This window comes from Sorangium sp. So ce204, assembly GCF_051526795.1.
GTDB classification, from domain to species: domain Bacteria; phylum Myxococcota_A; class Polyangia; order Polyangiales; family Polyangiaceae; genus Sorangium; species Sorangium cellulosum_B.
Genome location: NZ_CP150317.1, coordinates 692,057 through 922,742, shown reverse-complemented (window position 1 = coordinate 922,742; position 230,686 = coordinate 692,057). Strand labels below are relative to the sequence as shown.

Here is a 230,686-nt window from a genome sequence, read left to right as displayed (position 1 = left end):
TGTCGCCGCCGTCGAGCAGGCGGATCGCGGCCTCGGTGACGAGCACCGCGGCCCGCGGCCCCTCGTCGAGCGTGAGCGCGTGCTCCGCGAGGATGCGGGCCGCGCCGACGCCGCTCTCCTGCGCGGCGCGGGCGCGGGCGGCGCCCTCGTGCTGCGGGTCCGCGGCGCGGGCGCGATCGAGATCGCTCATCGCCGCGCGCTGATCGCCCGCGATCTCCGCGAGGACGGCGGCGGCGAGCGCGCTGTCGCGCTCGGACGCGACCTCGCGCAGCGACGCCACGGCCCGGGCGACGCGGGCGCCGCGATCGCCGTCGAGATCGAGCTCGAGCGCGAGCGCCTGGAAGAGCGGGCTCTCCGGCGCGGTGTCGCCGTACGTGACCACCGCGCGGGAGAAGGCGTCGCTCGCGTCGACGCCGCCCTCGGCGGGGACGGCCTCGCGCGAGAGCGCGCGGCCGAGGGCCGCGGCGGCGCGGGCCCTCGGGCCGCCGAGGGGGCGCACGCCCCTCGACGCGGGCGCGCCATCCACGGAGGCCACGGAGGCCACCGCGGCGTCGCCGCCGGCGTCGCTGAGGGCGGCGCTCGCCGCGGCGCAGAGCGGCGCGAACTCGGGATCGTCGGCGAGGGCGTCGAGCCACGGGTCGATCTCGCCCGCGGCGCCGCCTGCGAGCGCCGAGAGGACGATGCGATCGGCCGGCGAGAAGGCGCCGCCGTCGTCGCCGTCGTCGAGCGTCGCGTCGCGCACGGCGGCGGCGTCGCCGAGCTCGATCGCCTGCGCCGCGAGGGCGCGGCGCGCCTGGCCGCCGTGCGAGCCGGCGGCGACGCTGCGGAGCGCGCCGAGCGACGCCGGGCGGGTCTCCTTGCGCGCGGCGCTCAGCGCGGCGGTGAGCCACGCGACGGCGGGCGCGAGCGAGGTGCCGCGCAGGGGATCGAGGGTCGCGAGGCCCTCGGCGAGGTCGCCGGCGCCGAGCAGGGCGCGGGCGCGGAGCAGCGCCTCGTACGGCGTGGCGGGGGCGGCGGCGGCGCGGCCGCGCGCCGGCCTCGGGGCGCCCCGGTGCGCTGCGACCTGAGCGCTCGCCGCGGCGAGCGGCGCGAGCTCGGGCGCCTCGGGGAGGCGGAACTTCGCGAGCACGGCGGAGGCCGCCGCGTCCGAGTCCGGCGCGGCGAGCGCCTCGCAGAAGCGCTGGACGTGCGCGCGCGGGTCGGCCGGGTGCGTCCGCGCCGCGAGCTCGAAGCGCTTGTGGGCGCCCTCGGGATCCGCGAGCGGGATGCGGCAGAGCTCCGCGCCGAGCACGAGGTTGTGGCAGCGCGCGGCCGGCGTGCCAAGGACGCGGGTCTCGCTCTCCAGCGCCTCGAGCGCGGCGGGCAGATCTGCCTCGCGCATCAGGAGGCCGCGGAGCTGGCGGTGCGCGAAGACAAGGCTCGGGGCGAGATCGCGCGCCTCGGCGGCGATGGCGCGGGCGGTGGCGTCCTCCCCGGCCATCACGTAGAGCTCGGCGACGGGGAGCAGCGCGCGCGCCCGGGCCGCGGGGTCCTCGATGAGCTCGGCCTCGGAGCGGAGCCACGCGGCGCGCGCCGCCCACACGTCGCGCTGCTGCGACTGGACGAGGATCGCGCTCGCGTCCTGCTCGCCGTCGAACACCGACGCGGGCGGCGGGATAGACGGCAGCGGCGGGAGGCTCTCGGGCGCGCGGGAAGAAGGCGACGACGACGGGCCCGCGGGCGGCGCCGACGGGACGCGCGCCGACGAAGACGGGCGCGGCGGTGACGACGACGCGCGCGGCGAGGAAGACGGCACACGCGACGGCGACGGCACGAACGACGACGACGACGGCACGAACGACGACGACGGCCGGACGTGGGACGGCGCGAACGGGCGCGGCGACGACGACGACGGCGCGCGCGACGACGACGGGCGCGGCGGTGACGACGACGCGCGCGGCGAGGAAGGCGGGCGCGGCGGCGCGAAGGCGACGCCGCTGTCGGGCCTCCGGGTCGCGACGCGCGTCTGCGCGAGATCGTCCTCGAGCTCTTCATCGGTCGGCTCGGCCGACCCGCTGATCAGGCTGGACTCGTCCACGAGCTCGCCGGGATCGCTGTCGGCGGCGGGCTGATCCCAGCGGCTGGTGGAGGCGGACGACTGGCCGGTGTACGGCCGGGTCCTGGGCCCGGGCTCGTCGAGGGCGTTGGTCTCCTCGTCGTCGATGCCGTGCGTCTCCTCGTCGTCGAACGCGTGCGCCTCCGCGAACCGGCCGCTGCTGGCGCCGCTGGGCGGCGCGAACTCGAACGGGGAGTCGCCGCCGTCGGGGATGGGCGTCGCGCGGTCGCCCGCCTCGGCGGTGTCCTCCTCGAACACAGGCTCCCGGCGCGACGACGGCGGCGGCAGCGGGGGCGGCGGGACGGCGGGCTGCGCGCGCGGCGCCGTGAACCTCGCGGACGGGGCCGGCGGCGGGATCTTCGGCGTCCGATCGCCGGGCGTGAGCTCGGCGCCGAGCGACGCCTTCACGTCGCCCGGCCTGCTGCCCGAGCGGGGCGGGGCGCCGGGGCGGGGCAGCGACGGGGGGCGCGGCGGCGGGATGGGCGCCGGGGGCCGGCGCGTCCCGTGCAACGCCGGCGCCGAGGTCACGACCCCGTCGTCGGCGTCCTCGGCGCGCTGATCCTCGAACAGCATGTCGAGCAGCGCGTCGCTCTCTCCGGCGCTCTGCGCGGGCCTCGCGGGCACGGGCACGGGCTCGCGGGAGAACAGCTGCTTCAGGCCGCCTTCGCCGGCGCGCTCGCCCTCCTCGGCGCCGCGGATCGACTGGATGAGCTCTTCGGGGATCTTCGCGAGGAGCGTGGCCTCCTCGACGTCGCCCTCCGAGACCGCCGCGCCGTACATCGCCGGCGGGGGGACCGTGATCTTCTCCTGCGACGGCGCGCCCTCGTCGCCGCCGCCGCCAGAGGAGCTCTTGGATTGCGGATTCTTGCTCACCGGACCCCCATGCCGAGCTTCTTCCGGAGCTCGAGGTAGCTCTGCGAGAGGACGAACGCGACCAGCTGGCGCGCACGATCGCTCTCGGCGACGACACCGCCGAGCTGCTCGCGCGGGGTATTGAGGATGTCCGAGAGGACCAGCGAGACGTCGCCTGCTGCGATGACGGCCATGCGGTCGATGCTCCTGCGCGCGGCCTGCGCCCAGCGGAGCGGGTCCTGCTGGCTCGACACGATGCGCTGGCAGACGTCGGCGATGGCCTTGCGGGTCGCGCGCGACATCTCCTTGTGGATGGCGCGCGAGACCTCGCCGAAGACGGCGTAGGGCGGCTGCGGGACCGTGAGGCCCGCCTCGATGCACGCGGCCGCGACGAGCGAGGCGACGGTGCTGTCGTCCCGCGTCCTGAGCGACGAGATGCCCCGGCGCAGCGCGAACGCCTCGCGCGCGATCGCCGAGCGCGAGGCGGCGTCGAGGGGCGTCGTGATCTCGGGGCCGAGCACGAGCGCCGGCAGCTGGCCGTAGACGCCGGTCGCGCCGCGAGGGCTGGGGCCGCCGACGTAGAGCTCGAAGTCCGTCTCGAAGCTGAGCGCGCCCATCCACTCGGCGACCGCCACGCGCAGCGGGTGGCCGCCGCGCGAGTCGATGCGGTCCTTCTTGCCGACGCCGAGCGACACGAGCGAGGGGCCGAGCGCCATGCAGATGGTCTCGGCCATCTTCGCGAACAGCTCGCCGACGGGCCCGGTGTCGAGCGGATCGGCGATGTCGGCCATGGCCTTGGCGTCGAGGGCGATCTGCGGCCGCGCCGGGACGCGGGCGTCGATCTTCCTGAGCTCCGCGGAGATGCCGTCGTCGATGCGGGTGAGCGAGACGAGCGCGCCGAGCGTGGCCTGCCGGAGCGCCGCGTCCTGCCCCGCGCCGGCGATCTTCGCGAGGAGCGCGACCCGGTCCGCGTCGATCGGCTCGACCGCGAGCGCCTGGATCAGCGTCGCCTTGGCGCGGCCGAGCACGCGGGTGCGGAAGGCGGGCTCGTAGTCCGTCGTGAGGACGAGATCGATCGCCTCGCCGTCGTCCGGCGCCTCTTCGAGGAGCTTCGCGACGGCCCGCTCGGCGCGGCGCGGCGCGCCGAGCTGATCCCGGTAGATGGCCATCGCGAGGCGCGCCGCCTCGATCCGCCCCGCGGGGGTGTCGCGCTCGACCATGAGCTCCTCGAGCAGGCGCGTCGCCTCGTCCCAGGAGCCGACCCGGGCGGCGACCCGGACGAGGCGCTCGCGGACGACGAGCGTCGAGAGCCCGGCCCGGTGCAGGCCGATCAGCACCTCGAGCGCCCTGTCGTGCTCGCCGAGCTTCTCGTAGGCGTCGACGGCCGTGATCCCCGACATGAGGCGCTGCTCCCCCGGCGCCTTCGCGACGCGCGAGAGCTCGGCGTAGAAGGCGGCCGCCTGGCCGAGGTCGCCCTGCGCCTTCGAGATGTCGGCCGAGAGCGCCAGCGCGCCGATGTGGTCCGGCTCGAGCAGCGTCACGTTCTCGAGCGCGGCGAGCGCGTCGTCGAGCCTGCCCTTCTTGCGGAGCACGCGCGCGCGCTCCCAGAACAGCTTGCAGAGCTCGAGGTCGTTGTCCGCCACGCCGAGCCGCCGCTCGATGATGTCGAGCAGCCGATCGTCCTCGTTGCGCGCGCGGACCCGGCGGAACAGCCGATCGAAGGCGACGCCGCGCCGCGGGTCGCGCGCGAACGCGCGATCGAAGGCGATCTCCGCGTCCTCGTGGGCCTCGGTGTGCTGGAGGAGCAGGAGCCCGGCGCTCTCCCAGAACCCCGCGCCGCGCGCGTCGTCCCTGCAGAGCGCCCCGAGCTGCGCCGAGGCGAGCGCCGTCGACACGGGGTCGCGGAGCGCCTCGGACGTCGCGCGGACGCCCTCCCAGGCGGCGACGTCGTCGGGCCGCCGCTCGACGACCGCGCGGAACGCGGCGAGCGCGCGCTCGTGATCCCCGGCCGCGAAGTCCGACCAGCCCGCGAGGCCGAGCGCCGTGAGCTGCGCCTCCTCGCCGAGCGCGTCGCCGAGCCCGTGCAGCGCCGCGGCGCGGCGCCGCGGATCGCAGCCGGGGAGCGCGAGCTCGAGGTTGGCGAGCTGCGCGGGCGCCTGCTCGCCCGTGAGGAACGGCCGCGGCAGGTTCGGCTGATCGAGCGCGCCGACGATCGCGGCCGAGGCCTCCATCGCGGCGCGGGCCTCGCCCTCCATGTGCCGCGCGAGCGCGCTCCGCGCGGCGACCTCCGCCTCGCGGTCCTCGGCGCCGAGCGCGGCGCCGAGCCACTCGAGCTCGGCGTGCGGGCTCGGGTCGGCCGCGGCCCACGCCGCCGCGCGCGCCGCGGTGCGCGCGCGATCCTGGTCCAGGGTCCGCGCGAGGCGGAAGCGCTCGGCGTGCGCGATCGTCGCGGCGCCGTCGCCGCGCTCCTCGATGTAGTCGAGCGCGCGCTCGACGGCGCTGCGCTGCTCGAGGGCCGGCTGCCAGAGGAGGCGCCCGAGCGCGGCGGCCAGGGCGAGGTCGTCGCTCGCCTGCGACTCCAGCGCCTCGAGCGTCGCGAGCGCCTCGTCGGCGTCGCCGCCCTCGGCCGCGCCGACCTCGAGGCCGAACCGCGACAGCGCGAGCGCCGCCGGGTCCTCGCCCGCCTCGCCGGCGACCTCGAGGGCGCGGCGCCGGCTCTCCAGATCGCCCGCCTCGTGGCCGCGGAGGGCCCAGGTGAGCGCCGTCGCGCCGGCGCGCGGCGCCTTGCCGCGCGCCGCCTCGAGCTCCTCGACGGCGCGCCCGCGCTCGCCGGCGCGCCAGAGCAGGATCGCCGCCTCGATGTGCAGCGCCGCCGAGAGATCGGCGTCGTCGATCGCCGCGGCGCAGGCCGAGAGCGTCGCGGCCGCGGCGGTGGGGCTCTCGGCGCGCCGGTGGAGCTCGGCCAGGAACACCGCGATGACCTCGTCGTCCGCGGATCGCTCGAAGAGCGCCCGGAGCCGGCTCCGGGCGCGATCCAGATCGCCGCCGCGCGCGCTGCGCAGGGCGGCGACGAGCCACAGCCCGCGCGCGGTCTCCTCGCCCTCGACCTCGGCGAGCGCCTCGATGACCGTCGGCGAGCGCCGCGGGCCGGGGGCGCCGGGCTCGTCGCCGCGCTCGCGCCGGGTGCGGACGAGATCGACCGCGAAGGCGCCGAGCGCCCGCCCGAGCCACGCGTTCGGCGTGGCGCCGTCGTCGGCGCCGGCGTTCGCGAGCTCGGCGAAGGCGCCCTCGGCGCCGTTCGCGTCCCCCCGGAGGAGGCGGCTCCGGCCGATCTCGAACCACAGGCTCGCCTTCTCGGCCGGGTCGACGCCCGTCGAGAGCAGCCGCTTCGTCGACTCCTCGTACCAGGCCGCGTCGCCTCGGAGGGCCGCGAACGAGCGGCCGAAGCGCGCGAGCACGCCCGGGTGGACGCCGGCCATGCCGGCCTGCGACAGGGCCGCCTTCGCCGCGCCCACGTCGTCCGTCCGCACCGCCCAGACGTAGGCCGCGAGGAGCAGCGCGCGCCCCCGCGCGTCGTCGCTGGCGTACGAGGCCGCCGTCGCCTCGAGCGAGGCAGCGAACGCGGACGGGTCCTGGCCGTCTCCGAGGAGATCGATCTCCAGCGCGCGGGCCGGGATGCACTGCGGGTCGGCCGCGAGCGCGCTCCGGAGCGCCGCGAGCGCGGCCTCGCGATCGCTCGCGAGCGCCGCCGCCTCGGCGACGCGGAGCCACAGGGCCGCGGCGCCGGGCCCGCTCGCGCCGCGCGCGATCTCCTGCTTGGCCAGGCTGGCGGCGGCCTCGGCCTCGCCGGCGGACTCGAGCGCGGCGATGCGCGCCCGGCCGAGCAGCGTCGACTGGGGCAGCCGCTCCGCGGCCCGCTCGAGGAGCGACGCGAAGCCGCCCGTCCCTGCCCGCTGCGTCAGCTCGGCGGCGCGGAGCCACGCGTCGGCCGCGTGCTCCGGCTTGCGCAGGGTCCGCGGGACGCCGTTGGCGTCGCCGCTCGCCTCGTCGTCGAGCGCGTCGGCGATGAGCTCTGCCTGCCCCTCGAGGGCGCGCGCGAGCGCGCCGAGGTCCTCCTCGCGCCGGGCGATGACCTCGAGCGCGAGCTGCGACCTGAAGCGCGCCCGCCCCTCGAGCGCGGCCGCCGCGTCGAGCAGCTCGTAGGCGCGCTCCACGTTCTCGGTCGCCGCCGCGAGGTCGGCGAGCTCGATGAAGAGCAGCCCCTTCCACGTCGCGTCCGTCGCGAGCTCCGCGCGGGCCTCCAGCGCGCGCATCCGGCCGGCGATGTCCCCTTCCTTGGCCGCGATGAGCTCGAGCTCGAGCCAGGGGGTCGCGTCCTCCGGGTTGCTGAGCGCCGCCTCCTCGAGCGCCTCCTTGGCCGCCGCGAGGTTCTGCTCGTGGTCCTGGAGGTACGCCGCGCGCTCCCAGAACGAGCGCGCCCGCTCCTCGGGCGTGGCCGCGGCGCGCGTGAGCGCGTCGAGCAGCTTGCCGAGGTTCTTGATCGACTTGCGCCGCGTGAGGATGCGGACCAGCGCCTCGAGCGGCTCGCGGAACTGGGGGTCCGCGTTGAACGCGGCGAGGTAGTCGCGCGCCGCCGTGGGCTCCTCGCCGAGCGCCTCCTCGAGCGCGCCGAGCTCGTGCAGCAAGAGCGCCTGGAGCTGCCGCTCCGGTTGCTCGCCTTGCTCGGCGCGGAGCCGCGCGATCAGGGCCGTCATGCTCTCCACCTGCCCCTCGGGTGCCTGAACCGTCATCTCGCTCGCGACGCCTCCGAACGGGGTCTCATCTGTGCGCACCGCATGACGATGGCGGAGAGTAGCGAACCGAACGTGACGGAGTAAAGCGCGCCGGGCAGGGAGCGGGCTCGAACAGCGTCGCGCCGCGCGCGAGCGGAGGTCGCTCGCTCGCGAGGAGGAGGCCGGGTCGCGGGGCCGAGGAGGAGGGCGCGCGTGTCGGCCGGGGGCGCCGCGCGCTGCGGGGCGGCTCGGTCGATCGAGCCGCCGGGGGGCGCCTGGCCCGGCTGCCGGGCTAGGCCCTGCCCAGCACGGCGTCGAGCTTGTCGTTGACCTTCGACTCGACCATGCCCTTCATCGCCTTCAGCAGGAACGGGAGATCGATCTCCACATGGACCGCGGACGCCTCGACGCGAACGAGGCCCTTCGTCCCCTTCGCGGCGCCGCCCGGCGCCTCGAACCGGATGACGTCGCCATCCCATCGCCACTGGATGCCGAGCTTGTCTTCCATGCCCCGCGCAAGCTCTTCCGCGCGCTTCCTGGCCTCGTCCTTGGTGAGCGCGTGCTGCCGACGGATGTCGATCGTCGCCATACGGTATCTCCACTCGTTCGCGTCCACGGCGACGCGCCGCGCGCGGTACGCTCTACTTACTCGATCCGACGCGCGATCCAAAAGCCGCGCGGCGTGTCGACCGGGCCGCTCACGCCCCCCTTGGAGAGGCTGAACAGCTCGTACTCCGGCGCGGGCTCGAGCACGCCGCGCGGGATGTAGCCGAGGTCGTCGGTCGACCCCTTGTCGCCCTTCTCGATGGCGGCCTTGAAGTCCGTCTTGGCCACCTCGGCGAGCTCCCTGGCGAGCGCCAGCGCGGCGTCCTTGGAGCGCGCGGTCGGCGCCGCGCCCTGCGCGCCGCGGTACTGGACGAGCACGACGCCGAAGCGCACCTTCTTCGGCGCCTCGGCCGGCAGCGAGGGCGGCGCCTCTCCCGAGAGGAGCGTGACGCCCGCGTCGGAGCGCCCCGCTGGCTCGGGGCCGCGCTCCTGGACGATGCCCTCGGCGCCGGCGTCGCTCCCCGCGTCGGCGTCGGCCGTCGCAGGCGAGGCGGCGGCGTCGACGGCGTCGGCGGCGTCGGGGCCTGCGTCGGCGGGCGCGCTGGCCGCGCCGCGCCCCTTCGAGCCGCCGTGCGTGATCACGAACGCCAGCGCGCCCGCGAAGAAGAGCGTGTAGATGACCGCCGTCGAGCGCTGCATGAGCGGCAGCGCGTTAGCACAGGTGGAGGACGCTTGGCGAGGCCGCGATGGCGACACGCGCCGCCTGCCAGACGGCGTCGCCGCTCCGTTGCTGTCCCCGCTGCTGTCCCCGCCCGTCCCGCCCGCCCCCGCGTCCCTCCGTCCCCGGCCGCCCCGCGTCTGCGCGATGTCCGCTTCCTGCTTCCGGACCACGCACGCGACATGCCCGAGGAAGTCGCCGATTTGAGGGCGCCCGGCAGAAGAGGCGATCCTAAGGACCGCAACCCCTGCTAGTAAGGAGAGCGGATGTCGGGGCATCCCGGCCTTTCGCAGGCCGAACGAGCGTGGGGCGCCTGCGAAGGCGCTCGCAGCGCCGGCATCGGGTCGGGAAGCATGATCAAGGTCGAGTGCGACGGGTGCAAATCGCCGTACCAGGTCGACGAGAAGCGTGTCCCCCCTGCGGGGCTCAGGATGCGCTGTCCGAAGTGCGGTACGAGCCTGCTGGTGACCAAGGGGGGCGCAAGCGCAGCGCCCGCGCCGACGCCTGTGCCCACCCCCCCGCCGCGGGCCGGGGCGGGGGGCCTTCAGCTCTCGGAGCGGAGCGCCCCTGCGGCGACCGAGGACGCCGATCTGCCCATGGCGGCTCCGGAGGACATCGCATTCCCCGCGGTCGCGCCTCCCCGACGCCCCGGGCCGGCGCCGGCGCCGGTACCGACACCGCCGCGCCGCGCAGCGCCCGCGGTGCCTGCGCCGCCCGCGCCGCCTCCTGAGCCGCCGGGTCCGGAGGTCTTCGGCGAGATCGGCTTGCCGGACGTCCCCGATCGCCCCGCCCCGTCCGATCGGCGAAACGCCAAGACCGTGCCGCAGCGGCGCGGCTTCGGAGAGATCGATCTCATGGTCGAGCTCCCGAGCCCGACGGACGCCGAGGTGCAGGGGCTCAACCCGGACGATCTGCCGGTCGTCTACGGCAATGCGCCCGGGGCGCCGGTGGCGCTCCCGGCGCGATCGCGCGCGGAGTCCCGCACCGCCCCGGCGACGCCGACCGCGTTCGCCGGTACCGACCTGCCGGCGCGGGTCGAGCCGCTGCCTCCGAGCAGCCGGCGCACCCTCGGGTTCGGCGAGCGAGAGTCGGCGCCGGGCGCCCCCTCGGGGCCTGGTGCGCGGGACGCGGGGCTCGGCGCGCGAAACGCCGGGGCCACCACGCAGCCGCTCGGTCGCGGGCGCACCCGCGGTGCGGGGGACGCGCCCCCGCGCGTGGCCCCGGAGTACGATTTCGGAGACCTGGACGACGACGTGCCCCCGGCTCCTCCGGCGCGCTCCAGCAGCGGATCCATGTCGTTCGGCTTCGGTGAGCTCGAGCTGCCTCTCGAGGGCGACGGCGACGCCGAGCTGCCCGCGACATCCGCGGGCGACCTGCCCATCGTCGCCGGCGATCTGCCGAGCTCGGCCCCGGCCGTCATCGGCATGCCCGCCCCGTTCTCGAACACGGGCCTGCCCACGCCGGCTTCCGCGCCGCTCCCCTCGCCTGCGCGCGCCGGGCTCCCGGCCGCGGCCCAGGCGGGCTTCCCTGCTCCGACCGCCGCGGGCTTCCCCACGAAGGCCACCGGCCCCGCCCTCCCCTCGAAGGCCACCGGCTCCGCCCTCCCCTCGAAGGCCACCGGTGCCGGCTCACCTGCAGGACCGGGGACCATCGTCGGCGCCGAGCTCTTCGACGAGGCCCCGCCGGACTACGACGACTCGCGCGTGGGCGCCGCGTTCCAGGCGCCCGGGCCGCGCCCCCTCCCGCCGCAGGCGGCGCCGGAGCCGCCCAGCAGCGGCGCCATGCCGCCCGTCGACTTCGGCGCCATGCCGCCCGTCGACTTCGGCGCCCTACCCCCCGCCGACTTCCTCGCCGCGCCGCCCGCCGACGCCCGCGCCTCGTCCACCACCGGCTTCGGCGCCGCGCCGCCCGCCGACGCCCGCGCCTCGTCCACCACCGGCTTCGGCGCCGCGCCGCCCGCCGACGCCCGCGCCTCGTCCACCACCGGCTTCGGCGCCGCCGATTTCGGCGACGAGATCGCGCTCGGCGAGAGCGTCACGCAGCTCGCCCCCGGCGGCGTGCCCACCCCTTACGATCCGTCCGACCGCTCCGCGAACTTCACGCAATCGCCCGCGGACGCCGACGATCGGGGCATCGAGCTCAGCGAGCCGCACCCCAGCGTCGGGGACGAGGTCGACCTGACCGGCGCGGGCACCGAGATCGGCGACCTGAGCGCCGGTCCCGGCGCGCAGGCCGAGAAGCCTGCGGCGACCACGGAAGCGCCGCCGCAGAAGTCGAAGATCAAGCGCTACGTCGTGGCGGCGCTCGCGGTCGCCGCCGTCAGCGGCGGCGCGCTCGCGCTCGTTCCGGACGTCGGCGCCTTCGGCGTGAACCTCATCAGCGACCGGCTCAACGCCTTCGCGCACGAGGGGGCGCTCGCCGAGCTCCGCCATCGGACCCAGGCGGCCTTCGGCAAGGACACCGCGTCGGCCGTCAACGGAGCGCTGAACGACGCGAACGCCACGCGGGCCGATGCGCCGCGCCACCGGGCGACCATGGCCTACGCCGCGTACATCGCCTTCGCGCGGAGCATCCGCTTCGGGCACCGGACCGTCGACGACGCCTTCGGCAAGGAGATGCTCACGCTCGCGAGCTCCCATCCGGGCGACCTGCTCTCCCTGGCCGTCGCGGCGCAGGCCGCGGCCAGCGGCGACCTCCCGCGCGCGCGACAGGCCGCGCAGGCGCTCGCCGCGCAGCTCAAGGACGACATCGACCTCGCCGTCCTCGCGGCCGAGATCGAGCTCGCCGCCAGGGACGCCCCCAAGGCGATCGCGGCGTGGCAGCACGCGAGCGGCCTCCAGAAGAGCGCGCGTACGCTCTACGGCCTGGCCCGGGCGCAGCTCCTCGCCAGGGACACCGCGGGCGCCGAGGCGAGCGCCCGCGGCGCGATCGAGGCCTCGCCCGACCACGTCGGGGCCCGCACCCTGATCGCGTCGGTGCTCTGGCAGACCCCGGGCCGCGAGCAGGAGGCGCTCGATCTGCTCGGCAAGGTCACCGGCGACGGTTCGACCCGGGCCGCCGCGAGCGACCCCGAGATCGTCGACGCGTACACGCTGCTCGGCACCATCCACCTCGCGAGGTCGCGCATGAGCGCGGCGGAGCAGGCCTTCGCCGCCGCGGTGAAGCTCGACCCGCAGGCGGTGCGCGCCCTCATCGGCAACGGCGAGGTCCTCTACCGGTCGGGCCGCTACTCCGAGGCGCAGGCGCGCTTCGAGGCCGCGGCCCGCGCCGACGCCCGGAGCCTCGCCGCGCAGCTCGGCAAGGCGAAGACGTGGCTGGCGCAGGAGCGTATGAAGGAGGCGAAGGACCTCCTGAAGGAGCTGCAGAAGACCCACGCGGCGGCCCCGCAGGTCGCTTACTGGCTCGGGCGCACCGAGCTCGCGCTCGGCAACAAGAAGGACGCGGAGCAGGCGTACCTCGACGCCGTGAAGTCGGCCGAGAACCTCCCGGAGGTCGTCGACGCGTACGTGGCGCTGGCGTCGCTCCTGTCCAGCATGGGCCGCAACGAGGCGGCGGCGGAGAAGCTGTCGGAGGCGACGGCGAAGTTCCCGGACCTGCCCGCGCTGCACAAGGCCAAGGCGGAGGTCGCGCTCCAGACCGGGCGGTACGACGACGCCCGGCAGGAGCTCGAGCTCGCGCTCGCGAAGGAGGACGACCTCGGCAGCCAGTTCAAGCTGGGCGTGGCGTACCGTCGCCTGCGCCGGTTCGAGGACGCCGCGAAGGTCTTCGACAAGGTCACGGCGGCCGACAAGGACTACCCGGGCCTCGCGCTCGAGCGCGGGCTCCTGTTCGAGGAGACCGGCCAGAGCGAGCGCGCGCTGGAGATGTACGCCGACGCGCTCCGCAAGGCGCCGAACGACATCGACCTGAAGCTGCGCGTCGGCTCGACCCAGGTCATGGCGGGGCACGCGAGCCAGGCGGAGCCCATCCTGCGCGACGTGCTCAAGGACCGCGCGAACTCCGCCGAGGCGAACCACTTCCTCGGCCGCGCGCTCCTCGTGCGCGGCACGAACATGGCCGAGGCGCTGCGCTTCCTGGAGCGCGCCGCGGAGCTCGATCCGAACCGCGCCGAGTACCACCTCTACGTCGGCTGGGGCGCCAACGAGACGGCCCAGACCGCGCGCGCGGAGATGGCGCTGAGGCGCGCGCTGGAGCTCGACGCGGAGCTCGGCGACGCGTACTGGCAGCGCGGCGTGCTGCTGCAGAAGCAGGGGGCGAGCCGGGACGCGCTGGCGGATCTGAAGATCGCGCTGGAGAAGCGGCCGTCCCGCTACGAGGCCTACGCCACGATGGCGCTCTGCTACCAGGATCAAGGCAGCTGGGCGGCCGCGGAGGATGCGTGGCGCAAGGCGATCGCGGCCAACGACAAGGTCCCCGAGTGGCACTACCGCCTCGGCAAGATCTACGCGTCGCGCGGCAACCGGGCCGGGACCGCGAGCGAGATGGAGCAGGCGGTCGCCCTGGGCGAGGCGCCGGATCGCTCGACCCCGCCGTGGCTGTTCGACGCGCACTTCCTCCTCGCCGAGGCGCTCCGCGCGGCGAACAACCGCGAGAAGGCCGTCCACCATTACCAGCGCTTCCTGGAGACGGCGCCGACCGACAACGCCTACCGGCGCGACGCGGAGCAGGCGCTGGAGGGCCTGGGGGCGGGAAAGGGGCGCTGAGGCGGAGCGAGCGGCCGCGCCGGATACGGCGGACCGGATCAAGAAACGCCGAGGCGCCAATTAGACCCAGGAGGTTCTCCTCTTGGCGTCTCGAAGGTTCGTATCCCAATCATCTAAGATCCGTTCGAGGGAGCTAGAAGATGCTCCTCTGTTTGCGCACAGCCGACGCTGATGGCGCGGGCGTAGGCGCAGGTTTTGGCCGTGAAGTGTTGCCCTGCGCTGCGGCAGGCGCAGAGGCCGCTCTGGATGGTGCTGCCATCGACACGCCGGTGGGTTTCGCGCCGTTCGAGGGAGCCGGCGGAGGACCCGCGGCCGCGGCTGCTGTGTGGAGAGGCTCCAGAGGACGCGAAGACGGTGCCGGAGGAGCCGAGGGCGACGACGTGCTTGCAGATTCTGCAACCGCCTGTGCGCTCGCGGCGCCGTCCGTCTCATCAGACTCGTGGGACGCGGCATCGCCCGCGCGGCTCTCGTCATGCCCAGGGGGTATGCGCCATATCATGAAACCGAGTAGACCGAGGAGGAGCAGCCCGAGAGGAGCGACCGCCAAGGGTAGCAGTCCGCGACGCCGCCGCCTCCAGATGCGTGTGGTGTGTGTGGTGGGAGCGCCCGTCGCATTGCCAGCCGGCGGCTGTGGACCACTCCCCTGGCTTTTCATAGGATCCTGCGCCTGGACTGCCTGAGCTCCGGCGCCCTCGATCGGGATCGCCGTCTCTGGAAGCAACCGATGATGCGACGGCAGACTGGCGCGTGGGCTCGACAGCCCCAGCGCTTCGACGAGAGCGCCGACCGCGGCACGAGCCCCCTCGAACCGGTGCTCCGGGCGCAGAGCCGTGGCGCGGAGGAACCAGGCGTCAAAGGCCGGGGGCAGGACCACGCCGCGCCACGCCGAGCGCACGCTCGGCGGCTCGAGCGGCCCAGCAAGAATTCTTGACAGCACGGGGAAGATGGACGGCGCCGCTTTCATCTCCGCCGTCCAGTAGGCTTCCCCGGAGAGGACCGCGTGTGCGATGTGACCGAGCGCATACAGGTCGGCACGCGGTCCGATGTCACCATCTCCGCGGATCTGCTCAGGAGACATATAGAGCGGTGTCCCGATAGGCACGGTTCCCTTGGCCTGACTGCTCTGTGCCGCCACCTTGGCGATGCCGAAATCAAGGATCTTGATGCAGGGCGTTCCGTCGTCGCGCGACGTAACGAACAAATTCTCCGGCTTGAGGTCGCGGTGCACGATGCCCGCTGCGTGGGTCTTCTCGAGGGCGAGCGCAACCTGGAAGAGGTAGGTAACCACCTCCGCCGGCGGAAGCGGTCCGCGTCGCCTCAGCATGCTGCCCAGCTCCTCGCCGCGAAGCAGGTCCATCACGAGAAAGGGCATCCTGGACGATGCATCGATGCCGGCGTCGGAGACCCGGACGATGTGGTCGCTCTCCACGCCGCCGGTGATCTTGGCTTCCTGAGCGAAGCGGACGCGCAGGTCGGGATCGTCGACGATGCCGGGGAGCATCACCTTGAGGGCCCTGCGGCTGTGCGTGACGGTGTCCAGCACCTCGTAGACCGCGCCCATCGCGCCGGCCTTGATGCAACGGACAACCTCGTATCTTCCGCAGAAGAGGGCGCCGGGGTGCAGGACGGAGAAGTGCGAGGGCTCCATAGGTGCTCCAGGAGACACGATGTTCAGCCGGTACAAGCAGCGCCCTGTCCTGAGTCATTGACCCGTCGCATGCAGGGCACATGCGATGGAGATAAAGACAGCCGAGATCCAAGCGCGGCCGGGTCGATATGCGACTGCAGCGGCGTAGCGGTTCTTAATGAGAGACAGCAGCCGACGTGGAGCATCGGTCACCACCTCAGCTGCGCCGAGACGCCCTGCGGGTTGAGCAAGATGTTGGCGCTCGAACCGCTGGGACCGGTCGCGAGCACCAGAACGCCACCAGTTGCCAACAGTACCCCGCTGGTCGCCAAGGTGATAAGCGATGCGGTGCCTAGCGCGTTTCCCTTGTCTTCGACCCTGAGCGAGATCGTGCCGAGTACCGTCCCCACGAAAGCGCCTGCGCCCCCGAATCCCAGGGCCATGGTACCCAATGCACGCTGGCGCGATCGAATTCCGTCTTCATTGTTACGATCCGTAGCGCCGACCCGCTTGGTCGACGGAGTGGCCGGCTGTGCCGCGCTCTGAGTAGCCATATCCTGGCTCTTACCTTGCTGAGCCACGCCTTGACGCGCGGTGCCCTGCGGCGATATACCCGGCTGCGCGGCGCTCGCAGAAGCGGTCCCTTCCTGAGCCGTCCCTGCTTGCGAGTTCGGCGGCAGCACTCCTGAAGCACCAGCGCCGGTGCTCGCTGGCGATCCACCGGCATTGCTCCCGGAGCTTGCGGACGAACCAGCCGTCGGAGCGTCCACCTCGATCGGCTGTGGGTCACCACCTGGCTGCAGCGTGATGCTTTTACGCCACGGCAGCCTTCCTCGTGCTGTCGCCACCACGACGTGCTCCCCTCGCGCGACGGCCATCGGTGCTCCCCAGCGCGAAAGCTCCACGCGAGCGGCATCGAGCGTGATCTCCAGATCGGGCAAGGAACGGACGTCCTCGGCCACGTTGAATACGATCTTCGCGACCTTTGGATCGAGGTCGACCATACAACCAGCCGCGTCCTGTGCCCGCTTGCCGTTCTTTGCCTTTAGTGCCGCGAGCTTGGTGTCAAAACACGTCTGCCACGCACGTGCGAAGTCACCCATGCCCTCGTAGCACTCCGCGAGCGCCAAGCGGGCGCCGAGTCCGTCCGGTTGATGCTCGACTACTTGTTCCAGCTTCGGACAGGCGGACTGGAATTGGCCGGCCTCCATTTCTACGATGGCTTGATTAAAGAGGCGCTGTATTTGCTGACTGACCTTCGTCCCGGAGGCCTGGGCGTGTGCACGGAACGGGACGAGCAGCACGGGAACGAGGGAGGCGACCACGAGGAGGAAGGCTGCAGCGGGAAATCGCACGGGCCACTCTGCTTTCCAGGCAAATCTCAGGTCAGCGACGGATCCCGGAGGCCGCCGCGTGCGAGGCTACCACATTCGTCCCGGCCGGGGGGGCCGGAGTGTCGGTTCGGTCGACCTGGGCCCTTCTCTCGCGCAAGCAGAAGGGGCCAGCGCCGGCACGCTGCCTCGCGCGCCCTGCCGGCCTCCATTGCACTTGCTGTTGGCGTTCAGGCGCGTTGCTCCGAGCGCCACCAGACGATGACGTACTCCGCCATCGCCTTCGACGCAGGACCCTGGGCATCGAGGATGTCATCCTCGAGCGGTCGTCTCCTATCGTCGATACCGCAGCAGAGCGCGCCTTCCGATGGCGCAAGTCATGTCCGGATTTCGTACCTATCGAATGAATGAGCGGTCGCTCCTCGAGCTCACAAACGCAATCTCTGCTTCTGCTGTGGCATAGATCAGTCGACCGTCTCGCACGTCCGCCACGTCGATATCCCGCCAGGAGCGCGCTATCCTGGCTGAATGACCCCTTCCATCACCGCCCGTCCGGCCAAGCGCGAGGACATGCCCGAGGTGGCGTGCTTCGCGGCGGAGCTCGTCCGCCTACACCACGCCCTTGATCCACACCGCTTCCTGTGCCTGGAGCCGCTCGAGCCGGGCTACGAACGGTGGCTCACCAGCGAGCTCGACAACCCCAGCGCCACGATCGTCGTCGCCGAGCAGGGCGGCGCCGAGCCGACGCTGGTCGGCTACGCCTATGGCCGCCGGGAGCCGCGCGACTGGAACAGCCTCCTCGACGCCTGCGGCGCCCTCCACGACATCTATGTCGCCGAGCCCGCGCGCCGGCTCGGCGCTGGCGCCATCCTGCTCGAGGCCGTCATCGCGCGCCTCCACGCCCTGGGTGCGCCGCGCGTCGTGCTCCATACCGCGACGCAGAACGCCGCCGCGCAACGCCTGTTCGAGCGATTCGGCTTTCGCCGTACGATGATCGAGATGACGCTCGAGCTCTGAGCGCCGCCATCACCCCCATGCACCACTCCATGTCCGATGTCGCTCCCGGCGCGCCGGCCGAGGGCGATGGACTCATGAGCTTCGGCCTCCCCGGCGCGATCCCGCGGGCTCCGCGGCCGTCTGCGCCCACACCATCGTGTCGCGCGGCTCGCCCGCGGGCGTCAGGGCGTTCGCCTCGAGCGTCGTCACATGCCGGTACCCGAGCCGCCGGGGCACGGCGGCGCTCGCGGTGTTCCGCGGATCGCAGCGGATCTCGACGCGGCTCACGCCGAGCTCCTCGAGCGCGACCCGGGTCAAGCCTGCCACCGCCTCGGTCGCGTAACCGCAGCGCGTCGCCGTCGCCCGGAGCCAGTAGCCGATCTCGATCGCGCCCGGGCCGATCCGCGGGTGTAGCCCCGTACCCCCGAGCACGGCGCGCTCGTCGCGCGTGAAGATGCCATAATGAAAGTCGCGTCCTTCCGTGAAGTCGTCCCGGAACTTCTCGAGGAGCGCGGTGGTCGCCTCCATGGAGGAAGGCTCGTGCGCGGCCCACGGCATCCAGGGCCGCAGGTGCGCAAGGCTCGTGTCGATCGCCTCCCTGATCAGAGGCGCATCCTCGGGCCGCCACGCTCGCAGCGTCAGACGAGCGGTCAGGATGCGGTCCGGCGGGCGCTCACCTGCCATCGCGTCGATCCATGCCTGTCGCCGTCATGCGCCTGGCGACGACAACGCTGTAGTGCCCAGGCCATCGGACCACGCGACGGTCGCGTCCCGTACCATGCGAGCCATGGAGTGCTCCGGCGTCGAGGCGAGCAGGCGTCATGGCACGCAGCTTACAACGAAGACAGCCCTCGCACATCCGGTCAATCCCGGCCACCGCAGCGATCATCGCCGTCGCACGCCGGTCCACACACCTCTTGTCGAGGACATCGACGCTACCGCGGAGCGTCTTGACCAATCCGTCATAGCAGACTATTGTCCGTCATAGAAGAGCAAGGCGGAAAACATCAGCGCGCCCTCCCGGCACACCGGGAGGAGGTCCACGTCCACGCCCGCGCGTGGCAGACGGATGACCGCTCGAGCAGAGGTGCCATTGGCTGAGGTGGCGCGGGCTGCGAACCATGACACGAGGAGGAAGGATGAAGATCTGAGCACGCCTCATCCCGACGGACGCGACGTCTCCCGGGTACTCGACCAGGGGTCGACCATCCATCGGCAGAGGCCTTCCCACGCCCCACGCCGGATTCACTGCTGCCTCAGCAGCACATCACCAGCAATCCCTGCTCCCGTCGCAGCAAGCGCGCGGCCAGCGCGAACGATTGTGATCCGTTCCTGCAATAGAGTGCAGTAACGCCCTGGCACGCTCCCTGCTCTCTGCCACGACGACGGCCCGTGAGCGGAGCGCCCCTTCTGCCTGAGGGCAGGAGAGCTCTTCGCGTGGCGCACGCCATCAAGGAGAACAGGATGACGAAGCTGCGACTCTACAGCGCGAAGGCGTGCCCCTTCGCCCACCGCACCCGGCTCGTTTTGCAGGAGAAGGCGATCGACTTCGAGCTGACCGAGGTCGATCTGCAGAACAAGCCGCGGGCGTTCGTCGACGCCTCGCTCTATGGAAAGGTCCCGGCGATCGAGCACGAGGGCCACCGCATCTGGGAGTCGGCGATCATCAACGAGTACCTCGAGGAGGTCTTCCCCGAGCCCCGGCTCCTGCCCAGGGAGCCGGGCAGGCGCGCCCTGGCGAGGATCTGGATCGATTACGCGAACACGCGCCTCGTGCCGGCGTTCACCCAGCTGCTCAGGGCCGAGACGCGAGACCAGGAGGCGGAGGGGCGCAAGGCGCTCGGCGACGTGCTCGCGTTCATCGAGCGGGAAGCGCTGGCGAGATCGTCGGGCCAGGGGCCCTACTGGCTCGGCGCCGAGGTCAGCCTCGTCGATGTCTCCTTCTATCCATGGTTCGAGCGGCTGTCGGCCGTCGGCCGCCTCCGCGACTTCTCCATCCCCGCGGAGCTCACGCGGCTCCGGGCGTGGATCGAGGCCGTGCAGGCGCGCCCCGCGGTCCGCGCCATCCAGAATCCGGTCGAGTTCTACGTGGAGCGCTTCGCGAAGTTCGTGAAGCCGGCAGCGACGACGGCCGCCTGAGCGGCGCCGAGGGACAAGGGACATCATGTTGAAACTCTGGGGTCACAAGAATTCTTCGAACGTGCAGAAGGTCCTCTGGGCGCTCGACGAGCTCAAGCTCGATTTCGAGCGCATCGACGCCGGCGGGTCGTTCGGTCGCGTCAAGGACGCCGACTACCTCACCCTCAACCCGAACGGGCTCGTTCCGACGCTCGAGGACGGTCCGCTGGTGCTCTGGGAGTCGCACGCGATCGTGCGTTATCTGTTCTCGCGCTACGGGTCGCCGCCGCTCCAGCCGAGCGATCTCGGTCGCCCGCTCTGCCCTTTCATATCGGCGTCTCGTCTCGCGGATGGCCCCTCAGAACATCGGCAGCTCGGTGTCCAGCCCGAGGAGCACACGGCCCTGGACCTCGCGCGTGTGCGGGGCGACGAGGGCGTGCTGCGTGACGGCGTGAACGTCGCGGAAGCTGCGTTGAAGAGGGCTCTCCGCGTAGAGCGCGGTGGCGCCGCCCGCCGTGAAGGCCAGATCGACGGCGCGCGCCGCGCCGAGGGCGGCGTTCGTCGCGGCGAGCCGGACGCGCGCCCGCTCCCGCAGCGAGATCGACCTGCCAGAGACCGCGGCGTCCCAGACGGCGCCGACGGCCTCGAAGAGGTAGGCCCTGGCCGCGCCCAGCGTGGCCTCGGCCTCGGCCACGGCGAGCGCGGTCGAGGGCCGCGTCGCGAGCGACGTCGTCATGCCGCTCGGCCGCTTGGTCGCCGCGAGCCGGACCAGCTCATCGATGGCCGCGCGCGCCATCCCGAGCGCGGTCGTCGCGACCGCGCTCGCGAGGAAGCCGAAGAGCGGGAACACGAAGAGAGGCCCTGGATGGGTCGGAGACGTCATCGGGAGTCGGATGCACCGGCTGCTCGGCACGAAGACGTCCACGACCGCGAAATCGTGGCTCCCGGTGCCGGCGAGGCCGGAGACGCTCCACGTATCCAGGATCTCGCACTCCGAGGCGCGGAACATCGGCACGACGGCCTCGGGCGCGCCCCCGGGCAGCAGGCGCGGGGCCATCCCGTCGAAGACCACCGCGGTGCCGCCCAGCCAGTCGCAATGATGACAGGCGCTCGCCATCGCCCACCTCCCGGCGACCCGAACTCCTCCCTCGACCTCGACGGCGCGCCCGCTCGGCGCGAAGACGCCGGCGGTCACGACATCCGGGCTCGCGTGCATCTCTCTGCCCCCCTCCGCCGGGAGGTACGCCTCGAACGCGCCGGTCGTGCCGCAGATCATGGCGCACCACCCTGCGGCACCGTCGGCGCGCGAGAGCTCCTCGATGACCTGCAGCGCCGTGAGGGGGTCGGCCTCGAGCCCGCCCAGCGCGCGCGGACGACACATGCGGAAGATGCCCGACTCCCGGAGCGCCCTCGCGACCGGATCGGGCAAACGGCGCTCGCGCTCGCCCCGCTGGGCGTGCTCCTGGACGAGCGGGACGAGGCTCCGCGCCGCGTCGAGGAGCGACGCGGGGGCGGCAGAGGACATCGTTGTCATGGTGCTCGACTCACCCCTTCCTCGGCGGCTGCGCATAGCGCGCTTCTTCAGCGTAGTACTCGGGGAACCCGACGATCTCCTGGAGCGCCGCGAAGTCCGTCCGCGGGTCGGGGTGCCGGCCGGCGCGCAGGGCCGCGAGCGCCTCGCGCATGGCGGCGGCGGCGACCGAGAGCAGGGTGAGCGGATAGGCCGCGATCTTGTAGCCGATCGCCTCGAGCTCGGCCGGCGGCAGCACCGGTGTCCTGCCGTGATCCACCATGTTGGCCATCGTCGGCACGCGCACCTCGCGGCAGAACGTTCGCATTTCCTCCACGCTCTCGGGCGCCTCCAGAAACACGATGTCTGCCCCGAGGTCGGCGAACGCCCGCGAGCGGGCCAGCGCCTCGTCGAAGCCGTGCGTCTGGCGAGCGTCGGTGCGGGCCATGATGAGCACGCCGGCGCCCTCGTCGCGCGCGTCCACGGCGGCCTGGACGCGGGTGAACGCCTCGTCGCGGGGCACGACCTGCTTGCCGCGCGTGTGGCCGCAGCGCTTGGGGGCGACCTGGTCCTCGATCATGACGCAGGCCAGCCCGGCCTGCGCATAACCGCGCACCGTGCGCTTCACGTTCATCGCGTTGCCGTAGCCCGTGTCGCCGTCGCCGAGCACAGGAATCGAGACGGCGCCGCAGATCGCCCGCGCCTGATCGACCATCTCACCATACGAGATGAGCCCCGTGTCGGGCGCGCCGAGGCGCGCGGCGGAGACCGCGAAGCCGCTCATGAACGAGAGCGAGAAGCCGGCCTGCTCGATCAGCCGCGCCGACAGCGCGTCGAAGCAGCAAGGCATGACGAGGAGGCCGGGCGAGGCGAGCAGATCACGGAGCTTCTGAGCGGGGGACACGGCGGGGACGATACCGCGATCGGCTGCCCGTGAGGCAAGCGCGAAGGGCCGAGAGGCGCCGCGCGCCGCCGCGCGCCCGGCCAGCGCCCGCACACGCGAGAGGGAGGGACGGGGGCGCGCGCCGGCGTGCGTTCCTGTTGCGGGCCCCCGGCGCCCGGGGGCAGGATGGGCCCGCGATGATTCCGCACGGGAGAGGAGCATGAGCACGGTTTCGGTGAAGGAGCTCGCGATCGACGGCCGCCCTGCCAGCGTCCACGTGGGCGGGCAGGGCGAGCCGCTGCTGCTTGTGCACGGCGCCTGGGGCGGGGCGGCGATGCACTGGGCGCCTGTCTGGGAGCGATTGGCGGAGCGCTTCCAGGTGATCGCGCCCGATCTGCCCGGCATCGGGCGCACGGACGCCCCGGGGCTCGGCGCCCTGGACGCCTATGCGCGCTGGCTGGAGCGGCTCCTGGACGAGCTGGGTGTCTCCAGCGCGTGGTGCGTCGGCAACTCCTTCGGCGTCTCGGTCGTATCGAGCTTCGCTGGCCTGTTCGCGGCCCGCTGCCGAGGGCTCGTGTTCGTCAACGGCGTTCCCATTCCCCCGCTGCCGCGCCTCGTCGGCTGGCTCGGAGCGCGGCCGCTGCCCCGCCGGATGCTGCGCGCGCTGATGCGGAAGCAGACCTATAACCCGCGGGTCCTGAGCCGCGCCTACGCCGATCCCCGCCGCGCCCCGGCTGCCCTGCGGGACGTCCTGGAGAGCGCCAATCCACCTCAGCTGGAGGCGGTGCTCGACGCCGCCATCCAGGGAGGTCCCAGGGCCCCGCTCAGCCTGAATCCCCTCCTCGTCTGGGGCGAGGCGGACCAGCTCGTCGGCAACAGCGCGGACGACGCGAAGAAGCTTCACGCTTCGCTGCCGGGGTCGCAGCTCACCTTCATCCCGGCGACAGGGCACATGCCGCAGGTGGAGAACCCCGAGGCGTTCGTCGACGCGGTGTCGCGGTTCATCGAGGCGCGCGCGACCGCCGCCCGTCCGCGCGGCTTCGGCGGCCAGGCCAGCCCGGGCGCGTGAGCGCCTGGGGTGCACGGGCGCGTCGCCCTCAGGGCATCGTGGTGACCCGGGCGCGCTTTCCGAGCTGGACCGCGGCGTAGAGCAGATAGAGCCCAGCGAGCGCGACGAGCACGTAGATGATGCGGCTGAGCGCGCTGAGCCTGCCGAAGAGCGCGGCGACAACGTCGAACTCGAACAGCCCAACGAACCCCCAGTTGACGGCGCCGATCACGACGAGGGTGATCGCCGCCCACGTTAGCCCTGAGATCCCACGGTTGACCTGCTCCATGACCCCGGCAGAAGCACGCGCCGCGCCGCGCGATGCGTGCACCGCGCGCCCGCTGCGGCGCGACAGCGTGTGGCGCTGACGCCGCCGGCTCGCCTCGCCGTGCTGACACCGCCGGCTCGCCTCGCCATGCTGACGCCGCTGGCTCGCCGCGCCCGTCAGGCCGCGCCGCTCACGCCGGCGTGACGTCGAGCAGGGAGGGCAGGATCGCGCCGGAGCCGCCGGTGAACACGGCGTCGCAGAGGCCGGAGATCGCGCTCGGCTCGACGTTGACCTCGGCGATGAGGGCGCCGTGGCGCTTGGCCATGGGGACGAAGCCGGCGGCGGGATACACGACGGCCGACGTACCGACGACGAGCAGGAGATCGCAGCCCTCGACGCCGGCGGCCGCCGCGGCGAGATCGCTCTCCTGGAGGGCCTCGCCGAACCAGACGACGTGCGGGCGAAGGACGCAGCCGCAGCCGCAGCGCGGCAGCTCCGCCGCCGTGAAGCGGCGGGCGGGGGCCTCCGGATCGGGGGAGCCGCTGCCCGCGAAGGCGGGCGTGATGGGCACGTCGCGGTTCTCGGTCACGCTCTCGCACGAGAGACAGCGCACCTGCCACAGCGAGCCGTGGAGGCGCACCGGGCTCCGGGAGCCCGCCTGCTCGTGCAGGCCGTCGATGTTCTGGGTGATCAGGGTGAAGACCTTGCCGGCCTCCCGCCACCGCGCCTCCAGCTGCGCCAGCGCGTGATGACCCGGGTTCGGGGCGCAGCCGAGGGCGCGCTCCCGGCGGTGATTGTAGAACTCCCAGACGAGGCCCGGATCGCGCCGCCACGCCTCGGGCGAGGCGAGGCTCGTCGCCTCGTGACGCCGCCACAGCCCCCCGGCGCCGCGGAACGTGGGGATACCCGACTCCGCCGAGACGCCCGCGCCGGTCAGGACGGCGATCTTCCTGGCGCGGCACAGGGTGGACTGGAAGCGCTCGCGGCTCGTTTCGCTCATCACGGATCCCCTGAGGATAGATCGAGAGGGAGGCGGGCGGAGGACCCGACCCGAGCTCCCGTCGATTTCGGGTGTAAGCCGGCCGAGACGACCGCGTTTCCCTGGCACTCGGACGCGCCGAGCCCCGCCACGGCGGGCCCCGGCCGCGAGAGCCCCTCCGTCGGCTCGCCGGACGACCGGCGACACGCGGCGTTCACGCAGCGAAAGCGGCGAAGGGCCCGTCTCGCCCGTGCAGAACGCACGATGGGGCAGCCGCGCGTGCGGCCCCCGCAAGGACCTGTGTGTGGCGATCGGCGATGGCCGAGCCACGAGAACGTACAGCAGGGATCCGCCCTCGCGATTCCCTTCAAGGAGGACACCTCAATGCGCACCCGGCCCCTCGATCTCGTCGCCCCCGCCCTCGTCACCGCGCTGCTCATCGGCTGCGGTGGCTCCACGCCTGCCCCCACGGCGGCGACCGCATCGGCCGCGCCGACCGAGGCCCCCGCCGGGCAGGCCATGCAGCCGGAGTTCGACGCGCCGCAAGACGAGGGCAGCGCGTCCACCGCCAGGCGCGAGGAGGCCGCGGCGATCGACGCGGTCGACCGTGGCGCCGCGCCCGCGGAGGCCGCGCCGCCGCCGGCCCCGCCCGTGGCGGCCGCCCCTGGGACGCCCACGCCCGGGCCCGCGCAGTCGCGGGCGACCAAGGCGGGCGCCGCGCGCGGGGCGGACGCGCGCATCCAGGTGACGGGCGGCGCGCCCGCGCCCAAGAAGGCGACCGCCCCGGCGGCGACCGCCGTGGCGCGCCCCGCGCCCCCGCCCCCGGCCGTCGCCGTCACCGCGCCCGAGCCCCAGGGCAGCGAGACGTACCGGGACTACGGCGTCAACCCGGTCGAGGACCCCGCGAAGGACCGGCTCTCGACGTTCGCGATCGACGTGGACACGGCCTCTTACGCCATCGCGCGCCGCAAGATCATGGATGGCGCGCTGCCCCCGTATCAGGCCGTGCGCGCCGAGGAGTTCCTCAACTACTTCGATTACGGCTACGCGTCGCCCGCGACAGGCCCGTTCGCCGTGCACCTCGCGGCCGCGCCCTCGCCGTTCACGTCGGGCCACCACCTCGTGCGCGTGGCGGTCCAGGGCAAGCGCGTGCCGGTCAAGGAGCGGACCCCGGTGCACCTCGTGTACCTCGTCGACACCAGCGGTTCGATGCAGTCGCCGGACAAGATCGAGCTCGCGAAGAAGAGCCTGAAGATGCTCACCGACACCCTCAAGCCGGGGGACACCGTCGCGCTGTGCACCTATGCGGGCAGCGTGCGAGAGGTGCTCGCGCCGACCGGCATCGAGAGCAAGGGGAAGATCCTCGCGGCCCTCGCCGACCTCACCGCGGGCGGCTCCACCGCCATGTCGAGCGGCATCGACCTCGCGTACAGCCTGGCCGAGCGGACGCTCGTGAAGGGGCACGTCAACCGCGTCATCGTGCTCTCCGACGGAGACGCGAACGTCGGCCCGACCTCCCACGACGAGATCCTGAAGACCATCAAGCGCGCGAGGGACAAGGGGATCACGCTGTCCACCGTCGGCTTCGGCCAGGGCAACTACAAGGATCTCATGATGGAGCAGCTCGCCAACCAGGGCGACGGGAACTACGCCTATATCGACAGCGAGGCGCAGGCGCGGCGGGTCTTCTCCGAGCAGGTCGGCGGGATGCTCCAGGTCATCGCCCGCGACGTGAAGATCCAGGTCGAGTTCGACCCGAGCTTCGTCAAGAGCTACCGGCTCATCGGCTACGAGAACCGCGACGTGGCCGACCGGGACTTCCGGAACGACAAGGTGGACGCCGGCGAGATCGGCGCAGGGCACAGCGTGACGGCCATCTACGACGTCGAGCTCAAGGCCCCCGCGCCGAAGGGCGAGGGCGCGGCGCCGGTCGTCGTGCGCCTCCGCCACAAGGCGCCGCTCGGCTCGAACACGGCCGAGGAGACGCTGGTCAAGATGGCCCCGGGCGCCATCGCCCCCACCTTCGACGCGGCGCCGGCCGACTTCCGGTTCGCGTCCGCGGTGGCAGGGTTCGCGGAGGTCCTGCGCCACAGCCCGCACGCGCGCTCCTGGAGGCTCGCCGACATCGAGAAGATCGCGAGGGCCGCCGCGTCCAGCAAGGGCGATCAGCAGGAGCTCATCGGCATCATCCGCCGCGCCGGCGCGCTCGCCAAGGGCAAGACGGACGCCGTGGCCGTGAACGCCGACTGACGCGCGCGCCGCCTCGTTCGTGGTATGCGGCGGTGATGGGATTGCTCGCGATCTGCGGCTCGATCACCGCCGATCTCATCGGCTACGGCCCGCGGCTGCCGCGCCCCGGCGAGTCGGTGCTGGGCCGCCGCTTCCTCGTCGCGCCGGGCGGCAAGGGCGCGAACCAGGCGGTCGCGGCGGCGCGCTCCGGCGCGCGCGTGCGGCTCGCGGGCGCGCGCGGCGACGACGCGCACGGCGAGCTCTGCGCGGCCGCGCTCGCCGCCGACGGGGTGGAGCTCTCCGCCGTGGCGGTCCACCGCGGCGCGACGACGGGCGTGGCCCTGATCTGCGTCGACGAGGCCGGAGAGAACCAGATCCTCGCGATCCCCGGCGCCAACGCGCTCGTCACGCCGCCCTCGCCGTGCGGGGCCTCGGTCTGGCTCTGCCAGGGCGAGATCCCGGCCGCGGCGATCGACGGCGTGCTCGCGGCAGCGCGGGCCGACGGCGCGCTGTCGATCTGCAATCCGTCGCCCGTCAACGCCATCGATCCCGAGCTCGTCGGCCGGTTCGACCTTGTTATCGTCAACGAGATCGAGCACGAGGCGCTGCGCGGTCACCTGCCGGAGCGCGTGGTGCTCACGCGGGGCGCGCGCGGCGCGGTGCTGCTGCCGTCGGGCGAGGAGCTCCCCGCCCTGCCGGCCCGCGCTGTCGACACGACGGGCGCCGGGGACGCCCTCACGGGCGTGCTCGCCGGCGGGCTCGCCTCCGGGATGGCGATCGAGGCCACACTCCGGTTCGCGATCGCGGCGGCGGGCATCTCGGTCGAGCGCGAGGGGTGTCAGACATCGTATCCGACGCGCGCCGAGGTGGAGCGCCGCCTCCAGCGCTCCACGGCTCCGTGACGGCCTCTCCTCCCGGTGTCACAGGGCACCTCGCCCCTCACGCCCCTCGCGGTGAGCGCCGCGCCTCCGGGACATGACGCTGCACCTCGCCTGCAAGGGCGGCTATCCTGGCGGCATGACGAACCTTCGCGGGCCTGCGATAGCAGCGCTCGTCAGCCTCTCGGCCTGCAGCGTCCAGGAGCGCAACTTCGCGGGCGCGGGCGGGTCGGGCGGCGGTGATGGCGCCGGGACGACCGAACATTCCAGCGCGAGCGCCGGCACGAGCGCGAGCGCCGGCACGAGCGCGGCGACCGGCTGCACGCAGGTCGAGGACTGCTTCAACGGCGGCGACGACGACTGCGACGACGCCGTCGACTGCGCGGACTCCGACTGCGCGGAGGGCGCGATCTGCCTGGCGGCCCCCACGAACTTCGAGCTCGGCGTCGTCGTGGACGCGACTGAGCCGTGCCCTGACGGGTTCACCGCGAAGGAGACGCTCCTCTTCCGCGGCCTCTCCGGCAGCGGCTGCGAGGGCTGCGGGTGCACGCCGAACCCCACCGACTGCGCGGCGGATCTCTACCTCTACGCCGACGAGTCGCAGTGCGAGGCCGACGAGGCCGGGACGCGCGGCACGCTCGCGAAGCGGGTCGGGTTCACGTGCGACGAGAAGCCGATCAACAACGGGTTCGTCGACTGGGGCGGCGTGCGCGCGGGCCTCTTCGACGTGATCCAGAGCTGCACCGCGACCGGCACGGCGATCCCCGCGCCGGCGACGTGGAAGGAGTCCAGGAAGTTCTGCCACGCGAGCGCCGGCGCGGGCTGCAGCGCCGGCGAGGCCTGCGTCCCGAGGCAGGCCTCGCCGACGACGCAATGCGCGCTCGTGTCCGGCAGCGCCACCTGCAGCGGCTATGCGCGGCGCGAGAGCGACTGGTTCCGGGGGTACAACGACACCCGGACGTGCTCGTCGTGCGCGTGCACCGCGAGCGGCGGCGACTGCAACTACGTGCGCGTCGAGCTCGGCAACGACTACAGCTGCTTCGATCACGCCCAGATCTCGCAGGGCGGGCGGTACTGCGGGTACGCCTACTCGCCCCCGGCCCACCTCGTCGGCAGGCCGACGAGCTCCACCTGCACCGCGCGCACGAACCTCAGCGGCTCGCTGGATCCCACGGGGCAGTCGACGCTCTGCTGCGTCGAGTAGCGGATGCTCGTGCCGCGCGCTCGCAGGCAGCTCCTCGCCGCGCTCTCGGCCGCCGCCGCGGCCGGCGCGCTCTCGGCCGCCGCCGCGGCCGGCGCGCTCGCGGTGGCCGGCTGCGCCGAGCCCGCCGCGGTCCGCGCCGCGCCGGCCTCGCCGCGCAGCGCGGCGTCGACAGGCGCTGGCGCTGGCGGCGCGCCCTCGCCCCCGGGCCCCCCTGCGGCGGGCGCGGGTCCGGCGGCGCCGGCGGCGGGCCCCGCGCGCCGGGCCAGCCTCCAGTACCACCTCGACGATCGCGCGTTCCCCTCGCCGCTCATCGACGCCGTCGTGGCGGGCCATCCGGCCGTGCTGATCGTCGATACCGGCGCCTCCCACCACGTCCTCGCCCGCTGGCTCGCCGACGAGCTCGCGCTGCCCCTCTCGACCGCGGGCGACGTCGCCGTCGACCACGCGGGCAGGCCCCTCGCGGTGTCCCGCCTCGAGGACGCGAGCCTCGCGCTCTCCGGGTGGGGCCGGGTCGAGGTCTCCGCGCTGCTCGTCGTCCGCATGCCCGACGTCCTGCAGCGCATCGGCATCGGCGGCGTCGTCGCGCCTCAGGAGCTGGCGGGGCCGGGCCGCGCCGTCGTGCTCGACCTGCGCGAGGGCCGGATGACCGAAGCGCCGCGCGACGAGGCCGCGCGCGCGCTCCGGGCGCGGTTCGGCGAGGGCTCCATCGTGGAGCTCGCCCGCTGCGGCGGCCCGAACCAGGGCAGCGAGCTCACCGCCAGGGCGAGCGTCGAGGGGATCGACGTCACGCTGAAGATCGATTCGGGGGCGTCGCAGAGCTCGCTCTTCGCCGTCTCCCCCGCCGGCAAGCGGCTGTCGCGCCGGGCGACCGGCGGCAGGAGCGCCTACGCCGCCTCAGGCAGGCACACCGTTCCCGTCCTTTCGGGCGCTCGCCTCCGGATGGCGGGGTTCGACGCCGCCGCGGAGTTCGATCTTCTGCCCGGAGAGCGGCGGGCGACCTGTCCGTCGGACGGATTTGCCGGCATGGATGTGCTCCGCAGCTGTGTGCTGGTGCTCGCCGAGGACGGCGGCCTCGCGGCCTGCGCCCCGCGGTGACCCGGTGAAGGACCGCGCGACGCGCGGACCGCCATGCCTCAGCGGAGGCGTGATGCGTCGTGGTAGAAGGGGCGCACGCGTGGACGCCTCTGTCGCCGCGGCGAGAGGAGAGATCCGTTCCTCCGCGAGCCCGGGGCGCCCGCGGCGCTCGGGAGGCATCATGACGACAGGTTTCGAGTTCTTGACCCAGGACGACGAGCGGCTGCTGCTGGAGAAGTCGAGCTGCGTCACCTACCGACCGGGCGAACAGATCCTCGAGGAGGGCTCGCGAAGGCAGGGCATCTTCATCGTGCGCAGCGGCCTTGTCGGGGTCGAGGTCGCCCACCTCGGGCGCGGCGTGGCCCTCCGCCAGCTCGGCCCCGGCGCCATCTTCGGCGAGATGTCGTTCCTCGAGAGCGCCGCCGCGAGCGCCTCCGTCGTCGCCCGCGAGGAGTGCACCCTCGACGTCATCGAGGGCCCGTATGTGCACTCGCTCCTCGCCTCCGTCCCCGGGCTCGCGGCGCGCTTCTACCAGTCGCTCGCGATCATGCTCGCCCAGCGCCTCCGCGAGAACACCGCGATGCTCCCGCCGCTCCTCGTCGAGGACGTGCCGCAGGTCAACCGCTTTCACGCCGCGAGGACGGGCCAGGCCGGCACCAACAACATCCCTCCGAAGCTCATCGACACGGTCGAACAGTTCAAGTTCGAGATGATGATCGCCGACAGGATGGTGAAGGAGGCCAAGCAGCCCGAGGCGGAGATCCAGGAGAAGGTGAGCGCCGCGTGCCAGACGATCGTGTCCGCGCTGCGCGAGCACATCGAGCGCGAGCGCCACCTCGAGAAGGGCATCGGCGCCTATGTCTTCCGCGAGACGTTCTCGCTCTTCATGCTGAGCCGCACCGTCGACCGGTGCTACACGAAGCCGCGCGGCTACGCGGGCGACTTCTACACCATCGAGATGATGTACAACGACGAGCCCGCGGGCGACGGCCGCCTCGGCCGCTTCATCGACCAGTGGGGGCTCGCCATCGACGCCTGCCGCGCCGTCAAGAACCGGAGAGGCGTGCTGAGCCGCGCGATCCGGGACGCCTGCAGCGGGCACGCGTCCGGCCCGGTCCACATCACCAGCCTCGCGAGCGGCCCCGCCCGGGAGCTGTTCGACCTCTTCGCGGAGGGGGGCGAGCTGCCCGACATCAAGGCGACGTGCATCGATATCGACAACCAGGCCCTCGCCTACGCGGCCGGCATCGCCGACCAGCTCGGCGTCATGGACCGGTTCAGCTTCGCGCAGGACAACGTGGTTCGGCTGGCCCACGGCCGCGGCAGGACGGTCCTCAAGCCCCAGCACATGATCTACAGCATCGGGCTCACGGACTATCTCCGCGACGATCTGGTCGTGGCCCTCCTCAATTGCATGCACGACAAGCTCCTGCCCGGGGGCGTCGCGGTCGTGGGCAATTTCGGGGTGAACAACCCGAGCAAGGCGTTCATGGACCACGTCCTCGAGTGGGAGCTGATCCACCGCAGCACCGACGATATCAGGACCCTGTTCGCCCGGTCGAAGTTCGGGAGCACCCCCGTCGAGGTGGTCGCCGAAGAGGCGCAGGTGAACCTGTTCGCCTTCTGCACCAAGTGGTGACCGCCGCTCAGCGGAGCCAGCGCACTTCGTACTCGCACGTGGGGTGTCCCTCGAAACGGCACTTCGTGTGGAGGCTCTGGCCCCCTCGCGCGCCCGAGAGCCGGAGCGCGTTCTCCTGCCACGCCGGCACCGCGTCTCTGCAGATCTGGCGCCCCGGGTCGGACTGCGGGTCGACCCCCAGGTAAAGTATCAGCCGGAAGAACCGCTCTCCCTCGGCGAGGGGCGCGAGCCGACCGCCGTTGAAGTACATGCCCCACATCACGCCGGCCTGCCGCATGACGAGCGCGGGCGTGCCCAGCTTGAGCAGCACCTTGTGCGCGAGCGTCAGGTCCTGCTCGGCCACGTAGGCCGCGAGATCGCGGATGACGCCGGACCGGTTGGGCCACCGCGAGATCTCGTCCGCGATCGCGTTCCAGACCGAGATGGGATACCAGCTGTGCGCCGCGAGATCGGGCGCCGTGAAGACCGCCCGCGCGGCGGCGGGCAGCTTGGCGTCGAGGGCGGACATGGCCTGGCTCCCCCACCGCGTCTGCAGGTAGGTCCTCGTGTGCATGAGCGCCGACCCCCGGATCTTCATCGCCAAAGCCGCCCGTCCAGGATAGATGCACCCGGCCGGTGGGGGCCAGCGCGGCGCGCAGCGGGCCGCCGCGCACGCGCGCGCACACGCCGGCGATCGCGCGCGAAGGCGCCGGGAGCCCGCCCCCCGCGGCGCACGAGCGCGCTCACTGAAGGCGCTCGGCGGTCGGAGCCGGCGGCGGGGCGCCGCCGGAGCCCTTCGCCCGTCGCGCCTGCGCTGACGCGTCGAGCACGGCGCGCACCGCCTTCGCGAGCTGCGTCGGCGTGTACGGCTTGGCGAGGAAGTGGGCGACCCCGTCGAGCAGATCGGTCTGGAGGAGGGCGTCCTCCGTGTAACCCGACGCGTAGAGCACGGGCAGCGGGGCGCGCGCGCGGGCGAGCATCGCCGAGAGCGCGGGGCCGCGCGCGTCCGGCAGGACCACATCGCTCACGAGCAGGTGGATCGGGCCTGGGTAGGCGGCCGCGAGCGCGATCGCCTCCTTGCCGCTCCGCGCCGCGAGGACCGAGTAGCCGAAGGAGCGCAGCGCGGTGACGCAGAGCTCGCGCACCTGCGCCTCGTCCTCCACGACGAGCACGGTCTCCACGCCCCCGACGGCGGCCGCGGTCGCCCTCGCGGGCTGCTCGCTGGGCACGCCGCGCACGCGCGGGAAGCAGATCGTGAAGCGCGTGCCCTGGCCGGGGGCGCTGGCGAACCCGATGTGGCCGCCGTGCTGCTTCACGATGCCGTGGCACGTCGCGAGCCCGAGGCCCGACCCCTTGCCCGGCTCCTTGGTCGTGAAGAACGGCTCGAACACGTACTTCTGGACGGCGTCATCGATGCCCTGCCCGGTGTCCGTGACCGTGAGCTCCACGTAGTCGCCGGGCTCGATCTCCGGCCCCCACCCCCCGTCGCCCGCGCCGAGCGCCCTGTTCGCCGTCTCGATCACGAGGCGGCCCCCGCCGGGCATCGCGTCGCGCGCGTTCACGGCCAGGTTCATGAGCAGCTGCTCGAACTGCCCTCGATCGATGTGGATGGGCCAGATCTGGCTCCCCGGCAGCACGACGAGCTCCACGTCCTCGCCCACGAGCGGGCGGAGGAGCGGCTCGACCCCGAAGATCAGCGCGTTCGGGTCGACCACGGTCGGCTGGATCAGCTGCTTGCGCGCGAAGGCGAGCAGCTGCCGCGTGAGCGCCGCGGCCCGCTCCGCGGCGGTGCCGATCTGCGTGAGGTGCTCGACGACGGGCGACGCCGCCGGCACCTTGCGCACCGCGAGCTCCCTGTGCCCGAAGATCGCGGTGAGCATGTTGTTGAAGTCGTGCGCGACCCCGCCGGCGAGGCGCCCGATCGCCTCGAGCTTCTGGCTGTGCAGGAGCTGCTCCTCGAGGCGCCGGCGCTCGGTGATGTCGAGGCTCGTGCCGACCAGCCCGGTGATCGTCCCGGCGTCGTCCGTGACCAGCTGCGCCGCCATCTGCACGTGGCGCAGCTCCCCGCTGGACGGGCGCACGACGCGGCACTCGACGGGGCTCGCGATGCCGAGCGGCGACGCGGTCTCCGCGCCGCCGAAGACCCGGTGGCGATCCTCGGGGTGGATGAGGCCCGCGAAGAGCTCGAACGTCGGGCGCACCGAGGGATCGACGCCGAGGATGTGGTAGAGCTCCTCGGACCAGCGGATCGTCCGCGACGCGATGTCGTAGGACCAGCTGCCCACGTGGGCGATGCGCTGCGCCTCCTTCAGCATGCGCTCGCTGCGGCGGAGCTCCTTCTCGGCGTGGCGGCGCTCGGTGAGGTCGACGACCGCGCCGAAGAAGCGCGACGGCGGCCCCGTCCCCTCGACGAGGGGCAGGCTGCTCAGCAGGCACTCCCGCACGGTTCCATCCCGGTGGCGCACGCGGAACGCGATCGCGCCCGACCCCTCGCCCGTCTCGTTCGCCAGCAGCAGGAGGGCTTGCAGCCGCTCCCGGTCGTCGGGGTGGACGGCCTCGAGGAAGGTCTCCGTCGAGGGCGTATCCGTCTCGGGATCGCGGCCCAGGATCCGGAAGAGCTGCCGCGACCAGATGATGCTGCTCTGGCCGAGCTCCCAGAGCCAGTTGCCCATCTGCGCCGCCTCCTCGCCCTCGTCGAGCCGCCGCCGCGCCTCCTCGACGAGGGCGGAGCCCCTCGCGCTGCTCGGGTCTCTGGCCGGCGCGTCCGCGCCTCGCGCGGCGGCGCTCCGACCTGGCGCGCGGGCGTGGGCCAGCTCCCGCTCCAGCTCGGCGACGCGCGCGCGGAGCGCGTCCAGCTCACGGCTCCCAGCGGTGCTCATGGCCGTCCCGTTCCTCGCTGGGGCAGAGCGGTGCTCATGGCCGCCCATTGTATGCCGCAGGCGGCCCGCCGGGGACCGTTTGTCACGCTAGCTCCGCCGGCGCAGGAGCAGCGTTCGCGTGATCTCCACGACCTTTTCCTTCACCCTGCCCTCGGCCTTGCCGAGCTCGGGCGTGAACAGGTCGGCGCCCTGCGCGATCAGGGCGCGCGTCGGCGTGTTCTTCACGCCGACGATCCGGAAGGTGACGCTCCCGGCGCCGCTCTTGGCCTCTTCCCTGGCGATCACCTTCGACGCGGCGAACAGCGTGTCGCCCGCGAGCACGCCGCTCGGGTGCGCCCCCTCGTCGAGGCCGAGGTCCCAGACGCCGCACCCGGCCGTGTCGCGGCTCGAGAGCGCGAGCACCCAGGACAGCACGAGCCCCCCGTGGACGACCCGCGTCTTCGCGAAGGAGCTCGACCTGGAGTACTGCTCGTCCACGTGCAGCGGGTGGGAGTTGCGCAGGAGGGTCGCGAGCTGCATGTGCTCGCTGTCCCCGATGGTCCTGCCGACCTCGTGGGTGATCACGTCGCCGACCTCGAAGTCGTCCCACGCGCAGGCGAAGCCGCCCTGGCGCGCCGGCGGCGGCAGCGGGCGGTCGAGCTCCTCCGGCAGGCGCGCCGGCTGCGCGTCCGGCTGCGCGACAGCGTGCGGCGCGTCCGCGGGGCGCTCCGCGACGCGGCCAGGGGGCACGAGCGCCTTGCGCTCGAACGAGCAGACGAGCAGCCCGTCCTGGTTCACCACCTGGGTCCTGACGTGCACGACGCCCTTGTCCCCCGTCGAGACCGGCTTCTTGCCGATGACCAGCGAGCTCGCGCGCAGCGTGTCCCCCGGATAACAGGCCGCCGGGAACCGGACGTCGGTGTACGCGAGGTGCGCGATCGCCTGCTCGCTCACGTCGTGCACGCTGAAGGAGATCCCGAGGTTGAGCAGCAAGAGCGGGCTGACCGGCCTGTCCCTGAGCCCCACCGACCGGGCCGCGACGCGGCTGGCGTAGGTCGGGATCGCGTCCTGGAACGAGGCCGCGAAGAGCGCGAGCATCCCCTCGTCCACGGTGACGTCCCAGGGGTGGGCATACACCGCGCCGACCGTGAAATCGTCGAGCTTGCGGCCGTAGCGAGGAGAGCGGACGCGGACCATCGGTCCGCGCGATCATGGCACAGGCGCGCTCGGTTGACGACGACGGCGCGCGCGCCTCAGGGCAGCGGCCCCTCGAGCAGGGCGCGCGCGATGCCCTGCGCGAGCACCTCGTGCGGGCCCAGCTGGAAGAAGAGGCTGCGGGCGTCCAGCAGGAGCCTCGCCGCGGTCGAGCTCTCCGCGTAGCCGCTCGCCCCGTGGATCTGCATGCAGGCGTCGGCCGCGTCCCAGGCCACGCGGCTGGAGAAGAGCTTCGCCATCGCCGACGTGAGCTCGCACGGCTGCCCCGTGTCCGCCACGTGCGCCGCGGCGCGCGTGAGCTGCCGCGCGGCGGCGACGCGCGCGATGAGCCCTCCGAGCCGGTGCGCCACGCGCGGGAAGGAGATGAGCTGCGACCCGAACTGCACGCGCGTCTTCGCCCGCTCGAGCGCGAGCTCCAGCGCGGCCTGCGCCACGCCCACGCCGCACGCGGCCGCGTAGGTGCGGCCGGTCACGAGCGCCCGCTGGATCTGGGCGATCCCCTCGCCCTCGCGCTCGCCGAGCAGGGCCTCGCGGCCGATCTGGAGCCCCTCGATCCGGAGCTCGTAGTGCCCCATGCCGCGCTGCCCGAGCGCCCGCAGCTCGGTCCCGGCGATCCCGGCGTCCGGGAAGTCGGCGCCCGGCGCGCCGCGCCGCTTCGCGATGACGAAGAGGCTCGGCCCGAGCGGCAGCTGCCCCTGTCCTCCCGGCGTCGTCGTCCTCGCGAGGGTGAGCACCAGGTCGGCGCGGGACGCGCCGGTGACCCACGCCTTCTTTCCGATGAGGAGGTAGCTGCCGTCGGCTTGGCGCTCGGCGCGCGTGACGACGCGCGCGAGGTCCGACCCGTACGCCGGCTCCGCGAACGCGAGGGCGCAGCGCGCCTCGCCGTTCGCGATGCGCGAGAGCCAGGTCCGGCGCTGCAGGTCCGTGCCGGATCGGGCGAGCAGCTCCGACGCGATGGAGGCCGTCATGGTGAGCACGCCGAAGCCGAGCGAGCCGCGCGCGAGCTCCTCGATGGCGGTCGCCATGGCGGCCACGCCGAGCCCGTCGCCCCCGTGCTCGGGCGCGGTGGCGAGCCGGAACACCCCGAACTGCCCCATGCGGCGGACGATCGACTCGGGGATGAGCCCGTTGCGGCGGTGGATCTCGGGGGCGAGCGGCTCGACGAGGCGCTCGACGAAGTCGCGCATGTTGTGCCGGATCCAGCCGATGCGCTCGTCCTCCGCGCCGGCGCTGGCGGGGAGGCCCTGCTCGGCGGCCGCGCGCGCGATCGAGGCGACGGCGACGCCGGAGCCCGCGTCGCGCGCCCACGCCGCGACCGCCGGGTGGCCGATCGCCTTGGCGACCTCGTCGTCGCGGAGCTCGAGATCGCCGAGCGGCGCGACCTCCCCGCCGCCCAGATCGACGCCGCCGCGCAGCGACAGGAGCAGCGCCCCCGCGTGCGCCTCGGCGACGGCCCTGGCCTCCCCGCCCGCCTCGCAGGCCCAGCTCGCGAGCGAGCGGCAGGCCTCGATCTCCGCGTAGAGGTGGGCGAGCGCGTGGGCGGCGACCTGGTGTCGATCGAGCAGCATCCGCGACACGTGCAGCGGCACGGCGGCGCCCGCCCGGACGAAGCTCGCGCTCCTCGGCGCGCCCCGGAGGGCGGTGCCCACCGCGCTCCCGACGTCCACCACCCGGTCGCGGAGGCGCCCGCGCGCGACGCGCGCCAGCTGCTCGGCGGAGGTGATCGCCTCGCGCATCCCCCCGGGACTGTCGGCCTCGAGCTTTCGAGAAACGATCGTGGCGTGTTGCTCCCGAATCGCCCTCATCCCCCGATCCCCCCGCTCGCGGCCCATGCCCCACGTCACGCTTCACCGGACGCAGGACACAGCGCCTAACCACCGCGCCACAGCCACGCTCCCCGCGGCAGACGCGGAAAGGCCCGCCGAGGATGCCACCCCAAACCGCGTTCGTCGAGCCTGGGCGCAGCCCCACTATCGCGAGGCGACAGCGCATTAAGGTCCTCCCTGATCTGCTCAACGTCGGGTCACGTCGGTTCGCGTCGGCTTCACGCGGCTTCACGCGGCTTCACGCCGGGTTCACGTCAGTCCACGTCAGTCCACGTCAGCTTCACGTCAGTCCACGTCGGCTTCACGTCAGTCCACGTCAGCTTCACGCGTTCCGTCCCGCGACGCGCAAACAACCCAGCTCCACGCCAGATCATCAGTCTCAGACGTCCCGAGTGCCCCCGGCGGCCGCCCCTCTCGGACGTACGTCAGGCCGCCCGAGCCGTTACATGGAGCTCACGGTCGGAAGCGCCGCCGATGGCCCCCTGCAGACCCGGAGGAGCCTGTCCCCCAGCTCGACGGCCCACGACCGCACGTCGTCCGCCCGCGGGCACTGCGGCACCGCCTCGACCGCGTCCTGGATGAGCCGCTGCAGCAGCCGGGTCGTGCCGGAGAGCCCGAGCTCCAGCGCCGTGTTCGGGCGCCCGAGCGCCCCGTCGCGCCCCGCCGGCTTGCCCATGTCCTCCGGCTTCCCGACCAGATCGAGCACGTCGTCCGCGACCTGGTACGCCTCGCCGATGCGCTGCCCGAGATCGCCCCAGGCGGCCCCGTCCTGGCCAGCGGAGAGCGCGCCGAGGGTCGCCGCCGCCTCGAAGAGCGCGCCTGTCTTCGCGCGCCGGTAGGCCGAGAGCGGGACCTTCGCCTCCGACTCCCACGCCTGCCCGGCGATGATCCCCTGCGGCATCCCGACGCCGCCCCCGAGCACCTCGAAGAACCGGACCGCCCTGCGCGCGTCGGTCACGCCGCTCGCCATCGCGTGGAAGGCGCCGCGCGCGAGCGCCTCGAAGGCGAGCACGATGAGCTGATCGCCGGCGAGCACCGCGATCGGCTCGCCGAAGGCCCGGTGGACAGACGGCCGGCCGCGCCGGATCGGCGCGTCGTCGAAGCAGGGGAGGTCGTCGTGGACCAGCGACGCGCAGTGGATGAGCTCCACCGCCGCCGCCGCCGCGTCGGCGGCCTCCGGCGCGGGATCGCCGTACGCCGAGGCGACGGCCAGGCAGAGCCGCGGCCGGACGCGGGCGCCTCCAGGGAAGACGGCGTGCTGCGTCGCGGCCAGGAGCCCGGGCGGCGACGCGGGCGAGGAGAGCGGCTCGATGGCGGCGAGGAGGACGCGCTCGATCCGGCGATCGAAATCCATGGGCAGCGAGTCTTGGCGAGCCTCAGGGGCTTGTCAATAGTTTGAACGTTAGTTAAACAAAGTATAGACAAACCACCCCCGACGCGTACACTCCGACCATGGCGGACAGGAGAGATCGCGTCGTGGTGATCGGCGGGGGTGTCGGCGGTCTGACCTCGGCCGCGCTCCTGGCTTCGAGCGGGCTCGACGTGGTGCTACTCGAGCGGGCGCCGCGCGTCGGCGGAAAGATGCGCGAGGTGGTCCTCGGGGACCGCCGCGTCGACGTCGGCCCGACGGCGCTCACGATGCGGTGGGTCTTCGACGAGATCTTCGCGTCGCTCGGGCTCCGCTTCGGGGACCACGTGCCGCTCCGCCGGGCCGAGACGCTCGCGCGCCACGCCTGGCCGGACGGCTCGACGCTCGACCTCTTCGCCGACGCCGAGCGCGCCGCGGACGCGATCGGCGCGCTCGCGGGGGCGCGGGAGGCGGACGGGTACCGCCGGTTCTGCCGGTACGCGCGCGAGATCTTCGACGTGGTGGAGGCGCCGTTCCTGCGCGCGGAGCGGCCCACGCTCAAGACGATCCTGAGCACGGCGAGCAACCTGGGCCTCGGCGGGATGAGGAAGATCGACGGGCACCGCACCCTCCACCGCGCGCTCGGCGACTTCTTCACGGACGCGCGCCTCCTGCAGCTGTTCGGGCGCTACGCGACCTACTGCGGCTCGTCGCCGTACCTCGCGCCAGCGACGCTGAGCGTCATCGCGCACGTGGAGCGCGAGGGCCTCTGGCTCCCCGAGGGCGGCATGGGCCGCGTCGCCGAGGCGCTCGCCGCGGCGGCGGCCCGCGCCGGGGCGACGCTGCGCTGCGGCGCGCACGTCGCCGCCATCGAGGAGGGCCGCGGCCGCGCGACGGGCGTCGTGCTCGAGGGCGGCGAGCGCATCGAGGCCGACGCCATCGTGCTGAACGCCGACCCGGCGGCGCTGCGGGCCGGCCTGTTCGGCGAGCGCGCCGCCCGCAAGGCGCCGGGGAGCGAGCCGCGGTCGCTCTCGGCCGTCACCTGGGCGCTCGTGGCCGAGGCGAGCGGCTTCCCCCTCCTCCGGCACAACGTCTTCTTCTCCGGCGACTACGAGGCCGAGTTCCGCGCGCTGTTCGACCGCGCCGAGCTCCCGCGCGACGCCACGGTCTACGTCTGCGCCGAGGACCGCGGCGACGCGCCGGCGCGCGAGCCCGGCGGGGTCGGGGCGAGCGCAGGCGCCAACGGAGGCGGAGAGCGGCTGTTCTTCATCCTCAATGCCCCTGCGACCGGTGATAAACACACCCCCTCATCCACGGAGATCCACGAATGGGAGCAGCGCGTGTTCCAGCAACTGCAGCGGTTCGGCCTCTCGCTGAAGAGCACGGGCGCCTCCCCGGTGGCGACGACGCCGGCGGACTTCGAGCGGATGTTCCCGGCGACGGGAGGCGCGCTGTACGGGCCGGTGTCCCACGGGTGGAGCTCGACCTTCGCGCGCCCGGCCTCGCGCTCGAAGCTCCCGGGCCTGTACTTCGCCGGCGGGAGCGCGCACCCGGGGGCGGGCGTGCCGATGGCGGCGCTGAGCGGCCAGCTCGCGGCGCGGAGCGTGATGGAGGACCTCGCTTCGACCTCGAGATCCCGAGCGGCGGCTATGCCTGGTGGTACCTGGACGCGGTGAGCGACGACGGGCGGAGCGCGATCACGATCATCGCGATGCTCGGGAGCGTCTTCTCGCCGTACTACGCCAGGGCGCGATCGCGCGGCGCCGCGGACCCGCTCATGCACTGCGCGATGAACGTCGCGCTGTACGGCGCGCGCGCCGATCGCTGGGCGCTGACCGAGCGGCCGCGGGGCGCGGTCTCCAGGTCGCCGCGGTCGCTCGCCATCGGACCGAGCCTGATGGAGTGGTCCGGCGGTGAGCTCCGCGTCTCCTTCGACGAGATCACGGCGCCTCTGCCCTCCCGGCTCTCGGGGACGGTGCGCCTCCGCCCGTCCGCGCCCGGGCCCGCGGCGGACGGCGCGCGCGATGGCGTCGCCCTGGACGGGCGGGGGCTCCACCGCTGGACGCCCATCGCGCCGATCGCGCGGGCCGAGGTCGAGCTCGCGCACCCCTCGCTGCGCTTCTCCGGCAGCGCCTACCTCGACACGAACGCAGGCGACGAGCCGCTCGACCACGCCTTCGAGCGCTGGACCTGGTCGCGCGCGCTCGGCTCGGACGGCATCGCCCTCACCTACGACGTCCGGCGCCGCGACGGCACGCGCATGCTCCTCTCGCCCGCGTTCGACGCGGCGGGCGGCGCGCGCGAGCTCCCGCCGCTCGCCCCGCGGCCGCTCGGCGACACGCGCTGGGGCATGGCGCGGGAGATCGCCGCCGATCCGGGGTCCGCGCCGCGGCTCCTCCGCACCCTCGAGGACACGCCGTTCTACGCGCGCTCCCTCGCGGCCGCGACGTTCGGCGGCAAGCCGGCGACGGTCGTCCACGAGGCCCTCTCGCTCGATCGCTTCGCCAGCCCCTGGGTGCAGCTCCTCCTGCCGTTCCGCATGAGGAGGGCGCGATGACGCCCGCGATCTGGATCGGCACGGCGCTCGCCGCCTTCGCGATCATGGAGGTGTGGGCCGCGCTCCTCCACGGCAAGGTCTGGCACCACGCGCTCTGGCGCATCCACCGCTCCCACCACACGAAGCGGCGCGGCGCCTTCGAGCAGAACGACGCGCTCGCGTTCCTCCACGCCCCGATCGCCGCCGGGCTCATCATCTACGGCTGCGAGGGCGCGCCGGGGCCGCTGCGCGAGGCCGCGTTCGGCTTCGGCCTCGGCATGACCGCCTTCGGCCTGGCCTACGTCCTGGTCCACGACGGCCTCGTCCACGGGCGGCTCCCTGTCTCGGGCCTCGCGCGCGTCCCGTACCTCGCGCGCGTCCGCGACGCGCACCGCGTCCACCACGGCACCGGCGGCCCGCCGTACGGCCTGTTCCTCGGGCCCCTCGTCCTCGCGCGGCGCGCCGCCGCGGGCGGCCGCGCCCAGCGCTCCGCGCAGCGGGCGCGGTAGCCTTTCAGCGGGCGCGGTAGAGCTCCCGCGCGAGCCCCGCCCCCCAGCGGCCGATGGCCCGGAGCGGCAGCGCGCTCACGACCTCGCGGTACACCTCGGGCCGCCGCGCCGCCGTCTCCCGCAAGAACCTCACGAAATCGGCCGGCTGCATCTCGTCGCGCAGCAGCGCCGCGTACGCGTCGTTGCCCATCGCGTGGAGCACGGCGAAGGCCGTGTCGAGGAGCGCGTTCATCTCCCCTGCCCTCGCCCCGCCGGCGGGCTTCGCCATGAGGGCCGCGAGCGCGCCGGTGCCCGAGTGCACAGGCGCGTCGCGCGCCGTGGCCGACGTATGGCGCGCGCCCGGCTCCCGGACCGCCCGCGCCAGATCGGCGGCCGTCGCCGCGAGCTCGCGCACGTTCGCGCCGAAGCCGCAGAACGTCAGCGGCGAGTGCCGCGCCGCCGCGTCCCCCACGAGCCGCACCCGGCGCCCCGGCGCGCGCGGCGCGGCCGACAGCCGCGACCAGCCGGGGATGAAGCCGAACGTCGGGCGGACGAGGCGCGCGTCGCCCTCCTTGTAGCGCGAGAGGAGCCGGAAGAACCGCGCGTAGAGCGACAGGAGCGCGCCGGGCCCGACGTCCCCGGAGCGCGCGTAATAGAAGAGGTAGACCGTCGTCTCGCCCGGCCGCCCCGGGAACGCCTCCCAGAGGTGCTGCCTGCCCTCCTCGACGTCCTCCGTTGTGGCGAGGATCTCGCCGACGTCCGGCCGGATCCGCCGCTCCCCGTCGCCCTCCGAGAGCCCCGCGAGCACGCCGCCGACGGTCGGGCAGAGGAGGTCCGCTGTCGCGTAGGGGCTCGCCGCGCCGCGCGCGTCGACGAGGAGCCGCGCGGACAGCGCGCGCGGCGCGGCGCCCGGCTGCGCCTCGGCCACGGCGAGCGCGACAGCGTCCGGCCCCTCCGCGTACCCGAGGAGCGCGTGCCCGTCGAGCAGCGTCACCCCCAGCGCCTCGGCCCGGGCCCGCGCCGCGGCGAGCAGCCCCCCCGCGTCGATGGCGTGGTCGAGCACGCCGCGCACCGGGTACGTCCCGCCGCCGTGCCAGCGGCAGAGCCCCTCGACGTAGCGGGCGATGACGAGCCGCTCGATCTCGTCCCTCGTGAAGATCCCCGACGCCGACAGCGCGGCCACCTCGGCCGTCCCGGCGTTCCACTCCCGGTGCGCGGCGCCGATCCGCGCCCGGTCGAGCACCGCGACGCGCAGCCCGGCCGACGCGAGCAGCGGCGCGAGCAGGAGCGACAGCCCGCCGCCCGCGATGACCACGTCGTAATCGGCGGTCGCGCCCCGATCCGGTGGCCGCGGCGAGGGTCCCGGCCGAGGCGCCGGTGCGGCCCGGACCGCGTCGAGGTGCTCGAGGCGCGCGAGCAGCGCCTCGCCGCCCGCCTCGCGCACGCGCCCCCGCGCCGCGTCGATCTCCCGCGCGGCTGAGCCCGGCGCGCCGCCGCCGCTCATCGCGCCGCCTCCAGAGCGCGTGTCGCGCCGCTCATCGCGCCGCCTCCAGGAGGAAGCGGACCTCGTCGAGCGGCGGCGCCGCGCCGTGCTCCCGGGCCTCCGCGGGCGCGACGGACCTGCGGAGCAGCGCCCGCAGCACGAGCCACGCCTTGCGGCCCGGCGACACCACGGCGCGCGTCGACACCGAGTCGAAGCCGCGGCGCGCGATGACCCGCCCGATGTCGGCGTAGATGAGCCGCGCCGCCTGGATCGCGGGGCGGCAGTCGCGCGGCAGCATCGGGATGCCGGCGCCCGCGCGGAGGTAGAGCACCTCCGCCTCGGCGAGCAGCCGCGCCACGAGCCGCCCCAGCCGGTCGTCGAACACCGGCCGCGCGAGCCACCCGTCCGGCGCGATCCCGGCCTCCCGCATCCAGGCGAGCGGCAGGTAGATCCGCCCGCGCCGCGCGTCCTCACCCACGTCGCGCGCGATGTTCGTGAGCTGCATGGCGACGCCCAGGTCGCACGCCCGCGCGAGCGCGTCGGGCCCCCGCGCCCCCATGAGCGTCGACATCGTCGCGCCCACGGTGCCCGCGACGCGCGCCGCGTAGGCGTTCAGGTCCGAGAGCGTCTCGTAGCGGCGCCCCTCCGCGTCCCACGCGAACCCCTCGAGCAGCGCCTCGATGAACGCGCGCGGCAGCCCGTGCTCCGCCATCACGTGGGCGAGCGCGCGATCGACAGGGCTGTCGTCCGGCCTGCCCGCCGCGGCGCGCGCGAGCCGCTCCCGCAGCGCCGCGACGGCGGCCGCGGCCGCGGACGGCGGCGCGTGCTCCCCGAGCTCGTCGACCGCGTCGTCGGCGACCCTGCAAAACGCGTAGAACGCCGCCGCCGGCTCCCTCACGCGCGCGGGCAGGAGCAGCGCCGCCGCGGCGAAGCTCTTCGACCCCTTGCGCAAGAGGTCCCTGCACGCGGCGAAGTCCGCCGCCGACGCCTCAGGCGAGCTTCGATGCATCCGGGACCACCCGATCCAGCACGCGGGCCGACGAGAGCACCCCGGGCAGACCGGCGCCCGGGTGCGTGCCGGCCCCGACGAGGTAGAGGCGCTCGACGTCCTCGCTCGCGTTGTGGGGCCGGAAGAAGGCGCTCTGCGCGAGCACGGGCTCCGGCCCGAACGCCGCGCCCCGGAACGACAGCAGCCGGTCCTGGAAGTCCTGCGGCGTGAGGAGCCGCGAGCTCGCGAGCGCGCCCTCGAGCCCCGGCAGGAGCGTCGCCTCGAGCAGCGCCGCGATGGAGCGCCGGTACCGCTCCTGGACCCTCGGCCAGTCGGTGCCGCTGAGCAGGTTCGGCACCGGGGACAGCACGTAGAACGCGTCGCATCCGGGCGGGGCGAGGGCCGGATCGGTCGCGGTCGGGCGGTGCAGGTACAGGCTGAAGTCGTCGGCGAGCACGTGCTTCTCGAAGATGTCCTCGAGCAGCGGCCTGTACCGCGGGCCGAGGAGGATCGTGTGGTGAGCGACGTCCGGGTACTGCCGGCGCGTGCCGAAGTACCACACGAAGAGGCTCATCGAGTAGCGCTGCCGCTCGATGCGCCGGTCGGTCCAGCGCTTCCGCGCCTCGGGGGGCACGAGGTGCCGGTAGGTCCACGCCGAGTCCGCGTTCGAGACGACGACGTCGGCGGCGAGCCGCTCCCCCGACGCGAGCTCCACGCCCCGGGCGCGGCCGCCCTCCACGGAGATGCGCCGCACCTCGGCGCCGCACCGCACCGAGCCGCCGAGGCCCTCGATGAGCGACACGAGCCCGTTCACCAGCGCGCCCGTGCCACCGATCGGGAAGTGGACGCCCCAGTTGCGCTCGAGGAACGCGATCAGGCTGTAGATCGAGGTCGTCGAGAACGGGTTCCCGCCCACGAGCAGCGGGTGGAAGCTCAGCACCTGGCGCAGGCGGTCGTCCTTCACGTGCTTCGCGACGAGGCCGTACACCGTGCGGTAGCTCTCGAGCCGCACCATGTCCGGCACGATGCGCGCCATGTCCGTCCACGACCCGAACGGCACGTGCGCGAGCTCCTCGAACCCGACGCGGAAGATCGCCTCGCTCCGCCGGACGAAGCGCTCGTACCCCTCGACGTCCCCGGGCGAGAGGCGCGCGACCTCGGCGCGCATCGCGGCGGCGTCGCCCGTGTAGTCGAACGTCGCGCCGTCGTGGAACCGGATCCGGTAGAACGGCGCCACGGGCCGCATGTCGATGTCGTCGGCCATCTTCCGGCCGCAGAGCTGCCAGAGCTCTTCCAGGAGGAACGGCGCCGTGATGACGGTCGGCCCCGCGTCGAAGGTGAACCCATCCTGGCGGTGGACGTACGCGCGCCCGCCCGGCTGGTCGAGCTTCTCGACCACCGTGACGTCGTAGCCCCGCACCCCGAGCCGCACGGCCGCCGCGAGGCCCCCGAAGCCGCTGCCGATCACGACGGCGCGCGGCGCGCGCGCTCCACGGAGGACGCGGCCCGCGAGCGCCGCGCGCGCCGCTCGCGGGGGAGCGGCCACCTCGTCGCCCGGCGAGGCGTCAGGCCTCGCCGGATGCGCCGGATCCTGCGCCGAAGCGCTGGTGTTTTGCATGACGCGCAGTATAATGTTTGTCCTAGCCTTTGACAAAGGCGAATGGCACAGGCGAATGACAGAGGCGAAAGACGTCGGCAGGAGGGGGTCTTTCTGGGCCTCGCTGCCCGCCGCTCCGATGCATCCCGGTGCGCCGGGCCGGCGCGGGCGGCCGCGGCTCGGCGGGTCCTGGCAAGGTGTATCCAGTTGAGCCGCTACAGAATCCATGTCGTCTCGGAGATGTGTGGCGTGTCCTCGGCGACGCTGCGCGCGTGGGAGCGCCGTTATGGCGTGCCGTCGCCCGCGCGCACGGCGTCGGCGTATCGCCTGTACAGCGACGACGATGTGGCGGTGATCAAGAAGATGCGCGACCACGTGAACGGCGGGATCGCCGCGGCCGAGGCGGCGCGCATGGTGCTCGAGGCCGCGGGGCCGCGCGCGCCGGTGGGCGCGAGCGGCGGCGACGCGTTCGCCGGGGCGAGCGAGCGCATCGTCGACGCCGCGGTCCGGTTCGATCCCGACGGCCTCGAGGCCGAGGTGAACCGGGCCCTCTCGCTCGGCCCGGCGGTGACGATCTTCGAGCGCGCGCTCGGCCCGGCGCTCGAGCGCATCGGCGATCTCTGGCACGCGGGGAAGATCACGGTCGCGCAGGAGCACCTCGCCTCGCAGGTCCTCGGCGCGACGCTGCTGCACCTCTTGCGGCTCGCGCAGCCTGGCGAGAGCGGGCGTCGCGTGCTGCTCGCGGCCTTCGCCGACGAGGATCACGTGCTCGGGCTGTTCGGCATCGGCCTGCGCTTCTGCTCGTGGGGCTTCCGCTCCGTCGTGCTCGGCGCGAGGACGCCGCCCGCCGCGATCGCGCGGGCGGTCGAGGCGCTCGCGCCGGACCTCGTCGCGCTGACGGTCGCGATCCCGCCGCTCCCGCCGTCGGCGCGCGAGCTCATCGACGCCTACGCGGACGCGTGCCGTGGCGTGCCGTGGATCGTGGGCGGCGCGGGCGCCGGGGCGCTCCGGCCCTTCATCGAGGCGCGCGGCGGCCTCGTGGCGGCCGCGGAGGCGGCGGAGATCCGCGTGCAGGTCGAGTCCGCGCTCCACGCGCGGCGGCGCCGCAAGGACGGGCGCTGAGCGCGCGCGCCCCGCCGGCCGGGGCGTTCGCTGCGGTCAGCCCTCGACTTCCTTGCGCAGCAGATCGAGGACCTTGCTCTGCGACTCCGGCTTGAGGGCGCCTTCGGCCGCGAAGAGCACGTGGCCGTTCTTGCCGACCACGACGACGTTGCTGACGCCGCGGCGGAGCTTGTAGGCCGCGCGGAAGGAGCCGTCCCAGTCGCAATAGATGGTCCCGCCGACCTTCCTCGACTCCTCCCGGATGGCGTCCTTCACGAAGCCTCTCGCCGGCCAGAAGTCGTAGGAGCTGACGTCGGCGATCGCGGCGACGGCGATGCCTCGCCGGTAGCGGTCGCCCTTCGTGAGCTTCGCCAGCGCGTCCTTGAGCGCCTGGTTCTGGGTCTTCGAGTCCTTGTCCTCGTAGACGATGAGGATCGGCTTGCCTTGAAGCGCCTTGAGCTGGAGCGCGCGGCCGTCCGCGTCCTCGACGCGCGCGTTCGGCGCCCGGTCCCCCTCCGAGGGCAGCGCCAGCGCGGCGCCCGAGATCAGCGCCAGGGACAGCGCCGCCGCGGAGGAGACCGAGCGGAGGCGGGCGGCGAGGAGGCCGCGGCGGCGGGAGGCGGGCGGGCAGGGCTGCATGTCCGGGTTTCTAGCGCTTTCCGGGGTGCGCTCCCAGGGGTGTTCGAGGCGGCAGGCTCCACCGGGCGCCGGCGTGGCTTGCTCGCTGCCTGCGCTCGCCCGCCTTTCCCTCCGGTCTGACGAGTCCGGTCGCCATCGCCACTCCCGCCGATCTGCCTCGGGGGGACGACGGCGCGCCGTGCTCTTGACACCCCACGTGCCGTGCAAAGATTGGGCGGTGCGAAGAGACCGGCTCTTAGAGCCAAGGTCCCGTAACGCTACAACAAATCGGCCGTCGCGAGCAGGTCGACGGCGCCGCGGGCGGAGCCCCGGCGCGCGCCGCGCGCGGCGGTCATGGAGGATTGACCATGCTGCACCGTTACACGGATGTTGATCGCGCGTTTGCCATGATGGATGAGCTTCGCCGGCGCCTCGACTGGGTGTTCGAGGAGGCGGACGCGCCCCGCGCGTCGCTCCGCGGCGACTTCGACCAGACGTCCCGGTACGTGGGTGGTCCGCGCGTCTACCTGTTCGACACGGGGAGCGCCCTTGTCGTCAAGGCCGATGTTCCGGGTCTGACGGAGAAGGATGTCCAGATCTCGCTAAATCAGGACGTCCTGACGGTGAGCGGCGAGCGCAAGTCGGATGCGCCGGAGGGCTACCTCGTCCACCGCAAGGAGCGGGGCGCGGTGCGCTTCAGCCGGAGCTTCACGCTGCCGAGCAAGGTCGATCCGGAGAAGACGACCGCGGTCCTGAAGAACGGCGTGCTGACGCTCACGCTGAACAAGGCCGCCGAGGCGCAGCCGCGCCAGATCGCGGTGACGGCCCGCTGAGGGAGCCTGTAGCTGAAGGACGAAGAAGAAGAACGAAGAAGAGGAGAGCGACGATCCTGCGACGAGCGGATCTGGCGTGTACCGAGGAAGTACCGAGGAAGGAGCGATGAACATGAGCACCGATCGCAGCTTGACCCACCGTGCCGAGAGCAACCCCGAGAAGATCCAGCAGCGCCCCGCCGTGGCGCCGGCGGTCGACATCTACGAGAGCGCCGAGGAGCTCCTGGTCCTGGCGGATCTCCCGGGCGTGACGCAGGATCGCCTGGCGGTCCGTCTGGAGAAGGGCGAGCTCACGTTCGAGGGCCGGCGGACCGAGGCGGCCGAGCGGGAGCAGGGCGTCGAAGGCCTGCCGGACTTCCGCCGCAGCTTCGTGGTCCCGCAGGGCATCGATTCCGAGAAGATCTCCGCGGATCTCCGGGCGGGCGTCCTGCGGATCCACCTGCCGAAGAGCGCGTCGCTCAAGCCGCGTCAGATCCCGATCAGCGCGAGCTGAGGCGGTGTGCCAGGTATCGAGGCACCGTGTCGCCGATCACCGGGCGGCCCCCTCCGGGGCGGCGTCGGGGCGGCGCGCGGTGCCTTTCGCGCGCTCCGGGGCGCCCTCGGCCGCGGATGTCCCCCTGAGCTCCGCGTACGAAGCGACATTCGATACAGAACAAATTCGAACCGAGCGGGCTCGCAGCGCCATGGCGCTGGCGAACGACCTGAGCAGAGCGATGCGACGTCTCGTCCTGCATCGCTTCGTGTGCCGGCGCGAGCATCCGGTTACGGCGCCCTACCTTCGACGGTCAGAGTCCACTTCGCGTCGTCGCCGCACGCGATACCATCCACATGACGCACCTCGATGATGAACCAGAGGTGATCGTCCGGGCCAGTGCGATCATTCCATGTCGTCACGAACGACTCAGGTGTTCCTTGCCCCCTTACGCCAGACGCGAAGCAATCCGACGCATTCACCTCGATCTCCCCCTGATAGACGATCAGATCGAAATTCATCCCCGGCGGAGAGGTGAGCGTCGCCTTGAAGCGCTCGGAACCGGGCCAGTTCACCTCATCCATCACACGCACCTTGAACCACTTCGACGTGGTTCCTGTCGCTGTCTCTGCAGCCCAATCGGCGCCGTCATCGCCCGGGAGCGTTCCGAGATCCTCTGCGAGAGCGCACGTGTTCGGCGCCGCATAGTCGCACTCGGCCGCCGCTCCACCACCACCGCCGCCAGCGGCCTCGTCACCTTCATTGATGCCGCCGTCACTGCCCTCGCCCCCATCGCCGCCGGCCCCGGTGGAGCCGACGCTCACGCTCGAGCTAGAGCTCACGGACAGGTCTCCCCCTCCGGCGCCGCCATCACCGCCGAGTCCGCCTCCGCCGGCCTGCTCCTCGTAATAGCCGGGCAGCAGATCGTCGGTGCCGTTGGCGCACGCGGCGAGGGGGAGAAGGACCGCAGGAATGACAAGCAGCCGGCCGGGCGTGTGCATTGCACGCATTCTATCTGCTCTCGCCAGAGCGGTCCAAGGAAGCCACGAGGCAACGTGAGATACCGTAGCGTCGTTCATCACCGTCAGAAACGGCGACAACCGTTCGAGTTGTTTTCATCACTACGGACCTGAATTTCCGCGAATATCGTTGACGGCTCGGCCCGGAGCCACGGACGGTAACGTCCACGATACACATCTGGGACTCGATGCCTCGCGTGCCGCCGTGGAGCGAGAATGAAACCTCGCCTCCGGACCCGCCGCGGAGCCCCCACGCAAGCGCGGCCCGGACCGGCGGGCCAGGGGCACCGCGCCGCACCACGCCGCCGCGCCCCCTCCCCCGCCCGCCGCGGGCCCGCGCCGTCCGGCTGGTGTCGGCGCGCTTCCGCGCCGTCCCGCATTTCGATAGTCTCGGCGCCGCTGAAGCCCGCCCTCGACGCCCTGCTCTCACTGCGCGCGAAGACGCTGCTGGCGATCGCCGCCACGCTGCTCGGGCTCAGCTTTGCCTTGTACGGCGTGTCCTCCAGGGCGCTCCTCGCCAACTCGATGGCCGCCGAGGCGCAGGACACCCGCCGTACCGTGCAGGTGGCGCTCAACCTCTTCCGCCAGGCCAGCAGCGACTTCAACGCGCGCTGGACCGACTGGAGCCAGTGGGATGACGCCTACGCGTTCGTGCAGGACGGCAATCAAGAGTTCGTCCGCTCGAACCTCGTCGCCCAGCTCTTCGACATCGCCCGCATCGATCTCGCGGTCTTCGCCGGCGCCGACGGAACGCCCGTGTACAGCACCGGCTACGACCACGCCACGAAGAGCTGGGCCCCCCTGCCGCGCGGCATCGCCGAGCGGCTCCGCGTCGGCGATCTCCTCTTCGGGCGGGACGCGCCCAGCAGCGCCGTCCGAGGCGGCATCGTCCTCCTCCCGGACGGGCCGATGCTCCTCTGCTCCCAGCCGAGCGTCGGCAGCTCCGGCCGCGGACCGGTCGCCGGCACCGTCACGTTCGGGCGCTTCTTGACCGACGCCGAGATCAAGCGCCTCACCGAGCCCGCCGGCCTCTCGCTCGCCGTGCACCGCCTCGACGATCCCCTGCTGCCCGGCGACTTCCGCGAGGCGCGCGCCGCCCTGTCCGACAGCGACCCGATCCTCGTCCACCCGCTCGGCAGCGACAGGATCGCCGGATACACCGTCCTCAACGACATCGACGGCAAGCCGGCGCTGCTCGTGCGCGTGGACAACGACAGGGCCATCCTCAGGATGGGCCATGACACATTGCGTTATCTCGTGCTCGTGACCGTTGTCGTGGGCCTTGTCTTCGGCGGCGTCACGCTGCTGCTCCTGGAGAAGCTCGTGCTGTACCGGCTCGCCCGCCTCAGCCGGGAGGTCACCGAGATCGGCGGCGTCGGCGACCTCTCGGCGCGGGTCGCCATGCCGGGCACCGACGAGCTGTCGCGCCTCACCGGCTCGATCAACGGCATGCTGTCGGCCCTGGAGGCGAACGCGCGGCGGCAGAGCCAGCAGAAGGCGGCGCTCGAGCAGGCGAAGGCCGCGGCCGAGCGAGCCCATGAGCGCTCGGACCGGCTCCTCCTCAACATCCTGCCGAGGACGATCGCCGATCAGCTGAAGGAGCACGAGCAGCTCATCGCCGAGCACTTCGAGGAGGTGACCGTCCTCTTCGCGGACATCGCGGACTTCACCCCGCTCGCCGCGCGGCTCCCCCCGGCGGAGCTCGTCGGCCTGCTCAACCGGATGTTCTCCTCGTTCGATCAGCTCGCCGAGCAGCACGGCCTGGAGAAGATCAAGACCATAGGAGACGCCTATATGGTCGTCGGCGGGCTGCCGGCGCAGCGCCCCGATCACGCGAGGGCCATCGCGCGGATGGCGATCGCCATGACGCACACCGTGCGCCAGTTCGTCGGCGACGACGGCGAGCCGTTCCAGCTCAGGATCGGCATCAACACCGGGCCTGTCATCGCCGGCGTGATCGGCAAGAAGAAGTTCAGCTACGATCTCTGGGGCGACGCGGTGAACGTGGCGAGCCGCATGGAGTCGAGCGGAGAGCCCGGCCGGATCCAGGTGAGCGAGGCGAGCCATTCCCTGCTCGCGCGAGATTTCCTCCTCGAGGAGCGGGGCCTCGTGGCGATCAAGGGCAAGGGCGCGATGAAGACCTATTGGCTCATCGGCGAGAACACACCGCAGTAGCGCGGCGCGCGGCGCGCGTCGCGACCCACGCTCGTTCGCGCTCGTACCCCGCGATTGACGCGCCCCCGGCCGATTGACAAGGCCAGGCGGGCGTGCAATGGCTGCCCGCCCGATGTCAGACCAGGAGCGACGCGCCCTCATGGACAAGCAGGCCCCGAACGAGACGACGCTTCCCGTCACCGTCCGCGAACCGGCCCCCGGAGAGGACCGCGACGAGCTCGTGCGCCTCCTCTTCGGCGACGCCGCGGCGTCGGCCAGGCGGCCCGAGGAGTACGAGGCGCGCTATCCCCGGCGCGCGCTGCCCAAAGGCGCGATGGTCACCCGCTACGCGCCGAGCCCGACCGGGTTCATGCACATCGGCGGCATCTTCGTGTCGCTCATCAACAAGCGGCTGTCGCTCCAGAGCGAGGGCGTCTTCTACCTCCGCCTCGAGGACACCGACGTGAAGCGCGCCATCCCCGGCGCGCTCGACACCATCGTCGACTCCCTCGCGCGCTTCGATCTCTCCCCTCAGGAGGGCGTGCTCCGCGCGCCGGCGAAGGACGGAGACCCGTCGTCGCGAGGCGAGTTCGTGCAGCAGGGCGGCTACGGCCCCTATATCCAGACCGAGCGGGTCGAGATCTACCGGGATTACGCGATCGATCTCCTCCGCCGCGGCTTCGCCTACCCCTGCTTCTGCACGGTCGAGGAGCTCGACGCCATCCGGCAGGAGCAGATGGCCCTCACGGTGAAGCCCGGGGTCCACGGCCGGTGGGCGAAGTGGCGCGACGCGCCGCTCGCCCGGGTGGAGGAGGCGCTCGCGGGCGGCACCCCGTTCGTGCTCCGGCTGCGCGCCCCGGACGACGTCTCCGGCCGCGTCGAGTGGAAGGACGGCGTGAAGGGCGTCATCTCGATGCCCGTCAACGATCTCGACACCATCCTCCTCAAGTCGGACGGCATCCCGACGTACCACTTCGCCCACGCGATCGACGATCACCTGATGCGCACGACGCACGTGATCCGGGGCGACGAGTGGATCTCCTCGATGCCGCTCCACCTGCAGCTCTTCCGCACGCTCGGCTTCAGGCCGGTCGAGTACGCCCACGTCCCGCCCATCCAGAAGCTCGATCGCGTGGAGGAGGTCGACCCGGAGACGGGCGAGACGAAGGTCTCGGACGCGCGGCGCAAGCTGAGCAAGCGCAAGGACCCCGAGGCGAACATCGCCTATTACCGGGAGATCGGCGTCCCCGAGACAGCCACCATCGAGTACCTCCTCAACATCGCCAACTCCGCGTTCGAGGACTGGCGCAAGGCGAACCCCGACAAGCCCTATTCCGCCTTCCCCCTCAAGCTCAACAAGCTCGCCCCCGGCGGCGCGCTGAGCGACATGGTGAAGCTGAAGAGCGTGAGCCAGGCGGTCGTGAGCCGGATGAGCGCCGAGGACGTCTATGCCCAGGGCCTCGACTGGGCCAGGGAATACGACAAGGAGCTCGCCGCGCTGATGGAGCGAGATCCGGAGTACACGAAGCGCGCGCTCGGCATCGAGCGCGGCGGCAAGAAGTCGAACAAGCGCATCACCACCTGGCCCGACCTGCGGCCCCAGCTCTTCTTCTTCTACGACGAGCTCTACGACCGCGTCGACGCGCTCGATTTCCCCGAGAACGTCCCGGAGGGCGATCGAAGGCCGCTGCTCCGGCAGATGCTCGACACGTTCGACCCGGCCGACTCGAAGGAGGCGTGGTTCGAGAAGATCCGGCAGATCGCGGTGGCCTCGGGCTACGCAGGCGAGGTGAAGCAGTACAAGGCCTCTCCCGAGTCGTGGAAGGGCCATGTCGGCGACGTCTCGATGCTCCTCCGGGTCGCGGTCTGCGGGACGAGGAACAGCCCTGATCTGACCGAGGTCATGGCGGTGCTGGGCGAGCCGCGCGTGCGGGCGCGCATCGCGCGCTTCCTCTGAGGCGCGGCGTGGCGGGCCCGCGGGCCGCGCGGCGAGGGCGCGGCCGGCAGCGGCAGGAGGAAGAGCGATGAGCGAGGTGTGCCGGTTCGCCCCGTCGACCACCGGGCCCGCCCACCTCGGCACGCTCGCCGCGGCGCTGCTCTCCTGGCTGGACGCGCGGTCGCGGGGCGCGCGGCTGGTCCTCCGGCTGGAGGACCTCGATCCCGACCGCTGCCGGTCGGAATTCACGCGCGCCATCGAGGAGGATCTCGCGTGGCTCGGGCTCGATTTCGACGAGCGCGTCGAGCAGCACGCGCGGAGGGCGCACCACGAGGAGGCGATGGACCGGCTCGAGGCGCTCGGCGCGCTGTACCCCTGCTCCGCGACGCGCGAGGAGGTGCGCGCGATCGGCCGGCGCGCCCCGGACGGCGGCTTCGCCTACGACAACCGCGCGCGCGGCCGCGCGCTGCCGCCCGGCGGGTGGCGCGCGAGCGTGGAGCCGATCCGGGCGCGGCTGCCGGACGGCGTGTTCCGGCCCCTGGACGAGGGCGGGCTCGACCTGTCGCAGGAGCCCGCGCTCGCGATGGGTGATCCCGTGGTTCGCCGGCGCGACGGCGCCTTCTCCTACCAGCTGGCGGTGGTGGTCGACGACGGCGCGGCGGGCGTCACGCGCGTCGTAAGGGGGCGCGACATCGCGCCGAGCACCGCGACGCAGGCGGCGCTCCAGGCGCTGCTCGGGCTGCCAGCGCCGGTCTACCGGCACCACCTGCTCCTCCTGGAGGAGCGCGGCGGCAAGCTGGCGAAGACGCACGGCGCGGCGCGCGGGGCGGCGCTCGCCCGGAGCGCGCCCGCGCTCACCGGCGCGCTCGCTTGCTGCGTCGGCCTGCGGGATCGCCCCGATCCGTGCACGCCGGCGGAGCTGCTCCGGGAGTTCGACTGGTCGCGCGTCGCGACGGCAGACCGCGTCGTGAGCCTCCGCGACGGCTCGCTCACGCTGACGGCGAGCGGGCCCTGAGCGGCGCGTGGATCAGGCGGGCAGCGGCGAGGCGGCGCGTCCCAGCATCGGGAACCATGTGAGGATCGCGTTCGGCCGCGGGAAATCGTCGTCGTCGTCGTCGTCGTCGCGCCGGCCATCACGCCCACGGCGGGAGCGGCTCCCGAACAGCGTCCAGGCGCGCCACGCCTGCTCGGCGAGGTCGCGCGCCCGTCCCGACGAAGTGTCATGTCCAAGGAGCATCATGTGTGGCTGCCGCTTACCACGGGTCCAGGTCGGCGCGCCAGTGTTCCACGCCGAGGCCACGCGAACGTGACCGTCCGATGACCGGCGTGGTGCCCGGAGCGTCCCTGCTCTCCCTCACAGTGCCCGGGATGCAACCCCTCCACGGCGCGCGGGACGCAGCGACATGGCGCTCGACCTCCCGGCGCGTCACCGTGGCATCGCAGCCTGGCGACCCTCGCTGGAATGCGCCATGAACGCCGCCCGGACTCGTTCATGGTCACCGCCCCCGTCGCCCTGAAGCCGTCGTCGCCCTTCGCCGCCTTCACGTCGCGCGATTTTCGTGTTTACGCGGCGGCCCGCCTCCTGGCCACGGTGGCGTACCAGATGCAATCGGTCGCCGTGGGGTATCAGATCTACGACCTCACGCGAGATCCGCTCGCGCTCGGTTATGTGGGGCTCGCCCAGTTCCTCCCTGTCGCGGGGCTCTCGCTCGCGTCCGGGCACGCGGCGGATCGCTTCGATCGGCGGCGGATCCTCGTCGTTTGCTACCTCACCTCGGCGCTCGCGGCGCTCGCGCTCTTCTTCCTCGCGCGCTCGCCGAGCCCGAACCTGCCGGCGATTTACGGGGTCCTCGTGCTCCTCGGCACGGTGCGCGCCTTCCAGGGGCCGGCCGGCTCGGCGCTCCTGCCGACGCTCGTGCCGGCGCAGCACTTCCAGAACGCGGTGACGTGGCAATCGACGCTCTGGCAGGTCGGCGCCATCGGCGGGCCGAGCCTGGGCGGGCTGCTCTACGCGCTCTGGAAGGCGCCTGCGCCCGTGTACCTGAGCGCGAGCCTCGCGCTCGCCGCGGCGTGCGCCGGGCCCCTGGCCGTGCGGGCGCCCGCCGGCCGCCTGGAGAGGAAGCCGCCGTCGCTCGCCACGGCGCTCGCCGGGCTGCGCTACGTCTACCGGAAGAAGGTCCTCCTCGGGTCGATCTCGCTCGACTTCGTGGCCGTCTTCCTTGGCGGCGCGGTCGCGCTGCTGCCCATCTACGCGACCGACGTGCTCGGGGTCGGCCCGCAGGGGTTCGGCCTCCTGCGCGCCGCGCCGGCCGTCGGGGCCGGGCTCATGGCCGTGGTCCTCGCCTTCCGGCCCATCACGCGGCGCGCCGGGCCGAGGATGCTCCTCTGCGTCGGGCTCTTCGGCCTCGCCGCGGTGGTGTTCGGCCTGTCGCGGAGCTTCCCCCTCTCGCTCGTCGCGCTCACCGTGATGGGCGCCGCCGACATGGTGAGCGTCGTCGTGCGGATGACCCTGGAGCAGCTCGCCACGCCGCCCGAGATGCGCGGCCGCGTGAGCGCGGTCAACATGGTGTTCGTCGGCGCCTCGAACGAGCTCGGAGAGCTCGAGTCGGGCACCCTCGCGAGGCTCATCGGGACGGTGCCCACCGTGGTGTTCGGCGGCCTCGGGACGATCGCGGTCGTGCTGCTCTGGGCATGGCTGTTCCCCGAGCTGCGCGCGGTCGACCGGCTCGAAGACACGCGCGCGACCTCCGAAGAAGACGCCGTCGAGAAGGCCTGACGCGCGCCTCGCGTCGAGCGCGCGCAGCACATCATCGCTCCCGGCCCGGTGAGGGCCAGTCGCTCTCTCGAGGGCTGGAGAGGGCCACTCCATGCGTGAGCCCCGCGGCGAGAGCGCGAGACGGCTCGGCGCGAATTTGACCGCGAGCACACCCGCAATCTCACGAGGGCGAGCGCAACAAACGCAGCAAACGCGACCAACGTAACAAACGGAACTGAACACAACCGAACACAACCGAACACAAATCCAGTGCGAACCGGTGCGAAAACGATTGCGCACCACGTACGACGCACCGCTTCCCAGATCATTTGCAATTTGACGAGGACGTTATAATGCACACTGAGCGGCACGCGATCATACAACGCACGACGACAATCCCAGCCAGGCTGTCCGAATCGCTTGACACAGAGGTGGCTTATGACCTTACATGTCTTATGGATACGATAATCGCGTGGGCTGTTGGTATCATGATGACATGGGCCCCGCCTGGGAAGAGCTTCATCAAGGACGCCGTCGAGACGCCCGAGGAAGGCCGCGCGCGCTACCACGAGATCGCGCGCGCGGCGGCGAAGGTCGCCTATGATCCCGCATTGAAGCCGGTGTTCGGCGGCCCGCGCGGTCGAGCCGAGACGATGGCGCTGCTCTTGTCGATCGCGTATTTCGAGAGCGGCTACCGTCGCGACGTGGACCTCGGGCTCGGGAAGCTCGCGCGCGGCTCGGGGGTCGACTCCTGTCTGCTCCAGGTCCGCGTCGGCGCCGGCAAGACCCGGGAGGGGTGGACGCACGAGGATCTCGTCGGGGATCGAGAGAAATGCTTTCGCGCCGGACTCGCGCTGATCAAGGGATCCTTCGGGGCGTGCCGCAAGCAGGAGCCGCGCGACCGGCTCAGCGCATACACGCGCGGCAGGTGCATCGATAACGACAAGCATTCGAGGGCGCGTATTGGACGCGCGCTGAACGTGCCGCGCGCGCCGGTGACGGACGCGGCGGTGCTCGCCGCAATGCCCGGGCGCGCCCCCCTCCCCGCCGCGCCGCCGAGCGCGCCGCCCGCGACAGGAGCGGTCAGGACGGTCGCACCAGCCGGGACCGCCGGAAACGACAGCTAACGCGCCGGCCGCGCCTGACGACCCGCTGGAGGCGGCTCAGCCCCGGATCAGGTTCGTGGCCGCCTCGGCGGTGAGATAGCTCTTGCTCTTCATGCCCAGGCGGATCGACGACAGGCTCACGTCCGTCTCGCCCTGGAGCGCGGCGATCGTCAGCGCGTTGTGGCAGTAGATGTTGATGAGCTTCGGGCTACCGCCGCTCCTCGCGTGCAGCAGCTGCTGCGACGCGAGGTCCAGCTGGAGCCCCCGCCTGCTCCCCCCGACCGAGCACATCCTGAAGTCGATGTATTCGCTCATCTCCTGCTGGGTCATGCCGGGCAGGAGGAGCGACTGAGCGCCGGAGTAGAGCTCGCGCGGCACGCCGTTCGAGGCCAGGGTCGCGGGCAGATCGGGGGCGCCCACCAGGATCATCGAGAGCTTGCCCGCCGGGGCGCAGCGCAGGATGTCATGGAGCTCCATCAGGAGATCGTGATCCTCCGGATCGACGCCGTCGACGACCAGCACCGCGATCGCGTCCGACCCGGCGCGGAGGAGCGCTTGCCCGAGGAACGCGTCGACGAGGAACTGCTGGCTCAGCGTCGGTGTGATGGCCGTCGCCCCCACCTGCCTGCACAGCGACACGAGCGGCCGCGTCCCGAAGAGCAGCTGCGGCTCGACCGAGAAGACATGGATCCGCGGGACCTTGTTCTTGATCATCTCACAGACGAAGGTCCGGCCGCTCCCCGGCTCGCCCACGAGGATCGCCGGGCGCTGCCCGGCGACGATCTGCGACGCCAGCGTCCTCAGGATCCACGCATAAGGGCCCGCGTCCCAGAAGTAGCTCGGCTGCCGGATGTCGCTGAACGGATAGCCGGTCAGCCCGAAGTGATCACGGTAGCTGTACTGGCCGGTGAAGTGCCCGACGGCGGTCGAGCTGCTCACCAGGATCGTCCCCGTCGGCGTCGCGAGCGGGCCTCTCGGCGGCACGGGGAGCTGGCTTATCCTCGTATCGCCGAGATCCACGGGCGCGCCGAGCAGCGCGCTCTTCGGCTCCGACATCTCTCGCGGCCTGACGCTGCTGCGCCGGAGCATCAGCATGTCCTCGAGGAACGCGACGATGTGCCCGGCCGACGGCCGCTCCTGCGGCCTCTTCGACATGCAGCGGCGCAGGAGCTCCGCGAGGAGCGGATCGATGTCCGGCATCGCCAGCTTCGGATCCGGGACGGGCGCGTGGCAGTGCGCCTGGAAGCAGCCAGCGAGATCCCGCGCCGAGAAGGGCGTCCTGCCCACGAGCAGGTGGTAGAACGTGCAGCCGAGGCTGTAGATGTCCGACGGAGGCGCGATGTCCTGCCCGGTCCACTGCTCCGGGCTCATGTAGAACGGCGTGCCCTCCAGCGTGCGGGAGGAGCTGCCGCCGAGCGGGCCGCTCTCCGGATGGGACGCCAGGCCGAAGTCGGCGATCTTGAGCGTCCCAGACGCATTGAGGAGGAGGTTGGCGGGCTTGACGTCGCGGTGGGAGATACCGAACGAGGCCGCGAGCTCGAGCGCCGCCGCGGCCTCGCGCATCTTCTCGATCCCGAACTGCTCCGGCAGGCGGCCGCCGTGCTGCTTGGCCGCCTGCGCCATCGTGAGGCCGTGGACGTACTCCATGGCGATGTAGCGGACGTCCTCGTCCTCGCCGACCTGGAAGATCTGCACCACGTTCGGGTGGAGGAGGCGCGCCGCCGCGCGCGCCTCGCGCAGGAAGCGGTCGCGCCGCTCGGGATCGGTGTCCGCGCTCCCCTTCGCGATCAGCTTCACCGCGACGTCGCGCTGGAGCACGCTGTCCCTGGCCAGGTACACGGCGCCCATCGCGCCGATGCCGAGCAGCTGGATCAGCTGGAAGGGTCCCAGCCACTGTCCCGCCAGATGGGTCAGCGTACTCGCAGGCTCCGCGATCATCGGACTCTCATTCCCATCTTGCCATCAAACCCGTGCGCTCGCCGGGCGAATGCGTCGGCTTCCAGTCCACGACCCGCTCACGACCCGCAGGAGGAGCTCACAGCTGCCCCGCGCCGGGCCCCGCGTCGCTCCGCGCCCGACCCCGCCCCAGGATGTGTCCCATCGTGAACGCGGAGAGGACGAGGACCGTGACGATGATCGGCACGGCGTAGGTCGCGAGGGACGCGATGTTGGGCACGGCGCCCGCGCCGGCCGCGGCGCCCGCGCCGGCCGCAGCCTTGTCGGCGCCGCCCACCGTCATCAGGATGGCCGTGGCCATCGAGGCGGCGATCGAGAGCAGGGCGATCGCGAGCCCCGCGGCGAGGCCGCTCGGGCCGGTCGGCTCCAGCACGACGGGCGCCGCGGCCGGCGACGCCATCCCGGGCGAGGCGACCGGGACCGTCACCAGCGGACCGTCCAGCTTGACGTGGACGTTGACGACCATGTCCTGGCCCGCCCACGGGATGACGAGCCCCTGCGGGCTCGCGCTCGCGACGGCAGGGGGCGCTGCAGGCGCCGGGCGCGCCGCCGCCCGGGAGTCTTCGTGGTGGATACCGCTGGTCATCATGGCCTCATGGGCAGGGTTGGTCTGGTAGTGCAGCGTGTCGGCGTCCTCGTCGAGCGGGCCCGGGCGCCGCTTCGCCGGCATCACCTCCGTGACGCTCGACGGCGCCGGCGCGCGCTGCTCCGAGAGGGGCGGCCGCTGCGCGGGCGCCCGCTCCCGCGCGGGCGCGGCGTCGGCCTTGCGACCGCCCCCGCTCGCGACGTGATCTGCGGCCGCCTTCTTCATGACGTCCGCGATCACGCCGTAGACCTCGGTCCATGCCGACTCGACGTCGCGCGTGAAGCCGTCGCCCAGCCCTTCGCGCAGCGTCCAGAGCAGCGCCTCGCCCACCACGTCGTAATGCCGATCGACGACCATGTAGCCGTGGTGCCGCACGCCGAGCGCCTGGAGCACCGGCACGAGCCTGCCCAGGTTGTTCAGCCCGTCGACGGCCACGGCGAGCGTCTGCATGAGCTTCTTCTTCTGCTCGCCCATGTCGTTCTTGAACATCGACCGCACCGACGGATCGAGCTCGAAGAGGCGGTCGTAGAAGAGCGCGGCCGCGGCGTCCGAGATGGGCATCACCTTCGCCCACGATCGCTGCACGAGCTCGATGGTGCGCAGGCTGATCGGCGCGCCCGCGGGCGCCCCGGCGGGCGCGGGCGCGGGCGGCGGCGGGTCGCCCTGCCAGGGCGGCACGACCCCGACGAGCGTCCGCGAGGCCTTGGTCGACGAGGGCGGCGGCACCGACTTCGGCATCTGCACCGCCGGCTCCGCTGGCGCCACGCGCTGCGCCGGTTGGGAGGAGCCGATCCGCGGGGGCTCCCTCCCGGGCGGCGCCGGCGAGGGGTGCGCCTGCGCGCCGCCCACGGCCGCGTGGGCCGCGGCGGCCTTCTTCATGACGTCCGAGACCACGCCGTAGACCTCTTTCCACGCGGACTCGACGTCGGCCGAGAAGGAGTCGCCGAGCCCCTCGCGCAGCGTCCAGAGCAGCGCCTCGCCCACCACGTCGTAATGCCGATCGACGACCATATAGCCCTGGTGCCGGACGCCGAGGCCCTGGAGCACCGGCACGAGCTTGGGCAGGTTGTTCAGCCCATCGACGGCCACGGAGAGCGTCTGCATGAGCTTCTTCTTCTGCTCGGCGATATCGTTCTTGAACAGCGGCCGCACCGACGGCTCGAGCGTGAACAGCCGCTCATAGAACAGCGCCGCCGCGGCGTCCGAGATGGGCATCACCTTCGCCCAGGACCACTGCACGAGCTCGATGGTGCGCTGGCTCAGGAGCTCCGGCGGCTGCGCGCTGCGCGCCTTGTTGAGGAACTCGGGCGCGCCGTAGGCCCCCGGCCCTCGCTGGGTGGCAGGCCCCGCGGAGGGCAACACACGCGCCGCGGGCGCGGGCGCGCTGGCGCTGCGTTGCGGCTTGGCAGCATCCCCCGGCGTCGCGGCGCCGCGCGTGTTGGTCGAGGGTGCGAAGGGATCGTTCGGTTTGGCCATCGTGGTTGTCCGCTGGAGGTTACCGGGAATGCGCCGGTGAGGTGCGCGCCGCGGCGCGCGTGTTCAGAGCACAGGAGCCGCCTCTATCGGCATCCTACATCACGGGGCCGGCGCCTGCCTACGGCGCGGCGAGAGGGCCGCGCCGCCGGCGCGAGGCGCCCGTGGAAGCGCGCGCCATGTCCACGAACGCGCCACCAACGCCAGACCAGCGCCCGACCAAGGCGCAACGAACGCACGACGAACGCGCTCGGATCGCGGCGGCTTCGCCGGGGGGCGCGGCTGCGCGACGAGCGGACCGAGGCCGCGGATGTGGCGCTGGCGAACCGCGCCTGTACCGGCCCCGTAGCGCTGCGCACTTTCCGGGCGACACCGCCGACGGACAGGGCATCGGAGCGGCGGCGCGCCGGAGCCGCAGAGAGCGATGGAGTTCGCGCCATCGACGCTCGATGTTCCAGAAGGGGTGAGCGCCTTATCGCCCTTGCGCTCGAGCCGCTCCGTGCCGCCGCGCTCCGATGGGAAGAAGACCGGGACCCAGGGCGCGCGAGGCCGCCGGGGCGACCAGGACCTCTCCCGAGAGGCACACACGAAGCGAGCAGGCAAAGCGCGCGGCGCGCGGCGAGCGGCGCTCGCCTGAAGGGGCCGGACGGCGGGATCGCTCAGACCGCCTCTCCGGTCTCACGCTCGGCGTCGGCGGACAGACCCTGAAAACGAAAAACGCGAGGTGGCCTTTCCGGCCAATCCTCGCGTCCTCTTGCTACTTTGCTACTTGGGTCGTGGTTGCGCGGGCGGGATTTGAACCCACGACCTTCGGGTTATGAGCCCGACGAGCTACCAGGCTGCTCCACCGCGCGAGAGGGAATCTACTCACGGCCTCGCTCCGGTCAAGGATTCTCTCACGGCCCGGTGTCGATTGTGTCCACTCCCCTTGCCGGTGCGTTGCCGGTGCCTTGCCGATGCCTTCCGAGAGCGGCGGCGCAGCTCGGCTGCGCTCGAGCGGTCCCTTCGTCCCCCTGCCCATCAGCCCAGCCAGTCCGGCACGAGCGGCGACGGCGCCGCCGTCGAGATCACCCAGAGCTGGTGCGCCGCGCGCGTCGCCCCGATGTGGAGCAGGTGCCGCGACTCGTCGTCCGCCGAATAGGTCGACGCGTTCACGTCGACCAGCACCACGTAGTCGTACTCGAGGCCCTTCACCTGGCGGACCTCGGTCACCTCGACGCCGGGGCGGAACGCGAACTCGTAGGCGCGCACGCGCCGGAGGTTCGGGATCTCCGCCATCCTGAGGGCGTCGTAGTAGACGTCCGCCTGCTCGGGGTGGCGCGCCAGGATCGCCAGCGTCGCGCGGGGCTCGCGCGCGAACAGCGGGCGGATCGCGTCGGCCAGGAACGCGACGGCCGCGCCGGCGCTCGGGAAATGATGGTGCTCGACCGGCGCACCGCTGCGCGGGGCGAGGGGCGGCGTCGGATCGGCCAGCGGGCCCAGCACCGCGCGGGCGAACGCGAGCACCTCGCGCGTCGAGCGGTACGCGATGCGCAGCGGCTCGACGTCGACCCGCGACAGGCCGAGGTCGTCGAGCGTCGCCCGCCAGTCGCGGAAGCCGGAGTCCATGAAGAGCCGCTGCGCCGTGTCGCCCGCCAGCGTCACGCTGCGCGGCTCGGCCACGACGCCGAGCAGCACCGCGAGGTCGATCGGCGCGAGATCCTGCGCCTCGTCCACGAAGAGGTGCTCGTAGACGAGCACGTTCTTCCCCTTGCGGAGCTCGCCCCGGAGCAGCTGGTACGCCCGCAGGAGGAGCGCGTCGTCCTCGGGGTCGAGCACCGCGCGGTCGTCGCTCGAGACCTCGCGCCCGTCCCCGCCCCGGTCGTCGTCGTCGTCCGCGGGCTCGTCGGCCATCGCCGCCTTGCGCTCGGCGCGGTCGCCGGGGTCGAGGTCGAGCACGGCGGGGCAGCGGTCCGCGCACCAGCGCCACGCGCGCTTCACCTGCTCCGGGCCGAACTCGGGGTCGCCCGCCGCCTCGAAGGCGGCCATCACCCGGTCGAGATCGGTGAGCACGTCCGCCCAGAACGCGAGGGTGCCGCGCGAGTCGCGCCGCGCCCGCGCGTCGTCCTTGAGCTCCGCCGCGCGCTGCTCGAGGAGGTGGAGCATGGCCGGGTGGGTCTTGTAGCGGGTCACGACCGAGGGCGTGTTCTCCTCGACCGGCGCCTCGAGCCACGGGAACGCGCGCTTCCGGGCCGCGCGCGCCCACTCGGAGAACGTCTCGACCGCGATGCCGCCCAGGCCGAGCGCGGGGAGCGCCTCGCTGATGTACGCGCGGAGCGCGGGGCTGCCGACGATGACGAGCATCTTGTCGGCGGTGAAGCGGCGGCCTCCGTTGTAGGAGAGGAAGGCGAGCCGGTGGACGCCGATCGTCGTCTTGCCGCTGCCGGCGCCGCCCTGGATGACCACGATGCCGCCGTCCGGCTTCGAGATGAGCTCGAACTGCCGCGGATCGAGGAGCGCCGCGATCTCCGGGAGGTGCCGGTCCTCGCGGGCGTGGAACGCCGCCCCCGTCCCGAGCCCGCCGCGCGCGCCGCCCGCCGCCGCGCGCGCGATGTCGCGCATGTCCTCGGGGCGCACCGCGCTGCCCTGCCCGCCGGAGAGCTCGGTCGCCCGCGTCGCGATCTCTCGGAAGCCGCCCGAGGGCCCGCGCACGATCGTCCCCTGCGGCGCCGAGATGCGGTAGAGCTCGCCGTCGTCGATGGTCACGGTGCGCCGCACGAGCACGGTGCCCTCGACGTCGCGCTCGCCGAAGGTCTCCTCGTACTCCGCGCCCTCCTCGTAGCGGTAGTAGATCTGGCTGACCGGGGCGTGGCGCCAGTCGACGATCCGCACGCCCGCGCTCGCGTCGACGAGCGTCGTGCGCCCGATGAGGACGTCGCGCTCGGGGCGGCCCTTCTCCCGGAGGCGCAGGTGGCCGAAGTAGGGCGACTTCGGATCGACGGGCTCGACGACGTTCTCGTTCCGCCGCGCGGCGATCCCTTGCAGGCGCTCCATCTGCTGCACAAGCGCCGGCACGTCCTCCAGCCGCGCCGCCGCGATCTGATCGCGCAGCGAGAGGAGCTGCTCCTCGTAGTTCTCGGCGGGCGGCGGGCGCGACGGCTTGGTCGCGGCGGCGGCGAGGTGCGCTGTGACGCGGGCGAGCAGCGCCTCCTCCTCGCGCACGATCGCCGCGCCGTGCTCGCTCAGCCCGGCGCCGGGCGCGCCGTTCGCAAGCTCGGGTGGCGCGGGCGGCGCGGGCCGGGCGGGCGTCGTGATGGTGGCCGAGGACGGCGCGGTGGACTGCTCTCGGGTGGGCGTGGGGCTCGTAGAACGATTCGCGGTCACGGGGATGCCGATGCGAGGGTGGATGAGGTGACAGGCTGAGCCGGAGCGTCAGCACGCCAGACATCCGTCGCGGCCCGTTGACGCAGGAGGGTCGGACCTATTGACCGATCCGGCACAGCTCCGCAACCGCCGCGTGGGGCCCCCCACGCTATCCGCGTTTCGGCGCGTTTTCACGGGCCGGCGCGCGCCTCGACGGGGCGGCTCGCGCCTCGGCGCGCGCCTCGACGGGCCGGCGCGCGCCGCGCGAGCGCCTCGGTGCGTAACGTGCCCCGCGTCCGAGGGCGGATCCGCCGCGGGCGGTGGCGTTCTGGATTGAGGTCACGTGGGCGGACGCCGTACAAGGCAGCGATGCAAAACTGCGCGACCCGGTCCGACCGGCTCCTCGAGCTGATCCTCTTCTCGCTGCGCGATCGCGGGGCGCTCTGTGCGCTGGTCCTCGCCGCCTACCGGGTCGAGCTGACCAGCCTGCTCGACCGCGTCTCCTCGGGCTCGATCGGGGACGACGACGATCGGGAGGTCGCGCCGCACGCCCGGGGAGATCGCGCGGGTGGGTCCCCGGCGCGCGCCCGCGCCGAGGGGCGCCGTGCGGAGGCCCGGATCAGCGAGGAGGACGCGTTCCTCATCTACGATCTCGCCGGGTGCATCGCCGAGGCGGCGGGCGCGGCCCGCCTGCCGGTCGTCCGCCGCGACGCGCTCGCCCTCCGGGAGAAGGCGGCCGAGGTGCACGCCGGCGGCGAGCGCGCTGAGCGGGACATGTTCGCGGCCGGGCTCAGGGTGATCGACCGGATCCTCGACGCGGCCCGCGCGCAGCCCTCGCCGAGGAGCGAGCCCGCGAGCAAGGACCTGAACTGAGCGGAACTGAGCGGAACTGAGCGGAACTGAGCGGAACTGAGCGGAACCGAGCGGAACCGAGCGGAACCGAGCGTGACCGCGCGGGAGCGTGCACGCCGGGCGCTCCATCGATGGCCTGCTCCCTGCACCGGGTGCCGCCGCGGGGCGCTCCGCCTCGGTCCCTGGGGCGGGCTCGCGTCCCGGCGGGTCGCGCTCGCGCCGAAGGACAGCATGAGCATCCCCTGCGCCGGCTCCCTCTCCGCGCCGCGAACGCTGCGAAGCCCGCTGTGGCGCGTGGCCTCGAGCGCGCCGATGCGCGTCTCCTTCGCCGGGGGTGGCAGCGACCTGCCCGGCGTCGCCCGACAGGACGGCGGGCGCGTCGTGGGCGCCGCGATCGATCTGCGCGCGCGCGTGATCGTCGAGCCGTTCGATCGAGGCTGGGTGCGGCTCGAGCTCGCCGCGCGCGGCGAGGCACCGGCGGAGCTGCGCCCGACCGAGGGCGCCGGCGGCGCCGGCGGGGCGCGCGTCCTCCTGCGGCGCCGCGCGGATCCTCCGCGCGACGATCTCGCGTTCCGCCTGATCGAGGCGACGCTCTCCGCGGCGGGCGTGGGCGACGGGGTCGCCCTGCGGGTGGAGAGCGAGACGTCGCCCGGGGCCGGCCTGGGCGGCAGCGCGTCGGTGGCGGTGGCGGCGCTGTTCGCGCTGCGCGCCTCGCTCGGGGAGGCCGTGGCGCCGGAGGATCTGGCGCGCGAGGCGGTCGCGATCGAGCGCGAGCGCCTGTGCAACGCGTGCGGCGCGCAGGATCAGGTGTTCGCGGCGTTCGGGGGGCTGCTCGATCTCGCCTTCGACGCCGGCGGCTGCTCGGGGGTGCGGCCGCTCGCGATCGGCTGCCCGGACCTCGTGCCCGCGCTCTCGGCGGGGTTGCTGCTCGTGGACACGGAGGTGCGGCGCGTGTCGGGCGAGGTGCTGGATCGGATGGACGCCGGCTCGGCGTGCGACGCGAAGGGCGAGCTCGTGGCGGCGGCCGGCGAGGTCGCGCGCGGCTTCGAGATCGGCTCGCTCTCGCTGGTGCTCTCGGGCATGCGCCGGGGCGCGGCCGCGAAGGTGCGCCTCTCGCGTGCGGCGAGCGCGCTCGCGCTCTCGCTGGAGCGGCGGCTCGACGGCCTCGGGGTCGAGGTCCTCCGGGTGTGCGGCGCAGGCGGCGGCGGGCACATCCTCGTGTGGGCGCCCGCCGAGCGCCACGCGCGCATCCTCGAGGCGCTCGGCCCGCGCCTCGTGCGGCGCCCCGCGCTCGGCGCCCCCGGCGTGCGGCTCGACGCGGGCTGACGCGCGCCGCGCGGCGCTAGAACACCGATCACGTCGATCGAGCGAGAAGCGAACCGCCAAGGCGCCATAAGACGCCAAGATTTTTGTGATTTTTTGGCGTCCTTGGCGCCTTGGCGGTTCGAATTCTGCTCTCTTCTGGCGGTTTCAACCCGTTTGTCGCTCTAGGCGCTCGTCCTGAGGCGGGCCTTGCGCGCGCCGCGCTCGAGCGCGAGCCCGATGAGGCGCTCGATCAACTCGCGCGCGGGGATGCCGCTCGCCTCCCAGAGCTTCGGGTACATCGAGATCGCCGTGAAGCCGGGGATGGTGTTGATCTCGTTCACGTAGAGCGCGCGATCGGGCGAGAGGAACAGGTCGACGCGGGCCATCCCCGACGCCTCCAGCGCGCGGAACGTGCGGACCGCGACCAGCTGCACGGCGTTCGCCTCGGCCGGGGAGAGGTCGGCCGGGATCCGGATCGTGGCGCCGTCGGCGTCGATGTACTTCGCGGCGTAGGAGTAGAAGCCGTCGGCGTGCCCGACCACGATCTCGCCGGGCACGGAGGCGATGGGGTCGTCGTCGCCGAGCACGGAGCACTCGATCTCGCGCACGCCCTCGATGCCCTGCTCGCAGACGATCTTCAGATCGAACTCGAAGGCGTGCTCGACGGCCGCCTCGATCTCGGAGCGCGCCTTGACGCGCCGGACCCCGACGGACGACCCGAGATTCGCGGGCTTGACGAAGATCGGCCCGAAGCCGGCGGCGCCGGCGGCGGAGAGGGCGGCGATCTGGTCGATGCACGCGCCGCGATCGCGGTCCCAGGCGGCCCGGCGGAGAGTGACGTGGGGGACGATCGGGATCTCGGCCTCGCGGAGCAGGCGCTTCATCACGTCCTTGTCCATCCCCACGGCGGAGCCGAGCACGCCGGAGCCGACGTACGGGACGCCGGCGAGCTCGAGGAGGCCCTGGACGCAGCCGTCCTCCCCGGTGGGCCCGTGCAGGACGGGGAAGACGACGTCGATGGGGGAGCGCGCGCCGCCCGGCACGGCCAGCGTGGCCTCGCCGGCGGGCCCGGGGTGGGCGTCGAGGGCGATCTCCGGCATCGCCTCGTTCAGCCGGGCGAGGCGGGGGTCGCGCGCCGCGCCGAGGAGCAGCGCCTCTTCCTGGAGCAGCCAGCGGCCGGACTTGTCGATGCCGATGAGCACCGGCTCGAAGCGGTCGCGGTCGAGCGCCTCGACGACGAAGCGGGCGGACAGGAGGGAGATCTCGTGCTCGGCCGAGCGGCCGCCGAAGAGGACGGCGACGCGCACCTTGGCGGGGTTCCGCATGGCGGCACCCTAGCCGCGATCGCGCGCGGGGGTGAAGAAGCCGGCGGCTCGGGCGACGCGAGCGACTCGAGCGACTCGAGCGACTCGAAGAATGACGGCTACTCGGAGAGGACGCGGAACGACGTGCGTACCGTCGCCATCGCCACGCGCGCGACGTGGCCGTCGGCGAGCTCGACGTCGACGGCGGTGAGCTGGCCCTGGCGCTCGATCAGCCTGGCCACGCTCACCCTGGAGCCCCGGGCGACCTCGGCGCGCGCGACCTTGACGTCCGCGAGCGCCTCCAGCTGGGCGCCGACGGCGATGCCGTTCGCCACCTTTGCCGGCGTCTCCTCGCTCGCGCCCGCCGCTCCGGCGGGGACGACAACGGCCAGCGCCGCGACGACCGCAACGAGGAGGCCGCCCGTCGTGCTCCTTCGACTGCAGGTGAGCATCGGGCCCGATTCTACGCGGAAGGAGAGCGATGTCACCTGCGTTGTCACCCGATCGGGTGGTCCGTCCAGGAAACCCTCCGCGACGACATCGAGCGCGCCTGTCGGCGCGGAACGCAGGGGTGCATCGTCCACCTGGGGCTGCCCACTCGGGTGGGCACCCGGGCGGGGAGCTCCGCGCGCTCTGGACGCGGCCGCCCCGGCGAGCTCCGCGGCGCGACATCGCGCTCGGCAAAAAGGGTCCCAATCTGCGGACCTCGCTCGTGTCCGAACAAGGCGAGGAGGCATGATGAAGTCGCGATCGCTTATTTCACTCACAGCCGCGCTGCTGTTTCTCGGCGTCTCGATCCCCGAGGCCGCTGCGGAGGACAAGACACCGACCAAGCAAGAGAATTACAGTTACACGTTCACCGACGATCTTCTGGATGCCTCGAACAGCTCCGCGACCGGCGCCATGCTCCAGGTCCGTCAGCTCGGGCGTCGCGACAGGCTGCTCCGGCCGAGACTCCACTTCATTCCGGAGATGCTCAAATCGGTCGAAACGATGTGATGGGGAGCGCCGCCTTCTCGACGGACAAGGAGCCGACGAGGAAAGGATCACACATCGGTCGATCCGCCCGGCCCACGGGACGGAACGGGCATCGCGCCGAAGCTGGGCTCCGGTCGATCTCCGGCGCCGCTCGCGCACCTCGCCGAGCTTGAGCACGATCTCGTGCATCCTAGAGCAGCGAACATATTGAAAATTGTCTGATTCCAATAGTTTACGCAGCCTCCTGGACCAGCCGCTGGGCAGCCTCGAGATTCTGGATCGCTGCGGCGCGCCGGAGGTCGAACAGGTTTCTCCTGGCGCCCATGTAGCGCGCGCTGTGTCCTTTCCGCGCCGCGATGTGGGCGAGCGCATGCTCCACAGCGGTGCGCTGCCTGAGCACGGCGCGTCCTGGTGCGGTCTGCTGTAGCTCCCGGAACTTGCTCTGCAGCGCTTCGTCTTCGGCGATGGACACGGTCCGCCCTCGTCCCGAGGCGGCTTGGGTGCATCTGGTTCGGAGGGGGCATGCGCCACACTCCTCAGGATCGAACTCGACCGTGTCGCCGGGCTCGAACGCTTCGACCTGTCCCGCCGGGCACGTGATCGTCTTGGTGCGCAGGTCGATGTTGAAGTCGCGCTTGCTGAACAAGTCGGGACTGCGAGCCCGCTGGCCCCAAGGCTTCGAGAACACCTTACCCTTCGCGTGGATCACGTCGCCAACGACGGGACTATTCACGTAGGCGCGATCAATGTGGAGTTCGGCGATGCGCAGCCGCTGATGCTGGATGTCTTTGGCGATCGGCACGGCTCCCTCTTCTTCGGGCCGATTCGCGGGCGTGACCGCGCAGGCGACAATGACGGGAAGGTCAAGGTCTCGTGCGATATGTTCCTTGTAGCCGTCAAACCGTTTCGAGCGGCTCTTTCTGCCGTGGCGCATCTCGGCATCCTCAATGGAGACGCGGCGGTCAGGCGCGACGCCTTGCCGGATGCGAACGGTCCCGTCTTCGGCTGTTTCCAGGTCCTGGCCCCGAACCTGTGTGATGGCATCGAGGTAGGGACGAAGGGGTTGCTCGACGACGTCGTCGAGGTGACGGTCCACCCACTGCTGTAGCGAGGACACCTGCCGCTCCAGCATCTGGATGGCCAGCACCTTCTGTTTCGGGTCGCTCCAGTCGAGGTCGAGCCCGGCCTTGATGCTGGGCGCCAGGAGCAGGGGGATGCGAGCCTTGCGGCATATCTCCTCGGGCGGTCGATCCATGATCTTCGACACGACGCGTACGATGCTGCGTGCAGCATGGCCGAGCAGGTTGATCGTGTCCTCAACCCGCCCGGCCCCCGCTAAAGGGCGGCTATCAATGGCCACGCGCAGCGCTTTGGACACCGCACGCCTCTCGCCCTCCGTCATAGCGCCGGACCGAACGAGCGCCACGGTCCGCTCCAGCAGCACTCGGTCCATCTCGTGCGCGAGCATCCGCTCTCGGAATGCTTGCAGCGCGCCCTGCGAGAACGGGGGCGTAGCCGCACCCAGGCAGCCGAGCACCATCTGCCAGCGCAGGTCGACCACGGACAGCTCCACCGCCTCGGCATCCGATGCGCCTACGTAGCCTTGGAGCAGCGTGACCATGCACATCAGCGCCGGCGGATGCGGCGGCTCGCCTGCCCCCGTCGTCCGGTACATGCCCTCCAGCTGCTCCTGGAACGTCTCATCGAACAGCTCGTGCCGGTGCAACCTGAGAAAGCCGAACAGTGCTCTCACGCGTGTCAGCCGCTTCATCAGCGACTGCTCCTGCCGCGACAGCTCCACCGGCGGCGACCATCGTTCCATCCGTGCACCTCCGGCCGCGGACGAGATCATGGCCCGGCGAGACGGTCGAGCCTTCCATCGAAGCGCATAGAATTACCGCAAAATCAACCTGATCGGTCCTCTAGAGCGGTTTTCAGCTGGGTCTGGTACAAAAGCTGCTGCTCGGGCTCACTGATTCCCTATGCTGCAGGGCATCCCCGCTGGCGGAGCGCGAGAGCGCTCGCCGGGCGGCGCCATCCTCCGGGTTGCGCCGGCACGCGAGGGAGGTGGGCGACGCGGTGGACGGATGTAGCCGGCGTGCTGAAACCAACCTTTGGCGTCGCGATCAGTTACCAGACCGATGGCTCGGCCCATGGCTCGGTATACCTGCGGAACCGAGCGCGGGGCGGCGGCGCGGGTGAGCTCCTTGACTTTGCTGCCGCAGCCTTCCACCGGCGACAGGTCAGGCGAATAAGGCGGCAAAATCCAGAACTTTGCCCCGCGCTCCTCGACGGCAGCGCGAGCACCGGGAGCATGTTGATGATCGCGGCAATCCGCGGAGATTCGGTGAAGTTCACCGGTGAAATCCGCGCCCGGTGCCGGTGAAACCCGCACCCGACGCCGGTGAAGTTCACCGGTGAAGAGGCCGCTCAGTGCTTTTTGGTGCGGCGCTGCTTGGTGCGGATGGCACTCAGCTCCTTGGCTTCCTTGAGCCGGTAGCTCTCGGCCTCGATCTCGATCACCTCGGCCCGGTGCACGAGCCGGTCGACGAGCGTAACGACGCAGGCGGCGTGCGGAAAGACCTGGCCCCAGTCGGAGAAGGCCTTGTTCGTACTGAGCAGGATCGGCTTCTGCGCGTCGTAGCGACGGGTGACGACCTCGAATAGCAGGTCGGCGTAGCGGCCATCGTAGGAGAGATAGCCGACTTCATCGATGCAAAGAAGGGCTGGAACCGTGTAGCGGTGCAGCCGGCGCGCGAGCGCGGCCGAGGACTCCTGCGCGGCGAGGTCGGCAAGCATGTCGCTCGCGGTCGAGAAGCGGACCGTGTGACCGCGGACGACGGCCTGGTGGGCGACGTTCTTGAGGATCATGGTCTTGCCGACGCCGTTGGGGCCGACGAGCACGGCGTTGTGGCCGGTGGCGAGGAAGCCGGGAGCGAAGAGGTCGTCGACGGCCTCGCGGTCGATTTTCTTGGGCCAGGACCAGTCGAAGTCCGCCATGGGCTTGAAGGCGGCTACGCGGGAGTTTTTGAGGCGGCGATCGAGGCTGCGTTTTTGGCGCTCGCGCTCCTCAATGGCGAGCACCTCGCGAAGCCAGGGCTTTTCGGCGAGCTCCTCCCAGCAGGCCAGCAGACCAAACAGGCCGAGGCTTTTCAGGCGGGCCTTGGTCTCGGTGGGCGTTAGATCGGTCATGGCGTCGGGTCCTTCTTCAGGGCGTCGTAGGTGGCGAGCGAATGCGGCGTGACGACGAGGGCGGCGTGCTGGCCGCGCGTGACGGGGATCGAGACTGGAGGCGGCAGGTGGCGCTCGGAGCGCCGGCGGTCGATCACCTGGCGCACGGCGCCGACGTGAATGGTGTCGCGCTCGAGCACCTCGACGAGCGCCTCTTCGAGCTCGGCGGCGCCGACGGCGTCGAGCAGGTGCAGAAGCCGGGCGATGGCGCTGCCGACGTTGTCTCCGCGCTCGGCGAGGATGCGCAGGAATGCCTGGCTGCTGCGGGCGGCGCGGGCGAGGCGATCGAGGCCGCGATGCTCGCGGGCGCGGCGCTTCTCGTCGACCAGGCGCTGGATGTGCTCGGGTTGCTCGATCTGCTGGCCGCGGTCCCACGAGCGGACATGGGTCGCGACGATCTCGTTGCCGTCAGCGATGCGCACCTGTTCGAGGTCGGCGAGGACGACGAGCGTGCGGCTCGTCCGGTCGTGGGGAACAGAATAGTCGTTGAGATCGAAACGCGCGTAGGGGGTCTTTCCGATCTCGACCTCGACGCGCTCATGGGCTGGAAACGGCGTGTCGGGGTGCCCGAGCAGCACACGGCTCTCGTCGTCGAAGGCCTGCCGCACGGTGCGGGCGCGGTCCTCGACCCAGGAGCGATCGAGCGCTGCGGAGCTGGTCCACTCGGTCGCTTGTCGGTTGAGGTCGTCGAGATCGGTATAGGTCCGGGCCTCGAAGAATGCCTCGCGGACGTAGCGGATGGCGCGCTCGACGCGGCCCTTCTCGTTGCCGCGAGCGACGGCGACGGGGCGCGGCTCGAAGCGGTAGTGCGCCGACAGAGCCAGGAGCATGGGGTGGAACCGGATCGCGTCGCCGTGACGCTCCACGACAGCGCTCTTGAGGTTGTCGTAGAGCAGCACGCGCGGGACGCCGTCGATGTCGGCGAACGCCTCGACGTGCCCGCGAACGAAGAAGGGCATCGCTGCGCTGGGGAAGAAGCGCAGGAAGATCCGCCGCGAGTAGCTGAGCACCATGACGAACGCCCAGAGCGGGCGCAGCGCCCGGCCGACAGCCAGCTTGCCGAAGTGCGCCCAGTCGACCTGCGCTTGCTCGCCGGGCAGCGTGCGCAGCCGCTGGAATGCCTCTGCCGGCTTCTTGGGGCGGAGACGACCGATCACTCGGCGCAGATGATCGGGACCGCCCGGATAGCCGCGCTCCTTGAGCATGCCGAAGAGGCGACTCGAGCGCAGCGAGGGATACTTGCCGAGCTGCTCGACGATGAAGGGCACGAACGGGTCGACCATCGACGGGCGCGGCGCGACGACCTTCGGGTCGACGCCCGCTTGCCCGAGCACGCGCTGAACGGTGGTGTGGTGCAGCCCGAGCTGAGCGGCAATGGTGCCCACGGGCCACTTCTCACCGTGGTAGAGGCGCAGCACCTCGGCCTCCTTCTCTTTCGCGATCACCGCCGCCTCCCGTCACCGCGGAGGGCTTCGTGGGACGCGGGGAGCGCGTCGGTGAACAGCTGACCGAGCGCGCCGCTCGCGCAGGGCCCAGGGCGGAAGCCGCGCTCCGCAGAGCGAGCAGCGGCCGACATCTCGGATCCAATCGTCATTGTTGTCCTTTCGGCCGGGGGTGATCTCCGGCGCGAGCTGGGACATCGACGCGGCCGCGGCTTGTGTCACCCTGTGATGCGTCACTTTCTGCGCGGAGAACTTGTCCCGCTGCCGGTCCCGATACCGGGCCTGGCGAGCGGCATGGAGGCGGCGAGCGCGAAGCTGCGTCTGGTAGGCCGCGCCGGCGCGGCGGAGCGACTCACGACGCTGGAGCGGGCGGCAGTCGGGGCAGAGGCGCTGGCCGCGATCGCAGCGACGGCAGAGGCGAAGCTGGACGCGGCAGCGGGCGCAGTGGGCGAGGCGGTAGGCGGACGAAGGCAACGGGCTCCATGACGCCGCTTTCTGGACCTGGAGCCCGGCTTGTGATGAAGGTGGGGGACTCCGGCAACGCGGAGCTCCAGAAGGCCCGAGGGTGGCAGCCCTCGGGCCTTCGACTTTTCGGCGGGCGTAACGTCTACGCCGCGGAGGCGAGCGTGGCCCAGATCGGCGTGGGGACCGGCGGTGAACGGTGAACGCCGCCGATCATGGGGCCGCGGTCTTCACCGATCGGACGCGGGACGCGATGCTCACCGACAGAGCACGGTGTGCACCCAGCCCGTCGACAACGATCACATCGCCGGGCTGCACTCGAGGAGCGATCCGGTCGCGGATGTACGCCTCGAAGATGGCGCCGTTCATGGACCCCTCGAAGGCCATCGGTTCTACAGCGCCGCCGAGATTCAGCCCGACGATGAGCGTGATCTTCGGGTCGGTGTTACACGGCACCCTGCCGTGCGCCCGACGCCCGCGACGCGCACGACCGTACCGCCGCGCCATCCCGCGATGCAGACCGAACTCGTCGAAGAAGGTGATGTGGCGTGCGCCTACTTTTCGTGCTCGCCGCCGGAACTGAGCGCGGCGCTTGCGGACGGCGGGCCGATACTGCTCGCTCGCTCGAAGCGTTTTTTTTTCTCGTGATGCCCAGCCGCTGCAGCGCCCGATGCATCGTCGGGATGCTGACACGCACCTCCTGCCGCTGCTCGAACTGCTCAGCCAACTCGGCCAGCGTCCGGTCGTTCTTTTCCTCGACCAGCTTGCGCACCTCATCCAGCCCCGCCCGGTCGATCTTCGGCCCCACTCCACCACCGTGCGGCAAGGGCGCAAGGCTGCCTGTCGCGCGCACCTGGGTGAGGTAATTCTGCACAGTGTTCGGCGCGACCGAGAAACGCTCCGCTATTTCCCGAATGCTCCCCTCGCCGTTGACGTAGGCATCGACGATTCGCCGGCGCAGATCGAGACTGTACGGGCTCATGGGGCAGACCTTGGGCAGGTCCTGTGCCACGATCCGGTGCGGTCGAGCTCGGGCTGTAGCAGACTCGGCTGAAAGCCGCTCTAGTACGAGAACTCGACCGTGCAGCACATGCCAGTTGGCAGCGCATCGTCACAGGCCATGCTGCCGAGCTCGGAGAGACTGTACGCTCGCGGCCTCTCCTGGGGCCGGATCAGCGCGCTCCCCTGCCCTGGTCGAGGCTACGCGTCTCCGGAGCTCGGCAGCTCGGCCGGGGTCGGCGTTCGGGTCCGCCTGGCGGCGGCCGCGGCGGCGACGTTCTTCCGCATGAAGTCGACGACCGGGGCGAGCACGTCCATGACCTTCCGGTCGGTCTGCGCGTGCGTCTTGGCGATGCGGTAGGCCGCATAGAGCGACTCGCGGAACTTGATGGCGGTATAGAGCGTCGAGTCGCCGAGCTCGCCGCCCACCGAGGAGAGGCTCGCGGCGACGTCGCTGAAGAGCAGGTGCTTCTCGATCCGCTCGCGGAGCAGCGCCGTCTCGAAGCGGTTCGGGTCCATGCCTTCGTCCTGATCGGCCAGCGACTCGAACAGGGCCGGCTTCATGTCGACCACGTCGAGCACCTTGTGCAGCATCGCGTGCTCGCCGTCACGCAGCCTCGGCGCGGTCTTCCGCTGCTCCTTGGTGAGCGTCACGAGGCCGGGGAAGAGCTCGTCGAGCTTCTCGACGAACTCGGTGGCGAGGGCCTTGGCCTTCCCGGCCCGCACCCGGAACTCGTCGAGCGGCATGTCTTCCCACGTGGTCCACGTCGAATCCTTCTTTCGCGATGCCATGGTTTCCTCCCTCCCATGATGGGGACAAGCAGACGGGATTAGCCGCCAGAGACGTCGTTCGCAACCCGGGGGACCTGGGGAGCACGATCTCGGCAAAGGTGCGGTGTGCTGGCGCGAGACTCTCCCTGGAACGCGAGCGGGGCCTGCGAGGCGCTCGGCTTGGTCACCCCCCCACGCGCCCGGCTCCGACACGCGCGCCGCAGGACCCGCCCGCGATGCGCCCACCCTCGTGGACGCTCGTGGACCAGGATCGACAGATCCTCACCGCCGCCGTCAGGCCCGGCCAACCCGGCAACCCGGCGGCCAGGGCGCCGGAGGGGGCGGCCGGGTCACCGGCACCGGAGGCCGGATGGCGCCAGAACCGGTGGCAAGATCAGGTTGGAACGGGCGGCAGGATCACGCCGGAATACGTGGTCATCACAAGCGAGCCAGCCGTCCATCTTCGAGCAGCACCCAGGAAGCTGAAGTCGAGTACGCCTTCCAACGAGAACACAGTCGGAGTCGACGACAACGTCGGCGGCACCGAGCGGCGCGATGCGATCCGCCACGCGAGACTCGAAAACCACATGTGATGCGCTAGCGATATCCACAGCGAAGACACTCACCGGATTCGTACGGCTCGCCGCGAAGGCAATAGTCAAGACAGTCGCGACAGAACGTATGACCGCTTGTCGTTATGCGCGTGCAAGGTTGTCGACCTGCGTCGCATGCCCCCATCCTCCAGGTCATTCCGGATACACGCGCGGAGAGGCGGGCGCAACGGTGATTCACATCACTGCTCATGTCCTTGCCACTGCCGTTCATCAGGCCCCCGCTCCGCGGCCGAACCCAAGCAGAGCGCAGCGGGTTGCGATTCGTCGCGGACGAACTCAGCGCGGGCGCGGAGATCGATGCGCACGTCGGCAAACTCGGCGCGGTCATGGCCCACGAGCTCGACGAAGGCCTCTCCACGGGATGCATGAAGCGCGAGCTCGTCGAACTCCTGCTCGGGCTGGATATCGGACTGCGCTATTCCGCCGTAGAAGAGTGTCACGAACGTGCGCACGGTCGCGACACGTCGCGCGCGAACCGCTCGATCGCTGCCACGAGCTGGTCGATGGCCGCCAAGAACGGGCCGATGGCTGCCAAGAACGGCTCGATGGCTGCCAAGAACGGCTCGATGGCCGCCACGAACCGCTCGATCGCTGCCACGAGCCGGGGTACGGTCGTTCCATGCGCGGTGAGCAAAAGCCCGGAGAGCCGTGGAATGAGCAGACCTTCTTCCCGGAGGCAGAAGCCCGGTCGGCGGCCGGTGCTGCGGGCCTCCGGAGCTTGTTCGACGAGGCGATGTCGCTGGCAGGCAACCTCGACGTCGTGTGGGGCAAGGGCGACATGGAGCCACGGTTCATCATCCGACACGGTGGGAGCTCTGCTGGCGACCTCGTGAGCGGGTGGGCTAGCGGACAGGTCGGGGTTTACGTCGCAGTTCTCCGCGACATTGACGACGAGAAGCAGCGGCTCCTCGACAGACTCGCCGCTGCGCTCGGTGTCCCTGACTGGGTAGAGGCGAAGGAGCCCACCTTCGACGCCGAGCTCCTTGAACAGCGCGAGGTGGCAACGGCGATGCGTAACTTGCTCTTCAGGATGGCCGGACTCGACGGCTCGATGGAGGGGCACCGCTGGGCGCTGTTTGCAAGTCCGGACACGTACCGCGTCGAGGATGCCGTCCGGGACCGCGCGATAGACACGTGGACCACGGCTGGCCGACCGATGAAAATCGGCGATCGCGTTCTGGTTTGGCGCGGGAGAGGCTGCGGCGGTCGGCGGGGCGTCGTTGCCTTCGGCGAAGTCGTCGAGGGCCCCCGTGGCATGCCGGATCACGAGAACCCGTACAGGATGACGCCGCCCGGCCCCGGCGACGTTGAAGACCGCGTCCGCGTCCGATACGTCACGCCGCCGGGACTTCCACTCTGGTTCGACGAACACGAGGATGTGCTCTCCGGCCTGTCGATCGCCCGCGAACGCGGCGGCACGATCTTCAACGTCACCCCCGAGCAGTGGGAGGCCGTCGTGGCCGCGGCCGGCGGATGGACTCAGCGAGCGCCCGTCCCAGAGGCAATGCAACTCGGCTCGGCGTACCGCCATGCAGACGAAACCAATATCCTCACCTCGCGCGCTCCCTTTGTCGAGGTAGATTTCGAGAAGATCGAGCGCGGCAATTATGGACACGCGAAAACGCAGAATGCCCTCGCCGACTTCCTTCGGAGCCACGGTCTCCAGCCACGCTCGCCGTCCCCGAGCGAACCGGAGTACGACCTCGCCTGGAAAGTGGGCACCACGATCTTCGTGGCTGAGGTCAAAAGCATCACCGATATGAACGAGGAACGGCAGCTCAGGCTCGGGCTCGGTCAAGTGCTTTGGTACGCGCACCTGCTCAAGGGCGGAGGGAGGACAATTGCACCTGTCCTTGTCGCAGAGCGGGAGCCGCGGGATCCGAGGTGGGGCGAGATGTGTGAGGCCCTCGGGGTCCGGCTCGTGTGGCCGGATACGTTCGCAAGCGCACTCGATGAGCGGAATGTGTCCAGCCGCTGACGACCTCTCACAGCTCGACCTGGTAGACGCCTCCGACGCCGGTCGATCCGGGGCGCCGCGCGCCACGAGCTCGACGCCGGCAGCACCGCGATGTCTGATAGATTGCGCCCGTGATCAGCGACTCCATCGAGCTCCACGCCGGGCCGTTCACGCCTTCGGACCTGCGCGTCGTCTCGTTCCGCGGGCGTGAGGCGCTCTCCGAGCTGTTCTCGTTCCAGCTCGTCGTGCAGGCGACCCCCGAGCTCGAGGGCCGCGACGCCGAGCTGCTTGGCCGCCTCGCCTCTTTCATCCTGCGCGACGGCCGCGGCGCCGAACGCCGCATCGAGGCGCTCGTCGACCAGGTGCGCGCAGACGCCACGTTCACCCCGCGGATCGGTCCCACCTGGCACCTCCGCCTCGTCCCCCCGCTCACGCTGTTCAGGCGCCGGACCACGAGCCGCATCTTCCAGGACGCGACCGTGCCGCAGATCCTCCAGCACGTCCTCGCCGCAGCCTCGCTCCCGGTCGAGCTCCGCCTCTCGCGGACGTACGCGGTCCGGAGCTACTGCGTGCAGTACCGCGAGAGCGACCTCGCGTTCGTGCGGCGGCTCGCTGCCGAGGAAGGCATCACCTCGTGCTTCGCGGACGCGCCGGCCGGGGTTCCAGGCAGCGTGGCCCGCGCGCCGGTCATCTTCCTGGATGATCCAGTGCACTACCCCGCAGCGCTCGACAACGGCCGGGGCGTCCTCACCCTGCGTCCTGAGGAGGGTCTGACACCCACAGGACTGGAGATCGTCGCCTTCGGCTTGCAGCGATCGCTCAAGCCCAGCTCCGTGCATCTCCGGGACTACGATTTCCGCCGGCCGAACCTGGTTCTGAAGGAGCGGGCCGGGAACGCGGCGAGCGGGCCGCCTGCGCTGGACGTGTACCAGCACCACGCCGACTACGACACACCGGAGGTCACGCCAGACCGCGCGCGGGTGTTCCTGGAGCAAACCCAGCGCCGATCGGTCGAGGGCAGGGGCGAGAGCTGGGTCCGCGCGCTCGCTCCTGGACGCCGCTTCGAGCTCAGCGCCGAGGCCTCCCCCGGGATCGAGGGCGCCTACGCCGTGACCCGCGTCGTGCACGAGGGACACACCCCCGAGCTGTCCGGCCGCCCCGCGGAGCGCACCTACCACAACCGCTTCGAGTGCATCCCAGCAACGGCGCTGCTCAGGCCGCGTGCGCCGACGCGCAAGCCGAGGCAAGTCCTCGAGACGGCGGTGGTCACCGGGCCGGCAGGGCACGAGGTGCACACCGACGAGCATGCGCGCGTGAAGGTGCAGTTCCACTGGGACCTCGATGGGCAGCGCAACGAGAAGAGCTCGGCCTGGCTGCGTGTCGCTCAGAGCTGGGCGGGAGCGTCGTTCGGCTCGCAGTTCATCCCGCGCGTCGGCATGGAGGTGCTGGTCGGCTTCCTCGGCGGGGACACCGACTGCCCGGTGGTGCTCGGGTGCCTGTACAATGCGACCCATCCGCCGCCGTTCCCGCTGCCGGCGGAGAAGCTGAAGAGCGGCCTGCGAACCCAGAGCTCGCCCGGCGCGGGCGGGGCGAACGAGCTGTCCTTCGACGATCGTGCGGGCGAGGAGCGCATCGGCATCTTCGCAGAGCGCAACCTCGAGGAGGTTGTCCAGCACGACCACACCACGATGGTCGGTCACGATCAGCGGATCACGGTGCAGGGCGATCGCACCGTCACCGTGAGCCGGGACCAGACGACCTCCGTGCAGGGGAGCCGCACCGAGAGCGCCGCCGGGTCGGCGATCGAACGGATCGGCCAGAACCGGCTCCTCGCGGTGCAGGGGTCGCAGCACGTGGCCGTCGATGGCGACTCGAGCTGTGTGGTGGGGAGGGATGTGGACGTCGCCATCAAGGGCCGCCTGGGCGCGACGGTCGGCACCGAAGAGAACGAGGCCGTCGCGACGCTCGACGTGCATGGCGACGGCGCGGTGGCGACCACGGGGAGCATGCGCGTCAAGGCCACCCGGTCGCTGCGGCTCTCGTGCGGGGCGAGCACCATCGAGCTGACCCCGGACGAGATCAAGCTCGACGCCAAGGCCATCACCATCCTGGGCGGTAGTTCGGTCTCGCTCCTCGGCAAGGGGCCGGCGCTCTACCTGACGGACAAAGCGCTCGTCGACGCCAAGACCATCACCATCAAGACGCCGCAGTCGTTCCTGAAGCTGGACGAGGACGCGAGCCTGCAGGGCAAGCTGGTGAAGCTGAACTGCGACGCAGTGGATGACGGGGAGGAGCCCGAGCAGGAGAAGGAGCCGCTGAAGTCGTTCCGCGTCCGCGTGGCGGACGTCTACGAGAAGCCGTACGCCCACAAGAAGTACCGGCTGATGGTCGACGGCGTGAAGTACGAGGGCCACACGACCGACGATGGGATGGTCGAGCAGGACCTGCCGCCGACAGCGGAGACGGGCGAGCTCGTGGTGTGGATCAAGGAACCCGACAAGGAGCCGACGCTGAAGTGGCGGCTCAAGCTCGGCGACCTGCCGCCCATGGACACGCCGCACGGGATACGGCTGCGGCTGAAAAACCTCGGCTACTACCGAATCACCGAGGGACAGACCGAGGGAGCGGAGGTCGCTGCGATTAAGGCGTTCCAGCGCGATCAGGGCCTCGAGCCCACCGGCGCCCTCGACGACGAGACGCGCGGGCGGATCGAGGCGGCGCACGGGCATTGACCGGACCGATGAATTGATGTTGCGGCATGAATCCACGAAGAAGGAACTCAACCCATGCGTTCGCCGAGATCCGAGAACGGTGCTTGTCTAGCCGCTGTGATCGTGGCATGTGCCCTTATTTCCTGCCGGCCAGGCGGCGCTGCGCCAGGTACCCCCGCGCTCGGCGGAGACATCGCGCAGCGTGCACCGAGCGCCGCGGAGCCATCTTCCCCGCGACCAGAGCGCTCGTTTGACAAGGTCGCGGATCTGCCCGGCCGTGCCGCCCGTCTGTGGCCCCTGGAAGGCGGCCAGATCCTGCTGGAGCGCAATGGCACCTCCTTTGCGTTGATCGATGGCGATCATGTAGGGCCGACGGCAGAGATAGTCGAAGGTCTGCCTATGGAGTCCTCCGTACCCGAGGGAGAGGTGAGATCCCTCGTCGGGCGCTGGCCCGATGCGGTGTGGATGGTCTTGCGCACCGCGGACAACTCGAGCCGGACCTATCCCTTCTACCATGAGAGCGTGTTCCGCCTCGGAGGTGCTCGCTGGAAGATGGTCCACCAGGTACCAGCAGGCGACTACTCCGATGACCTCTACCAGGGCCTGTGGGATCAAGGCCGAGGGTGCCTGGTCGGCTTGCTCGTGGACAAGGAGGACGCCGCCGACGCCTGGACGGCACACGGGGAGGTGCTCGATTGTCCTGGGCAACCCGTGCCGCGTCCCTCGTTCAAGGCGACGAACGACAAGAAGTACGGTATATCCGCGGCGCGGGGCTGGCACTCGGGAGACGTGCTGGCGATCGAGGCGCACGCTGCAATGAAGGAAGGCGAACCAGTTCCGGTCCGGCTCGTCCTGTCCCGACCGGGGCCTCCGAACAGGACCGAGATTCTCCTCCCACTGCCGCCCGAGATCCAGCGCGACAAGCGGAAGTTCTACCCATGGGGCATCCGCCTGCTCGGAGAGAGTCCGACCGACGTCTACGTCGTCGGCAATCACGAGCTCGGTATGGAGGCGCCTTATGGGATCTACGGGCATTACCCAGCGGAGGATAAGCCGCCGCCGATGCTCTTCCATTTCGACGGGACCGCCGTCGCGGAGATGCCTGCTCCGCCGACAAGGAGGATCCTGAATGCCGCTCGCGGGCAGGACGGCACGCTCGTGATCCTCGGCCTGGCGCGAGACGCTTCCCGAGGTGGGAAGGCTGTGGAGGTCTGGGCTCTCCCGCGAGGCGGCGCCTGGATGCAGGTACCGATGCCCGTCGATCCAGAGGCGAAGGCCGCGTACGTGCCGGAAAGCGTCGCGGCGCGGTCGCTGTCCGAGATCTGGGTCGTAGGCGTTCACGAGAAGAGCGAAAAGGATCGGCGGCTCGCCCTCTTCCGCTCCCACCGCCTGACCGCGCCGGGCTCGAGCCTGACGCACGGTGCCGGTAGCCAGCTCCGCAGGACATTTGGTCGGCCAAGGCATGATCACGTGCCGGCGCTCGTTGCAAGCCGCCCCCTGGCTCCTGGTACACTGCACCACTGATCAGCACTCTCTTCGATCTGGCACCGGACCGGCGACGGCGGAAGCGAGCAGGGACATGGCAGCACGAAGCGTACTGTGCACTCTGGTGAACTATACGGGCGAGCCGCTCACGTTCGTGGGCCCTCCTCAGCTCGACCACGGGATCCTCACCCCGGGCCAAGAACCACCACCCACGTGCGGAGCGACAGCGGTCTGGTCAGCCGAGTCCGACGGCTTCATGACCGGGACCGAGGGCCGCGTGACCTACCGCGGCTCGAGCGGCTCCGTGACGCTGTACTGGAACAACCCCTTCGTCGGCGGCAACGACTACGGCGCCACCCCCGGCGGTGCTTACATCCTCACCAAGGTGCAAGGCCCGAAGGTGGGCAGCAACGTGAACGCCACCTACGTCGTGGACCGCAGGAAGGAGCCGGAGCCGGCCCCAGCGCCGGAGCCGGAGCCGGAGGCGGATGCCGCCGACGAGGCCGCCCCCGCGCAGGCACGACCGCTGGCCGAGCGGCCAGAGGAGCCGGGAAGAAGCAGCCACGTGCCCAAGGGGACAGGGCAGGTCACCGTGGTCAGTCCCAAGGACTGGCTCGTCGACATCGCCTGGCAAGCCGTCAACAGCATCGAGTGGAGCCCGCTGGTCCTCGAGATCACCGAGAACCGACACGGCAGCCAGAGCGGCGCTGCATGTCCGGGCATGCTGCCCACCTTCCCTGGGGTCAAGGAGAAGGGGAAGTGCCAGCGACCGCACGAGGCGAGGGCAGCGGCACGAGAGGCGAAGTACACCGCAGCGCTCGAGCGGCTCAAGAAAGAGGGAATGGAAGAAACGCTCGCCAGAGTCAAGGCGCGCGATGAATCGAACATGAATCCGAATGACTTTCACTCCTGGTGCGGCGACTTCGTGTCCTGGGTGTTCTGGAAGGCCTGGGTCTTGCGCGGCAGTCCGGAGGACAAGATCTCGCGCGCAGAGCTCGGCAAATTCCTCAACCGTGAAGCCATCAACGGTGAGTGGAAATTCGGACAGAACTTGAACATGGTGGAGGCCTATGCAAAGGGACTCCCGCTGGAAGTATTCCACCAGAATCAGCAAGCGAAAGGCACGCCCACTGGCCTCCTCGTCTGGCATCCTCCGGGCGACGGGTATGCGCCCAGGCCGAGAGATATCTTCATGGCCGACCGCAAAGCCGGAGGTCACATATCCATCGTTGCATCCTGTGAGCCTGAAGCGTTCTACGCCCCGTCTGATAAGCAACGGCAGCGTCCGCATTATCGATTCATGACGCTGGACGGAAAATCCTTCGATTTCCGTGACGACGACGGCGAGGCCGGCTGGAACGAGGCCCTGGCGAATCTCAGCCCCGAAGAGCGCAAGAAGATCCAGCTTCCGCAAGGAAGGTGGCAGGGTGTTGCCCAGAACAAGCGCAGCACCGATGGCAAGAAGGATCCGCTCCGCGGCTTCATCGACACCTCCAAGCTCAGGGAGGCCCTCGGGTACCGTTGATGCGGGAATAGAGCAGAATAATGACAGCGCGCAACGTACTGTCCGTTCTGGTGAATCAAACCGGCGAACCACTCCCATTCGTGGCTTCTCCTCAACTCGACCACGCAGTGCCGTGAGCGGCGCAGGGTAGCTCGGAGAGAACATGCCGTCGCAGCCCCCCAAGCCAGGAAAGCCCGCCGCGAAGCAAGGCGACAAGGTCATCGGCGTCGACACGCACCTGGTGATGGTGCCCTCGCCCGGGGGGCCTGTGCCGACGCCGACGCCGATGCCGTTCAGCGGGGACCTGTCCGGCGAGCTGAGCACGAATGTCCTCGTCGAGGGCAAGCCGGCCGCGGTCCAGGGCAGCACCGCGGCGAATGCGCCCGCGCACGTGCCCACTGGAGGTGCCTTTCAGCGTCCTCCGTCGAACCAGGCTCGGATCCAGGCGGGCAGCAAGACGGTGCTCATCAACAACAAGCCTGCCGCGCACCTCGGCGATCCGGCCCTGACCTGCAACGACCCGGCCGATGCGCCGAACGGGAGCGTGATCGCAACCGGGACCGTGCTGGTCGGCGATTAGGGAGTCGAGAGGTGGCGGACGCGAGGAAGGCGGCAGTGGCGGCATCGCCAGCGAGGGAAGCGGCCTCGCTGGCGCAGTACGCCGCCGTCAAGGCCGCGGTGACCGAGGGGTTCCCGCTTGCGGACGTGCTCGCAGTCGAGGGGCTGACGCCGCGCGCGTTTGCGCGGGCCGATCTCGCCTGGAAGCAGCGGCTGGTCGCCGAGCCGGAGCTGCTCGCGGCGTACGAGCTGGAGCTGGCGCAGGCGGAGGACTGGCTGGAGCGATCGGTCGAGCCGCTCGCGGAGGACGCGGCCGCCTGGACGAGCTTCCTCGCCGCCTTCGAGGCGCATCCGGCGCCGTTCGAGCTGCTGCACGGGAATGATCTGGGCATGAACGACGTCTCCCGGCTCCGCCGCCGCTGGACGCGGCGCGCGGAGGAGGATGCGAAGCTCGGTGAGCTCCTCGTGGAGCTTCGTGCGAAACCGGGGAAGCTTGGACCGCTCCGGGTCGGCTCCCGTGTGCTGAGACCGTCGAGGGTTGCCGCCTTGTCTGCGCCGTCCGCGCCGTCTTCCGGCGGGGCGGCGGCCCCGAAGGCGCTGCAGGGCACGGGACCCCTGCTGGACGTGCCCCGAGCCGCGGTGGTCCCCTTCATGCCCGCGCAAGGCGCAATCTCGATCGAGAGGGCCGAACCGAAGCCTCCGCGCGCTGCGGAGTCGCTCACCGGCACGGCGCCCCTGCCCGACATTCCACGGGGGGCGGCGCTGCCATTCCCGCGGTCCACCGTGCCGGCGGCGGTGAAGCCCCCGCCGCCCGTGGTCGCGGAGACCGGGCCGCTCGTGGACGTCCCCCGCGGCCCAGCTCTGCCGTTCGCGCCCGGGGCATCGGAGGCTCCTCGGCCACCCACGCCGACAGCCCAGCCGCAGCGGCCACGGGCACATCGGGAGGCCGCGGTGACATCACCGGTGCAGGCGCTGCCGCGAGGCCCGGCGATTCCCTTTGCCGAAGCGGCTCCGGCGAGGCCTGCCGGAGCGCCGGCCTCATCGAAGCGGGCTCCGCAGGCTCCGGCTCAGCTCGGAGAGACGTCCCTGAGCCTCGAGATCCCCCGTGAGCTGTTGAGACAAACCGCGAGCGCGCAGGCGGCGGTGACCGGAGCCACCTCCCAGAGCTCCACGCCGCCGCCATCTCCCTCGCCGTCGAGCAAAGCTGGCACGAGCGGGCCAGCGCCCCTCGCCGAGCCGATCGACATCATCCTGCCGCTCGCCCAGTACGCCGCGCTCTGCGCCGAGCTGTCCCTGTTCCCTGACGCGGCCGAGGAGATCTTCCGGCGATACGGGCTGAGCTCCGCCGAGAGGCGGTCAGCTGTCGATGCAACCTGGAAGGAGCGGCTCCGCGAGCGACCGACGGAGTACGCACGATGGCAGGAGATGTTCCGCCAGCGCCATGCGCACTTCGCGAAGCGCGGTAGGCCTGCGGGGTAATCCACCTCGATCTCGCCATCGGGCTCGCCCGCTGCTCCGCGACACGGAGCCGCTCATCGAGCCGGCGCGAGCCCCTCATGGGCCTCCGCCACCGCCTCGTCGCCTGCCTTCGCCGCCGCGTCGTGGTCCGCTGCCGCCGCCCCGCCGTCATCCGCCGCTGCCGCCTCGTCCTCGTCGCCCGCCGCCGCAGCGATCGCCGTCTCCTCGGTCCACGGCGCCGCGCCGGGCGGCGGCGGCGAGAGCGTGGTTCCCTTCTCGGTCGACCGCTCGCGGAACCGGAGCAGGAACGACTGCCCCAGCACGCCCGCCACGCCGGGGAGGTCCTCCACGATCGCGAGCTTCACGCTCGGGGCCGAGGCGCCTTCCACCTCCAGCCGGCCGGCGACGGCGAGCTTCGCCTCCTGAAGGCCGCTCGGCGTCCACACCCGCAGCACACGCGGCCCGGCGGAGAGGCCGATCCGGTCCGCGAACGCCCTCTGTACAAGCACGTGGCTCACCATCGCATCGACGACGAAGACGCCCTTTTCCTTGCCGTCGATCGCTGCTTCGCCTCGAGCCAGGCGGTCCTCCCCGCGCGGCAAGAGCGCCTGTCCGGTGACGGCGAGAGGCTGGCAGTCGGCCGAGGTGGCGAGCTGGCTCGCCATCTCCATCACGGTGAAGCCAGACCACCCCACGAGCCGCGTCCCTTCATCGGCATGGGAATGGAGGAGCTGGGCGAGCGGCGCGATGCCGTCGCACGGGCGGCGGAGATCGTGATAGACGCGCGCCAGGTGGACGGGCGCCCCCCGCTGGTACGGGCGGAGCGCGATGCATTGCTCGTAGTCGGCGGCCGCCTCCTCGAGCTTCCCCTGGCGCTCCCGCGACGCGGCGCGCCCGCAAGAGGCGTCCCCGTCGGCCGGGTTCTGCTCGATCAGCCGCGTCGCTGCGCGCTCCGCCCCGGAGTACTCTCCGCGGCGGTTGTGGGCGGCGCGGATCTTCCAGAGCACCCTGGGCTCGTGGCCGCACGCCGCGAGGAACGCCTCGCCGCGCTCGATCACCTCGCGATCGCGATTGGCGCGACGGAGGAGCTCGGCCAGCGTGAGCATCAGGTCCCCCTCACAGGGGTTCGCCTCCAGCGCGCGCGCGGTCGCGGCGAGGCCCTCCGGCGGTATCCGCACGGCCGCAGCAGCGTGGATGTACGCCGCCGCGACGCCGCTCAGCGCCGCGAGCAAGGCCGCCGTGACGCCCGCGCTCCTGAGCGCGCGACCGCGCCGGATGGCGCGCTCGCAGCCAGCGCAGGCGACCCCGTGGGAAGCGGAGAAGGAGACGCACACGTGGCAGACAGGAGCGCCGCAGCGCGCGCACTCCTCCGTCGAGGGGGCGAGAGCATGAAAGCGGCAGCGCGGGCCTTCCTCGATACGAGTGCGGTATGTCACCCGCATAGGCTAGCATTGCCGGGAGAAGCGCACCGACGCGCTCGCCGCTCGAGATAGACGCCTACGGCACCCAGCTGCCGACGCCGCGGAGCGACACAAGCGCGCCGACCGGCGGCGACCTGTACGCGACCCCGACGCCATCCACCGAGAAATCGTTGCGCCGGAGCGGCACCAGCGCGGCGGCGCCGACCTCGAAGCCGAGCGGACCTGAAAGGCTCGCCAGCGACAGCTCGATCGGCACCGCCAGCCACGTCTTCTCGACGGCGTCGTTCCGCGTGAAGCCGCTCGCCGCCGCCTTCAGCCGTCCAGCATGAACGCCGGAGCACACGTCGAAGCGCAGGCCTCCAACGCCCGCGGCCGCGAAGCAGGCGCGCACGGCGCCGCCGAGCATCGTCTCGCGGAGCTCGCCCGGCCCGAGCTCCAGCGTCTGCGGGACGAGCCAGAGCGCGCCGATCGCCGCTCGAAATCGCGCACCGCCGATGCCGAGCTCCGCGGAGAGCGCGGGCGCGAAAGGGCGCACCACCCCGAACAGGCCGGCAGCGCCCGCCGCCAGCGTGAGCCGCGTGGCGCCACGTCCGGACGCCGGCGCCTCGCGCTCGCCGCCGCCTGCGGCCGCCGGCGCGGGCCGCGCGACCGGCGGCCGCTCCGCCGAGGCGCTGGGCGAAGGCGCCGGCGCTGGAGGCGCGGGCGGCGGCGCGTCGCGCGCCGTGGCCCCGGGCTCCTGCGGGGACGGCGCCTCCCCGTCGCCGTCGGAGTCGAGCAGCAGCGCGAGCGTCACCGCCGCCGCCTGCTCGAGCCCGGCGCAGCTGCGGCTGCGATCGCGCAGCTCGCGCGCGCCGCTCCCGCTGCGGATGGACGCGCGGAAGCCGTCGGCCCCCCGGGTGAACTCGACGACGTAGGAGTCGCTCGCACCCGTCTCCGGCCGGCCGCGCAGCTGCTCGACGCGCTCGATGAGGCGCGCCGCGTCCGGGCAGCTCTCGGCGCCAGCGCCGCGCGTCACGCTCAGGAACGGCTCGGTCTGCGCCGCGGCGGTCCCCGAAGCCGCCAGCATCGCACCAAGAACCACCGGAAAAGCGCGACGCCTCCGCATCGGGACGACGCGAGGGTAGCCGCCGCGCGGAGCACGCGCATTTATTTGTGATCGTCCCGGACCGGCGTCCCCACTAGGGGACCGAGTGGTATCGTCCCTGAACAATTCCGCGCTCGATCTGGCGGCGTCTGCTCGTCTCGTTCGCTGACAGGTCACCGGGACGTCACGGCATGAGCACACCGGACCCCGAGTTTCGAGCCCTCTACGACGCGCACTTCAACTTCGTCTGGTGCTCGCTCAGGCGCCTCGGGGTGCGCGAGGCGGACGTGCTCGACCTGGCGCAGAAGGTGTTCTTGACCGCGCATTTCAAGCTCCCCGAGTTCGAGGGTCGCTCGCTCCTCACGACATGGCTCTTCGGCATCTGCCAGCGTGTCGCGAGCGACTACCGGCGCTCCGCGCGGTTCCGGCGCGAGGTCACGACGGACGCCGCGGAGATGGACCTCTACGGCGGCGCGTCCGAGGAGCTCGCGCTGAGCGCGGAGTCGCGGCAGCGCGCGCAAGCGGCGGAGGCCATCTTGAACAAGCTGCCGGAGCCGCAGCGCCTCGTGTTCGTCCTGTTCGAGCTCGAGGAGAAGTCGGGCCAGGAGATCGCGGACCTGCTGGGCATTTCCGAGGGCACCGTGCGCTCGCGCCTCCGCCTGGCGCGCGAGACGTTCTCACGCGAGGTCAAGCGCCTCGCGCTGGCACAGGACACGAGCCGAAAGGAGGCCGTGTGATGGGGGATCCTGAGCGGCTGCTGAGCGTCAAGAGCGGGGCGGACCCGCTCGAGCGGGAGCTCCTGGGGAGCGTGCGCCACGTGGGTCCGCCCGAGGGCGCGAAGGAGCGCGCATGGCGCGGCATCGCGGGCCAGCTGGCGGCGGGGACGGCCGTCGGCGCCACGGCCGGCGCGAGCGCCGCCGCTGCCACGAAGGCCGGTGTCGGTTCGCTGTTGCCGTCGGCGCTCTCGGTCAAGGCAGCGGCGGTGCTCGTGGGCGGCGGCCTGGTGCTCGGCGGAGGGTACTGGGCCCTCTCCTCCCCGGACGAGCCGCCTGCGCCCCCCAGCGCGACGGCCCCGGAGAGCGCGCCCGCGGAGGTGCCGCAAGCGCCGGTGCCGTCGACGGCGGAGATAAAGGCACTACCCGAGCCGCCTCTCGATGTGCCCACCGCCGGAGAGCCGACCCGAAAGCCGAGCGGACCGAAGCCGACGGAGACCGATCTTCTGCGCGCGGAGAGCGCGCTGCTCACGGAAGCGCGCGCCAAGCTGCGCTCCGGAGACGTGGCCGGAGCCACGGCGCTCCTCGAGCGCCTGCGCGCGCAGTTCCCGAACGGCGTGCTCCGGCAGGAGCGCGAGGTGCTCGCCATCGACGTGCTGGCCGCGCGCGGCAACGCGCAGGAGGCGAAGCGGCGCGCTCAGGCCTTCGTCAAGCAGTATCCCAAGAGCCCCCACAGCGCGAAGCTCAGGCGGTTGCTGGATCAGCCGTGAAGCGCCGGTCGGCCGCTCGCATCATGGCGTTCGGCTGCCTTGCGGCCTCCGGGTGTGATGCGGAGATCACCTCGGTCGGCGCCTGGGCGCCTGTCGTGTCCGGATCTTCGTATATCGAGGCGGAGCTCGGAGAGCTGAGCGACGGCTTCACCGTCGGTGAAGACAGCCGCGCTTCCGAGGGCCGCTTCATCGCGCCCCCTGCCGGAATGCCCTCGGACGAGGCGCCGGGGCTCGAGCGGGCGCGCTACCGCTTCGAGGCGCCGAGCGCGGCAGACTACGTGATCTGGGGGCGGATCCACGCTCCGGGCGCCCTCAACAACCGCTTCTGGTTCCAGGTGGACAGCGGCCCCTGGTACCTCTGGCGCATCAGCGTCGGCGACATCTGGTTCTGGGACGATCTCCACGACAACACGCGTTATGGCGAGCCGCTCCGCTTCCCCCTCTCGGCCGGAGCGCACGAGCTCGTCCTCGCGAACGCCGTCGAGGGCGTCCAGCTGGATCGGCTGTACTTCACGCCGGACGGCGACGAGCCTCCGGGCAACGACACGCCCTGCGATCCGCCACACTCGATCGAGGTCGAAGGGGAATGCCTCCCGAGCTGCGGCGCCTTGAAGGGGACCGCGTGCGGCGACGTCCCGTGCGCCGGGCGCGAGTTGCTCGAAGCCTACGATTGCGCTGTGTGCTGCAGCATCGAAGGATCGTGAGCCGGCGGCGCTCCCGCCATCGGGTCGGAGCTCGGCGACCGTAAACCCACCTCTTCGTACCCATCGAAACGTCTCCACGCTTCGACGACGAAAAAGGTGATCGCGCCCGAGCGGGTCTCCCACCGAGCCCGAGTAGCCAGCAGCCTCGAGCGGAGCCCTGAATGACTACATCATCGATTGAACAATTCAAGTCCCACGGAAGCGTGGGCCTGCTCGCCGCGGCGCTCGCGCTGTCGGCGTGCATCGGCAACCTGGGCAGCGAAGACGGCAAATCGCCGGCGGAGGGCACGAACGGCACGAGCGGCAGCTCGAGCAGCGGAGGCTCGGGCTCGGGGTCGGCGGGCCCCGGCGAGCCATTGAGGTGCGACGCGAGCACCATCGATCCTGGGCCTTCGCCGATGCGGCTGCTCTCGCGGGAGCAGTACCTGAACACCGTGCGCGACCTCGCCGGCGACGTGCCCGGCCTCGATGCGGCGCTCGGCCCCGCGATCGAGGCGTCGGCGTTCGGCCTCTTGCAGCCGGACGTGACGCAGGTCGAGCTCGAGCATTTCCAGGCCGCGGCGGACGTCATCGCCGCGGCGGTCGCCGGCAATCCGGCGGCGCTCGATACGATCGCGCCTTGCGAGGCCGGGGCCGATCCGCGCGAGTGCGCGCGCCAGCTGGTCGTGGGCTTCGGCGCCCGCGCCTACCGCGCCCCGATCACGGACGCCGCGGACATCGAGCGACACCTGCAGCTCTTCGACGCCGGCGCGGAGACGAGCTACGAGCACGGGGTCGAGCTCCTGCTCCGCGGCATGCTGCAGTCGCCGCGCTTCCTGTACCGCGTCGAGATCGGCACCTCGGAGAAGGTGAGCGATCGCGCCGTGAAGCTCTCTCCGCACGAGGTGGCCGCTCGCCTGTCTTACATGCTGTGGGGCACCCTGCCGGACGCCAGGCTGAACGAGGCCATCGAAGACGGTAGCCTGACCACGAAGGAGGGTATCGCGGCGCAGCTCGACTGGATGCTCGAGGACGAGCGCGGAGAGAAGCTGGTCCATCGCTTCCTCGGCAGCTGGACGCACCTGAACGGCCTGAACAGCGTGGTGAAGGACGCGGACGCCTTCCCCGAGTGGCAATCGCGGTCGTTCCGCGAGTCGCTGCGCGGGCAGGCCGACGCCTTCTTCGACCACGTGCTCGACGACGAGGGAGGCAAGCTGAGCGCGCTCCTCACCTCGACGACGGTCTTCTACAACAAGGATCTCGGCGGGTACTACGGCGTCACCGGCGACGACTCCTTCCAGGCGCTCAACCGCACGGACGGCGCCACCTCGGGCATCCTGACGCTCCCGGCGCTGCTCGCCGTCCAGGCGAAGCCCGCAGAGAGCTCGCCGATCTACCGAGGGAAGTTCGTGCGCGAAGCGCTGCTCTGCCAGCAGCTGCCCGCCCCGCCGGCCAACATCCCCAAGCCGCCCGAGGTCGACCCGAGCAGCTCGACCCGAGAGCGGCTGTCGCAGCACGAGGTGGACCCGAGCTGCGTCGGCTGCCACCAGCTGCTCGATCCGATCGGCTTCGGCTTCGAGCACTACGACGCGATCGGCCGCTACCGCGAGCTCGACGGCGGCGAGCCGGTCGACGCGAGCGGCAAGGTCATCGCCACCCGCGACATGGACGGCGAGTTCGAGGGCGTGGCGGAGCTCGGCGAGAGGCTCGCGGGCAGCGCCGAGGTGGAGGAGTGCGTGGCGCGCCAGTGGTTCCGCTTCGCGATCGCCCGCTTCGAGCAGGACATGGATGGTTGCTCGATGGAGAGCTTGCTCGAGACCTTCAAGGCCACAGGCCAGGATCTGAACGCGCTCCCCCGCGCCGTCGTGGAGACGGACGCCTTCCTCTTCCGCCGTCCGATCGACGCACACACGAAGGAGATGCCATGAACCGAAGAGGCCCTATCGACCTCCGCACCCAGATCAGCCGCCGCAAGCTGCTGGGCGGGCTCGGCGCCCTGACCGTCGCGCTCACGAGCCCCGTCTGGCGGAGCGCCACGGTGTTCGGTCAGGACGCGAAGCAGCCGGGCGCCAGGCGCTTCATCGGCATCTTCTCGGCGAACGGCACCGTGCCGTCGGCGTTCTTCCCGGCAGGGGACGCGCACGAGGCGCCGCTCTCGCTCGGCCCGATCCTGGCGCCGCTCGAGGAGCACAAGCAGAGGATGCTCGTGCTCAAGGGCGTGCACATGAACTCGACGGTCGAGGACGAGCTCGGCGTCCCGAGCGAGAACAAGCCCGGCGGCCCGCACATGAAGGGCCCCGGCGCCATGCTCACGGGCGGCTCGCTGCTCGCCGGCAGCTTCACGGGCGCTGGCGGCCCCGCCGGCTGGGCGGATCGCATCTCCGTCGACCAGCACATCGCGAGTCGCATCGGCGGCAATAGCCAGTTTCCGTCGCTCGAGTTCGGCGTGCGCATCGAGGGGCAGGAGCCGCTCCGCGTGATCTCGTACCGCGGTCCGAACCAGCCGAACACGGCCGTCGACGATCCATTCCAGATGTACTCGCGCATCTTCGCCAACGCGGATCTCTCCGAGACGGAGCTGCAGCGGCTGATCGCCGAGCGCCAGAGCGTGCTGGACTTCCTCAAGGACGATATCGGCCGCCTGAAGGCGCGCGTCAGCTCCGAGGACAAGGCGCGGCTCGAGGCGCACCTCGGCGGCATCCGCAACATCGAGCAGCGGCTGCAGAGCTCGGCGGTCTCGTGCACGCCGCTCATGATGCCGGAGAAGTTCGACACGCGAGCGATGGAGAACTATCCGAAGGTCGGCCGGCTGCAGACCGACCTGATGCTGCTCGCGCACATCTGCGGCATGACCCGCGTCTCCACGTTCATGTGGGCCAACGCCGATAGCTGGCAGTACTATCCCTGGATCGGCGTGAACGAGGAGCACCACGAGCTCTCCCACGCGGGCGACGACGACGCGGTCGCGAACGAGAAGCTCGTGAAGATCAACGTCTGGCACAGCGAGCAGGTGAAATACGTGCTGGATCAGCTGGCGCTCGCGAAGGAGGTGGACGGCAGCTCGGTGCTGGACAATACCCTGCTGCTCTGGGGCAACGAGCTCGGCGTCGGCAACACGCACACGTACAAGGATATCCCCTGGGTGCTCGCGGGCGGCGCGGGCGGCTACTTCAAGACGGGCCGTTACATGAAGTACGCCGACCTGCCGCACAACAACCTGCTCGTGTCGGTATGCAACGCCATGGGCCTCGACGACGTGACCACCTTCGGCATTCCCGGCGTGTGCACCGGGCCGCTGCCAGGCCTCGTGGCCTGAGCCCCCTCTTCGCCTCGCATCCCCGGGCGCGCCACGCGCGCCGCGCAGGATACCGGACGGACAGGCGCCCGGCGCCAGGATCCGGGTTGCCCTGGGCGGCTTCGGCCACTACGCTCCGACACATTTGGCTTGTGAGGAACCGTGGTCCCTGCGCCAGCTCAGTCCGCGTTCTCTGATTTCGTCCTGCTCCTTCTCTCCGCAGCGCCCAAGCTCGGGCTTCCGATCGACGCGGTCCTGCGCGACGCCACGCTCCCGCCGGGAGCGCTCCGCCAGCGCGGGTTGCCGATCTCCCTGAGCGCGGCGCGAAAGATCTGGTCCTCCGCCGAGCAATTGAGCGGCAATTCTCTGCTCGGACTGCACGCCGCGGAGCAGCTCGAGGTCGGCTCGCTCGACCTCCTGGACTACCTGACACGGAGCAGCAGCAGCTTTGGAACAGCCCTGGAACGCGTCATCCGCTTCGCTCCGCTGGTCGCCAATGGGGGCGCCCTGAGCCTCGAGGTGACCGGTCGCCGCGCGCATTTCCGCCACCTCTCGCCGGACGGCGTGCCCGCCGTCGCGGATCTCATCGTCAGCTTGATGGTGCTCCGGACGCGGGCGTTCTCGGGCGAGCACATCCGCCCGCTGGCGGTGCGCTTCCGGCACCGCCGCGAGCGCGTCGCAGGCGAGTACGAGCGCATATTCGACGCGCAGGTCGAGTTCGATGCCCCCTATGACGAGCTGGTCTTCGATCGCGATCTCCTGGAGCTGCCCTTCCATTCCGCCGAGCCGCGCCTCTGTGAGATCCTCGAGGACTGCGCGGCGGCGCGCCTCCAGGCGCTCGGCAAGCCCAGCGGGGCGCCGGCGGCCGCCGCCCGCGTCCCGTCGAGCTTCGTCGAGGATGTCCGGCACGCCCTCCAGAGCTGCATCGCCCAGGGCAACCCGAACATCGATCGTGTCGCCGAGCACCTCGGCGTGAGCTCGCGGACGCTCCAGCGGCTGCTGCGAGAGCAGGGCACGTCGCACCGCGCCCTCTTGATGGAAGCGCGAACCGAGCTGGCGAACCGCTACCTGGCCTCGTCCAGCCCCACGAGGCGCACGCTCGCCGCCGGGCTCGGCTACGCGAGCACGCGCTCGGTGTCCCGCGCGCTGCGCCGCCGGTGAGCCGAGCTCACCGGCGGTCCCGACGGACAGGTACGCCACGCGCGCGCGATCCATGCCGACTCAGCCGCACATCGCGCCGAGACCGCCCGGCAGCATCACGGATACCATTGAATCCGAAGCTGCCTGTTGCTCGTCGTGCTCACCTGATAGACAACGTCGTTCGCGGTGCCCGGGAACGGGATCGCGGTCGTCGTGGACCAGCTGTTCGCCGGGGCGCTCTGGGGCGCCCCGCCGTTGACCGACACGCTGACGCCGTTCAGCGGGACGCCGTCCGTCGGGCTCATCTGCAGCGTCAGGGTCGCCGGCGTCCAGCCCGTCGGGAGGCTCGTCCGATCGATCTGGAAGCAGGACGTCCCGTCGACCGACGCGACGATCGACGTGCTCATCGGCCCGAGGCTCTGGCAGGGGGGCGCGGGGTTCTTGTAGAACCCGAACGTGTGCTGCCGCGTGAACATCGGGACGGTGGCGCTGCCGGCGTGGTCCGCGAACACCGTGATGTCGTGGCTCCCCGTCTCGGCGAACTGGCCGATCTTGAGCGAGTAGACGCCGTCGTTGGCCGTCGTGTCGCCGTGCGCGGCGGCGCCGTCGTCATGGAACGACAGGGGCGTGACCGCGCCGCTCGGGCCGGTCATCTCCGCGCTGACCGCGGCGCCCAGCACCGGGCTGCCCAGGTGGCTCACCTCGGCCTCCACGATGAGCGGCGCCGCCCCGACGTTCAGCGTGCTCGGCGTGACCCGGAGCGAGATCGAGTCGGCCAGGGTCGATACCGCGGAGTAGACGTAGATGGGCTGATCCGAGGTGTTGACGGCGCAGAACTGCCAGAACCCCTCCTCGTACGCCTGCGTCAGGTTCAGGGAGAAGCGCTTGAAGTTCTCCGCCGAGAAGAAGGTCAGGTCGGAGCCAGACGCGGCGAAGTTCGCCTCGGTGATCCGGGACGTCTGGTCCCACGGGGGAAGCAAGTAGACCTCCGGCGCGGCCGCCCCGACGAAGATCATCGTGAAATCCACGATCTGCGCCGCCGAGACAAGCGTGTCCGCGCACGCGAACGACTGCGGCGACTGCGGCGACGGAGGCGGGATCTGCGTCAGCCCCTGATCGATCATGCCGCCGTCGCGGCAGTCGTTCGCCATGCGGTTGAACGCGCCGATCAGCTCGAGCTGATCGACCGCGGTGTCGCTGTCGGCGCGCAGGTAGAGCCCAGGCGAGAACCCGTAGTTCGCCGCGATGTCGCTCATCATCGCCTCGTCCGCCCCCGACCCGAGCGCGATCGAGTGGACCTCGTCCACGCGGCTGAAATAGTCCGCATAGAAGTCGCTCGGGGCCGGCGGCGTGTTGTGCTGACCGTCGGACAGCAGGATGACGCACTCGCGCGCGCTCTTGGCCGGGCTCTCGGAGACCAGCATGTCGAGCGCCTCCTGGAGGCCGGCGCCGATCGAGGTCGACCCGTCGGCGACGAGCGCGTCGACCGCCGCGTCCAGGCCGGACGCCGGCAGCGCCGTCATGGGATACGTGACCGACGAGGTGTCGGAGTAGCTCGCCACGCCGAGCAGCTCCGTGAACGACTGCGACGCTGGCACGTTGCTCGATACGAGCGTGTTCCAGTAGATCTTGGCCGCCTTCTTCGCGAGATCGAGGCGGTCGCCGTACATGCTGCCGGACCGGTCGATGATCACCACATGGTTCGTGTCCAGCGGGGCGACCTGGGCCAGCGCCGCGGACACCCCCGCCGCGCTCGCGAGGAGACCGCCGGCGACGCCTGCAAACACTCTGAAAGACCTTCTCATTGCCTTCAATCCTTCTCAAGTATCGTTCAAGACCAAAGTTGCAGAGCGGGGCGCGGTCCTGCGCCCCACTCCATCGCGCCGGCGTTCAGGGCCTCCGGAACACCACCTCGAGCTTGGGGCGCCGCGCGGCGGTCGCGTGATCGCTCGACGTGAACGAGACCTCTCGCCACTTCACCACCTCGTCCTGGAGCCGCATCAGGAAGCCATGGTTGTTCGCGGGCGCGCTCAGCATGTCCCGCACGAGCGCCGTCACGTCGACGCGCTCGTAGTCCTGACCGTCCGACGTGCTCTGCGGCAGGAGCACCTCGTTGAGCGTCGTGGTCGTGGGCTGGTTGGCCCAGGTCACGGTGTTCTCCTGCCACGCCGAGGTGACGCGCTGGAGCAGGAAGGCGTTGGAGCCGCCGAGCGTCGCGTGCCCCGGGGAGAGGCCGTTCGAGGTACCCTGGCCGTAGAGGCGCGCGTCGGGATCGGCGTAGAGGCTGAGGCGCGCCCGCTCGATCGTGGAGCCCGCCGGGATGTCCGACAGATTGAAGCGGAAGAGGCTCCGGTTCGTGTATTTGACGTCGCTGGACGTCCACAGCCCCGCGGTCAGGTTCGGGGAATTCCCGTTGTTGGTCCCGGCGCCCGAGCCCAGGCTGGTGATGGTCGCGTCGTCGCCGGCGCTGTCGGGCTGGATCTCCAGCCGCTCCGGCTCGTTCTCGCAGCGGCCGCCTTCGACGAACACGCCGCTCACCGCGTCGCACTGCGCCTCGTAGGCCGGCGTGTGGCAGGTGCCGTCGGGCTCCGTGCACGAGCCGATCGGCGCGGCCCCGCAGGCGTCGATCTCCGCGCAGCTGTAGCCGCTCACGAAGTAGCCGCCGGCCTCACGGCAGCTCGCGCTGGAGCCGATACCGCCCGTGCCGAGATCGGTGCAGGTCTGGGACCGGCAGCACGCGCCCTTCGCCTCCAGGCGGCAGCTCGACGAGCAGCCGTCTCCGCTCTGCGTGTCGCCGTCGTCGCACTGCTCGGACGCCTGCTTCACGCCGTCGCCGCAGCAGCGCTCGACGGTCACGCCCGCGTTCTTCACGACGGAGCACTGGATGACGTCGTCCTCGGGGCCCTGGCACGTCCCGCTCACGCACGTCTGCCCCGGTCCCGTCGTGCAATCCGCGTCGTCGAGGCACGTGCAAGGCACGGTGTCCTCGGAGTGGTCGTCGAAGCACGCCTCCACCTCGGCCAGCCACGTCTCGGCCAGGGCGCTGCGGCGCACCAGGTTGAACGCCTCGAGCCCGTTGCTCGTGTCGTACAGCAGCTTGGTCAGGTCGAACGTGGGCGTCGGGTTGTTGACGACGGCGTCGCTGAAGTCGCCGAGCCGCAGCTGGTTGGAGACGGGGGAGCGCTGCGTGTCGAGGCAGCCCCAGTGCATCAGCAGGTACAGGTGCGCCTCCTGGCACGGGAAATTGAGGTTGCCACGCAAGCCGCTCACCAGCCCGACGTACGAGCAGGTCCCGGTCACGAACGCCTCGGCGAGCGCGTCCTTGTCCTGCAGCCAGTCCATCATGGGCCGGCCGTCGATGCAGAGGTTCTCCATCGTGGACACCTGCTCTCCCAGCGCGAAGCCGAAGTCGATGACCTCCTGCACACTGGCCTTCACGTCGTCCGTGGTGGGGGGCAGCGGGTCCTCCGCGTGGAGCGGCATCTCGTCCTTGCACCACGAGAGGAAGTCGGCGGTCTCCGACGTGATGGCCGGATAACGGGTCACCTCCTTCTCCTGGTAGTTCGTCACCTCGCCGAGCGACGTGCTGTCCCACTGGTACGTCGCCTCGAGCCCTGGCTGGAACTTGGCCTTGGCGACCGAGCCGACATCCCAGGATCGGCGCCAGTCCCAGAGCGTGAACTTCCTCGGCTTCTTGAAGAGCTTGAACTCGAGGCCGACGTGGATGCCAGCGTTGAGCGCGGCGATCAGCTCGATCTCGCTCATGCCGTAGGTGGCGATCGCGTGGGCGGGCGCCTCGGGGTTCCTGAGGCCCCAGATCACCTGCTCGGCGTACTGGGCGCCGGCCTGCGGCGCGCACGCGCCGTCGGGCGTGCAGACCTGACCGTAGCCGCAGACGGTGTCCGCGGTGGAAGCATCGTAGTTGCAGCGGCGGGTGCACGCGCCCTCGACGCACGTGCGGCCTGGCTCGCTCGCGCAGCTCGGGTTCGGCTCCCCGCTGCACAGGCACGCGACCGGCGCGCCGCCCACGGTGCACAGCTTCTTCACGGCGTCGCATGTCTCGCCGCTCGCGCAATCGGCGTTCGACGTGCAGCCGCACGCGGACTGGAAGCCGGCCTGGAGCGGGTGGCAGCCGGGGCCCCTCCAGTCGACGACATCGCTCCGGGTCTCGGTCACGCAGCGGTACGCGCCGAAGTTGCCGGGGCACTCGGACTCCGTGACGTCATAGACGACGGCCCCCGGGACCGATGCGTCGCAGTTGCTCCCGAGCTTGCGGACCGTGTACGGCAGCGTATCGCTCACGTAGATGTCGCCCGACGGCAGCACGGCGAGGCCGCCGGGCAGCTCGAAGACGGCCGTCGTGACCAGGCCGTCCTGCCATGTGGCGCCAGGCGCGCCGGCGACCGTGGCCGTGGCGCCGAGCGCCGGGTCGAAGCGCCGGATCCGACCAGGCCTGTTGCCTTCGCCGATGAACACGCTGCCAGCGCCGTCGATCGCGAGCGCCTGCGGCGAGGTGAGCTGGGCGGCCGTCCCGACGCCGTCCGCGGAGCCCGCGGCGCCGTTGCCTGCCACGGTGGTGACCATCGAGGTCGCGATCTCGTACCGGCGCAGCGAGTGATTGAACGCGTCGGCGATGTAGAGATTGCCGCGCCCGTCGGCGACGATGCCGGCCGGCTCGGCGAAGCGCGCGGTCGTCCCCACGCCGTCGGCGTTCCCGGACAGGGGCGCCTTGCCGGCGACCGCGATGTTCGCGCCCGTCGCCAGATCGATCCAGATCAGCGTGCGGTTCGCGCTGTCGGTGACGTACAGGTGGTTTCCGACCACGGCCACATCACGCGGCGTGCCGACCACCGTGCGGTCGGCGATCGTCGTGACCTGGTTGCTGCTCAGCGTGAGCTTGCGGATCGTGCGGCTGCCGCGATCCGCGAGGTAGAGGGCGCCGTCGTGGAGCGTGATGCCCGAGAGGGTGTTGAACCGCGCGGCGGTGCCCACGCCGTCTGCGGTGCCCGGAAAGGTCGACCCCGCGATCGTGGTCACGGCGCCGCTCGTCACGTCGATGCGGCGGACGGCGGTCCGATCCGCGACGTAGAGCATGCGCGTGGCCGCGTCATAGGCCAGGTCGCCGGCCTGGAGGAAGCGGGCCTGCGCGTAGCTGCCGTTCGTGAGGGCGCGCGACCCGGCCAGACCGAAGGGCGACGACGCCACGGGGAGGCAGCAGACGCCGTGCTTCTGGCAGCCCGAGATGTCGCGGAGATCGTCGCTCCGCACGTCGGTCACGCAGGTGCCGTCGCTGTCGCACTCGTCACAGGTCTTGTTCGCGTTCCACTTGGCGGTGAAGCCTTGCTGGAAGGCGGTCTTGAGCAGCTTTGCCTTCTTCTCCTTCATGAAGGTGGCGAACAGCTCGTACGAGAGCTTGCCCGAGTCGCACCACTCCTCGGTGATCCCCGTCCAGTCGTCGATGCAGGCGCGGCCGCCGGTGATGAAGGTGAGGCAGCAGGAGTTGTTGGTGTCGAGCGGGGAGCAGCCGAGGTTCAGCTCGGACTCCTCGACGAGCCGGTTCGAGCAGTACGTCTGATCTTTGTGGTTGAAGACGGGCTTGCACTCGAGGTCCTCGTCAGGGTTGCTGTTCACGAGCGCCCGCTCGAGCGAGGTGTTGAGATCGACCACGCCGCCGGAGCCGCTCGGCTTGAGATCCACGGAGAAGCCGATGCTCGCCTCCACGCCGACCTTCAGCCGCTTGCCGAGCGGCACGCCGAGGAAGAGCTTCGCGCCGATCTCCGGCTTGACCGAGACCTCCGTCCCCGCCTCGCCCGTCACGTCCGGCGCCTGGAACGCGTGCATGTCGCGATCGAAATCGACGTTCTCGATCTTGTGGTTCGTGTGTTTGTTGAGCGCCTCCTGCAGGCGCTTGCGCATGAAATAGGCCTCGTCGTACCACTTGACCCCGGCGCCGAGCCGGAAGTACGGGATGAGGAACGCGCCGGGGACCGGGGGGAGCGGGATCTTCGTCAGCTCCTTCTCGATCGGCTTCATCCGGAAATCGAGGTTGAGCGCAGCGGCCATGACGGCGGCGGAGCGCCCCTCCCAGGGCTCGACCGGCTCCGCCGCGCCCCTGGGCCAGGTGGCCGGGCTCGGAGCGCCGCTCGGCGTGTAGTCCGCCGCGTAGGAGAACGGCATGTAGGTCCCGATGAGGAACTCCTGCGGAGCCACCCGGCCGTCGCCGTCGGTGTCGAGCGATTCGACCTGATCCCCGTCCGCGAGGTAGAAGAGCCCTTTTCGCTTCGCCGCGGCGAGGCTGAGGCCGCCGCCGCCCGAGTGGCCGAAGGCCTCGATGCCGAGCGGGGCCTCGCGGTTGAACCACTTGTACCCGTCGAGCTGCATGTTGAACTCCATCCCCGGCTGGATGCTCAGCGTCTTACCGAACGCCGTCACGGCGAAGCCGCCGGTGCGCATCTGGGCGCGCCGCTCCTCGCTCAGGTTGTGCGACGTGTAGCGGCCGCCGATGCCCCAGTTGCCGTCGCCGCTCTCGACCATCGTGGCGTACGCGCCATGGCCGGCCCAGGGGATGCACATGTGCAGATCGGGCCGCTGCTCGGAGTAGCTGCCGAGGTGGTAGCCCTCGGTGTAGAGGTCGATATAACACTGGATCTTCGCGAGCAGCTCCGTCGCGTTCTCGAGCTCGCCGCCGGCCTGCTCCAGGAAATCGGCGAAGCGCCCGTCGGCGATCTCGCCGGCCATCTTGTCGAGCCACTTGACCACGCTGCGGGCCCATTTCGCCTTGCCCTCCTGGGTCTGCTGGACGTCGTTGGAGAGCCAGACGAGCACGCCGATGCTGCAGGTGTTCGTCGGCGTCGTTGCCGGATCGCAGAAGTCGGAGCACTCCTCGTAGGTCGTCTGGCCCTTCTGGATGACGTCCGTGCACCCGGCGTCCACGCGCTGGGTGCAGATGCACCTGCCTTTGCCGGCGTCCTCGACGGTCTCCGTTTCGGGGGCGTTGATGGCCTTGGCCGTCTTGTTGACGATCGACGAGAGGAGCTGCATCGACTGCAGGACATGGAAGTTCGTGGTGATGTTCTGGAGATCGGCGCCCTTCGGGTTCGGGTTCTCCGGCATCTTGCCGAGCAGGTTCGGGTTGCACGCCTTGGGCTTGAACTCGAAGCCTGAGCCTCCGCCGGCCCCGCTCGCGCTGCTGGCGCTGCTCGACGCGCTGCTGGCGCTGCTCGACGCGCTGCTGGCGCTGCTCGACGCGCTCGCGGCGCCCGAGCCGGTCTCGAACTCCTCGAAGACGGCGTCCGGCCGATCGGGCTGCTGAGACCACCTCGGCCAGCTCGGTGCGCCGCTCTGGCAGCCCACGTCGTCCGCGGAGCAGAGCGCTTGCTGCACGCTTCCGATGGGCTCGTTCGGCTCGCTCGGCTCGTCGGCGCCGCCCGCGCAGGCCGATGCGATGATGCCCAGGCAAAGGAGGAGCGGGAGGCGCCCTGCGCGCCTGGGATCCGCGAGGGCGTCTCGTGATTGGATGAGCTGACGTATCAGCATGGACCTGAGAGCTGTCATTGAATCAACCCCGACGGCCTGATCGGCCGAGATGAGCGGACGTGACGCGGTCGGCCGCCGTGCCCGCTCGCGGAGCGGCTCGCGGTCTCCCATCGTTGCGTGGATTAGCTGCCTCCGGGCCTCCGGCGAAGGCGACAAACCGCGCCAGGCGCTGACAAAACCCGCCACGCGCCGCGCGGGCCCGGTTCACCGCTTGAAAATGCGGTGGGGACGACCCCAGGAACCAGGCGTCCTCGGTGCCTGAATCCCCCACGACCGAACCCCCGGACCGCGACACCCATGACCTGCCCCGACGATCGCCTGACGCGTGCCCTATCGACTCGACCCGGCCCGGCGCCCCGAGCGCGCCGCCGGCGCTGGCCGCGCCCCTTCGCGACCGCGGCCCTGGCCGCCCTCGCGCTCGCGACGTCCGCGTGCGACCCGGGAACGCCGTCGCTCCCCGGTGACCAGGGCACGACAGACGATCTCGCGCTCTCTGCTTCGCTCGGCCTCTCCGCCGGCGCCGCGGCGGCAGACGGCACGGCGCTCCCGGTCCCCTCCCCGGCGGCGCCCGGCGGAGCGCCGGTGAGCGGGTTCGCGGACCTGCACTTCCACATGATGTCGGAGGAGGCGTTCGGGGGCGGATGGCTCCACGGCAAGCACGACGGCGCCGGCGCGCTGGACGATTGCGACGGCGGCGGTCCAGGGAGCGATCACGCGCGCGTTCGACAAGATCTCAGCGCGCTCCTGGACCGGTGCCCCCAGTCGACGATGCTCGATTTCGCCAGCAACGGCGCGCTGTCGGCGCTGCTCGGCCTGGGAGGCGGCGTCATCGGCTCGGAGGTGATCGGCCAGACGGAGGGGACGAGCGGCGACACAGGGCTCCACCTCGAGCGAAAGCGCTCCTCCGAGGGGTGGCCGCGCTGGGACACCATCGCTCACCAGCAGGGTCACGTGAGCTGGCTGCGCGCGGCCCACGATCGCGGGCTGAGCCTCATCGTCATGTCGGCGGTGAGCTACGACTGGCTCTGCTCGATCCTGCCGGAGCAGAACCGGCAGCGGGCGTGCGACGAGATGGTGGATGTCGATCTCCAGATCCAGATGACCCACGCGCTGGCCGCTCGCAACGCCGGCTGGATGGAGGTCGCGCTCTCACCGGCGCACGCCCGGCAGATCATCGGCGCGGGCAAGCTGGCGGTGGTGCTGTCCATCGAGGCCAGCCACCTGTTCGGCCGAGACGTCGACGCGGCGAAGATGCGCGCGCAGCTCGCCAAATACCATGCCCTCGGGGTCCGGACGCTCCAGCCGGTGCACCAGGTCGACAACGCCTTTGGCGGGGCGGCGCTGCACAACCCGATCTTCCAGCTCGCGCAGTACACCGAGAGCTGCTCCATCGACACCGACTGCGGCGCCACCCTCGCGGGGATCACGCTGGGCATGGATGTCGACGCGAGCTGCCGCAACGTGCGCGGGCTGACGCCCCTCGGCGAAGCGCTCGTCGGCGAGATGATGGACCGGGGGATGCTGCTCGACGTCGCGCACCTCTCGGAGCGCGGCGTGGATCGGGTGTTCGAGCTGGCGCGGGCGCGCGACTATTATCCGATCTACATCTCCCACGGTCACTTCCGGGAGATCATGGCCCCGGCGGTGGCGGACAAAGAGAAGTCCACGCCGGCGCGGGTGATCCGGATGCTCCGGCAGACCGGCGGCATCTTCGGCCTGCGCACGGCGCACGACGAGACCCGGCAATACAGCCGCAGCTCCGTCGAGAACAGCTGTCAGGGCTCGTCGCGCTCCTTCGCGCAGGCTTACGAGTACGGGCGGCTCGGCCTGAAGGTCCCGATGGCCTTCGGGGCAGATCTCAACGGCTTCATCCAGCAGACCCGGCCGCGCTTCGGCGAGGACGGCGCCTGCTCGGCGGCCTTCCAGGCAGAGGCCGATTGCCAGGCCTGGGAGCAGCGCGCGCAGGGGCCCGGCCCCCTGGGGACGGAGTTCGACGAGAAGGGCCTGGCCCACGAGGGGATGCTGCCCGACCTCCTGGCCGATCTGGATCGGCTGGGCGTGGACACGACCGGCCTGAGATCCTCGACAGAGTCCTTCCTTCGCATGTGGGAGCGCGCCCAGGGGCCGCGGGCGGGGATGGCCGATCCCGCCGCCGATCTCGACGAGAGCGGCATCGCGCCTTTTGCGACGGCCGAGGAGCGGGAGTCTGCCTATCCCACGAAGTGCGGCGCGGCCTACTGCCCCGGATTCCAGGTGCTCGGCGGGAGCTGCCGGTTCGATGAAGAGTGCGAGAGCGGCCAGTGCACCGCCGTCGCCTGCAACGCGATCCCGGGGCGCTGCGTCTGCAACGACGACGCCGACTGCGGCAGCGGCCTCCGCTGCGCGCTCAAGACGCCCGGCGTCGGCGGCGACAACGCCTGCGAGCCGAAGAAGGCCGAGCATCAATTGTGTACGCGCGACAGCGAGTGCGCCTCCGGCCGCTGCGGCGGGCTGCTCGCCGGCGCGGGCTTCTGTTACACGCCTGGCTCGAAGACCATCGGCCAGGGGTGCCGTGTGAACGAGGAGTGCCCCAGCAACCGCTGCGGCGATCTCACCCAGACGTGCCTCTGCCGCTCCGACGCACACTGCGCGGCGGGCCAGTTCTGCGGGTGGGGCACCAACGAGGGCGAGTGCGTGGACAAGCGCGGCCGGGGAGCGGCGTGCACGAAGGACAACCAGTGCGCATCCGGGAACTGCAGGTTCCTCTTCTGTCGCTGACGCGTCATGCGACATCCCCCACGTCACCAATCTCACTTGCCTGGACGCAGGTCGATCGCCGGCGTCCGACTGACCGCGACGGGAGCGATGACGCGTGGACCCGCCCGTCGTCGACGAGCGCCCCACACCTTCTTCAATGCCTCTCCGTCGCTGAGGCGCCGGTTCCGCGGGGCAAAGCCGTATGCGGCCGCGGAAGAGACCCGACATGCGCGCCAAGGCTGGAAGTCACGGACGGATCCCGTCCAGCCGGAGCGAGCGCACGGCGCGCGGCCCGGCCTGGACAGCCATCCTCGCGCACTGCCGTCTTACCATTCATCACAGTTTTTTATTGCCACATTCCGGGTCCGGCCTATATTCCACACCAATCAATCTTGCTACCGTCCGCCGCGCATCGCGCTCGACGTGCTGCAGCGCTTACGCTTTTCAAGCCCAGGACGCTCGTCCCTCGTCGCTTCGCTGCGTCGGCCAGGGAGCGGAGCGCCGCTCCGCCGATCGGGGAAGCCAGATCCCGCCTCGAGGAGCCAGACAACGCAGGCACGCTGGACGAGCAGCGCGCGTCGACACCGTTCCATTCGTTTCGTTCGAGGGGGAGACATGGATGTTCGTGACATTTACGGCGCGGGAGGTCGCGACCAGGGCCGGGTGGGGCTTCCATGGAAGCTCGGGATCGCGCACGTGGTGAGCAGCTTGAAGGCCGGCGACGCCGGGCGGGTGGTCGTCGATCTGACGGCGCTCCAGCGCGCTGCGGGCCATCACGTGACCGTGATCGCCATCGCCGAGGATCCGGACGGTCCGCGGGCAGAGCAGCTGCGGCGGCGCGGCGTCGAGGTGCATCTCCTGCCGAAGCGCCGCGGCCTCCACGTGAGCATGACCGCCCGGCTCGTCGCGCTCTTCAGGGCGAGAGGGATCTCGCTCGTCCATGCGCACGACCTGCAGCCGCTCCTCTATGCCGCGCCCGCAGGCTGGCTGCACCGCGTCCCGGTCGTCCACACGAAGCACGGCGCCTCGGACGACCTGCAAGGCCGGCGATGGCTGCGCAGCGCCGCCGCCGCGTTCGTCGACGCCCACGTCGCGGTGTCGCGGCCGGCCGCCGAGGCCCTGGTCAACCAGGGTCAGGTCAGCGCCGAGACGCTGCACGTCGTCGCCAGCGGCCTCGACCTGTCGCGGTTCGCGCCCGATCCCGTGGCCAGGGCCCGTGTCAGGGCCGAGCTCGGCATCTCGCAGCGGGCCTGGGTGCTCGGGAGCGTCGGGAGCCTCTCTGCCGTGAAGAACCATGCAATGCTCCTGCGCGCGGCCGCGCAGGCGCTGCCGGAGGACGGGCGGCTGCTCCTCGCCGGAGATGGCCCGGAGCGGGCGCGGCTCGTCGCGCTCGCGCGCGAGCTCGGCCTGTCCGAGCGCGCGCTCTTCGTCGGCGGGCGGCACGGCGTGCCCCAGATCCTGGCCGCGCTCGACGCGTTCGCCCTCACCTCCGTCGCCGAGGGCCTGCCGCTCGCCATGCTCGAGGCGATGGCGGCCGGGCTCCCCGTCGTCGCGACCGCGGTGGGCGGCGTGCCAACGGCCCTCACCGACGGATACACGGGCTTCCTCGTGCCTTCCGGGGACGCCGAGGCGCTCGCGGCCAGGCTGACGGAGCTCCGCGACGACCCCGCGCTCGCCGCGCGCATGGGGCGGTACGGCCGGAAGGTCACGCTCCAGCGCTACTCCGCTGCCCGCATGGCCGAGCGTTACATGGACCTCTACACGCTGCTGCTCGTACGGCGGCTGCACCGCGGCATGCCCGCCGTCCGGCCGAGCGACTTGCTCGCTTATGCGCGGAGCTCGTCCTTCGTGCAGCGCGCGTTCGACGTCAGCGAGGTTGCCGAGGCGCCGGGCGGCGGCTGGGGAGCGCCGCGCGGCGGCGCGACGGCCAGCGCGCGGCCGCGCTCGCCGATAGCGCTGCCGATCTGAGCGGGCGCCGCGGCGCAACTCGAGCTCGCCTCGGCCCTGCGCGCCCGGAAGCCGGCGGGCGCGGTCCGCGGGGACACGCCTACGACAGCACAAGGTGTTCGAGGAGGATCTTGAACCCGAGCCCGATGAGCACGACCCCCCCAGCCAGGTCGAGACGCTTGCCAAGCATCGCCCCGAACCGCCGGCCCGCGAAGAGCCCCGCTGCGCTGAGCAGCGCCGTGACGACGCCAATCGTCACGACGGAGATCGCGAACGGGGCGTTCAGCATCGGCAGCGTGATGCCCACGGCGAGGGCGTCGATGCTCGTGGCGATCGCCAGCACGAACATCGAGCTCAACGCGAAGGGATCGGCCGTGGTCTCGCCCTCGCCGCCGTCGTCACCGCGGGCTTCCCAGAGCATCTTTCCGCCGACGAACGCGAGCAGCACGAACGCGATCCAGTGATCCCACGCTTGCACGCGCGGACCGATCCGCGCTCCGAGCAGCCAGCCGATGACGGGCATCAGGGCCTGAGCGCCGCCGAAGAACCCCGCGACGAGCAGGACATGGCGCGCCCGGATCGCCGGGACAGACAGCCCTCGTGCCGCCGCGACGGCGGTCGCGTCCATCGCGAGCCCGAGCGCGAGGAGCAAGATCGCGCTGAAATTCAAGAGCCCCTCCGCGCGTCACCGGCAGAGAGCGGGTGAACCTCGACCGTGACGTGCTGGAGGCTGGCGATCGGGACGAGCGCGTCACGGTAGGCGGAAGGCGCCAGGGGGCTCGGCACCGCGACCGAAACGATGCAGGCGCGCGCGCCGGGACCGATGTCCCACAGGTGGAGATCGACGACGCTCGCTCCTGCGAAGGTGGACTCGATGCGATCGCGGATGCGCCGAGCAAGGGACTCGGAAGGGACGACGTCGAGCAGCTGCCTGGCCGCCTGTCGGCAGAGTCCGTAGCTCCACTTCGCGATGACGAGCCCGCCGACGATGCCCATCGCGGCGTCGAGGAACGTCCAGCCAAGGTAGCGCCCGCCGAGGAGGGCGAGGATCGCGAGGACGCTGGTCAGCGCGTCCGCGAGGACGTGGAAGTACGCCGCGCGCAAGTTGTGGTCGTGTCCGTGGTGGTGGCCATGGGCGTGCTCGTCGTCGTGATCGCCATGGTCATGGTCATGGTCGCGGTGATCGTGGTCGGGATGGCCGTCGTGCGCCTCGTGATGATGATCGTCGGCGTGGAGGAGCTTCACGCTGGCGAGGTTGACCGCGAGGCCAACGACGGCGACGGGAAGCGCCTCGGAGAAGGCGATCGACTCGGGATGGAGGAAGCGGCGCAGCGACTCGACGACCATGAGGAGCGCGATGAGCGCGAGCACGACCGCGCTCGTGTACCCGGCGAGGGCGTGCACCTTGCCCGTGCCGAAGGAGAACGCGCTCGATCCGGACTGCTTGCGCGCGAACCAGTACGCGAAGGCCGCCATGCCGAGCGCGCCCGCATGCGTGGCCATGTGCCAGCCGTCGGCCGTGAGCGCGAGCGAGTTCGTCGCATAGCCGACCACGAGCTCCGCCACCATCATGGCGAAGGTCAGCGCAACGACCCACCGGGTCCTGGCTTCATGCGAAGGCGCGGCGGCGCCGTGGTCGTGGGCGTGTCGAAGCTGGGTGAGCCGATCGGATCCCGTGGAGTCGCTCATCATTGCTTCCTTCACTTCACATAGGCGCGGACGATCTGAACCAGCTCCTCCGCGGCCTCCCGCTGAGGTGCCGTTGCGCGCTCCCCGTCGATGACGTGTGTACGGATGTGACCTTCGATGAGCTCGCCCACGAGCCCGTTCAGCGCGCCACGCGCCGAGGTCACCGTCTGCAGGACCTCCGAGCAACCCGCTTCGCCCTCGAGGGCCCGCTCGACCGCTTCGAGCTGCCCACGGATCCGCCGGACGCGGGCGATGAGCTTCTTCTTGTTCTCGACCGTGTGCACACAGATAGCATAGGGGGGTATACTATACGGGTCAAGCGCCGCGCGCTGGCTCCTCTCGGAGGCCGGCGACGGTCGGTGCAGGTTCGCCGTCTCGCCGAGGTCGCTGAGGCCCTTGTGCCTCACCAGCCATGTGACGCTTCCCCCATTTCTCTTGGAAAGCCCGATTACATATGAAACAATCCCCCGCGTTCCTCGGATCACGCGTTATCCGGTGAGTCTGGGGATCCTCCATGGCCGGATTGCAAATGTGTTCATTCCGAGGCCCCAATGACCATTCACGTCACCACAAATGAGGACATTCGGAAAGCAGTCCGGCGCGGGATTCGCCTTCCTGTGTGTTTCATGCGCGATAACGTGCTGGAGGGACCGTGCGCGTCCGAACCCGAAGACCACTGTGAGCAACGATGCGACTACTGGGACCTTCGAGGGCGGGGAAGGACGCAATTTCGTTCGCGGTTTCATGATGTCATCAATGCGTTGAGGTCGCAGCAGAGAATCGTCGTATGGACGTCCGGGTTGTGGAGCGACAGGCTGATGCTGTGGGCGCTCTGCGCGTGGAGGCTCCACTATCGGCCCGAGCACCCGGATCTCGACCTCGTCGTCCTGGGAGATGCGCCGGAGGATGGGTTTGGCCGTGGATTCGTCCACGTGAAGCCGGCTGACGCGCGCCGCGGTCTGGACGACGCGCGCGCTTCATCTCGGACGCGCGTCCAGCACATGGCGCGCTCCTGGCGAAAGCTATCCGGTCAGTCTCCGGTGCTGGCCACCGAGGGTGGGGGCGCAGATCGAGTGCGGAAGGATCTCGTAGAGCTGGGCACCCACCAAGCTGCGTTCTTTCCTCGGGTCGACGGTCGCGCGCTCACCCTATCCTGGGTTGACGAGCTCTTGTTCGCGTGTCTCGACAAAGACTGGATGACGCCCGTGGACGTATTTGTGCACCGTTCATCGGCTGGCGAAGAGCTGCGTAATGGTTGGGGGGCGCGCATCAGCGATTGATTTATCGCCATGCGGCTGCGCCAGTGGGCCGAGCACCGTGGGGCTGAGGCCGCGCTGGAGAGTGTTCCCTACAGGACGGACAGAGCACCTATGCTGGAGGCTCGCTATAGATTGACGGCTGTCGGCGATGAACTAAAGCGACACGGTCTCGCTGAAATCGCCCAAGGGCCGCCGCTGCCGGTGTGGGGCGTCACGGCGTACGATCCACGGACTCCTTGGGTCGTGGTGGATGACGGCGCAGGTCAAAAGCGCCTCCAGCGCCTCGGAGAGCCCGCCACGCAGGACGCGGGATGACGCGGCGCGGTTCGCCGTATCGATCCCTCACCCGCGCAGATGAACCGCCGCAAGGCGCCCGGGGCTCGGGTCACCGCGGCGATTTGCAGCAGAGGCTCACCAGGTCTCCCGGCGCGAGCTCGCCCTCCTGCTCACCGCCAACGGGCTCGCAAGCGGCGATCCTGTGGACGGTCAGCGTCGCGGAGACGCTTCGCGGAAGAGGGCCGGCTGGCAGGTCGTAGCAATGCGTGTTGGCGGTGGGGGTGGTAAGGGGCTGCGTACACTGCTCGTCGGCGTAGAAGGTGAGCGCCGACTCCGCGTCCCGCCACTTCTCGTCGGTTATCGGGTCCTCGGCCTTGCAGTCGGAGCATCCCTTCACGCCGGTGTAGGCCTGCACGAGCTCAGGATGAGAGTCGGGGCACACCTGGAGCTCTTCATCACCGTAATACTCAAGACAGTCACGGAACCCCGGCGCCAGCTCCGGCTCACAGACCTCGCCATAACGCCGACAGATGTTGTCAAACTCCCAGTGGCGCTCGCACACCCGGACGAGGCTTCCCCAGGTGGCCTCCACGTCCGCCGGCGAGAGCGAGGCCGCGCAGCCGGGACCGCCGTCGCCAAAGGACCTTCCCCATGCGACGTTGGCGTCCTGCACGGCGGGATCCAGGGCCACCACCTCGGATACGCAGCTCCCGTCCCACGCGACCGGAATCATGAACGCGCGGATGATGGCCCCGCTGGCCACCTTCTCATCCGCACACTGGCCACCTTTCCTGAAGTCGACGTTGTAGTAGCGGTCTTCCTTCAGCGGCTCGGCGACACAGCGTGGACAGCGGTCAAGGGACCTCGGATCTTGATAAAGGTCTTTCACATGATAGGCGCTGGCCGACGTGCAGTCCGGTGCATCACGTGGGTTCCCTACCCAGACGAGGTACGGGCGCAAGGAATTAAAGTCGCGGACGGGCTTGCTGCCCCAGACGTCCGGCGCGCAGCGCCAGGGGCACGTGTGGTCCGTGGCCTTCGGGCACTCCTCCCCGCGGCAGGACGGGTCGAGACGGATGCACGAGACCCCGACGAGCGCAGCTGTGGCGCCGAGCGCAAGGAGCGCCGCAGCCATCGAGATCGTCCTTGTCGTCCTCCCTTTCGCGCGCATCATGTTCCCTCCGGCATACAGCAAAGCGTCCTCCTTTCCAGGCTCAGCTCGCCCACGAGCTCCCCGCCGCTCGGCGCGCAGCTGCCGGGCACGTTGACCCGCCATTCCGCGCGCATGCTGCCGAGCGCTGAGCCAGGATCGGCGTCATGACAGACGCGCTGTCGGATCACGGTGGAGTCAAGCAGGTCGGTGCACGCGTCGTCCTCGTACGTCGACACGAGCGCCTCGCACCTGCTCGGCTCGGTCTCCGCGCATGCACACGGCGCGCAGCTGCGGCGGTCGGTGATCACCCTCCAGAACGTGAACCGCTCGGAGAACGCGCGGCCGGCGGCGCCGTCGCCGGACGGGCACATCGCATGGTCTCCCTCCCTCTCCGAGACGACGCAGCGGCGAAACCCCGGCGGGACACCCGACACGTCGAGCATGCACAGCTTGCCGCCCGGGCACGCGTCGTCCGGTACGCCCCCGGTGCACGTGACGGCGACCTGCCCCTCCGGCAGAGCGCCATCGCGCGGCACCGGCGCCGGCACCACCTCGCAAGGGCGCTCGGTGACCGGAGCGACCAGGAACGAGCCGAACGCCTCGGGCGCGACCGCGCCGGGCGCGACGCACGCCCCGTCCCAGCCGGACGGCGCGCGGAACGGGGTCACCGTCTCGCCGGGGCCGTTGTCGCACATCCAGCCCGAGGTCACGGTGAGGCCGGCCGGCAGCACGCACGCGGGCTCGGTGCACGCGCACGGACCGCAGCGGATGTCGCGACCCGGCTCGGCGACGAAGCGCGCAGCCCGGCGCTCTCGCCGTTCGGCAGCACGGCCGCCTCGCACGGCGCCTGCTCCGTGGCGGGCCCGATCCAGACGATCCGCGGCGGCGCGGGAAAACCACCGGACTCGCGCTCGACGCAGATCCCGTAGCAGGCCCCGTTGTTGGTGCCGTCCTCGTTGATGATGTCGCACGTCAGCAACTCGTGGCAGTCGTACCCGTCGACCACCCCGCAGCCGCTCGCCACCGCGCTCGCGGCGCCGACCGCGCCGACCAGCGCCGCCAGGATCCGCCCTGCCGTCCACCGTCTCATCGCCCTCCCTCCCTGGCGCCGAGCCATCGGATCACCACGTCCCCTCGATCCGGACGCCGCCGCCGCGGGCCGTCGCCTGCGGGACCACGCGGACGCCGCCGTGGTCCGGCGAGGGCGCCCACCAGAACGACGAGAGCGCCGCGGCGCCGACCACGCCGCTCGCCACGAAGCTCGCCAGCGCGACAAGGCCCAGGGCATCGCGGGCAGCGACCGCGTCCCGGAGCTGGGGACAGCGCGCATCGACGTCGTGGTTCCTTGCACTGCACGAGCTGTCCGCACGGTCGTCGTGCGCGCTGCGCAGTTCCTCGCGCAGCGACTCGGCCTCGCCGTCCTTCACCGCAGACCCGATCGCGAACCCCGCGCTTACCAGGACGCCCGCCGATACGAGCGCGAGCCCCCCGACCCGGATCGCTGGCCCGATCGCCGTCCCCCCGGTCGCCGGCCACGGCGCCGCCGGTCCCGGCGCCGCCGCCGCGGCGCGGGGCGCGATCGCAGGCTGCGCCGGCCGCGGCGCCGGCGGCTTCTCCTCGAGGGCCAGGCCGAGCGGCAGCTTGTCCCCGCGCTGCGCCTCGAAGCGACCCACGCCGTCCTCATGGCCTTGCAGCGTCGCCCGCGCCTCGTGGCTTCCGGGCTCGACATAGACGACGTACGTGACGAACCCCTGGCCCACACGCCGGCCGTCCATGAACAGCTCGGCCTCGGGCTTGCCGACCACGATCGCGACCTCGACGACCTCCTGCGCCGCCTGCTGGAGCGCTCCCCGGAGCCGCTCCCTCACGCCGGACGAGTGCGCCCCCCCGTCGAGCGCCCGGCGCAGGTGCTCCGCGGCGTCCCGGTACCGGCGCAGCGAGAGCTCCAGGAGCCCCAGCTCTCCGGCCCAGCGCGCGTCGCCGGTCGACTCCCACGCCGTCGCCCAGGCCGCGCCGCGTCGTGGCGGCTCCTGCTCCAACCCGCGCGGCGCGCGCTCCGCCGCGCGGTGTCCGGCGCGAGGACGCCGCGGGCGCGAGCGGTCGCTCATGCCTTCGCGTCGCTCGCGGCAAGCGCCTGGAGCGTTGTCCTGACCGCAGGGCTCCTCATGGCCGGACACGGCATCCGGCGCGGCGAGATCCACCCCGGCGGCGCAGCGACACAGGACGCCTCTTCCATCGCCGGAGCACACGCGTCTTCCACGGTGGAGCCTGCAGCGCAAGCCGGCGAGCTCTCGTATTCACCCGCCGATGACAAGACACCTTCATCAGGAGAGAAAGGGGCATCGAACGGCGGCGACACCGTACCCGCGCGCCCTCGGCACACCTCCCGATCGCCGCGGCGCTGGCCCGGCGCGCAGGGCGACGCGCACGGCGCGCAGCGCGACGAACAGGAGCGCCAGAGGATGGCGGCCGCCGCGCGCGCCATCGGGGACGACGCGCTGGCCCACGCGCTGCTGGCGGGCGCCATCACGACCTCTGCCGCGTCGCTCCCGCGCCTGACCGCGACGTGGCCGCCGCTTCCCCCGCGCCCGTGACACGCGTCCGGTGAATCGGCGAAGCGCCGGATCGACGGATCGATGAACCGTTCAATCGGCGCAAAGAACGCCTCTCCACATCGCCACGCGTCATCACTGGCATCGGTGGCAGACGGCGCCCACACGGGCTGACGCGACCGGCAGCAGCGATGTCGGCCTGCAGCCCATCGGCGCGATGACCGCGCGGGTGCGCGATGGCTTCGATAGCTCCTCGACGTGTCTTGCCGAGATCCTGGTATGCAGACCCGACGCCGCACGAGCTCCGGTGTGCACGAGCGCAGCGCGCCCGGACGCCGCCTCCCCTCGTTCGCGAAGAACCCCGCCGTCCGCCTCCCTGTCGAGCGCATCGTCGCCGAGCGTGGCTGGATCGCCGCCGCCGATTGCAGCGTGATGGCCGACTGGGACTCCGACACCCTCTCTAACGACGGGCTCTTGAAACGGACCTTCCTCGACCCCTTCACGCGCTGGCTTCGCCAGAAGATCCAGGACGCATTCCGATCAGGGGCGCCAGATTTCCAAAAATAATCGTCAATTTTTCCGCCGATCTCGCGCCCATGGCACCTCGACATCCCGGAGCAGGAGGGATACACGCGGCCGAGGCATGCAGGTATCGACGACGCCCCTCACGTCGATCTCCGCGAGCGACGTGAGCTGGCTGCTCGCCACGCAAGCGGGCAGCCGGCTGCTCTCCGGCGCGGATCTCTTCACCATGGCGTTCGCGCTCTCGGGCCGGTCGCACAAGGAGCCGCTGACGCTCGACGAGGCGCATGACCTGCTCCTCGCGCGCGGCCTTCCACAGGCGCTCGCGGGCAGCGCGCTCGTCGAGCGGATGCGCGAATCGACGAGCGCGGATCCGGCGTTCCTCGTCTACAACGCGAGCACGTTCTGCATCGACCGCAACGTCGGTATCCCGCGCCGGCTGGGCCAGATCGTCTTTCGTCACGACGTCCAGCGGCTCCTCCTGGCCCATCGCGCGGAGAGGCCGCCGCCCCCGGAGCGCTCTGTCACGCGCGCTCAGGCCCGCTCACCCGCGCGGGCTCGGCGGACCGAAGCGCCCGCCGCGCCGCCACGAAGTCCCTCCACCACCCCGACCCCGGAGCGCCCGCCGCGCGCCCACGCCGCCGGCTCGCGCGCCCACGCCGCCGGCTCGCGCGCCACACCCGCCGGCTCGCGCGCCACGCCCGCCGCCTCCCGGCCGCCCGCCGCCTCCCGGCCGCCCGCCGCCCCCGGCGTGGCGGAGCCGGCGCCCCCGCCCGAGCCGGCTCCTCTGCCGGCTCCGCCGCCCAGGAAGCCGGCGCCGCTCCTGATGTCCGGCCTCGACCGGTCCGAGCTGCTCCAGCGGCTCGCGGGCCCGCCGTCCTCGCTCGCGGCGGTGAGCCACGCGCTGCGCGCTCACCTGCTCGCCTCGGCCGAGCAGTTCGAGGAGCTGCTCGCGCTCGCCGCGCTCACGGGCGTCGAGCCGCACCGCTACCAGATCGAGACCGCGCGCCGCGTCCTCCGCGTGTTCCGCGGGCGCGCGCTGCTCGCGGACGAGGTCGGTCTCGGCAAGACGGTCGAGGCGCTGACGATCCTGCGCGAGTACCAGCTCCGCGGGATGGTCCGGCGGGCGCTCGTCCTCGTCCCTCCTGCGCTCGTCGGCCAGTGGACGGGCGAGCTCGCGGAGAAGGCCGGGATCGCCGCGCGCACGACCGACGACGCCGCGCGCACGGCGGACCCCGAGGCCTTCTGGCGCGATGAGGGCGTGGTCGTCGCGTCGCTCGCCCTCGCGAGGAGCGCGAAGCACACGCCGCTCGTCCAGGCCGCCTCGTGGGACCTCGTGATCGTCGACGAGGCCCATCACGTCAAGAGCCGCACGACCGCCGGCTTCAAGCTCGTCGACGGCCTGCACAGCCGGTTCCTCCTGATGCTCACGGCGACGCCGATCGAGACCGATCTCGAGGAGCTCTACAACCTCGTGACGCTGCTCAAGCCCGGGCAGTTCGCGACCCCGGCGGCCTTCCGCGCGCAGTTCGTCGACCCGAAGGACCCGCTGTCGCCGAAGAACCGGGAGCGGCTGCGCGCCCTGCTCGCCGAGGTGATGGTGCGCAACACCCGCGCCGACAGCGGCCTCGCGCTGCCGCCCCGGTACGTGAGCACGGCGCTGGTCGATCCGCTCCCGGAGGAGCGCGAGCTCTACGAGCGCGTCCTCGCCCTCGTGCGCGCGCGCGGGGCCGACGCCGGCTCCCGGATGCTGGCCTCGACGCTCCTGCTCGGCGCCGGATCGAGCCCCGCCGCGGTGCGCGGGAGCCTCGAGCGCATGAGCGCGAGCGAGCGGCGCGCCCCCGGTCTGCGCGCCGCGCTCGCCGCGCTGGCGAAGCTCGCGGCCTCGGTCCGCGCGTCCCGGAAGGGCGGCGCCCTCGTCGATCTCGTGCGCGCTCACGACGAGCAGGTCCTCGTCTTCACCCGGTTCCGCGACACGCTCTCGTACATCGAGGCCGTGCTCCGCGAGGCCGGCGTCGAGCCCGCGGCGTTCCACGGCGGCCTCTCCGCCGCGGACAAGCGCGCGGCGCTCTCGGCGTTCCGCGACGGCCGCGCGCGCGTGCTCGTCTCCACCGACGCCGGCGGCGAGGGTCACAACCTCCATCACTGCCATGTCCTCGTGAACTTCGATCTTCCCTACAACCCCATGCTCATCGAGCAGCGGATCGGGCGGCTGCACCGGATGGGCCAGCGAGAGGAGGTGCGCGTCTACAACCTCTGCGCGCGGGGCACCGCCGAGGAGCGTGTCCTCGATCTGCTCGACCGCCGCCTGCACCTGTTCGAGCTGGTCGTGGGCGAGATGGATATGGTCCTTGGCAACATGGCGGACGAGCGCGATCTGGAGGAGCGGATCGTCGCCCTCTACGCGACGTCGCGCTCGGAGGAGGAGATCGCGAGCGGCTTCGACGCCATCGCCGAGGAGCTCGCCGCGGCGCGCGGGCGTTACGAGCAGGTGAAGCGCCTCGACGCCAAGCTCTTTGGAAAGGACTACGAGGCGTGACCGCGGCGCTGAGGATGCTCTCGCCCACGGAGGGCGCGCTGCCCTCTCCGCTCGATTTCGTGGTCGAGGCGCTCGCGGAGGCCGGAGCGCTCGCAGAGCGTGAGGACGCGCGGGCGGTGGCGCTCCTGCCGGCGCGGCTCGCGGCCGAGATCGAGGTCCCGGAGGAGTGCGCCCTCGCGCTCTACCCCGATCGGGACGGGGACGTCGCGTGTGGCCTTGGCTCCACGCTGCTCGAGCGGCTCATCGCGAGGGCGCGCGGGCGGCCGGTGTCCACCTCGGTGCGGCTCGCCGCGGACCCGCCGCGGCCTGCCCACGTGCGGGCCGCCGCGGACCGCTTCGTGCTGCGCAACGGGCTCTGCGAGCCCGGGCAGGTCTCCACGGGCGCGGCGGTCTACGTCGCGGCCATCGTCGCTTATGGCGTCGAGGCCGACGACCGGCGCGAGGGGCTCGTTCGGGTCGTGGTGAACGCACACGACGGCGGCGAGCCGGACGCCGCGGTGGGCGCGCACCTGGATCTCGCCTGGCCGAGCGCCCTCGTGCAGCCGAGCGCCGTGCCCCTCTCGACGGACGATCGCGCGGCGGACTGGCTCGCGCTCCGCGCCGAGCAGGCGGTGCGGGCGGCGGTGCAGCCGTTGCTCGGTGAGGTCGAGCGCAGGCACGCGCGGGATCACGATCGGATCGTGTCGTATTTCGCGGACCTGATCGCCGAGGCCCGGGCGCCGCGGCGGCGCGCGGATCCAAAGGCCGTCGAGGCCAAGGTCGCACACCTCATCGCCGAGCGGAACGCGAAGCTCGAGGCCTTGCCCGCGCGGTTCGCGGCGAAGGTGACGTGTTCGGTCGCCGCGCTGGTGAGCGCCGAGGTCCCGGCGGCGCTCGTCAACATGCGTCTCCGGCGGCGCAAGGAGTCGCGGGACATCGTCTTGCGGCTCCCGGCGGGCGCTTCGAGCCTGGACAGGCTCACGTGCGAGGCCTGCGGCGCCGCGACGGCGCGGCCGGCGGCGTGCGACGATCGGATGCACCTGCTCTGCGAGGCGTGCGCGCCGAACGCGCAGGGCCGCATCGCGTGCCCGGCGTGCGCGAGGCGGCGCTGAGGGCCTGTTCTTATCCAACGGGCGCCAGGCGGTGAGCGCCGGGGGTGGCGGTGTGCGCGGCGGCGCGCGCTGGGGATCAATCTCTCACGGAGAGCACAACATCATCCTGTGCGCATGGTGGGCTCAGCCCATATCCGCCAGCTCATTCGGCCCCACTTCACCGAAGAGCCAGCAGTCCGGCTTCTTTTACCTGTGCGCGACGCGCACCAGGACCTTGAGCTCCCGGATGCGCCGCGAGAGGGATTTCCGCGAGACCTCGAGGCGCTCCACCATGGCGTCGATGTCCCCGCCGCAGTCTCGGTAGGCGTGCGCGATCTCGGCGTGTGTGAGGTCGGCCGCTCGGCGTACGCGGGTGCAGCGGTTGAGGAGCTCATAGAGCGAGCTCCTGGCGACGCGCAGCCGGTAGGCCGCGGCCTTGAGGTCCCAGCGGCATGCGCGCAGCGTGGCCACGAGCTCGTCCTCGGTCACGTCCTTCGGGCTGCGCCGTACCCGATCGGGCTGTGCCGGTATCGTCAGGCGCGGTGTCGCTCCAGCCCGCTGTGCCCCGGCGCCGCGCCCGAGCAGCTCGTCGAGGTGCGGACCAGCGCGCAGCTCGAGCGCCCCGCGGCTGCTCACGACGAGCTGGCGCACGACGTTGCGCAGCTGCCGGACGTTGCCGGGCCAGTCGTATCGGGCGAGCTGCGCGATGAGCGAGGCCGACACGAAGCCGCGACCGTCCGGCCCGGAAGCGCGCCAGGCGTCGGGTTGGCCGACCCGCATGAGCTCGTCGCGGAGGAAGTGCACGAACAGGCAACCGATGTCCTCCCGCCGCGCGCGCAACGGCGGCAGCGAGATCTCGAAGCCCGCCAGTCGATGCAAGAGCGGCGCACGAAACGCGCCCGAGGCGATGCGTGCCTGAAGATTCGCGTCCGTCGCGCTGAGCACGCGCACGTGGGGCCGCTCGATCGTCCGGCTCCCGACCGCCTGGATCTCGCCCGTCTCCAGCGCACGCAGGAGCATCACCTGCACGTCCGGCGGCGTGTCGCCGATCTCGTCGAGGAACAGCGTGCCGTTCCGCGCCTCGCCAAAATACCCGCGCCGGTCTTCCACCGCGCCCGTGAACGCGCCCTTCTTGACCCCAAACAGCTCCGCGCTCGCCAGCGACGGCGACAGGCTGGCCATGTTCACCGCCAAGAACGGCTCCGCCCGCCGCGCGCTCAACCGGTGAATCGCCTCCGCGACCAGCTCCTTGCCCGTCCCAGTCTCCCCGAGGATCAGCACCGGCATGTCGCCCTTGGCGATCGCGCGGATCTCCCGCCGCACGCGGTCCAGCGCCGCGCATTGCCCGACCAGCCCAAGGTCGCCGCCGTCGTCCGCCGGCCCCCGCCCAGAGAGCGGCGGTGCCTGGGTGTCGACCGACAGCCCAAGGTTGTCGCCACCGTCGCCCGCCGGTGGCGCTACCATCGCGATGTGGAGCGTAAGCACCACGCGCTCCGACAGCTCCAGCACCACACCCCGCGCGAGCTCCGCCGGCGAAAGCTCTCGCTCGCCCTCGAGCACCTCGCCGTCCACGACGAGGTGCGTCGTGCTCTCCCCCATGCAAAGGCGGATCCCACCGCCCCCCGCGTCGCGCAGCCGAAGAGGCGTCCGGCTCACGTGCCTGTCCTTGAGCGCGCTGGGCGCCCGGCCCGGCATCGCGAACACTGGCTCCATCCGCGAGAGCTGCGCCTCGTGCGCCGTGGCCATCTCGAGCAGCAACGCCCGCTCGCCGACGCGCTCGAGGTTCGGATGTCCCAGGATCGTCAGCGCTGGGACGAGCACAGGACCGAGCCCCCTCCGGGAGGGATCGGCAGGTTCGAGGGTCGAGTCCGAGAGCATGGGAACCCTGTCATCGCCCCCTATCGCTCCGCGGCGCCGCGCTGTCCATCGAACAATGCACCTCCCTCCGAGCCCGTACCTCGACCCCACGGACATCGCCCGAGGCTCTTCGCCCTGGCATCGCGATTGCTTCAACGTACACCGCCACCGCCACCGCCACCGCCACCGCCACCGCCACCGCCGCGCTGGATCCGCGATGCATCAGCGAGCACGCGGCGCCGAGCAGATCGGTCTGCATATGAGGAGGGAGCGACATCATGAGCGACAATCCGTGGAAAGACCGTGACCCCGTGAACGACGACGAGCCGATGACGATCACCTTGGGCCTCAGTTGCCTCCAACCCGACGAGCGCGTGAAGAAGAGGCGAACGCTCGTCGAGACGATCGCGGCGAACCCGCTCGCGCGCCACGAGGAGCTCGTCGACGAGCTGCACGGCGCCAACGACCAAGTCTTCACGACGGTTCGGCAGTTCGCTGAGCAGCACGACCTGAAGGTCGTGCGGGAGCGGCGTGTACCCGGCGAGGTAGTCCTGACCGGCACCGCACGACAGCTTCGACGGCACATGGGCGTCGACTTCAAGCGGGTCGATGGCAAGGGTCGAGGCATCGTCGTTCCAGTGACGCTGGACAACGCGCGAATGCCGGAGGCGCTCGCGAACTACGTGACCGCGCTCATGTGCGACGAGGAGGGCCCATCCGACGGCTTGATCAGCCCGTTCCTGTTCGATGAAGGTGCGCGCGCGCGCGGCTCGACCCATCACGAGCCCAAGCCCGTCTTGCGCCCCGACGGCAAACCTTTCACCGCGCTGGACCTGGCGGCGCTTTACAATTTCCCACCGAACCTCGACGGCTCCGGCGTGAAGGTGGGGTTCATCTTGCCCGACGGAGGCCTGCCGGAGGACGTGCTCGGTACGTACTTCGACGCCCTGGGCTTGAAGCGGCCGAGCATTCAGCTCACCGAGCTGGGTCTAGCAAAGAATTCACCAGCTCTTCTGGAGGAGATCAGGGAGATCGTTCTCGCCTTCGGGCTCGGCATCGGCGGACCGCCGCTGCACGGAGAGGCGGGCACCGGGCAGACTTCGGCGGCTCCCGTCCGCGCCGGCAGGATATCAGATCCGAACAACCGGCCTTTGTTCACCATGGAGATCCTGCTCGATCTCGCGATCTGCGGTTCCGTGGCGAACGGCGCTGAAATGCGCGTGTACAGAACGCTGTCCAACCGCGTAGGGTTGCGCGATGCCGTCATCCGAGCAGCCGACGATGGCGTCTCCATTCTCGTCATCACGTGGGGCGCCGCGGAGCGTGACGGGTGGGAGAACTGGGGCGTGCCACAAGGGCAAGTTCCGGGGTTGAACCATGCGCTCGACTACGCCATCGCCAAGAAGGGTGTGACCGTACTCTGCGCCTCCGGCGACGGAGGCTCGACGCCCAGCAGGTTCGTGCAGGATCGCCTCGAACCGACCTTCCCCGCGAGCCACGACTTGGTTGTCGCGTGCGGCGGCACCGCGATCGATGGATGGACCGCGAGTGGATTCCAGGACGAAGTGGCCTGGAATGAGCTCGTCCTGGGACGACGGATGGCGAGCTGCGGTGGATTCAGCCGATTCGTCGAGCAGCCGCCGTGGCAGCGCGAGCTCGCCGAGATCGCCGGGGTCGCCGAGGCCACCGGCATCGCCGCGCCGGGGCGAGGTGTGCCCGACATCGCGGCGAACGCGGCGTTCGCCTCCGGCGTATGGCTGTGGTTGGGCTCCGTCAACGCATTCTCGTTCGGCACCAGCGCCGCTGCCCCGCTGCTCGCAGGGCTGATGGCGCGTATCTATCAAGGATTGGCTTCGAAGCACGGGATCTCCGGGATCCCCGGCCTCGGTGCATTGCTCTACGATCCCGCGGTGCGAACGGCCATGCGACCGATCCTCAAAGGCAATAACATCCGTCGTAACGGCGTCAATCGATACGATGCGGGGCCAGGCTGGAACGCATGCACCGGGTTGGGCCGGCCGTCAGGCGTCGAGCTGCAGGCCGCGATCGAGGCGTTTATCGCGCGGCCCTAGCGTGGGCGCGGGCCAGTCCGCGGTGCCCGCTCGGTCCACGCGTGCGGCGAGCGAGGGGAACCGCTCAGGCGCCTCGATCGGCCCGCGGACCGCGCCCTGTCCGCTGCACGTACAAGAGCTCTAGCGCGAGGGCGCGCCGCAGGGCGTTCACGTCGTCGAAGCCGACCCGACGCGCATACGCCGCCAAGTCGTCGGGCACGGGCTGCCCGAGCTGCTCCTCGAAGTACCAGCGCAGCAGCTCCTGCTCCGGCAGGGCCGCCTCGGCGAGACCAGCGCTCGATGCGCCGTGCGCCGCGAGCAGCCTCTGCTTGTCGGACGCGCGGGCTGCGAAGGATTGATATGTACCGGTCCCAGCGAGGCGCAGCTCCTCGACGAGCGCCTCGTCGGGCACGGGAGCGCCGGCGGAGTCGGTCGCGGCCGCGTCCGCCGAGCGGCGCTCGGCGGTACGACGCGCGTGCTCCCAGGCGTTCGTATGCTGAAAGCGGTAGCGCACCGCCTTCGGCTTCACCGCGCCCGCGAACCGGGCGCTCATCTGCTCCAGCATCGCGATCGCATCGAGGCGCTTCTGGTCGACGCGCCCGCGCGGCAGGAACGCGCGCAGCGCTTCGAGCGTCTCTCGCGACAACCCTTCCGCGCGGCCTGCTTCGAGCAGCAGCGGCCACGTTCGCTCGGCGTAGAACAGCCGCTTCGCGATGCGCTCCAGCGCGTCGCGCGTCGCCTCGTCGACGGCTCCAGCTGCCGCGGCCGCGCGGAGCGTGCTTCGAACGTTCACCATCGCCTCGGAGCATGCCTTGTATCCGTCGTCCGAAGGACGGTGCGCCACCGCGACCTCGTCGTCGTCCTCGAGCTCGCCCCGCGCGAAGGCCTCGTAAATCGCGCCGACCCCCTCCATCCCGAACGCGGTCAGCTCCGCGGCCCGCAGGGCGCCCATGCTCGCGCTTCCGAGCACGTGGATCCCCTGCGACATGGCCCAGAGGACCTCCTTGTGCCAGACGGCCGGCACCCGCTCGAAGTACCCGTCGATGATCCCAATCGCGACCGGCCGATCGAGCGTCGCAGAATAGACGTCGCCCTGCGCAGCGGGCGGCAGGTACGTCGCATCGAGGTACGCGCGGGCCTCGCTGGGAGCGAGCGTCGGCCCCGTGAACACGTAGATCTTCATCGTTTGCCCTCCCGTGCGGTCCAGCGTGCGCGCGCGCGCGCTCCGGGGACGTAGCCTGGCAGCCCGCCGATCGTCTCCAGCCCCGGGATGACGACACGCACCACCGGAATTCCGATCTCCGCCTTCGTGAGATCGACCACGGCGACCTGCTCGATGCCGGCGGTGCGCAGCTGCTCGAGCTCCCAGCGGATGTCCTCCTCGAAGGTCGTGCTCTCGCGCGTGGGCACCTCGCGAAAACGCCGGCCCGGCGCTCCATCACGCATATCTTGCAGGACCCGGCGGTGCAGATCGGGGTCTAGCCGCCGCTCGTAGTCGGCGCGACTCATATCGTCGCGCGACCCGCTGATCATCGTCATGCGGCTCTGGACGGCCTCGGTCAGCGCGCGCGACAGCGCCACCTCGCGCGCGGGGTGACAGCCCACCCCCGCCGCTGGGTAGAGCGAGCTCAGGCCGCCCGGCGAGCGCTCCGCGATCATGCAGCGGAACGCCGCGATGTCGATGTCCGAGCGGATGTCCCACGCCGCCACGTCGAGCCCCGCGCGCTCGCAGCGGTCCAGCAGCGTTCTGCAGCCCGCGTCGTCCACCGTGGCGAGGTCGAGCCGCGTGGCGCGGCGCGAGCCCGCGTCCAGCAGGCTCCAGAGCGTCCCCGCGTCGCGCTCCACCGCCTCGCAGATGCCGTGGCTGACGGCCTCGAGCGGATGATTGCCCGAGGCGAGGCCGGTAGAGCTCGTCAGAAACGCGCCGCTGCCCGTGGGGAGCGGCAGCGTGTAGTTCGTGTGCACGAGCTCGAAGGGGACCCAGAGCGACTCGCTGCGCATCCAGTCGAGCGCCTCGATCCAGAGCAGCGGGGCGCTCGGGTGGAACGTGCTGAAGGCGCGCTGCGGTAGGAGCCTGACGTCCGCCAACCGATGCGTGAAGCGCAGCTCCTCGAGGGAGCCGAGCTTCAGCGGGGAGGTGATGCGCTCGGCGTGGTAGAGCTCCGTGGCCTCCATGATCCCGGAGGCCTTGGCTGCGGCGAGATCGACGCCTTTGCCCTGGGAAACCGAGAGCGAGCGCGCGTTTGGTCGGCAGACCATGACGACGGGGATTCCGAGGATGTCCAGCCCCGTCACGTTGGCGACGCGCGTGATCCCGAGCACGGGCAGCAGGGGACGCAGCCGCTCGACCGTCTCGGCGGGCGGCACGAGGCGATGCGTCCCGTCCCGGAACTGCTTGAATGCCAAGGCAGCTTGGCCCGCTGCCGCGGGCTGCTGCGCCACGGGCTCGCTCATGGCTTGCGCCTGGCGCTGCGCTCTACCTGCGCCGGCGGCTCCTTGATCATCGCCAGGTTGAGCAAGTAGCAAGCGAAGAACGGATCGAGCACATCGACCGGCAGGTTCGCCAGCGTGACCCCGTTGCGAAGCATGTTCTGCTCAACCCAATCCTTCGCGTCTCCTGCAAGCGTCTGCGTGGCCGACCACTCCTCCCTGAGGATCTGGTGAATCTGGCCGTCGTCGCCTGCGATCAGGATGGTTTGATCGCTATCCGACGAGATACTGCGCCTGTCAGTCCCCATGATCGCGCGCGCGATTTCGAGCGTGAGCTCGATCGGCGTGGATCGCGTGTTGGCCGTGTTCGGCGCGGCCGCCGCCGGAGGCGCGGGAGGTTCCACGGCGCCGGGCGCGTCGTGACGGAAAGCGACGAACGCGTCGACCTCCTCGCGCTCGATGCAAGCCTCATAGGCTTGGATCAGGGGTTCGTCGGGAGCTGCCCTGTTGAGCTGCTCGAGCGTCTCGCGGCTGGGTACAGCCCACACATTGACGATCTTGTCCGGGCTCGAAGCCGCTTGAAAGCTGGCTGCGAGCCTCACGCCGAACTTCTCGCCAAGCAGCGTCCGTATCTCTCCCGTGAGACGGCGGAACTCCTCCAGACGCCCTGGTTTGATCTGAATGACGGCGTGCAGGTAGCAGGGGGCATTTCGATCGTCGTTCGCCATGGGTTCTCTCCTCGCGCTTCCCTATGCATTCGGCGTACCGTGCCGGCGCTTAGCAATAAGCGAGCCCGCGAGCGACCGAGCACGATCGTTCGAGGTGCGCCCGCGCATCGTCCTCCCGGGCCGCAGCGACCGCCTCCTGGAGGGGAAGCGCGACCGCGTCGGGGAGGCGCTGTTGCTTCGGATCGAGCGCCGCGCGTGCGTGGGCCACGGCATCGTCGATCCTGCCGTCGGCGGTCGCGATCGCGATGAGGGGCAGGAGCGCCATCCACTGGAACGGGTAGTCGTAGGCGAGGGATCGCCACGTCTCGAGCGCCGTCTGCAGGCGCGACTCTGCGCTCGCCCGATCGCCCTCGCAGAACACCACCCAGCCGAAGTTCGCGCGCGCCGCGCCGACATAATCGATCATCTTGCCCTCGGTCGCGACCGACAGGGTCTGCACGGCCAGCGCGCGGGTCCGGGCGATCGCGCGGCGCCTTCGGTGCGTCATCATCAGGTAGGCGAGGCATCGCGATTGCAAGGTCACGTCGCCCAACCGCTCGGCGTCGCGCAGCGCCGCGTCGAGCTCCGCCTCCGCCTCCGAGAGATCGCCGTGGAAGAGCAGCGTGAAGCCGAGCGCGAAGCGCGCCCCGGCGATCTCGTTCGGATCGCCCGTCTCCTGGCTGGCCGCCATGGACGCGCGCGCGTAGCGCGCGGTCTCGTCTGCGGCGACGTAGCGATCGCGCCGCAGATCCATGTGCATGACCGCCTGGAAGAACTGCATGCGCTGCCGCGGCGTGCCGCGCCGCTCCACGTGCGGGCGCACCTGCTCGACCAGCGCGGCGAGCGCGTCGACCTGCGCCAGCCAGTAGTGGACCCACGTCCGATCCATCTGCACGTGCACCCACGCGTGCCACCACGCGTCCGCAGCCTCGCCGCCGCCCTCCGGCGGCGGCGCCCCGAGCACCGCCTCGGCGAGCGCGTAGCACCGCAGCGCCTCCTCGTGGCGGTGGTGCGTCTCCCAGGTCTTGCCGATCTTGCGGTGCAGCCGCGCGCGCGCGAGGCCGTCTCCCTCTGGCATCCGCGCGAGCGCCTGGGTGTACCCCGCCCGCGCCTCCTCCTGGCGGCCCGTGATCGCGAGCACGTCGCCGAGGCCCTCATGCACGCGCTCTTCGGGATCGAGCGGCACCCCCGCGCCTGCGGCCCCCAAGGCGCGCGCCGCCTGCGCCTCCGTGAGGGCGCTCCGGTAGGACGCGATCGCCTCGCCGTTCGCATGCACCTCGCGGGCCCGATCGCCGGCGCACGCGAAGTGGACGCTCGCCCTGTCGTGCACCTCGGCCCTCGCGAAGTGGTGCGCGAGCTGCGCGTGGAGCTCCGGCGCGCCGGGCGACCGCGCCTCGATCGCGGCCGCGGCTCGGCCGTGCAGCGCGCGGCGCTGCTCCTCCAGGATGCGCTCGTACCCGATCTCCCGGATCTTGTCGTGCACGAAGCGCAGCCGCCCGGGCGAGAGCTCCTCGATCACCTGCCGCACCCGCAGCGTCTCCAGCGCATCGAGCAGCGCCGTGTCCTCCAGCCCCGACGCCGCCGCGAGCAGCTCGCCGTCGAACTCCCGCCCCAGCACCGACGCCCACTCCGCCAGCCTCCGCGCCGGCCCCCCGAGCGCCGACAGCCTGCGATCGATGAGGTCCGCGAGCACCGTGGGCAGCGGCAGCGACGCGGGCGGCCCGTGATCCCCCTCGGCACGCTCGTGCACCCGCCACCGCCCTGTCCGGTCGCGCGTCACCAGGCGCTCGCCGATCGCCGCCCGCAGGTACTCGGCCACGAAGAACGGGTTCCCTTCGGCGCTGCCGGCGACGAGCTCCACCAGATCGCGCGGCGGATCGGCCAGCGCGAGCATGCCCGAGACCATCTCTCCTACGCTCGCGTCGCTCAAGCGGCCGAGATCGAGGTGCTGCGCCCAGGGCGCGCGCACGATCGGCGCCAGGTCGGCCGAGATCTCCTCCAGCCGGTACGTCCCCAGGATCAGCAGCTTTCGATCGGCCAAACCCTTGCTGGCGAGGTGCTCCAGGAACGCGAGCGACAGCTCGTCGGCCCATTGGAGGTCGTCGACGACGATGAGCAGGCACCGGCGCTCGGCGAGCGCATAGATCGCGCGCGCCAGCGTGTCGAACACGCGCTGGCGCGCCTGCTCCGGCGGGAGCGGCGGCGGATCCGGTAGCCGCGCCACCCAGGGGATGTCCAGGATGGAAGGCTCGTAGAGCGCGAGCACCTTCGCGCCGTCCCCGAGCAACGACGCGCACTCCACGTCGCCGAGCTCGCGGCAGCGGTCCGCGATGGCGAGCATCGAAGGGCGGAAGGGGTGGAGCGGCGCGCCGCCGAGCGCGCCATCGCCACCGGACTCGGCGACGCACTCGCTCATGATCGCCCCAAACCCCCGCTTGCTCGCGAGCGCGGCGGCCTCCATGGCGAGGCGGGTCTTGCCGATTCCGCTCTCGCCGCCGAGGAATAGGCAGGATCCGTCGCCCTTGAAGGCGCTCGCGAGCACCCCCTCGATGCGCCGCAGGGCCTCGTTGCGCCCGGAGAACGTGGGCCGATAGATGTAGAGCTCGGCCGTGGGCAGGTCCGGTGCGGTCCAGTCCTCGGCCCCGAGCTCACCGAGCATCGCGGCGAGGTCGTCGGCGTGCCCCAACCGATCCTGCGGCTTCTTCTCGAGGAGCCGCAGCAAGAGCTCCTCGAGCTGCGCGGGGATGCCGTCGACGAGGAGCGAGGGCGGCCGGGGCGGTTGATAGAGGTGCTGCTGGAACAAGAGGGCCGGCTGAGCGCCCTGGAAGGGCGGGCCGCCGGTGATGCATTGGTAGAGGATGCACCCGAGCGCATAGAGATCTGCCCGCGCGTCTACGGGCTCGCCGAGGATCTGCTCGGGCGCCATGTACCGGGGGGTGCCGGCGAACTCGGCTTGCTCCAGCGTCTCGCGCCCGCGCGCGCCCCCGAAGTGTGTGGAGATGCCGAAGTCCACCAGCACCGGCGTGCTGTCTGCGCGGACGAACACGTTCGCGGGCTTCAGATCACGGTGCACGAGCCCGCTGCCGTGAAGGAACGACAGCGGCCGGCAGAGCTTCCGCATCAAGGAGAGCATCGTCAGCAGCGGCGGCGTCCCCCTTCGCTTCCACGTCGCCTTCCCTTCGTCCGAGAGCGTCCCCGCGCTTCGCGGAATGGTCCGCTCCGAATCCACCGTCGGCGCGCGCTGGCTCCCCACGCCCTCCCAGAGCTCGACGATGTGGTCCTGAAGCGTTCGACCTTGGAGCAGCTCCATCGCGTACCACGGCAGCCCGCCCGCGACGCCCTGGCCCAGGATCCTCACGATGCCCGGGTGCCGGACGCGGGTCAGCGCGTGGATCTCCCGCCGGATGCTGCCCAGCGACGTCTCGACGGGCACGAAGACCGTCTTGACCGCGGCTGCCGTGCCCGTCTGCTCGTGCTCGCCGTGGTAGACCACCCCCATCCCACCGCGCCCCAGGATCCCGCGGATCCGATACGGTCCAATGGCGGTGGGGAGGGGGGCGTCTCCTAATTCAGCCGTTGCCACGGGGCGCCATGCTACCGCGTCCCACCAACGTGTGTCATGACCAAAACAAATTCGCCCAACTGAAATCCAGGCATACCACTCTTCTCTCGCGCGCGAGGGTTGTGACGAAACCGTCGCCCCTGCCCCGCGTCCAATGCACCTGGGCGCCGCCGTTCGCCGCGACCCACGCGCCCGTCGCCCCCGTCGGAGCGCGCGCGAGCGAGAACATTCCGGCCATCGGGGCTTCACAAGCAGCGAAAACGCCGGTGTCGCGCCAACAGTTCGGCGCTCCTTCTCCGCCCGCGGGTGCCGATCTGTCGGCCGGCATGCCGGGCGATCTGTCGGCCGGCAGATCGCCCGATCTGTCGGCGGCATGCCGGGCGATCTGCCGGCCGGCAGATCCGCGGCGACCACCGCTCTGGCGTCGGCCGACATATCGCAATGGCTCGGCGTGTCGCCCGACGAATCTGATTTGCGCCCATCGATGAGGTCTTCACGGCGCGCGAGCTCGGTCGGAGCGCAGTCCCACGAGCGTGCTTGCTTGATCGGCTCCGCTCGCGTTGGCACACGGGTTGCCATGTTGCCATGGCGATAAGGCGCCTGCCACGACGACTGAAGTCCGGCAGGACGAGACGAAATGCCCTCGACCGTGAGGCTTGCCATGCCCGGACCCAACGATGTCTCTCAATCGGCCCCTAACTCGAACGCTGAATTGTGCTCGACGTGGGAAGACGATCCCGGCGCCCCCGATACGCGCGGCGTGCTCGTGAGCGTCCCCTTCCCCGTGATCGAGGATCAGCCGCTGCCCACGAAGATCGTCATGAACCCTGCGCCTGCACGGGATCGTTTCCCAGAGGGCACGCCCGGATTTCGTTTCTGGGGAGCCGCCGCTGCGCTCCGTCGCTGCTCCGACTTCTGGGGAGCCATCCTCCCCCAGAACGCGACGTGGAATCCGAGCGTCGGTCCCACCCTCGACGTCATCCTCGATGCTGGGATCGATCTGAATGCCTTTTACGATCGGCAGGCGCTCACGTTCTTTCACGGAACGGTGCTCGGCTCGACCGTGTTCTCCGGCGAGAGCCCGGACATCATCAGCCACGAGTACGGTCACGCGGTGCTCGACAGCATTGGGGCCGGGCTCTGGAATGCCATGTCCATCGAGGTTGACGCGTTCCACGAGTCGTTCGGCGACATGAGCGCGATCCTCGTCAACTTGCAGCTCCCCTCGATGCGCGCGGCGGTGCTCGCGGAGACCGAAGGTCACCTCAATCGATCTTCACGCCTCTCGCGCCTGGCTGAGCAGCTCGGCTGGGCCATTCGACAGTTCAGCGCCAACGCCGTCGAGCGCGATTGTCTCCGCAACGCCGCCAACTCGTTCTTTTACCAGTCCGCGGACGAGCTGCCGACGTCCGGTCCTGCCACGATGCTCACGTCGGAGCCGCACTCGTTCTCGCGCGTCTTTACGGCCGCGTTCCTCGACGGGCTCGCGGGGATGTTCGCCAGCCGGCCGGGACAGAAGGAAGAGGACCTCCTGGAGGTGAGCCGGGACATGGCGTCCCTGCTCGTCGAAGCCGTCCGGAGCTCGCCGATCGTTCCCAGCTACATGAGCCAGGTGGGCGCACACCTGCTCCGCGCGGCGATGAAGAAGGACCAAGGGTATGCCGAAGCGATCAAGGTCGGGCTCGTCCGCCACGGCCTGCTCTCCATCCCGGGCGCCGTGACCGTCGCGACGGCTCACGCGCCGGTCGGCGTGGCCGCTGGGCTGAGCGGGCAGCCTGTGCCCCACGATCTCGACGTGTCGGGTTACGGCCTCAAGGTGTCCACAATCCGCGTGCAGGCGCCGTCCGCGCAGCGGCGCTTCAGCGTCGCTGGGGCTTCGAAGTCGGTCGGCGACGTCGGGGTCGCCTCGCCCGAGGACGCGGCGCGGGCGTTCTTCGAGGACCTCCTGCGGCGCGGCCGTCTCGATCCAAAGGGCTTCGCAGATCCTGCCATCACGGTCTTCGATCGTTCGTCGTTCAAGACCCACGAGCTCGTCGATGAGCAGGGCACGGTGACCTTGTATCGGCGCCGCATCGATTGCATCCCGCGCCGCCCGCACCCCGCCCAGCTCTGATAGCGATGCTCGCGATCTGCGGCGAGCCACCTTCTGGAGTCTAGGAGCACGCGCCATGGATATCCAACCCATCCTCCCGCCAAGCGTCCTCCTGCTGGATTTGGGGGGCACCCTCGAGCACGGCGGCGTCGTGCTCCCGGATGCCGCAAGAGCGCTCGATGTGGTCTCTGGTCTTCGAACGAGCGCTGGGCAACGGCTCCCCGTGGCGCTCGTCTCCGATTTCACGATGCCAGCCTCGGGCTCCGGGCCCGACGAGATCGAGCGACTCTTCCACGAATACGTCGACATGCTGAGCCATCTCGGGTTGGCCTCGTACTTTCAGCCTCCCGAGCGGCGGATCACACTGTCGACGCAGGCCGGGGTGCGCAAGCCGCATCGCGCCGTCTTCGAGCTCGCCCTGGAGCGCCTCGGCGCGGCGCCTCGGCTCGACGCGTGCCTCTTCGTTACCGAGAGCGCCGAGCACGTCGGCGCGTGCCGCGCTCTCGGGATGCGCGCGCTCCGATTCGGTCCTGACGGCGATTTCGACGTGTGGTCCGCAGGCCCGCTCATCCTCGCGCGCGTCCTCGGGATCCGCGACGCCGAGGCGCTGCGGCCCGCGCTCGATCTGCGGCTCGAGCGCCGGTTCGGGCGGCGGCTCCTTCGCGTCGAATCCATCGCGGACGCGGGCGACGGCGGCGCGCGCATCTCCGCGATGGTCGGCGACGCCCTGGATACCCCGACGCCCGTCGCCGCCGACATCACGCTCGCCCGGTCCGGCGACGTCGCAGCGCTCGCGGTCGACGGATCCCCGGTGGATGCGCGCGCGGACGCGGACCTGTACAGACGTGTTCTCGAGGATAATGCCAGGATTGCACCGGTGGGCGCCAAGCTGCCCCCGGGCGCCACGCATACGCTGGAGCCCGGCCCCGGCGGTGACATGGCCCTGCGCCGCCGCCGGTACTCCATTCTGTGAGCACCGGCCGTCCGAGCCTGGACAAGCCACTCTGCGATACGAGGGTCTTATGGGACGTGAGATTGTACGCGACGAAGTCATGCGAGCTCGCTCGGCAGCCAAGCGGGCGGGCGGCGAGCCTCCTCCGACGGACACCTTCACGCAGCGGCTCGTCAAGCTGATCCCGAGCGAGGTCATCGGCACGTTCCTCGTGATCGACGGCCTCCTCCAGGCCGGAGCGAATCAGGTGCCGCTCGTGCCAGTTTTCTTTCTCCTCTTCTCGCTTTTCCTGGTGGGAACGCCGCTTTACCTGTGGCGGTTCGAGCAGATCAGAAGCCCATTGCAGCTCACGCTGTCCATGTTCTCGTTCGTCGTGTGGGTGTTCGCGACTGGGGGCGTGATTCGTCAGGTCGTCCCCGCGTTCACGCCCGTCATGGGAGGGCTGCTGCTCGCTGCATACACCTTCGCGGCTACGGTCCTGCTTGGACCGAAGAAGGCGTCGCCGGAGGGGGTGCCTTCGCCGGGCGGTTGAATCAGCACATCCCGGCTCGCAGCGGACGGAACAGCCTCGTGCTCGCTTGAGAGATCGTGCTCCTCGAAGGAGGTTGCCTTGACGATGATCGCTCTACCCAGGTATCGAATCCCACTCGCGGCGTTCGTTGCGCTGACCAGCGCTGGTCATCTTGCCGGTGGCGTCGCGGCGGCGCAGGCGGCCGACGCGACGACCATCGAGTTCAAGAGAGACTCGACGTCGAACACCTGGGCGCTGGCGCCTGCGCCCGGGTTGCCGTTGTCGCAATCCGTCGAGCTCCAGATCAAGGTGCCGGCCGCGTGCAAGAACGTGAAAGCAACGCTGAAGACCGCCTCGTCCGAGGCGGCGATCCAACCCGCGCACATCAGCGTCGACGCGCTCGACGGAGCGGTGGAGTTGACGCTGGCGGCAACCTGTGACGGCCAGAAGGTCAAGCCGACGGTCTACATGTTCGCGCAGCGGACGCCTCCGCCTCCCCCTCCGCCCAAGAACGAGGAGAACTGCGATCCCGTCCGCGTGGGGCTGTCGGGACCGCTCCGGGTATGCCCGCAGCGCACGAAGCTGCTGGAGAGCAAGCGAAACACCGTGACGCTGCGAAGCGCCCTGCCTGGCGGCATCGACGAGCAGGCCGCGCAGATGGCCGCCGAGCTGCTGCAGATCCTGGCGGAGATCGCGGTGGATCGAGCCCGGGCGAAGGGCTTCGAGATCATCCGCAAACGCATCGACGACACGATTTGCCGCATCGACGAGCAGGGCATGCTCATCGATCTCAAGGCCCCGCGGCCCAAGAAGATCCTCTTGCGGAAGTCCTGCGCGCTGCTCGACACCGTCCGGCTCAACGATATCGCGACACAGAGCCAGGCGCTCCAGGCGGCGCTGGTCTCGGATCTGCTCACCTTTGCCGCGGAGGCACCGTTCAAGGTCCTCATCGATGCGGGGAACCGGTCCGACGCGCTCACGACGCTGGCGGTGCTCGTCGAGATGATCACGACGTCGCTCGAGATCCACTTTCATGGCGGCCACATCCAGGCGACGCTCCCCAACCCCAAGCTGGTCATCGACCAAGCGATCGAGATGACCTGGTCGTTCGGCGACCTGGACGAGCTCACATTCAAGATCGCGGTTCAGGCGGCGCGGCGCTGCCTGGCGCAGACCGCCGACGTCTGCGATCTGTCCGTGGATATCGAGACCCTCTTAAGCAAAGAGTATAACGAGCAGATCGAGAGCCTCAAGCCCCGCCCGAGTGAGCTCGCCCGTTTGCGCGCGCGGGCCGCAGCCCTGGCCCAGATTGTCGTGGACGCGGTGAGCCCCGCGAGCGCCGGCGTCAGCCCGCGCGACCGCTGGCGCCTGACGCTGGAGGTCGTCGGCTGGCTCGCCCAAGCCGTCGTGGACAAGGAGTTCCACGACAAGCCCCGCGAGCAGCACGAACGGGCGCGCGCGATCGTCGAGGACGTGCAGCGCCTCTTGCTCGCGATCGCGGACGAGGATCTCCCGACGGCGCTCTCGAAAGGCGCGGCTCTCGTGTCGCACGTGCGCGCCGAGAGCGGCGACGAAGTGGACCAGTTCAAGGTGATGATCCGCGTCGTCGCGACGATCGGCGCGTTCGCCGCCACCTACAGCGGCGGCGGCGCCCCCGACAAGCAGCTGCACGACGTGCGCAAGAAGCTCATCGAGGATCTCGTCGACCAGATGACGGACAGGCGCGGGCGCGACAAGGACACCATCGTATCCGTCGGCGTCAACGCCTCTTTCCTAGCGACCGGCGTCGAGGCGGTGCGCGATGCGAAGGGCCACCTCGGCAGCACCCAATACATGACACCGCAGTTCGCGCTCCCGCTCGGCGTCGCTGTAGACGGGGGCTGGTTCGAGAGCTTCGGGTGGCACCTGATGGCCTATCCTATCGACATTGGCCAGTTCGCCTCGTACTCCACGAGCGAGGGGATCAACACGCCGCGCTGGGACACCATGCTGGTCGCCGGGTTCCAAGCTGGGCTCACGCTCGGTCATCAAACGCCGGCGGTCTTCGCGCTCGACGTCCGCTATGCGCCGACGCTCTTCGCTCAGACCTCGAAGACGCTCCTCGGGGACAGGGCGGGCGGCGCGCTCCGCGTCGGCCTCAACATCGGGTACTACGTGCCCTTCTTCGACTTCAATTGATGGAGGATAGTGTGCACTATCGCGCGACGACATTGCTCCAGGTCATCTGTCTCGCCGGTTGCGGCGCCGCAGGCGGGACGCGCGGAGCCTCGCCCGAGGCGCCCGCGCAGCTGGGCGCTCCCGCGGAGGGTCGCCTGCAGGACACCGAGAGATCGGGACGAACGCTGGCATTCCGCGCGCAGGCGCCAGAGGGCGACGATATCGACCTCGAGCGCGATCCGCTGGGCGCCGATGCGTCAGAGTTCGTCCCGCTCTCCGAGATCAAGGAAAGATCGTTCGCCCTGATCGAGGCCAGGGCGGCGATGGTCCGGCGCTCGCAAGGGACGCAAGGGAGACGAGGCATCGACATCAGCACGAAGATCGTGGGTGGTGAGCGGCAGTGCGAGTGGACCGCTGTCGGAGCCATCCTGCGGAATCGCCAGGTGCACTGCTCCGGTACGTTGATCAGCCGGCATGCGGTGCTCACCGCCGCGCACTGCCTCGACACCGAAGACGCGAAGCAGTTCACGTTCTCGCTCGACTGCAAGATCACGAGCGACACCCGCCCAAAGCTCGTGCGCGACGTGTGGGCGAACAAGCGATTCCCGTCGGACCGGCCGCTCCGTGTGGAGGACGCCACGAACGACGTGGGCATCCTTTGCCTGTCCGAGCATCCGGGCGTGGCCCCGATGGCCATCCCAAGCAGCGTCCTCCCGGAGTCGACGTACAGGCGGAGCAGCCTGGCGTTCGTGGGTTATGGCCTGGTCGATCCGTCGGACCCCGGATCCCACGGAGTCCGCCGCAGAGCGGATATGAAGGTCGGCGAGATAAAGGAGGCTTGGTTCTCCTACGGGGACGTGGAGCACAACACCTGCAACATCGATTCTGGCGGCCCTGCGTTCGCCGGCGCCCTGCTCGTCGGCGTCACCTCGCTCGGCGACCGGAGCTGCAGGACGACGGGCGTGGATGCCCGTGTGGACCAGAATTTCGATTTCATCGCCGACAGGGTGAGCGCGTGCGAGCGCGAGCGTTGAGCGCCGGTCTTGATGTAGACAGCTTAAAAGCATTTTCGTGGCCACAAATGATGAATCTCCCATGGTCTATCGTGCGCGTCGGCGTCCCCATGCGCTCACGCACCGAGGGGGGACAGACGCGCGTGCCGCAAATGGCTCTTCCCCCGCGGTGCGAGGGGAGCCGCACCGCGCGGATGCCGACGTGATCCCGCTCGCGGAGACACGTGAGCGTTTCGCCGTCCTATCTCTCCTCCGAGTCCCTAGCCTAGCTAGCTCGGGTTGTCGCATTCGGGTGCCCTCACGCCCAAGGCGTGGAGATGCCCGTCATTGTCAATATCATGCCCCAGAGGAATTATGCCCACCCGCTACCTGATCCTCCGCGCCAACGCCAACATCGAGAAGTCGGTCGATCTTTCGAACCCTGCCGCCTGGCATCGCAGCCGCGGCGGTGCGACGCAACTCTCCATTGCCATTGAGAGCGGACGGGAGCACGACGCCGGATCACTTCGCGCCGATCCGAAGAACGCCGCTGTGCTCGACGCCGACGCGGTGTTTTCCCTCGTCCGGCCGAAGGCGCAAGCCTCCCTTCAGGCAACCGCGCTCGACGGCGCGCTGAAGACAAGTGGCACGCTGAAGATGCCGCAGGGGCTTATCGCCGTCGGCGCCCACGCGACGAACTTCACGGGGCAAGGCGTCCGCGTCGCGGTGCTCGACACCGGCATCGACAGGACGCACCCCGCGTTCGCGGGCAAGGACATCACCTCGCGCGACTTCACTGGCGAGGGTTCGTCCCCCGAGGACGTGTCCGATCGTGACGGCCACGGCACGCACTGCGCCGGCACGATCTGCGGCGCCTCCGTGGATGGAATCCGTGTGGGCGTGGCGCCCGGCGTGACGAGGATTGCTGTCGGCAAAGTCCTCGGCACGAACGGCGGCTCGCTCGAGATGCTGCTGAAGGGCATGCTGTGGGCGGTCTTCGAACAGAAGGCCGACGTGGTCTCGATGTCGCTCGGCTACGACTTGCCAGGCAACGTCCAGCGCCTCATCGACCGGGGCATGGATGCGCGGCTCGCCAGCTATGCGGCGATGCAGCTGCAGAACGACATCATCAAGGGCGTGTCAAAGCTGCGCGGGTTCCTCGAGTCCCAGGCGAAGAATGTCGTCTTCGTGGCGGCGACCGGAAACGAGAGTGATCGCGCCGCCGGCGTCGTGCTCGGCGCCGGCCTCCCGGCATCAGAGTTGTTCGGCGTCGGCGCGGTCGGCCCGACAGACGCGACCGGAGACAAGTGGAAGATCGCCGATTTCTCGAACGGACGCGCATTCGTTGTCGCGCCCGGTGTCGACGTCGTGTCGGCAGCGGTCGACGGCGGCTGGGCGACGATGAGCGGCACGAGCATGGCAACGCCGCACGTCGCCGGCGTCGCGGCGCTGTGGGTCCATAAGCTTCGGGAGGCGGGCATGTTGAACGTTCCCGGCACCGTGGAGGCGGAGCTGCGCAAGAGCACCACGAGGGCCCCGCTCGTCGACAACGACCTCGACGCGATCGGCGCCGGGCTGATCCAGGCACCCGCGAACTAACCAGGTTTGCAGCAATATTTTGGCAGTGCCGCGCGGAGCCTGTGCCGTATATGGCTCGGGTTCTCGTCGAGCAGCAAGTCGGTGGGGCGCCCGCGGTACCTGCGGTACACCTCGCGGAGGAAGGCGCCGAAGTCCGGCGCCCTCTGCTGCGCTCGATCCAGCAGTAACGCGCTCTACCGAAAGGCCTGGGTGGTCTCTGCCAAGCCGCCCTTCGCTGGGCCCGAGCAGGTCTTTGCGTGCCTCGGTCGCTATACCCACCGTGTCAGGCTGTCCAATCACCGGCTGCGGTGGATGGATGAGCGCGGCGTGTGCTTCCGGCCCCGAGGAGACAAGACCGTGACGCTCTCCGCAGAGGAGTTTCTGCGTCGCTTCCTGCTGCACGTGCTGCCTCATCGATTCGTGAAGCTCCGGCACGTCGGCTTGTGGGCTGCGTGTAAGGTCCCAGCCGGCTCCACGTCCCAGGCGCGCCTTGTGTGGCGCGCGACGAAACGTCTCAGAAGGCAAGGCCCGAAGTGAGACATGCCGGGCGGTGTTTCATGCGCAAGCTCTCCCGCCCCCGTCTTGGCGGATGGCCAGCGCCCCCCGCGCGCTGCCGCGCACACCCCCACCCCGGCGCGTGCCCCCCGGATCCCCCGTCACTCCCTCACTCGTCCCGGGACCAGGGCATCAGCCCGGTCGCCAGGCACTTCACCGCCGCCGCCAGCTCGATCGGCTCGATCGGCTTGGGCACGTGCATCTGGTAGCCGGCCGCGAGCGCCCGCACCCGGTCCTCTGTCCGCGCGTACGGCGTCAGCGCCAGCGCCGGCGTGCGCCCCACCTTGCGCGGCAGCAGATCCCGCACCCGCCGGATCAGCGAGTACCCGTCCTCCCCCGGCATCCCGATGTCGACGACGAGCAGCGCCGGCTCCGACGTCTCCAGCAGCTTCAGCGCCTCGTTGCTCGACGTCGCCGTGCTGACCTCGGCCCCGCAGCGCCGCAGCACCGCCGAGAGCATCGCCAGCGTGTCGGGATCGTCGTCCGCGATGAGCACCCGCACCCCGGTGAGCCGCGGGAACGGGTTGCGCGGGTCCGGCGCGATGCCCGCGTTCGTGAGCGCCGTCGCGGTCGCCCCCGTCGAGAGCGGAAGCTGCACCGTGCACGTCGTCCCGCGCCCCGGGCCGGCGCTCGTCACGCGCACCATGCCGCCGTGCAGCCCGACGATGTGCCGCACGATCGACAGCCCCAGCCCGAGCCCCCCGTGCCGGCGCGCGCCGCTGTTGTCCTCCTGCCGGAAGCGCTCGAAGACGTGCGGCAGCGAGTCCGCCGAGATGCCCTCGCCGTCGTCGATCACCTTGACCTCGGCGAAGCGCTCGTCCTGCGAGAGCTGCACCTGCACGAGCCCGCCGGGGCGCGCGAACTTCACCGCGTTCGAGAGCAGGTGCCACACGACCTGCTGCAGCCGCGCAGGGTCGCCCTCGACGAACACGCCCTCCGGATCGAGCCTCGTCTCGATGGCCACGCCCTTGCCCGCGGCCGACGGGAGGATCGACTCGACCGCCGTCTGCACCGGCAACGTCAGCTCCACCGCGAGCCGCTCGATCTTCAGCGTGCCCGTCACGACCTGCGACGCGTCGAGCAGCTCGTCGATCAGCGTCACCTGGTGCTCGGCGTTGCGCTCGACCGCCGACAGCGCCCGCGTCTCCGCGACCCGATCGAGCGAGCCCGCCTGCATCATCCTCGCCCAGCCGAGGATCGCGTTGAGCGGCGTCCGCAGCTCGTGCGACACCGTCCCGAGGAACTCGTCCTTCAGCCGGTTCGCGTCCTGCACCTCGCGGTACAGGCGCGCGTTGTCGAGCGCGAGCGCGGCCCGGTGCGCCACCTCCTCCGCGAAGGCGACGTCGGAGCGCTCGAAGAACCGGCCCGACTCCGACGACACGAGCGAGATCGCGCCGAGGATGCGCCCGCGCGCCCGGAGCGCCACCACGAGGTACGAGAGCGGCGCGAGCGTCCGGTTGGCCGTGGCCTCCTCGCTCGTCATCGCCTCGTGCAGCAGCACGTCCCCGCGGACGTCCGCGTAGAGCTCCGAGCGGCCCGTGCGCAGCACGCGCGCCACCGGGCCCGGCTCGCCGTCGACCCGGCTCGGGTGGAAGTACCGGAGCAGCGGCTCCTTCAGCGGGCTCACGTGCGCGGCCGCGACGTGGCGCAGGCCGAGGCCGTCGTCGATGTCGACAAGGCAGAAATCGGCGAGCACCGGCAGCACGAGCCGCGCGAGCGACTGGAGCGTGGCCGTGAAGTCCAGCGACGCGGCGAGCGCCGTGCTGAGCTCGGCCAGGAACGCGAACCGCCGCGCCGCCTCCTCGGCCTCGGCCCGCGCCGCCTGCACCCGGATCAGCCGGGCGCGCTCCTCCTCGGCCCGCTTGCGATCGGTGATGTCGCGGTGGATGCCGACGAGGAACAGCGGGCGACCCTCCTGGTCGTGGACCGCGTACGCCGTGATCTCGATCGGCACCTCGGAGCCGTCGCGCCGCACGCACGGGACCTCGCCGACGAAGGTGCGCGCGTCCTCGATCTGCTGGAGGATCCGGGCCGTGCTCTCCTCGCGGACGTCCTCGCGGTGGAGGAGCGCCATGCTCTTGCCGACGATCTCCTCGGACAGGTAGCCGAAGATCGACTCGGCCTCGCCCATCCAGTACCGGATGTTGCCCTCGACGTCCGTGACGAGGATGGCCTCGGGCATCTGCTTCAGCACCTCGTGCGAGAGGTGCATGGCCTCCTCCGTCTGCAGCGCGGAGAGGCGCGCCCGCTCGAGCGCCTGCGCGCTCTGCTGGACCAGCGCGAGCATGAACGCCCGGTCGTCCTCGGTGAACGACTGCGGCGCCGAGAAGCCGAACCCCACGGCGCCGAGCACGCGCCCCTCGAGGAAGAGCGGGATCGCGGCGTACGCTCGCTCGCCCGTCGCGACGCAGCACGACGCGAAGCCCGGCTCGAACTCGCCGAAGCGCTCCTCCGACTCGAGGAAGATCGGCTGGCGCTCCCGGACCGCGCGCGCGAGCGGCAGCTCCGCGCCGAGGTCGAAGCTCTTGAAGCGCGCGATCTGCGCCTCGAGGTAGCCCGTCGAGCGCACCGTCTCGAGCTCGCCGCCGAGCCCGGCGCGCAGCGCCACCACGCCGGTCATCGCCCCGGCGGCCGCGACGACGTCGCTCGCGAGCACGCGGAGCACCGCGGGCGGCGTGATCGCGTCGGACAGCGCGGCCGTCACCGCGAAGAGCCACGCGGCCCGGTCCGCGCTCCGCTCCGCGGCGTGGCGCGCCTCCTCCGCCTTCCGGTAGAGGTAGGCGTTGTCGAGCGCCAGCGCCACGCGGTGCGCGAGCTCGGCCGCGAGCACGAGATCGTCCGCGGAGTAGATGCGGTTCGACTCCGAGACGCCGAACGACAGCACGCCGAGCTTGCGGCCGCGCGCGATGAGCGGCACCGCCATCGCCGACCGCGTGCCGAGCTGCTCCAGCGCGGCGGCGCGCTCGGCGGCCTCGTCGCTCTTGTCGCGATCGAGCTCGTGCAAGAGCTCGGACTCGCCGCTGTGCAGCACCTTGGCGATGCCGAGGCGCTCCTCGGCGTCGGGCGAGATCGCGCGCAGGAGCCCCTCGCGCTCGGGGTTCACGTGCTTCGCGGCGACGCGGCAGAACCGCCGCCGCGTCGCGCCCGCCTGGCCCGCGCGATCGGAGCCCGCCGGGTCGGAGTCCGCGGCGGCGCGATGGCGCCGGGCCGCGTAGATGCCCGCCACGGGCGCCGGGTCGATCCCGTCCGGCCCGGCCACGAACGTGGGACCGCCGTCCGACGACGGCGGCGGAGGCGGCACGGAGCCGACCAGGCCCATGGCGTCCGCGGCGCCACGCTCGATGAGATCGACCGTGCACCAGTCCGCCAGGTAGGGCACCGACAGACGCGCGAGCCGCTCGAGGATCGTATGAGGGTCAAGCGATCCGGTGAGCTGCTCGCTCGCGTCCGCCAGGAACATCAGCTCATTATGGATCGCCCCTCCGCGGGGCGGCTTCAGGACCTGCCATGCCATGGCGGTCTCGCTAGGGTTGCCTTCACGCTCCATGGGGTCGCCGGCGGCCCGCATCGTAGCGAGGGCCGATCGCAGAAGCCAGCGGCGCAGGCGAGAGCGCGGCGCCTAACCGTCGCCTAACCGTCAGAGGCGAGCCGCGCGCGGGCGCGGTGGACGAGCGCCTGGACGGCGCGGTGCGATTCGTCGCGCACATCGCCGACGTCCCGGCCTACCGTGGCGATGGGCGCGCCGACCTCGAGCGCCACCGGGATACGTCGCGCACGGCTCACCCGGACCATGTGCGCCGTGAACGACTCGTCGACGTAGGAGGACTCGGCGCCGCCGTACACGAGCCCCACAGGGACGATCTCCGCGCCGACGCGGCATGCCGCGGTGAAGCCGCCCGCGCGGAACGGCCGCACCTCATCTCCGGAGAACGTGGTCCCCTCGGGGTAGACCATCACACCACGGCCGCCCTTGAGCGCGGAGGACATCGCCTGGACGACCGCAGAGCCGCTGCGCTTGCTGGAACGGTCCACGAAGAGCGTTCCGACGCGGCGCGCCGCCATGCCGATGACCGGCCATCCGGCGAGGTCGGCCCGGCTCACGACCGTGGCCTCGAAGAAGGCGAGCGTGATCATGATGTCGAGCGCGGAGCGGTGGTTCATCACGAACAGCCGGCCGAGCCCAGCGGCGTCGCGCCCAGGGCAGTACCCCGCGCCCACCGGATCGGCCGCGCCTGAGGCGCGCCCCGCCGCGAGCTCATCACGGACGAGGCCGCCCGCGCGCGCGTCGAGCCCGTAGAGCTTCAGGAGCGCGCGCCCATACCGGCGCATCCATGTGTGGAGGACCACTTCGCGATCGGCCGCGGGCGAGATCGCTGTGTCGACCTCGAGCAGGCCGTACATGCCGAAGGTGAGGCCGACGAAGCCGGCCGTGCGGAGAGGGAAGCGGAGGGCGTCGAGGGGACGAGCGCTGACCATGCGTCGGATGTCCTGCCCGCTCGGGGCGATCGTGGAGCCAGGGCTTCAGCGAGGCGGAGGCGCCGGGCGCGCCCCGGCTCGCGCGGCGAGAGCGCCTGCCAGCGGCACCCTATTTCACGCTTGCGCCCGGAGAAAGCCCCGTCACCCGCCCGTGGCGGGAGCGCCGTCGAGCAGCCGCTTCAGCACGTCGTTCACGACGGCCGGGTTCGCGCTGCCCCCTGTCTTCTTCATGATCTGCCCCACGAAGAAGCCGAACAGCGCGGCCTTGCCGGCGCGGTACGCCGCCGCCTGCTTCTCGTTCGCGGCGATGACCGACGCGGCGACCGCCTCGATCGCGGCGGCGTCGCTCATCACGGCCATGCCCTTGTCGCGGACGATGTCGCCGGGCGCCCGGTCCGTGCCGGCCATCTCCGTGTACACCTCCTTGGCCTGCTTGCCGCTGATCGCGCCCTCGTCCACGAGGCGGAGCAGCGCGGCCACCTGGCCGGGGGCGACCGGGAACGTCGCGGAGAGCCCCGTCGTCCGGGTGTCGCGCAGCACCTCGCCCTGGACGAAGTTCGCGACCTTCACGGCGTCGCCGTGGAGGCGCGCGGCCTCCTCGAAGAACGCCGCGATCCGCGGGTGGCCGGTCAGGACCGACGCCGCGTACGGGGTGAGGCCGAGCGACTCGGTGAAGCGGCGCCGCTTGTCGACGGGCGGCTCCGGGAGCGCGCCGCGCACGTCGGCGAGGAACGCCTCGTCCACGACGAGCGGCGGCAGATCCGGCTCGGGGAAGTAGCGGTAGCCGGACTCGTTCTCCTTGTCGCGGAGGAGGTACGTCTCCTTCTTCTCGGCGTTGTACCCGCGGGTCTGCTGCCGGACGCGGCCGCCCTGCTCGATGAGCGCGATCTGCCGCCGGATCTCGAGGTCGATCGCCTCGGCGACGAAGCGGAACGAGTTGATGTTCTTGAGCTCCGTCCGCGTGCCGAGCTTCGTCTCCCCCACCTTGCGGACCGAAACGTTGGCGTCGCAGCGGAAGCTGCCCTGCTCGAGGTTGCCGTCGTTCACGCCGATGAACATCAGGATCTCGCGCAGCCGCTTCAGGTACTCGGCCGCCTCCGCGCCCGAGCGGAGGTCGGGCTCGCCGACGATCTCGATGAGCGGCGTGCCGGCGCGGTTGAGATCGACGACCGACAGGCCGCCGATGCCGTGGACGTTCTTGCCGGCGTCCTCCTCCATGTGGACGCGCGTGATCCCTGCCCGCGTCATGCCCGCCTCGGTCTCGATCTCGAGGTGGCCGCGCAGCGCGAGCGGCCGATCGAACTGGCTGATCTGGAAGCCCTTCGGCAGGTCGGGGTAGAAGTAGTTCTTCCTCGCGAAGACGCTGCTCTCCTGGACGGCGCAGCCGAGCACGAGCGCGGCGCTCACCGCCATCCGGACCGCCTCGCGGTTCAGGACCGGGAGCGCCCCCGGGAGGCCGAGGCAGACCGGGCACGTGTGCGTGTTCGGCGGGTCGCCGAAGCTTGTCGCGCAGCCGCAGAACGCCTTGGTCCGGGTGAGGAGCTGCGCGTGGACCTCGAGCCCGATGACCGCCTCGAAGGAGCCGTACGTCGTCGCCATGACCCGCCCTTCTAGCAGAACCGCGGCCGGACGAGAGGCGAGATGCCCGGGCTCCGTCGCCCGGCAGGCGCCGCGGCCTGCCGGGGGGATGACCGGCTCAGTGATCCGCGTGGTCGCGCGAGAGGCCAGGGTGCGTCGGGTCGCCCGGCTCGTGGCGCTTGTTCGCCGTCAGCCGGGAGCCCGAGCGATCGGAGAGGCTCATGAGGAGATCGCGCCGGTAGATGAACTGCTCGCGCGAGTCGTAGGGCACCGCGTGGAGGCCGGTGTCCATGCGGATGGCGTCGACGGGGCACGCCTCGACGCAGAAGCCGCAGAAGACGCAGCGGAGCTCGTCGATGACGAAGCTGCTCGGGTACCGCTCGTAGCCCTTCCGCCGATCGCCGTCGGGGTACTCGGCCGGCTCGATCGCGATGCACTGCGCCGGGCACGCCGTCGAGCAGCAGAGGCACGCGACGCAGCGGGGCGAGTTGTCCTCGCGCAGCGTGAGCCGGTGGATGCCCCTGAAGCGCTCCGGGTAGGGGCGCTTCTCCTCGGGGTAGCTGATCGTCGTGACGCCCGGCTCGAGCGCGTGCAGCACCGGGTCGGGCTTCTGGCCGAGCACCATCTCCTTCGTGTTCTTGAAGAAGTGCTTCATCGTGATCCCCAGGCCCTTGACCATCTCGGGGATGTAGGCCTGGACGTCGGCGCTCCGGGTCGGGCGCGGGATCGGCTTGCCGGCGACCGGCCTGGCGGCCGGCTTCGTCCACGTGGTGCTGGGGGTAGCTCTCGCCATGAGATCCTCCTCTACGCCTGCTGCGGCGACGCCTTGGTGCCCCCCGCCGCGGCAGCGAACCGGGACGAGGTGGAGTTGACGGTGCGCTGGCGCTCGACCGGCTCGAGCAGGCCGGCGATCAGCGCCACGACCGCCGCGAACCCGCCCAGGGCGACGACCGCGTGGGTGACGTCGGCCGCGACCTGGAGACCGCCGACGAGCCCCGCGGGCGCCGACTCGACGGCCAGCACGACGATGCCCGTGACCATCATGTTGACGATCGTGAGCGGCAGGAGCTTCGTCCACCCGAGCCGCATCACCTGGTCGTAACGGAAGCGCGGCAGCGTCCAGCGGAAGAAGACCTGCACCCACGCCATGAGGATCGTCTTGCCGAAGAACGCCAGCACGTAGGTCAGGCTCACGGCGAAGTGGGTCATCTTGTACTGGAAGAGCGTCGCGTCGCCGAAGGCGATGTTGATGCCGTCGCGGTCCAGGAACGGCAGGTGGTAGCCGCCGAAGAAGAGCGTGACGAGGAGCGCGCTCGACGTGATGAGCTCCACGTACTCGCCCGTCATGAACATGCCGAACTTCATCCCGGAGTACTCGACGAAGTAACCGGCGACGATCTCGCTCTCGCCCTCGGGCTGGTCGAACGGGATGCGCTTCGTCTCGGCCGCGAGGGCCGCGAGGAACAGGACGAACGCGAGCGGCTGGACGAAGATCCCCCACGTGTGCTCGGCCTGCCACTGCACCATGTCGCCGAGCCGGACGCTGCCGTAGATGATGAAGAGCCCGACGATGCTGAGGCCCATCGCGACCTCGTAGCTGACCATCTGGCTCGCGGCGCGCAGGCCGCCGAGCAGCGAGAACTTGTTGTCGCTCGCCCAGCCGGCGAGCGCGGCGCCGATGATGCCGGTGCCCGCCATCGCGAAGATGTAGAGGATGCCGACGTTGAGGTCCGCGACCTGGAGGTTCACGACGTGGCCGCCGCACGTGAACGCCTGGTCGACCGTCCGCTTGAGCAGCGGGAGGTCTCCGAAGCCGAAGACCCCGTCGCCGTTGTCCTCGAAGCAGAGCTTGTCGCCGAACGGGATGACCGCGAACGTCACGAGCGCCGGGAACATCGCGAGCAGCGGCGCGAGCGAGTGGAGGAGCCGGTCGGCGTTCTTCGGGATGAAGTCCTCCTTCCAGATCATCTTGATCGCGTCGGCCGCGGCGTGGAGCGTGCCGAGGAGCCGCAGCGGGATCTTGCCCTCGGGCACGCGCAGCGCCGCGTAGGCGCCCGTCACGAGCAGCAGCGCGCCGAGCAGCACACACGCGACCCGCGCGACGACGGGCGCCGCCGAGAGCGGGACCGCCTGCGTCAGGAAGAAGACCGCGACGTGGGCCATGACGCCCCCGTAGAAGATGCTCCGGGGCTCGACGCGGGCGAGCGCCTCTTCCGCGGGGTTGATCGGGCCGCCGCTGCGGGCCGACGCGCAGAACACGATCAGCCCGAGCCAGGCCACCGCCACCGCGAACTGCGCGGCGGCCACCATCGTCTCGGCCGCGGCCGGCGCGGACGCCGGGCGCGTCGCCGTGAACACGGAGAGCGCCGCGAGCAGCGCCGGCGGGAAGAACACGATGCCCCGCACGACCAGGGACGGCAGGTAGACGACCGCCCGGTTCGGGCCGACGCGGTCCTGCACCATCGCGCCCTGGCGCCGGTCGGCCCAGGTGGCGATCGCCGCCATGTTCAGCAGGAACAGGACGACGATGAGGATCTTGACGATCGCGAGAACGAGCTCGACGCTGGTCATGCCGTGGCCTCCGTCTTCTTCGGCTCGACCCGCGCGCCGTCGGCGGCGGCGGGCGCCGGCGCGGCGTGCGCAGAGGGCGCCGCGGTGGGAGCGGCTGCCCCACCAAGCGCCGCGCCGGGCGGCATCGCGCGGCGGAGCTCGGCCAGGGTCTTCCACCCGGTCTCGTACCCGAGCGCGCGCCCGAGCCGGCCGATGAGCTCCCAGGCCGGGCGCGCGTCGCCGTGCGGGAGCAGCGCCCGCTCGCTCCGCTGCGCCAGGCCCTTGCCGTTCACGTACGTCCCCTCGGCCTCGGCCCAGGAGCACGCCGGCAGCGCGACGCGCGCGGCCTTCGCGAGCGGCCCCTCGTGCGCGGCGACCGTCACCACCCCCTTCAGCCGCGAGAACGCCCGCTGCGCCTCGCCCGCGTCGACCTCGAGGTCCGACCCGAGGGCGACCACGTACGCGTACTGCCCGGACGCGATCCCCTGGATCAGCTCCGCGACCGGGCGCGGCGGGGTCGCCGCCGCGATCTGCACGGCGCCGCGGGTGTTCGGGTTCTTGTCCTCGCTGATGAGGATGTCGTCGCCCTGGCCGAGCGGCTTGCCCGACACGAAGAAGTCGGTCGCGCCGAGGTACGTCGTGGCGAGGTGGTAGAGCGCGAAGTTGTCCTCGTTCGAGTGCTGCGCCGACAGGACGATCGCGACCTTCGCCGGGTCGTCGCCGTGGCCGGCGAGCTGCTCCTTGGCCGCGGCGAGCGCGTCATCGACGCTCGCGTCGTCGTTGCCGACGAGCGCCGTGAGCAGCCGCCCCTCGACCGCGTGCCGGTACGAGAGCATGCCCTCGTCGCACATCCAGTACGTGTTGACCGCCATGTTCTCGCGGGGGCGGTGCCGGTACGGCGTGTTGTTGCGCGGATCGTAGTCGAGGTAGGCGTTGCAGCCCGTCGCGCAGCCCTGGCAGACGGTCCGGGCGCTGCGGAGGAACCAGACGCGCGCCTTGAACCGGAAGTCGCGCGACGTGAGCGCGCCGACCGGGCAGACGTGCTCGGTCATGAGCGTGTAGTTGTGGTCGAGCTCGCGCCCCGGCGAGACCGTGATCTCCCCGAGGTTGCCGCGCTCGCGGACGGAGAGCACCGGATCCCGGGCGAGCTCGTTGCAGACGCGGATGCACCGCGTGCAGACGATGCAGCGCTCGGCGTCGTACACGATGGTCGGGCCGAACGTGACCGCCTTCGGCTTGTGCACGGGCTCCTGCCGCATCCGCTTGCCCTTGCGCTGGTGCTCCAGCCAGTAGTCCTGGAGGCGGCACTCGCCGGCCTGGTCGCAGATCGGGCAGTCGACCGGGTGGTTCAGCAGCAGGAGCTCCTGCACCGCCGAGCGCGCCTCGGACACGTGGTCGCTGCTCTCGGACAGCACCTCCATGCCGTTCGCGCAGGCCATCTGGCAGGCCGGCTGGAGCTTCGGCTTCGCCGCCGGCACGTAGTCCTGCTTCGCCGCGTCCCAGCGGAGGATGTCGAGGCTCATCGCCGGCCGCCCCGGCGGCGGCAGCACCTCGACCAGGCACATCCGGCAGTTGGCGGCGACGCTGAGGCCCGGGTGCCAGCAGTAATGGGGGATGTCGATCCCGGCGCGGTGCGCCGCGCGGATGATCGTGTCACCGCTCTCGAAGGGGATCTCCCTTCCGTCGATCTTGATCGTAGGCATCGTGCTCTCGATTCCCGGCGGGGCCGCGGAGGGCCCTTGCTTTCCTAAGTCGATGACGGGAGCGCTCCTCGCGCCGTCGCTAGTGGTCGCACTCCCCGCCGATCATGTTGAGGGAGCCGAAGGTCGGCACGACGTCCGGGATCATCAGCCCGGTGATGAGCTGGGAGAGCCCCTGCGTCGTGGCGAAGCACGGCGGACGGATGCGCACGCGGTACGGCGTGCCGCTGCCGTCGGACACCAGGTAGAAGCCGAGCTCGCCGTTGCCGGCCTCGGTGTACGAGTAGCACTCGCCCGCGGGCACCTTGATGCCCTCCATGACGATCTTGAAGTGCTGGATGGTCGCCTCGATGGTCGTGTAGACCTCCTCCTTCGGCGGCAGCACGATGCGCGGATCGTCGATGTTGATGGGCCCCTCGTCGGGCATCTGCTCGAGCGCCTGCTCGATGATCCTCCCCGCCTGGCGGATCTCCTCCTGGCGGCACATGAACCGGTCGTAGTTGTCGCCCCGCGTGCCGACCGGCACGTCGAAGTCGAAGCGGTCGTAGACCATGTACGGGTTCGCCCGGCGCACGTCGTAGGGCACGCCGGTCGCCCGGAGCACGACGCCGGTCCAGCCGAGCGCGAGCGCGTCCTCCTGCGAGATCTGCCCGACGCCGTCGAGGCGATCGAGGAAGATGCGGTTCTTGAGGATGAGCTTCTCGGCGTCGTTCACGAGCGCGAGCACGCGCGCGAGGCCCACGCGGACCATCGCCTTGAAGTCGGCCGTGGGCGGCCGCGCCATGCCGCCGACGCGGCCGAAGCTGTGCGTCAGGCGCGCCCCCGTCTCCTCCTCGAAGATCTCCCAGAAGATCTCGCGCGCGCGGCACAGGTAGAGGAACGGCGTGAACGCGCCGAGCTCCATGCTCATGGCGCCGCTGCAGATCATGTGATCGCAGATGCGCGCCAGCTCGCCGAGGATCACGCGGTAGTACTGGCAGCGCTCGGGCACCGTGACGCCGAGCATCTTCTCGACCGCCAGCGCGAAGCCGACGTTGTTGAGCATCGGCGAGACGTAGTTGAGCCGGTCGACGTACGGGAAGACCTGCGACCACGTGCCGCGCTCGCACATCTTCTCGAAGCCGCGGTGCAGGTAGCCGATCTGCACGTCGGCCTTGTTGATCGTCTCACCGGACAGCTCGAGCACGATGCGCACCGTGCCGTGCATCGCCGGGTGGGACGGCCCCATGTTGAGGAGCATCGGCTCGCTCGGTAGGTCGAGCTCTGCCTCGTCCAGCTCGCGATCCAGGGGTTCCATGGGTCAGCTCCGCTCCTCCAGCGCGCCCGCGCGCTTGCCGTTGCTCACGGCCTCGTCTCCGTCGATCGACGCCCCAGGGCCGCGCAACGCGAAGTCGTGCGACTGGCGGCCGAAGCTCATGCCCTCGTCGGGGCCGAACGGCGGCAGCTTGCCGGTGTTCGGCACGTCCCGGAACGGGATGAGCGGCTGGATGCGGTTGGCCGGGTAGTCCTTGCGCAGGGGGTGCCCCTCGAACTCCGGGTACATCAGGATGCGCCGGAGATCCGGGTGCCCCTTGAAGACGATGCCGAGCAGGTCGTAGCACTCGCGCTCGAACCAGTTCGCGCCCTTCCACACCGGGACGATCGAGTCGATCTCGGCGCCGTTGCCCTCCTCGTCGCCGACGCGCGCCTTGATCCGGATGCGGTGGTTGCGCTCGAACGACCGCAGGTGGCAGACCACCTCGAAGCGGGGCACGTCGCCGCGCCAGAGGTAGTCGACCGCCGTCAGGTCGACGAACATGTTCATCAGGGTCCGCGGGTCGTTGCGGAGGAACAGGGCGGCGTCGCGCCACACGGCGGGATCGAGCACCGCCGTGTCGTCGCCGAACTGCGAGTGCGTCTCCAGGACGGCGCCCGGGAACTGCGCCGTGAGGAGCTCCAGGACCTTCTTGCTCATGGCAGGCTCCGCTCCTTGCGCTGGAGGGTGACGAGGTGCTCCGTCGTCTGCGCCGGGTCCTCGCGCGGCTTGACGATCGCCGGCGTGCGATCGCCGCGCGCGATCTTGTCCTGGAGCAGCATGAGGCCGTCGAGCACCGCCTCGGGGCGCGGCGGACAGCCGGGCACGTAGACGTCGCAGGGGATGACCTTGTCGATGCCGGCGACGGTCGTGTAGTTGTCGTAGAAGCCGCCGCACGAGGCGCACGTGCCGAAGGCGAGCACCCATTTCGGGTCCGCCATCTGCTCGTAGATGCGGCGGAGCGCCGGCGCCTGGCGCTGGCTGATGGTCCCCACCACCCAGAGCAGGTCGGCCTGGCGCGGCGAGAAGCGCGGCACCTCGGCGCCGAACCGCGCCATGTCGAAGCGCGGGCTCGCCATCGCCATGTACTCCATGCCGCAGCAGGCCGTCACGAACGGGTACTGGAACAGCGAGTACTTCTTCGCCCAGTTCAGCAGCGCGTCCACGCGCGTGGTCGCGAAGCCGTGCTCGGAGCCCTCCATCACCCGCGTCGAGGGCCCACCGGCCTTCACTTCTCCCATTCCAGAGCTCCCTTCTTCCACACGTACACGAGCGCCACGACGAGCAGCGCGACGAACGAGCTCATCGTCGCGAGGCCCGTCCACCCGAGGGTCCGGAACTGGACCGACCACGGGTAGATGAGCACCGCCTCGATGTCGAACACGACAAAGAGGATCGCCGTCAGGTAGAACTTCACGCTCGGCTTGACGAACCGCCCGCCCGTCGAGTCGCTGCCGCACTCGTACGGGATCATCTTCTCGGGCGTCGGGTTCCTCGGGCCGAGCAGCGACGTCAGCGTGAACATCGCGAGCGCGATGATCGCGGCGACGAGAAACAGCAGGAACAGGGGGATGTAGGTGGCCATCGAGAGAGCACTCCTACGCGTCGACCCCTGGAGGGGTCGACCATCTCGCCGAGGCGCGCGGCGTCTCGGGGCGAGACCTCGGGGCCCACGGCCCCGAACCATGCAGTCCAAAAAGGTGAGAGCGACGCGGCGATGCTGCCTGGAGCAGCAAAAATCCGAGCGATCCCGGCTTAATCCGCGCCGGATCTAGTCGGCCGCCGCGGGGGTGTCAATGGAGGCGGTCGGGCAACCGGCGAGCAACCGGCGGACCGCGATCCTAGGAGCGGTTCGCGGCCAGGACCAGCCCTCGCCACGCGGTGAGCGCCGTCCCCAGGCTGGCCTCGATCTCCCGGATCTCCTCCACCATGTCGGCGTCCGCCACGCCCACGCTCCGCGCCTCGCGGACGCAGGCGAGGGCGGCGACGAACTTCTTGCGCTGCACGAACGCCCGCGCGAGCAGCGGCCAGATCTGCTTCGGCGGAGCGCCGAGGTTGGCGGCGCGCCGGAGGGGGCCGATGGCCTCGCCGGCCCGGCCGTCTTCGAGCATGGCCTCGCCCAGCCGGCGGAAGATGTCGCCCGCTGCGGCCCCGTCGTGCGCATACTGGACGGCGAGGCGCATGACCTCCTCGCCCTGGTGCTCCTCGCCGAGCTTGACGCACGCGGTGCCGAGGAGGCCGAGGCCCTTGGCGATCAGGCTGCGGGCGTCCGGCGTGAGCATCTGCCCCTCGGGCGTGCGCAGGAAGATCGCGAGCGGGGCCGGCCAGGTGCCGAGCAGCTGGATCACCTTCGGGAAGTCGCCGCGCTGCGAGGCGACCTCGGCCTCGGCGACCTTCGTCAGATCGATGGCGGAGCGCGCGCCGGCCGAGGCGCGCTCGAGCTCGTCGCGCACGTGCGAGCGGATGCGGGCGCGGAACTCGTTGAGCTCGTGGGTCTCCTCGATGCCGTCGCGCAGGAGGAGGAGGCGCGAGGTCTTCCCCTCGATGGCGAGCTTGCGGAGGCTGTAGCCGTAGAGCGGGGCGAGCAGCAGGTAGCGGACGCCGATGTGGAGCTGGATGCCCTCGAGGTCGGTGTCCCGCTCGGGCGCGGGCGGCGTCGTGTCCTCCGTGAGGAGGGCGCCGACGAGGCGGTGGCGGAAGTCCGCGAGCGTGAGCCGCTGGACGTCGCCGTCGATGTCCTCCTCGCCCGGCGGCGCGATAACGAAGTCGACCAGGGTGTTGTCCGGGTTGCGGCGGTCGACGGTGAGCGCCGTGATGCGGGCGCCCGTAATCATCGAGAAGGCAAAGAACGCCTCGCCCACGATCTCGCAGAGCGCCTGGAAGCTGCCGATGCCGTCGCCTATGCGCTCGAACCAGCCGTCGGTCCGAACGGCATCAAGGGAGAACACGCGTTCCTTTGGCATGGTTCGACCCGGATCACAGGGGCGCGTCCCGGACGACGGGCGCAAGTCCCAAGGGGGCCGAGACTCGCACGGGCGGGCGCCGCTCTCAAGAAAACTCCTAGGGCGTGCGCGTCGACGTGTCGACGCGCACGCCCGCGTCGCTCACCGACGAGAGCGCTGGCCGCCTTCCATGGCTCCCGATCGCTCCATGCCGCTCCACCTGCCCCCACGCGCGCCGCTCCGCGCCCCCCTCCCCTCTCCGTGGCCCCCGAGCCCCCCGGCCCCGCGGCGGCCGACCCACCCCAGCAGCCGCCCCGCCGCTCCCCGCTCAAGGGATGGCGGCGATGGTGAGGACGAGGTTGCCGGAGGCGGAACGCCGGCTGTCGCCGATGATCGTGATCACCTGCCCTTCGGTGAGGGTCACGGTCACGCGCGAGCTGGTCGTCATGACCGCGTTGTCGTTGCACGCGAGCTCGGGGCCGGAGCAGCCGTCGCCGTCGTGCACGTGAAGGACGGTGTCGAAGTTCGACGACAGCGTGTCGATGACGTAGGTCCCGTCCGCCGGCGCGGTGAAGCGATAGACCCTGTCGTTGCCGCTCGACGGGACGCAGCTCGGCGTGGCCAAGTTCGGGTGGAACAGGGTGGAGCCGCTCGTCGTCTGCGGGACCGTCGAGCCGAGATCGACGGGGTTCCCGCAGATGCCGTCCTCCTGGAACAGGCTGATGTTGAGCGTGAACGGGCCCGCGGCCTGAGGTTCGGCGCTGGCGCCATCGACCACGACGACGGTCTCCTGCCCCGCGGCGAGCGGCACCACGATCCGCGACTGGGGGACGCCCGTGGCGTTGTCGTTGCAGCCGAGCACCGCGCCGCCGCACGTGCCCGCGTGCACGTGGACGACCGTGTCGAAGCTCGATCCGAACGTATCGAAGACGTACAGTCCGTCGGCCGGCGCCGTGAAGCCGTACGCCCTGTCTTCGCCGCCGGGCGCGCCGCACGGCGCGCTCACGTAGTCGCCGGCGCCGACGGTCGTCCCCGACACGGTCTGCGGGACGACCGACTCCAGCGCCCTCTCCGGGCACGGGGGGACCGAGGTGCCGCTCACGTTGAGCTTGAACGCGCCATGCTTCCCGGACGCGCCGTCCACGACCACATACGCCGTCTGCCCCTGCGCGAGGGGCGTGGTCACCTGCGATCCGTACGCCAAGTCCCCCGCGTCGTAGCTGCACCCCAGCAAGGCGCCCGTGCAGCTGCCGTCGTGAACGTGGACCACCGTGTCGAAGGTCGAGCCGGTCGTATCGAATGTGTACCGGCCGGCGATGGGCGCCGTGAAGCTGTAGCTGACCTCGGGGGAATTGCCCATGGCGCAGTCCGCCGGGGGCTGGAGGACGCCGTCGAGGCCTGACGTGCGGCCCGTGACCGTCTGCGGGTAGGTGGAGCCGAGATCCACCATGGGGCACCTGGGCGGAGCCCACTCGGCGACGTTCAGCGTATAGGGCCCACGCGCGCCCTCGAAGCCGTCGATGACCGCCACGACCTTCTGGCCGGCGCGGAGCTCCACCGTGGCGCGCGACTGCGACCCTTCTCCTGCGTCGTCGGAGCAGGTGAGCACGCCGCCATCACACGCGCCGTCGCGCAGCTCCAGGATCGTATTGAACCCGGAGCCGAAGGTATCGAATACATACTTCCCGGCCGCCGGCGCCGTGAAGCTGTAGCTCGCGTCGGGGCTGTCTGCGCCTCCGCACGTCGACCTGATCGCGTCGCCGAAGTGCTCGGTGTTGCCGGTGAGGGTCGTCGGGAGCGGAGCGTCGATCGCCCACCCAGGGCACTTCGGCAGATCGGCCTTCGTCATGTTGAGCGTGAAATCGCCCTCCCCTCCGTCGAAGCCGGTCACGACGATGAGGACCTCCTGACCCGCCTCGAGGATCGCGCGGACCCGCGCGTGGGCGACCCCGGTGGCCATGTCATCGTTGCAGGCGAGCTGAGCGCAGGTGGTCGCTCCCAGCACCCCGATGGCCGTATCGAAGGTGGACCCGACGGTGTCCAGCGTGTATGTCCCCGCCTCGGAAGGCGTGAAGCGGTAGACCCGCTCCGACGAGCCGGCGGCCACGCACGCGAGATCGTAGTTCGTCTCGCCGCTGATGGTGGTCCCCGTGATCGTCAGCGGGAACGTGTTGCTGAGCTCGTCATACGTCCCGAGGACGCAGGAGCAGGCGCCTGCCTGGCATAACGCCCCTCGCTCGCACGCGACGCCGCAGGCGCCGCAGTGGAGCTGGCTCGTCTGCAGATCGGCGCACGCGCGACCACACGCCGCGAGGCCGGCGGGGCAGGTGCAGACGCCAGCGACGCACGACTGGGCAGGCGCGCAGCTGGATTCACACTCGCCGCAGTTGCGCCGGTCGCTCAGCACATCCACGCAGGCGCCGTCGCACTCGGTGAGGTCGCCCGCGCACGCGCAGGAGCCGTCCGCGCAGACGTGCCCCTCCGCGCACTCGACGCCGCAATCGCCGCAGTTCCGCAGGTCGGTCTCGAGGTTCACGCACTGGCCTGAGCAGTCGGACTGGCCTTCTCCGCACTCCTCCCCGCCCCCGACGCCGGTCCCTAGTTCGCGGCCGCCCTCGCCGCCGCCCCCGCTGCAGCGGCCATTCACGCAGAGCTGCCCCTCTTCGCAGGCGTCGCCGCACGCGCCGCAGTGCTCGACGTTCGCCTGGAGCTCGACGCACCCTCCATTGCACCGCGACAGCCCGTCGGGGCACTCGCTCGACACCTTGGGGCTCTCCGCGCACGACGCCGCGAGGACGACCGCCGCAGCCAGGAGCAGCGCGGCGGACGACAGGGCGGGCCTGGGGCGCAATCCGGATCTATCCATAGCCATCCTTGGGGGGTGCGTGGCCGTTCGAGGCGAGCGGAGAACGAGGCGCGCGCCAGGATACGCCTGCGGCCGACGCATCCGCAACCGGCGGGGGGGCGCGGCTGGCGGCGCGCGGTCCGGGCCGCGGGCTCGACGCGACAGACACCGTCGCCGGGCCGGCTCCAGGGCACATCCAGCGCGGGCTCAGCGCTTGGCGATCTTCAGCGTGAAGTCGCCGGACGCTCCATTGTACCCGTCGACGACCACGGTGATGGTCTGGTTGGCGGCGAGATCGATCTGTACCTTCGACGCTTGTGAGCTGGTCAGATCGTCGTTGCATTGTAGCTCGATGCCGGCGCAGCCACGCGTGTGGACATGAAGGACGGTGTTGAACGACGAACCGATCGTGTCGATGACATAGGTGCCGCGGCTCGGGGCGGTATAGGTGAACACCGTCTCCGGAGAGGACACGGACGCCGCGGACACGCATTTCGGCCTCACCGCGTCGGGCTGGCCGCGCGTGGTGCCGGTCCTGGTGATCGACAGCGGCGATCCGAGGTGGATCGCCGTCGCGCAGGTCCCCGGGCCGGTGAACCGGTCCACCTGGAGCACGTAGTCGCCCGAGCTCGTGCCGAGGCCGTCGACGACGACGAGGACGCTTTGATCTGCGGCCAGGCCGAGGGCGACGCGCGACTGCTTACCGACCGCGTTGTCGTTGCACCCGAGCGACGTCCCCGCGCAGCTCGCCTTCAAGATCTGGAGTATCGTGTCGAAGCTCGATCCGAACGTATCGAAGATGTAGAGCCCGTCCTCCGGCGCGGTGAAGCGGTAGATCATGTCTGGAGCATTCGACGAGGAGCCGCAGGTCGGGCGGACGGACTCGGGCCGGTCCGCGGTGCTCCCTGTCACGACCTGCGGGACGACGGAGCCGAGATCGATCGCCGTCGAGCAGGTGCCGCCGCCGGAGTACCGCGCAATGTTGAGCGTGAAATCGCCCGACGCGCCCGCGGCGCGGCCGTCCACGAGGAGGACGATCGTCTGCCCCTCGGCGAGCTCCAGCGTCAGCCGCGACTGCTCGCTTCCCGGCGCGTCGTCGTTGCACGCGAGCTCGGCCCCGGAGCAGCTGCCGTCGAGGACGGAGAGGACGGTGTCGAGGCTCGATCCGAACGTATCGACGATGTAGGTGCCGGCCGCGGGCGCGGTGAAGCGGTAGGTCACCTCGCCGGCGCCGGCGCCGCAGCTCGGGAGCAGGACGTCGGCCGCATCCGCGGTGGTCCCCGTCACTGTCTGAGGCACCGTCGAGCCGAGATCGATCATCGGGCACGGGAGGACGAAGGTCTGGCTCACGTTGAGCTTGAAGGCGCCGGAGGCGACCGGAGCGTAGCCGTCCACGACGACGGCGACGGTCTCTCCCTCGCTGAGCATCACCTTCACCTGCGAGTGCCTGTCAGAGGTGTCGTCGTTGCACGCGATGCTCTCGCCGCTGCATGTCCCCTCGTGGACGTGCAGGACCGTGTCGAAGGAGGAGCCGAAGGTGTCGAAGGTGTAGAGCGCGGTCGCCGGCGCGGTGAAGGCATAAGCGGCCTCGGGGCCGCTCTCCCTGGTGCAGGGCGACGGGAGGGCGCTCACGCGCTCCGGGATAGCCGTGTTGCCGGTCACCGTCTGCGGAAACGTGGCGTCGAGCGTGAGCTCCGGACAGGGAGGCGGCACGTACTCGGAGACGTTGAGCGTGAATGGCCCGGATCCGCCGTCGACGCCGTCGACGACCGCGACGACCGTCTGGCCCTCGGCGAGGTTCGCGACGAGGCGCGACGTCTTGGCTCCCATGGCATCGTCGTTGTCGTTGCAAGAGATCACCGTCCCGGAGCAGGACCCCCTGCGCAGCTCGAGGACGGTATCGAACGCGGATCCGGACGTGTCGAAGACGTACCCGCCAGCGCGCGGCGCGGTGAAGCTGTAGCTCGCGTCGGAGGTGTCGATTGAACCGCAATGCGTCGAGACGGCGTCGCCGAGCCCCCAGGTGTCCCCGGTGATGCTCAGCGGGAGCGCCGTCGCGAGGGTGTCGAGCGAGCACGCCGGCGGCGCCAGCCGGTCGAGGTGAAGGGAGAAGTCGCCTTGCGCGCCGTCGAAGCCCGAGATGACGAGGAGGACGCTCTGCCCTTCCTCGAGGGCCACCGAGGCGCTGCCCGTCACGGCTCCCCCGCGATCGTCGTTGCACGCGAGCTCCTCGCAAGCGTCGAAGTCCAGCACGCCGATGGCGGTGTCGTAGCGCGATCCGGCGGTGTCGAACTTGTACCAGCCGGCCTGCTCCGCCGTGAACCTGTAGACGAGCTGGGTCGAGCCGACTCCCATGCAGGCGAGCGGGAGATAAGCCTCCGCGCCGACCGTGGTGCCCGTCAGGAGCTGAGGGACCGTCGAGCCGATGTCCTCGTAATCGCCGACGGCGCAGGCGCACACGCCCTCCCGGCAGAACAGCCCCGGGACGCACGCCGCGTCGCACGCGCCGCAATGCGCCGGGTCGACGGCCAGCTCGACGCACCTGCCGCCGCAGACGGCGAAGCCCTCGTCGCAGACACACGCCCCCTCCACGCACGTCTCGTGGACGGGGCAGCGCGCCTCGCAGATCCCGCAATGCAGGCGATCGCTCTTCACGTCCACGCAACCGCCGCCGCACGCGGTGAAGCCGGAGGCGCAGCGGCAGGCGCCGCCCTCGCACCGCTGTTCGGCCGCGCATTCCTGGCCGCAGCCCCCGCAATGGGCGGCGTCGGTGGCGAGGTCGACGCAGCCGCCGCTGCACGCCACGAGGCCGGAGGCGCACGGCTCGCCGCCCGCCCCGCCCCCGTCCCCGCCCCCGCCGACGCACACGCCCGCCTCGCACCGCGTCCCGCTCGCGCAGACGCCCTCGCAACCGCCGCAGTGGTCCGGATCGGCCTGCGTGTCGAAGCACGCTCCCCCGCACGGCGTGAGGCCGTCATCACACGGCGCGGCGGCCGACTCCTCCGCGCAGGACGCGGCGAGGGCGGCAAGGGCGACGAGCGCCGCGACCGTCAGCCAGAGCGCCATCGACGACGGCTCGAATCTGGCGCGCAATCCGGGGTGACTCATGAACATCCTTCGGCGGACAGGCCGGCCACCGCGTGGCTCCGAGAGATCCGGCGCCGAGGATACGCCTCTTCGCTTTCGCTCTGCAATCGTCGATCACCGCACGTCCACGCGCGCGCGTTCGAGCTCCACGGGCGTCAGGCGGCCGGGAGATCCGGCATCGGAGCGGCCTCGTCGGAGGTCGGCTGACGCGCCTGGATGGCCTCCAGCGCCACAGCGCCCGTCTCGGGCCCCGGCGCGTCTTCGGCCTGCAGATCGGGGCCGAGGAAACGAGCGATGGGCTCGAAGAGCTCGACGCCTGTATAGGCGCCGACGGCCAGATCGCCGTGACCGTAATCTTCCCGCGCTCCGAAGTCGCGCCCGAGCACGAGAAAGCGCTTCGGCGTCTCCGGGCGATCGCGCCCCCATGCGTCGAACGCCGCGCGCACCGCCGAGGCGGGGGCTATCCTGTCGGCGCTGCCCGCGATGAACAGGGCCGGGGCCGCGACCGAGGCGAGGCCGTCCAGGACCCTCTCGCCGTCCACGCGGATCTCCCCGTCGCTCGCCATCCACGCGGCGAAGTCGGCGTTCAGCGCTGCAGGGATGTCTTCGATGCAGTTGACGAGCGCGAGCCGCGTGACGCCGGGAGGCACGTTGCGCGGGTTGGCCACGGCGTGATGGATCGGCGTCGGCAGCCACTCCGAGGCGAACGCGAAGCTGCGCGCCATGAGGCGGAGCGGGACGCCCGGCAGCAGCCGGCCCGGCAGGAAGCGCATGAGGCGCACCGGCGTGGTGAGCCGGCCAGGCGAGCCGACGATGACGACGCGGCGGACCCGATCGCCGGCGACGCTCCGGCCGAGCGCCGCATAGAGGAGCATGCCCCCCATGGAGAAGCCGACATAATCCAGCGAACGGGCGCCGGTGCGCTCCAGGATCGCCTCGATGGCGCAGGGAAGATCGTACCGGACCATGGCGGAGAACCGGACGCTGCGGCGCTCGGCGCGGGTGAGGAGGCGGCCGCTGCGCAACGTCAGCAACCACACGTCGCGTCCGAGCGTGGCGAGGTGGCGAGCGAGCGAGTAATCGGGGTGGATGTCCTGGTTCCTGTGGTTCGCGGCGAGCCCGTGGACCAGCAGGATCGGCGGCAGGTCGGGCTGCGCCTCCGCGCCGTCCGGGCGCGGGACGCGGCGGAGCTCGATCGGCGCGCCATCCTCGGTCCGCAGGACCTCTTCCACGCTGTACTCGAGCGGCAGCGTCAGCCGCTTGACCCAGTAAAGGAGGTGCGCCCACAGCCCGATCGCCGCCAGCACCGCGAGCGCCAGCGCCACCAGGAGCGTTGCCCCGAATGTCCAGACCATACGGTCAATCTACCTGCTGGTGCTGCTTCCGCATGCAGGCAACCTCGACATTCTTCTTCACCAGGAAGGACGGAACACAGGTCCGTCGCTCGTCGAGGCCGCAACCCGGCTCGCTCGTCTGGATGATCATGAATCCATGGGAACAGGACGTTTCACGATCATCTCCCGCAGCGCGTGAAAAAGTCACACAGCGCTCCGGAAGCCACTCCACCCCATCGCGCCGGACAGCGCGCGAGGCGACTGCCCCTGGCGGAAACGCACGTTGGCAACGGCTCGTTTTCCCTGGGATTCGCGTCTCGCGGGGACATGACCATGTGCCCAGGCCTACCGCGGCGCGAGATCGAGAGCTCCAGCACAGGCGTGCACAAAGGTTCCAGATCTACCAACCCGGAACGTGGCATGCGGATCGCAACACATGAGGGCGAGGAGAGAGCTGGCAAGGGTCCCGTAAGCACCCGGGAAAGGGGGCACGGCAGGAAGAACGCCGCAGCAGAGCTCGGGGGGGCTCGGTTGCGGCGCTCTTCTTGCCGTGCCGCCTGCCGGACGGCCGCGCTCATGCGCTTGCCGGAGACAAAATGAAAAAAGCGCCTCGCGGACCTGGGGGGGGAAGGTCTCCGCGACGGCGCTCGCGTGTCATTTTGCAGGCTCTGTGCCGCCCCACGCAGGGTAGAATTTCAAATACTTACACCAACCACAACCAGCCATCATTGCACGGTTGCAAATCACAGTTGCAATCTGATTCAAATTCGAAGGCCTTCACGTTCTCGATCTGATCGGGGCCGTAGCTGTTCCGGACGGAAATATGCCGTGCGGGCGTGTTCATTCGTCCCAGTGGCGGCAGACCGGCTTCACGCCGCATCCCTGGCAGCGGACCGGATCGCGCCGCGACGGGCATTGCTGGAGCATGCCGAGGTGGCAGAGGGCGAAGTCGTACTTGACCGGGTCGGCTGGATCGAAGCCGCGGAGGGCCGCGGTGATCTCCTCTGCCGTCTTCCAGGTGGCGCCCCTGCGATCGGTGAGCCCGATGTTGTAGCCGAGCTTCTCGATGTGCGTGTCGACCGGGATGAGGAGGGCCGACGGGGGCACCGGCCACAGGCCGAGGTCCACGCCGTCCGCAGGGCGGATCATCCACCGCAGCAGGAGCATGAGCCGCTTGGCGGCGCTGCCCTTCTCGGGATCGGGGAGGATGTGCGCGGCTCCGCGGTCGTCCGGACGCCGGTCGAGGCCGCCGGCGCGTCGGATCGCCCGCACCCAGGCCCCGAGGGCCTGGCGCAGGTCGCCGGTGCGCGAGAGCTCGGCCGCAAAGGCGGCGCCGAGCGAGCCCGAGGCCCGCTGCACCCGCCGCGCGCCGACGATCAGCCCGACGAGGTCGCGATCGCGGTAGATCCGGTGCCGGAAGCCGCGCAGCCGCGCCGAGACGGCCCGGGCGTCGTCGGCGGTGAGGGCGATCTCCGGCCCGAGGCGATCGAGCGCCTCGCCGATCTTGGCGTGCAGCGCCTTCACGTTGCCGAAGGCGAGCGACGCGGCGATGAGCGCCACGAGCTCCTGATCGGCCGGATCCGTGTAGCGATGGACGAAGGAGACCGGGTCTCGCGCGCGGCGCTCCTCGACGGCGCACCGCGCGCGCACCCCGTCGAGCGCCGCCTTGACCGCGGCGCCCCGCGCGGCGTCCCTCCGCCGGGGCGCCGCCTCGACCGCGGCGTCACCCGGCCGGGGCGCCGCCTCGCCGCTCCGGCGCGCCCTCACGGCGACCCCGCGTCCGGCGCCGGATCGGCCACGACCGGCTCGGCGTTCGCGGCGCGCTCTTGCGCCTCCCGGTCGTGCTCCAGCGCGGGGAGCGACACGACGAACGCGCTGCCGCGCCCGTCGTCGGTGAGCGGGCTCTCGACCCGCACGGCGCCGCCATGGCTCTCGGCGATGTGCTTCACGAGCGCGAGCCCGATCCCGCTGCCGCGCACCTGCCGCTCGCTCGCCCGCCGCCCGCGCGCGAAGCGCTCGAAGATGTGCTTCTGCTCGTCGGGATCGATGCCCGGCCCGCGGTCGCTCACCCGGATGGTGACCTGCCTCGCCTGGCGCGTCAGCGCGGCGAGCCGCCCGCCGCCCCCGCCCTCGGCCTCCACCGCGACGGCGACGCGGCCGCCGTCCTTCGCGTACTTGAGCGCGTTGTCGAGCAGGTTCACGAGGGCGAGCTCGAGCGCGCGCGCGTCGATGAGCGCCTCGGGCAGCCCCTCGGCGATCGTGAGCTCGACGGTCATCTCCTCGCGCTCGGCGCGGTAGCGGTACATGTCGACGGCGCGCGTCGCCACCTCGGCGACGCTGCCGCGCGCGAACTCGTAGGCGGCCTTGCCCCGCTCGACGCGGGCGAAATCGAGGACGTTCTCGATGAGCGCGGTGAGCCGCTCGCTCTCGCTCACGATGATCTGCAGGTACTGGCGGCGCTTCTCGTCGTTGGGGACGCGGCCGCCGAGGAGGAGCTCGCCGAACATGCGGACAAGCGAGAGCGGCGTCTTGAGCTCGTGGGACACGTTCGCGACGAAGTCGCTCTTCAGCGCCGCGAGCCGCCGCTCGTTCACGGAGGCGAGCACCACGATCGCGAGCCCGGCCAGCGCGACAAGGGCCGAGAAGCCGACCATCAGGATCTCGATCAGGCGCTGCCGCTCGACCTTCTCGCCGAGCTCCTCGGCCGTGGTGAGCGCCATCTGGAGGCGCCAGTTGTAGAGCGTGGTCGGGAAGGGGCGCCCGACGGTGAACTCGCCGCCGATGATGGGCGGGCCGAACACGATGCGGCCCTCCTCGTCGATGACGTTCATCCGGCTCTTCTCGCGATCGAGGTCGCGGAAGAGCCGGGGCATCACCTCGTGGACCAGGCGCGGCACCTCGTGCCACGCGACGATGAGGCACTTGCGCCCCGCGTGCTCGCGCTGCCAGTAGCTCACGAGCAGGCTCTGCTGATCGATGACGTGGTGGAGGTGGCGCAGCTCGTTCGTGTCGCCGGCGAAGTTCATCTGCGGGAGGAGGCGGGCGAGCAGGAGCTTGCGGAAGGCGTCGTCCTCCCGCCCGGACGCGCCGCGCGAGGCGAACGCGAGCACGTCGTGCGCCTCGTTGTCCATGTCGAGGACCAGGATGGCGCGCACGGTCGGCGTCTCGCGGGCCGCCGTGGGGAGCCACCGCCGCGCGATGACCGAGAGGTTCGCCACGTCGACGTGCGCGGCGACGACGTTGTCCTGGGCGATGATCAGCTTGTCGAGCCGGTCGACGCGCTCGTCGGCGAGGGTGAGCGTCGCGTCGAAGACGGTCTGCTGCCGCGCCTTCTCGATCTGCAGCGTCGTGCGCAGGGCGATCCCGCCGAGCACGAGCACGGCGACGACGATGGCGGGGACGAGGGCGAAGTACGGGACGCGATGGCGCTTCCCAGCGGAGGGGAGGAGGTCCATCGCTCGGCTCCGCTAGCGGGCGGCCTTCTTCGTCCCCGCGGTCACGAGGCCGGGCTCGAGGACCACGCCGCGCGCCCCGACGAACTCGGCGAACTGCTGGCCGATGTAGGTGAGCGCGTTGCCGTCGCTCTCGGAGAACGGCTTGCCGTCGAGCGGGTTTCCGATCTCGAGGAGGCCGAGGTAGCGGCCCGCGAGCTCGACGGGCGCGCAGATGACGCTCCGGAGCTCGACGCCGATCGCCTTCCACCGCTCGTCCATGGCGCGCTCGTCCTTGGCCGCGTCGGGCACCACGACGGCGCGCCTCGACCGCATCGCGGCCAGCGGGAGCGGCGCCCGCTCGGACAGCCTGGCGAGGAGCGCGCTCTTGCCGCCGTACTGCCGGACGACCACGAACTCGCGCCGGTTGATGTCGAACAGCGACACGAGGCCGAGGGCGCACGGGATCTTGTCGAGCGTGAGCGCCAGGATGAAGTCGGCGCCCGCGAGGGTGTCCTGGAGGAAGTGCAGGTCGCTGCACGCCTCGAACAGCTCGGCGATGAGGTCGTCGCCGGAGAGGCGCCCGTTCTTCGGAGGGAAGGAGGAGCGCCGCCGCGGCGGCGCCGGCGTGGGGGCAGCGACATCGGGCGGCTCCGGGACGAGCTGGAGGCGTGGCGGCGCCCCCTGCTGGTCGGCCGGCACGGCGAGCAGCACCACGTCGGCCGGCGGCGTGAGGGCTGGCCGCGGCAGGTCCGCAGAATACGCGGCGGCCGGCGGTGGCACGTCCGCAGGCGGCGCGGCGTCCGCAGGCGGCGCGGCAGCCGGCGGCGCGGCGTCCACAGGCGGCGCGGCGTCCGCAGGCGGCGCGGCGTCCGCAGGCGGCGCGGCGTCTGCCGGCGGCGCCACGTCCGCAGGCGGCGCGGCGTCTGCCGGCGGCGCCACGTCCGCAGGCGGCGCGGCGTCTGCCGGCGGCGCTACGTCCGCAGGCGGCGCGGCGGCCGGCGGCGGACCATCCGCCGGTAACGCCGCAACCGGCGGCGCCACGTCCGCAGGCGGCATGGCCGGCGGCGGTGCGGTGCCGCCGGTGCGCGGGCGGAACTGGATCTCGGGTTCGGCCGAGCGCCAGTCTTTCCAGGCGAGGGTCGCGAGCGGGCTGCGCTGAGGCCGGCCCTCGAAGACGTGATCGAACACGGCGATATGGATGAACTTGCCCGGTCGCGCGTCGTCGATGCGCTGCCGTGCGCGCTCGAGCCGATCGATCAGCAGCGCGCTGACGAGATCGCGCGGGGTGCCGGTCGCGACCGCATAGACGAGCTCTCGGTACGTGAGCGGCGAGCGCTCGGACGGGTTCTCCTCGCGCTGCGAGATGAGCTGATACGGCGGCAGCTCCGCGGGCGCTCGCTCCGGCTCGGCGCTTTGCTCCGGCTCGGCGCCTCGCTCCGGCGGCGCATCCCGCTCCGGCGCGGCCTCCCCGCCTTTCGCCGGTTGCGCCTGGGCGCCCGCTGGCTCCGAGACGAGGAGCGCGGTCCCCATCGAGATGAACGGGACCGTGGGCGCGATCGGGCGCTTCCGTGTGACACTCCCCGCAGGCTCGGCCGGCTTTGGAGAAGCCGCCCCGGCCGGGGAGGCGCCCGCCGGCGCGTCGGTCCCGTCCGTCAGCGCCGCGTCGTCCGGGGCGCGCTGCACGACGTACCGCACGCGCGTCGCCGGATCGATCGCTCGGTAGCCGCTCTCCAGCAGATCCACCGAGAAATTGTTGAGCGGGCCCCCATCGCCGCGGAGCGCCCGGGCCTTCTGCAGCGCGGGCTGCCACTGCGGGGCCTCGACGCACACCTTCCTGCTCGGCGGAGCGTTCTGGCCTAACGACGAGATCTCGACGAACCAACGCATCGTTTGCGGTTCCAATCCGCGCTGGCGCTGACTGGGCGGCGCGCTCTGGCGCGAAGATCGTTCTACTCGACGCGCGCGAGAGGGGTCAACGCGCAGGCCGCACGGGAGCGCGCAGAGGGCGCGCGGACGCCTTTGGAGGATGGCGCGAAATCTTCTCAACCGGGACCGGCAAGAAGAATCGGGTCTGTCCTGAAATCACGCCGCCCGCGCCGCGGGTCGCCGCGGACGAACCCGTTCGCCCACTGAACGGCCGCGGGGTATCCCCGCGGGGGGCAGGAGGCCACCCGCTGTCGAGCCGCGCGCGCCATGGAGCGCGCGGTGAATGGGGCCACCCGGCGTCGCTCGCCTCCAGGCGATCCGCCGTCCTGTGCGCGAGCGGGATACCCGGCGTACATCCGATCCAGCCCGGGGGACGATCCGTGATGCTCGACTCTGCAGTTCGCTTCGTGCGCAGCTCGACCCCTGCAAGGGGTCCGCCCACGCTCGCTATCGCGTCCGCAGGATGATGTGGAAGCCGAACGGCGTCTCCACGACCCCGCTCAGCGCGCCGACAGCGACCTTCTCCACCGCCTGCTCGAACTCGGGCACCATCCTCCCCTTCGAGAAGGTGCCGAGATCGCCCCCGCGCGCCGCCGCCCCCGGCTCGTCGCTGTACTGGGCCGCGAGCTCCTCGAACTTCGCCCCCTGCTGCGCTCTCTTGAGCACCTGCTCGGCGAGCACGCGCGCCTCGTCCCGCGTGCGAACGACGCGCGCCGGGGCCCGCCGTGACCCCGCATACATGATGAGGAGGTGCTTCGCCCCCATCTGGCCGGCCGTCGCAGGGGGCTGGGTCGCCCCCGGCTGCGCAGCGCCCGGCTGGGCCGGCGCCGGCTGCGCAGCGCCCGGCTGGGCCGGCGCCAGCTGCGCTACGCCCGGCTGGGCCGCGGGCTTGCCCGCGCCGTGAAGCGACTCCTTCGTGGGGGGATCGTGCGGGCCGAGCGCCTTGTCGACGAGCCGCTTGAAGTGCGTGATCGACTGCGCCCCGCCGAGAAAATAGTCGTTGATGGCGAAGGACGGCGTGCCGGTGATGTGCAAGCGCTCGGCGAGCTTCCGGTCCGCCTCGACCGCCGCGCGGTGCGCCCCCGAGTCGAGCGCAGCGCCGAACTTCGCCACGTCGAGGCCGATCGCGGCCGCGTGGCGCTCGAGCGCCTCCCGGCCGAGCCCGCTCTCGGACGGGTCCTCCCACAGCCGCTGCGCCATCGCCCAGAAGCCGGCCTCGCCCTTCTGCCGGAACGCCTCCATCGACGCCTCGGCGGCGAGGGGCGCCCGCGTGTGGAAGGGGAGCGGCAGGTGCCTGAAGACGACGCGGACCTTGCCCGGATAGGCGGCGATGATCTCGTCGATCGTGGGCTGGACGCGCTTGCAGAACGGGCACTGGAAGTCGGCGAACATCTGGATCGTCACCTTCGCGCCAGGCTTCGCGCCCTTGCCGGGGTTGTCCCTGGTCGGCGCGGGGGCGAGGATCCGCTCGGGCGCGTTGCCGGCCCTCGCGTCCTTCTGAAGCGCGTCGTAGACCTTCGCCGGCGGCGTGCCCGCGGCCACGAGCTTCGCGGCGAGCGCGATCTGCTCGTCGATGAGCGCCTCGAACTTCTCGGCCGGCTGGGCGCCGGCGAGCCGCCTGCCGTTGATGAAGAAATGGGGAACCCCCTTCGCCTGGAGCTCGTCGGCGAGGCCCTGATCGCGCTCGATGCGCACCGCGTGGCGCCGCGCGGCGATGGCCCTCTGCGCGCGGGCCACGTCGAGGCCCAGGGACTTCGCGTGCGCCGCGAGGTCCGCGTCCTCGAGGCCCCCGGTCTTCAAGAGCTCGCACGCCTTCCAGAACGCCGCGTCGCCCTTCTGCGCCTTGGCCTCCAGCGCGAGCTCCGCGGCGGGCTCGGCCCGCTTGTGGGAGGGGAGCGGGTTGTGCTTGAAGACGACGCGCAGCTGAGCGCCGTACTTCTTTTCGAGGCTGTCGACGGTCGGGCCGACCTTGCGGCAGAACGGACACTCGAAGTCCGAGAACATGACCAGCGTGACCGGAGCGCCCGGGTTGCCCCGGATCGGCGATCCGTCGACAGGCACCTTCCACACGGTCGTGTCCTCGGGGGCCGGGGCCGTGGGCGGCTTCGGGGCCGGAGCGCGCGCCTTGTTCTGCTCGGACAGGGCCGCGTAGACGCGCTCCTGCGGGACGCCGGATCGCCGGAGATCCTCGGCGGCCCGGAGCTGCTCGTCGACGAGGGTCCGGAAGTCCTCGATGGGCCGCGCCCCGCTGACGAGCACCCCGTTCACGAAGGTCGCCGGGGTACCCCTGACGCCCGTGGCCTGGCCGGCCTCGAGGTCCCGGTCGATCTTCGGCGCGTGCCGCTGCCCGTCGAAGGCCGCGCGGAACGCCGCCCGATCGACGCCCGACTCGGCGGCCCACGCCTCGAACGACTCCGGCGTGAGCGCGCGCTGGTTGGCGAAGGCGAGCCGATGGAACTTCCAGAACGCCTCGGCCCCGCCGAGCCGGAACACCGTCTCGGCCGCCAGGTGCGCCGGGCGCGCGTTCTTGTGGAACGCGAGCGGGAAGTGCCTCCAGACGATGCGCAGCCGATCGGGGCCGTAGGCCTGCTTCAGCTGCTCCAGCGTCGCCATGTACCTGGAGGTGAAGGGGCACTCGAAGTCGCCCCACACCACGAGGGTGACCGGCGCGAGCGGCTCGCCCCACCACGGATCGGCGCGGGTGACGGGCACCGCGGTGCCCGGCTCCGGCTCCGGCTCCGCCGCTACAGCGACGGTCGGCGCGGGAGCGGGGAGGACCACCGTCTTCGTCCGCTCGACCGCAGACGGGGTCACCGCGCCCGACGCGCAGGCAGCGAGAAAGCACCAGAGGAACAGCGGCAAGAACAGACGGGAAAACGGCGGTAGCGCAGGCATGAGCCCCCTCGAGTGTCGCGGTCCGTGGACGGATCCTACACGGACGGCCAGAGCTCAGGTCGCCCGGGCCGCGGTGCGCCATCGCTGCAGACGGGCGCACGACGGGAGCACCGGCTCGCACAGACGGCGAGCGCCTGCCAAGGGACACCCGCAGAGCCGTCGACCAGCCATCCGACCAGCGAGGCAACGGAGAAAAAAAAGAGCGCCCGCTCGACGGCGGGGGGGGAGACCGTCACGGGCGCTCTGCACTGCTCCTTGAGCAGGATGCGGGCCAAGGGATTCCCTTCGGAGTTCGGGGACTTTCGCTAGTAAAAAGACTTTCCCATTTCAATCCTGAAGCAGCCGCTTGCAAACGTGCTGGGCAGAGCTGGCGGCCTCAGCCTTCGCGGGCGGGCTCCTCGGGTCAGGCTGCGTGAAAGTCGTGTAAAAGAGCCGCGTGTCACCGTCCAGCGCCGACCCTGGTCCCTCCTCGCCGCCCGGAAGCGCAGCGCCCCGGCCGAGCAGCGCCTCCCCCGACGGAACGGACGGAACCGAGACCGCGGCCTCCCGGGGCGCCGGCCCGGCGGCGCGACCCGGCTGGCTCGATCGCGTGGTCGCGGCCTGGCCGCGCGTCGATCCGGTCCTGTTCGCCGCCTACGCCGGCGCATGCGTCCTCTACGCCGCCGTCGCGTTCTACAGCGCGATGCACCAGCAGACGGGCGGCATGTGGTCGGCGCCGCTCGACGACGTCTTCATCCACTTCGATTACGCCCGCGCCACCGCGCGCGGGTACCCGTTCGAGTGGTCCGAGGGCAACGGATTCTCGAGCGGGAACACGAGCCTGAGCTACCCGTTCGTCCTCGCCCTCGGCTATCTCGTCGGCTTCCGCGGCGTCCTGCTGATGCAGTGGGCGGCGATCGTCGCGTGCACCTCGACGCTCGGCTTCCTGCTCGTCGGCGCGCGGCTCCTCGAGCCCGTCGGGCGCTGGGCGAAGTACCTCCTGCCGCCCGTGGCGCTCTCCATCGGCGCGCTCGACTGGTCGCTGTTCAGCGGGATGGAGAACGCCTTCCACCTCGGCGTCTGGGCGCTCGCCACCCTCGCCGCGCTCTCGGTCGCCCGCGCGGCCGGCGCGCCGCGCGAGCCGACGGCACAAACGACGCGGACGGCGCAAACGACGCGGACGGCGCGGACGACGCGGACGGCCGATGACGCGCGCGCCGCGGCGCCGCCGAAGCGCCTCGCCCACCTCGGCTGGGCCGCCGGCCTCGCCGGCGCGCTCCTTTACGCCACCCGGCCGGAGTCGGTCGTCTGCGTGGCGGCGCTGAGCGTGTACGCGGCCATCGCCGTGAAGCGGGCCCACGGCGCGCGCGCGGCGATCGCGACCCTGCTCCGGACGTCGGTGCCCGGCGCGCTGGCGTGCCTCGCCCAGGCGGTCGCCAACCGCGTGTTCACCGGCGAATGGGCGGCGAGCGGCGCGATCGCCAAGCTGGCGCTGAACAACCCGTACATGACGTCCTCCGAGAAGTGGGACACCTACGAGTTCCTCGCGACGTACGTCGTCGCCCGCAACACCAACCACCACTTCTCGGACGCCCTCCCCTGGGGCTGGCTCGTGCCCGCCCTCGCGCTCATCCCCCTCGCCTCGCGCAGGACCCGCGGGGTCGCGGCGCTGCTCTGGGTCCAGGTCGTCGGCTGGCTCGCCCTGGTGGCCCTGAACGGTCAGGTCCGCTGGCAGAACGAGCGCTACACCATGCCCGCGGTCGCCTGGCTGCTGGTGCTCGCGGCGATGGGGCTCGCGCTGCTCGTCGCGCGCGCCGCATGGGCCAGCAGCGGCGAGCGCCGCCAGGAGCGGCCAGAGAGCGCCCTGGCCGGGATCGGAGCGCGGCTTGGGGCCCTCGGCGGCATCGCGGCCGCGGCCCGCGGCGGCGCCCTTTCGCGCGGCCTCTGGTGCGCGCGCGTCGCGCTCGCTCTCGCCGTTGCCGCGCTCTTCTGGGCCCACCAGCTGCCCAGGATGCGCGACCAGATCTGGTTCTTCGGCCGCGCCAGCCGCAACATCCGCGATCAGCACCTCGTCGCCGGCAAGCTCCTCGGCCAGCTCGACGTGCGCCGCGTCCTCGTCGGCGACGCGGGCGCGCTCCTCTACGCGTCGGACCGGCCCGGCCTCGACATCATCGGGCTCGGCGGCTACCACGATCTCCCGTTCGCGCGCGCGGGCGTCCACGGCCTGGGCGCCTCGCTGGAGCTCATCGAGCGCATCCCCGCCGACGACCGCCCCGACACGCTGGCCATCTACCCGGGCTGGTGGGGCGACCTCCCGGCCATCTTCGGCAGGCGCATCGCCGCGATCCCCGTCGTCGGCAACGTGATCTGCGGCGGCGCGGAGAAGGTCATCTACCAGGCCGACTGGAGCCCGCTCGCGCACGGCGAGGCGCCCGCGTCGATGCGCGAGGACGAGCGGGTCGTCGACGAGCTCGACGTCGCCGACCTCGTGAGCGAGCGGGAGCACGGCTACGCCTTCCCGCGGCCCCAGGCCGGCTTCGTCGGCTTCAGCGTCCTCCCGGATCCGCGCGGATCAGGGCACGATCGCTTCGACGCGGGGCGCGTCATCCCGGGCGGCAGGAGCGAGGCGGCCCGCCTGCGCGCCCCCCGCGAGGGCCAGGGCAGGCTCGTGGTCCGCACCGCCGCGCCCCGCGCCGCCACGATCCGCGCGACGGCGGACGGCCGGGAGATCGGCCACCTCGCGCTCAAGAGGGGCGACGGCTGGACCGAGGCCTCGCTCGACCTCCCCGAGGGCCTGCCCGAGACGTTCACGCTCACGCTCACGCCGGTCGACGGGGAGTGGGTCGATCACCACGTCTGGATCCTCGATCGTCCCGCGCGCGGCGCCGGCGCGCGCCCGCTCGCCGGACAGTGACGTGCGCGCCGGCCTGCCCCGCGACCCCGCGCAATGGATCGCGCTCGCGCTCGCCCTCGCCGCGCTGCTCGCCGGCGCCTGGCTCCTCCGCCGCTCGCCCGCGGCGGCGCGGGCCAGCCCCGCGCCGCCACGCCGCGGCGCCGCGCGCTCGGGCCGCGACCCCGCGCCCCGCTCCGGCGCGGCCCTGGGCGCCGCGATCGCCGCGCCCCGCTCCGGCGCGGCCCTGGGCGCCGCGATCGCCGCGGCCCTCTCGGTCGTCGCGGCGCTGCTCTCGGCCGCGTACGTCGCGGTCTACCTGCGGGGCGGCCCCCGCATCATCGACGCGACCAGCTACTGGCTCGAGGCGCGCGCGATGGCGGCCGGCTACCTCGCGTGGCCGCTCGATGAGCCCGCGGCCTCCGTGCTCGGTCGCTTCCTCGTCCGCAGCGACGCGATGGGCGACACGCTGGCCGGGCCCTCTGGCGCGAACCGCGCGGCCGAGGTCGCGGTCCTCTTCCCCCCGGGCTACCCCGCCCTGCTCGCGCTGGGCTTCCTCGCGGGCGCGCCGCTCGCGGTCGGCCCAGCGCTCGCCGCGGCGCTCGCGATCGCCACCTACAACCTGGCCGCGCGGTTCGCGCCGGAGGGCCCGGCCCCGTCCGGGAGCGCCGCGCCGATCCGCTTCGTCCCGCTCGTCGCCGCGCTCTTCTCGGCGCTCTGCGCCGCGCTCCGCTACCACACGGCCGACACGATGTCGCACGGGCTCGCGGCCCTCTGCTTCACCGTCGCGCTGGCGTCGGCGCGGCGCGCGCTCGACGAGGCCCGCGCCGCCGCATCGGCGGGCGCCGCGACGGGGCCCCTCGATCCGGCGGTCCGCGCCGCCGCGCTCGCCGGGCTCGCCGCCGGCTGGCTCGCGGCGACGCGCCCGCCGAGCGCGCTCGCGCTCGCCGCGACGCTGCCCTTCGTGATCCTGCCGGCGATCGCGCCGGGGAGCGCGCCGGCCGGCCCGCGCGAGGGCGATCCGCCGCCGCGCCCATCGCCGCGGCTCGTACGGCTCGCCGCGGCGATGGCGATCGGCGCCCTCCCCGGCCTCGCGCTGCTCGCTGCCCACCAGCGCGCCGCGACGGGCGCCTTCGCCTCGTCGCAGGCCGCGTACTACGCGGTCTCGGACGGCCCGCCCGGCTGCTTCCGCTACGGCTTCGGCGCCGGCGTCGGCTGCCTCGGCGAGCACGGCGACTTCGTCCGTCACAACCTCGCGGAAGGATACGGCTTCCTGGCGGCCGCCGGCACGACGCTGCGCCGCCTGAAGCTCCACCTCGTGGACGCGCTCAACGCCGAGCCGCTCGCGCTGCTCGTGCTCGCCGGCGCCGTGATCGCCTGGCGGCGGCCGCGCTCGCGCGCCCTCGCGATCGCCCCGCTCCTCCAGGTCGCCGCTTACGCCCCCTTCTATTTCGACGGCAACTACCCGGGAGGCGGCGCGCGCTTCTTCGCCGACGTGCTGCCGGTGGAGCACGTCCTCGCCGCCATGGCCGCCCTCGCGCTCGCCGAGCGCGCGGCGACGGCGGCGCACGCGGAGGGCGGCCCCGCGCGCCGGCGTGGCGCGCCCCTCCCGGCAGCGCCCCTCCCGGCGGCGCTCCTCCCGGCGGCGCTCCTCGCGGCGGCGCTCCCGCTCGCCGGCTTCGCCTTCCGCGCGGGCTTCGAGCACGCAGCGCTCCGCGATCGCGAGGGCGGCCTGCCCATGTTCGACCCCGGAGCCGTCGCGCGCGCGGGCGTCTCGCGCGGCCTCGTGTTCGTCGACACCGATCACGGCTTCAACCTCGGCTTCGATCCCGCCCCGGAGGACGTCGCGGTGCTGCGCTACCGGGGCGACGCGATCGACCGCATGGCGTGGGAGGCCCGCGGTCGCCCCCCCGCGTACCGCTACCGCTTCGCGATCCCGGACGGAGGCGGCCTCGCCTCGGTCTCGATCACGCCGCTCGCCTTCGACGCCGAGCCGCCCGGCGAGGCCCGCATCGAGGGCGAGTCGCTGTGGCCGCCCCGCGATCAGCGCGGCGCCTTCGCGCTGCCCGAGCACGCCGGCGGCACGTGCGCGTCGGGCGGGCGCCTGCTCGCGGTGCACGCGGCGGGGCGCGGCGAGGCCGTCGTCCGGGTCGGCCTGCCCGCCCCCTGGCTCCGCGGCGCCCGGATCAGCCCGCGCGTGGCGCTCTCGGGCGACGGCGCCGGCGAGGTGCGCCTCCTCGTCGACGGCGCCCTGCTCCACGTCTGGCGGGTCGAGCCTGCCGCGCCGGGCACCCCCGGCGCGCCGCTCGCCTGCGCCGAGCTCCCGCCGCACCCGATCCCGGAGGATGCCGTCGGCATCGAGCTCGCCCTCGCCCGCGAGGACGCGGCGGCGACCGGGGAGACGGGGCAGGGAGGAACGGGAGGAACGGGCGCCCTCTTCGCGCTCGACGCGCTCTCCGTTGTGGGCGGGAATTCGGTTGACCGCTAGTCCCGTAACATGCGAGCTTTTCATAGGATTCTGTTGTCGTGCGGCTCCTGGAGCGGCGCATCCCCTGGAGCTCTGCGGTGGAAAGCGGCAAGTCGAGCGCCGGCGGCGGTCCGCTCGGGTGGGGGAGGTGGACCATGACGAAAAGCGAGCTCATCGACGCGATCGCGGGACGGGGGGAGCTCACCAAGGCTCGAGCGGAGCTCGTGGTGAACTGCGTCTTCGACGCCATGACGCAGGCGCTCCAGCGCAACGAAGGCATCGAGATCCGCGGGTTCGGCAGCTTCACGGTCAGGCCGTACAAGCCCTACAGCGGCAGGAACCCGCGCACGGGCCAGCCGGTGCCCGTGCCCGCCAAGCGCCTTCCGTTCTTCAAGGTCGGCAAGGAGCTCAAGGAGCTCGTCAACGCGAGCCGCGCGTACGCGATCTCGGGTGACGACGACGACGAGGACGAGGACGACGAGGAGACCGACGACGAATGAGGCGGCGCGCGGCGCGTCCGTGACGTGACGCGCCGCACGAGGTGACGACGTGACGGCGCGACGACGTCGCTCGCGGCGCCCTCTTCGCTCGCGCGCGCCGGGGCGCGTCGCCCCCCTGGCGGGCGGTTCCGCCGCGCGGTAGAAGCGGGCCCCCATGGTCCCCGCCGAACGTCAGCTCCAGATCCTCTGCAAGGGTGTCGTCGACCTCCACGTCCGAGCCGAGCTCGAGGAGCGGATCCGCGAGGGCAAGCCGCTGCGCGTGAAGGCCGGCTTCGACCCGACCCGGCCCGATCTCCACCTCGGTCACACGGTGGTGATGCAGAAGATGCGGGAGTTCCAGGAGCTCGGGCACCACGTGGTCTTCGTGGTCGGCGACTTCACGGCGATGGTCGGCGATCCGACCGGCAAGAACGAGCTGCGCCCGCGGCTCTCGCGCGAGGAGGTCGTCGCTGCGGCGGAGACCTACCAGGCGCAGGCGTTCAAGGTCCTCGACAAGAACAGGACCGAGGTCCGCTACAACTCCGAGTGGCTGAACAAGCTCGATCCGACGCAGATGATCGAGCTCTGCGCGAAGTACACCGTCGCCCGCATGCTGGAGCGCGACGACTTCAAGAAGCGCTTCGACGAGGCGCGGCCCATCTACGTGCACGAGTTCATGTACCCGCTGCTCCAGGCCTACGACTCGGTCGAGCTCGAGGCCGACATCGAGCTCGGCGGCACCGATCAGCTCTTCAACCTGCTCGTGGCGCGCGACCTGATGCCCCGCTACGGCAAGCGCGCCCAGATGGTGATGACGATGCCGCTCCTCGAGGGCACGAACGCGCGCGTCGAGGACGGGAAGGTCGTCGGCGCCAAGATGTCGAAGAGCGCGGACAACTACGTCGGCATCACCGAGCCGCCGTTCGACATGCTGCAGAAGCTGATGCTCGTCGATGACGGCGTGATCTGGCGGTACATGGAGCTCCTGTCGTCGCGCCCGCCCGAGGAGATCGCCGCCCTGCGGGGGGCGGTCCTCCGCGGCGAGCAGGGCGTCATCGGGGTGAAGGAGCTCTTCGCGCAGGAGATCGTCACCCGCTTCCACTCGGCCGAGGACGCGCGCGCGGCCCTCGAGCGGCGCCGCAGCGTCGCGGCCGGCGGCCTGCCCGAGAACATCGAGGAGCTCCAGGTGGCGAGCGGCCGCGACACGATCCCGATCGGCAACGCGCTGGCGCTGGCGGGGCTCGCCGAGTCGACCTCCGCGGCGCGGCGCCTCGTGAAGGGCGGCGCGGTGCACCTCGACGGCGAGGTGGTCAAGGACGAGCAGCTCAAGCTCGAGCGTGGGAAGCGCTACCTGGTCCGCGTCGGCTCGAAGAACCGCCGCTTCGCCTACCTCGTCGTTGGCTGACGCGCCCGGGCGAGCGCCTCGCCGGCGCGCCGTGCTCGGCGGCGTCCTGGGCTGCGCCCTCGGCCTCGCGCTGCCCTCGTGCGGCGGCGCGCCGCCGCCGCACGCACGGCCGAGCCCGCCGTTGCCGCCGCTCGCCACGGCGGACCTGACGCGCCTCCTGCCGCAGGCGGGGCTCAGGTGGCTGGTCCTCGTCCGGCCCCGCGAGGTCGCGGCGGTGCCGTGGCTCATCCCGTCGATCGCGCTCGTGGCGCCCGAGGAGAACCTGGCCCGGCACGCCCGCGCGACCGGCGTCGATCTGCGGCAGGTGCGCGAGGCCGCGATCGCGTCGTACGCGGGGGCGGGGCCGGCGGGCGGCGCCACGCTCTACGTGGCGCGCCACAGCGGCGATCCGCGCGCCATCGAGCGCCTCTTCCGGCGGCGGCTCACGGGCAAGGAGCGGCGCGCGCTCGATCGCCCGGACGTCGTGCGCGTGACGGGCGACATCGGCACGAAGCCGCACGCGCTGGTGCTGCTCGGCGAGGACGTGGCCTGCGTGCAGGACGGCGGCAGCCCGCTGCGCGGGCCGGCGCGCGTCGCGTCGCTGTACGCGCTCGGGCGCCTCAAGCGCTCGCCCGCGGCGCTCTCGGGCGGACCGCTGCGCGCGCTCGAGGCCCGCCTCGGCCCGGCGCCCGTGCGCGCGTTCGCGCCGGGGCCGTTCGACGGGGAGCTCGCCCGCGGCGCGCGGGGGCTGCTCGCGGCGGCGACCGCGGTGGGGGCGGCCGCGAGGCCGAGCGCCCGCGAGGGGATCGCGCTCGCGATCGCGGTGGCGGGCGACTTCTCGACGAGCGGGGAGGCCGCCTCGGAGGAGCTGCTCGCGGCCTGGAACGAGCTGGCGGGCGGCTCGTTCGGCCACCTGCTCGGGCTGGACGCGCCGGTCGAGCCGCCGCTCGCCACCCACGCGCCGGACGCGGTGGCCGTCGCGGTCGAGCTGAACCCGCGGGCGCTCGCCCGGGGGCTCGCGGCGGCGACCGGCGAGCGGCTCGCCGAGATGCTGCGGTAGGCGCGGCGGCGGCTCGCCGCTAAATTGGACGCCGTCAGCGCCATGCCCACCACGACCAGCGGCTTCTTCCTGCAATGCGCCTCCCACGGCACGCTCGAGCTCGTCTTGCCCGCGCCGTTCGGCGACACGCCGTTCGGCGTCGAGCACCACCGCCGCGAGGAGGCCTCCGGGCCGTGGCGTCACGTGGCGACGTTCGCCAGCGGCCTCGGCCCGGTCGAGGCGGTGTCGCTCATCCAGAGCAACTTCGGCGATCCAGGCCACCTCGAGGCGGTGGCGCGCATCGGGGAACGGCTGGCCGCGTTCTGGTGCGCGCCCTCGAGCGAGCCGTCGTGGAGCGAGCCGCGCTTCTTCGCGGAGGGCGCGGCCGGCGACCCCGCGCTGATCCAGGGCGGCTTCGGGGGCAAAGGCAACTTCGAGCTCGTGGTGCCCCACGCGCGCGGCGGGATCGCGCACTACCACCGCGACAACGACACCGCGGAGCTCGGCTGGCGCGGCCCGGTGATCTTCGGCGAGGGGCTCGGTCGATTCGAGGCGGTCGCGATGATCCAGCGCGTGGCCGGCGCGCCGCACGGACCCGACGCGCCCGGCGACCTCGAGGTCGTCGCGCGCATCGGCGATCGCCTGGTGATGTTCCGGCGCTCTCCCGGGTCCGGGGCTGCGTGGCACGGCCCGGAGGAGGTGGTCTCCGGGGTCCGCGGGGCACCGGCGCTCGTCCGGAGCACGATCGGCGGACCCGGGACGCTCGAGCTGTTCTCGCCGCTCGCGCGCGTGGGGCTCGCGCGGTGGAGCCGCGACGACGGCGCCCGCGGGGCGCGCTTCCGCGGTCCGACGGTGTTCGCCACCGATCTGGGCCGGTGCGAGGCGGTATCGGTGATCGAGAGCTGGCCGCTCGGGCGAATCGAGCTCGCCGTGCGCGCCGAAGGGCGGCTCGTCCACGCGACGCGCGACGGCGCGCTCTGGTCGCAGCGCGCGATCGTCGGCAACGCGTCGCCTTCCCCGGCGGACGTCCCCTCTCCGGCGACGCTCCCTCCGCCTGCCACGACGACGAATCGCCCGCCTGCAGCGACGACCTCTCGCCCACCCGCCGCCACGACGAATCGCCCGCCCGCGGCGACGACCTCTCGCCCGCCTGCAGCGACGGCCTCTCGCCCGCCCCCCTCGATGAGCTCGCCTCCGCCTGCGCCGCTCCCCACCGGCGCTTCGCCGCGGCTGCGCGCCGGGCCGCACCGGGCGGGGTTCCGGCGCATCGGCGCGCTCTCGCTGTCGGCGGACGCCTGCTACCCCGACACGTGGCCGTTCCAGGGCGCGATTTACCGGTGCCCCGCGCGGAGCGCCGCGCTGCTCTACTACCCTGCGTCCGCGGACGGCGAGGAGGCGCCGCTCTCGTCGGGAGGCCCGTTCCCGGTCATCGCGATCGCCCACGAGCGGCGCCTCGCCACGAGCGCGGCCACCGTCGGGTCGCCCGCGGGTCTTGCCCAGGACTACCGCCAGCTCGCCGGCGTGATGGCGCATCTCGCGCGCTGGGGCTTCGTCGTCGTCGCGCCCGATCTCTCGTGGCTCACGCCCGACGACGCGCCGCTGCGCCGCGCCGCGGTGCTCCGGGACGCGCTCACGCACCTCCGCGCCGGCTCCCGGGGCCCGCTCCTGGCCGACTTCGCTCGGGTGGGCCTGCTCGGCCACGGGCTCGGCGCGCAGGCGGCGCTCGCGCTCGCGCTCGACACCGCTTGCCCGTTCGACGTCCGCGCCCTCGCGCTCCTCGCGCCGGCGGGCGCCCCCGAGCGCGCGCTGCCCATCGACGCGCTCGCGCCTCGGCCGGCGCTCGTCGTCCGCGGCACCGCGGACCCCATCGCCGCCGCGGTCCCGGCGGCGCTCTACGACCGCGCGCGCGCTCCGAAGCACCTCGTGACCCTGCCCGGCGCGAACCACTTCGGCTACACGACGTCGCTCGGCCTCGCCGAGCCGCTCGACGGCCACGCCGGGCTCTCGCGGCGCGAGCAGCAGGCGATCGCGATGGGCTACCTCGCCGCGTTCTTCAATGGCTACCTCCGGGACGCGCGCGGCGACCTCGACGCGCTCTCGGGCAAGGCGTCGCTCGAGGGGCTCGAGGCACGTGAGATCCCGGTCAGCGCCGAGGTGCCTGACGGAGCGGCTGGCTCCTAGGCGCAGCCGGCGGGGCCGCGGCCGGACGCGCGATCGACGCGATGCTACTTTCCGTCGCGTGTACCAGCTCGGCGGCCTCGTCGTCACGCTCGTCAACGGCCTCCTCGGCCTGATCCTCTGGCGGCGGCTGCGCGCGGCGTTCCCTCGGCATGGGGCGCTGATCAGCGGCCTCTGCGCCGCGGGCCTGCTGCTGGCCGCGCTGCCGGCGCTGCTCATGGCCGCGGCGAGCTTCTCGGGGCTGCGCGCGCTCCAGCGCCACGCGCCGGAGCCGCTGGCGCTGATCGCCATGGGCGCGCAGGTGGGCCTGCTCCTCTACGGGTTGCTCCTCGGGCTCGTCACGCTCGCGAGCGCGGCCGTCCGGGCGCTCCGCCGGCTCCAGCCGCCCCGGAACGCCGGGCCTTCAACGGACGTCCAGCCTGCGACGAACGCGCAGGCCAGCGCCGGCGCTCAGGCCGATCCAGCCGCTCAGGACATCCGCGCGCCTGCGGAGGTCGAGGCCCGGCCGGAGGCCGTCGACGAGCGCCGCCGCCGGCTCGTCGTCGGCGCGACGTGGGCGCTGCCCGCGGCGGCTGTCGCGGTGTCGATGGGCGGCGTGCTCGCGTCGCGACAGCGTCCGGCCGTCGTGAGGCTCGCGCTGCCGGTGCGCCGCGAGCTGACGAGCCTGCACGGCCTCACCATCGCGCAGCTCAGCGACGTGCACGTCGGCAGCTTCATGGACGCGGAGCGGCTCGACGAGCTCCGCGACGCCATGAACGCGATCCGCGCGGACATCCACGTCGTCACCGGCGATCTGCTCGATCACCACGTCGCGCAGCTCGAGCTGTCCGCGCGGCTGCTCCGGGGCCTGCGCCCCGCCCGGGGGCAGCTCTTCTTCTGCATGGGCAACCACGAGTACATCGCCGCCCGGTCGGCCAGCGTGGGGACGATCGTGAAGGGCCTCGAGGAAGCGGGCGCCCAGGTGCTCGTCGACGAGGCGCGGCAGGTCCGCATTGGCGGCGATCACCTGTGGATGGGCGCCATCGACTACCCGAGCCGCGCGCGCCCAGGAGAGCCCGCCCGGCGCCCGACGCGCGACGGGCTCGATCGAGCGCTCGGCCAGATGCGGGACGACGGCGCGCCGCGCGTCCTCCTCAGCCACCACCCGGGCACGTTCCGGACCGCGCGCGAGCTGCCGTTCGATCTGATGCTGTCCGGTCACACGCACGGCGGGCAGATCTCGCTCGGCCGGATCGGCGATTACGCGCTCACGCCGATGTTGCCCGCCGGGCTCTACCACAACGGGCATTACGAGCACCGGGGCCGCCGCCTCCACGTCAACGCCGGCGCCGGGGGCTGGCTGCCGGTCCGCATCAACTGTCCACCGGAGATCACGCTCGTCGAGCTCGTGCCCGCCTGACGTCCCAGGAAGGGTCCCACCCCCTTGCGCCCGTGGATCTCTCGACCGGTGGACGCGTTCCATCTCCCGGGTGAAACTGCGGGACATGGCACAAGCCGCGGTCCGCACCGGCCTTTCGCCGCAGGAGTACCTGGACTTCGAGCGTTCGTCGCCGCTTCGCCACGAATACGCGGACGGTGAGCTCTTCGCCATGGCGGGCGGCACGCTGGAGCACAGCGCGATCGCCGCGAGCATCCTCGGTGAGCTGCGGAACGCGCTCCGCGGTCGGGGGTGCCGGGTGCTCACCTCCGACATGCGCGTCAAGATCGCCGCCACACGCCGCTACGTGTACCCCGACGGCGCCGTCGTTTGCGCGCGTCCCGAGTTCGAAGACGAGCAGCGCGACACGCTCCTGAACCCACGCGTCCTCGTCGAGGTGCTCTCCGACTCCAGCGAGGCCTACGATCGCGGGGACAAGTTCGCCCAGTACAGGACGCTACCGTCGCTCGAGGAGTACGTGCTCGCATCGCAGAAGGCGCCGCGAATCGAGGTGTTCACGCGGCAGCCAGACGGCAGCTGGCTGCTCCGGATCCACGGCCCGGGCGAGCACGCAGAGCTGTCGTCCCTCGGCGTCGCGCTCGACGTCGACCGGGTGTACCTGGACGTCTTCGAGCGCGATGTGATGGGAGAAGCGCCGAAGGACGCGCCCTGACGCGCTGAGGACGACCCGCGTCTCCCGCGCCCACTCGCCCTCGGCTACAGCGTCACCTCGAACGGCGCGCGCGCGAGCTCTTCGCCCGTCTCCGACCGCACGACCGCCGTCCACTCCCCCGCCTTCCGCGCCCCGCGCGTGAACGCCCACGTCCGCCACCGCGGCGACGGCCCGACCCCGAGCGTCACGTTCCCGACCGGCTCCCCGCCGCCCGGCGGGACGAACGCCACCGTCACCTCGCCCTCCACGTCGCTCCGGTTCTCGACCTCCAGGTACGCATAGAGCCGCGGGGTCTCCGGCGCGTGGAACGTCGTCCCCGGCGCCACCGGCTCGCGGTCCTTCACCCCCTCCGCGATCACCAGCCGCTTCACCTTCAGCTCCGCCGCCCCCCTCGCCTTCTCCTTGGCCTCACGGCTCCCCTTGCCCCCCTTGTCCGCCACGACGTTCACGTCCGGCGCGGGCGCCGTCACCGGCGCGGCCGGCAGGCTTGCGGGCGCCGCCGCCGTCGTGGCGGCTGCAGGCTCGGGGCACTGCGTCGCCGCGGGGCTCGCGGCAGCGGCCTGCGCCGGAGGCCGCGCGTCGTGACGCTCGCCGCAGCCGGCGAGCGAGACCGTGCAAAGCGCCAGAAACGTCATCCGTCGAGCCATCTTCATTGCCATCGAAGCACTCCTCCGTGATCCGGGGCGTCCCGGCCTCGCCACCGGATATGGCAAGGCGTGGACCGCTTCTGGCTCATTGAAATCGTTGAAGATTCTGGCTGACCTGTGGTCGCTCGGCCGCGCCCCGTGTGTCCATCGAGACGGCCGACCCGCGCCGCCGCGATCGACCCGAGCCCCAGGCCTCCTCGAGTCGACGCGCGGACGAGATGCCGACCGCGAGCCTTCACTCACGTCGAGAGATCACCCGCCCGGCTTCCCTCCAGAAGCAGGGTCGATCCCGTCCGCCCGCATCCGCTCGGCGCTCGCCGGCCCGGCCACGGTGCCGGCCGGGTGCACATACCACCCGGCCGGATCCGCCTTGTCCGGCTCGTCGCGGACCTTGAGGACGGTGAACATTCCCCCCATGTCGATGTACGAGAACGGCCCGGCCCCGCCGCGCATCGGCAGGCTGTTCGCCGGGATCGGCATGGGCATCTCGCCCATGCCGCCCATCCCCGTGGTCCCCATCGTCATGTAGCCGGGCATCACGCGGCTCATCCGCCGATCGAGCGCGCGGGTCTGGGCGCCGACCATGTTCGGCAGGCCATGGCCCATCTGCATCATCGTGTGATGCGTCATGTGGCAGTGCACAGCCCAGTCGCCCGGCTCCTCGGGGACGAACTCGATGACCCGCGTGCTGCCGACCGGGACCAGGACCGTCGTCTCCGGGTACTGGGCCGACTCGGGGACGAACCCGCCGTCCGTCGCCGTGACCTGGAACGACAGGCCGTGCAGGTGGATCGGGTGGTGATCCATCGGGCCGAGGTTCCCGAGGCGCACGCGCACGCGCTCGCCGCGGCCGACGACGAGCGGCGCCGTCGCGGGGAACGCCTTGCCGTTGAACGTGAGGACGTTGAAGTCGCTCATCGCGTTCGGGTCGGGCCGGCGCGCCCCCGCGTTGATCTTCCACTCGTGCGTCATCAGCACGAAATCCCGGTCCACGCGCGGCCCCCTCGGCCTCCTCGGGTGCACGACGAACATCCCCACCGCGCCCAGCGCGATCTGGGTCATCTCGTCGAAATGCGAGTGGTACATGTACGTCCCCGGATACCGCGCGACGAACTCGTAAACATACGTCTCGCCGGGCTCGATCGGGCGCTGGGTGAGCCCGGCGACTCCATCCATGCCGTTCGGCAGCACGAGGCCGTGCCAGTGGACCGTGGTGGCCTCGGGCAGGGAGTTCGTCACGTAGATGCGCAGACGATCACCCTCGACCGCCTCGATGGTCGGGCCGGGCGTGCTCCCGTTGTAGCCCCACACCTCGCTCTTCAGGCCGGGGGCGATCTCGTGCTCGAGGGGGCCGGCGACGAGGTGGCCGACCTTCACGCCGTCCACCACGCGCAGCGGGAGCGTGCTGCCGTTCGGCGTCACCACGGCGGGCTGCCCCCCGGGCGCCGCGGTTCGGCGAGGCGGGGGCGCAGCGGCGCCCCCGGCGGGCGGCGCGCCAGGGCGCTGCTGCGCGTGGGCGAGCCCTTGCGTGAGGATGGCGGCGCCGGCGGCCAGACCGCCCGCGTGGATGAATGCACGTCGGTCCATGTCAATGCCCTCCTTCGCCGGTGGCCGAGGCCCTCGGCATCGCCGCGGGAGCTCCGGCCCCCGCGGCCTCGACGCGGCGCCCTGCCAGGAGCGCGTCGAACGCAGCCTTCGCCGTCCAGTGCTCGCGCAGCGCCTCGACCGACGCGAGCTCGGCGTCGAGCTGCTCCCGGCGCGCCGAGAGCAGCTGGAAGACCCCGACCTGCATCGCGTTGTACTGGAGCAACGTCTGCTCCAGCACCCGCTTGCGCGCCGGGAGGATCACGCGCTCGTAGTGCCGCGCGCGCGCGTGCGCGAACGAGAGCCGGCTCTGCGCCTCGCGGACCGCCGAGCGGACGTCGACGGCGCGGCCGTGGTAGCGCTCGAGCAGGCCGTCGAACTCCGCCGCCTGCGCGGCCTCGGCCCCTTGACGCCGATCGAAGAGCGGGAGCGAGAGGCGGACCCCGGCGCCGAGGACCCACGGGTGCTCGTGCGCCTCGCCGCTCGCGCCGAGCTCCCGCTCGCCGTGCACGCCGATCGCCACGTCCGGCACCCAGCCCTCGGCGCGCAAGGCCCCGGCGCGCCCCGCCGCCGCCTCGAGCCGGCTGCGCAGCTCCGCGAGCTCGAGGCTCGCCTTCAAGGCCAGCGACTCCGCGCGCGGCGGCGTCGCGAGCGCCTCGGGCGCCGCGGGGACCGCGCCGGCGATCGTCCAGGAGGTCGCCGCGCCGGAGAGGCCGAGCAGCCGGGTGAGCCGCTCGCGCTGCGAGAGGAGCTCCAGCTCCATCTGCGCGGCCGTGACGCGCGCCTCCTCGTAGCCCGCCTCCTGCGTCGCCACGTCGAGCTCCGGGACGTTGCCCGCCTCGAAGAGCGCGCGGGCGGCGTCGCGGGCCGCGGCGAACGCGTCGAGCGCGCGGTTCGCGATGCCGAGGCGCTGCTCCGCCGCCTGCGCGGCGTAGAACGCGGCGCGCACCTGGTAGCCGAGATCGACGACCGCGCCCGCGGCGCGGTAGCGCGCGGCCTCGTGCTCCGACCGCGCCGCCCTCGCGTGGAGCGGCGAGAGGAGCGCCGACGTGAGGTCGATCTCGACCTCGAGCTCGAGGTGCGCGTGCTCGACCCCCTCCTGCTGCGGCGTGACCTCGATCGCGATCTCCGGGTTCGGCAGCTTGCCCGCCTGCTCGAGGTTGCCCCGCGCGACGCCGACCTCCTTCAGCACGGCGCGCAGCTCGCGGTTGTTGAGCAGCGCGATCCGCACCGCGGCGTCCGCGGTGAGCGGCTGCCGCGGCGCCTGGCCGAGGGCGCGCGCGCCGTCGGCCGGCGCCGGATCGACCTCCTCCGACGCCGCGCTCGGCGGGAGCTCGAGGCGGGAGAGCTCCCGGATCCGCGCCATGTCGGCGGTCGACGACGGGGCGGCGCAGCCGGCCGCGGAGAGGAGCGCGAGGCCCGCCGCGAGCGGCAGGAGGCGCGAGGCGCGCGCGCGGGCTCGCCGACGTTCAGTGCGCATGGGCGGGCTCCTCGGGCGTGGCAGCCGCCGGGCCGCCCTCCGGCGGCCTCGCCGGCGCCGGGCCGTGATGATGGTGGTGGTGGTGCTGGTGAGGGTCGGCGCCGGCGCCCGCGGCCCCCGCCGGCTCGAGCCCGACCCAGCCCGGGGCGGGCTCGCCGGGCAGCGGAGGCTCCTCCGAGAGGGCGACGCCGATCCGCGGCGAGGGAGCCTCTGCGGCCTGCGGTGAGGCAGCAGAGGACGCGGGGAAGCTCGCGGGGAGGCTGCGCGGCGCGCAGCCGGCGAGCGCAGCGACGAGCATCAGCAGGGCGTTCAGGCCGGCGAGGTGAGGTGATTTCATGGAAGCCGCTCCAGCGTGGCGAGTGCGATCACGTGCGGGGCCCGAGGGCGACCGCGCCCCGCGGCGGCTTCATGCCGCATTTGAGCTCGATCGCTCCAGAGCTCAGCGCAGGAAATTGGATCGCGAGCAGCGTCGTCCCGGGTTGCATGCATGGCCGACGCGCGCGGCCCGGCGGTATTACACGTCGCCGCCCCGGGCCGCGCGCGGTCAGGCGTGGATGTACACGAGCGTCCCGCCCTTGTCGTTGAACGCGGCGTGCCAGCCCTCGGGGACGGGGGGATCGGTCCACGCGAACAGCCACGCCGCGTCGGCGGGCGCGAGGTTCACGCAGCCGCTGCTCCGCACCTTGCCGAACGCGTCGTGCCAGTAGACGCCGTGCAGCGCATAGCTGTTGTGGAAATACTGGACATAGGGCACGTCCCGCAGGTCCACGGACGACTCGCTGAGCTCGTCGCCGTCCATCGTCGCCGTGACGTGCTTCTCGCGGATGAAGAACGTGCCCTGCACGGTGGCGCTGGTGGTCGCGGGATCGCCGAGCTCGCCCCTGCCCGTCGAGACGAGGGTCGCGAAGACGGGGCGCTCGCCCTCGTAGGCGACGAGCGTCTGGAGCTCGATGGAGATGTCGATCCACTTCCTTCCGCGCGCCGCGTGCCCCCAGAAGTCGCGGCCCAGCCGCGCGACCCGCAGCGCGGACGCGGGGATCCACACGCCCGCGTCGGTCTCCGCATAGGCGCCGCCGGCGGCCGTCTTGCCGGTGAGCACCCAGCCGGAGCGGCGCGCCGCCCAGCCGTCCGGCTTGAGCTCGCCCGAGGCGTCCGGCTTCAGCGTGCGCACCCCGTGGTGCATGACGAACGCGGGGGTCCCCTCGCCCTTCACCTCCACGCCGCGCATCGCGGTGGGGGCGACGGCCGAGGTGCGATCGATCGGGACGAGGTCGAGCTCGGTCGTCAGGCCGAAGCGCCGCCCGGTCCACGCGAAGGTGGCGATCAAGCCGAAGGCCGAGTCCGCCCGCGCGCGCCCGCGGTGCGCGGGGAAGCGGACCTTCTCGGCAGCGCCTACCGGCTTGGGCAGGTCGCGGCGGCTCGCGAAGAAGGGCGTGAGCGGCTCCGGCTCGCCCAGGAGCGCCTCGTCGCGGCGGGACCACGCGGGCGTGCCCTGGGCGCGCGATCGCCCCTCGACGCGCCGCTGCTCGGCCTCGCTGGGCAGGTGCACATAGAGGTGCGGCGGCGGCTTCCGCGACATGACGTACCGGTACGGATACGGCTCGCCCCGGCGCGGGCCGGCCGGCGCGGCGGGACGTCTCGATCCGCCGAGCAGCCGCGGCAGTTCGACGCGCGCGCTCCCCCTCGCGTCGCCGAGCGGCGTTCACCAGCGCGCGTCGCCGTCGATCAGCCAATCCAGCGCCCTTCGGGTCTCCTCGGCGACAGGCCCGTCGTACCGGTGCCCGGCCTCCTTGCTGCGCGCCACGCGCGTCAGCACCCCCGCTTTCTCCAGGCGCGCGGCGGCCGCGGCGGCGGCGCCGCCGCACCCGGCCTGCGCGCAGACGAAGAGGACCCGCTGCCCGCCGCCGTCCGCGAACGCCTTGGCCGTCGCCGGGGTCCACTTGTCGTGTCCGCCCTCGACGAGCACGAGGCGCGGGAAGAGCGCCGCCCGGCGCGCGGCGATCGCGGAGCCCATGATCGCGCCCAGCGAGAAGCCTGTGTAGAGCACCGCGCCGGGATCCACGTGCTCGGGAAAGCGCGCCCGCAGCGCCGCGAGCCCCGCGTCGATCTCCTGCTCCAGGCGGGCGTTGCTCTCGTACGTGAAGCGGACGTCGCTCGCCGACGGCGAATCGGGCCGCGCGACGCCCCTCGGGCACAGGACGAAGACGCCGTCTCCCGCGATGTCGCGCCACACCTGGCACTGCCACTCGGGCCGATCGTAGTTGCCGTGCGACGCGATGAGCACGGGACGCCGCGCGGTGGCGCCGATCGGCACCGACACAACGGCGCTCGGAAACCCCTCGACAGGGAGCTCCACGAACGGCGCGTCCGCGCGGAGCGGCGCAGCCCCCGCAGCAGCGGCGGCCGCGTCCACGGCGGCGGCCGCCGGCGTCGCGCCGCCGTCCGCGGCCCGCGCTGCCTCTTCCCGCGCGGGGGCGGGCGCGACGCTGGGCGGCGCGGGCGCCGGACCGGCGGCGCGGCCTGAGCGGTCACAGCCGAGCGCCGCCACCGCAAGGAGCGGCAGCGACACGAGCGAGAGGAAGAGGAACGCGACGGGGGGCGCCATCCGACCCAGAGGATGACGCTTTCCTACGGGAGCGCCTCCGCGAGCTTGTCCGCGAGCGGAGCGCCCCAGCCGGTCGGATAGTCCCAGCCGGGCTCCGCGCTGAACCCCTCGGGGGTCTTGCCCTCGGTGATGTCCCGGAACGCGGCCTGCACGCCCGCATCGGTGTAAAGCGCCCGGTTCAGCCACCCGGCGACGGGCTTGCCCTGCGCGATCCGGTGGCTGTTCACCGACGCCATCAGCCCGGCGAACACCGGCGCCGCGAACGAGGTGCCGCCGCGCTGATCCCACTCGCCCAGGAAGTAGAGCCAGTACGGGAAGCTCGACGACGAGCTCAGCGCGACGTCGGAGACCGCGCGCGTGCCCTGCGCGTCCGTCACGACGCTCTCCTGCCACCACGGCGTATCGAAGGCGCGCGATCGGCCCGAGCCGGACCCGCTCCACGCCACCTCGCGCGCGACCTCGCCGCCGTCGCCAAGCTCGAGCACCGTCCCGCCGACGCACGTCACGTACGGGCTCGACGACGGCACGTCGGGCCTGCTCGAGTCGCCGCTCGCGACGACGATCGTCATCCCGAGCGCCGCGCCCATGCGCGCCGCCTCGTTGTATTGCTCGCGGATCGGCTGCGCCTCCGTCTCCTCGCGGTGCGCGAACGACGTCGAGAGCACCGACACCTCGCCGGCGGCGATCGCCTCGTTCCACGCATAGAGGATGGAGTGGGTGCGCGCGTCCGGCCCCTGGTACGCGATGAGCTCCGCCATCGGCGCCATCACGCCCGACCATTGCATGTCCAGCGTGCTCTCGACATAACGCGTGGAGATCGGATCCGCGGTGACCACCTCCTCGGGGTTATTGCGCGAGACGCCGAACGATCGCCAGAACGACTGGAGATCCAGGGTCTTGAACGTCGCCCCGACAACGACGCCGAGCTTCACGCCCTGCCCGCTGTGGCCGCCGGTGTGGAGCGCTTCGACCCCGTAGGCCCGCGCGATCTGCGCGGGCGTGTACCCCTGCTCCGGCTCCGGCGGCGGCTCCTCCTCGATCGAGCCCCCCTCGCCCGGGAGCGGATCGGTGTCGGCGGGGATCTCGACCGAGATGACGCCCGACGCGAGGTCGATGATCCGCTGCGGCGGCCTGAGCGGATCGAGCGCGCCGAACGTGCGGAGCGGCTTGCCGCCGGCCGCGGGGTTCTCGCGCTCGAAGTCGCGGAGCTCGGTGTCGAACGCGGTATTGAACTGCTCGACCGTGCCCGCGAACTCGAGCAGGAGCCGGTTCTTGGAGCGCCGCCGGATTTCCATCCCCTGCTGGACGAGCCAGTCTTCGACGGCCGCGACGTCGCTCTCGGACGGGGCGTGGCGCTCCATCCAGGTCTCGACGGACATGTACTTCCGGAACGTGTCCGGCTTCCCGGGATCGTACATGTCCTCGATCGCGCTCTCGAGCCCGGGGACATCCCGGGTCGGGAACCCCATCAGCGCGCGGAAGCGGTCCTCCTCCGGCGCCGCGCCGAAGTCCATGTAGATCCCCGCGAGCGGCCGGGGAAGGCCGCTCGGGAGCACGGGTCCGTCTTTTCCGCACGCTGTGCCCCCGAGGGCGAGCAGCGCAGCGCACCAAACCGAGAGCGAACGCATCAACGAGGCCCTGCGAGCGAGGGGGGAGAGAGTCCGTCAGGCGCGTCTCAGCACCACACGTGCTCGATGAGGTAGCAGGTGTAGGTGCCCGGCTTCCATGTCTCGGGGCGCCCGCCGGTCGTGTTGTCGGTACATACCTCGCAGTAGGCGTGGATGCAGTCGGGGTCGGTGCTCTGCGGCTTCGCCCCGAGGCCCGACGGGGGCTCCTCGGTGTAGAAGAACCCGTCGGTCCTCAGCTGGTCGAGCTCGCTCTCCGACAGCTTCCCGAAGGCGGCCTCGTCCGAGGAGATGCTGAACCGATCGCCCGACGCCTCGGTCAGGACGGGCGCCGGGTAGTCGCCGTAGTCGGCCTGCTCGATGGCGGCCATCTGCTCCGAGAGCAAGATCTCCTTGCCGTTGCCGGTGGAGAGCTTGATGCGCGCGTAGTCGATGGCCCCGCTCGAGTAATCGAGGGCGTAGACCGTGTCTCGGCTCATGTCGAGGCTCAGGAACTCGCTCGTCTCGAGGGCCTTCGAGACCTCCGCCTGGGTGATCCGCTCGTGCGTCACCGCGTCATCGACGGGGGCCTCCTCCGACGCGCCGCATCCGGTGAAACCGGCCGCTGCGATGACGCCGAGCGCAACACTGAGAGCGAGCGATTTGGAAGAACGGATGGTCTGTCGAATCATGATGGCGTTCCTTTCTTAGGGGCTCACTGACGGCGCTCGCCTGGCCTCGCGCGGGCCAGCGGGAGCTCCCCCATGTCGGTCCTGCGTCGGTCCTGCAAACGATGGCTTGCTTGTCGGACGCCACGACTCCGGCGAGTCGAGTGGAATGAGGGGAAGATGAATTCATTTCAACGGTGCCGCAGGCCCCCCATACCTGGCAAGTAATTTCCCGGAGCGAAAGAGAATTCCATCGTTCTTTCTGCCGCACAGTGGTCGGGACGGTGCACCGTGCGGGGCCTCGCTTACCCCGAGCCGCGGACGGGCCATGACCCGACTCAGGGGTTGCCGTGGAAGCCGGCCGCGGACATACCGGAGCCTACATGGAGGACGTGGCCAGATCGCCGCTCGGTTCAGCTGCTGTGTCCGCCGAGGCTGCCATCGTGGTCCTCGACGGCCCGCTCGGGACCGAGCTCGCCGCGCGCGGGGTCGCGACGCCGGCGCCGCTCTGGAGCGCCGCGGCCCTGCTCGATGCGCGCGGTCGCGACGTGGTCCGGGCGATCCATCGGGATTACGCGCGCGCGGGCGCGACAGTGCACACGGCGAACACGTTCCGCACCAGGCAGAGGCAGGCGGGCGCCGCCTGGGCCGAGCTGGCGGCGCGGGCTGTCTCGCTGGCGCGCGAGGCGGTGCGCGGCGAGGGCCCACGGCACCGGGTCGCCGGCAGCATCGCGCCGCTCGAGGATTGCTACCGGCCCGACCTGAGCCCTGCCGACGCGCGGCGGGAGCACCGCGAGCTCGCGCGGGCGCTCGCGAGCGCGGGCGTCGACCTCCTCCTCTGCGAGACGTTCCCGCATGTCGGCGAGGCGCTCGTGGCGCTGGAGGAGGCGGTCGCCACGGGCCTCGAAGCATGGGTGTCGTTCACGGCGGGTCCTGGGTCGGATCTGCTCTCGCCCGAGGACGTCGGGCTCGCCGCGCGGGAGGCGGCCGCCCGCGGCGCGAGCGCCGTGCTCGTCAACTGCACCCCGGCGACTCGCACGCTCGCGCACATCGAGCGGCTCGCGGCGTGCGGCGTCCCGTTCGGAGCCTACGCGAACGCGGGCGCGGAGGCCGAGGGGCTCGGCTGGAGCGTTGGCGTCGACCAGCGCGGCTCGGCGGCCGCGCGTTATGCGGAGCTCGCGCGCCGCTGGCTCGAGGCGGGCGCCACGATCGTCGGCGGGTGCTGCGGGACGGGGCCCGGGCACATCGCGGCGCTGCGCGCGCTCGTCGACGGGGCGAGGCCCGCGCGCGAACCGGCGGGATCGCCGCGCTGAGGCGACGCGCCCAAACGCCGGTTGCTCCCCACGGGGCGACGTGCCACCGATTGTCCGACGAGCCGGGCGGCGCCAGCGCGGAGCGGCGCGGCGCCCGGCAGACACGATCCATCGCCTGAGACAGCACGCCGTCGCGATCGGCGACGACCGACGGACACGGAGCGCAAGATGATCGATCTCTATTACTGGCCCACCCCGAACGGCTGGAAGATCAGCATAATGCTCGAGGAGACGGGCCTCCCGTACAAGCTCGTCCCGGTCAACATCGGGCGGGGCGAGCAGTTCAAGCCGGAGTTCCTCGCGATCAGCCCCAACAACCGGATGCCCGCCATCGTCGATCACGACCCTCCGGGCGGCGGGGCGCCGATCTCCGTGTTCGAGTCGGGCGCGATCCTGCTTTACCTCGCCGAGAAGACGGGCAAGTTCATCCCCTCCGACGTCCGCGGTCGTTACGAGGTGACCCAGTGGCTCATGTGGCAGATGGGCGGCCTCGGCCCGATGAGCGGCCAGGCGGGCCATTTCAATCACTATGCGCCGGAGAAGATCCCCTATGCGATCGAGCGCTATACCAACGAGGTACGGCGGCTCTATGGCGTGATGGACAAGCGGCTCGCGGACCGGCCTTTTTTGGCTGGCGAGTACTCGATCGCCGACATGGCGAGCCATCCCTGGGCGATCGCGCACGAGCGGTTCGGGGTGTCGGCCGACGAGCTCCCGAACTTCAAGCGGTGGCTCGACGCGGTGCGCGCGAGGCCCGCCGTCGAGCGCGGGCTCGCGGTCGGGAATGAGCTGCGGAACCCGAGCCAGCCGATGGACGACGAGGCGAAGAAGTGGCTGTTCGGGAAGAAGCCCGAGGCGTGAGCCGCCCGTCCCGCACGCGCGGGGGCCGCGCCCCCCGCGATCGCGCGGTGGTGCGCCCTGGGCGCGCGGCGCCTCGCTGACGGACTGCGACCGGGGCGGACAGACCAGGCTCCAGCGCGCCGTCCAGCGCGTCAGCGCGCCACCGGCGACGCACCACAGAGCGTCCTGAGCAGGGCGGGGCCACCAGCGCGGCGCGCCCTGCCGTCAGGGCTTCACCGGGCGCGCCGGGCCGCTGGTGCGCCCTGGCTGGACCCGACACGTCCTTTCGCCGGAGAAAAGGGGAATGAGCGCTCCTCGACGATCCGCTCAGCCCGGATCGCGCGGGCTCCGCTGCGGGGCGCCGATCGCGCGAGCGCGCTGCATTGACGCCTTCGCGGACGTCAAGCACGCCGGGAGCGGAAACGTCTGCACAGCTCCGCCAGGCACACACTCTGCTCTGCGGTGAGCCGAGATGTCTGGGCCTGGTGGGCCCTCGCGGACATCGGGGGGAAACGATCATGTCGATGCATAGCAAGATGCTGGTGCCTGCATTTCTTTTGGCTGCTCTGGCCGCCGGTTGTGCGGTGAATACGGACGACGCGGACCTCGATCAGAGCGATCTCGGTGACGACGAGATCGGGGCCGTCGAGCAAGCGTTGGAGGAGGAGCGAGGCGGGTACCTGGGGATGGGCGCGGCGCAGCTCGCGCCCGGACAGGCCCAGATGGGCCCGAGCAAGGGCGAGATGTTCCCCAGCAAGGGCGCGCTCGGACCGAGCAAGGGCGAGATGTTCCCCGGCAAGGGCGCGCTCGTGCCGAGCAAGGGCGAGATGTTCCCCAGCAAGGGCGCGCTCGTGCCGAGCAAGGGCGAGATGTTCCCCAGCAAGGGCGCGCTCGGACCGAGCAAGGGCGCGCTCGGGCCCAGCAAGGGCGAGGTGTTCCCTGGCAAGGGCGCGCTCGTGCCGAGCCAGGCCGGGATGTTCCCCGGGCAGGCGCAGGTGCCGTCCAAGGCCGGGTTGGGCGGTTATGCCGGCCAGCAATCCAGCCAGGGGATCCAGGGCTATGCTGGTCAGCAGGCCGGTCTCGGCCAGGCCGCCATCTCCCAGTCGGGCGCTTATGGCCAGTCGCCCGTCCTCGGGCAGCTCGCGCCCGGCCAGCAAGGCCAGCTCACCGCGCCTGGCCAGCAGGGCCGGCCGTAACGCCTCGCGCGCGCTCATCCCAGGAGAGCGCGCCCGGCCGCGCGCACCTCCCCCGCGCTCGATCGCCCAGATTGCCCCGACTGGCCACGGCCTGGGTCGGTCGGGGCATCGTCTGGAGCTCCACAGCGGTCTCCCCCTCTGCACCATCAGCGCAGAGCGGCAGCAGAGCGGCGGTCTAAAAAACGACGGTGCGGCGGCCTTCTACGATCACCCGCCGCTCCAGGTGCGCCCGGACGGCGCGAGAGAGGACGAGCCGCTCCACGTCACGCCCCATCCGGGTCATCTCCTCGGGGCCCATCTGGTGATTCACGCGCGCCACGTCCTGCTCGATGATCGGCCCCTGATCCAGGTCCCGCGTCGCATAGTGCGCCGTCGCGCCGATGAGCTTCACGCCGCGGGCGTGCGCCTGGTGGTAAGGCTTCGCGCCCTGGAAGGCGGGCAGGAAGCCGTGGTGGATGTTGATGACGGGCGGCGCCTCATCGAGCATCTGCTCGGAGAGGATTTGCATGTACCGCGCCAGCACGACGAGATCGACATGGTGCCTCTTCAGCAGGTGAAGCACCTGACGCTCCTGCTCGCGCTTGGTCTCCGGGGTGATCGGGATGCAGAAGAAAGGGATTCGAAAGCTCTCGGCCACCGCCTCGAGCGTGGGGTGGTTGGAGATCACGAGCGGGATCTCGCAGCGAAGCTCGCCCGCGCGCTGCCGGAGCACCAGATCGTAGAGGCACGCAGGATCCCTGGTGACGAGGATCGCCATCTTCGGGACGTGATCGCTGTACTCCACCGACCATCGCGCCGAGAGCGACGTGGCGAGCTCTCGAAAGGCGGCCTCGATCGCGCCGCGGGTGGCCGAGCCGCCCAGGGCGCCGACGGCCGCCGGCGAGGCGAGGCCGGACAGATCGACGACGAGACGCATGAAGAAGCGCGGGCCCTCGTCCATGAACGCATCGGTGTGATTGCTCGCGTCGATGATGTTCAGGCCGATGTCGTAGAAGAACCCCGCGAGCCGCGCGACGAGACCGGGCTGGTCGGGAGCGGCGATGAGGAAGGTTGCGTGAACGGGACCCATCATACGGCTCATGTAGCTCGCCCCGAGGCGGAGGCGCAAGCGCGAGGGCCGGGAGGGACCGCGGGCGGGCGGCAGCCTGTCCGCCAGGCTGCCTGGCCGGGCGCGCTAGCGCCCCTCGCCGCTCTCGGAGGACGGCGGCCCAGACGGATCCTCCACGAGCCTCGGCGCCAGGGTGGAGAGCTCCGCCCAGGGGATGCGCACGGTCCGCTCGACGTCGCGCAGGTGCGCGCTGTCGTTGTAATAGATGAGGTGCCAGGCCTCGGCCCGACCCCAGCGCCGCCTTCGCTGCCAGTGGGTGAGCGAGGTGTGGCGGGTGGCGAAGTGCGCGCTCGGGAAGGCGAGCGCGTTCATCCTGAAGAAGTGGAGGAACGCGACGTCGATGAAGCCGCCGTGGGTGACGACGACGATCGTCCGCCCCTCGTGCTCACGGGTGATGCGATCGAGGGCGACGGAGACCCGCAGCATGAACTGCGCCCAGCTCTCTCCACCGGGGCTCGCCGGCCGGTACGGCTCGCGCTCGAAATCGATCGCGTAGCGCACCATCGCCTCGCCGACCGGCATCCCGTCCGCCTCGCCGGGGCGGAGCTCCTGGACCTCGTCGTCGAGCGCGACGGGCAGCCCCAGGGCGGGGGCGACGATCTCGGCCGTCTGCTGCGCCCGGCGATAGGTGCTGGCGATCAGGACGTCGGCGGGGATCTCGCGCGTCGCGGCCAGGCGATCGCGCAGGCGCTCCGCCTGGAGGACGCCGAGCTGCGTCAGCCCGGTGTCCCCGCGCATCCCGCCCACGATATGGTTCACGTTGACCAGCGCTTCTCCATGCCGGATGAGATAGAGGTTCGTCACGATCTGAGCCTCCGAGGCGCGCGACCTTGTGGGGGGAGGGCCGCGCGGGGCGGTCCGCGCTCGCTAGGAAGAGCAAGGCCCCCCTCGAATGTCAAGGGTTTGTACCGCCGCCGCGCGGGTGCTCAGGGACAGCCGTGGAAGAGCGCGAAGATGGCCGCGCTCTCGGAGCAGACCTGCTCGCCGCGCAGGGCGCTGCAGAAGTCGTCCTCCGTCAGGAAGGTCTTCTTTCCCGTGCTGCCCTCGATGCAGGAGATCGAATAGACGAACCGCGACGCGCCCTCCCCGGGCAAGCCTGGGATCTCCAGCTCGGAGCCTTCGCCCACCTGCGAGCCGCTGCCCCCCGCGTCCTCCGGCGGATCGACGCCGAGCAACGGGAGCACCAGGATGGGCCAAATGCTGAAGAGACCGGCCACGAAATTCGGGATCATGGGTTTACCTCCAACGTCGATACAAAGGCATCCTCGTACGAGGTAGCCATTGCAGCTGTCGAATCGAACATGCATTCGACAGGCCAGCTCCGGTCATGTCCGCCCATTGCACAGCGCGCGAGGGCGCGGGGCGAGCCCGCGCGCCATCGATCGTATACGCGGGCGAATGCGCGGGCCGCCTGCCACGTCCGGGTCGGAGGGGGGCGCGTGGGCCGCCGCCGCGTGATCGCGGCGGGCCGGACCGGCCCGCCCGGGCGCGGCGCGCCGGACCGGCCCGCCCGGGCGCGGCGCGCCGGACCGGCCCGCCCGGGCGCGGCGCGCCGCCCTTGCCAGCTCGCTCGGACATGGCCTACAAGGCGGGCCCTCTGAAGGAGACTTTCATGCACCGTCGCAGCTTCATCGCGGCCGCGCTGCTCGGCTTCGCGGCCCTCGCCGGGTGCGGGCCGCGCTGGCGCGTCGTGACCCAGGCGAGCCCCGACACGTTCGTCGGCCAGCGGTATTTCGCCCTGATGCCCATCGACTACGTGGGCCTCTTCATCCTCGACCAGCGCGAGGACCAGTACCTCGCCAGCAAGGACGCGGACGATCACCAGCGCTTCGTGGCGGACAAGGAGTCCATCAACGAGGAGTTCACGAAGGCCCTGGTCGCCGCCGCCCAGGAAGAGGGCATCGAGGTCGCGCCGTCCGACGGCCACTCGTCGGCGCCGTTCGTGATCAAGCCCTATGTCGGCTACATGAATCCAGGCTTCTACGCGGTCGTCTCCTCGGCCCCGAGCCAGATCCGGCTGACGCTCCGGCTCACGACGCCGGACGGCCGGGTGCTCGATGAGGTCCAGTTCTCGAGCCGCACGGCCTCGCCCATCCCCAACACGAACCTGAGCTCCGCGGACGCGGACAAGCTGAAGCCCGGCGGCCGCTGGCGCGAGGACGCGCGCGTGATCGGCGCGTATGTGGCGCGCTACCTGGCGTCGCGCGTCAGCCCCTAGGCCCCCGCCGCCCGGGCGCTCCCCGGCCGCGCGCTTCGGGGAAGCCCCCGGGGAAAGCGCGGGGGGCGCTCGCCCGCTTCACAGCAGCGCCCCGCGGAGCAGGAGCTCGGCCACGCTGAAGTAGATCACGAGGCCGGAGACGTCGACGAGGGTCGCGACGAACGGGGCCGAGGCGCTCGCCGGGTCGAAGCCGAGGGCCCGGAGCACGAACGGCAGGAGCGCCCCCGCCAGCGTGCCCCAGGTCACGACGCCGACCAGGCTGATCGCGACGGCCAGGGCGAGGAGCGCGTAGTGCGGGCCATAGGCCCCGAAGAGCTTCTCCCAGGCGATGACGCGCGCGAAGCCGATGGCGCCGAGGATCCCGCCGAGCGCGAGGCCCGACGCGAGCTCCCGGCGGCTGACGCGCCAGAAGTCGGCGAGCCGGATCTCGCCGAGCGCCATCGCCCGGATGACCAGCGTCGTCGCCTGAGAGCCGGAGTTGCCCCCGCTCGAGATGATGAGCGGCACGAACAGGGCGAGCACGACGGCGCGGGCGATCTCGTGCTCGTAGTGCCCCATCGCCGTGGCGGTGAGGAGCTCGCCCACGAACAGCGCGGACAGCCAGCCCGCGCGCTTGCCGAGCATCCTGGAGAGGGGGGTCCGGAGGTAGGGGGCGTCGAGCGCCTGCATGCCGCCGAGCTTCTGGATGTCCTCTGTCGCCTCCTCTTCCACGACGTCCACGATGTCGTCCGCGGTGACGATCCCCTTCATCCGACCCTCGCTGTCGACGACGGGTATCGCCACGAGATCGTGCTCCGCGAAGGTCCGCGCCACCGCCTCCTGGTCGGCGTCCTCGTTGACCGACACGACGTCGGTCTTCATCACGTCGCTGACGCGCCGATCGCCGGGGGCGATCATGAGCTGCCTGAGCGACACCACGCCGCGCAGCCGCTGCTCGGCGTCGAGCACATAACCGTAGTAGATGGTCTCGAGGTGATCCCTGGCCTGCCGCTTGAGGTAGCTGATCGCCTGGTCGACCGTCGCCTCCGGCCGCACGCGCGCGAACCACGGGCTCATGAGCCCGCCGGCCTCGTCCTCGGCGTACGCGAGGAGCGCGATCACCTCGCGCCGCGTCGGCTCGTCCAGCAAGGAGAGCAGCTCCGCCTGGTCGTCCGGCGACACCTCGAGGAGGAGGTCCGCCACGTCGTCGGGCGCGAGCAGCCGGATCCACAGCCTGCGTTCACCCTTCGTGAGGCCCGCGAGGAGCGCGGCCTGGTCGGCCGTGGGGAGACCCTCGAAGAAATCCTCCGCCTCCTCGCGCCGCAGGCGGCGATAGGCCTGCACCCGCTCCTCGTTCTGCAGGGCCGACCAGGACAGCGTCAGATCAGCCGCCGTGAGCGCCTCGGCCGCGTTGAAGGGCGGGCGTTCCATCATCGCCTCACCTCGTCGAGCGCCTGGCCCGCCCCGTCGGCGTCGCCCGGCAGAAGATGCTCATTCGTGAGGGCCCAGCGGCAGGCTCGACCCTGGAACCACGATTAGCAACGGGCGCGCCACGGCCGCCCCTCCCTGGGAGCCCCCGCACGCACAGCGCCGCGGCCCCCCCCGCCTGCGCTCAGGCGCGCGCGGGGGGGTCGAGCGGATCGACCCCGAAGCGGCGCAGGAGGCGGCAGAGCGGGACGAGCGGCAGCCCCACGATGGCCGCCTCGTCGGCGTGGCGCACGTCGTCGAACAGCCACGGTCCGTGCTTCTCGAAGAGGTATCCTCCCGCGCTGCCGATGGGCCGATCCAGCTCGACATAGCGGCGGATCTGCGCGCGGCCGAGCGGGCGGACGCGGAGCTCCACCGTGACGGTCTCGGCCAGCGTCCGCGGCGCGCCGGCCGCGAGCGGCACCCCCGGCGGCGCGTGCACCGCGACGGCGGCGTGGAGCGCGTGGACGCGCCCCGAGAGCCGCCCGAGCTGGTCTGCCGCCTCGTCGAGCGAGGCCGGCTTGCGGAGGAGCTCCCCATCCAGCTCGAGCGCCTGATCGGCGCCGATGAGGAGGGCGCCTTCCCGCGCGGGCGCGAGGCTCAGCGCCTTCCCCTCCGCGAAGAGGCGGGCGCACGCGAGGGGCGACATCCCCTCGGGCGCGATCTCCTCGAACGCCGGCGCGACGGCCTCGTACGCGAGCCCGAGGCGATCGAGGAGCGCCCTCCGGAAGGGCGACGTGGAGGCGAGGACAACCGGAAACATGGTCGGCTCCATGACACGGAACGACGCGCGCGCCGAGGGGAACCGCCCGCCTCGCCCCTCGCGCTCCTCCAGCTCCTCGCGCTCCTCCCGCTCCTCCCGCGCTTCACCTGCGCTCCTCCCGCGCAACCCTGCTCTTCACGCTCTTCGCGGCGTTCGCACCGATTTGCTTCTATTTACCAAAATTTATCGAGAAATGGCAGACGGCGCGGATTCTGAGCAATGGTGAAAGCCGCTGGGCATGCGGGAATAACGGCAGGAATTCCCGCCGTCAGGTGTCGCCTGAATTACCCATCATGCATTTCATTAAAAAGCAGCTTGCACTCGGACTCTACAGCACGCGACAGTACGCCAATGCAGCAACTCAACACAAGGCACCTCGTCACGCTCTCTCTCGTCGCGCCGGGCATCGGGCTCTCCGTGCTGCTCGCCGCCTCGCCGGCGAGCGCAGCGACGTACGAGGTGGGGCGGGGCAAGCCTTATGCGAGCCTCGCGGAGGTCGCCCCTCGCCTCGCTGCCGGGGACGTGGTTCTGGTCGAGGGCGACGCGACCTATCCGGGGGATCTGTTCTTCAAGAAGTCGGGCACCGAGGCGCAGAAGATCACGATCCGCGGCGTTCGCGTGAACGGCCGCCGCCCGGTCCTATCCGGGGGGAAGAACACCGTGATCTTCGGTGGCAATCACTATACCTTCGAAGGCTTCGATATCACCGGCGGCTCGGGCCGCTGCGTGTTCAACAAGGCGCACGACATCACGATCCGCGACTCGGTGGTGCACGACTGCGCCGGACACGGGATCCTCGGCGCCGACTCCGAGTCGGGCTCCCTCACGCTGGAGTACGTCGAGGTCTATGCCTGCGGCTCGGGCGACACCAGGCACCCCATCTACATCGCGACCGACGAGGAGACGCGCCTCGGCTCGGTGTTCCGCATGCGGCACTGCTATGTGCACGACGGCAACGACGGCAACAGCGTGAAGAGCCGCGCGGAGCGGAACGAGATCTATTACAACTGGATCGAGGGCGCGAAATACCACGAGCTCGAGCTGATCGGGCCGGACGGCCAGGACGAGGGGCTCGCGCGCGAGGACTCCGACGTCGTCGGCAACGTCATCGTCAAGACCGGCCAGCACTTCGCCGTGCGCGTCGGGGGCGACGGCACGGGGCAGACGTGGGGTCGCTTCCGGTTCGTCAACAACACCTTTCTGCTCGCCCCCGGGTCGCGGCCGGCGATCAGGATGTTCGACGGGATCGAGAGCGTCGAGATGAGCAACAACGTGTTCTATCGGCGCGGCGGCGGCGGCGTGGAGGTCTACGTCGACAGGAGCGCGACCTGGAAGAACGGAGCGGCGTCGATCTCGGGCGCGAACAACTGGGTGCCCGCCGGCTCCTCGGCCATCCCCGGGGCGTGGAGAGGCACGGTGCAGGGCGCCGACCCCGGCTTCACCAACCTCAGCTCGCTGGACCTCCGCCCGGTATCGAGCAGCCCGCTCGTCAACGCCGGCTCCAGCGCGACGTCGACTTCAGGGCACCCGTTCCCGAAGCCGCTCACCGCGCCGCAGTTCTCGCCCAGGAAGGGCGCGCGCGCGGCCAGCGGACCGCTGCAGCGGCCGGTCGCTGGCACGATCGACATCGGAGCCTACGAGTCTGGCTCCGGCCTCGCGGCGCTCGCCATGAGGACCGCGGACACCGTTCGGGACCTCGACGACAGCGACAGCAGCGCCGAGGAGGAGGCGTGGAACGTCGACGGCGATGCCGCCCCGAGCGACGGCGAGGCGGACGCCAGCGACACCGACGGCGGCGATGCCAGCGACGCCGATGCCAGCGACGTCGATGCCAGCGACGTCGGTGCCAGCGACGCCGATGCCAGCGACGCAGACCCGTCCGCCGGCGACTGCGCCGCGGACGGCGACGACACCGCTGCGTGCTCCGAGGCCGCGCAGGGCAACGCGGGCGCTCCGCACGGCGCCCATGCCAGCGCGTGCAGCGTCGGCGGGGGGCTCGCGGGCGGCCCGGTCGCCGGCTCGGGGGCTCTCCTCGCCGGGGCGGCGGCGCTCCTCGGCGCCGCCCTCCGGCGGCGCGGCCGCGGCGCCAGGGCGTGAGCCCTCAGGCGATGAGCGCGCGCAGCAAGCGACGCGCGGACGCCGGGTCGGGCAGCTGAAACGCCGCGGAGCTCTCCCCGCCGCCCACGTGGATCGTGAGCGCGGTCGGGGGGAGCGCCGCGAACAGATCCTCGTCGGTCCTGTCGTCGCCGAGCGCGATCACCACCGCGTCGGGCCCCATCGTGGCGAGCACCCGCGGCACGATCACCCCCTTGTTGACCCCGCGGAGCCGCACCTCCAGCACCTTCCGGCCGGGGATGAGCTCGAGATCGTGCTCGCGCAGCGCCTCGCCGAGCTCCAGGGGCACCTCGCGGGCCGTCTGGCTGGCGAGCTCCGGGTCGGCGGCCCGGTAGTGCCACGCGATCGAGACCATCTTCTCCTCGATGAAGCTGCCCGCCGTGCGGTCGACGAAGCCCTGGAGCACGTCGCGGACCCTCGGCTTCCAGTCGAGCGCGGCCTCGCGGAGCGCGACCCAGGGCTCTCCGGGCGCGGCGCGCGAGAAGAACCCGTGCTCCGCGTGGAGGCTGATGGGCAGCTCTCCCAGCCACCGCTCGAGGTCCTCGCGCGGCCGGCCGCTCACCACGTGCACCTGCGTCCGCGGGCGCGCCGCGAGCTCGCGCAGCTCGGTGACGAGCGCCTCGTCCGGCTGAGCGAGCTCGGGCATGGCCTCGAGGGGGACCAGCGTGCCGTCGTAGTCGAGCATCACGATCAGCGACGGCGCGCTGCGCGCGCTCGCGATCGTGCTCCCCTGGGGCGCGCCCTCCGGCCGCCGGGCGGCCCCCACCGCGGGCGGGACGCCGCCCGCGCGCTCGAGATCGTTCAGGAAGCGGTGCGACCAGCGGTGCGCGTCGTGCGTCACGACGCGGCGCCGGAGCGCCTGCATCCGGACGCGCTGCTCGGACGGCGACATGACGAGCGCCCGCTGGATCGTCGACGCCACCGCGTCGATGTCGTGCGGGTTCACCAGGAGCGCCTCGATCAGCTCGGCGGCCGCGCCCGCGAACTCGCTCAGCACGAGCGCGCCGGTGCCGTCGATCCGCGAGGCCACGTACTCCTTGCAGACGAGGTTCATCCCGTCGCGCAGCGGCGTCACCATCATCACGTCGGCCGCGAGGTAGAGCGCGACGACCCCGGCCATGGGCATCGACCGGTGCAGGAAGTGGATCGGGACATCGTCGAGCGTCCCGTAGCTGCCGTTGATGCGGCCGACGAGCTCGTTCACGACGCGCCGGAACTCGGCGTAGGCGTCGACGTTCTCGCGCGTCGGCACCGCGAGCTGGATGAACCGGACCTTGCTCCGGAGCTCGGGCTCGCGCTCCAGGAAGCGCTCGATGGCGAGCATGCGCCGCGGGATGCCCTTCGTGTAGTCGAGCCGATCGACGCCGAGCACGATCTTCCGTCCCTGGGCGCTCTCGCGGATGCGCCGCGCCTCGGCGCGGACCTCCTCGCCCCGCGCGAGCCGCACGAACTCGTCGACGTCGATGCTGACCGGATAGGCGCCGAGCCGCACCCGCCGCCCCTCGTACGCGAGCGTCTCCAGGTCGGGATCGAGCCCGAGCACGCGCGCGGCGGAGTAGACGAAGTGGTACCGATAGGCCGTCGTGTGAAACCCGACGACGTCGGCGCCGAGCATGCCGCGCAGCACCTGCTCCCGCCAGGGCAGGATCCGGAAGACCTCGGCCGCGGGGAAAGGGATGTGCAGGAAGAAGCCGATCCGCGCGTCGGGGATGCGCCGCCGCAGCATCGCCGGCACCAGCGTGAGCTGGTAGTCGTGGATCCACACCCTGTCGCCCGGCCTGTACCGGGCGACGATGGCCTCGGCGAAGCGCTCGTTCACCTCGCGGTAGCTCTCCCAGTCGTGCCGGGCGTCGAGGTGCAGCTTCTCGACGAGGTAGTGGAACAGCGGCCACAGGACGCTGTTCGAGAAGCCGTCGTAGTAACGGCTCACCTCGGCCGAGGTGAGGTGCACCGGGACCGCGCCGAGCTGCTCGAGCCGATCCTCGACGTCTCGGCGCTGCTCCTCGGTGAGGCGCGCGAGGTCGCCCGGCCATCCGAGCCAGAGGCCGCCGTGGCGCTCGTGGGGACCCCGGAGCGCGGTCACGAGGCCGCCCGCCGAGGGGACGACGGAGACGTCCCCCTGATCGGCGTGGACGGTCACCGGGAGGCGGTTCGAGACGATGAGCAGGCGGGACATGCGCGGCCAGGAAGCTAGCGCATGGCCCCTGCACCACGCCCTTGAGGCGCGGTGAAATCAGGGGCTAGCCGATGGTGTTCGTCGGGCGCGCCCTGATCGCTAGCGGTCGATCCGGATCGACGGCGCCGTGTTCTCCGGAGGGGTGGGCTTCGACGTGGCCGTGGGCGCCGCGGGGCGGACGGGCCGGCCCCAGTTTCGCCTGCCGCCCGAGCTCGGGTTCGACGGCGCGTCCTCGGTCTTCGCAGGCGCGGCCACCTGCGCGAGCCGCGCGACGGTCTGCACGGACATCTCCGACGGCCCCTGCACGATGGAGTAGGGCTGGAAGCCTTCCTTCTGCAGGGTCAGCCGGCGAGGCGACGCGCGCACCTCGTCGTTCGAGATCGACAGCTGGAGCGGCGTCTGCCCGAGCGACTTCCCGTCCTCCAGGACGTCGGCGCCCGGCGGGATCGACTCGATGATCAGCATGAACGAGGGCGCGCCCTTGTGATCGCTGGGCGTGCCGGTCGCCGCGGGCGCCGTCGTGGGCGCGGTCGCGACCTCGGGCGTGGCCTCGGTCTGCGCGGGCTTGCGGGTCAGCGCGAACGCGCCCGCCGCCACGACGACCGCGCCGATGACGGCGAGGATCACCCCCTTGCGCCCGCCGCCGGAGGGGGCCTCGTGCGCGCCTGTCGTGCCCTTGGACGCGCCCGCCGCTGTCGCGGCGGCGCCCGGGCCCGAGCCGACGCCGGAGGTGCGCCCGCTCGGATCGTCATCGCTCGACGGCGCCGGGAGCGTCACCGCGTCCTTGAGCGCTTGCACCGTGGACGAACGCGACGAGATCTGCACGCCGGGCAGCGACTCGAACGAGGTGATCTGCGTGCCGCCGAACGCTGTCGTCACGCCCATGCCGCGGGCGCACTCGCCGAGGCCCTGGATGAGGGCGTCCATCGTCGCGGGCCGGCCGTCCGGATCCTTCGCGAGACAGCGCATCACGAGCGCCTCGAGCGGCTCCGGGATGTCGACGTCCGGGTTCCGCTCCTTCATGCGCGGCACCGGCTGCTGGAGGTGCGCCATCAGGATCTGGATCGACTTCTCGGACTCGAACGGGACCTTCCCGCAGAGCATCTGGTAGAGGATGACGCCGAGCGAGTAGATGTCGGTCCTGAGATCGACCTTGCCGTGCGAGATCTGCTCCGGCGACATGAAGCGGGGCGAGCCCAGGAACGCGCCCTGCTGCGTGAGCTCTTCCGAGTCGTCGCCGAGCTGCTTCACGAGGCCGAAGTCGAGGATCTTGACCGCCTCCTCCGCGTCCTCGTTGGAGACGAGCATGACGTTCGACGGCTTGAGGTCGCGGTGGACGACGCCGTGCTTGTGCGCCTCGCGCAGCCCGCGCGCGATCTGCCGCGCGATGCGCATCGCCTCGGGCGGCGGCAGGCGCCCCTGCCGGCGCACGCGCCGGAAGAGCGTCTCGCCCTCGAGGAACTCCATCGCCATGAAGAACCGCTCCTGATCGTCGGCCTCGATGCGGCCGTAGTCGAAGACGGTGACGATGTTCGGGTGCTGGAGGCGCGCGAGGATGCTCGCCTCGAGGAAGAAGCGCTTGTGGAAGTTCGGGTCGAGCTGCCGCGAGGCCTGGTTGGGGATCAAGACCTTGATCGCCACCTGGCGCCCGAGCGGGAGCTGCTCGCCGCGATAGATCGTGCCCATGCCGCCGGTCGCGAGCTGGGAAAGGATCTTGAACTTTCCGTTGAGCACCTTTCCGAGCAACGGATCGATCGGCTCGCTGCGCGCTACTTCATCGACGACGTTTTCGTTGGCACCACTCATATGAACTCCGTCGCCTTCCCCGTGCGGGCGCGGGCGAGCCCTCCCCTCGGTGACGATGCCTCGCGATGCGTGAGCCTGGACCTCATGATCGTGGGGAGCGTCGGCGCGTGGGGCCGTCGGGGCAGTCTAAACGGAAGAAATGTCCTTGGCGACCTTTCCTCGATCGCCCCGCTCGTGAGGCAGGGGCCCCCGCGCGAGAGGCCGATCGGGAGGCCGTCCGGGGGGCGCCGCACCATGGGCCGTGCGCCATAGCCCCGATCGACGGGAACCGCCAGTTGCTGGCATCGAGCGTCTGCATCGCACCTTCGCGCCACGAGATCCTGCGAGCAGAGTACACTGCTCCGCGCCCGCGCGATGCTCTTCCGATGATCCTTGTCGGGTGCCGCCGCCGGACGCCGGCCGGTGCGCGCCGGACGTCCCTGCCGGCCTTCTCGCCCTCCCGGGTGGGGACGAGGTAGTAGAGGAGGATGCGACCGGATCGCGCCGTGCTGCGCTGGTGGAGGGGGAGAGAGTACCGGCGCCTACTCGACGTGGCCGCCTCCGAGCTCGCCGGCTCGCGCCACGCCGACGCGGAGGCGACATGCGCGCAGGCGCTCCGGATCGCCGAGGAGATCTACGGTGACGGGGACGCCGAGCTGACGGCGCCGCTCTACGCGCTGAGCTCGGCGCGGCTCGCGCAGGGGCGGCTGGACGAGGCGCGCGCGAGCTCCGCGAGGGCGATCGCCATCGCCGAGGCGGCGGCGAGCGCCGATCCGCCGCTGCCGAGGCTGCTCGAGCAGCTGGCCGCCATCCTCGAGCGGCAGGGCGAGCTCGAGGGCGTCGAGGCGCTGTTCCGCCGGATGCTCGCGGGCTACGAGCGGATGCGCGACCCCGACCCCATCGAGCTGTCGGCGCTGCTGAACCGGCTCGGCCTGCTGCTCGGCAGGCGGGGGGCCCGCGCCGAGGCGGCGCCGCTCTTCCGGCGGGCGATCGCGCTGCGGGAGGGGGCGCTCGGCGCCCGTCACGCGCTCGTCGCGGAGGCGCTCTACAACGCCGCCACGTTCCTGGAGCTGGAAGACGACCTCCCGACCGCCGAGCGGGAGGGGATGCTCCGGAGGGCGCTCGAGATCGCCGAGGCGGGGGCGGGCGTGGAGGGGGGCCTCCTCGCGTCGATCCTGCACAACCTGGCGGCCGCCCGCGAGGCGCTCGGGGACCAGGCCGAGGCGGCGGCGCTGTACGAGCGCGCGCTCGCCGCGCGGGAGGCGCTCGTCGGGGCCGCCCACCCGTCGCTCCGGCCGACGCTGGTCCGGCTCGCGCAGGTCCACCACGCCGCGGGGCGGCCGTCCACGGCGCTGCCGCTGTACGAGCGGGCGCTCGCGCTCGCCGAGGTGGACCTCGGGGCGGATCACCCGGTGGCCACGGCGATCGGGGCCTGGATGGCCGAGGCGCGGAGCCGGAGCTGACCCTGCCGCGCCCGTCGATCAGCGCTCGGACGACGGATCGCCGCCTTCGCGCCAGCGCTCGACGAGCTCCGGGAGGACGGTCGAGGCCATCTGGAGCAGGTGCGCCATGTGGTGCTCGGGCGTGTTGCCCCGGAACCCGCGGACATGGAGCTCGCCCACGCTCGCCTCGGTGGTCGGGATCATCTGCTTCTCGAGCTTCTTCGAGACGGCGCCCTCGGCCGCGCGCAGCCGCAGGTGCGGGGGCGCGTCCGACGCGGGCGACCGCTCGACGTGGCGCCCCGCCGCGGCGTCGAGCAGGTAGCTGGCCGTGGCGGTGGAGCTGGCGTACGTGATCGGGTCGATCTCCGAGTGCGTGATGGTGAACAGCAGCTCCTCCGAGGCGGCGCGCTGCGCGGCGCGCGCGAACGAGGCGAGCTGCAGCCGGTTGAGCCCGCTCGGCTGCTCCGGGACGAAGCCGCAGTGGATGCCGTCGGTGACGAGGATCGCGTCGAGGGGCTCGGCGCCGCGGCGGAGCTCCAGGATCTTGGCGACAGCGCCGTAGCCCGCGCTCCACGAGGAGAGGGCGACCCGGCGGAGCCGCGGGGTCGGCAGCCCGCGCTGCGCGAGCGCCCGGTCGATGTCCGCGAGCAGGCTCTCGTAGACGCCCGGCGTCGCGTAGAAGTCCTCGTACGCGCCCGAGCCGATGCCGAGGTTGATGACGGCGACCGCGGCGTTCAGCCCGGCGACCTCGGCGCTCTCGCGGACGAGCTGGGTGTTGCCGTGGAAGTGCAGCAGGAGATCGTAGCTCGACCCCGTGGGCCTGAACGTGTCGGGCGTGAAGAGCACGCCGCCGCGGATCGACGCGTACCCGTCGTGCTTGATCGCGGGCGGCGGCGGCGTCGCCGGCGCGGGCGGCGGCGCCGGCGGCTGCAGGCGCGCGAGCCCCTCCGGCGCGACGGCCGCGCTCGCCCCGGCGTCCTCGCGCGAGGAGCGCAGCGCGAGCAGCGAAGCGCGGTTGACGGGGGTCATGGCGCGGAAGGCCTCGACGGAGGTGATCGGCATCCGCGCGGCGATCCCGCGCGCGGCGGCGGCGACGACGACGATCACGGTGGCCGCGGCCAGGACGAACGCCCCGAGGGCGCGCCACACGCGCGCGCGGCGCTCGCCCGGCGAGGGCGCGGACCAGGAGCCGTACGGCCCGGCCCCGGCCATGGGGAAGGGCGGCGGCGTCCCCTGCGGCGCTGGCGGGGCGAAACCGGGAAGGAACGCTTGCTCCTCCGGCGCGGGGGCCATGCCGAGGGGGGGCAGATCGAGGGGAAGACCGTGATCCGCGCGACCCTGGACCACGGTGACGGGCGGCGGCGTGGGCGTCGGCGACAGGTCCGCAGGCGACCCGTCAGCGCGCACGTTTCCCTTCATGTCGATACCCCTCCCTTACAACGGGGATGTAGCGCCCAGCCCTGGCTCGCGAGGCGCTGCGTCGGTTCCGTGAGCGCGCCGCATGGCGGCAGCGCGCTGCGTTTCTGCTCCTGCCGTGAGCCTGGAAGGCGTCGCGGCAGGCGGAGCATCGACCAGTACGGTCTCGAGCTCAAGCGGCAACCGTTCCGTACGCGCATATTTAAGCGTGGCCGTAATACCCTGACCCCTGCTGGAACACGCGCGGGTGAGCCTGTCGGGCCGCAAAGCGAGGGAGCGGGTGGGGTGTGCCCGGGGCTGCGCAGGTGCGCGCGAGCGGGGACGTAAGCACGCCGGCGACGAAACGCGCACTTGCGCCCCTGTCCGGCACCCACCAAGGTGCTCGGCGCTTGCTCTCCCGCGAGGTCCGCTTCCTGCTCGCAGCCACGCTGCTCCATGCCGCCATCCCGCTGCTCGCGCGGATCGCGGGCGCCCCGGGGCCTTTGCTCGAGGCCCGCTCGAGCGGCGCGCGCCGCGAGGTGGAGATCGAGATAGAGCCCGTCGCGCCGCGCGAGGCGGAGCAGGACGAGGCGCGCCCGCCCCCGCCGCGCGCGCCGGACGAGGCACGGCCGCGCGAGGCGGAGCCGGTCCTCGGCCGGACGGCGCGCCGCGAGCGGCGGCCGCTCGATCCAGCGGCGCCGCAGGCGCCGACGGAGGCGCCGGTCGAGCCGCGGGAGGGTCCCGTGGCGCCTCCGGCCCCGGCGCCATCGAGCGAGTACGACGGGCCGCCGACCGCCGAGGGGCCGCGCGGGGTCGCCGGCCTCGGGGGGGCGCCTGTGTGGCAGCTGCCCGGCGTTCTGCCGGATCGCGCGCCGCCGGCGCCGGCGCCGACCGCGCCGGCCGCGCCGCGCGAGGTGTCGGCGGACAGGGCCGGCGAGCTGCTGCGCGAGGCGATGCGCGATCGGGACAAGACGCTGGGGCTGGATCTGCCGGCCGCCGGCACGGTCGCGTCCGTCGTGGCGGACGCGGTGCGCAGCGCCGAGACGCCCGCGACGGCGCGCGCGGTGTTCGAGGTGCACCTGAGCGGCGCCGGCGCGGTGCTCGGGGTGCGCGCGCTGTCGTCGACGGCCGGAGCGGCGGCGCTCTGGGCGCGGGTGGCGCGCGAGGCGGCGGCGCAGCTCGCCGGGCGCGTGCTCGCAATGACCGCCGCGTTCGCCAAGGGGGCGAAGGTCTACGTCACGGTGAGCTCGTCGGTGCAGATGCCGAGCGGCGCCACGTCGGGCGGGATCCACCACCAGGGCGCGGGCTTCGGGTTCGACGTCGCCGACATCGGGGCCCGGCCCCGCCGCCTCGTCCAGTCGAGCTTCCGCGTCGAGGCGATCGACTGAGGCGATCGCAGCGGCGGAGGCGCGCGACGCGCGCGAGCTCGGGCGATCAGCGGCCCCGGCGCGCCGTCCAGCGCCTGGTGCGCGCGGCGCTCGCGGCGAGCCCGATCCAGAGCAGCCCGAGCAGGCTCAGCGCCGCCGGGACGCCGGTGAGCCAGACGAGCGCTGGCAGCGGCGGGCGCGTCGGACAGGGGCGGCGCGTGTCGAAGCGGCAGGCGTGATGCCGATCGAGCTCCTCCGCGGCGGCGCGGACCTCGGGGACGTCGTCTGGCAGACCCCGCAGGGCCGCGGAGGCCATCATGTACGCCGCGGAGGCGGCGCGATCGTACGCCGGGTCGGCCGGCACGCGGTCGCGCACGAGCTCGCTCAGCCGGGCGGCGCGCTGCGCCGGCGCCTGCTCGGCCAGCGCTCCGGCGAGGTGCCGCGCGAGCGCCTCGTCGAGCTGCAAGGCGCAGGCGACGGCGCGATCTTCCCCAGGCGTGAGGTAGACCGTCTCGCCCGACGCCGTCTGGCGCGGCTCCGTGCCGGACACCGCGACCGGCTTGCGCAGCGCCACCCGCGCCCCGCGGACGCAGCTCGGGACCCTCGGGAGGGCGCGCAGGTGCACCGCGGCGTGGCGCTGGTACGCGACGCCGGCGATCGCGCCGAGCGAGAGCGCCAGCGCGAGGAGCGCGGCGACCCGGCGCGCGCCGGCGCGCTCTCCGGCGCCGGCGCGCTCTCCGGCGCCGGCGCGCTCTCCGGCGCCGGCGCGCGCAGGCGGCGCGGCGCGCTCCTCGCCGGTCTCCGGCGCGGGAGCCGGCTCGCCGGAGGGCTCTCGGGACGACATGGCCGGCGGTATGGACAGCCGCGACGACGCTGTCAATGCGCCGTCACGAGGGGGGCTCCGCGCCGGCGAGGCGCGCCACCTGCGCCCACGCGCGGGCCGCCTCCTCGTGCCCTGTCGCGGCCGCGAGCTGCGCCAGGAACTGCGCGCACGCCTGCTCGCCGTGGGTATCCTCGGCCTCGCGGGCGCGCGCGAGGGCGCTCAGCGCCTCGAGGAGCGCGCCCTCCGTGCGGCCCGCGGCGGCCAGCGCGACGCCGTACGCGAGCAGCGCCCGGGCCCGCTGCGAGGGCGACGCGTCGCCCTCCGCGGCGATCCGGAAGCGCCGGAGCGCCTCCTCCTTCGCGCCGCGCCCGAGCGAGATCAGGCCGGTCATGCGCTCCGCCAGATCGAGGTGCTCGCCGGTGCGGCGGAGCTCGCCCACGAGCCGCTCGAGCGTGCGGAGGTCGCCCTGGACGAGCGCCTGCTTGGCCAGCTCGGCGAGGCGGACCGCGATGTCGTTCATCGACAGCACGGGCGACTCCGTGGTCTTCGCGAGCAGATCGTCGGAGGCGTCGCCGCACGGAAGGCCGGCGTCCGGGGTGGTCGCGTCGGGAAAGTCCTTGGGCTCGTCGTCCGGCTGCGCCGCGGGCGCGCCGGGGCGGGAGCGCTCGCCGACCGGCGCCGGCGCCGCGCGCTGCGGCTCCGGCGCGTCGCCGACCACCTCGATGGGCGTGCGGTGGGTGGGCGGCTGGCTCGACGAGCTGTCCGGCGCCCCGTCCCGGTGATCGCTCGCGGTCTCCTGCTCGTCGGCGAACGCGAGCAGCTCCGCGGCCGAGCCCTCGAGCAGCGCGTCGCCGGCCGCGCGCCCGGCGCGCCCGGCGAGATCGGCCGCGGAGCGCCGATCGCCCGCCTTCGCGGCGTGCCACGCGGCGTCGGCGAGGCCGAGCACGCTGGCGTGATCCTCGACGACCCGCGCCGCGGCCAGGTGCCACGCGGCGCGCTCGCCCGGCGGGACGCCCGCGAGCAGGGCGTCGCGCAGCGTGCGCGAGGAGAGCCGCAGCCAGCCAGGCTCCGGCCGCAAGACCCAGCCGGCGCCGAGCAGCGCCGCCTGGACCGCGGCGACCTTCGGGGCGCCGGTGCCGTCGCACAGCGCGTCGATCGCCGCGTCCGACGCGTCCCCGCCGAGGGTCGCGAGCGCGGTGAGCACCGTGCGCTGGCCGATCGCGAGCAGGCGCAGGCGGCCCTCGATCGAGCGGAGCGCGGGGGGCGCGGCCAGCTCGGCGCCGGTCATCGTGCGCGGGGGCCTGCCCCGCCCGGCGCTGCGCCGGCGCGGCCCGACGCTCCTGCCGATCCAGCGCAGCGCGCCGCTCTCCAGCGCCTCGCAGAGGAGCTCGCGCACGGCCAGCGGGAACGCGGGCGCGCGCGCGGCCCAGCGGCGCGCCCCCACCTCGTCGATGCAGCCGTCGAGGAGGCGGCGGACGAGATCCTGCGCGCCCGGCGGGGAGAGCGGCCCCAGCGCGACCGTCGCGGCGGGGGTGAGCGCGGTGAGCGGCGCGGGGAGCGGGTCCGAGCGCCCGAGCCGGGCGACGGCGCGCGGGCCGCCGCCCGGCGAGAGGGCGAGGGCGATCGCGTCGAGGCTCGCGGCGTCGACCTCGGCGGCGTCGTCGACGGCGACCAGGCCGATGCGGGCGTCGGACGGGGCGAGCCACGCGGCGAGCACCTCGGCGGCGCTCCTCGGCTCGACGCCCTCGCCGGCGAGGAGCCGGGCGAGCGCGGGCTTCAGCCGATCCGGGAGCGCCGGCGCGCGGGCGCGGCTCTTCTCGGCGCGGAGCGCCGCGCGCGCGAGGGCGCGCCGGAGCGCGCCGAACGGCTCGCGCGAGGCCCCGATCGGCGCGACGAAGAGGCTCCGGGACGGCGCGAGCAGCCTCTCCAGCTCGAGGAGCAGCCGCGTGCCGCCGGCGCCGGGCTCGGCCCGGACGATCGCGAGCGACCCGGGGGGCACGGCGAGCTCGGCGAGCTCGGCGTCGCGGCCGATGAGCGGCGGCTTGCACAGGCGCGCCACGCTCTCGGCGACCTGCCTGCGCAGCGGCTGCTGCGCGTCGAGGCGGAGGCCGCGCACCCGGCGCGCGCCGTCGACGCCGCGGTGGGCGCCGAGGGTCATGAGCTCGCCCGAGATCACGGCGGCGAGCGCGGGATCGAGGAGCACGTCGCCGGGGAGCGCGACGCGGGCGAGCATGACGGCGACGAGCAGCGGCTGCCCCCAGGAGAGCGCGGTGAAGCGCCCCGCCTCGCCGACGTAGGTCATCTCGCCCTGCGCGATGCCGACCGCGAAGCGCGCGTCGGGGTGCACCGCCGCGTCCTCCGCGGCGAGCGCGGCGAGCAGCACGGCCTCCTCGACGTCGTCGGGGGTGAACTCGAACGAGAAGGTCTGCGCGCTCCAGGCGCACAGGGTGGCGCCGAGCGCCTCGGCGCGCTTCTTCAGCGCGAGCGCCCGCGCGAGGTAGCTCTCCTCGCCGCGGGCGGCGCCGCCCGCGGCGCGCGCCGCGCCCCTCTGGCGCGACGGCGGCGCGGGCGCCCGCGGCGCGCCGCGGCGTCCGGGCCACGGCGCGACCGCGTCCGTGCTGTCTGGCTGCGAGAGGGCCGCAGTACCTCGAAAGGACACGACGATGCGCTCCGGCATTGCCGCGAGTGTAGCGGGGCGCGGAGGGCGCGTGGGCGGTTCTCGGCGCGCGCCGCGGTACGATGGATCCTCGATGCGACCGCCTCCCCCGCGCGCCGTGAGGCCGGGATCTCGCCCGGCGCGCGCCGTCGCGCTCGCCGCGCTCGCCGCCGTGGCGCTCCCCTCCCCCGCGGCGGCGAACGGCGTCTTTCCCTCGGCGGACCAGCTCGTGTTCGACCCGGCGGATCCAGCGCGCGCCGTCGCCCGGATGACGTACGGCCTGCTGGCCACGCGAGACGGGGGCGCGAGCTGGCGCTGGATCTGCGAGCGCGCGGTCGGGTACGACGACACGGCCGGCCAGTCCCCGCCCATCGCGGCGGTGGCGGGCGGCCGGGTGCTCGCCGCGCTGGCCGACGGGATCGCGGTCGGCGCCGAGGGCGGCTGCGCCTGGGCGCGCGCCGCCGAGCTCGCTGGGCGGGAGGTGATCGATCTCTCGGTCCGGCAGGGCGATCCCTCGCACGTCGTCGCGGTGGCCGCGGGGACCAGGCACGGCCTCTGGGCGTCGCGCGACGGCGGCGCGAGCTGGACCAGCGCGGGGGCGCCGCTCCCGGCGGGCTTTGTGGCCCGGACGGTCGACGTCGCGCCGTCGGATCCGCGGCGGGTCTACGTGAGCGGCCTCGCGAGCGAGGGCGGCTCCGTCAAGGGGGTGCTCGCGCGCTCGGCCGACGGCGGGGAGACGTGGCAGACCGCGGCGGTGCCGGGGAGCACGACGTCGCGCGAGCCGTACATCGCGGGGGTCGATCCGCGCGACGCCGACGTGCTGTACGTGCGGATCGCGAGCGCGCCGGGGCGCGTGTTCGTCTCGACGGACGGCGGGGCGGCGTTCGCGCCCGTGTTCACGACCGAGGGCTTCGTGCGCGCGTTCGCGATCTCGCCGGACGGCGCGACGGTGGCGGTGGGCAGCGACGTCGACGGCGTCTTCCGCGCGCCCTCGTCGACGCTGGCCTTCGAGCGCGTCTCGAGCGTCGCGCCGCGCTGCTTCGCCTGGACGGATTCGGGCCTGTACGCGTGCGCGAGCGAGTTCCTGGACGGCTTCACGATCGGCCGCTCGCTCGACGGCGGCGCGACGTTCGAGCCGCTGCTCCAGCAGGGGTGCATTCGTGGTCCTCTGGAGTGCGCGGCGAGCACCGCGGTCGGAGCGGCCTGCCCGGCGGACTGGCCGAGGATCGCGCGGATGACGGGCCACCGGGACTGCACGCCGGACGCCGGTTCACCCGCGGCCGGCAGCGGCACGAGCGCCGTCGCGACGGGCGCGACGGGCGCGACCGGCGCGACCGGCGCGACCGGCGGCGGCGCCGCGGCGGCGAGCGGCGGGGGCCAGGCGAGCGCCGCGGGTGCGGGCGGAGCGCCCGATGCATCAAGCGGCGGGGCGCCGCCTTCCGGCGGGGCGCGGCAGGGCGAGGCGGGCTGCGGCTGTCGTACCGGCGGCGCGGAGGAGGGCCGGGCCGCCGTTGCCGCAGCGTGCCTGGCGGCGGCCGCGGCGGCGCGGCGGAGGTCGCGGAGGTCGCGACGCGCTGGCGTCATCGCACGAGGGGTACTTGGCTGAGCCAGGACCAAAACGGACGGCCTCGGAGACCGCTCCTGAGAGGTCGCGACCGGCCGGCGCCCCCTCGCGAGGGGGAACGAGTCGATCCGGAACCGAACTCGACCCCCCGCGAGGCAGCTCCGACAGGTCGCCACGTCCCGGCGCCCCCTCGCGAGGGGGGGACGAGTCGATCCGGAACCGAAATCGGCCCCCCGCGAGGCAGCTCCGACAGGTCGCCACATGCCGGCGCCCCCTGGCGAGGGGAGAGAAAGTCGATCCAGAACGGAAATCGACCGCCTGCGAGGCCGCTCCCGGCAGGTGACGTGTCAGGGAGCGATGACGATCCGCTGCGCGGCCGTCGCGACGTCGCCGTTCGGGTCCTCCAGGGTGATCTCGACGTCGAGCGCTTGCCCCCGGACGGATTCGACCGGCAGGCCTCGATCCACCCGAAAGCGGATGCCGTAGATCTCGCAGCGGCCTTCCCCGGCTCGGCGCAGCGCGACCAGCGCGGTGAACGGGACCAGCTCGAACGCGAGCTCGGGGAAGTGGCCCCCTACCGTCAGTCGCAAGCCCATCTGCCGGAGGCCGGCCACGCGCAGCGCGAGCCACACGTGGTGCCCCCCTTGAAGGCCCGCCTCGATCGGCAGCACCTCGCCCTCCTCCAGAGGCGCAAACGCGCTCTCCCCCTGCCCCATCACGATCTCTGGGTCGCCCGAGGAGCGCGTCTTGCACGCGTCGCTCGCCGAGGCGATCCACGTCGGATCGTGGTCATCGAGCCCGGACGGGTCGACGAAGGGATCGACGCACATCCCCGCCGCGCACGTCGCGCCGGCCGCGCAGGCGACCCCGGAGCACGCCGCGTCGAGCGAGACGGGCAGGAGCAGCCTTCGCCCGCCGGCCGCGCGGGTCGCGACCGTCCGCTTCACGACGGGCGCCGCCTCGCCGTCGCGGAACGCCGCGACGGACAGCTCGACCTCGGCGCCGTCCTGCGCCGGCGCGATCTCGATCTCCGCCGGGAGCGACAGACCGCTGCTGCCATACGAGAGGCGCTCGGCGCGCGTGATGACGCCATCCACCTTCGTTGTGGTCTCGATCGCGTCGATCTCGAAGCCGATCGCCATGTCCGTCGTGAGGCCGACCACCACGAGCGCGTCGGCGCCCTCGCCCCCGCAGCCCGGGGAGCCGAGGGCGAGCAGCGCGAGCAGCACGTGAGGGGTCGGCCGCACGATCACCCGGAGCCGATCAGCGCGGCGTGTGCGATGAACGCTTGCGGCGCCGCGCGAGCCAGCCTGCGGCGGCCGCGAGCGCGGCGAACGGCGCGGCGAGGGAGGCCTTGCTCGCGGGCCTGAAGGCGCACATGCCGGCGGCGAGGTTCCCGTCGATGCCATCTGGACCGATGGTGACCTCCGCCTCGGCCTTCACGCTGATGCCCTGCGCGAGCAGCGCGTTCACGCACGCGGGGATCTGCGAGCCGGAGAGGATGTACTTCCCACCGCAGAAGAGCGCGCCGTCGCCGCTGCAGGAAGCATCGCAGTTCGCGCGAAACTCGTGCTCGCAGTCCTCGAACTCCTCGTTCTGGCAGGTGGTCTGGCAGTCCATGTTGGCGTCGGCCGTGCACGAGCCCCCGCAGCACTCGATGCAGTGCTGGTAGCAGTCGCCATCCACCGTCACGCACTGGGCGTCGCACTCGCTGTCGCAGTTCGCGTCCCACGTGGCGGCGCACTGGGCGGAATCGTGGGCGCCAGCGCACTCGGCGTCCCGCGTGGTCGTGCACTCGACGAAGCAGTTGTGGGAGCAGATGACGTTGATGTTGTTATCGCAGTCCGACTTGCACTGCGTGGTGCAGCTGTCCGTGCAGGTCGCCTCCGCCGAGAGGGTGCACTCCGTCTTGCAGACCGGCACGAGCTTCGTGGCGCACGCGGTCTTGTAGATCCCGAGCTCGCTGCAGCCCGCGGTGCACTCACCCGTGACGCGCACTTCGCAGTTCGACAGGCCCTCGAAACGAATATTGCCGCACTCCGGGACACCCGCGCTCGCCGGGAGAGCGGCCGTGAGACAGACGGTGATGCTCGCCAACCCGAACCACATGGATCTTCGCATAGGTGCACTCTCCTCCTCGACGGCCACGAAAGTTCGATCCTACACAAGGCGTTCGCCGCGAGGAAGCGACATCGCCGCGGCGCAGGTTTGCGGCGCACGGGGTGCGTTGTTGTGTACGCGGACACGCGTGCACGCGTGCACACGGAGCGCATGTGACGACGTGGAGACGTCGAAACGCGTGTTGAGGGGAATCGACTTGAATGGGGGGTGACGGGCGCGGCGCGCTGGTGTCAGCCGGCGCGCATCGCCGTCACCTGGCGCGCCGCGCGCGGGGCTCAATCGGCGGGCCAGGGGTTCGGCGGATCCGCCGGCACGTAGGGCTGCACGTTCGCCTCCGCCGTGATGAGGTTCTCGATGAACAGATCGACGTAGCGCAGGTCGTCCTCGACGTCGGGGTCCGGATGATCCGCGAGCCACGCCTCGACGTTCGGCCGCAGCGCCTCGAGCGTGCGCCGCGCGGTGCGGGGGTCGGCGTCCGCCGCGAGCTGGGCGGCGAGCTTGAAGCCGGCGAAGAGGTTCAACATCACGAAGCCCTTCTCGACGGTGTCGCCGGAGAAATAGCCGGCCTCGGGCGGCGCGTCGGGCGCGCTCGGCGCCTCGATGTCGACCTCCTGCGCGTGCGCCTCGCCCGTCAGCGGGTGCCGCCACGACAGCGCGAGGCTGCCCACGGCGCGCGGGTCCTCGACGCCTCGCTGGTCGGGCTTCGGCACGAGCTCGAGCAGGATGGCGCCTCCGCCGCCGCGCCGGCCGGAGCCGACGGGCTCCGCGGCGCTCGTCCGGCCGGCGAGGAAGAGGCTCGGGATGTGCACGGCGCCGCCGCGCTCGCCGCCCTGCCAGCCGTTCGTGCCGTACGCGCCGCGCACGACGTAACCGTCGCCCACGGCGACGTCGAGCTCCACGTCGAGCGCCAGGGGCACGAGGAACGTCTTCACCTCCTCGGCGAAGACCTCCTCCACCGCCTTCGGGTCCTCGAGGAAATAGAAGTTGCCCGCGCCGACCTCGCTGATCCCACGCATGGCGTCGACGTCGAACTCGGCCCCGACGCCGATGGCCGTGAGGCCGATCCCCTTCTCCGCGTACCCGGCCGCGAGCGACACGAGCCGCTGAGGCGAGGTGAGCCCGGCCGTGGCCACGCCGTCGGACAGGAAGATCACGCGGTTCTGCCAGGCCGGATCGAGGTGCCGCTCGGCGAGCGCATACGCGGTGAAGAGCCCCTCGTACAGGTTGGTCGACCCCCGCGCTGTCAGGCCCTCGAACGCCTCCGTGAGCGCCTCCCTGTCCGAGCCCTCCGCCTGCTCGAGGACGAGCTCGGCCGTGTCCGAGTAGCGGACGAGCGAGATCCGGTCGGTCGGCTCGAGGGCGTCGATCATCTCGACGAGCCCCGCCCTGACGTAGGCGATCGGGTCGCCTTGCATCGAGCCGCTCGTGTCGACGGCGATGACGAGGTGCAGCGGCGGCCGCTCGAGCGCGCCGAGGTCCACGGGCGAGTTCATCCCGATCTGGATGAGCGTGCAGGGCGAGCCGCTGATCATGTTCCCCATGATCCCGAGCAGCCCGTGCATGCACACGTCCTCGCCGCAGGTCGCGGCCGGGTAATCGAGCTTGTGCTCGGCGAAGAAGCCGACGTCGTCGAGCGTGTCCGGCCCGGGGATCTCGCCGTCCTCGAGGATCTGCCGGAACAGGCCGAAGTCCTGCGCGCCGCCCTGGGAGACGCCCGCGCTGCCCGGGGACGGGGACCCGGGGGGGCCCGGGGTGACGGCGATGCCGCCGGATTCGCCGTCCGAGGACGCGCAGCCGGCCGCGCCGAGCGCGGCGGCGGCGCCGAGCGCGAGGACATCGTGCATTCGGATCTTCATGGCGTGACCTCCTACGGCGCCGCGGTGGCGGCGACCAAGACCGACTCGAGCAGGCGGGGTTGATCGACGGGGACGGTGAAGCACTCCGCGTCGCGCACCGGCATGTCGTCGGCGCGCACGAGGAAGAGCGCGCCGGCGCCCTCGGCGAGCGCCGCGCTCTCGCCGGGGCGCAGCGAGACGACCCCGGAGACGCCGTCGCCGAGCAGCGACGCCTCGAGCGGCTCGACGAGGCTGCCGCACGCGTCGTGGTACCCGCCGCAGGCCGCGAGCGGCGAGAGATCGGCCGAGAAATGGGCGCCTGGCTGCCGGCCGACCATCGACCAGCGGGCGAGCACGTTGCCGCGCAGCGCGAGCACCGCGTGCGTCTCGCTCTCGATGTGGAGGCCGCGCGCGAGCGCCAGCTGGTCCTGCAGGAGCTCGGGGTACCTGCCGCCGTCGATCGCGACGGCGCTCACATGGAGGACGTCGCCCTCGCTGAACGGGATCGCCTCGGCAGGGGCGCAGAGGAAGAAGGTCTCGCCGCGATCGAGCGTGAGGGCGTGGCACCCGTCCGGCGACGACGTCACGCCGGCGAGGACCCCTGCTCTGGAGACGGGCACGGTCCAGTCGAGCCCGCTCCCTCCGGCCGAGGCGCCGCATGCGCCCGCGGGAGCCGGCGTCTCGATGGGCGGCGCCGGGAAGATCGCCGGGTGATCGGCGAGCTCGAGCCTGGCCCCGGCGCGCTGCAGCGTGATCATCCGATCCGCCCGCGGGTTCTCCGTCGATGTGACGAGCTCCTGCTCCGGAAACTCCGCAGCGGACCACGCGAGGAGCGTGAGCGGCAGCCCGTCGGCGTCGATCAGGGTTGCATCGCACCCCGCGTTGCCCAGCGGGAGCGCGCGGCCGGGCGCGATGAGCCAGGTCTCGGCGTTCGCGAACAGATCGCGCGAGAGGGCGCGCGTCGGGTCGTCGAGCAGGACGCCGCAGTCGACCCGCACCGACTCCCGCAGGCGCCGAACGCGGATGAGCTGCTCGGCCTCCGTCGCGTTGCCGATCACGAGCGACGCGAGCTCCTGCGGCTGCGGCGGCGCGCACCCCTCGACGTCGCCGCACGTGATCGGCTGCTCTTTGCTCGTGGCCACGCAGGCCAGGCTGCCCGCCATCAGCGCCAGGCGGTGGGCGACCGGGCGCGCGGGAGCCGGCCGCCCCATCGCCTCGCCGAGCACGCGGTACGAGATGAGGAGCACCGGCAGCGCGACGAGGTCCGTCGGGTCGACGGTGATCCGCCACGGGAGCGGCGTGAGCGCCATGAGCGCCTCGACCGCGCGCGCGGCCTCCGGAACGAGCTTGATGGCGGAAAAGCCCGCGCCGATGGCGACGTGCGCGCCGAGGAACCCGCGGCGCGAGGTCACGCGGAGCAGCGAGGCGAGGACCGCCGGCGCGACAAGGAGCCCCGCGAGGTCGCTGAGCTTCCCGGTCAACCACCCGGGGAGCACACCAGAGCCCTTGAGGGCGTGATCGTTGAGGACGAGGAGCGCCAGGGCTCCTAACCATAAGGGGTGAAGGAGCGTTCGAGTTGAGCGCAGATCTCGAGCCATCGGGAGCTGTCCTTCCGTGCGATCAGAGGCCATCACGGGCGGCCGAGCAAGCGAGCGAGGCGCTCGCCGAGGTCCGGCCCCAAGCAAGCGCCGTACCCGGAACAAACAATCATGAATTCAACAAATTACACAGCAACGCGGCCGCGCGTCCCTGACGCCGGTGTCAGGCGCCAGGGCTGCGGCGGGCCATGGTTCCGATCTGCGCCCTGCGTCAGGGCTTGAGGACGACCTTGACGCAGTCGTCGCGCTTCTTGTTGAAGATCTCGTAGCCGTGCGGGGCGCGGGCGAGCGGCAGGCGGTGGGTGATGATGTCGTCCGCCCGGAGGTGGCCGTCCTCGATGTGCTTGAGGATCCGGTCGACGTAGTTGTGCGCCGGCGCCTGGCCGGCGCGGAGCCTCAGGCCCTTGTCGAAGAGCTGGCCCAGCGGGAAGTTGTCATAGGACACGCCGTAGACCCCAACGACGGGCACGACCCCGCCCCGGCGCACGGCGCTCATGGCGAGCCGGAGGGCCGATATCGTCCCCACCTGGCCGTGAAGGGCGCTGGAGGCCTTCTCGAGCACGCCGCGGTGCGCCTCCATCCCGACCGCGTCGACGCACACGTCCGCGCCGCGCCCGCCCGTCATCGCGCGGATCGCCTCGACGGCGTCGACCTTGTCGACGTTGACGGTCTCGGCCTTGGCGATCTCGCGGGCCGTGTTCAGGCGGTACTCTTCCCGATCGACGCCGATGACGCGCGCCGCGCCGCGGAGCCAGGCGCACTTCATGGTCGCGAGGCCGACAGGCCCGCATCCGAACACGGCGACCGTCTCTCCCCCCTTGAGCTCGGCCCACTCGATCGCCGTCCACCCGGTGGGGAGGATGTCGGTCGTGAAGAGGACCTGCTCGTCGGTGAGGCGCTCAGGCACCCTCCGTGGCCCGAAGTCGGCGTAAGGGACGCGCACGTACTCGGCCTGACCCCCGTTGTAACCGCCGTAGAGGTCCGTGTAGCCGAAGAGGGCGCCGCCCTTGCCCTCGAGCGTGCCGCCCTCGGGGCCGTAGTGCTTCGGATTGGAGCTCTCGCAATGGCCGGGCAGCTCCGCCTGACAGAAGAAGCAACGCCCGCACGCGATGGGGAACGGGACGACGACCCTGTCGCCCTTCCGCAGCTTCGTGACCTGCGGGCCGATCTCCTCGACGACGCCCATGAACTCATGGCCGAGCACCATGGGCTTCGCCTGGGGGAAGAAGCCGTTGTAGATGTGCAGATCCGAGCCGCAGATCGCGGTCGCGGTGACGCGCACGATGACGTCGGTGGGCTCTTCGATCCGGGGATCCGGGACGTCCTCGACGCGGACGTCCGAAGGTTTGTGGAAAACCAGGGCCTTCACGGTGCCTCCTTTCGGGTGACACATCGGTACGGGCGCTCGGCGGCTCTACCGGCCGGGCCGGCGCACGACAGCTGAACCACAGCGCTGGCTCGCATAAAGCGAGCCACGGAGCAGCGGCGCGCCTGCTGACGGGGCCCTGTCGGCCACGACGAACGCGAGTGGGGTGCCCTGCCCCACCGCGTGGCGGTCTGTCTCGACGCCGCGGAGCGACGCGGAGCGACGCGGAACGACGCGGAACGACGCGGAACGACGCGGAACGACGCGGAACGACGCGGAACGACGACGGACCGGGCGCGGCCGGCGCCCCTGCCGAGCGCGGGCCGCCGCTCCTCCGCGACCCCGCTGGCACCCCCGCCCGCGCCGAGGTCTACTGCTGTCCGATGCTCCCCTCGTCCCCCGAGCCGCTCCTCGGCGCGAGCTTCGTCCGCGAGCTCGAGGTGCTCCAGCGGCGGCTCGAGATCCGCGCCCGCTCCGGCGGCGCCGGCGAGCACCTCGCGCGGCGCCGCGGCGGCTCGGCCGAGTTCAAGGAGCACCGGGCGTACGCGCCCGGCGACGACATGCGGCGGATCGACTGGGCCGCGTACGCCCGCACCGGGGAGCCGGTGCTCAAGCTGTTCCGCGCCGAGGAGGACGTCATCGCCCGCATCGTGTGCGACGCGTCGGCGTCCCTCGACTTCGGGGAGCCCACGAAGCTCGACGCGGCCCGCCGGCTCGCGGCCGCGATCGGGTACATGTCGCTCACGCGCTCCGAGCGCGCGCAGCTCTTCGTGGCGGGCGACGGCATCGCCCGCGAGCACGCGCCGGTGCGCGGGCGCGCGGGGCTCGCCGCGCTCCTCCGCGCCCTCGACGGCGTGAGGGCCTCCGGCGGGACGCACCTCGCGCGCGCCATCGACGCCGTCGTGCGGCAGAGCGCGCGGCCGGGCCTGCTCTGCGTCGTCTCCGACTTCTTCGACCCCGGCCCGGTCACCGCCGCGCTCGGGCGCGCGGCGCAGGCCGGCCACGACGTCGCGGCCCTCCAGGTCGTCGCCGCCGACGAGCTCGAGCCGAGCTTCGAGGGCGACCTGACGCTCGAGGACGCCGAGACGGGGGCGCTCGTCGACGTGACCCTGGACGCCGCGGCCCTCGCCGCGTACGCGGCCCACTTCGCCGGCCTGTGCGAGGCGCTGCGCGCGTTCGCCCGCCGCCATGGCGCGACGTACGTGCGAGCGCGGAGCGACGAGCCGCTCGAGGGCGCCGTCCGCCGCTTCGTCTCGAGGAGCGTCGACTGACGTGGCCGCCCCGCTCGCACAGGCCTCCGCGGGCGCCCCGCTCGCGCTGCTCTCGCCCGGCGGCCTGTGGCTGCTCGCGCTGCTCGGCCCGCTCGTCCTGCTCTACATCCTCAAGATCAAGCGGAGCCGCCGGCGCGTCCCCTCGACGTGGCTCTGGGCCGCCGCGCAGCGCGACCTCATGGCGCGCGCGCCGTTCAGGAAGCTCATCGCCCAGCTGCCGCTCGTGCTGCAGGCGCTCGCGCTCGCCCTCCTCGCGCTCGCCCTCGCCCGCCCCGCCTCGCGCGGGCGCGAGCTCACCGGCGATCATGTGGCGATCGTCATCGACACGAGCGCCTCGATGTCCGCGGCCGCTCGAGGGCCGGCCGGCGAGGCGACGACGCGCGTCGAGCTCGCGAAGCAGCTCGCCAGGGACCTCCTCTCCGGCCTCGCCCCGGGCAGCGACGCGCTGATCGTCGAGGCGGGGCGCGACGCGCGCCTCGTCGCGGCGCTCGATCGCGATCGGGTCCGGCTCAAGGCGGCGATCGACCCCATCGCGGCGCGCGACGTCGAGGGCGACCTCGAGGCCGCGGTGGCGCTAGGCATCGACCGGCTCCGCCAGCTCGGCGGCGCCCGCCGGGTCGTCGCGATCACCGACGGCAACCTCGCCCGCCCCGCCTCGCTGCGCGGCGCGTCGCTGCCGGTGGAGGTCATCACGGTCGGTGATCCGGTCGACAACGCCGCCATCGTCCGCGTCGACGTGCGCGCCGGGAGCGCGGTGGTCGGCGCGAGCGGCGCGGACGGCGAGCGTTCGGACCCTCGCGAGGAGGTGCAGGCCTTCCTCGTTGTCGCGAACTTCGGGGCGCAGCCGCGCGACGTGTACGTGACGATGCGGCAGGACAACGCGTCGGACGTGCTCGGCTCGCGGCGCGTGCTGGTCAAGCCGGGCGAGCGCCTCCCTGTCGTGCTCACGTTCCGCCCGTCGCCCGGCGACTACCGCAAGGGGCTCGTCTTCGAGCTCTCGCCGCGCGACGCGATGCCGCTCGACGACGTCGCCTACGGGCGCGTGCCGGCCGGCGACAAGCTCCCTGTGTTCCTCGCGTCGGCCGGCAACGGCCAGGGCGGCGACGCCCAGGGCGCGCAGCCGGGGGCGCCCTCCGGCGGCTCCGTCTGGCTCGAGCGGGCGCTCGCGTCCGATCCGATGACCTCGGTGATCTCGGGCGCGCTCGCGGATCTGCTCGGGAAGCCCGGGCTCGATCCCGACACGTTCGTGGTGATCGACGGCGCGTGCCCGCCCGATCCTCCGGGGGGCGATCTGCTGATCGTGAACCCGCCGCCCGGGCGCTGCGCCGGCACGCTCGTGGGGCAGACGCTCGAGCGCCCCACGCTCACGTCGTGGGACACGGCGGATCCGCGGCTGCGCTTCCTGACGCTGGACGGCGTGAACCTCCGCGTGGCCTCGTCCCTCAAGCCGGAGGCGGCGACGCAGGAGCTGATCCGCGCCCAGGAGGGCACGATCGCGACCGACATCTCCACCGCCTCGCGGACCGGCACGCTGCTCGGCTTCGACGTGGGTGAGAGCGACTGGCCGCTCAAGGCGTCGTTCGTGCTCTTCGTGCGCAACCTGCTCGAGCAGGCGCGCGCCCACCGCGCCCACGGCATCACAGGCCCCGCGCGCACCGGCGAGCCGCTGCGCGTGAGCATCCCCGCGACCGCGCGGGACCTCCAGGCCATGGGCCCCGCGGGCGAGCGGCTCGAGGTCGCGCAGCGCGCCGGCGTCGCGGTGATCGCGGAGACGCCCCGCGCGGGCTTCTACCGCCTCGCCTGGCAGGGACCGCAGGCCGGGTCCGTCGTCGTGCCGGCGAACCTCACGAGCGTCGCCGAGAGCGACCTCACGCCGAGGCCGCTCCTCGCGGAGGGAGGCGGCGAGGTCGCCGTCTCCAGCGCGGCGGGACAGCCGGACGCCCACGTCGAGTGGACCTGGCTGCTGGCGCTCGCGGCGCTCGGCCTGGTGGTCGCCGACGTCTGGTATTTCACGCGCGTGCCGAGGCCGCTGCGAGGCCATGACAGGCCTGCAGCCTAGCGCTGCGGCGGGAAAGCGCCGAGGATCGGCGGAAAGACAGCCACGGCGCCAGGGCCGCGCCGCGAGGAGCCAGAGGCCCTACCCGGCCATCTCGGCGGATAGGGTCCTCGTCTCGATATCGACCCACAGCTGGAAACTCCCGGCCTCAAGCTCCTTCGCGTAGAAGATCTTCGGGTAAAGCTGCCCCTTGAGCCTCACGCCTCGCTTGCAGCTCGCCACGATCGCCGCCCTGGTCGCGGCGAACAACCTGGCCACACGGCTCTTCTTCGCCACCGGGCGGATCGTGACCTGCTCGAGATCCTGACCGCGCTGACGCGCACCGGCGAACTCGAGCAGATTTGCGGCCTCACGGTCGATGAAGCCCCAGTCCTGCTCGCTGGCGGGCGCCCTCCGCGACGCCAGGTACACCAGCTGATAGCCGCCTCTCAGGTACTCGTGCGCCGCGAGAGGGCTCGCTTCGACGACGGAGAGCCTCGCGCCGCCATGCGCGCCCTCGAAGCGCTGGAGCACGAGGTGCGCCTTGTGAGAACGAGCGATGTCGGTGATCGTCTCGAAGAGCACCACCGTCGGAATGAACGCCTCTATCGTGGGCATGCGCCGCCTCCGGGGGGTGAACGCGTCGTCCCTCTCCGAGATCTACATGATACACCCCCACTGGCAACGAACCACACTCTGCCCTGGGCAACCACCCACACCGCGGTCCCGCGGGGCTCCCCCTCGGCCGGACTCTCGTATCCCCGGCTCTCAAGGTTCCTGGTAATCTCGATGAGCTTGGCTCCTGTCCTTTTCTGCCGGCGGGTGTCACCCGCTGGCGGCGCATCCCCCGGAGGCCCCATGGTTACCCAGCGCTGCCCGTGCCGTTCCGATCGCGGGTTCCCCACCGGACCTCGACACCCGCCCCCTTCGCCGGGGGCCGCGCGCACCGGCCTGGGTGAATGGGCGCTCGGCAGCGTCGCGTTGCTCCTCGCGCTGCTCGCGACGGCCTGCGCCGGGGGCGATCTCGGGGATGGCGCGAGCGGCCCCGGCGGCGGCGCGGGCAGCACGGGCGGCACGCGCAACCCGATCTGCGAGGTGGGCACGAGCACCGGCGAGGTGCAGGCGCCCGAGCACCGGATGGTCCTGCCCGGGCAGACGAGCTGGTACGCGTCGCCGGTGGTGATGGACCTCGACGGCGACGGTCGGAACGAGCTCATCGCCGCTTATTATGCGCTCTTCGTCTTCGACTCGAACGGGAAGGAGATCGATCGCGCCGAGGCCGGGGAGGACCGGGTTTACGCGCCGCACGTGGTCGCCGACCTCGAGGGCGACGGGGCGATCGACATCGTGTATGGCAACGGTCACCAGGTCTTCGCATTCGAATGGCAGGGCGGGCTCGCGCTGAAGGCCGGGTGGCCGGCGGACACCACGACGGCCGGCAACGCCCCCGAGGTGCGCGGGCTCGCCGCGGCGGATCTCGACGGCGACGGCACCATCGAGGTGGTGGCGACGACGACGCAGACCGCGAGCACCGAGGACGGCGGCGCGCAGATCTTCGTCTTCAGCGCGGATGGGTCGCTCTATCGGCCCGCATCCGCGGGCGCCGGCTTCGCGGCCTGGCCTCGGTACAACAACCAGAGCGGCCCGGGGAACGATGCCGATCGCAACGGCATGGGGCACTCCGGGTTCGGGTGTTATGGGCTCAACGTCGGCATCGGTGACATCGATGACGACCCGGAGCTCGAGATCCTGGCCACCTACGACAACCACCACGTCCAGGCGTTCAACCATGACGGCGTGGCGATCGACGCCGCGCCGTATTTCAAGAATCGCGACGACGCGTTCGCCGACAAGCCGCTGACCTGGGGCCAGTTCATCCGCTGGGCGGACCCGAAGGTGGAGGGCGACCATTACCATCTCCATACCGGGACATGGCCGCACCCGAGCTCCGCCGAGTGGCTGCAGTGGACCGCGTCGCCGCCGAACGTGGTCGATCTCGACGGGGACGGGCGGAACGAGGTCGTCGGGGTACCGAACGTCGAGATGCACGAGCCTTACGAGACGCAGGCATATGCGGTGATGGTGCTCGAGGGGGCGCACGGCGACGGAAACCGATCGGCGATGCGCAAGCCCGGGTGGGAGACGCTCCCGCGCGGCGAGAGGCCGCTCGAGATCGACGGTTATTACCCGCCGAGCGGCGTGCCCTCGCCGACGACGGTGAACCTCCAGGGGGACGCGCGGCCCGAGATCATCGTCCCGATGAACGACGGGTATCTCTATGCGTTCGGCCCCGACGCGTCGCTCCTGTGGCGATACAACTACATGCACGGCAAATCGATCATGTTCGCGACCGAGGCCACCGTGGCCGACCTGAACCAGGACGGCTCACCCGAGGTCCTGCTGGCGACCTACGGCGCTCCCGACGTGCTCGACTCGGGCAACCTCGTGATCCTCGGCGCGAACGGCGCGGTCCTGCACGACGTGCCCCTGCCGAACCCCGGCAGCAATGGGAACGGCAACGGCGCGCCCGCCGCGCCGGCGGTGGGTGATCTCGACGGAGACGGCCAGCTCGAGGTCTTCGTGCAGACCTTCGAGCATGGAATGGATGTCTTCACGATCCCGGGCTCGGCGGCCAATTGCATGCTCTGGCCCACCTCGCGAGGTGGCCCGCTGCGCACGGGCCAGCCCTCGCGGTGACCCTCGCTCGCACGGCGGGCGGGAGGCCGTGAGCGGCGCGCTGGCTCGCGGCGGCCCGGGCGGAGCGAGCCAGGGCGGTCGCCGCGCCCTCCGAGGCTGGGGCACCCGAGCAGGCTCGGTACCACCGAGCGAACGCTAGCCCACCTTCCACGGATCGATGCCGCACCCCCGCGCGGCGCCCTATGCGCTTCAGCCGGGTGACGGCTCGTCCGCGGGCAGGCTCTGAAGCCAGGTGACCGCCTCGTCCCAGCGGAAGGCGCGCCTCGGCTCGGCTTCGCGGAGCCGCTGCCATTCCTCGCCCTCGTCGTGGGTGATGATGCGCGACGCGGGGTCGTCCTCGACGGCGAGGGCGATGAGCCAGTCCGTGGTCATCGGCATCTTTCCAGGGATGACTTTGAAATCGGCGATCAGCTCGCCGCCGAGGGTACGCTTCTTCGCCAGCTCCCAATCGCGGTCCGTCGGATACCGCTGACACAAGCTGTCGGCCCATCGGGCGGCGGTCGGATGATCAAGGTGGATGTCGATGATCTGGATGCCAAACTGGCGGAGGAGGCCATCGAAGCGGACCTCCGAGAATCTGGCGCCCTTGCTCACACGCATCTGGCGACGCCTTTCAAGGTAGACCTGCGCATGGATTACAACCTCGACCCTTTTGCTCCCAGCGAGAATGCAGAGCTTTTCGATGTCGACGACGCTACGCGCCGCGTTGGTGTCAATCCAGAGCCGCACGTCAGGCATCCTTGGAGGACTCATCGCCAAGACCGAACTGCTCGTCGAGCTCTGACGCGGTCCATGCCTCCCAGCGGCCCTCCGGTCGGGAACGCAGGAACCACAGGTATCCGCCGCTCTGCAGCCCGAGATCGCCGCGCATCTCCGCGGGGATCTGCGTGTAGCCCTCGGGTGTCACCCAGTGCTGCTTGGCGCCGCTCTTGCTCGCGCGATCTTGAAGCTCGCGGTCCGAGCGCGAAGGCTGCCGCGTGACGAGCGTCTCCCCCTCGGGAGAGCGGCTGAACCGGAGCACCTCGGGGCCGTCGAAGACCTGGACGTGGCTCTCGAGGAAGATCTGGTCGACGATCCCGCGTTGCACCTGCTCGCGCAGGATGTCGCGGACGAGCTCCTGGTTGTCGGGATGCAAGCTCATCTCCGGCTCCTCGATGGCAACAAGGCCGGCGCGGGACGTGAGCACGGCCGCGACGAGAGCGACCACCTGCTGCTCGCCCGAGCTGAGCTCGGAGAGCCGTAGGATCTGCTTGCCCCGGACCTCGAAGCGCAGATCGGTGACCTCCCCGCCAGCCACGGGCGCGCGGAGCACGGAGATCTCTCGATCCGACAGGGTCTTGAACCGATGGATGAGCTCCACGAAGACGCGCCAGCGCTCCGTCTCTTCCGGATCGAGCGAGGTCGCCAGCGCGAGGAGGCGCTCGGCCGTGGCGGCGGACAGGGTGCTGCCCCCCTCGTCGCGCGCCCCCCCCTCGCCGATGGCCCGGAAGTCTCGACGGCGAGCGTCCAGCAGGAAGAACGGCTTGCTCCCGGGGCCGAGCGGCGCCTCAATGGCGTTCTTCAGCGGCGAAATCTCGTCACGTTGCGCCGCATTCTTCAGCGGCCCTCGCAGCGCTCTCCAGCTGTTCGCTGAGCCGGGTACCGCCCTCGCCAGCCGGAGGAGGACGTCGTTGCCCGAAGGGGTCAGTGTGATGCGGAGGGCGCCCAGCCGAGCATCGTCGAAGTGAACTGCGATCCGCTGAGGATCGCGAACACCGGGAGGCCAGCTCCGGTGGCTCATCGACAGGCCGAAATAGCTGTTGCTGAAGCCCCACTGCAGCTTCAAAGCACCGTCCTGGGAGACCATCGCATCAGGGCTCACGACCGAGCTCAGCCAGAACGAGGCGGCCCGAAAGAACAGATCAATCGCCGCGAGCGCATTCGATTTTCCGGCCCCGTTGGCCCCGTGAAGCACGGGCATCGCGTCCACCGCGCCGCCAGAGCTCAGGTCGATCTCCGTGGGCCCTCGGAACGTCCGGAAATTTTCGATCACGAGCCGCGAGATGAGCAGCGATGGGGTGGCGCGGGCGTTCACCCGCCAGAGCAGAGCAATACGCGGACCCAAAGGTCAAGCTTGCGCCCCGCCGTGCTTCGACCCGCCCTCAGCGCGCTCACCCCGCCCCTCGGCTCGGACCGCTCAGCGGCTCGTCCCCACCCTCAAGGGCAGGCCGTCTGCTCGCCCTGAGGCCGGCCCCGGTAGACCCGGTGCGCCCGGCGGCGCGACGACCACCGGCGGCTCGGCCGGCTCCGCTCCTCCACCCACCAGGATACGCGCGGCGCCGCGCCATGGCCCGCAGGTACACAGGGCTCCTCGCAAGGAAGCCACTCCCCCTCGAGCGACACGCCGCGCGCGTCCTCCAGGACGCCCCGCGCCCTCAGCCACGCGGCGAGCGCCTCGCCGAGCTCGCGCATGCTCGACCAGCGCGAGGACGGCTCCTTCCGCAGCCCGCGCTCCACGATCGCCCAGAGATCCGCGTCGAGGCCGCACGTGTCGACGAGCGACGGCACCGCGTCCTGCAGCACCGCCCGCAGGCCGTCCAGCGCGTTCCTTGACGAGAACGGGGGCCGGCCCGACAGGAGCTCGTACAGCATCGCGCAGAGCGACCAGATATCGGCGCGGCGATCGATGTCAGGGACGGCGAGGACCTGCTCCGGCGGCATGTAGTCGGGGGTGCCGAAGACCTCGAAGCTCGCCGACGCCTGGCTCGCCTCGCGCTCGGAGACGATCTTCGCGACGCCGAAATCGACGATCTTCGGCTGGAGCCGGCCGCCGCCGCGGCGCACCAGCATCACGTTGTCCGGCTTGAGGTCGCGGTGGACGACCCCCTTCTCGTGCACCGCGTGCATCGCGCCCGCGACCGGGAGGAGCAGCGCGATCGCACGCTCCGGCGTCATCGCCGCCTCGCGCGCGAGCGCGCTCCTCAGCGACTCTCCCTCGATGAGCTCCATCACCAGGTACGGGTCCCCCGCCGCGGTCTCGCCGAGGTCGAAGATCCGGACGACCTCCGCGTGGTTCAGCCGGCCCGCGGCGCGCGCCTCGCGGACGAAATACTCCGCGAGCTCCGGCGACCGGAGCTCGGGCCGCATCAGCTTGATCGCGACCTCCGACCCGAGCGCCACGTGCGTCGCGATCCAGACCGTGCCCATCGCCCCCTCGCCGATCCTGCGGACCAGGCGGTACTTGCCCGCGACGAGATCCCCCTCCTGGTGGTGCGCGCTGCGCGCGGGCTCACCGAACCCCTCATCGAGATCCCATGTGCCGCCGTCCGTGCCGCTCCAGGTGTCCGTGCTCTCGATGCGCGACATGATGTCTCCTGCCCCGGCTGCGCGGCCTCGCCACGCCCATGGCCGCTCTTGACGGCTCTTGTCCGCTCTTGTCCCCGCTTGTCCCCGCTTGTCCCCGCTAAAGCAGACGGCGTGCCATCCCTGACAAACATGGAAAGCTGCTCCATGGAAAGGCGCTCCGATGCGCCGGAGCGCCCCATGAAACCCGCTCGATACCGACAGAGGCGCCCCACGGCGTCGCCGATGGGGCACTCGGCCACACCCGCCGAAGCGGCGTCCCCGGGCCGCCGCAAAGATGATTTACTGCGGCTCCCCCGCATGCGGACCGAACGGAGGCCTCCCTGATCCCGGCGGCCGCGCTGCGCGCCCTCCCCTACGCCGCCACGCTCGCCGGCGCGCTCGTCTTCGCGGCGCTGCTGCGCCTCGCCCTCCGCCGCGGCGCGCTCCGCCGCCCGATCCTGCTCGGCTGGATGGTGGC

General features: G+C 71.8%; 168 protein-coding genes, 1 tRNA gene and 2 pseudogenes (2 of these 171 cut by a window edge). 73 read left to right on the top strand and 98 right to left on the bottom strand.

The annotated features are described in order from the left end of the window. The 4 genes from WMF22_RS03405 to WMF22_RS03390 form a co-directional block, all read right to left on the bottom strand. Positions 1-2,968, bottom strand: partial view of a hypothetical protein gene (locus tag WMF22_RS03405; protein WP_438034825.1) — the beginning only. 3,089 nt of this gene lie to the left of the window's left edge; the window shows 2,968 of its 6,057 coding nt (coding positions 1-2,968); the start codon lies at positions 2,966-2,968; its stop codon lies beyond the left edge, outside the window. Next, a complete protein-coding gene (locus WMF22_RS03400) occupies positions 2,965-7,737 on the bottom strand; it encodes a hypothetical protein (RefSeq protein WP_438034824.1) in 4,773 nt (1,590 codons plus the stop codon). Before WMF22_RS03400 ends, WMF22_RS03405 begins: the two co-directional genes overlap by 4 nt. 274 nt (positions 7,738-8,011) lie before the next feature. Next, a complete protein-coding gene (locus WMF22_RS03395; RefSeq protein WP_272097713.1) occupies positions 8,012-8,308 on the bottom strand; it encodes a polyhydroxyalkanoic acid system family protein in 297 nt (98 codons plus the stop codon). 56 nt (positions 8,309-8,364) lie between these two features. After that, on the bottom strand, positions 8,365-8,964 hold the full coding sequence (locus WMF22_RS03390; RefSeq protein ID WP_437297690.1) for a peptidyl-prolyl cis-trans isomerase: 600 nt from the start codon (positions 8,962-8,964) through the stop codon (positions 8,365-8,367). A 372-nt stretch (positions 8,965-9,336) separates the two neighbouring features. On the opposite strand from WMF22_RS03390, the gene WMF22_RS03385 reads away from it, so the two are divergent. Next, entirely contained in the window at positions 9,337-13,686 is a 4,350-nt protein-coding gene (locus WMF22_RS03385) for a tetratricopeptide repeat protein (protein WP_438034823.1), read from the top strand. A 133-nt stretch (positions 13,687-13,819) separates the two neighbouring features. On the opposite strand, the gene WMF22_RS03380 is transcribed toward WMF22_RS03385, so the two are convergent. Both WMF22_RS03380 and WMF22_RS03375 read right to left on the bottom strand, forming a co-directional pair. Then, positions 13,820-15,334 (bottom strand): serine/threonine-protein kinase, encoded by a 1,515-nt coding sequence (locus WMF22_RS03380; protein WP_438034822.1) that lies wholly within the window; start codon positions 15,332-15,334, stop codon positions 13,820-13,822. Positions 15,335-15,522: 188 nt separating this feature from the next. Next, entirely contained in the window at positions 15,523-16,668 is a 1,146-nt protein-coding gene (locus WMF22_RS03375; protein ID WP_438034821.1) for a tetratricopeptide repeat protein, read from the bottom strand. Between the two features lie 504 nt (positions 16,669-17,172). On the opposite strand from WMF22_RS03375, the gene WMF22_RS03370 reads away from it, so the two are divergent. Next, positions 17,173-17,661, top strand: coding sequence for an N-acetyltransferase family protein (locus WMF22_RS03370; protein WP_438034820.1), 489 nt, complete (start codon positions 17,173-17,175; stop codon positions 17,659-17,661). 72 nt (positions 17,662-17,733) lie between these two features. Here the strand turns inward: WMF22_RS03370 and WMF22_RS03365 are convergent, their stop codons facing one another. Further along, a complete protein-coding gene (locus tag WMF22_RS03365) occupies positions 17,734-18,324 on the bottom strand; it encodes a GNAT family N-acetyltransferase (RefSeq protein WP_438034819.1) in 591 nt (196 codons plus the stop codon). Between the two features lie 780 nt (positions 18,325-19,104). Here WMF22_RS03365 and WMF22_RS03360 point away from each other — a divergent pair. Next, entirely contained in the window at positions 19,105-19,779 is a 675-nt protein-coding gene (locus tag WMF22_RS03360) for a glutathione S-transferase family protein (RefSeq protein WP_437297686.1), read from the top strand. A 25-nt stretch (positions 19,780-19,804) separates the two neighbouring features. Then, positions 19,805-20,062 (top strand): annotated as a pseudogene (locus WMF22_RS03355) (glutathione S-transferase N-terminal domain-containing protein); the annotation flags it as partial. A gap of 54 nt (positions 20,063-20,116) precedes the next feature. Here the strand turns inward: WMF22_RS03355 and WMF22_RS03350 are convergent. Both WMF22_RS03350 and WMF22_RS03345 read right to left on the bottom strand, forming a co-directional pair. Then, on the bottom strand, positions 20,117-21,283 hold the full coding sequence (locus tag WMF22_RS03350; RefSeq protein WP_438034818.1) for an acyl-CoA dehydrogenase family protein: 1,167 nt from the start codon (positions 21,281-21,283) through the stop codon (positions 20,117-20,119). Between the two features lie 19 nt (positions 21,284-21,302). After that, positions 21,303-22,172, bottom strand: a complete 870-nt coding sequence (locus tag WMF22_RS03345; protein ID WP_438034817.1) for an isocitrate lyase/PEP mutase family protein — start codon at positions 22,170-22,172, stop codon at positions 21,303-21,305. Between the two features lie 199 nt (positions 22,173-22,371). Here WMF22_RS03345 and WMF22_RS03340 point away from each other — a divergent pair, with 199 nt between their 5' ends. Further along, a complete protein-coding gene (locus WMF22_RS03340; protein ID WP_438034816.1) occupies positions 22,372-23,220 on the top strand; it encodes an alpha/beta fold hydrolase in 849 nt (282 codons plus the stop codon). A 28-nt stretch (positions 23,221-23,248) separates the two neighbouring features. On the opposite strand, the gene WMF22_RS03335 is transcribed toward WMF22_RS03340, so the two are convergent. Together WMF22_RS03335 and WMF22_RS03330 are read right to left on the bottom strand one after the other, a co-directional pair. Continuing rightward, positions 23,249-23,488, bottom strand: coding sequence for a DUF378 domain-containing protein (locus tag WMF22_RS03335; protein ID WP_437297682.1), 240 nt, complete (start codon positions 23,486-23,488; stop codon positions 23,249-23,251). A 169-nt stretch (positions 23,489-23,657) separates the two neighbouring features. Continuing rightward, entirely contained in the window at positions 23,658-24,467 is an 810-nt protein-coding gene (locus tag WMF22_RS03330; RefSeq protein ID WP_438034815.1) for an SIR2 family NAD-dependent protein deacylase, read from the bottom strand. A gap of 363 nt (positions 24,468-24,830) precedes the next feature. Between WMF22_RS03330 and WMF22_RS03325 the strand changes: the two genes are divergently transcribed. The 5 genes from WMF22_RS03325 to WMF22_RS03305 all read left to right on the top strand — a co-directional run bounded on the left by WMF22_RS03325 (position 24,831) and on the right by WMF22_RS03305 (position 31,470). After that, the gene (locus WMF22_RS03325; protein ID WP_438034814.1) at positions 24,831-26,696 is read left to right on the top strand and encodes a vWA domain-containing protein; all 1,866 of its coding nucleotides are present in this window, start codon (positions 24,831-24,833) and stop codon (positions 26,694-26,696) included. Positions 26,697-26,731: 35 nt separating this feature from the next. Then, positions 26,732-27,577 (top strand): ribokinase, encoded by an 846-nt coding sequence (locus WMF22_RS03320; protein ID WP_437297679.1) that lies wholly within the window; start codon positions 26,732-26,734, stop codon positions 27,575-27,577. A gap of 73 nt (positions 27,578-27,650) precedes the next feature. Beyond that, on the top strand, positions 27,651-28,757 hold the full coding sequence (locus WMF22_RS03315; RefSeq protein ID WP_438034813.1) for a hypothetical protein: 1,107 nt from the start codon (positions 27,651-27,653) through the stop codon (positions 28,755-28,757). A gap of 3 nt (positions 28,758-28,760) precedes the next feature. Further along, positions 28,761-29,852 (top strand): retropepsin-like aspartic protease, encoded by a 1,092-nt coding sequence (locus WMF22_RS03310; protein ID WP_437297677.1) that lies wholly within the window; start codon positions 28,761-28,763, stop codon positions 29,850-29,852. 160 nt (positions 29,853-30,012) lie between these two features. Continuing rightward, on the top strand, positions 30,013-31,470 hold the full coding sequence (locus WMF22_RS03305) for a cyclic nucleotide-binding domain-containing protein (protein WP_437297676.1): 1,458 nt from the start codon (positions 30,013-30,015) through the stop codon (positions 31,468-31,470). Between the two features lie 7 nt (positions 31,471-31,477). Here WMF22_RS03305 and WMF22_RS03300 read toward each other — a convergent pair whose 3' ends face one another. The 5 genes from WMF22_RS03300 to WMF22_RS03280 all read right to left on the bottom strand — a co-directional run bounded on the left by WMF22_RS03300 (position 31,478) and on the right by WMF22_RS03280 (position 38,702). Next, on the bottom strand, positions 31,478-32,047 hold the full coding sequence (locus WMF22_RS03300; RefSeq protein WP_193790775.1) for a hypothetical protein: 570 nt from the start codon (positions 32,045-32,047) through the stop codon (positions 31,478-31,480). A gap of 145 nt (positions 32,048-32,192) precedes the next feature. Continuing rightward, positions 32,193-34,328 (bottom strand): ATP-binding protein, encoded by a 2,136-nt coding sequence (locus tag WMF22_RS03295; RefSeq protein ID WP_438034812.1) that lies wholly within the window; start codon positions 34,326-34,328, stop codon positions 32,193-32,195. Between the two features lie 87 nt (positions 34,329-34,415). Further along, positions 34,416-35,504: a MaoC family dehydratase gene (locus WMF22_RS03290; RefSeq protein WP_437297674.1), complete on the bottom strand. Its 1,089-nt coding sequence runs from the start codon at positions 35,502-35,504 to the stop codon at positions 34,416-34,418. Positions 35,505-35,560: 56 nt separating this feature from the next. Beyond that, entirely contained in the window at positions 35,561-37,327 is a 1,767-nt protein-coding gene (locus WMF22_RS03285) for an acyl-CoA dehydrogenase family protein (protein WP_437297673.1), read from the bottom strand. A 463-nt stretch (positions 37,328-37,790) separates the two neighbouring features. Then, a complete protein-coding gene (locus WMF22_RS03280; protein WP_437297672.1) occupies positions 37,791-38,702 on the bottom strand; it encodes a polyprenyl synthetase family protein in 912 nt (303 codons plus the stop codon). A gap of 98 nt (positions 38,703-38,800) precedes the next feature. On the opposite strand from WMF22_RS03280, the gene crtD reads away from it, so the two are divergent. Genes crtD through WMF22_RS03265 form a run of 3 tightly spaced genes read left to right on the top strand, consistent with a single transcriptional unit; the run spans position 38,801 to position 41,741 of the window. Beyond that, entirely contained in the window at positions 38,801-40,372 is a 1,572-nt protein-coding gene (gene crtD / locus WMF22_RS03275) for a 1-hydroxycarotenoid 3,4-desaturase CrtD (RefSeq protein WP_438034811.1), read from the top strand. After that, positions 40,369-41,253: a carotenoid 1,2-hydratase gene (locus WMF22_RS03270; protein WP_437297670.1), complete on the top strand. Its 885-nt coding sequence runs from the start codon at positions 40,369-40,371 to the stop codon at positions 41,251-41,253. Before crtD ends, WMF22_RS03270 begins: the two co-directional genes overlap by 4 nt. Next, complete coding sequence (locus WMF22_RS03265; RefSeq protein WP_437297669.1) at positions 41,250-41,741, top strand: beta-carotene hydroxylase; 492 nt, start codon at positions 41,250-41,252, stop codon at positions 41,739-41,741. The genes WMF22_RS03270 and WMF22_RS03265 overlap by 4 nt, the downstream gene beginning before the upstream one ends. Before the next feature lie 4 nt (positions 41,742-41,745). On the opposite strand, the gene WMF22_RS03260 is transcribed toward WMF22_RS03265, so the two are convergent. Genes WMF22_RS03260 through WMF22_RS03250 form a run of 3 tightly spaced genes read right to left on the bottom strand, consistent with a single transcriptional unit; the run spans position 41,746 to position 45,809 of the window. Further along, positions 41,746-43,224 carry a lycopene cyclase gene (locus tag WMF22_RS03260; protein ID WP_438034810.1) on the bottom strand — a complete coding sequence of 493 codons (1,479 nt, stop codon included), beginning with the start codon at positions 43,222-43,224 and terminating at the stop codon, positions 41,746-41,748. Between the two features lie 31 nt (positions 43,225-43,255). Next, the gene (locus WMF22_RS03255; protein ID WP_437297667.1) at positions 43,256-44,212 is read right to left on the bottom strand and encodes a phytoene/squalene synthase family protein; all 957 of its coding nucleotides are present in this window, start codon (positions 44,210-44,212) and stop codon (positions 43,256-43,258) included. After that, a complete protein-coding gene (locus tag WMF22_RS03250) occupies positions 44,193-45,809 on the bottom strand; it encodes a phytoene desaturase (RefSeq protein ID WP_438034809.1) in 1,617 nt (538 codons plus the stop codon). Before WMF22_RS03250 ends, WMF22_RS03255 begins: the two co-directional genes overlap by 20 nt. Before the next feature lie 186 nt (positions 45,810-45,995). On the opposite strand from WMF22_RS03250, the gene WMF22_RS03245 reads away from it, so the two are divergent. Further along, positions 45,996-46,910: a MerR family transcriptional regulator gene (locus WMF22_RS03245; RefSeq protein ID WP_438034808.1), complete on the top strand. Its 915-nt coding sequence runs from the start codon at positions 45,996-45,998 to the stop codon at positions 46,908-46,910. A gap of 36 nt (positions 46,911-46,946) precedes the next feature. Here WMF22_RS03245 and WMF22_RS03240 read toward each other — a convergent pair whose 3' ends face one another. After that, positions 46,947-47,528 (bottom strand): YtfJ family protein, encoded by a 582-nt coding sequence (locus WMF22_RS03240; RefSeq protein ID WP_438034807.1) that lies wholly within the window; start codon positions 47,526-47,528, stop codon positions 46,947-46,949. A 347-nt stretch (positions 47,529-47,875) separates the two neighbouring features. On the opposite strand from WMF22_RS03240, the gene WMF22_RS03235 reads away from it, so the two are divergent. Continuing rightward, the gene (locus WMF22_RS03235; RefSeq protein WP_438034806.1) at positions 47,876-48,340 is read left to right on the top strand and encodes an Hsp20/alpha crystallin family protein; all 465 of its coding nucleotides are present in this window, start codon (positions 47,876-47,878) and stop codon (positions 48,338-48,340) included. 112 nt (positions 48,341-48,452) lie between these two features. Continuing rightward, on the top strand, positions 48,453-48,833 hold the full coding sequence (locus WMF22_RS03230; RefSeq protein ID WP_438034805.1) for an Hsp20/alpha crystallin family protein: 381 nt from the start codon (positions 48,453-48,455) through the stop codon (positions 48,831-48,833). Between the two features lie 269 nt (positions 48,834-49,102). On the opposite strand, the gene WMF22_RS03225 is transcribed toward WMF22_RS03230, so the two are convergent. Next, the gene (locus WMF22_RS03225) at positions 49,103-49,813 is read right to left on the bottom strand and encodes a hypothetical protein (RefSeq protein ID WP_438034804.1); all 711 of its coding nucleotides are present in this window, start codon (positions 49,811-49,813) and stop codon (positions 49,103-49,105) included. 513 nt (positions 49,814-50,326) lie between these two features. Between WMF22_RS03225 and WMF22_RS03220 the strand changes: the two genes are divergently transcribed. The 3 genes from WMF22_RS03220 to WMF22_RS03210 all read left to right on the top strand — a co-directional run bounded on the left by WMF22_RS03220 (position 50,327) and on the right by WMF22_RS03210 (position 54,936). Then, complete coding sequence (locus tag WMF22_RS03220) at positions 50,327-52,006, top strand: adenylate/guanylate cyclase domain-containing protein (protein ID WP_438034803.1); 1,680 nt, start codon at positions 50,327-50,329, stop codon at positions 52,004-52,006. Positions 52,007-52,145: 139 nt separating this feature from the next. Continuing rightward, positions 52,146-53,942: a glutamate--tRNA ligase gene (locus tag WMF22_RS03215; RefSeq protein ID WP_438034802.1), complete on the top strand. Its 1,797-nt coding sequence runs from the start codon at positions 52,146-52,148 to the stop codon at positions 53,940-53,942. A 67-nt stretch (positions 53,943-54,009) separates the two neighbouring features. Beyond that, the gene (locus tag WMF22_RS03210; protein ID WP_438034801.1) at positions 54,010-54,936 is read left to right on the top strand and encodes a glutamate--tRNA ligase family protein; all 927 of its coding nucleotides are present in this window, start codon (positions 54,010-54,012) and stop codon (positions 54,934-54,936) included. Positions 54,937-54,948: 12 nt separating this feature from the next. Here WMF22_RS03210 and WMF22_RS03205 read toward each other — a convergent pair whose 3' ends face one another. Next, positions 54,949-55,161 (bottom strand): hypothetical protein, encoded by a 213-nt coding sequence (locus WMF22_RS03205; RefSeq protein WP_437297657.1) that lies wholly within the window; start codon positions 55,159-55,161, stop codon positions 54,949-54,951. A 222-nt stretch (positions 55,162-55,383) separates the two neighbouring features. On the opposite strand from WMF22_RS03205, the gene WMF22_RS03200 reads away from it, so the two are divergent. Further along, entirely contained in the window at positions 55,384-56,697 is a 1,314-nt protein-coding gene (locus tag WMF22_RS03200) for an MFS transporter (protein WP_438034800.1), read from the top strand. 467 nt (positions 56,698-57,164) lie between these two features. Continuing rightward, positions 57,165-57,803: a hypothetical protein gene (locus tag WMF22_RS03195; protein ID WP_437297655.1), complete on the top strand. Its 639-nt coding sequence runs from the start codon at positions 57,165-57,167 to the stop codon at positions 57,801-57,803. A gap of 36 nt (positions 57,804-57,839) precedes the next feature. Here the strand turns inward: WMF22_RS03195 and WMF22_RS03190 are convergent, their stop codons facing one another. The 4 genes from WMF22_RS03190 to WMF22_RS03175 all read right to left on the bottom strand — a co-directional run bounded on the left by WMF22_RS03190 (position 57,840) and on the right by WMF22_RS03175 (position 65,160). After that, the gene (locus WMF22_RS03190; RefSeq protein ID WP_437297654.1) at positions 57,840-59,720 is read right to left on the bottom strand and encodes a protein kinase domain-containing protein; all 1,881 of its coding nucleotides are present in this window, start codon (positions 59,718-59,720) and stop codon (positions 57,840-57,842) included. 97 nt (positions 59,721-59,817) lie between these two features. Then, positions 59,818-61,800 (bottom strand): globin family protein, encoded by a 1,983-nt coding sequence (locus WMF22_RS03185; RefSeq protein WP_437297653.1) that lies wholly within the window; start codon positions 61,798-61,800, stop codon positions 59,818-59,820. A 774-nt stretch (positions 61,801-62,574) separates the two neighbouring features. Next, positions 62,575-62,651: transfer RNA gene (locus WMF22_RS03180), tRNA-Met, on the bottom strand. 166 nt (positions 62,652-62,817) lie between these two features. Beyond that, positions 62,818-65,160 carry an ATP-binding domain-containing protein gene (locus WMF22_RS03175; protein WP_438034799.1) on the bottom strand — a complete coding sequence of 781 codons (2,343 nt, stop codon included), beginning with the start codon at positions 65,158-65,160 and terminating at the stop codon, positions 62,818-62,820. Positions 65,161-65,508: 348 nt separating this feature from the next. Here WMF22_RS03175 and WMF22_RS03170 point away from each other — a divergent pair, with 348 nt between their 5' ends. Next, on the top strand, positions 65,509-66,012 hold the full coding sequence (locus tag WMF22_RS03170) for a hypothetical protein (protein ID WP_437297651.1): 504 nt from the start codon (positions 65,509-65,511) through the stop codon (positions 66,010-66,012). A 210-nt stretch (positions 66,013-66,222) separates the two neighbouring features. Then, the gene (locus WMF22_RS03165; protein ID WP_437297650.1) at positions 66,223-67,317 is read left to right on the top strand and encodes a GHMP family kinase ATP-binding protein; all 1,095 of its coding nucleotides are present in this window, start codon (positions 66,223-66,225) and stop codon (positions 67,315-67,317) included. Positions 67,318-67,478: 161 nt separating this feature from the next. Here the strand turns inward: WMF22_RS03165 and WMF22_RS03160 are convergent, their stop codons facing one another. After that, the gene (locus WMF22_RS03160; RefSeq protein ID WP_438034798.1) at positions 67,479-68,621 is read right to left on the bottom strand and encodes a D-alanine--D-alanine ligase family protein; all 1,143 of its coding nucleotides are present in this window, start codon (positions 68,619-68,621) and stop codon (positions 67,479-67,481) included. A 98-nt stretch (positions 68,622-68,719) separates the two neighbouring features. After that, positions 68,720-69,052, bottom strand: coding sequence for a hypothetical protein (locus WMF22_RS03155; protein WP_437297648.1), 333 nt, complete (start codon positions 69,050-69,052; stop codon positions 68,720-68,722). Between the two features lie 283 nt (positions 69,053-69,335). On the opposite strand from WMF22_RS03155, the gene WMF22_RS03150 reads away from it, so the two are divergent. Continuing rightward, a complete protein-coding gene (locus tag WMF22_RS03150; protein ID WP_438034797.1) occupies positions 69,336-69,599 on the top strand; it encodes a hypothetical protein in 264 nt (87 codons plus the stop codon). A gap of 211 nt (positions 69,600-69,810) precedes the next feature. Here the strand turns inward: WMF22_RS03150 and WMF22_RS03145 are convergent, their stop codons facing one another. The 4 genes from WMF22_RS03145 to istA all read right to left on the bottom strand — a co-directional run bounded on the left by WMF22_RS03145 (position 69,811) and on the right by istA (position 74,254). After that, positions 69,811-71,400, bottom strand: a complete 1,590-nt coding sequence (locus WMF22_RS03145; RefSeq protein WP_438031578.1) for an IS1182 family transposase — start codon at positions 71,398-71,400, stop codon at positions 69,811-69,813. Positions 71,401-71,547: 147 nt separating this feature from the next. Next, positions 71,548-71,973: a transposase gene (locus WMF22_RS03140; protein ID WP_438034796.1), complete on the bottom strand. Its 426-nt coding sequence runs from the start codon at positions 71,971-71,973 to the stop codon at positions 71,548-71,550. A gap of 35 nt (positions 71,974-72,008) precedes the next feature. After that, a complete protein-coding gene (locus WMF22_RS03135; protein ID WP_438032200.1) occupies positions 72,009-72,770 on the bottom strand; it encodes an ATP-binding protein in 762 nt (253 codons plus the stop codon). Further along, positions 72,767-74,254 (bottom strand): IS21 family transposase, encoded by a 1,488-nt coding sequence (gene istA / locus WMF22_RS03130; RefSeq protein ID WP_438032199.1) that lies wholly within the window; start codon positions 74,252-74,254, stop codon positions 72,767-72,769. Before istA ends, WMF22_RS03135 begins: the two co-directional genes overlap by 4 nt. A gap of 515 nt (positions 74,255-74,769) precedes the next feature. On the opposite strand from istA, the gene WMF22_RS03125 reads away from it, so the two are divergent. Next, positions 74,770-74,916, top strand: coding sequence for a hypothetical protein (locus WMF22_RS03125; protein ID WP_438032198.1), 147 nt, complete (start codon positions 74,770-74,772; stop codon positions 74,914-74,916). A gap of 10 nt (positions 74,917-74,926) precedes the next feature. On the opposite strand, the gene WMF22_RS03120 is transcribed toward WMF22_RS03125, so the two are convergent. From WMF22_RS03120 to WMF22_RS03110, 3 genes are all read right to left on the bottom strand, one after another. Next, positions 74,927-75,220 carry a transposase gene (locus WMF22_RS03120; protein WP_438034795.1) on the bottom strand — a complete coding sequence of 98 codons (294 nt, stop codon included), beginning with the start codon at positions 75,218-75,220 and terminating at the stop codon, positions 74,927-74,929. After that, positions 75,159-75,695, bottom strand: coding sequence for an IS630 transposase-related protein (locus WMF22_RS03115; protein ID WP_437294639.1), 537 nt, complete (start codon positions 75,693-75,695; stop codon positions 75,159-75,161). Before WMF22_RS03115 ends, WMF22_RS03120 begins: the two co-directional genes overlap by 62 nt. Positions 75,696-75,913: 218 nt before the next feature. Beyond that, a complete protein-coding gene (locus WMF22_RS03110; protein WP_438034794.1) occupies positions 75,914-76,504 on the bottom strand; it encodes a hypothetical protein in 591 nt (196 codons plus the stop codon). A gap of 239 nt (positions 76,505-76,743) precedes the next feature. Between WMF22_RS03110 and WMF22_RS03105 the strand changes: the two genes are divergently transcribed. After that, positions 76,744-77,076 (top strand): hypothetical protein, encoded by a 333-nt coding sequence (locus tag WMF22_RS03105; protein WP_438034793.1) that lies wholly within the window; start codon positions 76,744-76,746, stop codon positions 77,074-77,076. Positions 77,077-77,276: 200 nt separating this feature from the next. Here WMF22_RS03105 and WMF22_RS03100 read toward each other — a convergent pair whose 3' ends face one another. Both WMF22_RS03100 and WMF22_RS03095 read right to left on the bottom strand, forming a co-directional pair. Continuing rightward, positions 77,277-77,549, bottom strand: coding sequence for a hypothetical protein (locus WMF22_RS03100; protein WP_438034792.1), 273 nt, complete (start codon positions 77,547-77,549; stop codon positions 77,277-77,279). Then, positions 77,534-77,695, bottom strand: coding sequence for a hypothetical protein (locus WMF22_RS03095; protein WP_438034791.1), 162 nt, complete (start codon positions 77,693-77,695; stop codon positions 77,534-77,536). Before WMF22_RS03095 ends, WMF22_RS03100 begins: the two co-directional genes overlap by 16 nt. A 21-nt stretch (positions 77,696-77,716) precedes the next feature. On the opposite strand from WMF22_RS03095, the gene WMF22_RS03090 reads away from it, so the two are divergent. From WMF22_RS03090 to WMF22_RS03065, 6 genes are all read left to right on the top strand, one after another. Continuing rightward, a complete protein-coding gene (locus WMF22_RS03090; protein ID WP_438034790.1) occupies positions 77,717-79,075 on the top strand; it encodes an EVE domain-containing protein in 1,359 nt (452 codons plus the stop codon). A gap of 110 nt (positions 79,076-79,185) precedes the next feature. Continuing rightward, entirely contained in the window at positions 79,186-81,786 is a 2,601-nt protein-coding gene (gene tssI / locus WMF22_RS03085; protein WP_438034789.1) for a type VI secretion system tip protein TssI/VgrG, read from the top strand. A gap of 54 nt (positions 81,787-81,840) precedes the next feature. Continuing rightward, a complete protein-coding gene (locus tag WMF22_RS03080; RefSeq protein WP_438034788.1) occupies positions 81,841-83,289 on the top strand; it encodes a hypothetical protein in 1,449 nt (482 codons plus the stop codon). A gap of 217 nt (positions 83,290-83,506) precedes the next feature. Next, positions 83,507-84,775, top strand: a complete 1,269-nt coding sequence (locus tag WMF22_RS03075) for a hypothetical protein (RefSeq protein WP_438034787.1) — start codon at positions 83,507-83,509, stop codon at positions 84,773-84,775. Positions 84,776-84,917: 142 nt separating this feature from the next. Further along, positions 84,918-85,334, top strand: a complete 417-nt coding sequence (locus tag WMF22_RS03070) for a PAAR domain-containing protein (RefSeq protein WP_437297638.1) — start codon at positions 84,918-84,920, stop codon at positions 85,332-85,334. Between the two features lie 35 nt (positions 85,335-85,369). Continuing rightward, positions 85,370-86,791, top strand: a complete 1,422-nt coding sequence (locus tag WMF22_RS03065) for a hypothetical protein (RefSeq protein WP_438034786.1) — start codon at positions 85,370-85,372, stop codon at positions 86,789-86,791. Positions 86,792-86,844: 53 nt separating this feature from the next. On the opposite strand, the gene WMF22_RS03060 is transcribed toward WMF22_RS03065, so the two are convergent. Both WMF22_RS03060 and WMF22_RS03055 read right to left on the bottom strand, forming a co-directional pair. Beyond that, complete coding sequence (locus WMF22_RS03060; protein ID WP_438034785.1) at positions 86,845-88,206, bottom strand: retroviral-like aspartic protease family protein; 1,362 nt, start codon at positions 88,204-88,206, stop codon at positions 86,845-86,847. Between the two features lie 61 nt (positions 88,207-88,267). Further along, positions 88,268-89,257, bottom strand: coding sequence for a hypothetical protein (locus WMF22_RS03055; RefSeq protein ID WP_438034784.1), 990 nt, complete (start codon positions 89,255-89,257; stop codon positions 88,268-88,270). A 209-nt stretch (positions 89,258-89,466) separates the two neighbouring features. Between WMF22_RS03055 and WMF22_RS03050 the strand changes: the two genes are divergently transcribed. The 6 genes from WMF22_RS03050 to WMF22_RS03025 all read left to right on the top strand — a co-directional run bounded on the left by WMF22_RS03050 (position 89,467) and on the right by WMF22_RS03025 (position 95,897). Then, entirely contained in the window at positions 89,467-90,012 is a 546-nt protein-coding gene (locus WMF22_RS03050) for an RNA polymerase sigma factor (RefSeq protein WP_437297634.1), read from the top strand. Then, the gene (locus tag WMF22_RS03045; protein ID WP_438034783.1) at positions 90,012-90,758 is read left to right on the top strand and encodes a tetratricopeptide repeat protein; all 747 of its coding nucleotides are present in this window, start codon (positions 90,012-90,014) and stop codon (positions 90,756-90,758) included. Before WMF22_RS03050 ends, WMF22_RS03045 begins: the two co-directional genes overlap by 1 nt. Then, positions 90,755-91,462, top strand: a complete 708-nt coding sequence (locus tag WMF22_RS03040; RefSeq protein WP_438034782.1) for a hypothetical protein — start codon at positions 90,755-90,757, stop codon at positions 91,460-91,462. The genes WMF22_RS03045 and WMF22_RS03040 overlap by 4 nt, the downstream gene beginning before the upstream one ends. 161 nt (positions 91,463-91,623) lie before the next feature. Then, the gene (locus WMF22_RS03035) at positions 91,624-93,369 is read left to right on the top strand and encodes a DUF1592 domain-containing protein (RefSeq protein WP_438034781.1); all 1,746 of its coding nucleotides are present in this window, start codon (positions 91,624-91,626) and stop codon (positions 93,367-93,369) included. Then, a complete protein-coding gene (locus tag WMF22_RS03030; protein ID WP_438034780.1) occupies positions 93,366-94,757 on the top strand; it encodes a DUF1552 domain-containing protein in 1,392 nt (463 codons plus the stop codon). Before WMF22_RS03035 ends, WMF22_RS03030 begins: the two co-directional genes overlap by 4 nt. A gap of 141 nt (positions 94,758-94,898) precedes the next feature. Next, complete coding sequence (locus WMF22_RS03025) at positions 94,899-95,897, top strand: AraC family transcriptional regulator ligand-binding domain-containing protein (protein ID WP_438034779.1); 999 nt, start codon at positions 94,899-94,901, stop codon at positions 95,895-95,897. A gap of 95 nt (positions 95,898-95,992) precedes the next feature. Here WMF22_RS03025 and WMF22_RS03020 read toward each other — a convergent pair whose 3' ends face one another. Next, positions 95,993-97,681 (bottom strand): VWA domain-containing protein, encoded by a 1,689-nt coding sequence (locus WMF22_RS03020; protein ID WP_438034778.1) that lies wholly within the window; start codon positions 97,679-97,681, stop codon positions 95,993-95,995. An 85-nt stretch (positions 97,682-97,766) separates the two neighbouring features. Further along, positions 97,767-103,412, bottom strand: a complete 5,646-nt coding sequence (locus WMF22_RS03015) for a DNRLRE domain-containing protein (RefSeq protein WP_438034777.1) — start codon at positions 103,410-103,412, stop codon at positions 97,767-97,769. A gap of 297 nt (positions 103,413-103,709) precedes the next feature. Between WMF22_RS03015 and WMF22_RS03010 the strand changes: the two genes are divergently transcribed. Next, on the top strand, positions 103,710-106,169 hold the full coding sequence (locus WMF22_RS03010; RefSeq protein ID WP_437297626.1) for a membrane dipeptidase: 2,460 nt from the start codon (positions 103,710-103,712) through the stop codon (positions 106,167-106,169). 594 nt (positions 106,170-106,763) lie between these two features. Continuing rightward, the gene (locus WMF22_RS03005; protein ID WP_437297625.1) at positions 106,764-108,116 is read left to right on the top strand and encodes a glycosyltransferase; all 1,353 of its coding nucleotides are present in this window, start codon (positions 106,764-106,766) and stop codon (positions 108,114-108,116) included. A gap of 79 nt (positions 108,117-108,195) precedes the next feature. Here the strand turns inward: WMF22_RS03005 and WMF22_RS03000 are convergent, their stop codons facing one another. The 3 genes from WMF22_RS03000 to WMF22_RS02990 are packed head-to-tail and all read right to left on the bottom strand — an operon-like array spanning position 108,196 to position 110,068. Further along, on the bottom strand, positions 108,196-108,765 hold the full coding sequence (locus WMF22_RS03000) for a manganese efflux pump MntP (protein WP_438034776.1): 570 nt from the start codon (positions 108,763-108,765) through the stop codon (positions 108,196-108,198). Beyond that, positions 108,762-109,784 (bottom strand): CDF family Co(II)/Ni(II) efflux transporter DmeF, encoded by a 1,023-nt coding sequence (dmeF, locus tag WMF22_RS02995; protein ID WP_438034775.1) that lies wholly within the window; start codon positions 109,782-109,784, stop codon positions 108,762-108,764. The genes WMF22_RS03000 and dmeF overlap by 4 nt, the downstream gene beginning before the upstream one ends. 11 nt (positions 109,785-109,795) lie before the next feature. Further along, the gene (locus tag WMF22_RS02990) at positions 109,796-110,068 is read right to left on the bottom strand and encodes a metal/formaldehyde-sensitive transcriptional repressor (RefSeq protein WP_437297622.1); all 273 of its coding nucleotides are present in this window, start codon (positions 110,066-110,068) and stop codon (positions 109,796-109,798) included. 267 nt (positions 110,069-110,335) lie between these two features. Between WMF22_RS02990 and WMF22_RS02985 the strand changes: the two genes are divergently transcribed. Continuing rightward, the gene (locus tag WMF22_RS02985) at positions 110,336-111,064 is read left to right on the top strand and encodes a hypothetical protein (protein WP_438034774.1); all 729 of its coding nucleotides are present in this window, start codon (positions 110,336-110,338) and stop codon (positions 111,062-111,064) included. Between the two features lie 364 nt (positions 111,065-111,428). On the opposite strand, the gene WMF22_RS02980 is transcribed toward WMF22_RS02985, so the two are convergent. Genes WMF22_RS02980 through WMF22_RS02965 form a run of 4 tightly spaced genes read right to left on the bottom strand, consistent with a single transcriptional unit; the run spans position 111,429 to position 114,580 of the window. Then, a complete protein-coding gene (locus WMF22_RS02980) occupies positions 111,429-112,514 on the bottom strand; it encodes a hypothetical protein (RefSeq protein ID WP_438034773.1) in 1,086 nt (361 codons plus the stop codon). Further along, positions 112,490-113,203: a hypothetical protein gene (locus WMF22_RS02975; RefSeq protein WP_438034772.1), complete on the bottom strand. Its 714-nt coding sequence runs from the start codon at positions 113,201-113,203 to the stop codon at positions 112,490-112,492. The genes WMF22_RS02980 and WMF22_RS02975 overlap by 25 nt, the downstream gene beginning before the upstream one ends. Beyond that, on the bottom strand, positions 113,179-113,562 hold the full coding sequence (locus WMF22_RS02970; RefSeq protein ID WP_438034771.1) for a hypothetical protein: 384 nt from the start codon (positions 113,560-113,562) through the stop codon (positions 113,179-113,181). Before WMF22_RS02970 ends, WMF22_RS02975 begins: the two co-directional genes overlap by 25 nt. 31 nt (positions 113,563-113,593) lie before the next feature. Beyond that, complete coding sequence (locus tag WMF22_RS02965; protein WP_438034770.1) at positions 113,594-114,580, bottom strand: hypothetical protein; 987 nt, start codon at positions 114,578-114,580, stop codon at positions 113,594-113,596. Between the two features lie 57 nt (positions 114,581-114,637). Between WMF22_RS02965 and WMF22_RS02960 the strand changes: the two genes are divergently transcribed. The 4 genes from WMF22_RS02960 (at position 114,638) to WMF22_RS02945 (ending at position 119,176) form a co-directional block, all read left to right on the top strand. Then, entirely contained in the window at positions 114,638-115,066 is a 429-nt protein-coding gene (locus tag WMF22_RS02960) for a hypothetical protein (protein ID WP_438034769.1), read from the top strand. Between the two features lie 267 nt (positions 115,067-115,333). Continuing rightward, on the top strand, positions 115,334-115,591 hold the full coding sequence (locus WMF22_RS02955; protein ID WP_438034768.1) for a hypothetical protein: 258 nt from the start codon (positions 115,334-115,336) through the stop codon (positions 115,589-115,591). Positions 115,592-115,667: 76 nt separating this feature from the next. Beyond that, entirely contained in the window at positions 115,668-118,085 is a 2,418-nt protein-coding gene (locus tag WMF22_RS02950; RefSeq protein ID WP_438034767.1) for a DEAD/DEAH box helicase, read from the top strand. Continuing rightward, positions 118,082-119,176 (top strand): hypothetical protein, encoded by a 1,095-nt coding sequence (locus WMF22_RS02945; protein WP_438034766.1) that lies wholly within the window; start codon positions 118,082-118,084, stop codon positions 119,174-119,176. The genes WMF22_RS02950 and WMF22_RS02945 overlap by 4 nt, the downstream gene beginning before the upstream one ends. Before the next feature lie 186 nt (positions 119,177-119,362). On the opposite strand, the gene WMF22_RS02940 is transcribed toward WMF22_RS02945, so the two are convergent. Further along, on the bottom strand, positions 119,363-121,033 hold the full coding sequence (locus WMF22_RS02940; RefSeq protein ID WP_438034765.1) for a sigma 54-interacting transcriptional regulator: 1,671 nt from the start codon (positions 121,031-121,033) through the stop codon (positions 119,363-119,365). A 257-nt stretch (positions 121,034-121,290) separates the two neighbouring features. Between WMF22_RS02940 and WMF22_RS02935 the strand changes: the two genes are divergently transcribed. Beyond that, the gene (locus WMF22_RS02935; RefSeq protein ID WP_438034764.1) at positions 121,291-123,084 is read left to right on the top strand and encodes a S53 family peptidase; all 1,794 of its coding nucleotides are present in this window, start codon (positions 121,291-121,293) and stop codon (positions 123,082-123,084) included. Positions 123,085-123,148: 64 nt separating this feature from the next. Here the strand turns inward: WMF22_RS02935 and WMF22_RS02930 are convergent, their stop codons facing one another. Genes WMF22_RS02930 through WMF22_RS02915 form a run of 4 tightly spaced genes read right to left on the bottom strand, consistent with a single transcriptional unit; the run spans position 123,149 to position 129,783 of the window. Beyond that, the gene (locus WMF22_RS02930) at positions 123,149-124,246 is read right to left on the bottom strand and encodes a TfuA-like protein (protein ID WP_438034763.1); all 1,098 of its coding nucleotides are present in this window, start codon (positions 124,244-124,246) and stop codon (positions 123,149-123,151) included. Further along, a complete protein-coding gene (locus WMF22_RS02925) occupies positions 124,243-125,517 on the bottom strand; it encodes a YcaO-like family protein (protein WP_438034762.1) in 1,275 nt (424 codons plus the stop codon). The genes WMF22_RS02930 and WMF22_RS02925 overlap by 4 nt, the downstream gene beginning before the upstream one ends. Next, entirely contained in the window at positions 125,514-126,221 is a 708-nt protein-coding gene (locus WMF22_RS02920; protein ID WP_438034761.1) for a hypothetical protein, read from the bottom strand. The genes WMF22_RS02925 and WMF22_RS02920 overlap by 4 nt, the downstream gene beginning before the upstream one ends. Positions 126,222-126,270: 49 nt before the next feature. Then, positions 126,271-129,783 (bottom strand): serine/threonine-protein kinase, encoded by a 3,513-nt coding sequence (locus WMF22_RS02915; RefSeq protein WP_438034760.1) that lies wholly within the window; start codon positions 129,781-129,783, stop codon positions 126,271-126,273. Positions 129,784-130,528: 745 nt separating this feature from the next. On the opposite strand from WMF22_RS02915, the gene WMF22_RS02910 reads away from it, so the two are divergent. The 7 genes and pseudogenes from WMF22_RS02910 to WMF22_RS02880 all read left to right on the top strand — a co-directional run. Continuing rightward, positions 130,529-131,875, top strand: coding sequence for a hypothetical protein (locus WMF22_RS02910; protein WP_438034759.1), 1,347 nt, complete (start codon positions 130,529-130,531; stop codon positions 131,873-131,875). A gap of 55 nt (positions 131,876-131,930) precedes the next feature. Then, positions 131,931-132,827 (top strand): HAD family hydrolase, encoded by an 897-nt coding sequence (locus WMF22_RS02905; protein WP_438034758.1) that lies wholly within the window; start codon positions 131,931-131,933, stop codon positions 132,825-132,827. A 79-nt stretch (positions 132,828-132,906) separates the two neighbouring features. Further along, positions 132,907-133,338, top strand: a complete 432-nt coding sequence (locus tag WMF22_RS02900) for a hypothetical protein (protein WP_438034757.1) — start codon at positions 132,907-132,909, stop codon at positions 133,336-133,338. A 78-nt stretch (positions 133,339-133,416) separates the two neighbouring features. Continuing rightward, a complete protein-coding gene (locus tag WMF22_RS02895) occupies positions 133,417-135,495 on the top strand; it encodes a hypothetical protein (protein WP_438034756.1) in 2,079 nt (692 codons plus the stop codon). 11 nt (positions 135,496-135,506) lie between these two features. Next, positions 135,507-136,508, top strand: coding sequence for a S1 family peptidase (locus WMF22_RS02890; RefSeq protein ID WP_438034755.1), 1,002 nt, complete (start codon positions 135,507-135,509; stop codon positions 136,506-136,508). A 333-nt stretch (positions 136,509-136,841) separates the two neighbouring features. Further along, on the top strand, positions 136,842-138,065 hold the full coding sequence (locus tag WMF22_RS02885) for a S8 family peptidase (protein WP_438034754.1): 1,224 nt from the start codon (positions 136,842-136,844) through the stop codon (positions 138,063-138,065). 177 nt (positions 138,066-138,242) lie between these two features. Continuing rightward, a pseudogene (locus tag WMF22_RS02880) lies at positions 138,243-138,494 on the top strand (transposase); the annotation flags it as partial. A 214-nt stretch (positions 138,495-138,708) separates the two neighbouring features. Here the strand turns inward: WMF22_RS02880 and WMF22_RS02875 are convergent. The 18 genes from WMF22_RS02875 to WMF22_RS02790 form a co-directional block, all read right to left on the bottom strand. Continuing rightward, on the bottom strand, positions 138,709-142,113 hold the full coding sequence (locus WMF22_RS02875) for a GAF domain-containing protein (protein WP_438034753.1): 3,405 nt from the start codon (positions 142,111-142,113) through the stop codon (positions 138,709-138,711). A 116-nt stretch (positions 142,114-142,229) separates the two neighbouring features. Next, positions 142,230-143,075, bottom strand: a complete 846-nt coding sequence (locus WMF22_RS02870) for a lysophospholipid acyltransferase family protein (protein WP_437297609.1) — start codon at positions 143,073-143,075, stop codon at positions 142,230-142,232. A 141-nt stretch (positions 143,076-143,216) separates the two neighbouring features. Next, positions 143,217-144,674 (bottom strand): Asp-tRNA(Asn)/Glu-tRNA(Gln) amidotransferase subunit GatB, encoded by a 1,458-nt coding sequence (gatB, locus tag WMF22_RS02865; RefSeq protein ID WP_438034752.1) that lies wholly within the window; start codon positions 144,672-144,674, stop codon positions 143,217-143,219. A 97-nt stretch (positions 144,675-144,771) separates the two neighbouring features. Further along, complete coding sequence (locus WMF22_RS02860) at positions 144,772-145,446, bottom strand: NuoI/complex I 23 kDa subunit family protein (protein ID WP_437297607.1); 675 nt, start codon at positions 145,444-145,446, stop codon at positions 144,772-144,774. Positions 145,447-145,457: 11 nt separating this feature from the next. Further along, the gene (locus tag WMF22_RS02855) at positions 145,458-147,224 is read right to left on the bottom strand and encodes a complex I subunit 1/NuoH family protein (protein ID WP_437297606.1); all 1,767 of its coding nucleotides are present in this window, start codon (positions 147,222-147,224) and stop codon (positions 145,458-145,460) included. Then, positions 147,221-148,906, bottom strand: coding sequence for a 2Fe-2S iron-sulfur cluster-binding protein (locus WMF22_RS02850; protein ID WP_437297605.1), 1,686 nt, complete (start codon positions 148,904-148,906; stop codon positions 147,221-147,223). Before WMF22_RS02850 ends, WMF22_RS02855 begins: the two co-directional genes overlap by 4 nt. A gap of 79 nt (positions 148,907-148,985) precedes the next feature. Further along, positions 148,986-150,200 carry an NADH-quinone oxidoreductase subunit D gene (locus WMF22_RS02845; protein WP_437297604.1) on the bottom strand — a complete coding sequence of 405 codons (1,215 nt, stop codon included), beginning with the start codon at positions 150,198-150,200 and terminating at the stop codon, positions 148,986-148,988. 3 nt (positions 150,201-150,203) lie between these two features. Beyond that, positions 150,204-150,857, bottom strand: a complete 654-nt coding sequence (locus tag WMF22_RS02840) for an NADH-quinone oxidoreductase subunit C (protein ID WP_437297603.1) — start codon at positions 150,855-150,857, stop codon at positions 150,204-150,206. Continuing rightward, positions 150,854-151,399: an NADH-quinone oxidoreductase subunit B gene (locus WMF22_RS02835; protein WP_437301525.1), complete on the bottom strand. Its 546-nt coding sequence runs from the start codon at positions 151,397-151,399 to the stop codon at positions 150,854-150,856. The genes WMF22_RS02840 and WMF22_RS02835 overlap by 4 nt, the downstream gene beginning before the upstream one ends. A gap of 26 nt (positions 151,400-151,425) precedes the next feature. Next, positions 151,426-151,782, bottom strand: coding sequence for an NADH-quinone oxidoreductase subunit A (locus WMF22_RS02830; RefSeq protein WP_437297602.1), 357 nt, complete (start codon positions 151,780-151,782; stop codon positions 151,426-151,428). Between the two features lie 256 nt (positions 151,783-152,038). Further along, complete coding sequence (locus tag WMF22_RS02825; RefSeq protein ID WP_438034751.1) at positions 152,039-153,145, bottom strand: hypothetical protein; 1,107 nt, start codon at positions 153,143-153,145, stop codon at positions 152,039-152,041. Positions 153,146-153,467: 322 nt separating this feature from the next. Then, positions 153,468-156,005: an MXAN_6577-like cysteine-rich protein gene (locus tag WMF22_RS02820; protein WP_437297600.1), complete on the bottom strand. Its 2,538-nt coding sequence runs from the start codon at positions 156,003-156,005 to the stop codon at positions 153,468-153,470. Between the two features lie 186 nt (positions 156,006-156,191). Next, complete coding sequence (locus tag WMF22_RS02815; protein WP_438034750.1) at positions 156,192-159,092, bottom strand: MXAN_6577-like cysteine-rich protein; 2,901 nt, start codon at positions 159,090-159,092, stop codon at positions 156,192-156,194. A 134-nt stretch (positions 159,093-159,226) separates the two neighbouring features. Beyond that, positions 159,227-160,426 carry an alpha/beta fold hydrolase gene (locus tag WMF22_RS02810; protein WP_437297598.1) on the bottom strand — a complete coding sequence of 400 codons (1,200 nt, stop codon included), beginning with the start codon at positions 160,424-160,426 and terminating at the stop codon, positions 159,227-159,229. Positions 160,427-161,245: 819 nt separating this feature from the next. Beyond that, positions 161,246-162,172, bottom strand: coding sequence for a TIGR02757 family protein (locus WMF22_RS02805; protein ID WP_437297596.1), 927 nt, complete (start codon positions 162,170-162,172; stop codon positions 161,246-161,248). Further along, positions 162,169-163,860, bottom strand: coding sequence for a sensor histidine kinase (locus tag WMF22_RS02800; protein ID WP_437297595.1), 1,692 nt, complete (start codon positions 163,858-163,860; stop codon positions 162,169-162,171). Before WMF22_RS02800 ends, WMF22_RS02805 begins: the two co-directional genes overlap by 4 nt. A 12-nt stretch (positions 163,861-163,872) precedes the next feature. Continuing rightward, positions 163,873-165,726, bottom strand: a complete 1,854-nt coding sequence (locus tag WMF22_RS02795) for a GAF domain-containing protein (protein ID WP_438034749.1) — start codon at positions 165,724-165,726, stop codon at positions 163,873-163,875. Between the two features lie 486 nt (positions 165,727-166,212). Continuing rightward, positions 166,213-168,660: a thioredoxin domain-containing protein gene (locus tag WMF22_RS02790; protein WP_438034748.1), complete on the bottom strand. Its 2,448-nt coding sequence runs from the start codon at positions 168,658-168,660 to the stop codon at positions 166,213-166,215. Between the two features lie 436 nt (positions 168,661-169,096). Here WMF22_RS02790 and WMF22_RS02785 point away from each other — a divergent pair, with 436 nt between their 5' ends. The 8 genes from WMF22_RS02785 (at position 169,097) to WMF22_RS02750 (ending at position 181,166) form a co-directional block, all read left to right on the top strand. Beyond that, positions 169,097-171,553, top strand: a complete 2,457-nt coding sequence (locus WMF22_RS02785) for a hypothetical protein (RefSeq protein ID WP_438034747.1) — start codon at positions 169,097-169,099, stop codon at positions 171,551-171,553. Position 171,554: 1 nt separating this feature from the next. Continuing rightward, a complete protein-coding gene (locus WMF22_RS02780; protein ID WP_438034746.1) occupies positions 171,555-174,017 on the top strand; it encodes a hypothetical protein in 2,463 nt (820 codons plus the stop codon). A 38-nt stretch (positions 174,018-174,055) separates the two neighbouring features. Continuing rightward, on the top strand, positions 174,056-174,496 hold the full coding sequence (locus WMF22_RS02775) for an HU family DNA-binding protein (RefSeq protein ID WP_438034745.1): 441 nt from the start codon (positions 174,056-174,058) through the stop codon (positions 174,494-174,496). 154 nt (positions 174,497-174,650) lie between these two features. Beyond that, on the top strand, positions 174,651-175,880 hold the full coding sequence (tyrS, locus tag WMF22_RS02770) for a tyrosine--tRNA ligase (RefSeq protein ID WP_438034744.1): 1,230 nt from the start codon (positions 174,651-174,653) through the stop codon (positions 175,878-175,880). Further along, positions 175,873-176,919, top strand: coding sequence for a hypothetical protein (locus tag WMF22_RS02765; protein WP_437297588.1), 1,047 nt, complete (start codon positions 175,873-175,875; stop codon positions 176,917-176,919). Before tyrS ends, WMF22_RS02765 begins: the two co-directional genes overlap by 8 nt. Positions 176,920-176,961: 42 nt before the next feature. Then, complete coding sequence (locus tag WMF22_RS02760) at positions 176,962-179,079, top strand: alpha/beta hydrolase (RefSeq protein WP_438034743.1); 2,118 nt, start codon at positions 176,962-176,964, stop codon at positions 179,077-179,079. Positions 179,080-179,137: 58 nt separating this feature from the next. Further along, complete coding sequence (locus WMF22_RS02755; RefSeq protein ID WP_438034742.1) at positions 179,138-180,475, top strand: metallophosphoesterase; 1,338 nt, start codon at positions 179,138-179,140, stop codon at positions 180,473-180,475. Positions 180,476-180,560: 85 nt separating this feature from the next. Next, positions 180,561-181,166, top strand: coding sequence for a Uma2 family endonuclease (locus tag WMF22_RS02750; RefSeq protein ID WP_437297585.1), 606 nt, complete (start codon positions 180,561-180,563; stop codon positions 181,164-181,166). A 44-nt stretch (positions 181,167-181,210) separates the two neighbouring features. Here the strand turns inward: WMF22_RS02750 and WMF22_RS02745 are convergent, their stop codons facing one another. The 8 genes from WMF22_RS02745 to WMF22_RS02710 all read right to left on the bottom strand — a co-directional run bounded on the left by WMF22_RS02745 (position 181,211) and on the right by WMF22_RS02710 (position 189,778). Continuing rightward, positions 181,211-181,825, bottom strand: a complete 615-nt coding sequence (locus WMF22_RS02745) for a DUF2914 domain-containing protein (RefSeq protein WP_437297584.1) — start codon at positions 181,823-181,825, stop codon at positions 181,211-181,213. A gap of 240 nt (positions 181,826-182,065) precedes the next feature. Then, positions 182,066-183,400 (bottom strand): multicopper oxidase family protein, encoded by a 1,335-nt coding sequence (locus WMF22_RS02740; protein WP_438034741.1) that lies wholly within the window; start codon positions 183,398-183,400, stop codon positions 182,066-182,068. 1 nt (position 183,401) lies between these two features. After that, on the bottom strand, positions 183,402-184,877 hold the full coding sequence (locus WMF22_RS02735) for a TolC family protein (RefSeq protein WP_438034740.1): 1,476 nt from the start codon (positions 184,875-184,877) through the stop codon (positions 183,402-183,404). Continuing rightward, on the bottom strand, positions 184,867-185,214 hold the full coding sequence (locus tag WMF22_RS02730; protein ID WP_437297581.1) for a hypothetical protein: 348 nt from the start codon (positions 185,212-185,214) through the stop codon (positions 184,867-184,869). Before WMF22_RS02730 ends, WMF22_RS02735 begins: the two co-directional genes overlap by 11 nt. Before the next feature lie 207 nt (positions 185,215-185,421). Continuing rightward, positions 185,422-186,456, bottom strand: coding sequence for a L,D-transpeptidase (locus WMF22_RS02725; protein ID WP_438034739.1), 1,035 nt, complete (start codon positions 186,454-186,456; stop codon positions 185,422-185,424). Between the two features lie 123 nt (positions 186,457-186,579). Further along, complete coding sequence (locus tag WMF22_RS02720) at positions 186,580-187,482, bottom strand: hypothetical protein (RefSeq protein WP_438034738.1); 903 nt, start codon at positions 187,480-187,482, stop codon at positions 186,580-186,582. Positions 187,483-187,505: 23 nt separating this feature from the next. After that, entirely contained in the window at positions 187,506-189,038 is a 1,533-nt protein-coding gene (locus WMF22_RS02715; protein ID WP_438034737.1) for a S53 family peptidase, read from the bottom strand. A gap of 119 nt (positions 189,039-189,157) precedes the next feature. Further along, a complete protein-coding gene (locus WMF22_RS02710; RefSeq protein WP_437297577.1) occupies positions 189,158-189,778 on the bottom strand; it encodes a hypothetical protein in 621 nt (206 codons plus the stop codon). Positions 189,779-190,137: 359 nt separating this feature from the next. Between WMF22_RS02710 and WMF22_RS02705 the strand changes: the two genes are divergently transcribed. The 3 genes from WMF22_RS02705 to WMF22_RS02695 all read left to right on the top strand — a co-directional run bounded on the left by WMF22_RS02705 (position 190,138) and on the right by WMF22_RS02695 (position 193,103). Next, positions 190,138-191,067 carry a homocysteine S-methyltransferase family protein gene (locus WMF22_RS02705; RefSeq protein ID WP_438034736.1) on the top strand — a complete coding sequence of 310 codons (930 nt, stop codon included), beginning with the start codon at positions 190,138-190,140 and terminating at the stop codon, positions 191,065-191,067. 168 nt (positions 191,068-191,235) lie between these two features. Then, positions 191,236-191,928, top strand: coding sequence for a glutathione S-transferase N-terminal domain-containing protein (locus WMF22_RS02700; RefSeq protein ID WP_438034735.1), 693 nt, complete (start codon positions 191,236-191,238; stop codon positions 191,926-191,928). A gap of 503 nt (positions 191,929-192,431) precedes the next feature. Next, positions 192,432-193,103: a hypothetical protein gene (locus WMF22_RS02695; RefSeq protein WP_438034734.1), complete on the top strand. Its 672-nt coding sequence runs from the start codon at positions 192,432-192,434 to the stop codon at positions 193,101-193,103. A gap of 175 nt (positions 193,104-193,278) precedes the next feature. On the opposite strand, the gene purU is transcribed toward WMF22_RS02695, so the two are convergent. The 3 genes from purU to WMF22_RS02680 all read right to left on the bottom strand — a co-directional run bounded on the left by purU (position 193,279) and on the right by WMF22_RS02680 (position 195,443). Then, entirely contained in the window at positions 193,279-194,172 is an 894-nt protein-coding gene (purU, locus tag WMF22_RS02690) for a formyltetrahydrofolate deformylase (protein ID WP_437301524.1), read from the bottom strand. A 105-nt stretch (positions 194,173-194,277) separates the two neighbouring features. Further along, the gene (locus WMF22_RS02685; RefSeq protein WP_437297573.1) at positions 194,278-195,015 is read right to left on the bottom strand and encodes a histidine phosphatase family protein; all 738 of its coding nucleotides are present in this window, start codon (positions 195,013-195,015) and stop codon (positions 194,278-194,280) included. A 122-nt stretch (positions 195,016-195,137) separates the two neighbouring features. Beyond that, on the bottom strand, positions 195,138-195,443 hold the full coding sequence (locus tag WMF22_RS02680) for a hypothetical protein (protein WP_437297572.1): 306 nt from the start codon (positions 195,441-195,443) through the stop codon (positions 195,138-195,140). 380 nt (positions 195,444-195,823) lie between these two features. On the opposite strand from WMF22_RS02680, the gene WMF22_RS02675 reads away from it, so the two are divergent. Continuing rightward, on the top strand, positions 195,824-196,429 hold the full coding sequence (locus WMF22_RS02675; protein ID WP_437297571.1) for a hypothetical protein: 606 nt from the start codon (positions 195,824-195,826) through the stop codon (positions 196,427-196,429). 78 nt (positions 196,430-196,507) lie between these two features. On the opposite strand, the gene mgtE is transcribed toward WMF22_RS02675, so the two are convergent. After that, complete coding sequence (mgtE, locus tag WMF22_RS02670; RefSeq protein WP_437297570.1) at positions 196,508-197,842, bottom strand: magnesium transporter; 1,335 nt, start codon at positions 197,840-197,842, stop codon at positions 196,508-196,510. 178 nt (positions 197,843-198,020) lie between these two features. After that, positions 198,021-198,638, bottom strand: a complete 618-nt coding sequence (locus WMF22_RS02665) for a Maf family protein (protein ID WP_437297569.1) — start codon at positions 198,636-198,638, stop codon at positions 198,021-198,023. Positions 198,639-198,989: 351 nt separating this feature from the next. On the opposite strand from WMF22_RS02665, the gene WMF22_RS02660 reads away from it, so the two are divergent. After that, positions 198,990-200,735, top strand: a complete 1,746-nt coding sequence (locus WMF22_RS02660) for a right-handed parallel beta-helix repeat-containing protein (protein WP_438034733.1) — start codon at positions 198,990-198,992, stop codon at positions 200,733-200,735. A gap of 4 nt (positions 200,736-200,739) precedes the next feature. Here WMF22_RS02660 and WMF22_RS02655 read toward each other — a convergent pair whose 3' ends face one another. Further along, the gene (locus WMF22_RS02655) at positions 200,740-202,929 is read right to left on the bottom strand and encodes a bifunctional alpha,alpha-trehalose-phosphate synthase (UDP-forming)/trehalose-phosphatase (protein ID WP_438034732.1); all 2,190 of its coding nucleotides are present in this window, start codon (positions 202,927-202,929) and stop codon (positions 200,740-200,742) included. 99 nt (positions 202,930-203,028) lie between these two features. Further along, positions 203,029-204,735 carry a serine/threonine protein kinase gene (locus WMF22_RS02650; protein ID WP_438034731.1) on the bottom strand — a complete coding sequence of 569 codons (1,707 nt, stop codon included), beginning with the start codon at positions 204,733-204,735 and terminating at the stop codon, positions 203,029-203,031. 467 nt (positions 204,736-205,202) lie between these two features. Here WMF22_RS02650 and WMF22_RS02645 point away from each other — a divergent pair, with 467 nt between their 5' ends. After that, positions 205,203-206,177 (top strand): tetratricopeptide repeat protein, encoded by a 975-nt coding sequence (locus WMF22_RS02645; protein WP_437297565.1) that lies wholly within the window; start codon positions 205,203-205,205, stop codon positions 206,175-206,177. Positions 206,178-206,195: 18 nt separating this feature from the next. Here WMF22_RS02645 and WMF22_RS02640 read toward each other — a convergent pair whose 3' ends face one another. Next, positions 206,196-207,575, bottom strand: coding sequence for a hypothetical protein (locus WMF22_RS02640; protein ID WP_438034730.1), 1,380 nt, complete (start codon positions 207,573-207,575; stop codon positions 206,196-206,198). Positions 207,576-207,961: 386 nt separating this feature from the next. On the opposite strand from WMF22_RS02640, the gene WMF22_RS02635 reads away from it, so the two are divergent. Further along, the gene (locus WMF22_RS02635; RefSeq protein ID WP_437297563.1) at positions 207,962-208,939 is read left to right on the top strand and encodes a hypothetical protein; all 978 of its coding nucleotides are present in this window, start codon (positions 207,962-207,964) and stop codon (positions 208,937-208,939) included. Positions 208,940-208,985: 46 nt separating this feature from the next. On the opposite strand, the gene WMF22_RS02630 is transcribed toward WMF22_RS02635, so the two are convergent. Together WMF22_RS02630 and WMF22_RS02625 are read right to left on the bottom strand one after the other, a co-directional pair. After that, a complete protein-coding gene (locus tag WMF22_RS02630) occupies positions 208,986-209,762 on the bottom strand; it encodes a hypothetical protein (RefSeq protein ID WP_438034729.1) in 777 nt (258 codons plus the stop codon). Positions 209,763-209,805: 43 nt separating this feature from the next. Continuing rightward, complete coding sequence (locus tag WMF22_RS02625) at positions 209,806-212,418, bottom strand: hypothetical protein (protein WP_438034728.1); 2,613 nt, start codon at positions 212,416-212,418, stop codon at positions 209,806-209,808. A gap of 73 nt (positions 212,419-212,491) precedes the next feature. On the opposite strand from WMF22_RS02625, the gene WMF22_RS02620 reads away from it, so the two are divergent. After that, complete coding sequence (locus WMF22_RS02620; RefSeq protein WP_438034727.1) at positions 212,492-214,003, top strand: WD40/YVTN/BNR-like repeat-containing protein; 1,512 nt, start codon at positions 212,492-212,494, stop codon at positions 214,001-214,003. 305 nt (positions 214,004-214,308) lie between these two features. On the opposite strand, the gene WMF22_RS02615 is transcribed toward WMF22_RS02620, so the two are convergent. The 5 genes from WMF22_RS02615 to WMF22_RS02595 all read right to left on the bottom strand — a co-directional run bounded on the left by WMF22_RS02615 (position 214,309) and on the right by WMF22_RS02595 (position 220,884). Further along, positions 214,309-215,208: a hypothetical protein gene (locus tag WMF22_RS02615; protein ID WP_438034726.1), complete on the bottom strand. Its 900-nt coding sequence runs from the start codon at positions 215,206-215,208 to the stop codon at positions 214,309-214,311. Positions 215,209-215,224: 16 nt separating this feature from the next. Continuing rightward, positions 215,225-216,082, bottom strand: a complete 858-nt coding sequence (locus WMF22_RS02610) for a hypothetical protein (protein ID WP_438034725.1) — start codon at positions 216,080-216,082, stop codon at positions 215,225-215,227. A 275-nt stretch (positions 216,083-216,357) separates the two neighbouring features. Next, positions 216,358-217,938, bottom strand: a complete 1,581-nt coding sequence (locus WMF22_RS02605; protein ID WP_437297557.1) for a vWA domain-containing protein — start codon at positions 217,936-217,938, stop codon at positions 216,358-216,360. Positions 217,939-217,949: 11 nt separating this feature from the next. Further along, complete coding sequence (locus WMF22_RS02600) at positions 217,950-219,413, bottom strand: hypothetical protein (protein ID WP_438034724.1); 1,464 nt, start codon at positions 219,411-219,413, stop codon at positions 217,950-217,952. Positions 219,414-219,726: 313 nt separating this feature from the next. Then, positions 219,727-220,884 carry a zinc-dependent alcohol dehydrogenase gene (locus WMF22_RS02595; protein ID WP_438034723.1) on the bottom strand — a complete coding sequence of 386 codons (1,158 nt, stop codon included), beginning with the start codon at positions 220,882-220,884 and terminating at the stop codon, positions 219,727-219,729. Between the two features lie 380 nt (positions 220,885-221,264). Here WMF22_RS02595 and WMF22_RS02590 point away from each other — a divergent pair, with 380 nt between their 5' ends. Both WMF22_RS02590 and WMF22_RS02585 read left to right on the top strand, forming a co-directional pair. Further along, positions 221,265-222,152 carry a DUF58 domain-containing protein gene (locus WMF22_RS02590; protein ID WP_438034722.1) on the top strand — a complete coding sequence of 296 codons (888 nt, stop codon included), beginning with the start codon at positions 221,265-221,267 and terminating at the stop codon, positions 222,150-222,152. A 1-nt stretch (position 222,153) separates the two neighbouring features. Then, positions 222,154-224,211 (top strand): vWA domain-containing protein, encoded by a 2,058-nt coding sequence (locus WMF22_RS02585; RefSeq protein ID WP_438034721.1) that lies wholly within the window; start codon positions 222,154-222,156, stop codon positions 224,209-224,211. A 78-nt stretch (positions 224,212-224,289) separates the two neighbouring features. Here the strand turns inward: WMF22_RS02585 and WMF22_RS02580 are convergent, their stop codons facing one another. Further along, the gene (locus WMF22_RS02580) at positions 224,290-224,805 is read right to left on the bottom strand and encodes a hypothetical protein (protein ID WP_438034720.1); all 516 of its coding nucleotides are present in this window, start codon (positions 224,803-224,805) and stop codon (positions 224,290-224,292) included. A gap of 240 nt (positions 224,806-225,045) precedes the next feature. Between WMF22_RS02580 and WMF22_RS02575 the strand changes: the two genes are divergently transcribed. Then, the gene (locus tag WMF22_RS02575; protein WP_438034719.1) at positions 225,046-226,884 is read left to right on the top strand and encodes an FG-GAP repeat domain-containing protein; all 1,839 of its coding nucleotides are present in this window, start codon (positions 225,046-225,048) and stop codon (positions 226,882-226,884) included. A 189-nt stretch (positions 226,885-227,073) separates the two neighbouring features. Here WMF22_RS02575 and WMF22_RS02570 read toward each other — a convergent pair whose 3' ends face one another. From WMF22_RS02570 to WMF22_RS02560, 3 genes are all read right to left on the bottom strand, one after another. Continuing rightward, positions 227,074-227,613 (bottom strand): hypothetical protein, encoded by a 540-nt coding sequence (locus WMF22_RS02570; RefSeq protein WP_438034718.1) that lies wholly within the window; start codon positions 227,611-227,613, stop codon positions 227,074-227,076. Between the two features lies 1 nt (position 227,614). Continuing rightward, on the bottom strand, positions 227,615-228,958 hold the full coding sequence (locus WMF22_RS02565) for an AAA family ATPase (RefSeq protein ID WP_438034717.1): 1,344 nt from the start codon (positions 228,956-228,958) through the stop codon (positions 227,615-227,617). 122 nt (positions 228,959-229,080) lie between these two features. Beyond that, positions 229,081-230,229, bottom strand: a complete 1,149-nt coding sequence (locus WMF22_RS02560) for a serine/threonine-protein kinase (protein ID WP_438034716.1) — start codon at positions 230,227-230,229, stop codon at positions 229,081-229,083. A 449-nt stretch (positions 230,230-230,678) separates the two neighbouring features. Here WMF22_RS02560 and WMF22_RS02555 point away from each other — a divergent pair, with 449 nt between their 5' ends. Further along, positions 230,679-230,686, top strand: partial view of a VWA domain-containing protein gene (locus tag WMF22_RS02555; protein ID WP_438034715.1) — the 5' portion only. The gene runs 3,199 nt beyond the window's last position; only the first 8 of its 3,207 coding nucleotides appear in the window; its start codon is at positions 230,679-230,681; its stop codon lies beyond the right edge, outside the window.

What these genes read in the sequence shown, in the direction of transcription:
- WMF22_RS03400 (WP_438034824.1), bottom strand. Translation starts at nt 7,737, where the DNA reads ATGACGGTTCAGGCACCCGAGGGGCAGGTGGAGAGCATGACGGCCCTG.
- WMF22_RS03395 (WP_272097713.1), bottom strand. Translation starts at nt 8,308, where the DNA reads ATGGCGACGATCGACATCCGTCGGCAGCACGCGCTCACCAAGGACGAG.
- WMF22_RS03390 (WP_437297690.1), bottom strand. Translation starts at nt 8,964, where the DNA reads ATGCAGCGCTCGACGGCGGTCATCTACACGCTCTTCTTCGCGGGCGCG.
- WMF22_RS03385 (WP_438034823.1), top strand. Translation starts at nt 9,337, where the DNA reads ATGATCAAGGTCGAGTGCGACGGGTGCAAATCGCCGTACCAGGTCGAC.
- WMF22_RS03380 (WP_438034822.1), bottom strand. Translation starts at nt 15,334, where the DNA reads ATGGAGCCCTCGCACTTCTCCGTCCTGCACCCCGGCGCCCTCTTCTGC.
- WMF22_RS03370 (WP_438034820.1), top strand. Translation starts at nt 17,173, where the DNA reads ATGACCCCTTCCATCACCGCCCGTCCGGCCAAGCGCGAGGACATGCCC.
- WMF22_RS03365 (WP_438034819.1), bottom strand. Translation starts at nt 18,324, where the DNA reads ATGGCAGGTGAGCGCCCGCCGGACCGCATCCTGACCGCTCGTCTGACG.
- WMF22_RS03360 (WP_437297686.1), top strand. Translation starts at nt 19,105, where the DNA reads ATGACGAAGCTGCGACTCTACAGCGCGAAGGCGTGCCCCTTCGCCCAC.
- WMF22_RS03350 (WP_438034818.1), bottom strand. Translation starts at nt 21,283, where the DNA reads ATGTCCTCTGCCGCCCCCGCGTCGCTCCTCGACGCGGCGCGGAGCCTC.
- WMF22_RS03340 (WP_438034816.1), top strand. Translation starts at nt 22,372, where the DNA reads ATGAGCACGGTTTCGGTGAAGGAGCTCGCGATCGACGGCCGCCCTGCC.
- WMF22_RS03335 (WP_437297682.1), bottom strand. Translation starts at nt 23,488, where the DNA reads ATGGAGCAGGTCAACCGTGGGATCTCAGGGCTAACGTGGGCGGCGATC.
- WMF22_RS03330 (WP_438034815.1), bottom strand. Translation starts at nt 24,467, where the DNA reads ATGAGCGAAACGAGCCGCGAGCGCTTCCAGTCCACCCTGTGCCGCGCC.
- WMF22_RS03325 (WP_438034814.1), top strand. Translation starts at nt 24,831, where the DNA reads ATGCGCACCCGGCCCCTCGATCTCGTCGCCCCCGCCCTCGTCACCGCG.
- WMF22_RS03320 (WP_437297679.1), top strand. Translation starts at nt 26,732, where the DNA reads ATGGGATTGCTCGCGATCTGCGGCTCGATCACCGCCGATCTCATCGGC.
- WMF22_RS03315 (WP_438034813.1), top strand. Translation starts at nt 27,651, where the DNA reads ATGACGCTGCACCTCGCCTGCAAGGGCGGCTATCCTGGCGGCATGACG.
- WMF22_RS03310 (WP_437297677.1), top strand. Translation starts at nt 28,761, where the DNA reads ATGCTCGTGCCGCGCGCTCGCAGGCAGCTCCTCGCCGCGCTCTCGGCC.
- WMF22_RS03305 (WP_437297676.1), top strand. Translation starts at nt 30,013, where the DNA reads ATGACGACAGGTTTCGAGTTCTTGACCCAGGACGACGAGCGGCTGCTG.
- WMF22_RS03300 (WP_193790775.1), bottom strand. Translation starts at nt 32,047, where the DNA reads ATGAAGATCCGGGGGTCGGCGCTCATGCACACGAGGACCTACCTGCAG.
- WMF22_RS03295 (WP_438034812.1), bottom strand. Translation starts at nt 34,328, where the DNA reads ATGAGCACCGCTGGGAGCCGTGAGCTGGACGCGCTCCGCGCGCGCGTC.
- WMF22_RS03290 (WP_437297674.1), bottom strand. Translation starts at nt 35,504, where the DNA reads ATGGTCCGCGTCCGCTCTCCTCGCTACGGCCGCAAGCTCGACGATTTC.
- WMF22_RS03285 (WP_437297673.1), bottom strand. Translation starts at nt 37,327, where the DNA reads ATGAGGGCGATTCGGGAGCAACACGCCACGATCGTTTCTCGAAAGCTC.
- WMF22_RS03280 (WP_437297672.1), bottom strand. Translation starts at nt 38,702, where the DNA reads ATGGATTTCGATCGCCGGATCGAGCGCGTCCTCCTCGCCGCCATCGAG.
- crtD (WP_438034811.1), top strand. Translation starts at nt 38,801, where the DNA reads ATGGCGGACAGGAGAGATCGCGTCGTGGTGATCGGCGGGGGTGTCGGC.
- WMF22_RS03265 (WP_437297669.1), top strand. Translation starts at nt 41,250, where the DNA reads ATGACGCCCGCGATCTGGATCGGCACGGCGCTCGCCGCCTTCGCGATC.
- WMF22_RS03260 (WP_438034810.1), bottom strand. Translation starts at nt 43,224, where the DNA reads ATGAGCGGCGGCGGCGCGCCGGGCTCAGCCGCGCGGGAGATCGACGCG.
- WMF22_RS03255 (WP_437297667.1), bottom strand. Translation starts at nt 44,212, where the DNA reads ATGCATCGAAGCTCGCCTGAGGCGTCGGCGGCGGACTTCGCCGCGTGC.
- WMF22_RS03250 (WP_438034809.1), bottom strand. Translation starts at nt 45,809, where the DNA reads ATGCAAAACACCAGCGCTTCGGCGCAGGATCCGGCGCATCCGGCGAGG.
- WMF22_RS03240 (WP_438034807.1), bottom strand. Translation starts at nt 47,528, where the DNA reads ATGCAGCCCTGCCCGCCCGCCTCCCGCCGCCGCGGCCTCCTCGCCGCC.
- WMF22_RS03235 (WP_438034806.1), top strand. Translation starts at nt 47,876, where the DNA reads ATGCTGCACCGTTACACGGATGTTGATCGCGCGTTTGCCATGATGGAT.
- WMF22_RS03230 (WP_438034805.1), top strand. Translation starts at nt 48,453, where the DNA reads ATGAGCACCGATCGCAGCTTGACCCACCGTGCCGAGAGCAACCCCGAG.
- WMF22_RS03225 (WP_438034804.1), bottom strand. Translation starts at nt 49,813, where the DNA reads ATGCACACGCCCGGCCGGCTGCTTGTCATTCCTGCGGTCCTTCTCCCC.
- WMF22_RS03215 (WP_438034802.1), top strand. Translation starts at nt 52,146, where the DNA reads ATGGACAAGCAGGCCCCGAACGAGACGACGCTTCCCGTCACCGTCCGC.
- WMF22_RS03210 (WP_438034801.1), top strand. Translation starts at nt 54,010, where the DNA reads ATGAGCGAGGTGTGCCGGTTCGCCCCGTCGACCACCGGGCCCGCCCAC.
- WMF22_RS03205 (WP_437297657.1), bottom strand. Translation starts at nt 55,161, where the DNA reads ATGATGCTCCTTGGACATGACACTTCGTCGGGACGGGCGCGCGACCTC.
- WMF22_RS03200 (WP_438034800.1), top strand. Translation starts at nt 55,384, where the DNA reads ATGCGCCATGAACGCCGCCCGGACTCGTTCATGGTCACCGCCCCCGTC.
- WMF22_RS03195 (WP_437297655.1), top strand. Translation starts at nt 57,165, where the DNA reads ATGATGACATGGGCCCCGCCTGGGAAGAGCTTCATCAAGGACGCCGTC.
- WMF22_RS03190 (WP_437297654.1), bottom strand. Translation starts at nt 59,720, where the DNA reads ATGATCGCGGAGCCTGCGAGTACGCTGACCCATCTGGCGGGACAGTGG.
- WMF22_RS03185 (WP_437297653.1), bottom strand. Translation starts at nt 61,800, where the DNA reads ATGGCCAAACCGAACGATCCCTTCGCACCCTCGACCAACACGCGCGGC.
- WMF22_RS03170 (WP_437297651.1), top strand. Translation starts at nt 65,509, where the DNA reads ATGCAAAACTGCGCGACCCGGTCCGACCGGCTCCTCGAGCTGATCCTC.
- WMF22_RS03165 (WP_437297650.1), top strand. Translation starts at nt 66,223, where the DNA reads ATGAGCATCCCCTGCGCCGGCTCCCTCTCCGCGCCGCGAACGCTGCGA.
- WMF22_RS03160 (WP_438034798.1), bottom strand. Translation starts at nt 68,621, where the DNA reads ATGCGGAACCCCGCCAAGGTGCGCGTCGCCGTCCTCTTCGGCGGCCGC.
- WMF22_RS03155 (WP_437297648.1), bottom strand. Translation starts at nt 69,052, where the DNA reads ATGCTCACCTGCAGTCGAAGGAGCACGACGGGCGGCCTCCTCGTTGCG.
- WMF22_RS03150 (WP_438034797.1), top strand. Translation starts at nt 69,336, where the DNA reads ATGATGAAGTCGCGATCGCTTATTTCACTCACAGCCGCGCTGCTGTTT.
- WMF22_RS03145 (WP_438031578.1), bottom strand. Translation starts at nt 71,400, where the DNA reads ATGGAACGATGGTCGCCGCCGGTGGAGCTGTCGCGGCAGGAGCAGTCG.
- WMF22_RS03135 (WP_438032200.1), bottom strand. Translation starts at nt 72,770, where the DNA reads ATGACCGATCTAACGCCCACCGAGACCAAGGCCCGCCTGAAAAGCCTC.
- WMF22_RS03125 (WP_438032198.1), top strand. Translation starts at nt 74,770, where the DNA reads ATGAAGGTGGGGGACTCCGGCAACGCGGAGCTCCAGAAGGCCCGAGGG.
- WMF22_RS03120 (WP_438034795.1), bottom strand. Translation starts at nt 75,220, where the DNA reads ATGGCGCGGCGGTACGGTCGTGCGCGTCGCGGGCGTCGGGCGCACGGC.
- WMF22_RS03115 (WP_437294639.1), bottom strand. Translation starts at nt 75,695, where the DNA reads ATGAGCCCGTACAGTCTCGATCTGCGCCGGCGAATCGTCGATGCCTAC.
- WMF22_RS03110 (WP_438034794.1), bottom strand. Translation starts at nt 76,504, where the DNA reads ATGGCATCGCGAAAGAAGGATTCGACGTGGACCACGTGGGAAGACATG.
- WMF22_RS03090 (WP_438034790.1), top strand. Translation starts at nt 77,717, where the DNA reads ATGCGCGGTGAGCAAAAGCCCGGAGAGCCGTGGAATGAGCAGACCTTC.
- WMF22_RS03080 (WP_438034788.1), top strand. Translation starts at nt 81,841, where the DNA reads ATGCGTTCGCCGAGATCCGAGAACGGTGCTTGTCTAGCCGCTGTGATC.
- WMF22_RS03075 (WP_438034787.1), top strand. Translation starts at nt 83,507, where the DNA reads ATGACCGGGACCGAGGGCCGCGTGACCTACCGCGGCTCGAGCGGCTCC.
- WMF22_RS03070 (WP_437297638.1), top strand. Translation starts at nt 84,918, where the DNA reads ATGCCGTCGCAGCCCCCCAAGCCAGGAAAGCCCGCCGCGAAGCAAGGC.
- WMF22_RS03055 (WP_438034784.1), bottom strand. Translation starts at nt 89,257, where the DNA reads ATGCTGGCGGCTTCGGGGACCGCCGCGGCGCAGACCGAGCCGTTCCTG.
- WMF22_RS03050 (WP_437297634.1), top strand. Translation starts at nt 89,467, where the DNA reads ATGAGCACACCGGACCCCGAGTTTCGAGCCCTCTACGACGCGCACTTC.
- WMF22_RS03045 (WP_438034783.1), top strand. Translation starts at nt 90,012, where the DNA reads ATGGGGGATCCTGAGCGGCTGCTGAGCGTCAAGAGCGGGGCGGACCCG.
- WMF22_RS03035 (WP_438034781.1), top strand. Translation starts at nt 91,624, where the DNA reads ATGACTACATCATCGATTGAACAATTCAAGTCCCACGGAAGCGTGGGC.
- WMF22_RS03030 (WP_438034780.1), top strand. Translation starts at nt 93,366, where the DNA reads ATGAACCGAAGAGGCCCTATCGACCTCCGCACCCAGATCAGCCGCCGC.
- WMF22_RS03020 (WP_438034778.1), bottom strand. Translation starts at nt 97,681, where the DNA reads ATGAGAAGGTCTTTCAGAGTGTTTGCAGGCGTCGCCGGCGGTCTCCTC.
- WMF22_RS03015 (WP_438034777.1), bottom strand. Translation starts at nt 103,412, where the DNA reads ATGCTGATACGTCAGCTCATCCAATCACGAGACGCCCTCGCGGATCCC.
- WMF22_RS03010 (WP_437297626.1), top strand. Translation starts at nt 103,710, where the DNA reads ATGACCTGCCCCGACGATCGCCTGACGCGTGCCCTATCGACTCGACCC.
- WMF22_RS03005 (WP_437297625.1), top strand. Translation starts at nt 106,764, where the DNA reads ATGGATGTTCGTGACATTTACGGCGCGGGAGGTCGCGACCAGGGCCGG.
- dmeF (WP_438034775.1), bottom strand. Translation starts at nt 109,784, where the DNA reads ATGAGCGACTCCACGGGATCCGATCGGCTCACCCAGCTTCGACACGCC.
- WMF22_RS02985 (WP_438034774.1), top strand. Translation starts at nt 110,336, where the DNA reads ATGACCATTCACGTCACCACAAATGAGGACATTCGGAAAGCAGTCCGG.
- WMF22_RS02970 (WP_438034771.1), bottom strand. Translation starts at nt 113,562, where the DNA reads ATGAGACGGTGGACGGCAGGGCGGATCCTGGCGGCGCTGGTCGGCGCG.
- WMF22_RS02965 (WP_438034770.1), bottom strand. Translation starts at nt 114,580, where the DNA reads ATGAGCGACCGCTCGCGCCCGCGGCGTCCTCGCGCCGGACACCGCGCG.
- WMF22_RS02960 (WP_438034769.1), top strand. Translation starts at nt 114,638, where the DNA reads ATGGCCGGACACGGCATCCGGCGCGGCGAGATCCACCCCGGCGGCGCA.
- WMF22_RS02950 (WP_438034767.1), top strand. Translation starts at nt 115,668, where the DNA reads ATGCAGGTATCGACGACGCCCCTCACGTCGATCTCCGCGAGCGACGTG.
- WMF22_RS02940 (WP_438034765.1), bottom strand. Translation starts at nt 121,033, where the DNA reads ATGCTCTCGGACTCGACCCTCGAACCTGCCGATCCCTCCCGGAGGGGG.
- WMF22_RS02935 (WP_438034764.1), top strand. Translation starts at nt 121,291, where the DNA reads ATGAGCGACAATCCGTGGAAAGACCGTGACCCCGTGAACGACGACGAG.
- WMF22_RS02930 (WP_438034763.1), bottom strand. Translation starts at nt 124,246, where the DNA reads ATGAAGATCTACGTGTTCACGGGGCCGACGCTCGCTCCCAGCGAGGCC.
- WMF22_RS02925 (WP_438034762.1), bottom strand. Translation starts at nt 125,517, where the DNA reads ATGAGCGAGCCCGTGGCGCAGCAGCCCGCGGCAGCGGGCCAAGCTGCC.
- WMF22_RS02920 (WP_438034761.1), bottom strand. Translation starts at nt 126,221, where the DNA reads ATGGCGAACGACGATCGAAATGCCCCCTGCTACCTGCACGCCGTCATT.
- WMF22_RS02905 (WP_438034758.1), top strand. Translation starts at nt 131,931, where the DNA reads ATGGATATCCAACCCATCCTCCCGCCAAGCGTCCTCCTGCTGGATTTG.
- WMF22_RS02900 (WP_438034757.1), top strand. Translation starts at nt 132,907, where the DNA reads ATGCGAGCTCGCTCGGCAGCCAAGCGGGCGGGCGGCGAGCCTCCTCCG.
- WMF22_RS02885 (WP_438034754.1), top strand. Translation starts at nt 136,842, where the DNA reads ATGCCCACCCGCTACCTGATCCTCCGCGCCAACGCCAACATCGAGAAG.
- WMF22_RS02875 (WP_438034753.1), bottom strand. Translation starts at nt 142,113, where the DNA reads ATGGCATGGCAGGTCCTGAAGCCGCCCCGCGGAGGGGCGATCCATAAT.
- WMF22_RS02870 (WP_437297609.1), bottom strand. Translation starts at nt 143,075, where the DNA reads ATGGTCAGCGCTCGTCCCCTCGACGCCCTCCGCTTCCCTCTCCGCACG.
- gatB (WP_438034752.1), bottom strand. Translation starts at nt 144,674, where the DNA reads ATGGCGACGACGTACGGCTCCTTCGAGGCGGTCATCGGGCTCGAGGTC.
- WMF22_RS02860 (WP_437297607.1), bottom strand. Translation starts at nt 145,446, where the DNA reads ATGGCGAGAGCTACCCCCAGCACCACGTGGACGAAGCCGGCCGCCAGG.
- WMF22_RS02855 (WP_437297606.1), bottom strand. Translation starts at nt 147,224, where the DNA reads ATGACCAGCGTCGAGCTCGTTCTCGCGATCGTCAAGATCCTCATCGTC.
- WMF22_RS02850 (WP_437297605.1), bottom strand. Translation starts at nt 148,906, where the DNA reads ATGCCTACGATCAAGATCGACGGAAGGGAGATCCCCTTCGAGAGCGGT.
- WMF22_RS02845 (WP_437297604.1), bottom strand. Translation starts at nt 150,200, where the DNA reads ATGGAACCCCTGGATCGCGAGCTGGACGAGGCAGAGCTCGACCTACCG.
- WMF22_RS02840 (WP_437297603.1), bottom strand. Translation starts at nt 150,857, where the DNA reads ATGAGCAAGAAGGTCCTGGAGCTCCTCACGGCGCAGTTCCCGGGCGCC.
- WMF22_RS02835 (WP_437301525.1), bottom strand. Translation starts at nt 151,399, where the DNA reads ATGGAGGGCTCCGAGCACGGCTTCGCGACCACGCGCGTGGACGCGCTG.
- WMF22_RS02830 (WP_437297602.1), bottom strand. Translation starts at nt 151,782, where the DNA reads ATGGCCACCTACATCCCCCTGTTCCTGCTGTTTCTCGTCGCCGCGATC.
- WMF22_RS02820 (WP_437297600.1), bottom strand. Translation starts at nt 156,005, where the DNA reads ATGGATAGATCCGGATTGCGCCCCAGGCCCGCCCTGTCGTCCGCCGCG.
- WMF22_RS02815 (WP_438034750.1), bottom strand. Translation starts at nt 159,092, where the DNA reads ATGAGTCACCCCGGATTGCGCGCCAGATTCGAGCCGTCGTCGATGGCG.
- WMF22_RS02810 (WP_437297598.1), bottom strand. Translation starts at nt 160,426, where the DNA reads ATGGTCTGGACATTCGGGGCAACGCTCCTGGTGGCGCTGGCGCTCGCG.
- WMF22_RS02800 (WP_437297595.1), bottom strand. Translation starts at nt 163,860, where the DNA reads ATGGACCTCCTCCCCTCCGCTGGGAAGCGCCATCGCGTCCCGTACTTC.
- WMF22_RS02795 (WP_438034749.1), bottom strand. Translation starts at nt 165,726, where the DNA reads ATGCGTTGGTTCGTCGAGATCTCGTCGTTAGGCCAGAACGCTCCGCCG.
- WMF22_RS02790 (WP_438034748.1), bottom strand. Translation starts at nt 168,660, where the DNA reads ATGCCTGCGCTACCGCCGTTTTCCCGTCTGTTCTTGCCGCTGTTCCTC.
- tyrS (WP_438034744.1), top strand. Translation starts at nt 174,651, where the DNA reads ATGGTCCCCGCCGAACGTCAGCTCCAGATCCTCTGCAAGGGTGTCGTC.
- WMF22_RS02760 (WP_438034743.1), top strand. Translation starts at nt 176,962, where the DNA reads ATGCCCACCACGACCAGCGGCTTCTTCCTGCAATGCGCCTCCCACGGC.
- WMF22_RS02750 (WP_437297585.1), top strand. Translation starts at nt 180,561, where the DNA reads ATGGCACAAGCCGCGGTCCGCACCGGCCTTTCGCCGCAGGAGTACCTG.
- WMF22_RS02745 (WP_437297584.1), bottom strand. Translation starts at nt 181,825, where the DNA reads ATGGCAATGAAGATGGCTCGACGGATGACGTTTCTGGCGCTTTGCACG.
- WMF22_RS02740 (WP_438034741.1), bottom strand. Translation starts at nt 183,400, where the DNA reads ATGGACCGACGTGCATTCATCCACGCGGGCGGTCTGGCCGCCGGCGCC.
- WMF22_RS02735 (WP_438034740.1), bottom strand. Translation starts at nt 184,877, where the DNA reads ATGCGCACTGAACGTCGGCGAGCCCGCGCGCGCGCCTCGCGCCTCCTG.
- WMF22_RS02730 (WP_437297581.1), bottom strand. Translation starts at nt 185,214, where the DNA reads ATGAAATCACCTCACCTCGCCGGCCTGAACGCCCTGCTGATGCTCGTC.
- WMF22_RS02725 (WP_438034739.1), bottom strand. Translation starts at nt 186,456, where the DNA reads ATGTCGCGGAAGCCGCCGCCGCACCTCTATGTGCACCTGCCCAGCGAG.
- WMF22_RS02720 (WP_438034738.1), bottom strand. Translation starts at nt 187,482, where the DNA reads ATGGCGCCCCCCGTCGCGTTCCTCTTCCTCTCGCTCGTGTCGCTGCCG.
- WMF22_RS02710 (WP_437297577.1), bottom strand. Translation starts at nt 189,778, where the DNA reads ATGATTCGACAGACCATCCGTTCTTCCAAATCGCTCGCTCTCAGTGTT.
- WMF22_RS02705 (WP_438034736.1), top strand. Translation starts at nt 190,138, where the DNA reads ATGGAGGACGTGGCCAGATCGCCGCTCGGTTCAGCTGCTGTGTCCGCC.
- WMF22_RS02700 (WP_438034735.1), top strand. Translation starts at nt 191,236, where the DNA reads ATGATCGATCTCTATTACTGGCCCACCCCGAACGGCTGGAAGATCAGC.
- WMF22_RS02695 (WP_438034734.1), top strand. Translation starts at nt 192,432, where the DNA reads ATGCATAGCAAGATGCTGGTGCCTGCATTTCTTTTGGCTGCTCTGGCC.
- purU (WP_437301524.1), bottom strand. Translation starts at nt 194,172, where the DNA reads ATGGGTCCCGTTCACGCAACCTTCCTCATCGCCGCTCCCGACCAGCCC.
- WMF22_RS02680 (WP_437297572.1), bottom strand. Translation starts at nt 195,443, where the DNA reads ATGATCCCGAATTTCGTGGCCGGTCTCTTCAGCATTTGGCCCATCCTG.
- WMF22_RS02675 (WP_437297571.1), top strand. Translation starts at nt 195,824, where the DNA reads ATGCACCGTCGCAGCTTCATCGCGGCCGCGCTGCTCGGCTTCGCGGCC.
- mgtE (WP_437297570.1), bottom strand. Translation starts at nt 197,842, where the DNA reads ATGATGGAACGCCCGCCCTTCAACGCGGCCGAGGCGCTCACGGCGGCT.
- WMF22_RS02665 (WP_437297569.1), bottom strand. Translation starts at nt 198,638, where the DNA reads ATGTTTCCGGTTGTCCTCGCCTCCACGTCGCCCTTCCGGAGGGCGCTC.
- WMF22_RS02660 (WP_438034733.1), top strand. Translation starts at nt 198,990, where the DNA reads ATGCAGCAACTCAACACAAGGCACCTCGTCACGCTCTCTCTCGTCGCG.
- WMF22_RS02655 (WP_438034732.1), bottom strand. Translation starts at nt 202,929, where the DNA reads ATGTCCCGCCTGCTCATCGTCTCGAACCGCCTCCCGGTGACCGTCCAC.
- WMF22_RS02650 (WP_438034731.1), bottom strand. Translation starts at nt 204,735, where the DNA reads ATGAGTGGTGCCAACGAAAACGTCGTCGATGAAGTAGCGCGCAGCGAG.
- WMF22_RS02645 (WP_437297565.1), top strand. Translation starts at nt 205,203, where the DNA reads ATGCGACCGGATCGCGCCGTGCTGCGCTGGTGGAGGGGGAGAGAGTAC.
- WMF22_RS02640 (WP_438034730.1), bottom strand. Translation starts at nt 207,575, where the DNA reads ATGAAGGGAAACGTGCGCGCTGACGGGTCGCCTGCGGACCTGTCGCCG.
- WMF22_RS02630 (WP_438034729.1), bottom strand. Translation starts at nt 209,762, where the DNA reads ATGTCGTCCCGAGAGCCCTCCGGCGAGCCGGCTCCCGCGCCGGAGACC.
- WMF22_RS02625 (WP_438034728.1), bottom strand. Translation starts at nt 212,418, where the DNA reads ATGCCGGAGCGCATCGTCGTGTCCTTTCGAGGTACTGCGGCCCTCTCG.
- WMF22_RS02620 (WP_438034727.1), top strand. Translation starts at nt 212,492, where the DNA reads ATGCGACCGCCTCCCCCGCGCGCCGTGAGGCCGGGATCTCGCCCGGCG.
- WMF22_RS02610 (WP_438034725.1), bottom strand. Translation starts at nt 216,082, where the DNA reads ATGCGAAGATCCATGTGGTTCGGGTTGGCGAGCATCACCGTCTGTCTC.
- WMF22_RS02605 (WP_437297557.1), bottom strand. Translation starts at nt 217,938, where the DNA reads ATGAAGATCCGAATGCACGATGTCCTCGCGCTCGGCGCCGCCGCCGCG.
- WMF22_RS02590 (WP_438034722.1), top strand. Translation starts at nt 221,265, where the DNA reads ATGCTCCCCTCGTCCCCCGAGCCGCTCCTCGGCGCGAGCTTCGTCCGC.
- WMF22_RS02580 (WP_438034720.1), bottom strand. Translation starts at nt 224,805, where the DNA reads ATGCCCACGATAGAGGCGTTCATTCCGACGGTGGTGCTCTTCGAGACG.
- WMF22_RS02575 (WP_438034719.1), top strand. Translation starts at nt 225,046, where the DNA reads ATGGTTACCCAGCGCTGCCCGTGCCGTTCCGATCGCGGGTTCCCCACC.
- WMF22_RS02560 (WP_438034716.1), bottom strand. Translation starts at nt 230,229, where the DNA reads ATGTCGCGCATCGAGAGCACGGACACCTGGAGCGGCACGGACGGCGGC.